The 221641-nt window shown below is 67.1% G+C and carries 232 protein-coding genes and 3 pseudogenes; 105 read left to right on the top strand and 130 right to left on the bottom strand.

The window, feature by feature from the left end:
- Positions 1-321 precede the first annotated feature (321 nt).
- The 6 genes from NGM06_RS10305 to NGM06_RS10280 form a co-directional block, all read right to left on the bottom strand.
- A complete protein-coding gene (locus tag NGM06_RS10305; protein ID WP_254266878.1) occupies positions 322-1098 on the bottom strand; it encodes an enoyl-CoA hydratase/isomerase family protein in 777 nt (258 codons plus the stop codon).
- A gap of 202 nt (positions 1099-1300) precedes the next feature.
- Positions 1301-2569, bottom strand: coding sequence for an HAD family hydrolase (locus NGM06_RS10300; protein WP_254266877.1), 1269 nt, complete (start codon positions 2567-2569; stop codon positions 1301-1303).
- Positions 2570-2640: 71 nt separating this feature from the next.
- Positions 2641-3051, bottom strand: a complete 411-nt coding sequence (locus NGM06_RS10295) for a hypothetical protein (RefSeq protein ID WP_254266876.1) — start codon at positions 3049-3051, stop codon at positions 2641-2643.
- 93 nt (positions 3052-3144) lie between these two features.
- On the bottom strand, positions 3145-3435 hold the full coding sequence (locus tag NGM06_RS10290; protein ID WP_254266875.1) for a hypothetical protein: 291 nt from the start codon (positions 3433-3435) through the stop codon (positions 3145-3147).
- Entirely contained in the window at positions 3435-3692 is a 258-nt protein-coding gene (locus tag NGM06_RS10285; RefSeq protein WP_254266874.1) for a HalOD1 output domain-containing protein, read from the bottom strand. The genes NGM06_RS10290 and NGM06_RS10285 overlap by 1 nt, the downstream gene beginning before the upstream one ends.
- A 138-nt stretch (positions 3693-3830) precedes the next feature.
- Positions 3831-4316, bottom strand: a complete 486-nt coding sequence (locus NGM06_RS10280) for an Lrp/AsnC family transcriptional regulator (protein ID WP_254266873.1) — start codon at positions 4314-4316, stop codon at positions 3831-3833.
- A 188-nt stretch (positions 4317-4504) separates the two neighbouring features.
- Between NGM06_RS10280 and NGM06_RS10275 the strand changes: the two genes are divergently transcribed.
- From NGM06_RS10275 to NGM06_RS10250, 6 genes are all read left to right on the top strand, one after another.
- Complete coding sequence (locus NGM06_RS10275) at positions 4505-5464, top strand: AIR synthase family protein (RefSeq protein WP_254266872.1); 960 nt, start codon at positions 4505-4507, stop codon at positions 5462-5464.
- Between the two features lie 170 nt (positions 5465-5634).
- Positions 5635-6702 carry a glucose 1-dehydrogenase gene (locus NGM06_RS10270; protein WP_254266871.1) on the top strand — a complete coding sequence of 356 codons (1068 nt, stop codon included), beginning with the start codon at positions 5635-5637 and terminating at the stop codon, positions 6700-6702.
- Complete coding sequence (gene gfcR / locus NGM06_RS10265; protein ID WP_254266870.1) at positions 6699-7340, top strand: transcriptional regulator GfcR; 642 nt, start codon at positions 6699-6701, stop codon at positions 7338-7340. The genes NGM06_RS10270 and gfcR overlap by 4 nt, the downstream gene beginning before the upstream one ends.
- A gap of 37 nt (positions 7341-7377) precedes the next feature.
- Positions 7378-7719: a glutaredoxin family protein gene (locus NGM06_RS10260; RefSeq protein ID WP_254266869.1), complete on the top strand. Its 342-nt coding sequence runs from the start codon at positions 7378-7380 to the stop codon at positions 7717-7719.
- A gap of 112 nt (positions 7720-7831) precedes the next feature.
- Complete coding sequence (locus tag NGM06_RS10255) at positions 7832-8419, top strand: DUF7110 family protein (RefSeq protein ID WP_254266868.1); 588 nt, start codon at positions 7832-7834, stop codon at positions 8417-8419.
- A 270-nt stretch (positions 8420-8689) separates the two neighbouring features.
- On the top strand, positions 8690-9661 hold the full coding sequence (locus NGM06_RS10250; RefSeq protein WP_254266867.1) for a phosphoadenosine phosphosulfate reductase family protein: 972 nt from the start codon (positions 8690-8692) through the stop codon (positions 9659-9661).
- 238 nt (positions 9662-9899) lie between these two features.
- Here the strand turns inward: NGM06_RS10250 and NGM06_RS10245 are convergent, their stop codons facing one another.
- From NGM06_RS10245 to NGM06_RS10230, 4 genes are all read right to left on the bottom strand, one after another.
- Complete coding sequence (locus NGM06_RS10245) at positions 9900-10091, bottom strand: DUF7333 family protein (RefSeq protein WP_254266866.1); 192 nt, start codon at positions 10089-10091, stop codon at positions 9900-9902.
- Positions 10092-10128: 37 nt separating this feature from the next.
- Positions 10129-10872: a hypothetical protein gene (locus tag NGM06_RS10240; RefSeq protein WP_254266865.1), complete on the bottom strand. Its 744-nt coding sequence runs from the start codon at positions 10870-10872 to the stop codon at positions 10129-10131.
- A 245-nt stretch (positions 10873-11117) separates the two neighbouring features.
- Positions 11118-11615 (bottom strand): SHOCT domain-containing protein, encoded by a 498-nt coding sequence (locus NGM06_RS10235; protein WP_254266864.1) that lies wholly within the window; start codon positions 11613-11615, stop codon positions 11118-11120.
- 85 nt (positions 11616-11700) lie between these two features.
- Entirely contained in the window at positions 11701-12534 is an 834-nt protein-coding gene (locus tag NGM06_RS10230) for an aldo/keto reductase (RefSeq protein ID WP_368410434.1), read from the bottom strand.
- Between the two features lie 151 nt (positions 12535-12685).
- Between NGM06_RS10230 and NGM06_RS10225 the strand changes: the two genes are divergently transcribed.
- Positions 12686-13387, top strand: coding sequence for a helix-turn-helix domain-containing protein (locus NGM06_RS10225; protein WP_254270017.1), 702 nt, complete (start codon positions 12686-12688; stop codon positions 13385-13387).
- 16 nt (positions 13388-13403) lie between these two features.
- On the opposite strand, the gene NGM06_RS10220 is transcribed toward NGM06_RS10225, so the two are convergent.
- A complete protein-coding gene (locus tag NGM06_RS10220; protein ID WP_254266863.1) occupies positions 13404-14039 on the bottom strand; it encodes a hypothetical protein in 636 nt (211 codons plus the stop codon).
- A 101-nt stretch (positions 14040-14140) separates the two neighbouring features.
- Here NGM06_RS10220 and NGM06_RS10215 point away from each other — a divergent pair, with 101 nt between their 5' ends.
- Together NGM06_RS10215 and NGM06_RS10210 are read left to right on the top strand one after the other, a co-directional pair.
- Complete coding sequence (locus NGM06_RS10215) at positions 14141-14737, top strand: hypothetical protein (RefSeq protein WP_254266862.1); 597 nt, start codon at positions 14141-14143, stop codon at positions 14735-14737.
- Between the two features lie 232 nt (positions 14738-14969).
- The gene (locus NGM06_RS10210) at positions 14970-15122 is read left to right on the top strand and encodes a hypothetical protein (protein ID WP_254266861.1); all 153 of its coding nucleotides are present in this window, start codon (positions 14970-14972) and stop codon (positions 15120-15122) included.
- Positions 15123-15166: 44 nt separating this feature from the next.
- Here NGM06_RS10210 and NGM06_RS10205 read toward each other — a convergent pair whose 3' ends face one another.
- Positions 15167-16015 carry an SDR family oxidoreductase gene (locus tag NGM06_RS10205; protein WP_254266860.1) on the bottom strand — a complete coding sequence of 283 codons (849 nt, stop codon included), beginning with the start codon at positions 16013-16015 and terminating at the stop codon, positions 15167-15169.
- A gap of 146 nt (positions 16016-16161) precedes the next feature.
- Between NGM06_RS10205 and NGM06_RS10200 the strand changes: the two genes are divergently transcribed.
- The 6 genes from NGM06_RS10200 to NGM06_RS10175 all read left to right on the top strand — a co-directional run bounded on the left by NGM06_RS10200 (position 16162) and on the right by NGM06_RS10175 (position 22818).
- Positions 16162-17592: an ABC transporter substrate-binding protein gene (locus tag NGM06_RS10200; RefSeq protein WP_254266859.1), complete on the top strand. Its 1431-nt coding sequence runs from the start codon at positions 16162-16164 to the stop codon at positions 17590-17592.
- Positions 17593-17595: 3 nt separating this feature from the next.
- Positions 17596-18426, top strand: coding sequence for an ABC transporter ATP-binding protein (locus tag NGM06_RS10195; RefSeq protein WP_254266858.1), 831 nt, complete (start codon positions 17596-17598; stop codon positions 18424-18426).
- A gap of 340 nt (positions 18427-18766) precedes the next feature.
- Positions 18767-19465, top strand: a complete 699-nt coding sequence (locus NGM06_RS10190) for an ABC transporter ATP-binding protein (RefSeq protein WP_254266857.1) — start codon at positions 18767-18769, stop codon at positions 19463-19465.
- Entirely contained in the window at positions 19462-20496 is a 1035-nt protein-coding gene (locus NGM06_RS10185) for a branched-chain amino acid ABC transporter permease (RefSeq protein ID WP_254266856.1), read from the top strand. Before NGM06_RS10190 ends, NGM06_RS10185 begins: the two co-directional genes overlap by 4 nt.
- 172 nt (positions 20497-20668) lie before the next feature.
- Positions 20669-21796 (top strand): branched-chain amino acid ABC transporter permease, encoded by a 1128-nt coding sequence (locus NGM06_RS10180; protein WP_254266855.1) that lies wholly within the window; start codon positions 20669-20671, stop codon positions 21794-21796.
- Positions 21793-22818, top strand: a complete 1026-nt coding sequence (locus NGM06_RS10175; protein ID WP_254266854.1) for a 3-oxoacyl-ACP synthase — start codon at positions 21793-21795, stop codon at positions 22816-22818. Before NGM06_RS10180 ends, NGM06_RS10175 begins: the two co-directional genes overlap by 4 nt.
- Before the next feature lie 101 nt (positions 22819-22919).
- Here NGM06_RS10175 and NGM06_RS10170 read toward each other — a convergent pair whose 3' ends face one another.
- Complete coding sequence (locus NGM06_RS10170; RefSeq protein WP_254266853.1) at positions 22920-23198, bottom strand: hypothetical protein; 279 nt, start codon at positions 23196-23198, stop codon at positions 22920-22922.
- 94 nt (positions 23199-23292) lie between these two features.
- Here NGM06_RS10170 and NGM06_RS10165 point away from each other — a divergent pair, with 94 nt between their 5' ends.
- Positions 23293-24201 carry an RsmB/NOP family class I SAM-dependent RNA methyltransferase gene (locus tag NGM06_RS10165; RefSeq protein WP_254266852.1) on the top strand — a complete coding sequence of 303 codons (909 nt, stop codon included), beginning with the start codon at positions 23293-23295 and terminating at the stop codon, positions 24199-24201.
- Positions 24198-24716 (top strand): DUF7122 family protein, encoded by a 519-nt coding sequence (locus NGM06_RS10160; protein ID WP_254266851.1) that lies wholly within the window; start codon positions 24198-24200, stop codon positions 24714-24716. Before NGM06_RS10165 ends, NGM06_RS10160 begins: the two co-directional genes overlap by 4 nt.
- An 88-nt stretch (positions 24717-24804) precedes the next feature.
- On the opposite strand, the gene NGM06_RS10155 is transcribed toward NGM06_RS10160, so the two are convergent.
- Positions 24805-26328: a DUF790 family protein gene (locus NGM06_RS10155; protein ID WP_254266850.1), complete on the bottom strand. Its 1524-nt coding sequence runs from the start codon at positions 26326-26328 to the stop codon at positions 24805-24807.
- A 77-nt stretch (positions 26329-26405) separates the two neighbouring features.
- Here NGM06_RS10155 and NGM06_RS10150 point away from each other — a divergent pair, with 77 nt between their 5' ends.
- Entirely contained in the window at positions 26406-26834 is a 429-nt protein-coding gene (locus tag NGM06_RS10150) for a hypothetical protein (RefSeq protein ID WP_254266849.1), read from the top strand.
- Positions 26835-26874: 40 nt separating this feature from the next.
- Here the strand turns inward: NGM06_RS10150 and NGM06_RS10145 are convergent, their stop codons facing one another.
- Positions 26875-28218, bottom strand: a complete 1344-nt coding sequence (locus NGM06_RS10145) for a DEAD/DEAH box helicase (RefSeq protein ID WP_254266848.1) — start codon at positions 28216-28218, stop codon at positions 26875-26877.
- Positions 28219-28414: 196 nt separating this feature from the next.
- On the opposite strand from NGM06_RS10145, the gene NGM06_RS10140 reads away from it, so the two are divergent.
- The 3 genes from NGM06_RS10140 (at position 28415) to dnaK (ending at position 31650) form a co-directional block, all read left to right on the top strand.
- Entirely contained in the window at positions 28415-28870 is a 456-nt protein-coding gene (locus NGM06_RS10140) for a luciferase domain-containing protein (RefSeq protein ID WP_254266847.1), read from the top strand.
- Between the two features lie 66 nt (positions 28871-28936).
- Entirely contained in the window at positions 28937-29563 is a 627-nt protein-coding gene (locus NGM06_RS10135) for a nucleotide exchange factor GrpE (protein WP_368410433.1), read from the top strand.
- Between the two features lie 173 nt (positions 29564-29736).
- Positions 29737-31650 carry a molecular chaperone DnaK gene (gene dnaK, locus NGM06_RS10130; RefSeq protein ID WP_254266846.1) on the top strand — a complete coding sequence of 638 codons (1914 nt, stop codon included), beginning with the start codon at positions 29737-29739 and terminating at the stop codon, positions 31648-31650.
- A gap of 182 nt (positions 31651-31832) precedes the next feature.
- On the opposite strand, the gene NGM06_RS10125 is transcribed toward dnaK, so the two are convergent.
- On the bottom strand, positions 31833-32045 hold the full coding sequence (locus NGM06_RS10125; protein ID WP_254266845.1) for a hypothetical protein: 213 nt from the start codon (positions 32043-32045) through the stop codon (positions 31833-31835).
- 267 nt (positions 32046-32312) lie between these two features.
- On the bottom strand, positions 32313-32915 hold the full coding sequence (locus NGM06_RS10120; RefSeq protein WP_254266844.1) for a hypothetical protein: 603 nt from the start codon (positions 32913-32915) through the stop codon (positions 32313-32315).
- A 178-nt stretch (positions 32916-33093) separates the two neighbouring features.
- Between NGM06_RS10120 and dnaJ the strand changes: the two genes are divergently transcribed.
- The 4 genes from dnaJ (at position 33094) to NGM06_RS10100 (ending at position 38585) form a co-directional block, all read left to right on the top strand.
- Positions 33094-34260 carry a molecular chaperone DnaJ gene (dnaJ, locus tag NGM06_RS10115; protein ID WP_254266843.1) on the top strand — a complete coding sequence of 389 codons (1167 nt, stop codon included), beginning with the start codon at positions 33094-33096 and terminating at the stop codon, positions 34258-34260.
- Positions 34261-34498: 238 nt separating this feature from the next.
- Positions 34499-35494 carry a CPBP family intramembrane glutamic endopeptidase gene (locus NGM06_RS10110; RefSeq protein WP_254266842.1) on the top strand — a complete coding sequence of 332 codons (996 nt, stop codon included), beginning with the start codon at positions 34499-34501 and terminating at the stop codon, positions 35492-35494.
- Between the two features lie 39 nt (positions 35495-35533).
- Positions 35534-36415 carry a hypothetical protein gene (locus NGM06_RS10105; RefSeq protein ID WP_254266841.1) on the top strand — a complete coding sequence of 294 codons (882 nt, stop codon included), beginning with the start codon at positions 35534-35536 and terminating at the stop codon, positions 36413-36415.
- A 103-nt stretch (positions 36416-36518) separates the two neighbouring features.
- Positions 36519-38585, top strand: coding sequence for an AMP-binding protein (locus NGM06_RS10100; protein ID WP_254266840.1), 2067 nt, complete (start codon positions 36519-36521; stop codon positions 38583-38585).
- 55 nt (positions 38586-38640) lie between these two features.
- Here NGM06_RS10100 and NGM06_RS10095 read toward each other — a convergent pair whose 3' ends face one another.
- The 6 genes from NGM06_RS10095 to lonB all read right to left on the bottom strand — a co-directional run bounded on the left by NGM06_RS10095 (position 38641) and on the right by lonB (position 44210).
- Positions 38641-39594 carry a mechanosensitive ion channel family protein gene (locus tag NGM06_RS10095; protein WP_254266839.1) on the bottom strand — a complete coding sequence of 318 codons (954 nt, stop codon included), beginning with the start codon at positions 39592-39594 and terminating at the stop codon, positions 38641-38643.
- Positions 39595-39708: 114 nt separating this feature from the next.
- On the bottom strand, positions 39709-40110 hold the full coding sequence (locus NGM06_RS10090) for an Ig-like domain-containing protein (RefSeq protein WP_254266838.1): 402 nt from the start codon (positions 40108-40110) through the stop codon (positions 39709-39711).
- A 43-nt stretch (positions 40111-40153) separates the two neighbouring features.
- On the bottom strand, positions 40154-40933 hold the full coding sequence (locus NGM06_RS10085; protein ID WP_254266837.1) for an aldo/keto reductase: 780 nt from the start codon (positions 40931-40933) through the stop codon (positions 40154-40156).
- Positions 40934-40957: 24 nt separating this feature from the next.
- Positions 40958-41725, bottom strand: coding sequence for an acyl-CoA synthetase family protein (locus NGM06_RS10080; RefSeq protein ID WP_254266836.1), 768 nt, complete (start codon positions 41723-41725; stop codon positions 40958-40960).
- A gap of 113 nt (positions 41726-41838) precedes the next feature.
- Positions 41839-42039 (bottom strand): hypothetical protein, encoded by a 201-nt coding sequence (locus NGM06_RS10075; RefSeq protein WP_254266835.1) that lies wholly within the window; start codon positions 42037-42039, stop codon positions 41839-41841.
- A gap of 158 nt (positions 42040-42197) precedes the next feature.
- On the bottom strand, positions 42198-44210 hold the full coding sequence (gene lonB / locus NGM06_RS10070; protein ID WP_254266834.1) for an ATP-dependent protease LonB: 2013 nt from the start codon (positions 44208-44210) through the stop codon (positions 42198-42200).
- 170 nt (positions 44211-44380) lie between these two features.
- Between lonB and NGM06_RS10065 the strand changes: the two genes are divergently transcribed.
- From NGM06_RS10065 to NGM06_RS10055, 3 genes are all read left to right on the top strand, one after another.
- Positions 44381-44899 carry a nicotinamide-nucleotide adenylyltransferase gene (locus NGM06_RS10065; protein ID WP_254266833.1) on the top strand — a complete coding sequence of 173 codons (519 nt, stop codon included), beginning with the start codon at positions 44381-44383 and terminating at the stop codon, positions 44897-44899.
- A gap of 60 nt (positions 44900-44959) precedes the next feature.
- Positions 44960-45535, top strand: coding sequence for a diadenylate cyclase (locus tag NGM06_RS10060; RefSeq protein WP_254266832.1), 576 nt, complete (start codon positions 44960-44962; stop codon positions 45533-45535).
- 165 nt (positions 45536-45700) lie between these two features.
- Entirely contained in the window at positions 45701-46459 is a 759-nt protein-coding gene (locus tag NGM06_RS10055; RefSeq protein ID WP_254266831.1) for an SAM hydrolase/SAM-dependent halogenase family protein, read from the top strand.
- Between the two features lie 6 nt (positions 46460-46465).
- On the opposite strand, the gene NGM06_RS10050 is transcribed toward NGM06_RS10055, so the two are convergent.
- The 3 genes from NGM06_RS10050 to pyrF all read right to left on the bottom strand — a co-directional run bounded on the left by NGM06_RS10050 (position 46466) and on the right by pyrF (position 48102).
- Positions 46466-46912, bottom strand: coding sequence for a GNAT family N-acetyltransferase (locus NGM06_RS10050; RefSeq protein WP_254266830.1), 447 nt, complete (start codon positions 46910-46912; stop codon positions 46466-46468).
- Positions 46913-46988: 76 nt separating this feature from the next.
- Positions 46989-47261 (bottom strand): DUF7520 family protein, encoded by a 273-nt coding sequence (locus NGM06_RS10045; protein ID WP_254266829.1) that lies wholly within the window; start codon positions 47259-47261, stop codon positions 46989-46991.
- 31 nt (positions 47262-47292) lie between these two features.
- Complete coding sequence (gene pyrF, locus NGM06_RS10040) at positions 47293-48102, bottom strand: orotidine-5'-phosphate decarboxylase (protein ID WP_254266828.1); 810 nt, start codon at positions 48100-48102, stop codon at positions 47293-47295.
- 151 nt (positions 48103-48253) lie between these two features.
- On the opposite strand from pyrF, the gene NGM06_RS10035 reads away from it, so the two are divergent.
- Together NGM06_RS10035 and NGM06_RS10030 are read left to right on the top strand one after the other, a co-directional pair.
- Positions 48254-49135, top strand: a complete 882-nt coding sequence (locus NGM06_RS10035) for a GHMP family kinase ATP-binding protein (protein ID WP_254266827.1) — start codon at positions 48254-48256, stop codon at positions 49133-49135.
- A gap of 63 nt (positions 49136-49198) precedes the next feature.
- A complete protein-coding gene (locus NGM06_RS10030; RefSeq protein ID WP_254266826.1) occupies positions 49199-50302 on the top strand; it encodes an SDR family oxidoreductase in 1104 nt (367 codons plus the stop codon).
- A 46-nt stretch (positions 50303-50348) separates the two neighbouring features.
- On the opposite strand, the gene thsA is transcribed toward NGM06_RS10030, so the two are convergent.
- The gene (gene thsA / locus NGM06_RS10025) at positions 50349-51911 is read right to left on the bottom strand and encodes a thermosome subunit alpha (protein ID WP_254270016.1); all 1563 of its coding nucleotides are present in this window, start codon (positions 51909-51911) and stop codon (positions 50349-50351) included.
- Positions 51912-52298: 387 nt separating this feature from the next.
- On the opposite strand from thsA, the gene katG reads away from it, so the two are divergent.
- The 4 genes from katG (at position 52299) to NGM06_RS10005 (ending at position 56412) form a co-directional block, all read left to right on the top strand.
- Positions 52299-54425: a catalase/peroxidase HPI gene (gene katG / locus NGM06_RS10020; protein WP_254266825.1), complete on the top strand. Its 2127-nt coding sequence runs from the start codon at positions 52299-52301 to the stop codon at positions 54423-54425.
- Between the two features lie 218 nt (positions 54426-54643).
- On the top strand, positions 54644-54877 hold the full coding sequence (locus tag NGM06_RS10015) for a hypothetical protein (RefSeq protein ID WP_254266824.1): 234 nt from the start codon (positions 54644-54646) through the stop codon (positions 54875-54877).
- 238 nt (positions 54878-55115) lie between these two features.
- Positions 55116-55940: an amidohydrolase family protein gene (locus NGM06_RS10010; protein ID WP_254266823.1), complete on the top strand. Its 825-nt coding sequence runs from the start codon at positions 55116-55118 to the stop codon at positions 55938-55940.
- A 91-nt stretch (positions 55941-56031) separates the two neighbouring features.
- Complete coding sequence (locus NGM06_RS10005; protein ID WP_254266822.1) at positions 56032-56412, top strand: DUF7344 domain-containing protein; 381 nt, start codon at positions 56032-56034, stop codon at positions 56410-56412.
- Here the strand turns inward: NGM06_RS10005 and NGM06_RS10000 are convergent.
- From NGM06_RS10000 to NGM06_RS09990, 3 genes are all read right to left on the bottom strand, one after another.
- The gene (locus tag NGM06_RS10000; protein ID WP_254266821.1) at positions 56409-56777 is read right to left on the bottom strand and encodes a DUF7344 domain-containing protein; all 369 of its coding nucleotides are present in this window, start codon (positions 56775-56777) and stop codon (positions 56409-56411) included. The two genes, NGM06_RS10005 and NGM06_RS10000, sit on opposite strands and share 4 nt — an antisense overlap.
- A 188-nt stretch (positions 56778-56965) precedes the next feature.
- A complete protein-coding gene (locus NGM06_RS09995; RefSeq protein ID WP_254266820.1) occupies positions 56966-57889 on the bottom strand; it encodes a glycosyltransferase family 2 protein in 924 nt (307 codons plus the stop codon).
- 121 nt (positions 57890-58010) lie between these two features.
- Complete coding sequence (locus NGM06_RS09990) at positions 58011-58718, bottom strand: class I SAM-dependent methyltransferase (protein WP_254266819.1); 708 nt, start codon at positions 58716-58718, stop codon at positions 58011-58013.
- 229 nt (positions 58719-58947) lie between these two features.
- Here NGM06_RS09990 and NGM06_RS09985 point away from each other — a divergent pair, with 229 nt between their 5' ends.
- Complete coding sequence (locus NGM06_RS09985; protein ID WP_254266818.1) at positions 58948-59109, top strand: hypothetical protein; 162 nt, start codon at positions 58948-58950, stop codon at positions 59107-59109.
- Positions 59110-59124: 15 nt separating this feature from the next.
- Here NGM06_RS09985 and NGM06_RS09980 read toward each other — a convergent pair whose 3' ends face one another.
- On the bottom strand, positions 59125-59526 hold the full coding sequence (locus NGM06_RS09980; RefSeq protein WP_254266817.1) for a PPOX class F420-dependent oxidoreductase: 402 nt from the start codon (positions 59524-59526) through the stop codon (positions 59125-59127).
- A 150-nt stretch (positions 59527-59676) separates the two neighbouring features.
- On the opposite strand from NGM06_RS09980, the gene NGM06_RS09975 reads away from it, so the two are divergent.
- The 4 genes from NGM06_RS09975 (at position 59677) to NGM06_RS09960 (ending at position 62115) form a co-directional block, all read left to right on the top strand.
- Positions 59677-59946, top strand: coding sequence for a MarR family transcriptional regulator (locus NGM06_RS09975; RefSeq protein WP_163522132.1), 270 nt, complete (start codon positions 59677-59679; stop codon positions 59944-59946).
- A gap of 111 nt (positions 59947-60057) precedes the next feature.
- Entirely contained in the window at positions 60058-60831 is a 774-nt protein-coding gene (locus tag NGM06_RS09970; RefSeq protein WP_254266816.1) for an MBL fold metallo-hydrolase, read from the top strand.
- 109 nt (positions 60832-60940) lie between these two features.
- Positions 60941-61135: a cold-shock protein gene (locus NGM06_RS09965; RefSeq protein ID WP_163522134.1), complete on the top strand. Its 195-nt coding sequence runs from the start codon at positions 60941-60943 to the stop codon at positions 61133-61135.
- Positions 61136-61377: 242 nt separating this feature from the next.
- Positions 61378-62115, top strand: coding sequence for a YkgJ family cysteine cluster protein (locus NGM06_RS09960; protein ID WP_254266815.1), 738 nt, complete (start codon positions 61378-61380; stop codon positions 62113-62115).
- A gap of 208 nt (positions 62116-62323) precedes the next feature.
- On the opposite strand, the gene NGM06_RS09955 is transcribed toward NGM06_RS09960, so the two are convergent.
- On the bottom strand, positions 62324-62737 hold the full coding sequence (locus tag NGM06_RS09955; RefSeq protein ID WP_254266814.1) for a TRAM domain-containing protein: 414 nt from the start codon (positions 62735-62737) through the stop codon (positions 62324-62326).
- A gap of 266 nt (positions 62738-63003) precedes the next feature.
- Here NGM06_RS09955 and NGM06_RS09950 point away from each other — a divergent pair, with 266 nt between their 5' ends.
- Positions 63004-63624 carry a DUF106 domain-containing protein gene (locus tag NGM06_RS09950; RefSeq protein WP_254266813.1) on the top strand — a complete coding sequence of 207 codons (621 nt, stop codon included), beginning with the start codon at positions 63004-63006 and terminating at the stop codon, positions 63622-63624.
- A 58-nt stretch (positions 63625-63682) separates the two neighbouring features.
- Here the strand turns inward: NGM06_RS09950 and NGM06_RS09945 are convergent, their stop codons facing one another.
- The 3 genes from NGM06_RS09945 to NGM06_RS09935 form a co-directional block, all read right to left on the bottom strand.
- Entirely contained in the window at positions 63683-64408 is a 726-nt protein-coding gene (locus tag NGM06_RS09945) for a hypothetical protein (RefSeq protein ID WP_254266812.1), read from the bottom strand.
- Between the two features lie 81 nt (positions 64409-64489).
- The gene (locus NGM06_RS09940; protein ID WP_254266811.1) at positions 64490-66217 is read right to left on the bottom strand and encodes a radical SAM protein; all 1728 of its coding nucleotides are present in this window, start codon (positions 66215-66217) and stop codon (positions 64490-64492) included.
- 136 nt (positions 66218-66353) lie between these two features.
- Positions 66354-67184: a hypothetical protein gene (locus NGM06_RS09935; RefSeq protein WP_254266810.1), complete on the bottom strand. Its 831-nt coding sequence runs from the start codon at positions 67182-67184 to the stop codon at positions 66354-66356.
- Positions 67185-67425: 241 nt separating this feature from the next.
- On the opposite strand from NGM06_RS09935, the gene NGM06_RS09930 reads away from it, so the two are divergent.
- From NGM06_RS09930 to NGM06_RS09915, 4 genes and pseudogenes are all read left to right on the top strand, one after another.
- The gene (locus tag NGM06_RS09930; RefSeq protein ID WP_254266809.1) at positions 67426-68955 is read left to right on the top strand and encodes a hypothetical protein; all 1530 of its coding nucleotides are present in this window, start codon (positions 67426-67428) and stop codon (positions 68953-68955) included.
- A gap of 76 nt (positions 68956-69031) precedes the next feature.
- A complete protein-coding gene (locus NGM06_RS09925; protein ID WP_254266808.1) occupies positions 69032-69190 on the top strand; it encodes a DUF7559 family protein in 159 nt (52 codons plus the stop codon).
- Positions 69187-69576: pseudogene (locus NGM06_RS09920) on the top strand (Hsp20/alpha crystallin family protein); the annotation flags it as partial. The gene NGM06_RS09925 and the pseudogene NGM06_RS09920, both read left to right, overlap by 4 nt.
- A gap of 130 nt (positions 69577-69706) precedes the next feature.
- The gene (locus NGM06_RS09915; protein ID WP_254266807.1) at positions 69707-71833 is read left to right on the top strand and encodes a beta-glucosidase family protein; all 2127 of its coding nucleotides are present in this window, start codon (positions 69707-69709) and stop codon (positions 71831-71833) included.
- A gap of 3 nt (positions 71834-71836) precedes the next feature.
- On the opposite strand, the gene NGM06_RS09910 is transcribed toward NGM06_RS09915, so the two are convergent.
- The 5 genes from NGM06_RS09910 to NGM06_RS09890 all read right to left on the bottom strand — a co-directional run bounded on the left by NGM06_RS09910 (position 71837) and on the right by NGM06_RS09890 (position 76216).
- The gene (locus NGM06_RS09910) at positions 71837-73006 is read right to left on the bottom strand and encodes an NAD(P)/FAD-dependent oxidoreductase (RefSeq protein ID WP_254266806.1); all 1170 of its coding nucleotides are present in this window, start codon (positions 73004-73006) and stop codon (positions 71837-71839) included.
- On the bottom strand, positions 73003-73773 hold the full coding sequence (locus NGM06_RS09905; RefSeq protein ID WP_254266805.1) for a creatininase family protein: 771 nt from the start codon (positions 73771-73773) through the stop codon (positions 73003-73005). Before NGM06_RS09905 ends, NGM06_RS09910 begins: the two co-directional genes overlap by 4 nt.
- 321 nt (positions 73774-74094) lie before the next feature.
- Positions 74095-74814, bottom strand: coding sequence for a fumarylacetoacetate hydrolase family protein (locus tag NGM06_RS09900; protein ID WP_254266804.1), 720 nt, complete (start codon positions 74812-74814; stop codon positions 74095-74097).
- 91 nt (positions 74815-74905) lie between these two features.
- Entirely contained in the window at positions 74906-75688 is a 783-nt protein-coding gene (locus NGM06_RS09895; RefSeq protein WP_254266803.1) for a DUF7388 family protein, read from the bottom strand.
- A 171-nt stretch (positions 75689-75859) separates the two neighbouring features.
- Positions 75860-76216, bottom strand: a complete 357-nt coding sequence (locus NGM06_RS09890) for an ester cyclase (RefSeq protein WP_254266802.1) — start codon at positions 76214-76216, stop codon at positions 75860-75862.
- Between the two features lie 94 nt (positions 76217-76310).
- On the opposite strand from NGM06_RS09890, the gene NGM06_RS09885 reads away from it, so the two are divergent.
- The 5 genes from NGM06_RS09885 to NGM06_RS09865 all read left to right on the top strand — a co-directional run bounded on the left by NGM06_RS09885 (position 76311) and on the right by NGM06_RS09865 (position 80381).
- Positions 76311-77411 carry a pyridoxal phosphate-dependent aminotransferase gene (locus NGM06_RS09885; RefSeq protein ID WP_254270015.1) on the top strand — a complete coding sequence of 367 codons (1101 nt, stop codon included), beginning with the start codon at positions 76311-76313 and terminating at the stop codon, positions 77409-77411.
- Between the two features lie 489 nt (positions 77412-77900).
- The gene (locus NGM06_RS09880; RefSeq protein WP_254266801.1) at positions 77901-78383 is read left to right on the top strand and encodes a DUF7109 family protein; all 483 of its coding nucleotides are present in this window, start codon (positions 77901-77903) and stop codon (positions 78381-78383) included.
- 103 nt (positions 78384-78486) lie between these two features.
- The gene (locus NGM06_RS09875) at positions 78487-79092 is read left to right on the top strand and encodes an NUDIX hydrolase (RefSeq protein ID WP_254266800.1); all 606 of its coding nucleotides are present in this window, start codon (positions 78487-78489) and stop codon (positions 79090-79092) included.
- A 66-nt stretch (positions 79093-79158) separates the two neighbouring features.
- Positions 79159-79680: a CinA family protein gene (locus NGM06_RS09870; RefSeq protein ID WP_254266799.1), complete on the top strand. Its 522-nt coding sequence runs from the start codon at positions 79159-79161 to the stop codon at positions 79678-79680.
- A gap of 218 nt (positions 79681-79898) precedes the next feature.
- Positions 79899-80381 carry a metal-dependent hydrolase gene (locus NGM06_RS09865; protein ID WP_254266798.1) on the top strand — a complete coding sequence of 161 codons (483 nt, stop codon included), beginning with the start codon at positions 79899-79901 and terminating at the stop codon, positions 80379-80381.
- A 40-nt stretch (positions 80382-80421) separates the two neighbouring features.
- Here NGM06_RS09865 and NGM06_RS09860 read toward each other — a convergent pair whose 3' ends face one another.
- Complete coding sequence (locus tag NGM06_RS09860; RefSeq protein ID WP_254266797.1) at positions 80422-81180, bottom strand: PHP-associated domain-containing protein; 759 nt, start codon at positions 81178-81180, stop codon at positions 80422-80424.
- Positions 81181-81292: 112 nt separating this feature from the next.
- Here NGM06_RS09860 and NGM06_RS09855 point away from each other — a divergent pair, with 112 nt between their 5' ends.
- The 3 genes from NGM06_RS09855 (at position 81293) to NGM06_RS09845 (ending at position 85067) form a co-directional block, all read left to right on the top strand.
- Positions 81293-82948: a long-chain fatty acid--CoA ligase gene (locus NGM06_RS09855; protein ID WP_254266796.1), complete on the top strand. Its 1656-nt coding sequence runs from the start codon at positions 81293-81295 to the stop codon at positions 82946-82948.
- 73 nt (positions 82949-83021) lie between these two features.
- A complete protein-coding gene (locus tag NGM06_RS09850) occupies positions 83022-84176 on the top strand; it encodes an acyl-CoA dehydrogenase family protein (protein ID WP_254266795.1) in 1155 nt (384 codons plus the stop codon).
- A gap of 219 nt (positions 84177-84395) precedes the next feature.
- Positions 84396-85067 (top strand): HAD family hydrolase, encoded by a 672-nt coding sequence (locus tag NGM06_RS09845; protein WP_254266794.1) that lies wholly within the window; start codon positions 84396-84398, stop codon positions 85065-85067.
- Here NGM06_RS09845 and NGM06_RS09840 read toward each other — a convergent pair whose 3' ends face one another.
- The gene (locus NGM06_RS09840) at positions 85068-87176 is read right to left on the bottom strand and encodes an ABC transporter substrate-binding protein (protein ID WP_254266793.1); all 2109 of its coding nucleotides are present in this window, start codon (positions 87174-87176) and stop codon (positions 85068-85070) included.
- A 126-nt stretch (positions 87177-87302) separates the two neighbouring features.
- Between NGM06_RS09840 and NGM06_RS09835 the strand changes: the two genes are divergently transcribed.
- Both NGM06_RS09835 and NGM06_RS09830 read left to right on the top strand, forming a co-directional pair.
- Positions 87303-87608, top strand: a complete 306-nt coding sequence (locus NGM06_RS09835; RefSeq protein WP_163522158.1) for a DUF7565 family protein — start codon at positions 87303-87305, stop codon at positions 87606-87608.
- 57 nt (positions 87609-87665) lie between these two features.
- Positions 87666-88247: a GNAT family N-acetyltransferase gene (locus tag NGM06_RS09830; protein ID WP_254266792.1), complete on the top strand. Its 582-nt coding sequence runs from the start codon at positions 87666-87668 to the stop codon at positions 88245-88247.
- Positions 88248-88334: 87 nt separating this feature from the next.
- Here the strand turns inward: NGM06_RS09830 and NGM06_RS09825 are convergent.
- The 8 genes and pseudogenes from NGM06_RS09825 to NGM06_RS09790 form a co-directional block, all read right to left on the bottom strand.
- Positions 88335-88511 (bottom strand): annotated as a pseudogene (locus NGM06_RS09825) (DUF892 family protein); the annotation flags it as partial.
- 97 nt (positions 88512-88608) lie between these two features.
- Entirely contained in the window at positions 88609-89580 is a 972-nt protein-coding gene (locus NGM06_RS09820; RefSeq protein WP_254266791.1) for a sugar phosphate isomerase/epimerase family protein, read from the bottom strand.
- Positions 89581-89622: 42 nt separating this feature from the next.
- Positions 89623-90744, bottom strand: a complete 1122-nt coding sequence (locus tag NGM06_RS09815; RefSeq protein WP_254266790.1) for a Gfo/Idh/MocA family protein — start codon at positions 90742-90744, stop codon at positions 89623-89625.
- A 42-nt stretch (positions 90745-90786) separates the two neighbouring features.
- Positions 90787-90987 carry a DUF8005 family protein gene (locus NGM06_RS09810; protein WP_254266789.1) on the bottom strand — a complete coding sequence of 67 codons (201 nt, stop codon included), beginning with the start codon at positions 90985-90987 and terminating at the stop codon, positions 90787-90789.
- Positions 90988-90989: 2 nt separating this feature from the next.
- On the bottom strand, positions 90990-92183 hold the full coding sequence (locus NGM06_RS09805) for an ABC transporter ATP-binding protein (protein WP_254266788.1): 1194 nt from the start codon (positions 92181-92183) through the stop codon (positions 90990-90992).
- A 7-nt stretch (positions 92184-92190) separates the two neighbouring features.
- Positions 92191-93186, bottom strand: a complete 996-nt coding sequence (locus NGM06_RS09800; protein ID WP_254266787.1) for a carbohydrate ABC transporter permease — start codon at positions 93184-93186, stop codon at positions 92191-92193.
- A complete protein-coding gene (locus NGM06_RS09795; RefSeq protein WP_254266786.1) occupies positions 93186-94217 on the bottom strand; it encodes a carbohydrate ABC transporter permease in 1032 nt (343 codons plus the stop codon). Before NGM06_RS09795 ends, NGM06_RS09800 begins: the two co-directional genes overlap by 1 nt.
- A 16-nt stretch (positions 94218-94233) precedes the next feature.
- A complete protein-coding gene (locus NGM06_RS09790) occupies positions 94234-95706 on the bottom strand; it encodes an extracellular solute-binding protein (protein WP_254266785.1) in 1473 nt (490 codons plus the stop codon).
- 217 nt (positions 95707-95923) lie between these two features.
- On the opposite strand from NGM06_RS09790, the gene NGM06_RS09785 reads away from it, so the two are divergent.
- Together NGM06_RS09785 and NGM06_RS09780 are read left to right on the top strand one after the other, a co-directional pair.
- Positions 95924-97606: an acyl-CoA mutase large subunit family protein gene (locus NGM06_RS09785; RefSeq protein ID WP_254266784.1), complete on the top strand. Its 1683-nt coding sequence runs from the start codon at positions 95924-95926 to the stop codon at positions 97604-97606.
- Positions 97607-97754: 148 nt separating this feature from the next.
- Complete coding sequence (locus NGM06_RS09780; protein WP_368410430.1) at positions 97755-98603, top strand: CPBP family glutamic-type intramembrane protease; 849 nt, start codon at positions 97755-97757, stop codon at positions 98601-98603.
- A 34-nt stretch (positions 98604-98637) separates the two neighbouring features.
- On the opposite strand, the gene NGM06_RS09775 is transcribed toward NGM06_RS09780, so the two are convergent.
- Entirely contained in the window at positions 98638-99759 is a 1122-nt protein-coding gene (locus NGM06_RS09775; RefSeq protein ID WP_254266782.1) for an aminotransferase class V-fold PLP-dependent enzyme, read from the bottom strand.
- Between the two features lie 423 nt (positions 99760-100182).
- Here NGM06_RS09775 and mce point away from each other — a divergent pair, with 423 nt between their 5' ends.
- Positions 100183-100566: a methylmalonyl-CoA epimerase gene (mce, locus tag NGM06_RS09770; protein ID WP_254266781.1), complete on the top strand. Its 384-nt coding sequence runs from the start codon at positions 100183-100185 to the stop codon at positions 100564-100566.
- Positions 100567-100585: 19 nt separating this feature from the next.
- Here mce and NGM06_RS09765 read toward each other — a convergent pair whose 3' ends face one another.
- Complete coding sequence (locus NGM06_RS09765) at positions 100586-101182, bottom strand: NUDIX hydrolase (RefSeq protein ID WP_254266780.1); 597 nt, start codon at positions 101180-101182, stop codon at positions 100586-100588.
- Positions 101183-101240: 58 nt separating this feature from the next.
- Positions 101241-101891: an FAD-dependent oxidoreductase gene (locus NGM06_RS09760; protein ID WP_254266779.1), complete on the bottom strand. Its 651-nt coding sequence runs from the start codon at positions 101889-101891 to the stop codon at positions 101241-101243.
- Positions 101892-102038: 147 nt separating this feature from the next.
- On the opposite strand from NGM06_RS09760, the gene NGM06_RS09755 reads away from it, so the two are divergent.
- From NGM06_RS09755 to NGM06_RS09735, 5 genes are all read left to right on the top strand, one after another.
- Positions 102039-103799 (top strand): 2-oxoacid:acceptor oxidoreductase subunit alpha, encoded by a 1761-nt coding sequence (locus NGM06_RS09755; RefSeq protein ID WP_254266778.1) that lies wholly within the window; start codon positions 102039-102041, stop codon positions 103797-103799.
- Complete coding sequence (locus NGM06_RS09750) at positions 103796-104659, top strand: 2-oxoacid:ferredoxin oxidoreductase subunit beta (protein WP_254266777.1); 864 nt, start codon at positions 103796-103798, stop codon at positions 104657-104659. Before NGM06_RS09755 ends, NGM06_RS09750 begins: the two co-directional genes overlap by 4 nt.
- Positions 104660-104776: 117 nt before the next feature.
- On the top strand, positions 104777-105814 hold the full coding sequence (locus tag NGM06_RS09745) for a hypothetical protein (RefSeq protein ID WP_254266776.1): 1038 nt from the start codon (positions 104777-104779) through the stop codon (positions 105812-105814).
- A 137-nt stretch (positions 105815-105951) separates the two neighbouring features.
- On the top strand, positions 105952-106779 hold the full coding sequence (locus NGM06_RS09740) for a hypothetical protein (protein ID WP_254266775.1): 828 nt from the start codon (positions 105952-105954) through the stop codon (positions 106777-106779).
- Positions 106780-107176: 397 nt separating this feature from the next.
- On the top strand, positions 107177-108406 hold the full coding sequence (locus NGM06_RS09735; protein WP_254266774.1) for a digeranylgeranylglycerophospholipid reductase: 1230 nt from the start codon (positions 107177-107179) through the stop codon (positions 108404-108406).
- Between the two features lie 12 nt (positions 108407-108418).
- On the opposite strand, the gene NGM06_RS09730 is transcribed toward NGM06_RS09735, so the two are convergent.
- Positions 108419-110104: an AMP-binding protein gene (locus NGM06_RS09730; RefSeq protein WP_254266773.1), complete on the bottom strand. Its 1686-nt coding sequence runs from the start codon at positions 110102-110104 to the stop codon at positions 108419-108421.
- Positions 110097-110939 carry an alpha/beta fold hydrolase gene (locus tag NGM06_RS09725; protein ID WP_254266772.1) on the bottom strand — a complete coding sequence of 281 codons (843 nt, stop codon included), beginning with the start codon at positions 110937-110939 and terminating at the stop codon, positions 110097-110099. Before NGM06_RS09725 ends, NGM06_RS09730 begins: the two co-directional genes overlap by 8 nt.
- A gap of 88 nt (positions 110940-111027) precedes the next feature.
- Here NGM06_RS09725 and NGM06_RS09720 point away from each other — a divergent pair, with 88 nt between their 5' ends.
- Together NGM06_RS09720 and NGM06_RS09715 are read left to right on the top strand one after the other, a co-directional pair.
- Positions 111028-111429 carry a MaoC family dehydratase gene (locus tag NGM06_RS09720; protein ID WP_254266771.1) on the top strand — a complete coding sequence of 134 codons (402 nt, stop codon included), beginning with the start codon at positions 111028-111030 and terminating at the stop codon, positions 111427-111429.
- A 48-nt stretch (positions 111430-111477) separates the two neighbouring features.
- Positions 111478-112683, top strand: coding sequence for a DUF7827 domain-containing protein (locus NGM06_RS09715; protein ID WP_254266770.1), 1206 nt, complete (start codon positions 111478-111480; stop codon positions 112681-112683).
- A gap of 11 nt (positions 112684-112694) precedes the next feature.
- On the opposite strand, the gene proS is transcribed toward NGM06_RS09715, so the two are convergent.
- The 3 genes from proS to NGM06_RS09700 form a co-directional block, all read right to left on the bottom strand.
- Positions 112695-114152, bottom strand: coding sequence for a proline--tRNA ligase (gene proS, locus NGM06_RS09710; RefSeq protein ID WP_254266769.1), 1458 nt, complete (start codon positions 114150-114152; stop codon positions 112695-112697).
- Positions 114153-114223: 71 nt separating this feature from the next.
- The gene (locus NGM06_RS09705) at positions 114224-115423 is read right to left on the bottom strand and encodes an iron-containing alcohol dehydrogenase family protein (RefSeq protein WP_254266768.1); all 1200 of its coding nucleotides are present in this window, start codon (positions 115421-115423) and stop codon (positions 114224-114226) included.
- 45 nt (positions 115424-115468) lie between these two features.
- The gene (locus NGM06_RS09700; protein ID WP_254266767.1) at positions 115469-115954 is read right to left on the bottom strand and encodes an 8-oxo-dGTP diphosphatase; all 486 of its coding nucleotides are present in this window, start codon (positions 115952-115954) and stop codon (positions 115469-115471) included.
- Between the two features lie 150 nt (positions 115955-116104).
- Between NGM06_RS09700 and NGM06_RS09695 the strand changes: the two genes are divergently transcribed.
- The 3 genes from NGM06_RS09695 to NGM06_RS09685 are packed head-to-tail and all read left to right on the top strand — an operon-like array spanning position 116105 to position 117941.
- The gene (locus NGM06_RS09695) at positions 116105-116566 is read left to right on the top strand and encodes a VOC family protein (protein ID WP_254266766.1); all 462 of its coding nucleotides are present in this window, start codon (positions 116105-116107) and stop codon (positions 116564-116566) included.
- Positions 116567-116615: 49 nt separating this feature from the next.
- Positions 116616-117134 (top strand): NUDIX domain-containing protein, encoded by a 519-nt coding sequence (locus NGM06_RS09690; RefSeq protein WP_254266765.1) that lies wholly within the window; start codon positions 116616-116618, stop codon positions 117132-117134.
- Positions 117135-117185: 51 nt separating this feature from the next.
- Complete coding sequence (locus NGM06_RS09685) at positions 117186-117941, top strand: ferredoxin--NADP reductase (RefSeq protein WP_254266764.1); 756 nt, start codon at positions 117186-117188, stop codon at positions 117939-117941.
- A 32-nt stretch (positions 117942-117973) separates the two neighbouring features.
- On the opposite strand, the gene NGM06_RS09680 is transcribed toward NGM06_RS09685, so the two are convergent.
- Entirely contained in the window at positions 117974-118705 is a 732-nt protein-coding gene (locus tag NGM06_RS09680; protein ID WP_254266763.1) for a hypothetical protein, read from the bottom strand.
- Positions 118706-118778: 73 nt separating this feature from the next.
- Complete coding sequence (locus NGM06_RS09675; RefSeq protein ID WP_254266762.1) at positions 118779-119267, bottom strand: DUF7984 family protein; 489 nt, start codon at positions 119265-119267, stop codon at positions 118779-118781.
- A gap of 341 nt (positions 119268-119608) precedes the next feature.
- Between NGM06_RS09675 and NGM06_RS09670 the strand changes: the two genes are divergently transcribed.
- On the top strand, positions 119609-121534 hold the full coding sequence (locus tag NGM06_RS09670) for a beta-CASP ribonuclease aCPSF1 (protein WP_254266761.1): 1926 nt from the start codon (positions 119609-119611) through the stop codon (positions 121532-121534).
- Between the two features lie 220 nt (positions 121535-121754).
- Here NGM06_RS09670 and NGM06_RS09665 read toward each other — a convergent pair whose 3' ends face one another.
- The 3 genes from NGM06_RS09665 to NGM06_RS09655 form a co-directional block, all read right to left on the bottom strand.
- The gene (locus tag NGM06_RS09665; RefSeq protein ID WP_254266760.1) at positions 121755-122954 is read right to left on the bottom strand and encodes a glycoside hydrolase 5 family protein; all 1200 of its coding nucleotides are present in this window, start codon (positions 122952-122954) and stop codon (positions 121755-121757) included.
- Positions 122955-123022: 68 nt separating this feature from the next.
- Complete coding sequence (gene sppA / locus NGM06_RS09660; RefSeq protein ID WP_254266759.1) at positions 123023-124042, bottom strand: signal peptide peptidase SppA; 1020 nt, start codon at positions 124040-124042, stop codon at positions 123023-123025.
- 120 nt (positions 124043-124162) lie between these two features.
- Positions 124163-124723, bottom strand: a complete 561-nt coding sequence (locus tag NGM06_RS09655) for a YqaA family protein (protein ID WP_254266758.1) — start codon at positions 124721-124723, stop codon at positions 124163-124165.
- Between the two features lie 132 nt (positions 124724-124855).
- On the opposite strand from NGM06_RS09655, the gene NGM06_RS09650 reads away from it, so the two are divergent.
- Positions 124856-125581, top strand: coding sequence for an HVO_2922 family protein (locus NGM06_RS09650; RefSeq protein ID WP_254266757.1), 726 nt, complete (start codon positions 124856-124858; stop codon positions 125579-125581).
- Positions 125582-125620: 39 nt separating this feature from the next.
- On the opposite strand, the gene NGM06_RS09645 is transcribed toward NGM06_RS09650, so the two are convergent.
- The 3 genes from NGM06_RS09645 to mfnA are packed head-to-tail and all read right to left on the bottom strand — an operon-like array spanning position 125621 to position 127398.
- Complete coding sequence (locus tag NGM06_RS09645) at positions 125621-125878, bottom strand: DUF3267 domain-containing protein (protein ID WP_254266756.1); 258 nt, start codon at positions 125876-125878, stop codon at positions 125621-125623.
- Positions 125879-125917: 39 nt separating this feature from the next.
- Positions 125918-126295, bottom strand: a complete 378-nt coding sequence (locus NGM06_RS09640; RefSeq protein ID WP_254266755.1) for a hypothetical protein — start codon at positions 126293-126295, stop codon at positions 125918-125920.
- A gap of 53 nt (positions 126296-126348) precedes the next feature.
- A complete protein-coding gene (gene mfnA, locus NGM06_RS09635) occupies positions 126349-127398 on the bottom strand; it encodes a tyrosine decarboxylase MfnA (RefSeq protein WP_254266754.1) in 1050 nt (349 codons plus the stop codon).
- A 171-nt stretch (positions 127399-127569) separates the two neighbouring features.
- On the opposite strand from mfnA, the gene NGM06_RS09630 reads away from it, so the two are divergent.
- The gene (locus tag NGM06_RS09630; RefSeq protein ID WP_254266753.1) at positions 127570-127929 is read left to right on the top strand and encodes a hypothetical protein; all 360 of its coding nucleotides are present in this window, start codon (positions 127570-127572) and stop codon (positions 127927-127929) included.
- A gap of 72 nt (positions 127930-128001) precedes the next feature.
- On the opposite strand, the gene NGM06_RS09625 is transcribed toward NGM06_RS09630, so the two are convergent.
- From NGM06_RS09625 to NGM06_RS09605, 5 genes are all read right to left on the bottom strand, one after another.
- On the bottom strand, positions 128002-128796 hold the full coding sequence (locus tag NGM06_RS09625; protein WP_254266752.1) for a 2-amino-3,7-dideoxy-D-threo-hept-6-ulosonate synthase: 795 nt from the start codon (positions 128794-128796) through the stop codon (positions 128002-128004).
- A 27-nt stretch (positions 128797-128823) separates the two neighbouring features.
- Positions 128824-129678 carry a tryptophan synthase subunit alpha gene (gene trpA / locus NGM06_RS09620; protein ID WP_254270014.1) on the bottom strand — a complete coding sequence of 285 codons (855 nt, stop codon included), beginning with the start codon at positions 129676-129678 and terminating at the stop codon, positions 128824-128826.
- Between the two features lie 53 nt (positions 129679-129731).
- Entirely contained in the window at positions 129732-130976 is a 1245-nt protein-coding gene (gene trpB, locus NGM06_RS09615; RefSeq protein ID WP_254266751.1) for a tryptophan synthase subunit beta, read from the bottom strand.
- A 7-nt stretch (positions 130977-130983) separates the two neighbouring features.
- Entirely contained in the window at positions 130984-131799 is an 816-nt protein-coding gene (gene trpC / locus NGM06_RS09610) for an indole-3-glycerol phosphate synthase (protein WP_254266750.1), read from the bottom strand.
- Between the two features lie 124 nt (positions 131800-131923).
- A complete protein-coding gene (locus tag NGM06_RS09605) occupies positions 131924-132493 on the bottom strand; it encodes a response regulator (protein WP_254266749.1) in 570 nt (189 codons plus the stop codon).
- Positions 132494-132593: 100 nt separating this feature from the next.
- Between NGM06_RS09605 and NGM06_RS09600 the strand changes: the two genes are divergently transcribed.
- The 4 genes from NGM06_RS09600 to NGM06_RS09585 all read left to right on the top strand — a co-directional run bounded on the left by NGM06_RS09600 (position 132594) and on the right by NGM06_RS09585 (position 134838).
- A complete protein-coding gene (locus NGM06_RS09600; RefSeq protein WP_254266748.1) occupies positions 132594-132929 on the top strand; it encodes a winged helix-turn-helix domain-containing protein in 336 nt (111 codons plus the stop codon).
- Positions 132930-132976: 47 nt separating this feature from the next.
- Positions 132977-133468: an MGMT family protein gene (locus NGM06_RS09595; RefSeq protein WP_254266747.1), complete on the top strand. Its 492-nt coding sequence runs from the start codon at positions 132977-132979 to the stop codon at positions 133466-133468.
- A gap of 189 nt (positions 133469-133657) precedes the next feature.
- A complete protein-coding gene (locus NGM06_RS09590; RefSeq protein WP_254266746.1) occupies positions 133658-134599 on the top strand; it encodes a cell division protein CdpA domain-containing protein in 942 nt (313 codons plus the stop codon).
- A gap of 74 nt (positions 134600-134673) precedes the next feature.
- Positions 134674-134838 (top strand): hypothetical protein, encoded by a 165-nt coding sequence (locus NGM06_RS09585; protein WP_254266745.1) that lies wholly within the window; start codon positions 134674-134676, stop codon positions 134836-134838.
- Here NGM06_RS09585 and NGM06_RS09580 read toward each other — a convergent pair.
- From NGM06_RS09580 to NGM06_RS09570, 3 genes are read right to left on the bottom strand one after another with little or no spacing between them, the layout of a single operon-like run.
- Positions 134835-135353: a Mut7-C RNAse domain-containing protein gene (locus NGM06_RS09580; RefSeq protein ID WP_254266744.1), complete on the bottom strand. Its 519-nt coding sequence runs from the start codon at positions 135351-135353 to the stop codon at positions 134835-134837. The two genes, NGM06_RS09585 and NGM06_RS09580, sit on opposite strands and share 4 nt — an antisense overlap.
- A gap of 1 nt (position 135354) precedes the next feature.
- Positions 135355-137139, bottom strand: a complete 1785-nt coding sequence (locus tag NGM06_RS09575) for a DNA polymerase/3'-5' exonuclease PolX (RefSeq protein WP_254266743.1) — start codon at positions 137137-137139, stop codon at positions 135355-135357.
- 46 nt (positions 137140-137185) lie between these two features.
- On the bottom strand, positions 137186-137623 hold the full coding sequence (locus NGM06_RS09570) for a DUF5788 family protein (RefSeq protein ID WP_254266742.1): 438 nt from the start codon (positions 137621-137623) through the stop codon (positions 137186-137188).
- Positions 137624-137819: 196 nt separating this feature from the next.
- Between NGM06_RS09570 and NGM06_RS09565 the strand changes: the two genes are divergently transcribed.
- The 5 genes from NGM06_RS09565 (at position 137820) to NGM06_RS09545 (ending at position 142077) form a co-directional block, all read left to right on the top strand.
- Positions 137820-138509 carry a class I SAM-dependent methyltransferase gene (locus tag NGM06_RS09565; protein WP_254266741.1) on the top strand — a complete coding sequence of 230 codons (690 nt, stop codon included), beginning with the start codon at positions 137820-137822 and terminating at the stop codon, positions 138507-138509.
- Between the two features lie 153 nt (positions 138510-138662).
- Positions 138663-139184 (top strand): GNAT family N-acetyltransferase, encoded by a 522-nt coding sequence (locus tag NGM06_RS09560; protein ID WP_254266740.1) that lies wholly within the window; start codon positions 138663-138665, stop codon positions 139182-139184.
- Between the two features lie 112 nt (positions 139185-139296).
- Positions 139297-140223: a rhomboid family intramembrane serine protease gene (locus NGM06_RS09555; RefSeq protein ID WP_254266739.1), complete on the top strand. Its 927-nt coding sequence runs from the start codon at positions 139297-139299 to the stop codon at positions 140221-140223.
- A 24-nt stretch (positions 140224-140247) separates the two neighbouring features.
- Complete coding sequence (locus NGM06_RS09550; protein WP_254266738.1) at positions 140248-141066, top strand: endonuclease V; 819 nt, start codon at positions 140248-140250, stop codon at positions 141064-141066.
- 168 nt (positions 141067-141234) lie between these two features.
- Complete coding sequence (locus NGM06_RS09545) at positions 141235-142077, top strand: SDR family oxidoreductase (protein WP_254266737.1); 843 nt, start codon at positions 141235-141237, stop codon at positions 142075-142077.
- A gap of 4 nt (positions 142078-142081) precedes the next feature.
- Here NGM06_RS09545 and NGM06_RS09540 read toward each other — a convergent pair whose 3' ends face one another.
- The 4 genes from NGM06_RS09540 to NGM06_RS09525 form a co-directional block, all read right to left on the bottom strand.
- Positions 142082-144094, bottom strand: coding sequence for a PKD domain-containing protein (locus tag NGM06_RS09540; RefSeq protein WP_254266736.1), 2013 nt, complete (start codon positions 144092-144094; stop codon positions 142082-142084).
- A 111-nt stretch (positions 144095-144205) separates the two neighbouring features.
- A complete protein-coding gene (locus NGM06_RS09535; RefSeq protein ID WP_254266735.1) occupies positions 144206-145372 on the bottom strand; it encodes an ArsA family ATPase in 1167 nt (388 codons plus the stop codon).
- A gap of 196 nt (positions 145373-145568) precedes the next feature.
- Positions 145569-146675 (bottom strand): glycosyltransferase family protein, encoded by a 1107-nt coding sequence (locus tag NGM06_RS09530; protein ID WP_254266734.1) that lies wholly within the window; start codon positions 146673-146675, stop codon positions 145569-145571.
- A 65-nt stretch (positions 146676-146740) separates the two neighbouring features.
- Positions 146741-147901, bottom strand: a complete 1161-nt coding sequence (locus tag NGM06_RS09525) for an MFS transporter (RefSeq protein WP_368410478.1) — start codon at positions 147899-147901, stop codon at positions 146741-146743.
- Positions 147902-148059: 158 nt separating this feature from the next.
- On the opposite strand from NGM06_RS09525, the gene NGM06_RS09520 reads away from it, so the two are divergent.
- Positions 148060-148254 (top strand): hypothetical protein, encoded by a 195-nt coding sequence (locus NGM06_RS09520; RefSeq protein ID WP_254266732.1) that lies wholly within the window; start codon positions 148060-148062, stop codon positions 148252-148254.
- Positions 148255-148263: 9 nt separating this feature from the next.
- Here NGM06_RS09520 and NGM06_RS09515 read toward each other — a convergent pair whose 3' ends face one another.
- On the bottom strand, positions 148264-149352 hold the full coding sequence (locus tag NGM06_RS09515; protein WP_254266731.1) for an aldo/keto reductase: 1089 nt from the start codon (positions 149350-149352) through the stop codon (positions 148264-148266).
- Between the two features lie 129 nt (positions 149353-149481).
- Between NGM06_RS09515 and NGM06_RS09510 the strand changes: the two genes are divergently transcribed.
- Positions 149482-151914, top strand: coding sequence for a DUF5059 domain-containing protein (locus NGM06_RS09510; RefSeq protein ID WP_254266730.1), 2433 nt, complete (start codon positions 149482-149484; stop codon positions 151912-151914).
- Here NGM06_RS09510 and NGM06_RS09505 read toward each other — a convergent pair whose 3' ends face one another.
- The 10 genes from NGM06_RS09505 to NGM06_RS09460 form a co-directional block, all read right to left on the bottom strand.
- Positions 151915-153105: a DHH family phosphoesterase gene (locus NGM06_RS09505; protein WP_254266729.1), complete on the bottom strand. Its 1191-nt coding sequence runs from the start codon at positions 153103-153105 to the stop codon at positions 151915-151917. It lies immediately after the preceding gene.
- 61 nt (positions 153106-153166) lie between these two features.
- Complete coding sequence (locus NGM06_RS09500; protein ID WP_254266728.1) at positions 153167-154060, bottom strand: SDR family oxidoreductase; 894 nt, start codon at positions 154058-154060, stop codon at positions 153167-153169.
- Between the two features lie 79 nt (positions 154061-154139).
- On the bottom strand, positions 154140-154577 hold the full coding sequence (locus NGM06_RS09495) for a DUF5791 family protein (RefSeq protein ID WP_254266727.1): 438 nt from the start codon (positions 154575-154577) through the stop codon (positions 154140-154142).
- An 85-nt stretch (positions 154578-154662) separates the two neighbouring features.
- Positions 154663-157797 carry a DUF7286 family protein gene (locus tag NGM06_RS09490; protein WP_254266726.1) on the bottom strand — a complete coding sequence of 1045 codons (3135 nt, stop codon included), beginning with the start codon at positions 157795-157797 and terminating at the stop codon, positions 154663-154665.
- Entirely contained in the window at positions 157794-158342 is a 549-nt protein-coding gene (locus NGM06_RS09485; protein WP_254266725.1) for a DUF7284 family protein, read from the bottom strand. The genes NGM06_RS09490 and NGM06_RS09485 overlap by 4 nt, the downstream gene beginning before the upstream one ends.
- Positions 158339-158785 (bottom strand): DUF7285 family protein, encoded by a 447-nt coding sequence (locus NGM06_RS09480; RefSeq protein WP_254266724.1) that lies wholly within the window; start codon positions 158783-158785, stop codon positions 158339-158341. Before NGM06_RS09480 ends, NGM06_RS09485 begins: the two co-directional genes overlap by 4 nt.
- On the bottom strand, positions 158766-159230 hold the full coding sequence (locus NGM06_RS09475; RefSeq protein ID WP_254266723.1) for a DUF7283 family protein: 465 nt from the start codon (positions 159228-159230) through the stop codon (positions 158766-158768). Before NGM06_RS09475 ends, NGM06_RS09480 begins: the two co-directional genes overlap by 20 nt.
- 361 nt (positions 159231-159591) lie before the next feature.
- Positions 159592-160935, bottom strand: a complete 1344-nt coding sequence (locus NGM06_RS09470; RefSeq protein ID WP_254266722.1) for an alkaline phosphatase family protein — start codon at positions 160933-160935, stop codon at positions 159592-159594.
- A gap of 116 nt (positions 160936-161051) precedes the next feature.
- Complete coding sequence (locus NGM06_RS09465; protein ID WP_254266721.1) at positions 161052-162167, bottom strand: DHH family phosphoesterase; 1116 nt, start codon at positions 162165-162167, stop codon at positions 161052-161054.
- Between the two features lie 85 nt (positions 162168-162252).
- Positions 162253-162786: an inorganic diphosphatase gene (locus NGM06_RS09460; protein ID WP_163522222.1), complete on the bottom strand. Its 534-nt coding sequence runs from the start codon at positions 162784-162786 to the stop codon at positions 162253-162255.
- 225 nt (positions 162787-163011) lie between these two features.
- On the opposite strand from NGM06_RS09460, the gene NGM06_RS09455 reads away from it, so the two are divergent.
- Entirely contained in the window at positions 163012-163368 is a 357-nt protein-coding gene (locus NGM06_RS09455) for a PadR family transcriptional regulator (protein WP_163522223.1), read from the top strand.
- A 27-nt stretch (positions 163369-163395) separates the two neighbouring features.
- Here NGM06_RS09455 and NGM06_RS09450 read toward each other — a convergent pair whose 3' ends face one another.
- Together NGM06_RS09450 and rnhA are read right to left on the bottom strand one after the other, a co-directional pair.
- Positions 163396-164034, bottom strand: a complete 639-nt coding sequence (locus NGM06_RS09450; RefSeq protein WP_254266720.1) for a DUF7108 family protein — start codon at positions 164032-164034, stop codon at positions 163396-163398.
- Positions 164027-164620, bottom strand: a complete 594-nt coding sequence (gene rnhA / locus NGM06_RS09445; protein ID WP_254266719.1) for a ribonuclease HI — start codon at positions 164618-164620, stop codon at positions 164027-164029. Before rnhA ends, NGM06_RS09450 begins: the two co-directional genes overlap by 8 nt.
- 174 nt (positions 164621-164794) lie before the next feature.
- On the opposite strand from rnhA, the gene NGM06_RS09440 reads away from it, so the two are divergent.
- Positions 164795-165760 (top strand): transcription initiation factor IIB, encoded by a 966-nt coding sequence (locus tag NGM06_RS09440; RefSeq protein WP_254266718.1) that lies wholly within the window; start codon positions 164795-164797, stop codon positions 165758-165760.
- A gap of 106 nt (positions 165761-165866) precedes the next feature.
- On the opposite strand, the gene NGM06_RS09435 is transcribed toward NGM06_RS09440, so the two are convergent.
- Positions 165867-166946, bottom strand: a complete 1080-nt coding sequence (locus tag NGM06_RS09435) for a tubulin/FtsZ family protein (RefSeq protein WP_254266717.1) — start codon at positions 166944-166946, stop codon at positions 165867-165869.
- Between the two features lie 123 nt (positions 166947-167069).
- On the opposite strand from NGM06_RS09435, the gene NGM06_RS09430 reads away from it, so the two are divergent.
- From NGM06_RS09430 to NGM06_RS09405, 6 genes are all read left to right on the top strand, one after another.
- Entirely contained in the window at positions 167070-167582 is a 513-nt protein-coding gene (locus NGM06_RS09430; RefSeq protein ID WP_254266716.1) for a DUF7310 family coiled-coil domain-containing protein, read from the top strand.
- Positions 167582-168151: a DUF7311 family protein gene (locus NGM06_RS09425; protein WP_254266715.1), complete on the top strand. Its 570-nt coding sequence runs from the start codon at positions 167582-167584 to the stop codon at positions 168149-168151. The genes NGM06_RS09430 and NGM06_RS09425 overlap by 1 nt, the downstream gene beginning before the upstream one ends.
- A gap of 26 nt (positions 168152-168177) precedes the next feature.
- The gene (locus NGM06_RS09420) at positions 168178-170106 is read left to right on the top strand and encodes an ATPase, T2SS/T4P/T4SS family (protein ID WP_254266714.1); all 1929 of its coding nucleotides are present in this window, start codon (positions 168178-168180) and stop codon (positions 170104-170106) included.
- Complete coding sequence (locus tag NGM06_RS09415) at positions 170103-171806, top strand: type II secretion system protein (protein ID WP_254266713.1); 1704 nt, start codon at positions 170103-170105, stop codon at positions 171804-171806. The genes NGM06_RS09420 and NGM06_RS09415 overlap by 4 nt, the downstream gene beginning before the upstream one ends.
- Positions 171807-171911: 105 nt before the next feature.
- On the top strand, positions 171912-173171 hold the full coding sequence (gene nreA / locus NGM06_RS09410; RefSeq protein ID WP_254266712.1) for a DNA repair protein NreA: 1260 nt from the start codon (positions 171912-171914) through the stop codon (positions 173169-173171).
- A gap of 81 nt (positions 173172-173252) precedes the next feature.
- Positions 173253-173474 carry a coiled-coil domain-containing protein gene (locus NGM06_RS09405; RefSeq protein ID WP_254266711.1) on the top strand — a complete coding sequence of 74 codons (222 nt, stop codon included), beginning with the start codon at positions 173253-173255 and terminating at the stop codon, positions 173472-173474.
- Between the two features lie 19 nt (positions 173475-173493).
- On the opposite strand, the gene NGM06_RS09400 is transcribed toward NGM06_RS09405, so the two are convergent.
- The 5 genes from NGM06_RS09400 to NGM06_RS09380 form a co-directional block, all read right to left on the bottom strand.
- Entirely contained in the window at positions 173494-173946 is a 453-nt protein-coding gene (locus NGM06_RS09400) for a DUF302 domain-containing protein (protein ID WP_254266710.1), read from the bottom strand.
- 75 nt (positions 173947-174021) lie between these two features.
- Positions 174022-174609 (bottom strand): CPBP family intramembrane glutamic endopeptidase, encoded by a 588-nt coding sequence (locus tag NGM06_RS09395; RefSeq protein WP_368410477.1) that lies wholly within the window; start codon positions 174607-174609, stop codon positions 174022-174024.
- A 94-nt stretch (positions 174610-174703) separates the two neighbouring features.
- Positions 174704-174997, bottom strand: a complete 294-nt coding sequence (locus NGM06_RS09390; RefSeq protein WP_254266708.1) for a DUF5789 family protein — start codon at positions 174995-174997, stop codon at positions 174704-174706.
- 200 nt (positions 174998-175197) lie between these two features.
- Positions 175198-175494, bottom strand: a complete 297-nt coding sequence (gene ddfA / locus NGM06_RS09385) for a DdfA family disk-determining factor (RefSeq protein ID WP_163522233.1) — start codon at positions 175492-175494, stop codon at positions 175198-175200.
- Positions 175495-175630: 136 nt separating this feature from the next.
- Positions 175631-176914, bottom strand: coding sequence for an amidohydrolase (locus tag NGM06_RS09380; RefSeq protein ID WP_254266707.1), 1284 nt, complete (start codon positions 176912-176914; stop codon positions 175631-175633).
- 106 nt (positions 176915-177020) lie between these two features.
- On the opposite strand from NGM06_RS09380, the gene NGM06_RS09375 reads away from it, so the two are divergent.
- Together NGM06_RS09375 and NGM06_RS09370 are read left to right on the top strand one after the other, a co-directional pair.
- Positions 177021-178601: a Na+/H+ antiporter NhaC family protein gene (locus NGM06_RS09375; protein ID WP_254266706.1), complete on the top strand. Its 1581-nt coding sequence runs from the start codon at positions 177021-177023 to the stop codon at positions 178599-178601.
- Positions 178598-178864 carry a DUF7513 family protein gene (locus tag NGM06_RS09370; RefSeq protein WP_254266705.1) on the top strand — a complete coding sequence of 89 codons (267 nt, stop codon included), beginning with the start codon at positions 178598-178600 and terminating at the stop codon, positions 178862-178864. Before NGM06_RS09375 ends, NGM06_RS09370 begins: the two co-directional genes overlap by 4 nt.
- 73 nt (positions 178865-178937) lie before the next feature.
- Here the strand turns inward: NGM06_RS09370 and NGM06_RS09365 are convergent, their stop codons facing one another.
- From NGM06_RS09365 to NGM06_RS09345, 5 genes are all read right to left on the bottom strand, one after another.
- Positions 178938-179402 carry a DoxX family protein gene (locus NGM06_RS09365; RefSeq protein WP_256567926.1) on the bottom strand — a complete coding sequence of 155 codons (465 nt, stop codon included), beginning with the start codon at positions 179400-179402 and terminating at the stop codon, positions 178938-178940.
- A 108-nt stretch (positions 179403-179510) separates the two neighbouring features.
- The gene (locus NGM06_RS09360; protein ID WP_254266704.1) at positions 179511-180092 is read right to left on the bottom strand and encodes an NUDIX domain-containing protein; all 582 of its coding nucleotides are present in this window, start codon (positions 180090-180092) and stop codon (positions 179511-179513) included.
- 37 nt (positions 180093-180129) lie between these two features.
- The gene (locus NGM06_RS09355; protein WP_254266703.1) at positions 180130-180963 is read right to left on the bottom strand and encodes an ABC transporter permease; all 834 of its coding nucleotides are present in this window, start codon (positions 180961-180963) and stop codon (positions 180130-180132) included.
- Positions 180960-181916, bottom strand: coding sequence for an ABC transporter ATP-binding protein (locus tag NGM06_RS09350; RefSeq protein ID WP_254266702.1), 957 nt, complete (start codon positions 181914-181916; stop codon positions 180960-180962). Before NGM06_RS09350 ends, NGM06_RS09355 begins: the two co-directional genes overlap by 4 nt.
- Before the next feature lie 205 nt (positions 181917-182121).
- A complete protein-coding gene (locus NGM06_RS09345) occupies positions 182122-183927 on the bottom strand; it encodes a S9 family peptidase (RefSeq protein WP_254266701.1) in 1806 nt (601 codons plus the stop codon).
- A 1091-nt stretch (positions 183928-185018) separates the two neighbouring features.
- On the opposite strand from NGM06_RS09345, the gene NGM06_RS09340 reads away from it, so the two are divergent.
- From NGM06_RS09340 to NGM06_RS09330, 3 genes are all read left to right on the top strand, one after another.
- Entirely contained in the window at positions 185019-185582 is a 564-nt protein-coding gene (locus tag NGM06_RS09340) for a DUF7344 domain-containing protein (RefSeq protein ID WP_254266700.1), read from the top strand.
- A 222-nt stretch (positions 185583-185804) separates the two neighbouring features.
- Positions 185805-186941 (top strand): glycosyltransferase, encoded by a 1137-nt coding sequence (locus tag NGM06_RS09335; RefSeq protein WP_254266699.1) that lies wholly within the window; start codon positions 185805-185807, stop codon positions 186939-186941.
- A gap of 216 nt (positions 186942-187157) precedes the next feature.
- Positions 187158-187949: a hypothetical protein gene (locus tag NGM06_RS09330; protein WP_254266698.1), complete on the top strand. Its 792-nt coding sequence runs from the start codon at positions 187158-187160 to the stop codon at positions 187947-187949.
- Between the two features lie 39 nt (positions 187950-187988).
- Here NGM06_RS09330 and NGM06_RS09325 read toward each other — a convergent pair whose 3' ends face one another.
- The 4 genes from NGM06_RS09325 to NGM06_RS09310 form a co-directional block, all read right to left on the bottom strand.
- Positions 187989-188963 carry a hypothetical protein gene (locus NGM06_RS09325; protein WP_254266697.1) on the bottom strand — a complete coding sequence of 325 codons (975 nt, stop codon included), beginning with the start codon at positions 188961-188963 and terminating at the stop codon, positions 187989-187991.
- A 306-nt stretch (positions 188964-189269) separates the two neighbouring features.
- On the bottom strand, positions 189270-191714 hold the full coding sequence (folP, locus tag NGM06_RS09320; protein ID WP_254266696.1) for a dihydropteroate synthase: 2445 nt from the start codon (positions 191712-191714) through the stop codon (positions 189270-189272).
- Between the two features lie 358 nt (positions 191715-192072).
- Complete coding sequence (locus tag NGM06_RS09315) at positions 192073-192588, bottom strand: SHOCT domain-containing protein (RefSeq protein ID WP_254266695.1); 516 nt, start codon at positions 192586-192588, stop codon at positions 192073-192075.
- Positions 192589-192863: 275 nt separating this feature from the next.
- Entirely contained in the window at positions 192864-194489 is a 1626-nt protein-coding gene (locus NGM06_RS09310; protein ID WP_254266694.1) for a formyltransferase family protein, read from the bottom strand.
- Between the two features lie 167 nt (positions 194490-194656).
- Between NGM06_RS09310 and purB the strand changes: the two genes are divergently transcribed.
- Positions 194657-196042: an adenylosuccinate lyase gene (purB, locus tag NGM06_RS09305; protein WP_254266693.1), complete on the top strand. Its 1386-nt coding sequence runs from the start codon at positions 194657-194659 to the stop codon at positions 196040-196042.
- A 70-nt stretch (positions 196043-196112) separates the two neighbouring features.
- Positions 196113-196553, top strand: a complete 441-nt coding sequence (locus tag NGM06_RS09300) for a DUF7979 domain-containing protein (protein WP_254266692.1) — start codon at positions 196113-196115, stop codon at positions 196551-196553.
- Positions 196554-196587: 34 nt separating this feature from the next.
- On the opposite strand, the gene NGM06_RS09295 is transcribed toward NGM06_RS09300, so the two are convergent.
- The 10 genes from NGM06_RS09295 to NGM06_RS09250 form a co-directional block, all read right to left on the bottom strand.
- Positions 196588-197631: a hypothetical protein gene (locus NGM06_RS09295; protein ID WP_254266691.1), complete on the bottom strand. Its 1044-nt coding sequence runs from the start codon at positions 197629-197631 to the stop codon at positions 196588-196590.
- A gap of 221 nt (positions 197632-197852) precedes the next feature.
- Complete coding sequence (locus tag NGM06_RS09290) at positions 197853-198968, bottom strand: M20 family metallopeptidase (protein ID WP_254266690.1); 1116 nt, start codon at positions 198966-198968, stop codon at positions 197853-197855.
- Positions 198965-199855 (bottom strand): diaminopimelate epimerase, encoded by an 891-nt coding sequence (dapF, locus tag NGM06_RS09285; protein ID WP_254266689.1) that lies wholly within the window; start codon positions 199853-199855, stop codon positions 198965-198967. The genes NGM06_RS09290 and dapF overlap by 4 nt, the downstream gene beginning before the upstream one ends.
- On the bottom strand, positions 199852-201165 hold the full coding sequence (gene lysA / locus NGM06_RS09280) for a diaminopimelate decarboxylase (RefSeq protein ID WP_254266688.1): 1314 nt from the start codon (positions 201163-201165) through the stop codon (positions 199852-199854). Before lysA ends, dapF begins: the two co-directional genes overlap by 4 nt.
- Entirely contained in the window at positions 201162-201995 is an 834-nt protein-coding gene (locus tag NGM06_RS09275) for a 2,3,4,5-tetrahydropyridine-2,6-dicarboxylate N-succinyltransferase (protein WP_254266687.1), read from the bottom strand. Before NGM06_RS09275 ends, lysA begins: the two co-directional genes overlap by 4 nt.
- Positions 201992-202774, bottom strand: coding sequence for a 4-hydroxy-tetrahydrodipicolinate reductase (gene dapB, locus NGM06_RS09270; protein ID WP_254266686.1), 783 nt, complete (start codon positions 202772-202774; stop codon positions 201992-201994). Before dapB ends, NGM06_RS09275 begins: the two co-directional genes overlap by 4 nt.
- Positions 202775-202835: 61 nt before the next feature.
- Entirely contained in the window at positions 202836-203744 is a 909-nt protein-coding gene (gene dapA / locus NGM06_RS09265) for a 4-hydroxy-tetrahydrodipicolinate synthase (protein WP_254269992.1), read from the bottom strand.
- Positions 203745-204076: 332 nt separating this feature from the next.
- Positions 204077-204553, bottom strand: coding sequence for a hypothetical protein (locus NGM06_RS09260; RefSeq protein WP_254269991.1), 477 nt, complete (start codon positions 204551-204553; stop codon positions 204077-204079).
- 53 nt (positions 204554-204606) lie between these two features.
- On the bottom strand, positions 204607-205185 hold the full coding sequence (locus tag NGM06_RS09255; RefSeq protein WP_254269990.1) for a hypothetical protein: 579 nt from the start codon (positions 205183-205185) through the stop codon (positions 204607-204609).
- 51 nt (positions 205186-205236) lie between these two features.
- On the bottom strand, positions 205237-206295 hold the full coding sequence (locus NGM06_RS09250; RefSeq protein ID WP_254269989.1) for a hypothetical protein: 1059 nt from the start codon (positions 206293-206295) through the stop codon (positions 205237-205239).
- A gap of 136 nt (positions 206296-206431) precedes the next feature.
- Between NGM06_RS09250 and NGM06_RS09245 the strand changes: the two are divergent.
- Positions 206432-207082 (top strand): annotated as a pseudogene (locus NGM06_RS09245) (metallophosphoesterase family protein); the annotation flags it as partial.
- Between the two features lie 110 nt (positions 207083-207192).
- Here the strand turns inward: NGM06_RS09245 and NGM06_RS09240 are convergent.
- Positions 207193-208461 carry an NAD(P)/FAD-dependent oxidoreductase gene (locus NGM06_RS09240; RefSeq protein ID WP_254269987.1) on the bottom strand — a complete coding sequence of 423 codons (1269 nt, stop codon included), beginning with the start codon at positions 208459-208461 and terminating at the stop codon, positions 207193-207195.
- A 96-nt stretch (positions 208462-208557) separates the two neighbouring features.
- Here NGM06_RS09240 and NGM06_RS09235 point away from each other — a divergent pair, with 96 nt between their 5' ends.
- Positions 208558-208815: a DUF5789 family protein gene (locus NGM06_RS09235; RefSeq protein ID WP_254269986.1), complete on the top strand. Its 258-nt coding sequence runs from the start codon at positions 208558-208560 to the stop codon at positions 208813-208815.
- Positions 208816-208858: 43 nt separating this feature from the next.
- Positions 208859-209176, top strand: a complete 318-nt coding sequence (locus NGM06_RS09230; RefSeq protein ID WP_163522263.1) for a transcription factor S — start codon at positions 208859-208861, stop codon at positions 209174-209176.
- A gap of 75 nt (positions 209177-209251) precedes the next feature.
- Here the strand turns inward: NGM06_RS09230 and NGM06_RS09225 are convergent, their stop codons facing one another.
- The 4 genes from NGM06_RS09225 to NGM06_RS09210 all read right to left on the bottom strand — a co-directional run bounded on the left by NGM06_RS09225 (position 209252) and on the right by NGM06_RS09210 (position 211945).
- Positions 209252-210055, bottom strand: a complete 804-nt coding sequence (locus NGM06_RS09225) for a formyltransferase family protein (protein ID WP_254269985.1) — start codon at positions 210053-210055, stop codon at positions 209252-209254.
- 155 nt (positions 210056-210210) lie between these two features.
- Entirely contained in the window at positions 210211-210951 is a 741-nt protein-coding gene (locus tag NGM06_RS09220) for a tRNA (adenine-N1)-methyltransferase (RefSeq protein ID WP_254269984.1), read from the bottom strand.
- Positions 210948-211340 carry a nascent polypeptide-associated complex protein gene (locus NGM06_RS09215; protein ID WP_254269983.1) on the bottom strand — a complete coding sequence of 131 codons (393 nt, stop codon included), beginning with the start codon at positions 211338-211340 and terminating at the stop codon, positions 210948-210950. The genes NGM06_RS09220 and NGM06_RS09215 overlap by 4 nt, the downstream gene beginning before the upstream one ends.
- 119 nt (positions 211341-211459) lie before the next feature.
- Complete coding sequence (locus tag NGM06_RS09210; RefSeq protein ID WP_254269982.1) at positions 211460-211945, bottom strand: PUA domain-containing protein; 486 nt, start codon at positions 211943-211945, stop codon at positions 211460-211462.
- Between the two features lie 219 nt (positions 211946-212164).
- Between NGM06_RS09210 and NGM06_RS09205 the strand changes: the two genes are divergently transcribed.
- Positions 212165-212335 (top strand): hypothetical protein, encoded by a 171-nt coding sequence (locus NGM06_RS09205; RefSeq protein ID WP_254269981.1) that lies wholly within the window; start codon positions 212165-212167, stop codon positions 212333-212335.
- 16 nt (positions 212336-212351) lie between these two features.
- On the opposite strand, the gene NGM06_RS09200 is transcribed toward NGM06_RS09205, so the two are convergent.
- The 4 genes from NGM06_RS09200 to NGM06_RS09185 all read right to left on the bottom strand — a co-directional run bounded on the left by NGM06_RS09200 (position 212352) and on the right by NGM06_RS09185 (position 214916).
- On the bottom strand, positions 212352-212849 hold the full coding sequence (locus NGM06_RS09200) for a LabA-like NYN domain-containing protein (RefSeq protein ID WP_254269980.1): 498 nt from the start codon (positions 212847-212849) through the stop codon (positions 212352-212354).
- An 82-nt stretch (positions 212850-212931) separates the two neighbouring features.
- A complete protein-coding gene (locus tag NGM06_RS09195) occupies positions 212932-213573 on the bottom strand; it encodes a metallophosphoesterase family protein (protein ID WP_254269979.1) in 642 nt (213 codons plus the stop codon).
- A gap of 118 nt (positions 213574-213691) precedes the next feature.
- Positions 213692-214387 (bottom strand): metallophosphoesterase, encoded by a 696-nt coding sequence (locus NGM06_RS09190; protein WP_254269978.1) that lies wholly within the window; start codon positions 214385-214387, stop codon positions 213692-213694.
- Positions 214388-214490: 103 nt separating this feature from the next.
- Complete coding sequence (locus NGM06_RS09185) at positions 214491-214916, bottom strand: putative toxin-antitoxin system toxin component, PIN family (protein ID WP_254269977.1); 426 nt, start codon at positions 214914-214916, stop codon at positions 214491-214493.
- A 125-nt stretch (positions 214917-215041) separates the two neighbouring features.
- Here NGM06_RS09185 and NGM06_RS09180 point away from each other — a divergent pair, with 125 nt between their 5' ends.
- Positions 215042-215824, top strand: coding sequence for a DUF7839 domain-containing protein (locus NGM06_RS09180; protein WP_254269976.1), 783 nt, complete (start codon positions 215042-215044; stop codon positions 215822-215824).
- Here the strand turns inward: NGM06_RS09180 and NGM06_RS09175 are convergent.
- Both NGM06_RS09175 and NGM06_RS09170 read right to left on the bottom strand, forming a co-directional pair.
- Complete coding sequence (locus NGM06_RS09175) at positions 215808-215966, bottom strand: hypothetical protein (protein ID WP_254269975.1); 159 nt, start codon at positions 215964-215966, stop codon at positions 215808-215810. The genes NGM06_RS09180 and NGM06_RS09175 overlap by 17 nt on opposite strands.
- A gap of 247 nt (positions 215967-216213) precedes the next feature.
- Positions 216214-216783 carry a J domain-containing protein gene (locus NGM06_RS09170; protein ID WP_254269974.1) on the bottom strand — a complete coding sequence of 190 codons (570 nt, stop codon included), beginning with the start codon at positions 216781-216783 and terminating at the stop codon, positions 216214-216216.
- A 139-nt stretch (positions 216784-216922) separates the two neighbouring features.
- Between NGM06_RS09170 and NGM06_RS09165 the strand changes: the two genes are divergently transcribed.
- The 4 genes from NGM06_RS09165 (at position 216923) to NGM06_RS09150 (ending at position 219614) form a co-directional block, all read left to right on the top strand.
- Positions 216923-217300, top strand: coding sequence for a DUF7344 domain-containing protein (locus tag NGM06_RS09165; protein WP_254269973.1), 378 nt, complete (start codon positions 216923-216925; stop codon positions 217298-217300).
- On the top strand, positions 217276-217458 hold the full coding sequence (locus NGM06_RS09160) for a hypothetical protein (protein ID WP_254269972.1): 183 nt from the start codon (positions 217276-217278) through the stop codon (positions 217456-217458). The genes NGM06_RS09165 and NGM06_RS09160 overlap by 25 nt, the downstream gene beginning before the upstream one ends.
- A 194-nt stretch (positions 217459-217652) precedes the next feature.
- Positions 217653-218468 carry a hypothetical protein gene (locus NGM06_RS09155; RefSeq protein WP_254269971.1) on the top strand — a complete coding sequence of 272 codons (816 nt, stop codon included), beginning with the start codon at positions 217653-217655 and terminating at the stop codon, positions 218466-218468.
- A gap of 24 nt (positions 218469-218492) precedes the next feature.
- On the top strand, positions 218493-219614 hold the full coding sequence (locus tag NGM06_RS09150) for a hypothetical protein (RefSeq protein WP_254269970.1): 1122 nt from the start codon (positions 218493-218495) through the stop codon (positions 219612-219614).
- Here NGM06_RS09150 and NGM06_RS09145 read toward each other — a convergent pair whose 3' ends face one another.
- Genes NGM06_RS09145 through NGM06_RS09135 form a run of 3 tightly spaced genes read right to left on the bottom strand, consistent with a single transcriptional unit; the run spans position 219615 to position 221617 of the window.
- Positions 219615-220622 carry a M48 family metalloprotease gene (locus tag NGM06_RS09145; protein ID WP_254269969.1) on the bottom strand — a complete coding sequence of 336 codons (1008 nt, stop codon included), beginning with the start codon at positions 220620-220622 and terminating at the stop codon, positions 219615-219617.
- A 48-nt stretch (positions 220623-220670) separates the two neighbouring features.
- Positions 220671-221429, bottom strand: coding sequence for a proteasome assembly chaperone family protein (locus NGM06_RS09140; protein ID WP_254269968.1), 759 nt, complete (start codon positions 221427-221429; stop codon positions 220671-220673).
- A 5-nt stretch (positions 221430-221434) separates the two neighbouring features.
- Positions 221435-221617, bottom strand: a complete 183-nt coding sequence (locus NGM06_RS09135; RefSeq protein WP_254269967.1) for an RNA-protein complex protein Nop10 — start codon at positions 221615-221617, stop codon at positions 221435-221437.
- Positions 221618-221641: the final 24 nt, after the last annotated feature.

Genomic DNA, 221641 nt, shown 5'->3' with positions numbered 1-221641 from the left:
TTCCGCGTGTAGCACTCGGTAGCGTGACGGTCTCGGACGTGCGATGAGTCACGCGAAGGTCCTGAACTCGTGACAGCGGTCGGTCGGACGGACACCGCAGCGAAACCCGAGACCACCGGACCGCCGGGTACCCCGGCCGGAAGCGACCCCTCGGTCCCCGAGACGGCCACCGCGGCGGTTACGCCGCCAAGCAGTCTCTCGGCGATGGAGGACAGGACGGGAGTCGGCCGGACCGACCCGCCACGGGAGACGCTCCGGCGCGTCGGACACCTCCGGGTCGAACGGCGTTCGTCGGCAAAAGTACGAGCCGCGTCTCCGGACCTACTCGAAGTCGGGGTCCCGGTCGTCGAGGAACGCCGCCATCCCCTCGCGCTGGTCGTGGGTGCCGAACAGTCCGCTCCAGAGGCGGCGTTCGTAACGCAGGCCCGCCTCCTGACTGGTCTCGTGGGCCTGATTCAGCGCCTCCTTGGCGGCCGCTAGCGCGTAGGTCGGCTTGGCCGCCAGTTCGGCCGCGAGTTCGCCGACGTGGTCGTCGAGTTGGTCGGCGGCGACGACTTCGCCGACGAGTCCGTGTTCGTCGGCGTCCTGCGCGTCGATGCGCTCGCCGAAGAAGACGAGGCGGCGCGCGAGTTCGTCGCCGACGAGGCGCGGGAGACGCTGAGTGCCGCCCCACCCGGGGATGATTCCGAGGTCGATTTCGGTCTGGCCGATGACCGCGTCCTCGCTGGCGACCCGGAGGTCGCAGGCCAGCGCGAGTTCGCACCCGCCGCCGAAGGCGTAGCCGTTGATGGCCGCCACGACGGGCGCGGGGAACCGCTCGATTTTGTCGGCGACCCGGTGGCCCAACTCGGCGTAGGCCTGCGCCTCGGGCGTCGAGAGGTCCTGCATGTAGCTGATGTCCGCCCCCGCGACGAAGGCGTCGTCGCCCGCGCCGGTGAGGACGAGCGCGCCCGTGCCCTCGCTCTTGGCCACGTCGAGCGCCTCGTCGATTGCTTCGAGCGTCTCGACGTTGAGCGCGTTGAGTCGGTCGGGACGGTCCACCGTCAGGGTCGTCACTTCGCCGTCGGAGTCGAGGCTGATGGTCTCCCAGTCGGACATATCGGCACCGACGACGCCGCGCGGAATAATCCTTCCGAGACACGAGCGGTTCGCTGACACGTTCGCGGCTTCGTTTCTCACCGGCTACGTCTGCGGTTCTCTCGGCTACGTCCAGCGGTTACGCTCGCCCGACGAGCGGTAGAACGTCCCGACGAGAGAGCGGACGAAATATCGCGAGACGGAGACGCGACGGCGAGACGACTCACCCCAGATTCGCCAGTCGGTTCAGCGCGAAGATGATCCGGAACACGTCCCCGGCCTTCCCGCGGTCGAAGACCAACTCGTCGGTCCGGATGACGTGGTCCAGCACGTCGCGCGAGGCGTGTTCGGGGGCGGCCGCGATGCCCGCGTCGTTCTCGGCGACCCACTTCATCACCCTGAGGTCGCTCTTGCTGTCGCCGAGGACGGCCGCGAAGGGGTCGTCGATGCCCAGCACCTCGAAGGCGGTCTCGACACCCACGACCTTGTTGAGTTCGAGGCTCCCGATTTCGGCCGCGTCGGCCTCGTAGTAGGCCACGTCGATGCGCTCGAAGGTGTCGCGTATCGGCTCCGGAACGTCGTCGGAACTGCAGTCTGGCGTCGCGCCCTCGCTTTCGAGGACGCCCCTGATTTCGGGGTCCTGCTCGGCGTAGTAGGCCCGCGCCCAGTCGCTCGCTCGCTCGGCGTTCTCGTCCGCGTCCTCGGAATCACCGCCGACCTCCTCCACGACGGCGTCGCCGAGCAGGTCGAGTTCGTAGACCAGCGCGCGGTCGATGACCTCGCGGGCGTCGTCGCTCCCCGTTTCGAAGTTGGGCTTGAGCGTGACGTTGAACTCGTTGCCCTGCAGGTGACACCCCCGGCGCAGGTCCTCGGGCGCGTCCGAGAGGACCCGCGAGCGAACCGCGTCGAAGATGGCCCGCACGTCCGCGTCGAGGTCGTCGTAGAGCAGTCGCTTGGTGTCCGCGCCGTGGCCCGGCGTGAACACGCCCGTCCCGGCCTCGTAGACGATGGAGAGGTCGCCTGAATGGACGAGTTCGTTGCCGAGTCCCTGAATCAGGAATCCCTTGACGTTCTCGAGCGTCTGGCCCGTGCAGACCACGATGGGCGTCCCGGCCTCGTGAAACTCGGTCAGGAGGTGGAGTGTCTCGCGGGGAATCTCGTTGTCGGTGCCGCCCGCCGAGCGCAGGGTCTCGTCCACGTCGAGGACGAGGACGTTCACGCCGCGGTCGTACTTGGCGTGGAGGTCGAGCGCGGTGAACGCCTGGTCGCGGGACGCGCGCGCGGCGAGTTCCGAGAACGTCTCACCAGCCGCGGGGAACGCCGCCCGAATCTCGGCCTTGCGGTCGGCGAGGTCGTCGCCGACTTCCTGCCAGTGTTCGAGAGTGACCCGCGAGTCAACGGGGGGAAACAGGTCCACGAAGTCCTGTAAGGCCCGGAGCGTCGCGGCGTCGAACTCGTCGTAGAGTCGATAGAGTTGGTCGTACCGCTCCATGCCGGAACTGGGTCGCTCTCTGGGATAAAGGTCGGGGTCGGGGCGAACGTTGGCGGTCGAGCCACTCGCTGTCAGGCGTTTCTCGGTCTCTCAGACGATTCGCTCGCCGCGAGGCGTTCCACCTCGGTCCGGAGGTCGTCGTAGTAGCTCTCCCGGTGGAACCACAGGTAGGCTACGGCAACACCGAGGGCGACGGCGACCGCCGGTCTCGCGAGAACCAGCCACGTCAGCGCTGTCAGCGCGACCGCCGCAGCCAACTCGACGGCCTTCCCGGCTCGACTGAGGCGGAACCGGAGCAGTCGAATCTCGAGGTCGGGCGGCGAGAGCCACTGGACGACGAGAACGAGTCCGGCGACGAGTACCGACGAGAAGAGCAAGAGGTGAACCGGGTCGCTCAAATCGGTGCGTAATCGGAGGAGTGCGAGGGCGTAGGCGACGGAAGCGGCCCCTGCGAACGCGTCCCACTCAGAAACACTGGACATCGAATCGTGTTTCTCGAACGATACGCTCCTTGTTAACGGTTCGTCCGGTCGAACGGAGTCTCCTGCTCACCGAGTGCGGGCGGCGACTCGCGGTCAGGTCTCCTTCTCGATTCGCCAGTAGACGTACCGTTCGAGAAACGGCGGGAAGTTGTCGTGCCCGCACGTCGGACACTCGTACTCGACGCCGTCCTCGATACCGTCCGGGAACACGTACCCGCAGTCGTTGTCGCACTCGTTCCCGCCGAACGCGACGGCGAAGACCTCTCGGAGGTCGGTGACGTGGTGGGATTCGAGGTGCGCTTTCGCCTGCTCCTTCACGACGGCGGCGGTCGCGGCGTCGACCGTCACGTCGCAGAACGCGCAGTCGAACCGGAACTCGTCCATCAGGACTCCTCCAATTCGTCGACGACGATGGTCTCGTCGTCTCCGACCTGAACTCGATATCCTTCGTACTCGAACTCGACGCGTCCACCGGCGTCGCGTGTCGTCCCGTCGTGGAGAGAGGCGAATACAGCGTCTAACGCTTCCAAGTCGACGACCTCGTACAGCGGCGGATGCAGTTCGGCGGGAGTCGTGCCCTCTCGTCGGGCCAGTTTCTCGACCAGTCGCTCGCTGATAGCGTCAACCTCGCTCCCGAACATACAGTTCGTGTATAGTCGAACAGAAACGGATAAAAATGGTGATGAGGTGCTACTATGTCCGGAGAGAGCAACATAACTGCGATACTGACAACGCCAAGCCTGCGATAATAGCAGTGGTGACGGTCCCTCGAGGGTTCGTCAATCGCCTTCGTCGTCCGTGACCGCCGAGACGCCGAAGTGATTGAAGGGTTGGTGGAGTTGTGCTTTCAGGATGTCCGACCGCACGATTTCCAGTCCCATCTCGCGGAGCGAGTCCGCGACTTCGGTCAGTTGGTCGGTGTCAGTTCCGACCGCCTCGACGTGGAGGTTCTCGGTCCCGGCGAGCAGTTCGCGCACCGCGATGACGCCTTCCTGTTCGAGAACGTCCTGCCCGAAGTTCTCCGGTTCGTCGGGTGCCGTGCAGGTGAACAGCACGCGGAGTTGGAACCCGGCCTTCTCGTAGTCGAGTTTCGGGATGTAGCGCTCGATGACGCCCTCGTCCTCCATGCGGGCCAGTCGATTCCGCACGGTGCTGGCGGCGATGTCCAACTCCCCTGCCATCTCGGTGCTGGTGCTGTTGCGCGCGTCCTGTTGGAGATGGTAGAGAATCCCCTTGTCTACCTCGTCGAGTTCGTAGGTATCCATACTCGACGATAGTATCCACTCGGATAAAAGACCGTTTCTGTCGCCGTCTCGTCTGCCGATTCAGTCCGACCTCCAGCGAACTGTCGAACCGCGAAACGAAACCGTCGGCGAGTACCGAGTCGCCGCGTTGTTTGGTCCCCGACGGGGTATCCGCCGAAACTTAGTCCCCCGCCCACCGAGAGACGGGTATGATCGGGAAACTCGACCCCGAAGTTCTCGCGCGCGTCCTCTCGCGGACGGGCGCACGCGACGACTCGGTAGTGATGGGACCACAGTACGGCGAGGACGCCGCGGCGATGCGGGTCGGCGACCGACTGCTCGTCGCCAGTTCCGACCCCCTCTCGCTGGCGGAGGAGCGCCTCGGCACGCTCGCGGTCCACGTGGCGTGCAACGACGTGGCCGCGTCCGGGGCCGACCCCCGGTGGTTGACCAACGTGCTGTTCCTGCCCGACGACGACCCCGACACGCTGGACGCGCTGACGACCCAGATGGACGACGAGGCCCGCGAGTTGGGCGTCGCCATCGTCGGCGGCCACTCCGAGTACACCCCTGCACTGGAGCGCCCGATGGCGTCGATGACCGCGATGGGACTGGCCGACGAGTTCGTCCCGACCGGCGGCGCGCGACCCGGCGACCGCGTCCTGCTCACGAAAGGGGCGGGAATCGAGGGGACCGCGGTGCTGGCGACCGACTTCCGGGACGAACTCGACTTCTCCGCTGACCTGCTCGGACGCGCAGAGGGCTTCTTCGACGAGATAAGCGTCGTGCCGGAGGCCCGCGTCCTCAGAGAGTCGGCCACCGCGATGCACGACCCCACCGAGGGCGGACTGGTCAACGGCATGGTCGAGATGGCGAGCGCCTCGGGCGTCCGCCTCGACATCGACCGGAGCGCGGTCCCGGTGCGCGAGGAGACCACCGAACTCTGCGCGGCGATGGGCGTCGACCCGCTCCGGATATTCGGGTCCGGCGCGCTGCTGGCCACCGTTCCGGCGGCCGAGTGCGACGACGCCCTCGCGGCGCTCGACGCCGAGGGCGTCCCGGCCAGCGAAATCGGCGTCGTGGACGAGTCCGACGACCCCGGCGTCGCCATCGACGGCGAACTCGTCCGCGAGGCGATACGCGACGACCTCTACGACCTCTGGGAGTAGTGCGAACGAGCGGTGGCCTATCTGTCGGGCGAGTGTGGGAGAGGGGATATTCTGGGAAAAGCGGAAAGTCGGAGTGAAGGGAGAAGTGAGAGTCCGCACGCCACATCTCTCCGCAGAGGTTTACTCGGTATAGAATAAATCTTTTGTCCCTCCCGCCACTACCCCCTGCTATGGAAGCAGTTGTCATCCGACGGGGCGAGAACTCGCCGACAGTCGCCGACGTACCGCGACCGGACCCCGAACCGGGCGAGGTGCTGGTCCGGACGCTCCGGGTCGGCGTCGACGGGACCGACCGAGAGGTCATCGCGGGGAGTCACGGCGGGTTTCCGGACGGCGAGGACCACCTGATTATGGGCCACGAGGCGGTCGGCGTGGTCGAAGAAGCCGACGACACCGTCTTCGAGGAGGGCGACGTAGTCGTTCCGACCGTCAGGCGACCGCCCGCCGAGGGGTCGAACGAGTACTTCGAGCGCGGCGAACCCGACATGGCCCCGCCCGAAGCGTGCGTCGAGCGCGGCATCGACGGCGCGCACGGGTTCATGTCGGAGTACTTCACGAGTCCGGCCGAGAATCTCGTTCCGGTGCCCGACGACCTCGCGGAGTGGGGCTTTCTGGTGGAACCCATCAGCATCTCCGAGAAGGCCATCGAACACGCCGCCGCCTCGCGGTCGGCGTTCGACTGGGACCCCGATGCGGATCTCGTCCTCGGCAACGGCAGTCTCGGTCTGCTCACCCTCGCCATGCTGGAAGCGGAGGGCTACGAGCGGACGTACTGCCTCGGTCGGCGCGACCGACCGGACCCCACTATCGACATCATCGAGGAGTTGGGCGGGACATACGTCGATTCTCGCGAGACGCCGGTGTCACGGATCGCCGAGGTCCACGAACCGATGGACTTCGTCTACGAGGCCACCGGCTACGCGAAACACGCCTTCGAGGCCATCGAGGCGCTCGCGCCCGGCGGAGTCGGAGCGTTGCTCGGCGTGCCGGAACCGTGGGAGTTCGAAATCGACGGCGGGCGACTCCACAAGGAGTTCGTGATGAACAACAAGGCGCTGGTCGGCAGCGTCAACTCGAACGTCTCGCACTTCGAGTCCGCGGTCCGGACGCTCGGGGACCTCCCGGCGTGGTTCCTCGACGACCTCGTGACGGGTGTCCACGACCTCGACGACTACGAGGCCGCATTTGCGGATGACGAAACGACAATAAAGACCGCGCTCCAATTTAGCCAGATATGAAGAACGTAGACGACCTCATCGAGAGCGCGGCACAACTCGCCGAGCAGGGACTATCGAAGGGCGAAATCGCCGACGAACTCAACGTGTCGCGCGAGACTGCGAGCTGGTTGGTCGAACGGAGCGGCACGGGCGCGCCGACCACCGCGACCCAGACGGAACCCTCGGGCGGTCCCCACGACATCCACGTGGACTGGTCGGCGCTCGGCCGTGACAGCAACCGCCTCCACCACGCCGGGGCCGCGATGGCCGACCTCATGGCGAAGCAGGGCGAGGAAGTGGACCTCACCATCGGCATCGAGAAGGCGGGTGCGCCGCTGGCCACGTCGGTCGCGCGCGAACTCGATACCGACCTCGGGACCTACGCCCCGAGCAAGCACCAGTGGGAGGAGGGCGACATCGAGGACCTCGGCGGGACGTTCTCCCGGAACTTCGCCCAGATTCGGGACCGCGAGTGCTACGTCGTGGACGACACCATCACCAGCGGGACGACGATGGGCGAGACCGTCGAGGCCATCCGCGAAGAGGGCGGCACGCCGGTCGCCTGCGTCGTCCTCGTGGACAAACAGGGCGTCGAGGAGATTCAGGGCGTGCCGGTCCACTCGCTCATCAACGTGGTCCGCGTCGGCAACGACGAGTAGCACAACTTCTTTGCGCACGGGGGGCGTATCGGACGGTATGACCTTTCAGCCGGAAAGTGACCTAACCGAAGAAGAGGTGCGAGAGCACGTCGATTCGACCATCGCCGACAACGAGGTCGTCCTGTTCATGAAGGGAAACGAACTGATGCCCCAATGTGGCTACTCCCAGAAGGCGCTGGAACTCCTCCAGCAGCACCGCGACGACTACGAGACGGTGGACGTGCTGGACGCGCTCCCCGAGTTCCGGGCCGCGCTGGAAGACCACAGCGGGTGGGAGACCATCCCGCAGACGTTCGTGGACGGCGAGTTCGTCGGCGGAAGCGACGTGCTGGCCGAACTAGACGAACGCGGCGAACTCGCCGACGAGTTGTCGGCTTGAGTACTTATTTCGACGGACAGACCGAGGACCAAAAGAGTAGCCCATATATGTTCGGACCACCTATACTGCCGTGTACCGTGTCGTCAGCCGGGAACCTGCATGTAAATTACAAATGACGGGGCAAGTATATCGACTTCATTCGACGCTCGAACTGCCGCTAGAGAACGTTTACGACTACTTCGAGGAGGACCCTGACCTACCCCCGAAAATCTCCAGCGTCGATATCACCCGGCGCAAGAACACGCTCATCATCAGCGCGGTCGCCGACGACGACAGTATCAGCAAGTACACGCCGACCGCGCAACTGAAGGCCTCCATCTCGGAGACCCGCGTCTACACCGAGGAAGAGCAGAAGCGACGCGAGGGGCCGCGGTGGGGCGACGACGCCGAGGAACTGGACGAGGAGGAGGACGACGAACCGATGGGCGAACTCATCGAGGTGGCCGCGTTCAAGGGCGACCGCGAGACCGTCCTCCAGAACACGGCGGTCCAGTATCCGATGTTCCTCGTCCTCTGTGACATCGCTCGGTTGGCCGAGAAAGGGACGCTGACGGCCATCACCGAGGTGGACGGCGAACTGCAGGCGACCCGCATCGTGGACGGCGAGGACCGACCTGCGTCCATCGAAGTCGTCGAGGGACCGAACTCCTCGAACTCCGGGTCCAGCGGAGTCGATTGGCGCGACAACGAGTTCATCTGAACCGACCGCTTTCTTCGTCGGGTGTCCTCGTTCGCTTCGTTCACTGGGGGCACCGCTCTCTGCTCACGGCGCGCGCGAGCAGTCGGTTCGCTGTCGGCGGAAGATTTCGGCCGAGCGCGACGCATCGTGCGTGGTTTTACCGTGCGACTCCGTCTCACCAACGACGGTCTGAAATCGCGGTAACGGAGACCTTCGAGCGAGTGGGGTCGACCTGTGCGATTGGAGAGCCGAAAAGCACTTTAGGGACGTAATTAGATGTAATTACGAACGATGCCCGAAGACTTCCCAGACTACGTCGACGTAGACTACAGTGACGGCGAAGGCGAGGAACCCGAGGACTACGCCTCGATGGAGCACAAGATAGAGAAGGCCATCGAAGTGACCCGCGAGGGACTCGAACAGTACGAGAACCCCGCCGTGATGTGGACCGGCGGGAAGGACTCGACGCTCACGCTGTACTTCATCAAAGAGGTCGCCGAGAAGTACGACCTCCCCACCCCGACCGCGGTCTTCATCGACCACTTCCAGCACTTCGACGAGATTCACGACTTCGTCTCCAAGTGGGAAGACGAGTGGGACCTCGACGTCGTCTACGCGAGCAACGACGACGTGGGCGACTACGCCGAGGAGAACGACCTCTCGCCGGGCGACGACATCCCCATCGACGCCCTGAACGACCACAACCAGCACCACGTCCGCGAGATTCTGGAGTACGAGGAGGACACGTTCCCGTTCCTGCTCGACACCTACGTCGGCAACCACCTGCTGAAGACCGTCGCGCTCAACGAGACCATCGAGGAACTCGACATCGACGGCATCATCTCCGGCGTCCGCTGGGACGAGCAGGAGGCCCGCGCCGACGAGACGTTCTTCTCGCCGCGCCACGACCCCGACATCTACCCGCCCCACGACCGCGTCCAGCCGATTCTCCAGTTCGACGAGCGCGCGGTCTGGGACGCATTCTGGCACTTCGTCGTCCCGGACACCGTCGAGGAGTACCCCGACGACGGCTACGTCCCGCAGTCCGACGACGACCTGCCGAACGGTCTCACGCAGGACGACATCCCGGTCAGTCCCAAGTACTTCGCCGGGTTCCGCTCGCTCGGCAGCGAGGTCAGCACCGAGAAGTCCGACGAAGAACCTGCGTGGCTGCAGGACCTCGAAGACACGACCGAGCGCGCGGGCCGCGCCCAGGACAAGGAGGACCTGATGGAGCGCCTGCGCGACCTCGGCTACATGTAGGAACGGCCGTTTACTGCACTCGGAAATTCGCTCCCGGCGAATTTCCTCGCCGGTAAACGCTCGGTCCAAAACTGTCGCCACGCCCTCACTCACGCACGCCCGTCGCGTGAGTTCGGGGGATTTCGGTCTGCTCACTCCCGTCGCTCGCGGTCGTCCGCTGGTACGCGACTGGGTAAGGGATGGCCGACCGCAGGAGTGAGTCGGGCCGTCGTTTCTCCGCTGTTTTTCTCGCCGATAGCTACCGCGTCGCTCGGTACTCGCCGTGCTTGACGCCGAGGAGGAGCGCGATCAGGCCGAACACCAGCATCGAGGGCGTCACCATCATCAACACGGTACTCGTGGCCATGAATCCCATTCCGACGAGCGCGGCCGTCCCGGCGGCGACGATTCCCAGCAATATCGCGGCGGTCACGGGCAAATTAAACTCCATACGCGAACGTCGGGACGAGAGGAGGAAAAACGTTGCTCTACTCCCCTTTCGGACGAACCACGTCGGCCAGCGTCACCAGCAGGCCGAGGACCCACCCCGTCGGCACCGAGAGACCGAACCACATCGCCACGTAGTTCGCGCCTTCGAGCGTGAACTGTTCGCGGAGGAACGTGTTGATACCCCACAGGTCGAGAGGGTTGTCCAGCAACCAGACCGCGAGCGTGTAGCTCTTCGGGAAGATGACCGCCGAGAGGGTCGGCGAGTAGAGCGCCGCGACCACCGGCGGCAGGAAGATGGCGGTCATCGCGGACGGGTAGGCGAGCAGAACCGTGGTGAAGCGGCCGCCGCGGGTGCCCGTGACGTACGCGAACGCCGCCGCGACGGTCGCCACGCCGCCCGCGGCACCGACCGCGAGGAAGCCGTCGGTCGAGAAGCGCAGTCGGGCGAGCGCGGTCAGGCCGCCCCAGACCAGCAGCGACAGCAGGACCACGCCGACGACGCCGAGTCGGGTCGCGGTCCCGTCTATCTTCCGAGTGTAGTACCGGGCCGCGAACCCGAACAGAGTGAGGGGGTAGAGGAGCGCGACGACCGCCGTCCCGACCGCGCTCCACGCTCGGTACGCGACCTTCCCGGAGGTGGAAGTCGGTTCCCACTTGCCGAGGACGCCGCTCTGGTTCCCGCGCTGGCGCGGGAAGAACAGCGCCATCCAACTCTCGTGGAGTCGTCGCAGGTCGTATCGAATCGCGCCGAGGAGACCGGTACTTCGTGTTCCGCCGTGCATCTGCATTTTAATACGTTACGGCTAATATGAAGCTTCGGGGTCGAGTCGAAGAGTGAAGTCGTCCTGACGTTTGGGTTCTGTCCGCTCACCGCGGTCTCGAATCGGATTGCATCAGAAAACCGAAGGTCCGGAAGTTCGCCGACGATGGTATCCGTCTCAGCGGACACTCGTCCGTCGAGACCACGGATTCAGCGCCCAAAATACCGGTTGCTCGGCGACGGTTCGCCCACCGGAGCGGACACCGACTACCGATTCCGGGCGCGCTCGGACCGGTCCCTCCGTCGCGTCTCCTCGGCGTTTCGTGCGTTTGGACTGTCCGCTCCGTTGGTTCCCATCACGTCGCCGAGTCGGCGTTCGAACTCCTCGCGAGAGAGTTCACCGGCGGCGTAGCGACGTTTCAGGACCGCCTCGGGCGCGTCGGCGTCCGCCCACGACTCGGTCGCACCGTCGGGGTACGCCGACGCGGACTCCACGTTTCCGATGAGCGAGAGGTACACCGGCCAGAGGGAGACAACACCGACCAAGAGCGCGGGGACGCTGACGACGACTCCGAACAGTCCTGCGACGAAGGCGGCGAACGTGGCACCGATGCCCACCATCTCGATACCGCCGAAGAACAGGAAGGGAGCGAGGGAGAGGGCGGTCCCGCCGAGCAGGGTTCGGCCGAGCGCACCGTCGGGCGTGTAGTGTTCGACGAGTCGGTGGAGAGCGCGGAAGGTGGAGGTGTCGGCGGACTGGTCCATCGTCCGTCTACTCGGACACCTATCAGTAAAAAATTTTGTTCGGCGAGCGAGAACGAGAGTCCCGACCGGGCGGCCGGTCACCGACTCAGTTCCACGGGCCGAAGTCGGGGTCCACTCGCCGGTCGCGCTCCTCGATGCTCTCTATCTTCTCGACGTCCTCGGCGTCGAGTTCGAGGTCGAGCGCGCCCCAGTTGTCGCGGATGTGGTCCTCGCTGGAGGCCTTCGGAATCGCGGCCACGCCGTCGCGCTGGAGGAGCCACGCGAGGCTGACCTGCGCCGCGGAGGCGTCGTGCTTCTCGGCGACGTCCTGAATCTCGGGCACGTCGAACACCTTCCCGCGGGCCAGCGGCGAGTAGGCCACGAGGTTCACGTCGTTCTCTTGGCCGTACTCGACCAGTTCGTCCTGCGGGAGCAGCGGATGCATCTCGACCTGATTGGCGAACACCGGCGCGTCCAGAATCTCCTGCGCCTCGTCCAGATGTCGCGGTTCGAAGTTCGAGACGCCGACGTTCTCTACGAGACCGTCGTCGTGGAGTTGGTCGAACGCCGGGAGCGTGTCCTCGGGGTCGTACTCGTTGGCAGGCCAGTGGACGTACAGCAGGTCCACGTAGTCCACGCCGAGCTCGTCGAGGCTCTCCTTCGCGGTGTGAATCACGTCGTCGTACGAGAGGTTGCTCGTCCAGATTTTCGTCGCGAGGAACACGTCGTCGCGGTCTACGTCGGCGTCGGCGATGCCCTGTCCGACGTACTCCTCGTTGTCGTAGGCCTGCGCGGTGTCGATGTGGCGGTACCCCATTTCGAGCGCCTGTCGGACGCTCTCGGCGCACGTGTCGTCGTCGGTGTTCTCCCACGTTCCCAGTCCGAGTCGCGGCATGCCGTCGAGTGACTGCGCGTCGCTGTGTTCTTCACGTTGAGCCATAACGATTGTACGTTGTGCGACCGCGCCGAAAGTGGTTTCGGCGTCGGAAATCTCTGTGGGACGGTCGCCGCCGCTCGGCGAAGCTTGCCGGAAGCGAAGAAAAGCCTTTTAACCCACTCCCCGTATGTGGTCTGATAGCAAGGGCAGGCCCATGATAGACATCACGATGGACGTGGAGCAGTACGACTGCCCGTTTATCGACACCACCGACGACCACGGCGTCGGGTTCTCGGCCATCCAGTGGGACTTCGACCGGGCGGACCGCCAACTGGAGACGCGACTGATGGTCGAGGGCGAGGACCGCGCCGAACTCACCGCCGGTCTCGGTGCCCTGCGCGACCACGAGAACATGCACGACTACGCCCTGCTCACCCGCCGGGACAACGTCGCGCACATCCGGACGGTCATCGGCGAGACCGACGCGATGGCCGCGATTCGCCAGAACGGCGGCTACATCACCGGCCCGTTCCACATCGAGGAGGGGAGCGAAATCTGGCACGTCGGGTTCGACGACATCGAGTGCGAGGACACGACGCTGGCGGAACTCGAACGCGACAACGAGTTCGACGTCCTCGAACGAGACAACACCGAACTGCCCGACCTGCAGGGGTTCGTGCAGAACGCGGGGGCGGCGATGACGCTCATCGAGGGCTGTCGCGACCTCTCGGACGTCGAGCGCGAGACGCTGGAAACCGCCGTGAGCGACGGCTACTTCGAGAGTCCGCGCGGAGCGACGCTCGGCCATCTGGCCGACGAGTTCGACGTGTCCAAACCCGCGGTGTCGAAGAACCTCCGGCGCGGCCAGCAGAAGATGATAGAGCGCGTCGTGGAGGCCCTCGACGAACTGGAGTAATTATACGAAGCGGCGGTTATTGGAACAACTTTAGCCTCTCAGGAACGGGGTCCTTGGTTACGTAACCCCGTGTTGCGAGGTTATCAAGAACCACGGAGACAATGTAACCTAACATTGCGACCAGCGATAAGTAGAGTCCCCATCGAAATATCTGAGCACCGGCCTTTTGTCCAAGTCCTAGGGTACCACCTACAAGTCCGCCAATTCCTAGTAGCACAAGCCCAAAGGCTACCATCACTCCAAGTTGGCTGAAATATGTAGTTCGAGTCCAGAAGTTCTGCGGACGGTAGTATGGAAGGCGTTTAGATGCAATTTCCTCAGCGGTATCCTCTGGAACTGAACTTATCTCAACTTCGTCCCAGTCAATGGAATCATCAAGCAATTCACTATATCGCGTTGTTCCGCCTTCATCATCCGTACGCGGGTACCAGTAAACATTGATGTCGCCATCGTTGAACTTGCACAGTTCATTAGATTGCACTAATCTTTCTAAATTGTTACTTACAGTGTCTGGCTCTACATTTGGAAATTCTTGTGCAACGACCCTTCTTGTTACTGCTGGAACGTCTTTATTCCGCTCTTTGAGAACCTCTTTGAGTTCTTTTGGATCAATTTTCCTTGCGGGATGGGAACTATCAAAATCGCCAGACATCGCTAAATTCTGCTGTGGAATATTCTGTGCAGAGTAATATAATTAGGGGTGTAAACTGTAATCTGAATTTAGTCCGATACCAATCTAACGAGACGATATAGATGCCACAACCTAAAGCAATAGACCGTCGGAAGTTCCTATCAATTGCTATAGCTTGTAGTTCATCAGCTGGTTGTCTTGAAACCAGTGTTGAACAACAAGGTGCCATTGACCAGTCTGACATTACAATCCCGACACAGAATTCAACAGAAATAACTGCAAAAAACGCAACCAAAGATGGTAATAGTGGACTGGAAATATCCACTAATGATTCGGTTACTGATGGAGAAGTAATCGCCGAAATTCCAGTGTCTGTTTCAAATGTGTCTAAGAGTACAATATACGCCGAAATAGACGTGGACAAGATGGATGATGATGCGGAGGTAGAAATAAGATTCCAATCTGGAGAATCGGGATTCCGTAGTGTCTACATTGGAAACGAATACAAGAACAAGGAGAAAGGAGTGATAGCCACTAAAACTGGCTCTGGTCATAGACTTGAAATACCGTTTCAGAAGCTACCAAGTTCGGCAAACGGACAAACCGGTCAAATTTCGGTTTTGAATCAAATCCAGTTGGTGATCCGTGATGGGGACTTTCAGTGTACCATCTGGGATCTGAGGTTCATATTTGAGGATAAGACAATCGCTATTCTCTAAAACGGGAATCGCGGATTAAGGCTAACCTCTAAAGGCCGATTTAGAATGTCCCGTTGAAGATTAGGTCATTAGCCGCCACCACAAGTTACAAATTTGAATAGGACACGTTGGCGGTTCAGTTGGCCGTCAAGGTGATTCCTCTCTGGGATGGTCGGTAGAAGGTTGGACGGACTACCGGGACTTAGTTGATAGATAGAATACTTTTTGTGACGTGACTAGAACTACGGAAACGATGCCACGAGTAGAACGAACTGACGGGCCGAACCTCTCCTGTGACGCCTTCGAGGAGGGCCGCGAAGGGCTGATACTCAAGGACAACCACGGCCGAAACGTCGGCTGGATTCCGTTCGAGAAGGTCGAGCAGGTGCTTCCGAAGAGCGGGTGAAAGTACCGTTCTCGGACGGTAGGTAACCTGTCTCGGACAGCGAGTCACTCGTAGGTCAGCGACATCCCGTCGTCGAACCGCAGGTCCCCGCCGTTGAGGTGGCTTGCGTGCTTCGAGAAGCCGAACGCGAACAGGTTCGCCACTTCGGCGGGCGTCATCATCTCCGTCGTCCGCGACTGGCCGAGCATCACGTCCTCGACGACTTCCTGCACCGAAATCCCGCGCTGTTCGGCCGTGTCCGGAATCTGATCGGTCACGAGCGGCGTCTTCACGTAGCCGGTGCTGACCGAGAAGGCGCGAACGTCGGCGTCTCCGCCGCTCTCCGCGGCGATGGACTGGGTGAGTCCGCGGAGACCGAACTTTGCCACGTTGTAGGCCACCTTGTCGCCGGTGACGTAGTGGCCGTGGACCGAGGCCATGTTGCCGACGCACCCGAACCCGTTCTCGCGCATCCGCGGCAGACACTCCTTGGCGAGTTGGACCGGCGCGCGCACCATGACCGCCTGCATCCGGTCGTAGGTCTCCATCGGGAACTCCTCGATGGGGTCGATGTGTTGCATCCCCGCGACGTTCGCGAGGAACGCGACGTCACCGTGCGTTGCGGCCGCCGACACGATTTCGGGCACGTCCTCGCGCAGGTCGCCCGCAACTGTTTCGACGGTCCCTGCCACGCCGAGGTCCGCGGCCTTCCGGCGGGTCGCTGCCAGTCCCTCCTCGTCCACGTCGGTGCCGACCACGGTCAACCCGTTCTCGGCCAGCACGAGCGCCGTCGCCCGACCGATACCCGAGGCCGCACCCGTGACGAGGGCGACGTTCTCCGGGGCGAACCTGTCGTCGTCGAGGACGAGCGCGTCTTCGGTCGAGAGTTCCGGGGCGGTGACTTCGTCGGACATGTCCGTGAGCACTCCCCGAACCGGGGAAAAGCCGAGGGTTAACGTGTGAACGAGGCGCTCCGGGGGCTACCGTCTGACCGTCGGGACGCAGTTCACATGTTAACCCAGCAGTATTTGCCGGGGTGTGGGTATCATTCTAATCTGTTATGGCGGATGACAGCGTTTCACGACGGCGATGGCTCGCTGCGGTCGGGGCGACCGGGGCGGCGGGTCTCGCCGGATGTACCGGCGGTGACGGTGGACAGAGTACGACAACTACAACTGCGAGTGACGAGACCGATGGCGGCATGACAGAGACCACGGCGAAGACGACCGAGCAGGCGAACGTCTCCGGAAACGTGAAAATCGGCGTCCTCCAACCGACGTCGGGCGACCTCAAGTACTACGGCCAGCAGTCGCTGTGGGGCTTCTACTCCGGACTGGCGTACAAGGGCGACACCGACCCGATAACGGGGTCGAGTACCGGGACTCACACCGTCTCGGTCGGCGACACCGAGTACGAACTCGTCGTCCGGGACACCCAGTTCGCGGCCGACAAGGCCCAGTCGCTGGCGACCGACCTCGTGAAGAACGAGGAGGTGGACATGCTGTTCGGGTGTGCCTCTTCGAGCGCGGCCAACCGCGTCATCAAGACCGTGGTCAAACAGGCGCAGGTCCCGTACATGGTCGGTCCGGCGGCGTCGGCCGACATCACCGCGAACTCCGAGACCTGCGGAAATCTCGTGTTCCGCGCGAGCGAGAACACCGCGATGGACGCTCGCTCGGGCGGGAAGTACGTCGCCAACCAGACCGACGTGAGCAAGGTGTACCTGTTCGGCGCGGACTACTCGTTCGGGAAGGCGGTCGTCAACAACTACGAGCAGGTGCTGAAGGACGAGGGCGTCGAAATCGTCGGCAAGAAGTTCGTCCCGCAGGGCCACTCCGAGTGGAAGGGACTGCTCGACAAGGCCAAGAACGCGGGCGCGGAGGGCATCGTTGGCGGATTCACGGTCGCCACGCTCCCGAAACTGTTCACGTCGTTCCTCAACGGGAACTACGACTACCGCGTCTTCGGCGGGTTCGCCACCCGAATCACCAACGCTATCGTGGGCCAGACCCTCCAGAAGGCGCTCGGCAAGCCCCTGACGAAGGAGAAACTGCAGGGGACGAAACTCGGTCCGTTCACGACGCGCTACCACTGGAATCAGTACGACAACGAGATCAACAACCAGTTCGTGGACACCTATACCAGCGCCTACGGCGTCGTGCCCGACCTGTTCACCTCCGGGACGTTCACCGCCGCCTCGGCCATCGCGCAGGCCGTCTCCGAGAGCGGTTCGACCGAGGGCGCGGACATCGCCAGCGCCCTCCGCGGGATGACCGTGACGGACACGCCCAAGGGGAAGAACGGCTACACCTTCCAGCAGTACAACAATCAGGCCCGGTCGTCGATGACCGTGGCGAACCCCGTCCCGACCACCGACGAGTGGGCCGGGAACTGGAAGGCCGCCATCATGCCCAGCGAACCGCTGGCGACCATCGGGGCGAAGGAAGCGACGATTCCCAAGGACAGCGACCAGATGAACTGCTCGCTGTAGGCCATGTTGCGAACCTCCGGATTGACGAAGCAGTTCGGCGGTCTCACGGCCGTCGACGACGTGGACTTCGCGCTCGGCGAGGGCGAACTCTGCTCGCTCATCGGCCCGAACGGCGCGGGGAAGACGACGTTCTTCGACCTGCTGACCGGCGTGCTGACCCCGACCGCGGGCACCATCGAGGTGCGCGACAGAGAGGGATGGCGCGACGTGACCGACGCCACGCCGTACGAGACGGCGAGCCTCGGTCTCCACCGGTCGTACCAGATTACGAACGTCTTCCCCACCAGCACGGTGCTGGAGAACGTCCGGGTCGCGGCGCAGGCCGCCAGCGGCGACGCCGCGAAGTTCTGGCGCAACGCCGGGGCCTTCGAGCGACACGTCGAGGAGGCCCACCGGATTCTGGACCGAGTGGGTCTCTCGGCGGAGGCCCACACCACCGCCGAGAGCCTGAGCCACGGCGCGAAGCGCCAACTGGAGGTCGCCATCGCGCTGGCGGGCGACCCCGACGTGCTGTTGCTGGACGAACCGAACGCGGGAGTCTCCTCGGAGAGCGTCGGCCGGATAATCGACCTCATCGAGGACGTGGCGTCCGACCACGCGGTCCTGCTCGTGGAACACAACATGGACATCGTGATGAACGTCTCCGACCGCGTCGTGGTGCTGAATCAGGGCGCGGTCATCGCCGAGGGCGAACCGGAGGCGGTCCGGAACGACCCCACGGTGCAGGAGGCGTACCTCGGCGGCTACGAGGCCGGGAGCCTCGGCGACACGGAGTCCGACTCGGACCCGACCGCGGACGACGCCGGGGCCGACCCGGAGGAGGGGACGGCGTGAACGCGACGCCCCCAGTTTTCGTACGCCGGTTCACAGGTGCGCAGTCCACCAGCGAACGCTCGGTTAGGCAACCGACGTCTGGGTGGACAAAAGGGGCCGCCCGGTCGCGGTCACGCGAGCGAAGCGAGTGTGACCTCGGAAGACCGGTCGTCTCCCGGCGGGCCGAAGGCCCGTGGTCGTCTGACCGGCCACTATCTGCGCCGGGCAGTGCCGAGAGGCGCAGATATGTCGGTCAGCGACCGCGACCGGGCGGGGGCTTTCCGAAACGCCACCCCACAGATGCTGTGAGCATCAGTCGCCTCGAAGACAGATTTAGAGGCAAATCAAAGGAGACGATACGATGACACTACTCGAAGTCGAGAACGCCCACACCTACTACGGCGAGAGCCACATCCTCGAAGGCGTCTCGCTCGACGTCGAAGAGGGCGAGGTGGTCGCGCTGGTCGGCCGGAACGGTGTCGGCAAGACCACCACGCTCCGGACCATCCTGCAGTTGACCCCGCCGAGCGAGGGCACGGTTCGCTACCGCGGCGAGGACGTGACCGGGGCGGCGACCCACGAGGTCGCCGACCGCGGCGTCGGGTGGATTCCCGAGGAGCGGCGCATCTTCTCGCAGTTGTCGGTCGAGGAGAACGTCCGGGTCGCGGTGCCCGACGGCGAGGACGTGGGCGCGGCGATAGAACTCGCCTACGAGACGTTCCCCGACCTCGAACGGTTCGCGGACAAGGACGCCGGGAACCTCTCGGGCGGCCAACAGCAGATGCTCGCGCTGGCGCGCGGACTCGTGGGGAACAACGACCTCCTGCTCGTAGACGAACCCAGCGAGGGTCTCGCGCCGCTCATCGTCGAGCGCGTGGCCGAGGCGCTGGCCGACGCCGCGCGGGACACCACGCTGCTGCTGGTCGAGCAGAACCTGCCGCTGGCGCTCGACCTCGCCGACCGGTTCTACGTGCTGGACAACGGGCAGGTGGTCGACGAGGGCGACGCCGACGAGACGTCCGCCGACGACGAGCGACTCAGGAGGTATCTCAGCGCATGACCGGACTCGAAGCGACGCTGGCGAACGCCGTCGTCCTCGCGGGATTCCTCGACGCGCTCGGCCAGTTCCTCCGGCCGGAGAACCTCGCGTCGGTCCTCGTGGACGGACTGGCGAAGGCCGCCATCTACGTGATGATAGCCGGGGGACTGACGCTCATCTTCGGCCTGATGGGCGTGCTGAACTTCGCGCACGGGTCGATGACGATGATAGGCGCGTATCTGGGCGGCCTGCTGATGGTGTTCGCCGTCGGCGGGACGACCGGCGGTGCGACCCGCCTGCTGGCGTTCTTCCTCGCGCTGGCCGCGACGTTCGCGCTCCTCGCGGGTCTGGGCGGCGTGGTCGAAGTGACGCTCATCAGACGCCTCTACGACCGACCGCCGGTGTACCAGATACTGCTGACGTTCGGGCTGACGCTCGTTCTCGACGAACTGGTCCGCATCGCGGTGCTGTTCTACGGGATGCAACCGACCAGCGACTGGCAGGCCGCGCTGGGCACCAAACCCGGCTTCCTCGCCCAGTCGGTGGACCTCGGTCTCATCTCGGTCAGCGGTCTCTCGCTGTTCGAAATCGTCGTCGGCGCGGCCACGGTGGCGGGTCTCTGGGCGTTCCTCACCCGGACGCGCTACGGCCTCGTCATCCGGGCCGGGAGCGAGGACGCCGAGATGACCGAGGCGCTCGGCATCGACGTGCGCCGCGTCTTCACTGTCGTGTTCGCGCTCGGCGCGGGCGTTGCGGGCGCGGCCGGGACGCTCCTGATGTGGGACCCCGCGTGGGGTGCCAGCGTCCCCCTCGCCGCGGACACCCTGCTCCCGGCGTTCGTGGTCGTCATCATCGGCGGTCTCGGCACCTTCCGGGGCACCGTGGTCGCGGCGGTCATCGTCGGGATGGCCGACGCCGTGACGACGTGGTGGTTCGTCAACCACGTCGATTTCGCCAGTCTGCCCGAGATGACGGTCTTCCTCATCCTCGTGGTGATGCTCGTCTTGCGCCCGCAGGGCCTGTTCGGCGTCGAGGAGGTGGGCGGCCATTAGCACCGAAACCGCGGACGCCGCGGCTCCCGAGACGGACGCGGACGAGGAGTCGGCGGCGTCGTGGCCGGTTCGCTACCTGCGCGAGCAGACCGCTCACGTCGCGGTCATCGTCCTGTTCGCGGCCTATCCGGCCGTCTACTCGGCGCTGGTCAACTCGCCGGTCGGCGCGGAGATGGTGACGGTTCTCCCCGACGTGGAGACGATGGTAACCGTCCTCTACTTCGGCCTGTTCGCCATGTCGTTCGACTTCGTCAGCGGGTACACGGGCTACCTCTCGTTCGGCCACGCGGCGTTCTACGGCACGGGGGCGTACTTCGTCGTCCTCGCGGCCAACGGGAAGGTGCCCCTGCTCGGGACGGGCACGCCGTTCCTCTACTTGCTGGTCCTCGGCGGCCTCGCGGCGGCGGTGCTGGCGGTCCTCATCGGCGCGGTGTCGTTCCGACTGTCGGGCGTCTACTTCGCCATGATTACGCTGGGGTTCTCGCAGGTGCTCTACGTGTTCGTCCGCGACTGGGACTACGTGGGGTCGAACCCGCGCGACGGTCCCGCGGTGCTGGAGCGGACCGACCCGTTCAGCGTCGGCGTCCCCGGCGTGGATTCGCTGGACCTCGCCATCGGCCAACTCGCGGGCGACAGCGTGGACGGACTGCTCGGCTTCCTCTCGTTCGGGACGACCGAGGTGTCCTACTACATGGTCGGACTGGTAGTGCTGGTCTGTTACTTCGCCATGCAGCGCGTCGTCCACTCGCCGTTCGGCCGCGTGCTGGTCGCCATCCGCGAGAACGAGGAGCGCGCCGAGGCCGTCGGCTACAACACCTTCTGGTACAAACTCGGCGCGTTCGCCGTCTCGGCGTTCTTCGCCGCGGTCGCGGGCGGCCTGTTCGCCGGGTTCCAGCGGTCGGTCTCGCCCGAGAACACGTTCTACTTCCTCGTGACCGGCGACGCGCTGCTGGCGTCCATCATCGGCGGGTTCGGCACGCTCGCCGGGCCGCTGTACGGGTGGCTATTCGACGAGAGCGTCACCGAGTTCCTCTCGAAGACCGGGGAGGGCGGCGGTCTGCTCCCGTACCTCCGTGACCACCTCGGCGACGCCACGATGACGACCGAACTGTACGACGGGTTGACGGTCGGGCAGGCCATCGACACGTTCCTGAACGGCCACGCCGAACTGTACATCGGCGTCGTCTTCGTGCTGTTCGTGCTGTTCGTGCCGAACGGTCTACTCGGCACCGTGCGCGACCGACTCGGCGGTCCGGTCGGCAAGCAGGTCGCCGCGCGACTGCGAGGTGAGGACCGATGACCGGTGGCGAATCCACCGTCGGTCTGACGGGATACGGAACCTACGTCCCGGACGAAGTCGTCACGGGCGAGGAGATAGCCGCGCAGAGCGGGATTCCAGCGGAGGTCGTGGTCGAGAAGATGGGCGTCCGCGAGAAGCGAGTCTGCCCGTCTGACGCCGACCACGCCACCGACATGTGCGTGAAAGCCGCCGAGGACGCCTTGGCGGACGCCGAAATCGCTCCGGAGGACGTGGACGTGGTCCTCTATCATGGGTCGGAGTACAAGGACTTCGTGGTGTGGAGCGCCGCGGCCAACGTCGCCGAGCGCCTCGGTGCCGAGGACGCCTTCGCCGTCGAGAGCTACGCGCTCTGCGCCGGCGCGCCGCTGGCCGTCAGGCAGGCCAAGTCCCAACTGCTGGCCGACGCGCCCGAGACGGCGCTGTTGGTCTCGGCGAGTCGGGAGGAGGACCTCGTAGACTACGGCAACGAGGACTCGTCGTTCATGTTCAACTTCGGCAGCGGGGCGTGCGCGATGGTTCTGGAGACCGACCCCGCCGACGACCGAACTCGGGCCACCGTCCGGGAGAGCGCCGCGATTACCGACGGCAGTTTCTCGGAGGACGTGGTGATGCCCGCGGGCGGGTCCAGAAACCCGCCGAGTCGCACCACGGTCGAGCAGGGGCTTCACACCCTCGACGTGCCCGACCCCGACGGGATGAAGGAGCGTCTCGCCGACGTGAGCCTCCCGAACTTCCTCGACGTGGCCGACGACGCGCTGGCGCGGTCGGACTACGGCCGCGACGATTTGGACTTCGTCGCGCTGACCCACATGAAGCGGTCGTTCCACGACCTGCTGGCCGACGAACTCGACGCGGAGAGCTACTACCTCGACGAGTACGGCCACGTCCAGAGCGTGGACCAGATTCTCGCGCTCGACGAGGGACTGTCTCGCGGACTGGTCGAGTCGGGTGACCTGCTGTGCTTCCTCGCGGCCGGAACCGGGTACACGTGGGCCGCGACCGTCGTCGAGTGGCACGGCTAGAACTCCCGATAGCGGTCCGTTTTCCGACTCGGAGAGACCCCGCGTGGTAGTCGCCAGTCGCTCGGAGCGTCGTTCCGGACCTGTCTCGGCGATTGGGCGTCCTACGTCTCGGACTCCGGTTTCGCGGTGTAGGCCATTTCGAGGCGGAGGACCGCCGAACAGGAGATGTTCTCCACGTCGAAGTCGATGCCCTCGACCTGTTCGTCGAGGTAGCCGTTACACCGACCGTGTTCGATGATGTTCTCGATGGTGGCCGGGGAGCCACACTCGGGGCAGTCGAAGTAGTAGCCCTCGCGCGACTCGTGGATCGCGTCGGGTTCGAGTTCCATCCGGGCCGCTTGCTCCCAGTCGATGTCGGCGAGTTCGTTGTCGTCGGCCATGCAACTGTTGACGGGAGAGGGACGGGTAACGCCTACGGCCGCCGTCGCCTCCCTTCCGAAACCCACAAACGCCGGTCGCGCCAACCAACGCTCGATGGAGAAACTGGAGCGGTACGAACCGCTAATCGACGACTTCGGGGCGTTCCTCGACGCCTGCCAGCGTTCGCTCCCCTCGGTCGTCCGGGTCAACACGATAAAGGCGACCCCCGAGCGAGCGACGGCGGCGCTGGACGAGGAGGGAATCGGCTGGACCGACCGCGAGTGGTCGGACACGGTGCTGGAGTTGGACACCGACAGTCCCGGACGCACGTGGGCGTCCTACCACGGATGGATTCACGGGCAGGAAGAGGTCTCGGCGATTCCGGCCGAGGTCCTCGCGCCCGAATCGGGCGAGCGCGTCTGGGACGCCTGCGCCGCGCCGGGGAGCAAGACGACTCAACTCGCCGCCCTGATGGACGACGAGGGTCTGGTCGTCGCCAACGACAACAACCTCGGTCGCCTCTCGGCCCTGCGGTTCAACACCGAGCGACTCGGGGTGACCGACACCGTCGTGACGAACTCAGACGCCCGGAACTTCTCGCTCAAACCGTTCGACTTCGACTCCTTCGACAAGGCGCTGGTGGACGTGCCCTGCTCGTGCGAGGGGACGATTCGGAAGAACCCGACCACGCTGGACGAGTGGACCATGGACCACGTCCGGAGCATCGCCGGGGTCCAGAAGGGCATCCTCCGGCGCGCGGTGCAGGCCACCAGAGCGGGCGGCACCGTGGTCTACTCGACCTGCACCTTCGCGCCCGAGGAGAACGAGGCGGTGCTGGACCACGTGCTGGACGAGGAGGACTGCCGACTCGTGGCGTTCGACGTCCCCCTCGACTCCCGGCCCGGCGTCACCGAGTGGGACGGCGAGACCTACGACGAGAGCGTCCGGAAGGCCCAGCGGTTCTACCCCCACCACAACGACACCGGCGGGTTCTTCTGCGCGAAACTGGAGGTGGAGGGATGACCGAGTCGAACCAGCAATCGAACGACGGTCAGCAGTTCGACCGCCTCCCGGAGACGGCCGACGACCGAAAGGTCGAGGGTCGCGCGACCCGCGAGGAGGTCGTCGAGTGGTGGGACGAGCGGTTCGGCGTCCCGCCCGAGACGTTCGAGGGCTACTCCTTCTGGGAGAAGGGGAAGGGCAAAATCTGGATTCTGCGGGGCGACATCGCCTCGCCGGTCCGCATCGAGGCGCTCGGCATGAAGTTCCTGCGAACGCGACAGGAACACTGGAAGCCGACGACCAACGCGGTCCAACGGTTCGGCCGCGAGGCCAGCGAGAACGTCATCGAACTCCCCCGCGAGCAGGCCCGACGGTTCGTCCGGGGCGAGACGACCGACCCCGACTGGGACGGCGACTGGGGGTATCTGGTCGTCACCCACGAACTCGCGGGCGACCCCGAACCCCTCGGCGTCGGTCTCTACGTCCACGACGAACTCCGGAGTCCGGTGCCGAAGGGCCGCCAGCGCGACCTCTAAGCGTCTTCTCTCTGCTATGTTGGCGTTCGAGGGGTATCGTTCACGGCCGACCCAAACGGTCAGCGGATGAGTCTTTCACCAGCGCAACTCAGTCCTTTCGGCGAATCGTCCCGCCGCTCAACCCCTCCCACTCGACCGCGAACCCGAGTTCCGACAGGAGGGCACTGGCGTCCGCGACGCCCCGGTCGGCCAGCGCCCCCTCCGCGTCCGAGAAGGTCATCCCTTCCGCGATTTCGTCGCGGAGATCGGTCAGTACCGCGGGCCGGACGAGAGTCCGACCCACGCGCTCGTGGTCGGGGAACGACTTGCCCTCGATGGCGTCCTCGCTGACGCCGTACTCCTCGGCGAGGGTCTCCAGCGAGACGACGTCGGCGTCCGGGACGAGTTCGGCCGGGAGGGCCGCGGCGCTCTCGGCCGCGAGGTCGCGCTCGTAGCGCCGCAGGGCGTCGCGCACGTCTTTGAGCCGAATCGTTCCGGTGTAGGGAATCGCGCGGTGGTCGCGGGCCGCTATCTCCTCGCCGACGCCCAGACTCTCGTCCACCGCGACGAGCAGTTCCACGTCCTCGACAGTTTCGAGTTGCGAGAGCTTCTTCTCGACGTACTCGGGCGTCCAGAACCCCATAATCTCGAAGAAGACGCGGAAGTCGGCGTGCGAGTAATCGAACGCGAAGTCCGGAATCATCACTCGCGCGCCGGTTTCGAGGGGTTCCGGTTCGCGGGTGAGTTCCCAGTCGAGGTCGAGCGACTCGAACCGGGCGGCGAAGTCGGCCTCGACGCCGCTGTCGAAGGTCACGTCCGCGACCGGTTCGGTGCCCGGCACGCGCACGGGGTCGTCGTCGGACAGCGAGAGGGTGCGCTCGGTGCCGTAGTCGTCGATAGTCGCCGAGAGCGTCCACGCGCCAGCTTTAGCCACGGTCCGGAGGAGGCGTGCGAACCGGGTGCCGTACCGCCGGGTCGAGCGGAAGAGGGCGTCGGGACCGGTGACGACGACTTCCCGGTCCGAGAGGGCTTTCTCGTCCCCCTCGGTCTTCCGAATCTCGTACATCAAGCGCAGGCGCTTGACCGCCGAGACGAGCGCCTTGGGGTCGGACGTGCGGACTCGCAACTCGGTGGCGTCGAAGAGGGCGGTCTGGGCCAGCGACAGGTTGTACTGCGCGAGGAGTTCGTCGGGACTCCATCTGGCGTCGAAGGCGTCGAGGACCTGTCGCTCGTCCAAGTCGGCGTACAGCGAGTCCGCGACCGCCTCCGGGTCGGCACCGAGGCGGTCGCCCGCGCGCCGGAGGGCGTCGTCTCGGTCCGCCTCGGAGACGACGCCGACCTGCTCGGCGGCCTCGAAGGCGACTCGGCGGGCGCGCTCGGGGGCGACCGCAGACCGGGTCTCGAAGGTCGCCTCGCGGTCGAGGAGTTTGGCGAATCCCCGGACGAGTTTGAAGTGGTCCGCCTCGGGTTCGAGGTCCGAGAGCGCGGCGTCGAGTTCCTCGTGACGTCGGCCGACGTGGCCCTGATACGTGCCGAGGACCCGCGCGGCCAGTGGCCTGTGTTCCCGGCGCGCGAACACCGGCCGGTAGCCCCCGCCCGCTCTGGAGACGCGAAGCAGGTCCTTGGTGAGCATGGGCGTAGGTCGGGGTGGCGCGTACAAAAACGGTCGGAAGACAGAAGACTCATTCCGCTGGACCGGGACCCCCAGATATGCGTAGACGTGACATACTTCGGAACGGTGCGGCCCTCGGAGCGACGGCGAGCGTCGGGGCGCTCGCGGGGTGTGCGGGCGGCGGCGGTGGGGAGTCGGAGCAGTCGGCGGCCCTCTCCAAGGAGTCGTTCGATTTCCACGAGGGCGAGTCGGGCAACCTCGTCGTCGCGGTGACGCTGAAGAACGCGGGAGAGACGGACGGAACCGGGAACCTCTACGTGACCGTGACTGCCGCCGCCGAGCGGACCGACGGAAACCAGACGGAGGGGAACCGGTCGGACGGCGGCGACGACGGCACGGTGGCGTCCCGAGAGTCGATGGAAGTGACCGTCCCGGCGGGCGAGACGAAGACCGTCGAACTGGCGTTCGATATCTCCTACGAACAGTTCTCCCGACAGGGGTCCATCAACGTGGACTTCCGGCCCTGAGCGTCGCGCGAGAAGGCCGCGACAGCGTCGCGCTGTCGGATTACCGCCTGCGCTCGGCCACGCGCTCCTCGGCGGTCTCGGCGCTGACGACTTCGTACAGCAGGGCGGGCCGTCCGTCCTCCTTCGGTCGGAGGATGCGCCCGAGGCGCTGGGTGAACTCGCGTTCGCTCCCGCTCCCCGAGAGCAGGACCGCGACGTTGGCGTCGGGCACGTCCACGCCCTCGTCCAGCACGTTCGAGGTGACGACCCGCGAGTAGTCGCCCTCGCGGAATCGGTCCAGAATTTCGCGGCGCTCGGCCGCGCCGGTCTGGTGCGTCACGGCCGGGAGGAGGAATCGCTCGGAGAGGCGATACACGAGGTCGTTGTGCGCCGTGAACACGATGACGCGGTCGTCGCGGTGGTCGGCGAGGACGGATTCGAGGGCCGCGACCTTGGCGTCGCTGTTCATCATCACCTCGCGGGCGCGCTGCTTGGCGAGCAGGGCCTCGCGGGCCGCGGGGTCCGACCCGGAGCGCTTGACGAGTTCCTGATAGTCGCTGCCGCTCTGCATCCGGATGTCCGACCGGGCGAGGTAGTTCGTGAACACCTCGTTGGCGTCCTCGTAGCGCTCGCGCTCCTCGTCGGTCAACTCGACTTCGACGCGCTTGACGTCGTAGGGCGCGAGGTGGTCGCCCGCGAGTTCCTCGGGGTCGATGGCGTACACCTTCCCGCCCACGAGGTCGGCGACCACCTCGTGGGCGCCGTCCGGGCGCTCGAACGTCGCGGTCAGGCCCATCCGGGCGGGCGCGGCGAGCAGTCGGGCGATGTCTCGGTACCCCTCGCCGCCGAGGTGGTGGACCTCGTCGAACACCGCGAGACCGAACCGGTCGCCGAGTTCGTCGGCGCGGAGGTACGCCGAGTCGTAGGTCGAGACGGTGAGCGCTTCGACGTTCTGCTCGCCGCCGCCCAGTTGTCCGACGGGAACGCCGAACTCCGATTCGAGTTCGCGCCGCCACTGCTCCAGCAGGTCGATGGTGGGGACGACCACGAGCGTCGCGGTCTGCAACTGCTCGATGGCCTTCAGGCCGATGACGGTCTTCCCGCTCCCGGTCGGGAGTTCCAGCACTCCCCGCCGTCCGGCGTCCTCCCACGCGGAGAGCGCGTCGCGCTGGTACCCGCGGAGTTCGTAGGTCGAAGCCACGTCGGGGAGGTCGGGCGCGTCGAGGACCGAGTCCTCGTAGCTCAGCCCTCGTTCGTCCAGCGCGTCGCGCAGCGCGGCGTACCGGAACCCGGGTGCTCGGCGCGTCTTCGACCGGGCGTCGGCCTCGGTGAACGGAACGTCGAGGTCGGCGTCGCTCTCGACCCGGATCGTTCCGTTCTCGAAGGTGAGGGTCGCGTCGGCCACGGCTTGGTGGTCTCTGGGTGCCCGCGGGACATAAACGGCTTGCCGTGGTTCGACGGTCACTCGGGAGCGCCCGTGGGGGTAGACCACGGTGATTCGGTGACTGAAAGCGAGCGGACAGGATACGCTGAAACGGAACCACCGCCGGCAAACGGGCAGGTAGATTAAGTTTCCGGACGGCCTTACTCCGATAGTTACCATGGCGGACATCGACCAGCGTGAGGCGGCGCGACTCGTCGACCGCATCATCGAGGAGGTCGCGGCGTGGCCTCACGTCAACACCGAGGAACACCGCTTCGAGGGCCGGGAGTTCACGCTCGGTCCGCGCGAGGTGGGTCACGTCCACCGGTGGGGAATCGTAGACGTGCCGTTCATCGAGCGCCTTCGCGAGGCGCTCGTGGAGGAGGGGAAGACCGGCGAGCATCACGTCGTCCCGGAGTCGGGGTGGACCACCCACTACGTCGAGGACGAGGACGACGTGGACCAGTGCGTCTGGCTGTTCCGCCTGTCGTACCTGTATCACGTCGATACCCTGAAGAAGACGCCCGCGGGAGCCGAGAGATTCGAGGAGATAGACGTGGCGGAAGAACTCGAGGAGTTGGGAGCTAGCGACGAAGTTCGGGCGGCGTTCGAGCGGCGCAGAGACGAGTCGTAACCGGTCGTCGTCCGCGGACGGTCCACTTTCTGAATCCTTAAACGCGCCCAACCGTTTGTACCGCATATGACCGACGAGGAAGCCACCGAGCAGGTGCGGGACGAAGCCGAGACGGAGGACACCGACGCCGACCGAGGGGACTCGCTCGGCCCGGAGAGCACCAAACTCGTCGCCGAAGTCGCGACCGAGGACGCACAACTCGCCACCGACCTCGAAGACCACCTCGCCGAACTCGAAGCCGACAAGCGAGAGGCCGAGGAGCGGGCCGACGACTTCGAGTCCAAACTCAAGCGCAAGCAGGCCGACTTCCAGAACTACAAGAAGCGCGCCAAGAAGCGCCAAGAGCAGATGAAAGACCGCGCGACCGAGGACCTCGTGGAGAACATGCTCGACGTGCGCGACAATCTGAAGCGCGCCGTCGAGTCCGACCACGAGGACGTCGAGAGCGTAAAGGAGGGCGTTCGGATGACGCTGAAGGAGTTGGACCGCGTGTTCGAGGGCGAGGACGTCGAGGAGATCGCGCCCGAACCCGGCGTCGAGACCGACCCCCAGCGCCACGAAGTGATGATGCAGGTCGAGAGCGACCAACCGGAAGGAACCGTCGCGGACGTGTATCAACCCGGCTACGAGATGGCCGGGAAGGTCCTCCGGACCGCGCAGGTCACCGTCAGCGACGGCAACGGCGGGGAGTGAGTCGCCGAGGGGGAGTGCGACTCAGGAGTGGAATTGCGGTCGGATATATAAGTATGTCATTCACGGGCACGGGCTATCAGTAAAACCGCAAGACGGCAGTCGAATCGCCGAGACGGCCCGTACGCCGAGACTAGCAAGGCTTAAACGGAAGAACCCGCAACGTATCGAACAAGATGGCGAGCAACAAGATTCTGGGCATCGACCTCGGCACCACGAACAGCGCGTTCGCGGTCATGGAGGGCGGCGACCCGGAGATTATCGTCAACAGCGAGGGCGACCGCACCACGCCCTCGGTCGTCGCCTTCGACGACGGCGAGCGCCTCGTCGGGAAACCCGCCAAGAACCAGGCGGTTCAGAATCCCGAACGCACGATTCAGTCCATCAAGCGTCACATGGGCGAGGAGGATTACACCGTCGAGATAGACGGGGAGGACTACACTCCCGAGCAGATCTCGGCGATGATCCTCCAGAAGATAAAGCGCGACGCCGAGGAGTACCTCGGCGACGACGTCGAGAAGGCGGTCATCACGGTCCCCGCCTACTTCAACGACAAGCAGCGTCAGGCGACCAAGGACGCCGGCGAGATCGCCGGGTTCGAGGTCGAACGCATCGTCAACGAACCGACCGCCGCGTCGATGGCGTACGGACTGGACGACGAGTCCGACCAGACCGTCCTCGTCTACGACCTCGGGGGCGGCACCTTCGACGTGTCCATCCTTGACCTCGGCGGCGGCGTCTACGAGGTCGTCGCCACCAACGGTGACAACGACCTCGGCGGCGACGACTGGGACGAGGCCATCATCGACTACCTCGCCGACGAGTTCGAGAACGACCACGGCATCGACCTCCGCGAGGACCGACAGGCCCTCCAGCGCCTGAAGGACGCGGCCGAAGAGGCCAAAATCGAACTCTCCTCTCGGAAGGAGGCCGACATCAACCTCCCGTTCGTCACGGCGACCGACTCCGGTCCGGTCCACCTCGAAGACAGCATCACTCGCGCGAAGTTCGAGAGTCTGACCTCGGACCTCATCGAGCGCACCGTCGGCCCGACGGAGCAGGCGCTCGAAGACGCGGGCTACTCGAAGAGCGACATCGACGAGGTCATCTTGGTCGGCGGTTCGACCCGGATGCCACAGGTCCAAGAGCAGGTCGAGGAGATGACCGGCCAAGAGCCGAAGAAGAACGTCAACCCCGACGAGGCCGTCGCGCTCGGCGCGGCGATTCAGGGCGGGGTCCTCTCGGGCGACGTGGACGACATCGTCCTGCTCGACGTGACGCCGCTCTCGCTCGGTATCGAGGTCAAGGGCGGTCTCTTCGAGCGTCTCATCGACAAGAACACCACGATTCCGACCGAGGAGTCGAAGGTGTTCACCACGGCCGCGGACAACCAGACCTCCGTGCAGGTTCGTGTCTTCCAGGGCGAGCGCGAAATCGCCGAGGAGAACGAACTGCTCGGCGAGTTCCAACTGACGGGCATCCCGCCTGCTCCGGCCGGAACGCCCCAAATCGAGGTCGGATTCAACATCGACGAGAACGGCATTGTCAACGTTACGGCCGAGGACCAGGGCTCGGGTAACTCCGAGGAGATCACCATCGAGGGCGGCGCGGGTCTCTCCGACGAGCAGATCGAGCAGATGCAGGAAGAAGCCGAGAAACACGAAGAGGAGGACCAACAGCGCCGCGAGCGCATCGAGGCCCGCAACGAGGCCGAGAGCGCGGTCCAGCGCGCCGAGACCCTGCTCGACGAGAACGAGGAGAACGTAGACGACGACCTCCGCGAGGACATCGAGACGGAAATCGAGAGCGTGCAGGAGGTCCTCGGAGACGAGGACGCCACGAAGGAGGACCTCGAAGACGCGACCGAGAGCCTGAGCGACGCGCTGCAGGAGATCGGCAAGCAGATGTACCAGCAGCAGGCCCAAGCCGGTGCTGGCGGTGCGGGCGCAGGTCCCGGCGGCGCAGCAGGCGCTGGACCGGGCGGCATGGGCGGTCAGGCCGGACCCGGCGGTGCTGGCGCTGGCGACGACGAGGAGTACGTCGACGCCGACTTCGAGGACGTGGACGACGACGAGGAAGGCGAACAGTAGCGACCAACGACGAGTCTCACTGAGACGACTCCTGCGGACTTTCGTTTTCTCGCGTTCTGTGCGGTCGCGACGACTCGGATGGTCGCCCCGTTATCGGTTCGTCTCGGCTGTACTCCGGCCAGCGTTCTCCGGGGCAGAGCGACGCTACCGAGCGGACGAAAAGAGCGTTCTCTATCGCGCGATTACGGCTCGGCGGCGACCGAGTCGTAACACCAACTTCCGCAGATGGGTGCAGTACAGCCCTGCGTCCCTACGTCGGATTGCGTAGTGACGGAACTGCCTTGCGCGGGCATGCAGTCGTCGGTGCCGACGTCAGCGGCGGAGACGCCGCCACTACCGGCGGTGACGAGGCACAGTGCGAGTACGAGCGTGATAGCGAGTCGTTTGATATCCATTGTCTACCACTCACCAGTAATTTTTGTTCTAGATTTATAAATTTTACTTACACGAAAACGTGAACGCCCTCGGTCGAGCGGACAGATACGAGGTTCGACCCAGAATAAGCGACGCACGCGCGATTCGCTCGCTTCGCGTCGGGTTCGTAGGAACCCGGTCCCCTCAAGTGGCAGACCCGATTACGAAGGCAAAGGAAGTGCTGACCGGCGAGGAGAAGCGACGAGTGGGGTTCGCGGTCCCCGAGTACTCTCGGGGACGACACTGTTCTAACAGCAGACGCAACAGAAGTGACAGCCGTCGGGCTGACAGCACCCACAGCACGTCGTTCCGCTCGGACAGTCGTAGTGGTCGTCGGTCGTCGGTCCGTCGGTGTCGTTGACGGTGTAGAACCGCTCACCGCTTTCGGGGAAGAGTCCGACGTTCAGCACTTCGTCACCGTAATCGCGCACGAGTACGATTTCGGGCCGAACCGCGCCGTCGATTCGTCGGGCAGTGAACTTGACGCCGTCGAGAGTGTCGCCAGCGGCCGGGTCCTCCAGTTCCGCGAGGTCGAGGTCCGCGGCCGAGTGGCTATCGAGGTACCCGTCGGCGGCGACTTCTGCCAGCAGGTCCTCGTGGTCGCGGAACGCGTCTCGGACTGCCTCCGGCGAGCGATACTGTGCGGTGACGGCGCGTTCCTGCATGCGGGAGACGTCGGTCGATGGGCCTCTCTCGCTCGCGCCAGCGAGACCGGAGACCCCGACTATCGAACCGACGGCGGCCAAGACACCGCCGACGACGCTTCGGCGGGACGCCGAGGTCTCGGTTACGTTTCCGAACGTCGCGCGTTCGAGCAGCGATTGCTTGCTCGGTGGAGCATCTGATGACATTGCACGAAAATTGTTATCTTTAAAATATTTATAATATGTGCCTAATTATTTGCAACATATAGTGTCGGCGGTTGCGGCGGACACGCCGACGACGGTGGCCTCCCCGCCGACCGAGGGACTCGCTGTCGGTCTAACCCGCGTTTTTAAAGTGGGTCAGTCGCATATCAACGGATAACGAATGAGCGAGGATTTCTACGACATACTCGGCGTGAGTCGGGACGCCGACGAGGACGAGATAAAATCGGCTTACCGCGACAAGGCGACCGACTACCACCCCGACGTGAGCGACGACCCGAACGCCGAAGAGAAGTTCAAGAAGCTCCAGAAGGCGAAGGAAGTGTTGACCGACGAGGAGAAGCGCCAAGCCTACGACCAGATGGGCCACGAGCGCTTCGAGCAGGCCGAGAAGCGCGGCGGCTTCGACGGCGGCGCTGGCGGCGCTGGCCGCGGCGGTATGGGCGGCGGCGGCCCGTTCGGCGGTGGAATGGGCGGTCAAGGCGGCATGGGCGACATCTTCGAGCAGTTCTTCGGCGGCGGCGGTCGCGGCCGCCAGTCCAACCGGCCACAGAAGGGACAGGACCTCCGGACGCGCCTGACCATCGACCTCGAAGACGCCTACGAGGGCGTCCAGAAGCAGGTCAGCGTCCGGCGGCCCGAGCGCTGTGACGACTGCGACGGCGAGGGGCACCCGCCGGGAACCGACTCACACACCTGTGAGGAGTGTAATGGCCGCGGACAGGTCACGCAGGTCCAGCAGACCCCGCTCGGCCGCGTCCAGCAGACCCAGACCTGTCGCCACTGCGGCGGCGAGGGCGAAATCTACGCCGAGACGTGTTCGACCTGCGGCGGCGACGGCACGGTCCGGCGGGAGGCCACCCTCTCGGTCGAAGTCCCCGCCGGTATCCAGTCGGGCCAGAGCCTCCAGATGGAAGGCGAGGGCGCGCCCGGCCCGAACGGCGGGCCGAACGGCGACCTGCTCATCGAAGTCGAAGTCGAGGACCACCCCGACTTCGAGCGCGACGGCGACGACCTCCACCGGCAGGAACCCATCTCGTTCCCGCAGGCGACGTTCGGCGACACCGTCGAGGTTCCGACCCTCGACGGGACCGTCGAGATGGACGTGCCCGCCGGAACCCAGAGCGGCGAAACCTTCCGCCTGAAGGACAAAGGAATGCCGCGCCTGCGGCGGCGGGGGCAGGGCGACCTCTACGTCCAAGTGCAGGTCGTGACGCCCTCCGACCTCAATCAGGAGCAGGAGGAGGCGCTGGAGCAGTTCGCCGAGGCCGGTGGCGAGGAGGTCAGCGTGGACGAGGGCTTCTTCGAGAAGATAAAGAACAGCCTCTGAAGCCACGCTCTTTCGAGCGCCTTCGACGACAGTTCCGGTTCTTCGAGTCGAGTTCCGTTCCAGAGTAGCGTAGACTACTCTCCGGACAGCGACCGATGTATCGAGCCGCCGAGAGTTTATACCGAAAAGCGCGACCAACTGGTGGCGTGTCTCGACCCGAGCGAGTTCGCCTCGGCGCTCCGTGGTCACCCCGCGACAGGCCACCGATTTTTGTCCCCGGACTTCGTACGTTCGACCGATGCCGCCAGCGCCGAAGTACCCGTCGTTCGCCGCCGTCACGATGTTCGTCCTCGGACTGCTCATCGTCCTCGCGCGGGCCTCGCAAGCGATGTTCGAGGACCCCGAAACGGCCGACGACCGACCTGCAACCGACGAGGCGGAGTCTCGCGTTCCCGCGACCGGCGCGGCCCGCATCGAGCAACACGCCGACACCGGGAAGAAACGACACGAGCGCAGAATCCTCGGCGACGAGTCGGACCCGTGGAGCGACGAGACCGGTCGGAGCGGCGAAGACTCGCCGTGGGGCGAGAACCGGGCCGAAGCCGACGCCCGGCGAGCGCGAGAACCGACGACCGAGGATTCTCCTCCCGAGGCAGTGTCCGAGGAGCGGGCGGGCGGCGCGCAGGACGACGTGAACGTCTCGACCAGCGCACTGTTGGCGAACGTCGCGTTCAGCCAAGGACTGCTCGGTGCGGCAATCGTCGCCGCGGCGTGGCTCGCCGACGTTCCCCTCGCCGCGCTCGGCGTCCGCCTCGGCGACCCGTGGAGCGTCGGTCTCCCCGCCGTCGGGGTCGGGGCGGCGGTCGGCGTCGCGCTGTACGCCGCCAACGAACTGAGTACGACCGTCGCGGACGCCGCGGGCGTCGACTACTCCGAGGGTCTCCGGGAGGCGCTCGCGCCCGACACGCTCGGCGGGTGGGCGGTGCTGCTGGTGGTCGTCCTCCCCGTCATCGCGGGTTTCGAGGAACTGCTGTTCCGCGCGGCGCTCGTCGGCGCGTTCGCCACGGGGTTCGGTGTCTCGCCGTGGTTGCTCGCGGCGTTCTCGACGGCGGCGTTCGCCGTCGGTCACGGCGCACAGGGACCCGGCGGGGTCGCAGTCACCGGACTCCTCGGGTTCGCGCTGGCGGCCGCGTTCGTGCTCTCGGGGAGTCTGCTGGTCGTCGTCGTCGCCCACTACCTCGTCAACGCGCTGGAGTTCGTCGTCCACGAAGGTCTCGGCGTCGAGTGGACGTGAGAACAATTTTACCAGTTCCGGAAGTAGCTCGAACCGACAGTGAACTCCGACCCGTCACCCCGCGACACGACCGCCGCCGACGAGTCAGCGGAGACCCCCGCGAGAGACGGATTCTTCGGCTTCCTAGTCGGTCTCTACGCCGCGACACTGGTCACCCCGGCGGTGCTCGTCGGGGTCGCGCTCCGGACGGCGGCCGGACCCGGCGTCCTGTTCTTCGTCCTCCTCGGCACCGCAGTCGTCGTGGCCGGGGCGGTCGGACGTGTCGCTCGTCGAGAGTCGCTGGCCGTCCGTCTCGGGGCGACGCGCTGGGTGTGGGCCGCGATAGTCGTCCCTCTCGCGTACCTCGCGTTGCCGCTCGTCGCGGCCCTCACCGGTAGCACCCTCCCCGGCCCGGTGGGTCTCGTCGCAACCCTCGCGGCGATGTTCGGTCTCGTCGGCGGCATCGGTGTCGTCGCGGCGTCGCACAACCGACACGTGAAGGCGGTCCTCCGCGACGCTCCGGCGGAGGTCGAGTTCGACGCCCGCGCGCCGGAGCGCGACAGAGTGCGCGCGAAGCGGGCGGCGGGCGGCCTGTTCGTCGCCGGTGTACTCGGTTTCGGGGTCGGGATACACTTCGACTTCGACCCGCTCCGCTGGCTGTTCCAGATACTCGTCCCGATGGCGGCGGGACTCTACGGCGCGACGAACGAGCGCGAGGTCCGGATCTCGAAGGCGGGACTGGTAACCGGGAGTCCGGTCCACAAGCGGTTGCGCCCGTGGTCGGCCTACGAGAGCTACGACGTGACCGAGACGGCCATCGTCGTCCGGCGTTCGGGGTGGTCACCTCGGGGAGTCCGGGACGTACGCCGGGACCCCGACGACGTGGACGACCCCGAAGCGGTCGCGGCGGCGCTGGACCGATTCCTCCCGCGGCGGGATTAGGTCCGGCGATAGTTCCGCTCGGGAGCGAACAGACGCCCGAGGGTGCGGTGAGGAAGCAAACTACTTTGCGGACCCCCGCAACATTTGCCACACGGAGGACACCATGGATACGCTCGAAGACGTGGACGAGGTCGTCCACGAACCCAGCGAGGAGTTCGTGGAATCGACGAACGTCTACCAGTTCATGCAGGAGTACGGCATCGAGGACTACGACGAGTTGATAGACCGGACCACCACCGAGATGTCGGGGGTCGAGGAGTCCGGCGTGGAGTGGTTCTGGGACGAGATGGTCGAGTACCTCGGCATCGACTTCTACGAGGACTACGACGGGGTCCGGGACGATAGCGGGGCGCGGAGCGCCCCGGAAAACGCGAGCGGTGAAACCGCGAGCCGCGGGGGCCCGCAGTTCTCGGAGTGGTACCCCGGCGGCGAACTCAACGTCGCGCACAACGTGGTGGACCGCCACGCCGCGCCGGACAGCGAGACCCGGAACAAGGTCGCCTGCCTCTGGGAGGGCGAGGACGGCGAGGTCCGGGAGATTACCTTCCACGAACTCCACCGCCAGTCCAACAAGGTCGCCAACGCCCTCGAAGAGCGCGGCGTCGGGGCGGGCGACACGGTCGGTCTCTACATGCCGATGGTGCCCGAGGTCATCTCCATCCTCTACGGCGCGTTCAAGGTCGGCGCTATCGCGGTGCCCATCTTCTCCGGGTTCGGCGTGGACGCCACCGCGACCCGTATCGAGGACCCCGAGTGTTCGGTGCTGTTCACCGCCGACGGCTTCTACCGGCGGGGCAGCGAGGTGTCTCTGAAGGGCACCGCCGACGAGGCCATCGAACAGGCGGGCCACGTCGAACACACTATCGTCTACGATAGATTCGGAACGCGCGAACGAGGCGGCGACGAGACCGCTATCCCGTGGGTAGACTCCCGCGACGAGTGGTGGGACGACGCCGTCGAGAGCCAGTCCGACGAGTACGAGACGAAGTCGCTCGACTCCTCCGACGAGTCGATGCTGCTGTACTCCTCGGGGACCACCGGCAAGCCGAAAGGCATCGTCCACACCCACGCCGGTGCCCTGATGCAGGCCGCCAAGGAGATTTACTTCGGCTTCGACCACAAGCCCGAGGACCGCTTCTTCTGGGTCAGCGACATCGGGTGGATGATGGGGCCGTGGACGCTCATCGGCAACCACGCCTTCGGCGGCACCGTCTTCATGTACGAGGGCGCGCCCGACCACCCCGAACCCGACCGCTTCTGGGAGATGATAGACCGCCACGGCATCTCGACGTTCGGTATCTCACCCACGGCGATTCGCGCGCTGCGGAAGTACGGCGACGAACACGTCGAGAAGCACGACCTCTCGACGCTCCGCCTGCTCGGTTCGACGGGCGAACCGTGGGACCCCGAGAGTTGGCAGTGGTTCTACGAGAAGGTCGGCGGGAGCGAAGCGCCCATCATCAACATCTCGGGCGGCACCGAGATCATGGGCTGCTTCCTCATGCCGATGCCCATCCAGTCGCTCAAGCCCTGCACGCTCGGCGGTCCCGGTCTCGGGATGGACATCGACATCGTGAACTCGCAGGGCGAGTCCATCGCCGACACCCACGAGCGCGGGTTCCTCGTCGCGCGAGACTCCTGTCCCTCGATGACCAAGAGCCTCTGGTCGGGCGACGAACGTTATCTCGACGAGTACTGGTCCACGTTCGAGGACCCGCCGCTGTGGGACCACGGCGACTGGGCGCAGAAGGACGAGGACGGCTTCTGGTTCCTCCACGGCCGCGCCGACGACGCCATCAACGTGGCGGGCCGGAAGGTCGGTCCCGCGGAGGTCGAGGGCGCGCTCATGGACCACGACGCGGTCAATCAGGCCGCCGCCGTGGGCGTCCCCGACGACACCACCGGGCAGGCCGTGGTCGCCTACGTCGTCCTCGAAGACGGCGTGGAGGCGAGCGACGACCTCCGCGAGGCACTCCGCGAGCAGGTCGGCGACGAACTCGGCAAGCCGTTCCGGCCGCGCGAAGTACTGTTCGTCTCGGAGTTCCCCAAGACCCAGTCGGGCAAGATTATCCGACGCGCCATCGAGGCCACCTACACCGGCGAGGACTTGGGCGACATGTCCTCCATCGAGAACCCCGAGGCGCTGGACGACCTCGAAGCGGCGGAGTGACCGCCCGCGAGCGACTCGTCGCCCGATTCGTCGCGCCGACTCGACCGGAAACCGACTACCGATTCCGACTGACGGGGAAGTCCACTCTGTCGGGATGCTCGTTTAGCGACGACAGGATTCGGTCGTAGAGTTCGTTCCGGACCTGCGTGCCGCGCTTGGGATGGACCAGATACCGCAGTCGAAGGTCCACCCACGACTCCTCCTGTCGGACGTTCACCGTCGGCCCGTCCCGGACTTCGAGTTCGACCGGCGTCTCGTCGAGTCGCTCGCGGTACTGTCGTATCTGGGACCGCATCTCCTCGCCGAGCAGCTCCTCGGCCTCTCGTTCCATCACGGCCTTGGTGAACGCGAGGTCGGTCTCGTAGGCGACCTGCACGCCCAGTTCGTTCCAGACGTACGGGAACTCCTCCCACGAGTAGTTGTAGACGTGCGAGGAGAGGACGACGCTGTTCGGTAGCGTGATGGTCCGTCCCGACGGCTGGTTGGAGGAGACCAGTTCGCCGTTTATCTCCCAGAGCGTCGTCACGAAGAAGTCCACGTCCACCACGTCGCCCTTCGACCCCTCGATGGCGACCCGGTCGCCGACGTGGTACGGGCGCTTGACGACGATGTAGAACCACCCGATGAGCGAGAACAGCGGTTGCTGGAGCGCGAACGTGACCGCGAAACCGACCACGCCCAGCGAGAACAGCACGCCGACCCACTGGGCGGTCAGGACGCCGAAGATGGCGACCGCCGTGACGGCGACGAAGACGAGTCGCAACACGTTCCGGGCGTCGTGTCGGCGGCGCTTGCTCGTCGTTCGCTCCACGACCGCCTCGAACGTGAGGCTGTAGACGCCGTAGGCGGCCGTGACGATGGCTCCGACGAGCAGGGCCTTCGTCAGCACGTCCACCACGGGCAGACCGGAGACGGTGAGAGGAGCGAAATCTAACTTGGCGACGACGCCCGCCGCGAGCGCGAGAACGACGGCCGAGAGCAGGGAGAGACGCTCGACGGAGCGGAGCATGGTGGCCGACTCGGACGACGCGGGTAAAACTCTTCGCAAGTCGGTCGTGGAGAGACGGCCGTACGAACTGCCGAATCGAGCGACGACTACCGTGAGCCACCGTTCCCGGGTTAGTCAGGCGCAACTCGTCACGACCTCGACCGTCGCGTTCGCCTCGACCCGGACCGCCGTCGTACACAGGTCGTCCTGCCCACTGATTTCGAACGACTCCGGTTCTCGGTCGTCCACCGCGACGCGGAGTCGGTACTCGCTGCCGCGTTTCGTCGTTCCGTCGAACGAGACGCGTTCGGCAGAACCGAGGCGGACGCTCCGCTCGAAGGAGACCGACCCGTTCGCGGCGACGATTCTGAGGTCGACGGTGTGATTCGTGTCGTCGTCGTTCGAGACGCGGAGGTCGTCCATCGGCGGTGGCGACTGACCGAACCCGAGGAACCCGAACGCCACGACCGTGCCGACGAGGACCGCGAAGACGAGGAAAAGCAGGGCCAATCCCTTCCAGAACACCGAGTCGGCCATCGCCGAAGAGTCGGCGGAGCGGAGTGATAAGCTTTCTGCCAGCTCACTCGAACAGCTTCTTCTCGCGGTCTATCGACTCGATTTTCGCCACGTCCTCGGCGTCGAGGTCGAGGTCGAGCGCCGCGAGATTCTCCCGGAGGTGGTCGTCGCTGGCCGACCGCGGAATCGGGACGACGTTGTCCTTCTCCGCCAGCCACGCCAGACTGACCTGCGCGGGCGTCGCGTCGTGCTTCTCGGCGACGTCCCGAACCTCGGGGAGGTCGAACGCCTCGCCCTGCGCGAGCGGCGAGTACGCCACGAGCGCGTAGTCGTGACGCTGTGCGTCGGCGAGCAGGTCCGCCTGCCGGTAGAGGGGGTGCATCTCCACCTGATTCGCCGCGAGGGGCGCGTCGAGAATCTCGCGGGCCTCGGCCACCTGTTCGGCGTCGAAGTTGCTCACGCCCACGGCGCGGACCCGGCCCTCGTCGCGGAGTCGGTCGAACGCCGACAGCGTCTCCTCGGGGTCGTAGGTGTCGATGGGTCGGTGGACGTAGAGCAGATCGACGTACCCGACGCCGAGTCGGTCGAGGCTCTCGCGCGTGCTGGCGAGCACGTCCTCGTGCGCGAGGCTGTCTGCCCACACCTTCGTCGCCAGCGAGAGGTCCGCGCGCTCGACGGGGGCGCGCTCGGCCCCGCGACCCACGACGCCCTCGTTCTCGTATATCTGGGCGGTGTCGAGGTGTCGATACCCAGTCTCTATCGCCGCCGCGATGCGCTCGGCGTCGTCGATACCCATCGTCCCGAGTCCGATGTTCGGCTCCGGTCGGAGCAGTTCGTCGCTCATACCTCGACGTTCGCGCCCGGGTAGTTAGTCCAACCGAACGTCGGCGGGACCGAGGACGCCTCCCTCCTCGGGCGCGTCGCCCTGCGCGACGGCGAAGTCGCCCGTCGCGTCGTCGTCCGGGAGGAGAACCGCCGCGCCAGCGAGCAGGGGCGCGACCACGCCCGCAACGACCGTTCCGGGGACCGAGAACGGAGCGCGGACCGCCACCTCGTCGCCGGGCGCGAGTTCCCAGTCGTCGGCGACCCTGCGGGCCGCCGCGAGGACCTCGGCGTGCGAGAACTCGCGGACGGCGTCGGCGGGTGACCCGTCGCGCTCGTCGCCAGCCACGATTGCGACCGTCTCCGGGTCGATGGGCGTGTCGGGGAACGAGGGGTTCTCGCTCCACACGTCGCGCTCGAAGTGCGCGACCGCGGGGTCGTCGGGCGGCCCGCCGTAGGCGACGCGCTGGGTCCCCGGCGACACGTCGTAGTCACCGATTTCGTCGCGGGGGGCGACGACGAGGCGAGCGTCGAAGCCGTCGGCGTCTCCGCCGGAACTGTCGGAGAGGCCGAACCGCGTCTTCGCACCTAACAGCGCCGCGCCGAGAAACGAGAAGACGGTCTCGGGTTCGGGGTCGTCCGCGACCGCCACGGTCGCCCCCTCGTGGACCCCGCGCCTGCGCCAGTAGTTGCCGGTCTTCCACGCCGTGTTACAGAACCGGCGGTAGTCGTAGTGACGGTTCCCTCGGGGCGCGACGAGCGCGGGGTCGTCGGACCGCCGGTCCCGGGCCACGATGTCGCCGAGTGCGTCCATGGTCGGGGGGTTAGACCAGTGCGCGAAAAGGGATGTCGGTTCGACGGACCGTCCGAGGGTTCGAGCGAGGTCCGAATCCGGACGGCCGTCAGGCGATTCCGATGCTCGACTCGTCACTCCGCGACGCTGGCCTCGTCCTCGAACTCGATTTCGGTGTCGGCGTCGTCCGCAGACAGCAACGACCGCACCGCAATCGATCCGCCGGTTACGACGCCGACCCGCGTAGCGAACCGCTCGCCGCCAAGTTTGCGCACCAACAGCGTCACGACGGCGAACACGACCAGCCCCTTCAGGAGGCTCTTCTTGAGTGCCATATCAGTCCGAAAGACAGGTCGCGTCCAAGATATGTTTGTCGCTTCCGAGGGCGGGCGACGACCCACGGAACCGCCGTGGCCCTTCTCTCCGGATACCGAAGCACGGCGGCCGCTCCGAGGGAGTCGCGATAATCGAAAGAAGCGAAATCAGAAGAACGCTACTGCGGACTCGGACTGCCGGTTCCCGAGCGACCGACGTCGTGTTCGAGTGCGGACCCGGTGATGTTCTTGAGGCGGTCCACGAGACCGTCCTTCTCGGGTTCGCCCGCGAGCGCCACGTCGAGGACCTCGCTGATGTGGGAGACGGGGATGATCTCGATCTGCTCCTCGTACTCCTCCTCTATCATCACGTCGTCCTCGTTGGCCGCGGGGATGATGACGCGGTCGAGTCCGGCCTTCGCGGCGGCCTCGATCTTGTGCGTGACGCCGCCGACCGGGAGCACGTCGCCCCGGACCGAGAGCGACCCTGTCATGGCGAGGTCCTGCGCGACCGGGATGTCCTCCAGCGCCGAGATGACGGCCGTGGCGACCGTGATGGACGCCGAGTCGCCGTCCACGCCCTGCTGTCCGGCCTGCACGAACTGGATGTGAACGTCGCGTTCGGTGATGTCCTCGTCACTGAACTTCTTGATGATGGCCGAGACGTTCTGGACCGCCTCCTGAGCCATCTCCTTGAGTTGACCGGTGGCGATGACTTCGCCCGGTCCCTGCGAGGGGGTCACCTCGGCCATCACGGGCAGGACGATACCGGAGTCCTGACCCATCACGGCGAGACCGTTGACCCGGCCCACGACCTCACCCTTGCTGACGGTGAGTTCGTAGTCCTTCCGGCGCTCGATGTAGTCGTCGGCGACCTGTTGCTCGATGGACCGACTCCGGCGCTTGGCCTGCAGCACGTCCTCGCGACCGGTGTAGTCCTTGTTCGCGGCGCGGGCGATGTCGCCCGCCACGCGGACCAGACCGCCGAGGTCCCGGAGCTTCAGCGTGAGGTGGTCCTTGCGGCCCGACCGGCGCTGAGCCTCGAGGATGACCTCCTCGACCGCCTCCTCGTTGAAGTGGGGCAGGCGGCCGTCCTTCTCGACTTCCTGAGCGATGAACCGGGTGTACTTCCGGCGCATCTCCGGGGTGTCGTCGATGGTGTCGTCCATGTACACCTCGTACCCGTACCCCTTGATGCGCGACCGGAGCGCCGGGTGCATGTTCTCCATCGCGTCCATGTTCCCCGCGGCGATCATGATGAAGTCGCAGGGGACCGGTTCGGTCTGGACCATCGCGCCCGAGGAGCGCTCGGACTGGCCCGTGATGGAGAACTCGCCCTCCTGAATCGCGGTCATCAGCTTCTGCTGGGACCGGATGTCGAGGGTGTTGATCTCGTCCACGAACAGCACGCCCTTGTTGGCCTTGTGGATGGCCCCGGCCTCCACGCGGTCGTGGCTCGGGGTCTCCATCCCGCCGGACTGGAAGGGGTCGTGGCGAACGTCGCCCAGCAGGGCGCCCGCGTGGGCACCCGTGGCGTCCTCGAACGGCGCGGCGGACTCGTCGGCGTGATTGACCAGCAGGTTCGGAATCATCGCGTCGTTCCCCCGCGACCCGTAGCGGAAGGCGAGGTAGATGACGCCAGCCGCGAGGATACCCAGCAGCGGCCGGGTAGCGATGAGCAGCGAGTAACCCACCACGATAGCGATGATGACCCACATGAGGAACGACCGCATCTGGTTGCGCTTGCGGGCTTCCTCTTTGTGGGCGTCGATTATCTGTTCACCCTTCCCGGCCGGGACGGTCCGAACTTTGGGTTCGTTACCGTCGTCGGGGTTGTGATAGACGAGAACGTCCTGAAGGTCCTCCTTCGGCAGGAGTTCGCTCATCGCCTTCGCCAGCATCGACTTACCCGTCCCGGGCGTCCCGATCATCATCACGTGGCGGCGCTGCTTGGCCGCCTTCTGGACCACGTCCCGAGCGTGGTCCTGTCCGATGACCTGGTCTACCAGTCGGTCCGGAATCTCGATTTCGTCGGTACTCTCGATCTCCAGTCCGCCGAGCAGATCGTCCTCGACCGCGGCCTCGTCTTCGACGTCGGGTTCGACGTCGCTACCGAGGTCCTCGAATCCCGAGTCTTGTTGCTCGGTCGTCTGCTCCGGCGACGGAGCTTCGTTATCGGTGTCCTTACTCATAGAGCTGTCCTGTGCGTATCTGGAATGAAGGCTGGAGAACTGATATACTTTCTCCCTCGATTCGCCAGCAGAGGCCGCGTCGAAACCGCAGAGAGAGCCGCCGAGAAGTTCGTTTCCGCCGGACGCTCCGTCTCGCCACCCTTATAAAACCTCACGGTGCAACGATAGGTATGACTCGCGGGTTCTACATCGGTCGCTTCCAGCCGTACCACAACGGCCACCACAACGTGGTCCAGAGCATCGCCGAGGAGGTAGACGAGTTGGTGCTGGGCATCGGGAGTGCGGGCGACTCCCACAGCCAACACGACCCCTTCACCGCGGGCGAGCGAATCATGATGATCACCAAGTCGCTCGTGGACTCGGACCTCGTGACCTACGCCGTGCCCATCGAGGACTTAGACCGAAACTCCGTCTGGGTCAGCCACGTCCAGAGCATGAGTCCCGACTTCGACGTGGCGTACTCGAACAACCCCCTCGTCATCCAACTCTTCGAGGAGGCGGGCGTCGAGGTGCGCCAGTCGCCGATGTACAACCGCGACGTGTTGGAGGGCACGGAAGTCCGCGACCGGATGATCGAAGGTGGCGACTGGGAGAGGTTGGTCCCGGACGCCGTGGTCGAAGTCGTGGAGGAGACCGGCGGTCTGGAGCGGATTCAGCGCGTGAGCGACTCGGACAGCAACGGGGAGTGAGCGAGCGGTAGGCGTGTCGATGGGCACGCCGGTTATGCCCGTTCGTCCGATAGATGCTACATGGACTACGGCGACCTCCGCATCGATTACGAGTCACACTCCAACGTCCGAGAACTGCTCGACTGCCTCGTCTTCGCGCTCGAAAGCATCAGTCTGGAGTTCGAGAGGTGGGACGCGCGGCACGTGAAAGGCCCCGGTCTCTACGTCGCCGTCGTGACCGGGCCGACAGTGGCCGAGTTCGCCGACCCGATGGGGAGCAACCACTGGCCGGTGAACCGGTGTCGGACCGTCTGTGACAGGCTAGATGGCTTCTACGAGACCGCACGTGACGTCGCCCGAACCCGGGACGGTGCCGTCGTCGTCAGCGTGGACGACGTGATTCAGCGCCAGATGGTGCGGTTCCGGGACCTGCGGTCCGACGATTCCGGCCCGTCGAGCGCGGAGACCGCTGACTACGAGGACTGGATGGGTGCGCGTCACATGAGCGCGCTCGACACGTCGGCGCGCCCGAACGTCGTCTCGACGCTGACGCTCAGCGAGGAGACAGGGCGCGTGACGGTCTTCCAGCGGGGGACGTTCGAGACGGACACGCGGGCGGAACTCGGCGGCGAGTGGAACGCCAGGACCAATCAGTGAGCCACGACTCGACGGAGACGTCTCCGTCGAACGCTCGGACGTGAACGAGGAGTCGGAAGTCCCCGGTATCGCCGTCGAACGAGTCGAGAGGCTCTCCTTCTGCCTGCGCGTTTCGAAGACCGGCGTTCCAATCGCTTTTACTGAACCGGCACTGAACTGCCGGATATGATAACGCTCGCTTCGGACTTCGGGACGCCCTACCCGGCCGCGATGAAGGGCGTGGTGCTACAGCGAACCGACGCGCGACCGGTGGACGTCGGCCACGACTTCCCCCGGCAGGACGTGCGGACCGCGGCGTTCTGGCTTCGTGAGGTCCTGCCCTACTTCCCGCCCGCGGTCCACCTCGTCGTCGTGGACCCCGGCGTCGGCACCGAGCGCGCGGCGCTGGCGGTCCGGGCGGGTGACCACGCGCTCGTCGGTCCCGACAACGGCGTCCTGCTCCCGGCCGCCCGCGAGTTGGCCGCGCGTGAGGGCGACGAGATGGAGGTCTTCGAGGTCGAGTACGCCGACCCGGCTAGCTCCACGTTCCACGGACGGGACGTGTTCGCGCCCGCCGCGGCAGAAATCCACGAAGCGGGCGTCGCGAACCTCCACGAGCGCGAGGACATCGTCCTCACCGGCGAGTACGAGGACCTTCGCTTTCCGGAGCCATCGCTCGACGGCGAGACGGCGGTCGGCGAGATTCTCGTCGTGGACGGGTTCGGCAACGCCGTCACCAACCTCCCCGGCGAACTGCTGGACGGGCGCGAGGAGGTCAGCGTCGGCGGCGAGTCCGCGCCCGTTGCGCGGGCCTACGCCGAGGTCGGACCGGGCGAGCGACTCGTCACGGTCGGGAGCCACGGAAACGTGGAGTTGGCGGTGAATCGCGGCCGCGGGGACGAGGCGTTCGGCGTCTCGGTCGGCGACGAAGTGCGAGTGGAATAACGACGCTCAGAGTTCCCTCTCGACGACGTATCCCCACCGCTCCATCGATTCGGACTCGTAGAAATCGAGCGCGGCGTCGTTACCCTCCCTGACCGCGAGCGCGACGTACTCGCAGTCGCGGTCCGAGGCCCACGATTCCACGAACGAGAGCAGTTCCGCGCCGTGCCCCTCACCGCGGTGGCTCTCGTCCACCACGAAGTCGTGTACCCACGCGTGACGGGCGTGGTGGAGGACGCGCTGGACCGAGACTCCCGCGACGGCGACGAGCCGTTCGCATTCCGACGCCGATTCGTCGTCCGCCTCGGCGAGCAGACCGAACAGTCGATAGTCGTCCTCGTCGGCCCACGAACGGACGAACTCCTCGTCCGCGTCAGTCCAGAGTTGGCGCATAATCGGGAGCGCGGCGGTCCACTCCGCCTCGGTGGTCAGTTCCTCGACGCGGGTCTCGACCATGCGAAGGCCGTCGGAGCGCGGCCAGAAGGACGTTTCGCCGGTTCGTGACTCGCCTGCGGTCCGCACCGGTCGTCGGTCAGGCGCGGTCGCCGACCTCGTTGTCGTACCTGGACGCGACGCTGACGAGCGTGAAGAGAACTGCCAGCACGCTCGCGGTCACGAGCATGCCGAACGCGGCCATCGACAGCGGCGTCATGCCGAACGAGACCACGCCCAACAGGTCCATCGTCACGGCGCGCTCCTGACCGGACGCGCCGACGACCGCGCCGATACCGCCCGCCACGAGGACGACGACGACCGCCACCGCGGCGAAGATGGGGCGACTGGAGATACGGGACTCAGTGCTCACGGTCGGTGGTTCGGACTCGCGTCGATTAGGGCTATCGGTACTGGTTCAGGCGCTCCTTGAGGTCCCGCGCGGCCGCCTCGGCGGCCTCGTCGAAGGCCGCCTCGGAGTCCTCCCCGGCGAAGATGATGCCCCGCGTGGAGTTGACCAGTCCCGCGCCGTTCGCCGCGGTGGCGTGGGTCGCGGCGGCCTCGACGTCGCCGCCCTGCGCGCCGACGCCGGGGACGAGAAACGGGAGGTCGGGCACGCGCTCGCGGACCGAACGGAGTTCGTCGGGGGTGGTCGCGCCGACGACGAGACCCACGTTCCGGTTGCCCTCCGCGCTCCACTCGCTGGCGAGGTCCGCCACGCGCTCGTAGACGAGGTCGCCGTCGGCGAGTTCGAGTTCCTGCACGTCCGCGCCGCCGGGGTTCGAGGTCCGACAGAGGAGGAAGCATCCGGCCGTCTCGCGGTCGAGGAACGGCGCGAGCGCGTCCCGACCGAGGAAGGGGTTGAGCGTGATGGCGTCCACCGAGTCCAGCACCGTCGCGTACTGTCGGGAGGTGTTGCCGATGTCGGCGCGCTTGGCGTCGAGCAGGACCGGAACCCCGGCGGCGCGGGCGTGTTCGACCGTCTTCTCCAGCGCCCGCCACCCGTCGGCGTCCTCGTAGAACGCGGCGTTGGGCTTGAACACCGCGGCGTGGTCGGCAGTCGCGTCGATGATTCGGCGGTTGAACTCCCAGCGCGGCAGGTCGGCGTCCCGTACCTCGTCGGGCAGGCGGTCGGGGTCGGGGTCCAGTCCCACCGACACGATGCTGTCGATTTCGGCGATTCGGTCGGCGAGTCGGTCGAAGAACGCGGTCATTGGTCCGGATTTCGCGGGTGCGGATACAAAAGCGTCGAATTCGCGCCGACGGGAGCGGTATCGCGGTCTCGGGTACGACTCGTCTCCGACTTCTACCGAGCGGACCGCCGCCTCCCGAGGGTTCAAAAGGGATTCCGACCAATCTCCTGCCATGAGAGCCTTCGCCCCCGGAAGCGTCACCGCCGTCTTCGCGCCCGCCGAGACCGCCGACCAGTCGAAGGGCGCGAGCGTCGCCATCGCTGACGGCGTCCTCGCGGACGTGACGCGCTCTGACCGACGAGACGCCGACGGACCGGGCTCCGACGAACCGAATGGCGACGAGTCGGTAGTCACCGTAGAGGGTGAACCGACCGATTTCGAACCCGTGGAACTGGCGCTCCGTGAACTCGGGGTCTCGTCCGAGCGGAGCGACGACGAGGCTCGTCGGGAAGCATCGGGGACCGACGGCGTCGCGGCCCGCGTGGACCTCACTCCGGAGGTGCCTATCGGCCGGGGATTCGGCGCGAGCGGGGCCGCCACCCTCGCCACCGCCATCGCCGCGAACGCGGAGTTCGGACTGGGCCGCTCGCGCGAGGAACTGGTCGAAGTCGCCCATCGCGCGGAGGTCGAGGCCGGGACCGGACTCGGCGACGTGTTCGTCCAGAACCGCGGCGGTCTGGTCGTCGGCGACGGCGGCGACACCCGGAAGTACGACCGCGAGACGCCCATCGAATACGCCAGTTTCGGTCCCATCGCCACCGAGGAGGCGCTTGCCGACGACGACCTGATGGCCACCGTCGCGCGGGAGGGGTCGGCCGCCCTCGACGCGCTCCCCGACGACCCTTCGCTCGCGCGTCTGACCCGCGAGGCGTGGGACTTCGCCGAGGCCATCGACCTGCCGACCGACGAGGTTCGGGCGACGGTCGCGGACGTGGAGGCCGCGGGTGGGACCGCGAGCATGGCGATGGTCGGCGAGACGGTGTTCGCCGTGGGCGCGGAGGGCGTCCTGCCGAACCGGACCGAGGTTTCCCCGGAGGGGGCGCAACTGCGCTGAGCGCTGGCGGAGACAGCCACCGACATTAAGCGTCTCGTCGTCTTCGTACGAGGTCCGAAAGCAATGAGCGTGAATCTGAAACCCGTCGAGGAGCAGGTGATGGTAATCACCGGCGCGTCCTCGGGTATCGGCCTGACGACCGCCCGGATGGCCGCCGACCGCGGGGCACGGGTAGTCCTCGCGGCGCGGAGCGAGGACGCGCTGCGGGAGTTGACCGACGAAATCGCCCGGAACGGCGGCGAGGCCACCTACGTCGTCGCCGACGTACGCGACCGCGACGACGTGCGCAAAATCGCCCGAGTGGCGCGCGAGACCTACGGTGGCTTCGACACGTGGGTCAACGTCGCGGGCGCGTTCCTCTACGGCAAACTGGCCGACACGCCGGTCGAGGACATGCGCGAGCAGTTCGAGACGAACGTCTGGGGACTGCTGTACGGGTCGCTGGAGGCCGCCGACCACCTGAAGGAACGCGGCGGCGCGATACTCAACGTCGGGAGCGTCGCGTCCGACCGCGCGCTTCCGCTTCAGGGGAGTTACTCGGCGTCCAAACACGCGGTCAAAGGCTTCACCGACGCCCTGCGGATGGAACTGGAGCAGGAGAACGCTCCCGTGTCGGTGACGCTGGTCAAACCGGCCTCCATCGACACGCCGTACTCGGACCACGCGAAGAACTACATGGACGAGGAGGCGACGCTCCCGCCGCCCATCTACTCGCCGGAGACGGTGGCGCGGGCGATTCTCGACGCCGCGGAGCGGCCCCAGCGCGACGTGTACGTCGGCGGGGGTGCCAAGGGGATGGCGGCGCTGGGATACTACGCGTCGGGCCTCTTGGACACCGTCATGGAGAAACTGTTCGTCCCGATGCAGAAGAAAGAGTCTCCTGCGCGCCCGGACGGGCCGAACAACATCGACGCGCCGACCGGCGACCTCGAAGAGCGCGGCGACTACGACCGCCACGTCTCGGAGACGAGCGCGTACACCGCGGCGTCTCAGCGTCGGAGTCTGACCGGCGTCGCGGTGGCGGGTCTCGGGGCGGTCGGTCTGGCGCTGTACGCGCGCTACAGGTCGGGGCGTGACGGCGACACGAGACGCGGCGACGACAGCGAGACGGGCGAACGAGCGACAGAGAGACGGACCGTCGAGACGGCACCGCGGACTCGGCGGTAAAACGAATAGACCGCGGTCGAGGGACCGAAAAGATTGCAGTCGAGACCTACTCGGCGGCGATGACGTCGTCGATGCGGGCGATCATGGTCGCGGCCTCGGTCGCCGACTCGACCGCCTCGCGTTTGACCGCGGCGGGGTCGAGGACGCCCGCTTCGACGGGGTCGCCGACCTCGCCGTGTTCGCCCTCGGCGATGATTCCGGCTCGACCCTCCTCGCCCTCGTTCCCGGCGCGGAGGTCCACGAGACCGTCGATGGGGTCCATGCCGGTGTTCTCTGCGAGCGTCCGCGGGAGCACGTCCACCGCGTCGGCGAACGCCTCGACCGCTAGCTGTCTGCGGCCTTCGACGCTCGCGGACTCCTCGCGGACGCGGTTGGCGACGGCGATTTCGGTCGCGCCCGCGCCGGGCACCACGCCGCCGGTGTCGAGCGCCGCGGTCACCACGTCGAGGGCGTCCTCCAGCGCGCGGTCGAGTTCGTCCACCACGTGGTCGGTACCGCCCCGGATGAGCATCGTGACCGCTTCGGCGGCCGCGCCGCCCTCCACGAACGCGAGGTCGTCGTCGCCGAACGTCCGGACGCGGACGGTCTCGGCCTCGCCGAGGTCCGCGTCCTCGATGTCCGCGACCTTCGAGGTCCGACCCGCGCCGGTGGCGGAGGCGATGGCCTTCGCCTCGTCGTCGTCCACGTTCTCGAACGCGAGGACGCCCGCGTCGGCGAGGTACGCCCCGGCGCGGTCCTCGATGGAGTCGGTCGAGAAGACCACGTCCACGCCCGCCTCGGAGAGCGCGTCGGCGTACTCCCGCAGTTCGCGGTCCTCGGCGTCCACAGCGGCGGTCAACTGATCGACGCTCTCGACGTTGTACTCGGCGTCGATTTCGGTCTCGCGCACGCCGAACTTCTCGTCCACGACCGCTATCGTGGCGTCCCCGACTTCGCCGGGCATGTTCGCGTGGACCGCTTCGGCGTCGCTGATGACGCCCTCTACGAGTTCGGTCGCCGACGACGACGCGCCGGTCTGTGTGTGGACGCGGACGTTGTCGCGGACGACGCCCTCGTCGCCTTCGACGTGGCGGACCGCCCGGACCACGGCGTCGGCCAGTTTCTCCGTGGTCACGTCGCCGGTCCCCTTGCCCGTCATGCTGGACTCGGCCACGTCGCGCAGCAGGTCGTCGTCGAGTTCGTCGTCGAGGACCAGACCGTCGATGGCCTCCACGGCGATGTCGCGGGCCTGCGCGTACCCCTCGACTATCGTGGTCGGGTGTACGTCGTCGTCGAGCAAGTCCTCGGCCTTCGAGAGCAGTTCGCCCGCGAGTACCGCCGCCGTCGTCGTCCCGTCACCAACTTCGTCCTCCTGTGCTTCCGCGACTTCGACGATCATCTGGGCCGCGGGGTGTTCGATGTCCATCGTCCCGAGGATGGTCGCGCCGTCGTTCGTGATGGTCACGTCGCCGGTGTCCGTCACCAACATCTTGTCCATCCCGCGAGGCCCGAGCGTGGTTCGAACCGCCTCGCTGACCGCCTTCCCGGCGGAGATGTTCGACGACTGCGCGTCTCTCCCTTGCGTTCGCTCGGTGTCCTCGGCGAGGACGAACATCGGTCTGCCGCCCATGCGTCGCTGTCCGGACTGTGAATCTGCCATGGTTACTCCCCGTCTATAAGATGTTTGAACTTCTATATAAATGTTGCTCCGGGCTCAGAAGCAGTCTGATTTACGTATGTATTCGAACGCCGACGTGGTCTCCGTGCGACAGTATCACGGGGCATTTTCGATTGAGGGAAAATATTTTGTATTTCTCAAAATGGAAGTCGGCCTAAGACCGCCTACTTTTTTGTAATAGCGGTTCCTCCAACCGGACGAGCGAACCCCGAATATGTCAGACAATATCTCCAAGTACGACGTAGGCGAATTTGAAGCGTCTACCACGGACGCCGACTACGAAGCGCGATCGACCGATTTCTCCGGTGCGAACGACCGCCTCTCGGAGGTGACTCGATAATGCGAGGACGCAACCACGAGTGGTGGCCGAACCAGTTGAATCTGGACGTTCTCGACCAGAACACGGAGGACGTCGGTCCGTACGGGGAGGACTTCGACTACGCCGAGGAGTTCCAGAAACTCGACCTCGAAGAAGTGAAGGCGGACCTCAAGGACCTGATGACGACGTCGCAGGACTGGTGGCCCGCCGACTACGGCCACTACGGACCGTTCTTCATCCGGATGGCGTGGCACGCCGCCGGCACGTACCGCACCGTGGACGGCCGCGGCGGCGCGTCCGGCGGGACCCAGCGCTTCGCCCCGCTCAACAGTTGGCCCGACAACGGGAACCTCGACAAGGCGCGCCGACTGCTCGAACCCATCAAGCAGAAGTACGGCCGCAAGCTCTCGTGGGCCGACCTCATCATTCTTGCCGGGAACGTCGCCCTCGAATCCATGGGTATGGAGACGCTCGGCTGGGCGGGCGGACGCGAGGACGAGTACGAACCCGACGAGGCCGTCTTCTGGGGTCCCGAGGAAGAGTGGGAAGCGCCGCAGGACCAGCGCATCGACGAGGACGGTGAACTCAAGGAACCGCTCGGTGCCACCGTGATGGGGCTCATCTACGTGGACCCCGAGGGACCGAACGGGAATCCGGAGCCGCTCGAATCGGCAGAGCGTATCCGCGAGGCGTTCGGCCGCATGGCGATGAGCGACGAGGAGACGGCCGCGCTCATCGCGGGCGGACACACGTTCGGGAAGTCCCACGGTGCCGACGATTCGGACATGGGTCCCGAACCCGAGGCGGCCCCCATCGAGGACCAAGGTCTCGGCTGGACCGACTCCGGCAAGGGCTCGGACACGACCACGAGCGGCATCGAGGGCGCGTGGAACGCGTGGCCCACGATGTGGGACACCTCCTACCTCGACAACCTGCTCGACTACGAGTGGGAACTGACCGAGAGCCCCGCCGGGGCGAAGCAGTGGCAACCGGTCGAGGAGGAGGCGTACGACACCGTGCCGGACGCCCACGACCCGTCCGAGAAGCACGCCCCGATGATGATGACGACGGACGTCGCCCTCAAGCGCGACCCCGAGTTCCGGGAGATCATCGAGAACTTCCGCGACAACCCGCCGGAGTTCCTCGAAGCCTTCGCCCGAGCGTGGTACAAGCTCATCCACCGCGACATGGGTCCGCCGGAACGGTTTCTCGGCCCGGACGTGCCGGACGAGACCATGCTCTGGCAGGACCCGCTCCCGGACGCCGACTACGACCTCATCGGCGACGAGGAAGCCGAGGAACTCAAGGCCGAGATTCTCGACTCGGAGCTGTCGGTGTCCGAACTGGTCAAGACCACTTGGGCGGCGGTGTCGACGTACCGCGACAGCGACAAGCGCGGCGGCGCGAACGGCGCTCGCATCCGCCTCGAACCCCAGCGGAGCTGGGAGGTCAACGAGCCCGCCCAACTGGAGACGGTGCTGGAGACCTACGAAGCGATTCAGGAGGACTTCAACGGGTCGCGGTCCGACGACGTGCGCGTCTCGCTCGCCGACCTCATCGTGCTGGGCGGTAACGCGGCCGTCGAGCGGGCCGCGGCGGACGCCGGGTACGACGTCGAGGTTCCGTTCGAACCCGGCCGCACCGACGCCACGCAGGAGCAGACCGACGAGGAATCGTTCGAGGTGCTCGAGCCCGAGGTCGACGGGTTCCGCAACTACTTCGGCGGCGAGTACGACGTGCCAGCCGAGGAGATGCTGGTCGACCACGCCGACCTGCTCGACCTGACGGCCTCCGAGATGACCGTGCTGGTCGGCGGCATGCGTGCGCTGGGTGCGAACTATCAGGACACGGACCTCGGCGTCTTCACCGACGAACCCGAGACGCTGCGAAACGACTTCTTCGTGAACCTGCTCTCCATGGACTACGAGTGGGAGCAGGCCTCCGACTCCGAGGAGGTCTACGAACTGCGCGACCGCGAGACCGGCGAGGTCGAGTGGGAGGCCAGTCGGGTCGACCTCATCTTCGGGTCGAACTCCCGACTGCGGAGCATCGCGGACGTCTACGCGGCCGAGGAGGAGAAGTTCGTGGAGGACTTCGTGGACGCGTGGCACAAGGTCACGACCAACGACCGCTTCGACCTCGAGTAACCGCAACCGAGAGGCTCCGAGTCGGTGACCGCCTACGACCTTTCGACGGGGTCCCGAGGTCTCGCACTGCTCTTTTCAGTAGTTGGTGATAATACGGTTTCCTCGTTCAGAGTAGTTCGTGACAACTACGGCAAGTAGAGGGGGGAGAGTCCACAGTCGTCCGTCGGCCAAGAATTGACACATAAAGAACTAATTGGGGCAAATGACAACCCAAACGTATGCCTCGAGTGAGCAACACCGGCCGAACTGCTTATCGGTTGCTAACTACGGGAGAGCGCCAATGGGAGTTTGTAGGTGTTCTCATCCTCGTTGCTGCCACAATCACATATGCGATTGGTTCGGTTGCCGCTGGCGAATCAGTCGGCGCGCAAGCACCGCTGGCTGTCGTCGTCGCCGGGCTAACCACAACGGCGGCGTTCCTCGTCGAGGATTTCGACGACACCTCGCAGTAGGGCGCACTTCGTTCGCATCTGTAGTTACCGAATCGCCGACTTCGGTTTCGGGAACAGCTCTGAATGAAGACTCCGTGCTACTATCTACTGTTTCTCTCTCGCCGTCTCTCCTTCGGACGTCCCGATGCCGTCGTCGCAGCCACGACGTGCGCACGAAGACAACGCTCCGACCGGCGACCTGTCGGCCGACCGAGCGCAACCGACACTGAAAAATAGGGTAGTTCCAAACCAACCCTCAATGCTGGAGTTGGAGCATCGGTTTCGGGTGGTGGACGTACACGCCAGACTCAACGCCGACGCCGGGGGCATTCAGACCCGCGGGCGGGCCATCAGCCCCGACAGGTTGGAGCGCGAGATGCATCAGGCCGGTGTCGTACGCTCGGTCGTGTTCCCGGGCACGCGCGACGGGGGGAGCTACGTGAGCGCGAACAACGCGGTGGCGCGACGGAGCGTAGACCGACCGTTCCTCACCTTCGCCCGGATAAACGGCCCGCGAGACCCGGGCGAGCGCGCGTCCTCGCGCCTGCGCAACCTCGCCGCCCGCCGGAAAGACCACCACACCTCCCCGGAGGACGTCGAGCAGTACGCCTACGACGACCGGTTCCACGGGTTCAAGCTGAACCCCGCCGAGGACGGTCTGCCCGACGACGAGACGCTGGACCGGTTGGAAGACGTGGGGTTGCCCGTACTCGTCCACGGGGGCGAGCAGTTCCCGCCGGACGCGGCCGAAGACGCCCTGCTCTCGCGGTCGTTCCCCGTAATCCTCGCTCACTTCGGCGGCCACCCGCTGAACCGGGAGTTGATGACCGAGGCAGTGGACCTGCTCGAACGCAACGACGACTGCTATCTCGACACGAGTTACGTCCGGTATCGGGACCTGTTGGAGCGAGCAGTGATGGAACATCCCGACCGAGTGCTGTTCGGGAGCGGTGCCCCGAGTTCTCACCCGAACGTCGCGGTGATGGAGATTCTGACGCTCGACGTGCCCGAGGACGCGATGCGGAAGGTGTTCGACAAGAACGCCAGACGCGTCCTGGGTGACTCGCTGCCGGGCGACTTCTGAATCGAACGGCCCACGTACCGACGAGCGCGCGACGTCCCGCGGGAAAACGCCTTAGTCGGTGGCGCTCGTTCGTCCTTCGAGGCGTAGTCGGATGTCCGGAAACGGAGCGGACGACGGAGATTCTCGTAACGAGGACCGCCCAGTGGACGGTGTGTCGCTCTCGCTGGACGCGACGTTCGAGTTACTCGCTCACGCCGACCGACGGGTGATACTGCGCTATCTCCGGGACGCGCCGGGGGAGTCTGCGACCCGGGACGAACTCGCGGACCACCTCGCCAGCGAGCGGGCCGAACAGTCGGGAGAACGACCCGACCGCGACCGCGTTCTATCGACGCTGCACCACGTTCACGTCCCGAAACTGGTGGACGCGGGCGTCGCCGATTACGACGCTCGGACCGGGGAAATTCGGTACTGGGGCAGCGACCGACTGGAGGAGTGGCACGACCGTGTCCGGAAACGGGAGGGCACCTAATCAGGAGCGTTGCTCGCAGTGGCATCCGGAACCTCGTACCCCGGAGACGCCAGTCGCTCGCCGTCGGTCTCCTGTCGGGCGACGACCGTGAGAAACGGTTCGAGCGCCTCGACGCCGTCGCTGAGCCAGACGGCGTCTTCCGGGTCGTCGTACGCTACCACGTCGTACTCCGCCAGTTTCGGGAGGTGAGTGTGGACGAGCGAGGCCGTCGCTCGCGTTCGGTCCTCCGCGACGTCCGAGGAGACGACCGCGTCGGCGAGTTCGTCGAGACCCGTCGGACCGTCGTCCTGTAAGACGTAGATAACACACCGACGATACGCGCTACCGAGCAAGTCGCACGAGTGGTCGATACGCTCGGAATTCATCGACGCAGCGGGTCCGCCTACCATCGTCCGAGGATATCACGACCACATTGATAAGCGATGGATTCGTTCCCAACCGTTTCACCCATACACAATCTGATAGTTGTGACCGTTTCGAAGGCTGAACCAACTCCGAGACCGGCCGTATTCGTCTCGGTCGAGGTGTCGATAGAGAGCGCTCGAACCGTCCGCTACTGGGTCGGTTCTTCCCTCTGCTCGGGGTCGGTTCGCCAATCGTACCGTTCGACCGCTCGGTCGGCGCGCACGGAGAGACCGTTCGGGTTGCGGGCCTCGCTCCTGTCCGCGAATCTGGCTTTGAGACCGTCCTTGCAACCCACGGCCATACTCTTGGCCACGCGCTTGCCGCTGGCCATCCACCCGGAGGGAGTCTCGTCGCCGCGAATCACGTCGGTCGCCGTCGAGAGGGCGTCCGAGACCGCGTCACGGAGCGTCCGGTAGACGACTCCCGGCCGAAGTCCGTAGTTCTTCACGAGCCGATAGGCGAGCGCGCGGTACTTCCACCCCCAGTCGCTGTCGTCGTCCTCGTCGATACGAGTCACCGACACGTCCGACGACCAGACGACCTCCCGGCCGCTCGCAGCGAGTCGGTGGGCGCAGTCGCGCGCGCCGCCCGTCTCCAGATACTCGTCGAACCCGTCCATCGCTTCGACGGTCTCTCGCGTGAACGCGACGTTCCCGCCGTCGAAGTAGGTCACTTCCCGGCCGTCGATGGTCCGACACTCCTCGGACTCGGTCGTCACCCCCGCCCGAACCGACCGATGGACCGGGCCGGTGACGACGTCGGCCTCGGCGATACCCGCCGCGATTCCGTCGTACCACGACGGTTCGATTACGTGGTCCTGTCCGACCAGTGCGACGACGTCGCCGGTCACCGCCGAGAGACCCGCGTTGCGCGCGACGTTGAGTTTTCTGTCCGAGACTTCGAGCAACATGTCCACGTCGTCGCGGTCGCGTACCATCCCGGTGGTCCCGTCGGCGGAGGGGCCGTTGACGACGACCACCTCCGCGTCCGGGGCGTGGGCCGCCAGCGCGTCGAGGCACGACGCGAGGCTCTCGCGGCCGTTGAGCGTCGGGACCACCACGGATAGCTCCATACCCCCGAATCTCCTGCCGGAGCCTTAAAAACTGTTCGGCCTCCGTTCGGTCGGCGTCAGGTTTTACCGGTCGTTACCGGGATTCGGCCCTATCTCTTAGAAACCGTCGGTGGAAACCGGGTCACTCGACGCGCGCGTTCCAGTAGGAGACCGACGCGAAGTAGTCCCCGACCGGCGAATCGCGGATGGTGGTATCGACGTCCCGAATCGGGTCCGCGATGGCCCCGGGAATCTTCCGATAGAACCCGTAGGGGAGTATCCAGTCGTGCTCGGCGTCCACGAGTCGGAGGTCGGCGTCGTCGAGCAGTTTCTCGACGTCGGCCCGGGTGTAGAGGTGCGACCCCATCGGCAGCAACCAGTTGTACACGCTCCGTGTGCTTCTGGCGTTGAACGTGTCGAAGACGACCTGTTCTTTGGCGACTCGACGCATCTCCGAGAGGAAGGTCGCGGGGGTGTCTGCGAGGTGGAAGAACCGCATGGCGAACACGGTGTCGAAGTGGTCGTCCGGGAACGGGAGACGACCGGCATCGCCGCGCATGAACTCCAAGTGGTCCGCGACACCGGCGCTCTGTGCCTTCTGGCGGCCCTGCTGGAGCATCGCCGCCGAGATGTCGAGACCCACGATGTCGGCACCGCGCTCGGCCAACATGACCGTGAAGCGGCCCGTACCGCAGGCTATCTCTAGCACGTTCTTGTCTTCCAGCGGGCCGATAGCGTCGAGGACGGCCTGTTTCTCGCGGCGGTCGATGAGTCGTCCTCCGCGAGAGAATCGCTTCTCTTCGTACTCCTCGGCGACTTCGTCGGTCTGGTACCACTCCGCTCCTTTCACGCTTCTCGTTTCATTGTAGTTCGCGGGGGGACTAAAACGGTATTGGAAGCGTCTCGGGACTGTCTTGTCGGGCACTGCTCGTCGGGCGGCGGGACAGCGACTTCGGCGCGGCCTCTCGACCGCGTCGCCGTCCTCGTCGAGGATTTGGCCAGTTCCGAGACACTTCGCCCGGGGGAGTCGCTACTACAATCTCTTTGTGAGTCGGGGTCGTACGTCGTTCGGAACACGCATGACGACCTGCAAGGGGTGCGGGAGACACCTCGACCCGGAGGACCTCGCCCGCCACGAGCGAGGCCAGTTCGTCGTGGTCCACTGCCCCGACTGCAAGTGTCTGCTCGGGCGGTACAACCGCCACGGCGCGGACCCGGAGACCGACAACCTGCGAACGTAGTCGTCGCCGCGGAGGCTACTCGCCGTTCGTGACCACCCGGTCTGGGCGAATCCGGACGACGACTCGGGGGCCGGACTCCTCGCCGTGGTTGGGGTACTCCTCGACGTCCATGTACCGCCGCGCGAGTTCGTCGATGTGTTCGACCGCGCCGTCCTCGGTCACTTCGACCACCTCGCCGCGGACCGAGACGTACCGGTAGGGGTCGTCGGGGTCCATCACGCAGAGACCGACCTTCGGGTCCCGTTCGACGTTGCGCACCTTCTGACGGCCGCGCGCGGTGTTGACCAGCAGGTGGTCCTCGTCGCGGTCTATCCAGACCGGGGTCACCTGCGGGGTGCCGTCGCCCATCAGGGTCGCGAAACTAGCGAACGTCTCGCGCTCGAACAGGTCGCTGAACTCTTCGGGAATCGACTCCATGCCCGACGATGGCTCTCGACCGACGTAACGTTTGGTCGTCTCGAGCCGCGAAAGTGGGTTTAAGGTAAATTAATATCTCCTTAAGGAGTATAGAGTGTACAGATGTGCATATAGCCAAGCTTTACCAGTGCGTTCCGGCGTGGCATAGATATGAGTACGACCACGGACGAGCCACCCGTAACCGAGCAATTATCTGACGACTTCCGCGACCGTCTGCGCGAACTCCCTCCGAGCGCCAAACTCGTCGCGAAGGTGCTGGAGACCGACGCCCCGCTCTCTCAGGGCCAACTGGCCGAGGAGTCGCTGCTGCCCGACCGCACGGTCCGATACGCCCTGAACCGCCTCGAAGACGAAGACCTCGTGGACTCGCGCTACAGTTTCCAAGACGCCCGGAAGCAGGTCTACTTCCTGAACCGCTGACTGCTATCGCTTCCGATTCGACCGTTCGGCCGTTCGACCGACCACGCATCGACCGTGGTCTCGACTGCCGAATCGACCATCCTTTTTTCGTCGGCGCGCGACGTCTCCGACATGGAATCTCATCGCGTCTCGGTCCCCACCGAGACGCTCGCACCGACGGGAGCGACGAACGCCTACGTCCTCGGCCGCGAGGACGCGCTTCTCGTGGACCCCGCTGGTCGAACCGACGAACTCGACGCTGCCGTCGAATCGCGTACCGTCGGCCATATCCTCGTCACGCACGCGCACCCGGACCACGTCGGCGGAGTCGCGCACTACGCGGACGCCTGCGACGCCACGGTCTGGGCCAGAGCGGGCCGCGAATCGCGCTTCGAGCGCGCGACGGGCGTCGCGCCCGACCGGACCTTCAGGGAGGGAACGAGAGTCGCGGGCGTCGAAGTCGTGGAGACGCCGGGTCACGCGCCCGACCACGTCGCGCTCGCGGCGGACGGAACGATGCTGACCGGCGACCTCGTGGTCTCGGAGGGGAGCGTGGTCGTCGGCGCAGACGAGGGCGACCTGCGGGCCTACCTGACGTCGCTCCGGCGACTCTACGCCCGCAACCCCGACAGGCTACTCCCCGGTCACGGTCCCGCCATCGACCATCCCCGCAGCGAAATCGAGCGCCTGATTCGCCATCGACTCGACCGGGAAGCGAAGGTCCTCGCAGCGGTCCGCGGCGGTGCGTCCGCACTCGACGAGGTACTCGACGCCGCTTACCAGAAGGACCTCTCGGGCGTCCGGGACCTCGCCCGAAGCACCGTCGCCGCTCACCTCGAAAAACTGGCCGTCGAGGGGAAAGTCGAGTGGGACGGCGAGTTAGCGCGTCTCCCCGGCGAAGACTGACGGACGGCCGGTCGTCAGGCATGCCGAATCCGACCGGTACGGTACCGCGACGTGTGGTACAGGTACTCTCAGAAGCCTTATACCCGGTCGGTCTCTTTGTATATTCGTAATGGCAAACGGTACGGTTGACTTCTTCAACGACACAGGCGGCTACGGTTTCATCGACAGCGACGATTCGGAGGAAGACGTCTTCTTCCACATGGAGGACATCGGCGGTCCCGACCTCGAAGAGGGGACGGAAGTCGAGTTCGACATCGAGCAGGCCGACAAAGGCCCCCGCGCGACGAATCTGACCCGAAAGTAAGCCGGATTGGGCGGTCGGCGGTTACGTAATCACCGGCCGTCCGATATCTCAACTCTACAATTTTAACGCACGCTACTCCCCGAGCGACAGCAGTCGCCGTCTCGGTGCGAGCGCGACGAGTGCCAGCGTGTCGTATCCGTCTCCGACAGTGACTCGCTCGTTCTCGTCACCGCCAATCACTCCGGCGGTACCGCAGTCGGGCCGATAAACACCCTTTTGCCCGCGAGGACTAATCGTCCGACGTGCAGAGTCTCGAAGCGGAACTGGAACGCGCACGCGACCTCGACACCGCCGACCTCGCCGACGCCATCGAGTCCATCGGCTTCGAGTGTACCCGGTGCGGCGCGTGCTGTAAGAGCGCGGAGCCACGCTCCGCGGAGAATCGAGCGGAGGAGCCGCGAGACAGCGAGACCGACGACCCCCACACGGCGACCGTCTTCCCCGACGAGGTGAGAGCCCTCGAAGACGCAACTGACTACGATTGGCGGGACGTCGCCCGACCGATGCCCTACGGTCTGGAAACCGCCGAGGGCGGGGACGGTTCGGAGAGCGACGGCGGCGAAACCGAACCCGCGGGCGAGACCTTCGAGTGGGCGCTCCAGACCGACGCGTGCGGCGACTGCACGTTCTACGAGGAGGCCGAAGACGGGACGGGTGCCTGCTCGGTCCACGGTGACCGACCGCTCATCTGCGAGACCTACCCCTTCTCCGTCGCGCTCGGCGGGACGAGCCAACCGATGGGCGAGGCCGTGGACGAGTCGGGCATGGTCCGCGCCCACGAGTGCGAAGGACTGGGCCGAGACATCTCCCGCGACCGAGCGGAGGACCTCGCGGGGGCGCTCAAGGAACGAGCGGTCCGGGAACTGGAGGAGGCCATCGGGGTCCGCGACGAGTACGAACCCGCCGACCCCGACGAGGGCGTCGTGGTCCACGACTCCGAGGGCGCGAAGCGACCGGACGGGTCGGCGTACGAAGGCTGACGCCGACGAGCGCGCCCGCGACCGCGGTCAGCGCCAACCGGATACTCTTCGGTCGTCGATTCGACACGGAGACGGTTCGTCCGTTCTCCTACGGAAACCTTCTGCGGGACTGGAGACCGGACGTATCGACTCGCTACGCCAGACCCAACGGTAGACGTGTTCCCGGCACTGCGGTCAGTGGCGACGCCGCCAGCGAAAAAAGGGCCGGTTAGAAGTCCTCTTCGATGATCTCGCCGACCGCGAAGTTGGACTTGACTTCCGTGATTTCGACCTTGACGCGCTCCCCGATTTCGGCGTCGGGCACGATGATGACGTAGCCACGTTCGACGCGGGCGATGCCGTCGCCCTGCTTGCCGATGTCCTCCACTTCGACGTAGCGAATCTCGCCCTCCTCGACGGGGGGTTGGGGTTCGGACGGCGCGCCGCTACTCGAGGACTGTGACGGCGACTCGTCCTGCGACGAGGAGTCGGAGTCGTCGGAGATGAGTGCGACGCGGTAGGTCTCGCCGGGTTCGACCGACCCGGTCTCTATCTCTCTGCGCGGTACTTCGACGACGTACTTGTCGTCTTCGATAGTCACATCAGCACTGAACAGACACAGCAGTTTGTCAGAGATCTCCAAGGCTATATGCCTCCGTTTTGACCCAAGTGGTCAGCGCGTAAAGAGTTTTTCTACACCCGACCTTTTGCTGCGTCCTCGGGAGCGAAGTCATTCGAAACGGCGAAACTGCTTCGGCGGGCGCGACCGGAGCGCCGTGCCTCCACAAAGAACCGGCGAAAATACTGCGTTCCCCCTCCGCTCCGGTCGCCGCTCGCCGAGTCGTGACGGCGCGACGCCACCAGTCAACTAGCCGAACATTGATGGTGGCCCGCCGACGAAGTGTTAGCATGGCCACAGAATCGTCCGAAGGGTGGACCGGGTACGACAAACTCGCGGGACTCGTCGCGTTGACGCTGATGGCCGGTTACTACGTGACGCCGATACAGCGGGGCGTCGCGGGAGCGTTACACGCCATGCTGGGTCCGGCCACGACCATCCTGCCGTTCTCGGTTCTCGTCCTGCTGCTCGCCGGGACGACCGGTCTCTCGTCGGCGGTCCTCCAGACGAAGCTCCGGAGCCAGCGACGCGTGGAGCGACTCCAAGAGCGCATGTCGGACCTGCGCGAGCGGATGGAGTCGGCCCGCGAGCGCGACGACGAGGACGCCGTCGAGGACCTCCGCGACGAGCAGATGGAACTCACGACCGACTACCTCGCGGCGATGAAGACCCAGTTCCGACCCGCGGTCTGGAGCATGCTGGTCTCGGTCCCGGTGTTCCTCTGGCTCCGATGGGTGTTCGTCGCGCCGAGCGCCGCCGTCGCGCCCGCGGCGCTGGCGCTCCCGGTCGTCGGTCAGGTCGCATGGACTGCGACGCTCGTCGGCCCGTTGAAGGTCTGGCTCGCGTGGTACGTCGGCTGTTCGCTCTCGACCGGCCTGCTCGCGCGGAGAGCCATCGCGCGACTCGCCTGAGCGGTCTCTTTTCGGCGGTTCTCGTATCCTTTCGGTTCGCCGCCCGTCGGCAGTCGGGCTACTCCGGCCGGTGCTGTCCTGCGGCCGTTTCGGTCACTCGGTCCACGATGGCGTCCACGAGGTCCGGAACGACCGTCCAGACGCCGTAGTAGCTGTCCGGGTCGCGTTCCTCGACGATCATCGCGGCCTTGGCCGCGTCGTTGCCCGCGCCATCGAAGACGACCAGCCACGTCCCCGCCAACTCGTGGCGATCGCCGTGGACGACGAATCGGTCGTCGCTCGGGACGTAGGCGGGGTCTTCGAAGACGTGGACCTCGCACCCCGCCTCGGCCACGTCGGCGTAGATGTCCCACTGGTCGTCCATCGAAGCGAACCGCTGCTGGCCCGCGACGTAGAGTCGGCCCTCGCCCGCACGCCACGCCGAGGTCTCGATGCGGTTCGACAGCGCGCGGAGTCCGGCCCGGTCGCCGTACCTGGCGATGAAGAGCGTGTCAGACGGGTGGAACGGCGAAACCGCTTCGCCTATCGGGTCGTCGCCCCGATTGGGGTGGACGAGCGCGCCGCCCACGAGGACGTCGTCGTGGAGGACCGCGAACTCGTCGGGTCGTTCGTCGGTCAGCGTGGTCCCGACCGTCACGTCGTCGATGTCGAGGTAGCGGCCGAGCGTGTCGCCGAGGGTCGCGAGGGTCGCCTCGGAGCAGTCGGTGTTGAACGCCGCGAGCGTCAGTCCGTCGGGGACGGCGTGAGGCGCGACGTCGCGCTCGCGAATGGGGGAATCGGGCATGCGGAGAACGTCGCGTAGTTAGGCGGAAAACTCAAAAAGCGTAGTGGCCTCTGGGCGACACGTCGAAACCGCCGTGGAGGCTCAGTCGGCGCCCTCGGGCGTTTTTGCGGTCGTGAACTCGGTCAGGTCCACGCCCACATCGGCGTCGAGTTCGGCCGAGGAGTCGTACGGTCGCTCGACGACGATGTTCCCGGCGCGCTGCTTACCGAGGCCCGGAATCGCGGTGAGTTCGTCCATCGTCGCGCTGTTCACGTCGAGGGGGTATGGCACGCCCGTGACAGACCGGTAGCCGTGGTCCACGACCGCCACGTCCACGGTCCGGCCGAGGTCGCGCTCGCCCGGAATCCCGACGAGCAGGGGGTAGGTGCCGAGTTGGCGACCGAACGTCTTCCCGTCTTGGTGGTATTCGAGATGCACGTCCGGTAGGACCGTCCCCGCCGGGGCGAGGCGCTGGAGCATCGGGTTGTCTATCTCCTCGCGGACTTCGGTCTTGTACTGCTTGAACAGTTTCTTGTGGTCGTTGGCGATGTCCGCGCCGACGTCGCTCATCTCGGTGCCGTCGAACGCCATGACCTGCCGGATGTTGACCCGGCGGAGCATCAGACCCTCGTCGTACACCCGGTTCAGGAACTCCTTGTTGTGTTCGAACGTCTCGCGTCGCTCGCCCTTCAGTCCGTGGAGCAGGTTGATGCCCGGCAGGAGTTTGGGCAGGCGATTCGCGGCGTCTCGGCCGTGGGTGGGCGCGTCGGCGGGGTCCTCGCCGGGTCGCCACCCGGCCTCCTCGTTGACGATTTTGACCGCCTCGAAGCACTCCTCGGCGGTCACGTTGAGGTTGTTCTCGTCCTGCACGAGCGGGTCGGCCGATTCGAGACCGAAGGCGGCGGTGTCGCCCGGCGTGTTGTGCTCGGCGATGACCCGGATGCCCTCGCGGGCCAACTCGGGCCACTCGACCACCGTGATGGGGTTCATGTTGTCGAGGTGGAGGGTCCCGAGGTCCGGTGCGACCTCCCGAATCCCGCCGTAGAGGTCGCGGAGCGCGTCGGGGTTCGGCTTCTCGCCGTCGCCGCCGTAGGCGAGGATGTCGGCCTGCCGCCCGAGTCGGAAGTGTCGCGCGCCCCGGTCGTAGAGCGTCTCGACCTCGCTGACGACCGACTCCGGCCGTCGGAACGAGGGATTCCCGTAGAGCGGTTCCGTGCAGAACGAGCAGCGGTAGGGACACCCCCTGCTCGTCTCCATCTCGCAGATGAGGTAGTCCGGGTGGTTTGGGTGTTGCTCGACGACGAACGCCCCGGAGGCGGCCCACCGGTCTATCTCCTCGTTGTCGCGCATCCGATTGTCGAACCCCTCTAAGCCGCTGTCCAGCAGGTCGTAGGCCGCGGCTTCCACGTCGCCTTTCGCCACGAAGTCGAAGTCGAGGTCGTCGCGCTCGGTCTCGGTGCCACCGGCGTTCTCGTCGCCGACGCCGAACTTCACCGGGCCGCCCATCAGACTCGTCCCGTCGGCGGTCCACGCCATCTTGCGCACTTCGTCGGGTTCGGCCGGGGTGCCCCCGACGTACTTGCCGGGGACGGTCATCCCGCCGATGTAGACGAACAGGTCGGCGTCCTCCACGTCGCGCCACTTGTGGGAGTCGTCCCGGAGTTCGTCGATGGTGTGATAGGTGACGTTCTCCGCGGGGACGCCCGCGTCCACGATGGCCCCCGCGGTGTACCGCGGGTAGGTCGAGATGTAGGGCGGGACACCGAAGTGGGCCGGTTCGTCGACGTACCCGTCCACGAGGGTCACGTCGAGGTCCGTGAGGTCGGTCATGCGGGGAAGTTGCCGCTCGACGGGTAAAACGATGACTACACGCCGCCGGACTGGCAGGACCAGCACGGCGCTGGAGAAGGCTGTGACGTTGGAGGGCTAACGCGACGGTCCGTGACCGAAGGCGGCACGGCCGCGGTCAGTGAAGGTACGGGTACGACCGGAACGCTTCGACCGCGGCGCGTCGGTCAGATAGCTCCGTGAGGTCGGCCGTGTAGACGGTGAAGTACGGCGGGCCGCGGGCGACCCGGAGGGTGTCGCCTTCGACGGTCACGTCGCCGAGTCGCCGCCACGGAATCGCGGTCGCTCCCCACCCGCCTCGCTGCCGGACCAGAAGGTGGTCGTCGAGCGCGACGAGTTCGTACTCCTCGGTGCCGGTGAGACCGTTCCCGATGAGCATTCCGACGACGGTTCCGACGAGCGACCCTATCGAGAACGAATCAGCAATCGTGTACGAGATGACCAAGAGAGCCACGGTAGCGCCGACGATTCCCAGCGCGAACTGTCGCCACTTGGACTGGACGGCGAAAACTCTCCCGCGGACCTGTCCGCGCTCCAGCAGGAGCATCCCGCGGTGTTGCTCCCCCATGGCGGCCACGAGGAACGCCGCGACCGTGAAGACGAGTACTCGAACCGACGTTCCCCCGGGCGGCGTCGGCGCGCCGAACAGAGCGGGGCCGAAGAGGACCGCGGCCGGAAGGAGACCGAGACCGGCGAGGACCCACTGAGCGCGCGCTTCGACCGCCCGGTCGAACGCGTCCGGTACCTGTTCGAGGACGGCCCACACGACGACACTGACGCAAGTGCCGAGACCGATGCCGAGGACGGGGTCGGTCGGCCACGGTCCCGGCGTCGCGAGGAACCCGGCGAGACCGGCGAGGAAACCGAGCGAGAGGGGGGCGTGTCGGGGTTCGGGGCGGCGGAGTCGCATGTACGACAGTCGTACCGCCACCCATTTGATAGCTGTCATCTCTGGCGAGTGTCCGCCTGCTCACCGTTCGTGACCGCCGACGGCTTCCCGGCGACCGGTTCGGACTCCGGTCGCGCCGACGTTGTACGGAGCCTGAAGTCACCGTTCGCACCGTTCACGTGAGTTCAATCGCGGACTGACGCGTGGCGGTTCGGCCCGTCGAGACGAACGTATCAGCCGTACGGTAGTAGGCGGCGCGGAACAATGTCCGGTTCGGTCCAACGAACGGTCGGCGATTGGCATGTCCGAACGAGACTCCTCCATCGACGGTATCGAGCGACGCGGCGTCCTCGCGGCGCTGGCGACCGGAATCGGCGGCGCGGGCGTCGCCCAGCGGACGCTCGCCCGGCAAGTAGACGCGCTCGACACGCCCGGGTACGTCGTCGAACAGGGCGACCATTGCATCCCGATAACGCCGCTCTCGGGCGACGAGACCGTCGAAGCCTTCTACGACTACCGGACGCCCTACACCTCCCCGTCGGGCGCGGCCTACAGTTCCTACGGGACGACCGACCTCCAGCGCCCCGAGACCAGTATCTGCTTCCTCTACGACGGTCCGGAGGGTCTGAGTCTGGTCGTCGTCCACGACGAACTGAACGACGGCACTTCCGGGGGCGCGGTGACGTTCGACCTCGGGTTCGAGAACCCCGGCCGTGGGTCGTGGGTCGTCGGCGACGACGACTACGACGCGCCGAGCAACTACGACACCTTCGACCGCACCGCCGACGGGTGGTCCGTGGACTGGACGTGGACCGACGGGCGGTCCGACGGCGGGGCCTACCGCCCCCTCGGCGAGGAGTTCGCCGTCACCATCGACCCGGCGTTCAATCGGGCCGCGGCGCTGTACGGCGACCCGTACGAGGGCGAGATAACCGACTGGCAGGTCCTCTCGGGCGACCGGAGCGACCCCGACCGGGTCTCGCTGGCGCTGGACGAACCGCTCGTGGTGCGCACCGGAACGTGCGGCGGGACGACGACTACGACGACCCGGCGCGAGACGACGGAGGAGACGACGACCGAGCAAGACGACCGCCAATCGGAGCCGATTTCGGCCGACGTGACGGTCGTCCCCGGGAAGGTGAACCCGCGAAGCCACGGCCGTCTGCCGGTCGTCGTGCGCTCGACCGACCAGTTCGACGCCACGACGCTCGCTCCCGGAAGCGTCGCGTTCGGGCCGGAGGACGGAACGAAGCGCACGAGTCCGGTCAAACGAATCCGTACCGACGCGGACGGCGACGGCCGAACCGACCTCAAACTCCTCTTCCGGACGGACGCGACGGGCATCGACCGGGACACCGACCGCGTGCAACTGACCGGCGAGACCGAGAGCGGGCGGACCGTCGAGGGGTCCGCGGAGGTCCGAATCGTGCCGAACGGCGACGAGGACGACCCGGAGGAAGACGAGGAGGAGAAGGAAGACGAGAAAGAGGAGAGTAGTGAGCGTGAGGCGGAGGAGGAAAGCGAGGGGAGCGAACAGGCGAAGAAGGACGAAGACGAGACGAAAGAGGATGGGAACGAGGCAGAGGACGAGGAGGAGGGCGGCGACGACAACGGAGACGAGCGAGAAGACGAAGCCGAGGAGGACGACGGCGGCGACGACGAAGGCGAACGCGGTGGCGGAGACGGACGCGGAGGAGGTCAGGGAAAGAGCCGAGGGAAGGGGAACGGAAAGGGCCGAGGGAAGGAAAACGGACGAGGTCGAGGGAAGAAGAAGGGGAAAGAGAACGGAAAGGGTCGCGGCGGCGAGCGAGGAGGCGACGAGGACGACTAGTCGGATGTCGGCGGTCTCGACCCACAGAATCGCCGAAGCCCTCGTGTTTATGGTCACCGGGCCGTTAAATTCGGACATGCCCGCGACGCTCGAAGTGAAGTGTACGAACGACGAGTGCGAACTGGACATGTTCGAGATGCACTACACCTACGATATGCCCGACGACGTCGGTGTCGAGGACTTTCAGTGTCCGTACTGCACTCGAACCGACACCCTCCGGGAAATCGAGCTATGACCATCCGAGAGATCGGCCGGTCTGTCGGGAGCGCCGTCCTCCAGCGCGTCGGCCGGGCCGCCAGCAAGGTCCAAGAGTCCAAGCCCCTCCCCGTGGACCTGCTGGAGAGCGACGACGCCTACCTCGTCGTGTTCGACGCGCCCGGCGCGACCGGAAGCGACGTGCAGGTCCGCTACGCCGAGGGTGCGGTCCACGTCCGAATCGACCGCTTCCGCGACTACTACGAGGGCTTCGAGATGCTGTTCCCCGGCCGCGGTCTCTCGCTCGACGGGAAGGCCGACCTCCCGACGGACGCCGTGGTGGACGCGAACGAAGCGTCCGCGACCCTGACCGAACACGGTACCCTCCGGGTTCGGGTCCCGAAGCGCGAGGAGACGGCCGACGACTCCCCGACCGAATCGGCCGAAGCGTAGTCAGACGCTTCCGCCTCCGTATCCGACGGCCGATTGGCGGGCGACACCGGCGTTTCTCGTACCGATACCAACACATAACTGTCAGCCACTCGGACCGTCCGCTATGACCGACACGACCGACCGAGTCCAGCGACTGGTAGACGAACTCGCGCGGGAGGAGAAACTCCGACTCGTCCGGGGTGGCGCCGACCCGGCGGGCACCGCGACGGGGTACCTGCCCGGCGTCGAGCGCCTCGACGTGCCGGAGTTCAGACTGGTAGACGGACCGCTGGGCGTGCGCGCCGAGGACGAGCGCGCGACGGCGTTTCCGGCCTCGCTCGCGCTGGCGGCGACGTTCGACCCGGACCTCGCCCGCGAGCAGGGCGCGGCGATGGCGCGCGAGGCGAAGGCACACGACCAAGACGCACTGCTCGCTCCCGGCGCGAACATCGTCCGGGTGCCCCACTGCGGTCGCAACTTCGAGTACTTCTCCGAGGACCCGCAACTGGCGAGCGACCTAGTCGCGGGCGTCGTCGAAGGGATTCACGACGAGGACGTGGTGGCGACGGTGAAACACTACGTCGCCAACAATCAGGAGCGCAACCGCACCGAGGTCAGCGCCGAGGTGGACGAGCGGACGTTGCGGGAACTCTACCTCCCGGCGTTCCGCGCGGCCGTCGAGGCGGACGTCGGGGCGGTGATGACCGCCTACAACCGGGTGAACGGCACCCACATGAGCGATCACCGCGAACTGGTGTCCGACCTCCTCAAAGACGAGTGGGGGTTCGACGGGTTCGTCGTCTCGGACTGGTACGGCCTCGAGAGTACGGTCGCCGCGGCGAACGCCGGACTCGACCTGGAGATGCCGGGCGTCTCCCCCGCCGCCATCCGCGACGGAGACGAGAGCGACGCACCCCCGGACGCCGCAGACGTGTCGTCGCTCGATGGCATCCCGGACCCGACGAAGGCGGGTCTCTTCGGCGACCCGCTAGCCGAGGCCGTCGAGGACGGGGCGGTCCCCGCCGAGCGACTCGACGACATGGCGGCGCGGGTGCTCGGTCAGATGGACCGAATCGGCCTGCTCGACGGCGACCGGGGCGAGGGCGCGCTGGACACGCCCGCCCACCGCGAACTCGCGGAGCGAGTCGCGGCCCGCGGAACGGTCCTGCTGGAGAACGACGGCGTCCTGCCGCTGGACGACGAGACCGAGGTCGCAGTAATCGGACCGAACGTTCACGAGGCGACCCTCGGCGGGGGCGGGTCCTCGGAGACGACCCCGTTCCGCTCGGTCAGTCCCCGCGAGGGAATCGAGGCACGGGCCGACGGCGAGGTGACCGTCGCGCGCGGTGTCCCCAAAATCGAGGACGTCTCCCTGTTCGACCTGCTTCCCTACATAGACGACGACTCAGACGAGGAGAGCGGCGACGCGGCCACCGACCCGGACCCCTCGATAGACGAGGCGGTCGCGGCCGCCGAGGACGCCGACGTCGCCGTGGTGGCCGTGCGCGACGCCACCACCGAGGCCCGCGACCGGGAGACCCTGCAACTCCCCGGCAGACAGGACGAACTGGTCGAGGCGGTCGCCGAGGCGGCCGAGCGGACGGTCGTCGTCGTCAACTCCAGCGGGCCGGTGGAACTGCCGTGGCACGACGACGTCGCGGCCCTGCTCGCGGCGTGGTACCCCGGACAGGCCCACGGCGACGCGCTCGCCGACGTGTTGTACGGCGACCGCGACCCGAGCGGACGCCTCCCGGTCACCTTCGCCCCGGAGGACGCCTACCCCACCACCGACGAAGCGCAGTACCCCGGCGTCGGGGACGAGGCCGCGTACTCGGAGGGCGTGTTCGTCGGCTACCGCCACTTCGACGCCGCGGACGCGGAACCGACCTACCCGTTCGGCCACGGTCACTCCTACGCCGACTTCCGGTACGAGGCCGCCGACGTGGACGGCGAGACGGTCCGGGTCACGGTGGCGAACTGCGCCGACCGACCGGGACGCGAGGTCGTACAGGCGTACGTCCGCCCGCCAGAGGCACCGGACGGCGTCGAGCGCCCCGTGCGGGAACTGGCCTGTAGCGCCGCCGTCGCACTAGAGGGCGGCGAGACACGGACCGTCGAGGTGGCCCTCGGCGACCGGGCGTTCGCCCGCTACGACCCCGACGACGGGTGGGTCACCGACCCCGGAACGTACACTGTCGAAGTGGGCCGGTCGTCACGGGACATTCGGGAGACCGTCGAGACCGAGCGATAGGGGTCACTCGACCGTCATCCCCTCGACCACGTCGAACTCCTCGTCGCCCTCGAAGCGGTTCGGGTCGAACTCCGGGAGCGGCGTCTCGCCGAGTATCGACTCCGCGGCCGCCTCCCCGAGCGCCGGGGCGCGCATGAACCCGTGGCCCTGCCATCCGGCCGCGACGAACAGGCCGTCGCGCAACTCGCCGAGCAGGGGGTCGCGGTCGGGCGTGGCCACGCAGAGGCCCGCCCACGAGTCCCGCACCGCGCCGAAGTCGCCGAGGCGGCGGGCGAGTCGGTCGCGGGTGATATCGCGGAACTCCCGGTCGGCGTCGCGCTTCCAGTCGTCGGGGTCGCTCTCGACCTCCTCGGTGCCGTCGCCAGCCAACAGGCCCTCGGGGTGGGGACGGAGGTAGTAGCCGCCGGTCGCGTCGTAGCACATCGGCAGGTCGGCCCTGCGCTCCTCGTCGTATCCCGCGGTCAGCGCCTGCACCCGGTAGGGTTTGAGCGGGACCGGAATCCCGGCGATGGCGAGCAGGCGCTTGGTGTGAGCGCCCGCGGCCACCAGAATCGCATCGAAGAGTTCGCGCTCGCGGCCGTCGTCGGCGGCGGCGCTCTCGGCCGCGACACTGTCGACCGCGAGGTCGTCGGCGTCGACTCGCGCCTCGACGCCGGTCCGGACCGTCGCGCCCGCGTCGCGGGCCTTCTCGGCGAGCAGGTCGGCGTAGCTTCCGGGGTCGGTGTGCCCGGCGTTCTCGGCGACCGCCGCCACGCCGACGTCGCTCCAATCGACCGCGGAGAATCGGTCGCGGAGGTCCGCGACGTCGGCGAACGACACGTCCCGGCCCTGCTCGCGCATTTGGGGCACCTGTTCGCGGAGGGCCTCGGCGCGCTTCTCGTCGCCCTCGCGGGCGAACCAGACGTAGGGCGTCTCGCGGAACTCGAAGTCGCCGTCGCCCGAGAACTCGCGGAACCGCTCGATGGCCCGCTCGCCGACCCGAGCGTCCTCGGGCGCGGCGAAGGCGTCGTAGAGGACGCCCGCCGCCCGGCCCGTGCTCGCGCCGCCGATTTCGCCTTTCTCGTAGACGACGACCTCGGCGTCGCGTCGGGCGAGGTCGTAGGCCGCGGTGACGCCGACCGCGCCGCCGCCGATGACCGCGACCGTCGGGCGCGTCTCGTCGCTCCCCCTCATTTGTGCCCCCGGGGCCAGAGCGACTCTGCGTCCTGTTCAGCCAACCACTCCACGAGCGCCGCGAGGTCGTCGCTCGCGTGGTCGAGCAGTCTCTCGCCGACCGCCGCCGACCCCTCCGTGGGGCGGCCGACCGCGCCGCTCTCGGTGAAGTCGATGGCGTCGAACCCGACCGACGCGCCCCGGACCGACTCGCCCCACGAGTCGGCCCCGCGCTCCTCGGCGTCTTCGAGCGCCGCCTCGCGTACGAGGTCGCCCGCGACGGCGAGCATCATGCTCGTCTCGACCTCGTCGGCGTGGCCCAGCGACGTGTCGAGTTCCTCCTCGACGAGGGCGTCGAGGTTCGACCACCAGTTCCACGGCGCGGCGAAGGCGACCTCCTCGTCGCGGAGGCCGCGGGCGGCGCGCCGGAGCGCGTCGTCGTTCCCGCCGTGCCCGTTGACGACCACCGCCTTCCGAACGCCGTGGTCGGCGACGCTGGCCACGATGTCCGCGACGTAGCGCTCGAAGGTCTCGGGGTCGGTCCAGAGCGTCCCGTCGAACTGGCGGTGGTGGGCGCTGACGCCGACCGGAATCGCCGGGAGGAGGACGGCGTCGGGGCGGTCGGCGACCGTCTCGGCGACCGCGCGGGCCGCCAGCAGGTCGGTCCCGAGGGGGAGCGCGGGACCGTGCTGCTCGACGCTGCCGGTCGGCAGGACCGCGACCTCGGCGTCCGCGAAGGCGTCGGCGGCCGTGGTCGTCGTGTGTTCGTGGAGATACCGTCGACTCATGGCCGGGGGAAGGGCGACCGGGCACTTAGAGGTGTGCCCGTCGGAAAAACGGGGTTGGAGGCGGCGATAGTGGGCCGACCGACCCGCATCGTCTGGGGTGGACTGAAAGGGGCCGCCCGCTCGCGTTCAGTTCAGTCGTCTCAGCGCGGCCACTATTTCGGGCGCACAGTTCTGCGCCCGAAATATCCCGCTGAGTCGTTCGAAAGACGCGAAGCGTCTTTCGTGATCACGAGAGAGCAAAGCTCTCTCGGACGACGACCGCGAGCGGGCAGGGGCTTTCGAGTTGTTTTCCGCCCAGTTCTCGCTCGTAGACACAGACGATCAGTCTCGCGCGACGACTTCGTTCCGGAGGGTACCGACGCCCTCGTAGGTGATTTCGACCTCGTCGCCCGGTTCGACCAGTCCGGGGTTCGCCGGACTCCCGAACGCTATCACGTCGCCCGGACGGAGAGTGAACCGCTCGGAGAGGTAGGAGACGACTTCGCGCGGGCCGAACAGCATCAGTTCGGTGTTGGCCTTCTGTCGGCGTTCCCCGGCGACGTCGGTCCACATGTCGATGGCGGTCGGGTCCACGTCGGTCTCTATCCACGGCCCGAGCGGTCCCGACCCGTCGAAGGCCTTCCGAGCGGTCCGGCCCTGCTGGTCGAGCGCGTCCACGTCGTTGAGTATCGTGTAACCGCGGACGACCTCGGGTACCTCTTCGGGCGTGACGTTCCGGCAGCGCTCGCCGACGACCGCCGCCAGCTCGCCCGCGTAGGTGAGTTCGTCGGTGAACTCGGGGTACGGAATCGGTTCGCCGTGGGCGACCAGCGAGGTCGGCGGTTTGATGAAGAAGTCCGGTTCCTCGGGGCGCTCGTACTCCATCTGGTCGAGCGTCTCGGCATAGTTGCGGCCGACGCAGTACAGCGCCGAGGGGTCGCAGGGCGGGAGCAGTCTCCCGTCTCGGCCGACCTCGTAGGTGCCGTCCGTCGCGTGGACGACGCCGTCCTCGTACTCGCCACTGACTGGTCCGTCCGCGGTCAACAGGCGGGCAACTCGCATACCTCGATTTCGGAACCGGCCGGGAAATGCGTACCGACCCGCGCCGGTAGTAGCCCGGAACAGGGCGACGACAAGTTCCTCGAGACCCGCCCTACTCGACGAACTCCTCGATGCCGCGGGCGGGATAGCCCACCACGAGGTCTGCCCCCGCGTCCTTCAGCGCCGCCACGCGCTCGCCGACTTCCGCGGGCGTGCCGACCAGCGCGTAGTCCCGAGTCGCGGCCGAAAGGACCTCGCGCGCTCTGTCGGACGCCGCGCTGTCGGTGGCCGCGCCCTCGGGGAGCGCGCTCGCCACGGGACCCCGGCGAGCGGCGTACGCGCCCACCGCGTCCAGAATCTCGTCCTCGTCGTCGGTGAGAACCGTCGGCGCGTACACCGCGATTTCGCCGTCGAACCCGGCGGCCCGCAGTGCCTGTAAGTCTCGTTCGGTAGTCCGGGAGAGGAGTTCGAACTGGGTCGCCCCCGTCGCCAGCGCGAGGCGTTCGACGCCTTCGGTGCCGACCCACGCGCCGGGGTCGCGCTCGACCGCGGACCGAAGGCGGGGCGCGACCGCTCTCCCGCGCTCCTCGTCGGTGAGGTAGGCGGGGTGTCCGGCGACCGCGACCCGGTCCACGCTCTCGGGAATCCGGTCGTAGGCCGCGTCGTCGCCGAGCGGGTCGAACCCGTCGGCCCTGACGGGCGTCGTCAGGCGAACCTCCTTCTGGCGGGCGATTCCGGCCAGCGTCTCCTCGTCCGGGAGGTGTTCGCACCCTTCGTAGTCGATGGCGACAGTCTCGAAGGGGAGTTCGACCGCGCGCGATACGTCACACTCTGCGGGTTTGAGCGCGGCTGCGTCCAGTCCAGTCTCTACGATAGTCTTCCCAGTCGTCAGCATTTACGAACACCTCCAGCAACAGTCACTCGTGCTACTCGTCTACTGCCCTTGCGGAACGCGATCCATCGTCTGTGCGACCATGTAGCCACTGGTACCCGCGGGAGGGTCAAAAGGGTATCGGCGCGCACGATTCTTACCGACGGTAGCGCCCCGAACTCGCTGACCGGCGACTCACACCTCGTCTCGGTCCGTGTAGGTCCACCGCTCGGTAATCTGCCCGTCCTCGTCGAAGCGGTGGAAGTCCGCGAAGCCGAACGACACCGCCTCGTCGCCCTGCGTTCCGGCGAACTCGCCGCGGACCGCGACCGTATCACCCTCGGCGACCACGTCGTGGATTTCGTGGTCGCCGTCTTCGAGCGGCCGGTCTTCGAGGTAGAACTCGCGGAACTCGTCCATCCCAGAGAGGTTCGACTGTCCGGGACGCTCGTAGGTCACGTCGGCGGCGAACAGCGAGAACACCGACTCGTAGTCGTCGGCGTCGATGTACTCGTAGTACGCTCGTACTGCCTCGGTATCTGCGGTCGCCATAGTCGGAACTCACAGCGCAACGAGTAGTTCTTTTCGACGGAGCGCGGTGGCACCGAACGAAAGAAAGACCTACTCGGCGTCCGAGCATCTCACCATGGACTACGACACGCCGCTGTTCTTCCACGTGATGCAGTACGCCGCCGACGCCGACCGGGATGTGGTGGACATGGTGAGCGGCAACCCCGACTGGGGGTCGCCCGAGGCCATCAGCGAGGGACTCCACGAGTACGCCGACCTCGGCGGCGCGGACTTCCAGTATCCGCCCAGCGAGGGGTTGGCCGAACTCCGCGAGGAGATAGCCGAGCGCCGGAACGTCGCGGAGTCGCAGGTCGTCGTGACGAACGGCGGCGGTGAGGCCAACTACCTCGCGATGGCCCGAGCGTTGGAGCGCGAGCGCGGGTCGGAGTTCGTCCTCACCGACCCCGTCTACCCGTACTATCCGGGCAAGACCAAGATGCTCGGCGCGACGGCGCGGTACGTCACCACCGCTGACGACGGGTCGCTCGACCCCGCGGACGTGCGCGAGGCCGCCAGCGACGAGACCGCCGGAATCGTGGTGAACACGCCGAACAACCCCACGGGCGCGGTGTACGACGAGGGGACGATGCGCGAACTCGTGGCTATCGCCGAGGAGTACGACGCGCTGCTCGTCAGCGACGAGGTGTACGACCACTTCGACTTCTCCGGGGAGTTCACCTCGGCGCTGTCGTTCGACTCCGACCATCGCGTCGTGACCAACTCCTACTCGAAGACGTTCGCCATCACGGGGTTCCGGGTGGGGTACGCCGTTTTCCCCGAGTCGCTAGTGGACGTGGCCAAGACTCGCCACATGCTCACCAACGTCGCGACGACGCGGCCCGGCCAGTACGCCGTCCTCCACGCGCTACGGAACACCGACCCGGCCTACTACGAGGCGAACCGACAGCTCCTCGAAGAGCGCGTCGAGACGTTCACCGCGGCGCTGGACGCGGCGGGCGCGGACTACTCCTCGCCCGACGGCGCGTTCTACGTGATGGCTCGGTTCCCCGACTTCCCCGGCACGCTGGAGAACGTCGAGCGACTCGTGGACGAAGCGGGCGTCGCGGGGATGCCCGGCGAGGCGTTCGGCGAGTCGTTCGACGACTGGCTCCGGTTCGCGCTCGTCTCGCCGCGCGTCGAGGCGGCCGCCGACCGACTGGCGGACTACTTCGCGTAGGCGTCGCTGTCGAGTGTGCTTTCCGTGGCACAGCCGTTTCCGGGTAGTCGGACTGGCGGTTACGGGGTAAGGCGGCTTTACCGCCACCGCGGGGCGGTGGCACCGCCGAGCGACACTGCTGACTGACTCGCCAGCTATCTGCCCGCAACCGCGCGAGGCGTCCGGTCTGGATTGGTCTCGTCTCAGTATTTGAAGGTTCGTATGAGTTAGGCATTCGAAAATGCATGGTCGTCCGACGAATCCACCGTCCGAGTGGATGAAAGGGGCCGCCCGGTCGCGGGCCTGCGGCCCATGGTCGTCTCAGCGACCCCTATACGAGGCGAACGAAGTGAGCCGAGGATATGTCGCTGAGCGACCGCGACCGGGCGGGGGCTTTCCACAACCCCCTGCTAACGACAACCGAAGACCGTTTCAGAACGCCGTGACCTAGATTGTCCGAATTCGCTTCCCGAACAACTAAGCCCCAGCGAGAACCCCTCCCGATAACGAATGGCCGACACCAAAGACGAACTCGCCGGGGTGGTAGACCTCTTCGACGGACTCACGCGCGACGAACTCGAACAGGCGCTGGTCGAACTCGCGTTCAAGCAGGGCAAGGAGGTCGAGCGCGAGGCGTTCGCGGCCGAAATCGAGCGTGCGGTCGAGGCGTACTACCTCGTGGAGACGGAGACCGGCGGCGGGGGCGAGCGCGACGCCGAGTGCGTTCTCGTCGCCGGACCTGCGGCGTTCCCCACGGTGCCCGAGAACGGCGAGGACCTCCCGCACATTCTGGACGTCCCCGACCGAGAGCTAGACCGCGAGGGTCTCGGCGAGTCGGTCGCCGAGCGCCTGCGCGAGGAGGCACGAACGGTCGCGGCCGCGGGCGACACCGATCGCGCCGAGGAACTGCTGGACGTGAGCTACGACCTCGAAGCGTGGGCACCCGTCGGGACCGACGACGTGCGCGAGACGCTCGACCGGGCGTTCGAGTAGGAGAGCGTCGGCGCGGAGGATAGTCTCGGGTCGCCGACCGAACCAGCACCCGACGTGGCGACAGGACGGGCAAATTAAGACGACGGAGTACGACGTGGCGGGTATGGAACTGGGTCGCGTGGCCGAACACGTCCCGCGGGACGTTCCCGACGAGGACCACGACGCGGCGGTGTTGGCACCCGTGGTCGAGCGGGAGGGCGACCACTACCTCCTGTTCACCAAGCGGGCCGACCACCTCGGCGAACACGCCGGGCAGATGAGTTTCCCGGGCGGCGGCCGCGAACCGAGCGACGCCGACCTCCGGGCCACCGCGCTTCGGGAGGCCGAGGAGGAGATCGGCCTGCGCCCGGAGGAGGCGGACATCGTCGGCCGACTCGACGACATCCGGACGACGAGCAGGTACGCGGTCACGCCCTACGTCGCCACCGTCCCCGACCGGGAGTACACCCCGGACGAGCGCGAGGTCGCCGAAATCGCGGTGCTTCCCGTCGCCGGACTGCTGGACCCGGACAACCACGAGGTCGAGCGCCGGGAGCATCCCCAGTACGGCGAAGCCATCGTCCACTTCTTTCACGTCGGCGGGTACACGGTCTGGGGCGCGACTGCCCGGATTCTGGTCCAACTGCTGGAGTTGACGACCGACTGGCGCGCGCCCGAGGACGTCGATAGGGTGGTGGACCCGGACGCCGACGTTCGACAGGGGAAGTAGGACTCACGAAGCGCCCGTCCGGCGCGTCCCGTACCTTCATTCGATTGGCCCTCCTCAGTGACAGGTATGAACGACGACGCCGAGGACCCGCCCGTGGAGGAGCGCATCGGAGACGCCCTGCGCGCGGCCGACCAGACCGTCGCGGTGGCCGAGTCCTGCACCGGCGGTCTGGTCGGGTCGCTGCTGACCGACGTGCCGGGGTCGAGCGACTACTTCGACCGCGGGTTCGTGACCTACTCCTACGACGCCAAGTTGCAGGACCTCGGCGTCGCCCGCGAAGAGTTGGACGACCGCGGCGCGGTCAGCGAACCCGTCGCGCGCCAGATGGCCCGCGGGGTCCGGGACGCCGCGGGGACGACGTGGGGCGCGGCGACGACAGGCATCGCGGGACCGACCGGCGGGAGCGACGAGAAACCGGTCGGCACAGTCTTCGTCGGCGTCGCCTACGCGGGCGACTGGGGAACGCAGGAGTCGTACTCCGTGGTCTCGCGCTACGAGTTCGACGGGAGTCGGCGGGAGATAAAGGACCAGATAGCCCGGCAGGCGTTGCGGGACGTACTGAGCGAGGTGGAGTCGCGGGCGGACTGAGCGAGGTGGAGTCCAAGACGGACGGAGCGCCGAAGAAGGACTCTCCAACGGCGGAGTGTCCGAACAGTGCGGGTATCATCGAGCGCGCAGTTCGGGAGCGGGCGCGTTCCGGATTCAGACGGAGCGACGGCTCCGAATCGCAAGACGCGCGTCAGACATCGGAGGGAAACCCTTGAGTCCTCCCCGGATAAGAAGTCGGACGTGACCGGGGAAAACGCATGAACAAGGAGGGACACGTTCTGAACGCGGTCCTGTTGAGCATCGGTCTGGGGTACGTCTTTCACCCCGCGGGCGACGTGCCGACGTTTCGGGCCATCGCGGAGATCTCCGTGCCGGTCGTCCTCGGCGCGCTGTTCCCGGACGTGGACACCGCCTTCGGCAAGCACCGCAAGACGCTCCACAACCTGCCCGTGCTGGCGCTGTTCTACGCTTGGCCCGTCTACTTCGGCAACCTCCACTACGTCTGGATAGGCGTGGCGACCCACTACGTGCTGGACGTGGTGGGGAGCAAGCGGGGTATCGCGCTGTTCTACCCCTACACGAAGGAGTACGGCCTGCCGGTCGGCGTCGCGGTCTCCAGCGAGCGCGCCGGTCTCGTCACGGTCGTTATCTCGATTCTGGAGGTCGCGGTAATCGCGGGCGTCGTCCACCTCCAACTGCCGATTCAGGACCTCACGGCGACGGTCGGGGGACTCCTGTAGCCGTCCGGAACCCGCGTTTCGCGTCGTTACCAGTTCTAAGTCAGTAGACGCCGTCGAACCGGTCGTCGTAGGCGATGTGGTCGGGGTGGGTCGGTTCCATCCCCGAGAGGAACAGTCGGTCGAGTTTCTCGTAGGAGTTCTCCCAGCCGAGGTGGGCGAACTCGGCGGCGCACCGGAGTTCGTGTCGCCACCCCGACCGGCGGACGATTCTGCGCGGGACGCCCTCCTTCAGCGCCGCGACCAGTTCGTCGGCCGCGTCGAACGACCGCCGGAACTCGGTCCACGCCTCGCCGACCGACCCCCGCAGGTGGGCGTACGACGACGTGAACGCCGGGAGGTCGTACTCGGCGGCCAACTCCCGGGCGCGCTCGTTGTGGTGAGGCCAGTGCTTGGAGTTGTACGTCTCGACGGCGTCGATTCGGTCGCGGTACGCCGAGAAGTCCGACTCCGACAGCGAGACGTTGAGGAACTCGGGGTGGGGCGCGAGGACCGCGGCGTCCTGTCTATCGAACTCGTCCACCGCTTCGTCGAACGGGATGAAGTCCGGAACCGGGTCGTCGAGACCGACCGCGAGGAGGTGCCTGCGGTTCCGCCAGTCCCCGGTGAACACTTCCCTGCCGGGGACGACCAGCAGGTCGTCGTCCGAGAAGCGAGCGGCCTGCTCGCGGACGTCCGGCAAGCGCGTGAAGTGAGGTGCGTACACGATAGCGTCGAGGCCCCGCTCCTTGGCGCGCTCGACCACCGACTCGTCCAACACCTTCACGTGGAGGTCCACGCGGAACGACTCGCCCCCTGTCACGTGCGTTCGTTTCGACACGTCGCTGATAACGATTCTGATTTAGCGAGTAAACGCCCCACGGCTAGCGCACTGTGGTAGCAAGTCATATGAACCCGGAAACCAAGTCGCGGATATGGCAGGCGCAGACCCGACGCTTCGACCGTTCCTGTGGCGCGCGGCGAAACTGTACCCCGATACCGAAATCGTGTCGCGCACTAACCGCGGCGTCGAACGGTACGACTACGCGACGTTCGAGGACCGTACCGCGCAACTGGCGAACGCCCTCGACGCGGCAGGCATCGAATCGGGCGACCGGGTCGCCACCTTCTGCTGGAACCACCACCGCCACTTCGAGACCTACTTCGGCGTGCCCAACTCCGGCAGGCAACTCCACACCATCAACCCGCTCCTCCCGGACCACCACATCGAACACATCGTGGAGAACGCCGGAGACAGACTCATCTTCGTGGACGCCTCGCTGGTCGAGAAACTCGAAGGCGCGGCCGACTCCGAGGCGTTCGAGAGCGTCGAGCAGTTCGTCGTGATGGACGAGGAGGTCCCCGACACCGACCTCGCTCCCGTGACCGACTACGAGTCGTTCGTCGCCGACGAGTCGGCCGACTACGACTGGCCGAGTCTCTCGGGCGACACGCCCGCGGGGATGTGTTACACCTCCGGCACCACCGGCGACCCGAAGGGCGTCGAGTACACCCAGCAGATGCTCTGGGCCCACACCATGGCCTCGCTGACGCCGCAGGGACTGGAGTTCGACGAGTCCGACGTGATAATGCCGGTCGTCCCGATGTTCCACGTCAACGCGTGGGGGATGCCCTACTCGGCGACCGCCGCCGGAGCGACCCACGTCTACCCCGGTCCGTCGCCCGAACCCGCGGACCTCGCCGAACTCATCGAGAGCGAGGGCGTCACCTTCACCGCGGGCGTCCCGACGGTGTGGCTCGGACTGCTGGAGTATCTGGAGGACAACGACGCCGACATCTCGTCGCTCGAGACCATCGTCATCGGCGGGAGCGCCGCGCCCAAGTCGGTCATCCGGCGGTTCGACGAGGAGTACGACGTGAACGTCCTCCACGCGTGGGGGATGACCGAAACCGCGCCCATCGGTAGCGTCTCGCACCTCAAGGACGGCATGGAGGAGTGGGACGCCGACAGTCAGTACGACAAGCGCGGCAAGCAGGGCCTCATCATGCCCGGACTGGAGTTCAAGGTCGTCGGCGACGAGGACGAGGAGATTCCGTGGAACGGCGAGGACTTCGGCGAACTCTACATCAAGGGACCGTGGGTCACCCAGTCGTACTTCCAGCGCCCCGAGGCCAACGAGGAGGACTTCGACGGCGAGTGGCTCAAGACCGGCGACGTGGTGACCGTCGACGAGGACGGCTACATCAAAATCGTGGACCGCGCCAAGGACGTCATCAAGAGCGGCGGCGAGTGGATATCCTCGCTCGAACTGGAGAACGCGCTGATGGCCCACGACGACGTCGCCGAGGCCACCGTCGTCGGCGTCCCCCACGAGCGCTGGCAGGAGCGACCCGTCGCGTTCGTGGTGGCGAAGGCTCGGGCCGACCAAGAGACGCTGAAGGAGGAACTGCTCGCCAGCATCAGCGAGGAGTACCCCCGCTGGTGGGCACCCGACGAGGTGGTGTTCATCGAGTCAGTTCCCAAGACGGCGACCGGGAAGTTCGACAAGAAGGTGTTGCGCGACCAGTACGACGACCAGTCGCTCGTGGACGGCGACGTTCCGGAAGAGGCCGCGCCCGACGAGGAGTGACGCCGGGACGAGGACAGCTCCGAGGCGAGGCGTAACCCCGAGGTATTTTCCGGGCGTGGGCCTTCGATTCGGTATGGAACTTCTCGCCGACGACATCGTCCCCGAGTACGCACGCGACGTGAAACACGAGGCCCGCGAGTTCGCCGCGGAACACGTCGCACCGAACGCCGAGGAGTACTTCCGGGAGGGGACGTACCCCGAAGATATCCTCAAAGCGGGTCAGGACGCCGGACTCGTCGCCCAAGACATCGGCGAGGAGTGGGGCGGCCGCGGCCTCGACGTGGTCCAGATGCTCGCCGTGGCCGAGGAGTGGTTCCGGGCCGACGCGGGCATCGCGCTCACGCTCCAACTCGCCAGTTTCGGCGCGGAAATCGTCGAGGAGTACGGCACCGACGAGCAGAAGGAGGAGTACCTCCGCCCGGTCGCGGAGGGCGACCAGATTACCGGACTCGCGGTGTCGGAACCCGACACGGGGAGCGACCTCTCGGGGATGCAGACCACCGCCGAGAAGGACGAAGAGACCGGCGAGTGGGTGCTGAACGGCGAGAAGTACTGGATCGGAAACGGCGTCGAGGGCGACTGGCTGACGGTGTACGCCCGGACGGGCGACAACGAGGACAACCGCTACGGCAACCACTCGCTGTTCATCGTGCCGACAGACGCCGAGGGGTACGACGCCGAACACATCCCGGAGAAGATGGGGATGCGGGCGAGCAAGCAGGCCCACATCGTCTTCGACGACTGCCGGATTCCCGAGTCGAACCTCGTCGGGAACGAGGGTGCCGGGTTCATGCTGCTCGCGGAGTTCTTCAACCACGGCCGGACGGTCGTGGCCGGACACGGTCTCGGTCTCGCGGCCGCCGCGATAGAGGAGGCGTGGGAGTTCGTCCACGGCCGCGAGGAGTTCGGCCGCACCATCGCCGACTTTCAGGCGGTCCAGCACGGACTCGCCGACATGCGCATGGAGTTCGAGTCGGCGCGCGCGCTGACCTACCGCGCCGCCGAGAAGGTCCGGGACGGCGACAACGCCGGACTCTGGGCCGCGATGGCCAAGACCAAGGCCACCGAAACCGCCACCGACTGCGCCGAGCAGGGGATGCAGTTCCACGGCGGACGCTCCATCCTGACCGACCGCCGCATCGCCCGAGTGTACCGGGACGTGCGCATCCCGGTCGTCTACGAGGGCGCGAACGAGATTCAGCGGAATCTCATCTACAAGCAATCGTAGCGTCGCCCGGACAAATTCGTCAGCAGTACGGTACTCTCTTCGGTTCGATATCGCGCACGACAATTTATCGTGTTCTCCACCATGGACGGCGGGGTGCGGTCCTATCGACGCGGATAGTCGCTGCCGCTACTCGGTCGCGAACGTCGGAAGAAGCCCTATCTTGCTACATAGTCACACACAGCCCCGACCTTTTTCGCGAGTGAACGAGAATCCCGTCGCATGCGAGCGGTCTTCTTCGACCTCGACGGGACGCTGGTCGAACTCCCCGACGACTTCGCGGCGCTGTTCGAGGCGGCGCTGGCCGACCACGGCGTCCGGGCCGACGCGGAGCGCCGCGATTACTACTTCGACGCCTTCTTCGACCATCTGGCCGCGTGTCACGCCGAACCGTACCGGGCGGCGATGGCCGACCTCCGGGCGGCGTACGACCTCGACCCGAGCGCCGAGGCGCTCGCGGAGACCTACACTCAGCGCGAGGCGGCCGCGACCGACCTCCGACCGGGCGTCGGCGAAGCGCTGGACGCGCTGGCGGCGGCCGACTGCGCGCTCGGCGTGCTGACGAACGGCGGTGCGCGCGCTCAGCGCCGCAAACTCGCCCGCCACGACCTCGCGGGGTACTTCGACGCGGTGGTGGTCTCCGGCGACGTGGGCGCGGACAAGCCCGACCCGGAAATCTTCGCGGCCGCGAGGGACGCGGTTTCGGCCGACGAGTACGCCTTCGTGGCCGACGACCTCGAACGCGACGTGCGCCCCGCACAGGACGTCGGGTTCACCGGCGTCTACGTCACTGAAGATGTAGCTGACGAGGGCGAGAGAAGCGCAGAGAGTCGGGAGCGTCGGCCGGACGCGACCGTCACGTCGCTCCGCGACGTCCCCGCCCTGTTCGAGTAGTCAGTTCCCGCCGTCTGCTGGGGCGTTGCTCGCCGTGCTGTTGCCGCCGTCGGTGGTGGTTCCGCCGCCCCCGTTTCCGCCACCGCCGCCCGACTGGTGAATCTGCATCAGTTGGACCGAGAGGTTCGCCGCGCCGGGGCCGGGAATCTCAGGGACGTAACCGGCGAAGTCCGCCCCGTTGACCGGCCACATGACCTTGTCGTAGCCGTACACCATGTACGGGAAGTCGAGGTAGATGCGCTCGATGGCCCGCCGGGCTATCTGGTTGCGCTTCTCGGCCTGCATGGTCGTCCGGGCGCGCGAGATGAGGTCGTCGGCCCCGGCGTCGGCCAGTCCGTACCCCATCGCGTTGTTGAGTTGGGTCGTCGTGTTCTTCTGGTCGTAGCCTTCGAGTTCCGAGTGGTCGTCGGCGTTGTCGCTGTGGAAGATGTTGTACAGCGTTCCGGTGGCGAACGGCGAGAGGTCCGACCACCCCATCGGGTAGATGTCGAAGTCCTCCTGAGAGTACACCCGGCCGAGCATCGTGTTGAACGACATCACCTTCACCGTCGCCGGGACGCCGAGTCGCTGGAGCATGTCCACCCAGCGCGTCGTCATCTTGGCGAGTTTCGGCGTGTCCTTGGCGGGGTAGACGAACACTTCAAGCGGTCCGCCGTGGGCCTGAGTGATGGTCTGGCCGTCCACGCGAATCTCCTGTTCGACGCCGTCGGTCTCTCGCAGCACCTGCGACTGGACCGGGCCGAACGTGTAGTCGTGCTTGGCCTCCGACTGGCCGCCGGTCACGCCGGTCAGGCTACCGGGGTACTCCTTGCCGACGTAGGTCCCGGAGTTGCCGTCGATGACCTTCCCCTCGGTGAGGAACGTTCGGACGCCCTCGATGTCGGGCACGCCGGGTTCGGACTGGCGGAACTCGAAGGCGTTGGTCGCGGGCGCTTCCAGCAGTTTCGCACCTTCGACGCCCGTCTCGGGCCGGACCGCGGTGAACCCCGGCGGCATCACGAAGTCGCCCATGTACGAGTAGCCCTGTTGAAGCCGTTCGGTCCAGAAGTAGTCGTCGAACACCATCGAGGTCGCCTGCCGGAACGTGGCGTCGTCGAGGGGTACGCGCCGCATATTGTACGCGAAGTACCCGAAGCCCGTGTCGTCGCCCTGAACCAGCTTCTGGCCCTGATTCTTCCGGGCCTGCTCTATCTTCGAGACGTTGATGGAGTCGTAGAGGCTGTCTATGTTCCCCCGGAGGAACGCCTGCTGGAGCGCGGAGTCGCTCCCGAATATCTTGAACCGAACGGAGTCGAGGAACGGCCCGCCCGCAACGAGTTTGTCCACCTGTTCGCGCCAGTCGAGGCTCCCGAGCGGGTAGTCGTCCCGGAACTGGACTTCGACGGCGGTGGCCGCGTCGTAACTCGCGACCGTTCCCGGCCCGAGTCCGACCGGCCCGTCGTTCTCGGCCGGGGAGTACTGCCGGTAGCTGTCCACGTTCGACCAGATGTGTTGGGGCAGTATCGGTATCGCCAACTGGTTGCTCGCGTAGGTCCCGATGGGCTTGGCGAGTTTCATGTGGACGTCCCAGTCCCCGTTCGAGGCCTTCTCGACCGTCTCTATCGGGTCGATGGTGGAGGCGTACCGCCCCGGTTGCTGTTCCTTCATGTAGTTGTACGTGAACACCACGTCCTCGACGGTGAGTTCCTCCCCGTCGGTCCACGTCAGTCCGTCGCGGACGTCGAAGTACACGTCGGGGCTCGCGTTCTGACCACCGGCGTTCTCGACGGTCCAGTCGGTGTAGACGTTCGGCCGAACCTCGAACTCCACCGGGTCCACCGTCGTTCCCCCCTGATACACGAGGTCCAGTATCACCCACGAGTAGGCCGAGGAGGTCGAGAGGGGGTTCAGTCCCCTCGGTTGCTGGGCCATCCCCATGGTGAAGACGCCGCCCTCCGAGACGTTCTGTGCCGTCACGTCCGCCGCATCGGTTATCGTCGACTCTGGCGTCGCGTCGCGTTCCGCGGCGTCCGCCGCGCCGGAGAACGAAATCCCGACCGCCCCCGCACCGCTCGCTTTCAGAAACCGTCGCCGACCGCTCTCGAAATCTGATGGGTTATCAGTACCCATATCTGCGGGTAGTCGGTCCGACGAATGAAGATAATGGTTAGTTATGAAGGTATTTACAAGGGGTCCGCGTCCACCGGACTCAATCGGTCGAAAGCTTGTTGTCGCGGCGATTCGACCAAACCGATAATGACCGACTGGGAGTGCGGCATCGACAGTTGTAGCGAGACGTTCGACGACGTCGAGGAAGCCATCGTCCACCAGACCACCGACCACAAGCGCCGCGAGTGCAAGGTCTGCGGGTCGGTCGTTCCAGACGGCTACTTCGCCATCCGGCACGCGTTCAACGAACACTCCCGCGCGGAGTACGTGCGTGCCTACGGCGCGAGCGCCGCGGAGGTCCGCCAGCGCGAGCGCGTCCGCGACGCCATCGAGGACGAGGCCGACCTCCAGCAGGTCGTGAACCGACTCGACGAAGTGACCGGCGGTCTGTAACGCCCATTCGGCCCCTCGCGCCACAGCTTTTTACGCTCTGACGGCCAACTCACAGCCATGTACGTCCGGGACGCGAAAAACAGGGAGGAAGTCTGGCTGTTGGACCACATCGAGGCGATGGGTCTCGACGAAACCGCGTTCCGTTCCCGCGACTACGTGGTCGCCATCGACGAGACGTCGGGCGAGAAGGCGGGGTTCGGCCGCATCCGGATTCACAAGACCGACGACCGGGAACTCTGCGAGTTGACCAGCATCGGGGTGCTCGAATCGTGGCGCAGGCAGGGCGTCGGCGCGCACGTCGTCGAGCGACTGGTCGAGCACGCCCGCGACCAGGGGTTCGACGCGGTGTTCTCGCTGACGAGCGCGACGGACTACCTCGCGCAGTTCGGGTTCCGCGGCGTCGAGACGAGCGACCTGCCCGACCGACTCCGCGAACGCCTCGACGACAAGCGAGATGGGTCCGACCCCGACGCCGTCGCGATGGTCCTCGACACCGACGAGTTCGTCATGCCCGACCGCCTCCGCGAGCGGTTCAAGCGCGCCCAACCTCACGAGGAGGAACCCGAACCGGAGGAGTCCGCCGAGGACTTCGGCATCGACCCCAACAGCGCGACCTACAAGTACGACACCGGCGGGTAGCGAAAAGAAGCGACTCCGGTCGGGGAACTCCTCTTCGAGGTTCTCGGGGAGGATGTCGCCCGCCTTGTCCATGCCGAGTCGGTCGGCGAGTTCGGCGAGGTTACCGTAGGTGGCTATCTCGTAGTGCTCTGTCTTCTGTCCGGCGGTCACGTCGAACACGTCTCTTTCGCCTCGCTCTGGGTTCGAGGAGACGAACACCTCGTGTTTCTCGACGATGCCTCGCGTGGCCTCGCACTCCTCGTCGCCGGACGAGGCGTCTGCCATGTCGAAGGCCTGTTCGCACCCCGAGGCGTTCGCGCGAGCCGTCTCCACGAACTGATAGCCGACCGACCCGCAGTCGAGGGTCGTCCGTTCGCCTCTCTCACTCCGTCCAGTAGGCGTCGCCGGGTTGGTCGCGGAACACTGCCCGCCGGAGCAGGTCCACCGCCTTCTCCAGTCCCTCGCGGGAACTGGTCAGCGAGTCCTCGTGTTCGATGGAGAGCGCGCCGTCGTAGCCCACCATCCGGAGCGTGCTGACGACGTCCTTCCAGTGGTCCTCCCCGTGGCCGTACCCGACCGACCGGAACAGCCACGAGCGGTCGGCCTCCTCGTCGTAGGGCGTCGTGTCGAGGACGCCTTTGGTTCGGGCCTCGGCGTCGTAGACCTTGGTGTCCTTGGCGTGGAAGTGGTGGATGGCGTCGCGCTCGCCGAGGAACCGAATCGCCTCGGGCACGTCGATGCCCTGCCAGTAGAGGTGGGAGGGGTCGAAGTTCGCGCCGACGTGTTCGTTGGTCGCCTCGCGCAGGCGCAGCATCCCCGATGGCTCGTACACGAGCATGTTCGGGTGCATCTCGATAGCCACGTCCACGCCGTGGTCGGCGGCGTGGTCCGCGAGGTCCGACCAGTACGGGACGGCGACTTCCTCCCACTGGTACTCGTGGGCCTCGGCGTGTTCGCCCGGCCACGGTGCGGTGACCCAGTTGGGCGTCTCGTCGTCGGGACTCCCCGCGGGAAGCCCCGAGAAGCACGTGACCGTGTTCACGTCCAACTGGTCGGCGAGTTCGATGGCCTCCCGGAGTTCGGTGTCGGCCTCCGCGGCCGTCTCCTCGTCGGGGTGCAGCGGGTTGTTGTGCGTCGCCAGCGCCGAGATTCGCAAGTCGTACTCGTCCAGCAGGGCGAGCAGTTCGGCCTGCGCGTCCTCGTCGTCGAGGTACTCCGAGCGCGACAGGTGGTCCTCGCCGGGGTGGCCGCCACAGCCGAGTTCGACTGCGCCGACCCCGATGTCGCAGAGGTATTCGGCGGTCGCTTCGAGCGATTCGTCTCCGAACGGAACGGTGAGTACTCCTACGTCCATCTCTCTGAAATGGGTAAATGTGGTGATTGCGTTCGTGGGTCGTTACTGGCGCGGTTTCTCGGGCGTCGCGACTGCTTCGTCGCTCGACTCCGAGAGTTCGACCGCGCGACCGGTCTCGGCCGACCGGTAGATGGCGTCGATGACGCGCTGGACGGTCAGCGCCTGTTCGACGGTGTTACGGTCCGGCGCTTCGCCGGTGCGGACGGCCTCGAAGAAGGCCTGCTGTTCGCGCTTGTGGGTGTCGTTGCTCCGGGTCTCGATTGCCGCGTCCTCGAAGTGGGCCGCGCCCGTATCGCTCACGCGATGGACCGTGAGGTCGCCGGTCTCCCGGTCGAACGTCGCGCCGCCGTCGGTCCCCTGCGCGACGAACTCGTTGTTCGGCGGGCGGTTAGTCGCCCACGCGACTTCCAGCGAAATCGACTGGCCCTCGGCGGTCCGGATGTAGGCAGAGGCGTGGTCGTCCACGTCGAACTCGGCGTCTTCCACGTCCTCGCCGTACATTTCGAGGTACGTGTAGTCGTCGCGGCCGCCGAACTCCGAGCGGGTGTCGCCCGTGACCTCGACGACTTCGGGGAAGTCGAGGAAGTGGAGCGCGAGGTCGATGGCGTGGACGCCGATGTCCAACAGCGCGCCGCCGCCCGCGACCGCCTTGGAGGTGAACCACGACCCGCGACCGGGGATGCCACGCCGTCGGACCCAGTTGGCCTCGACGTGCGTGAGGTCGCCGAAGCGACCCTCGTCCTGATACGACTTGAACACCTCGACGCCGGGACTGAACCGGTTGTTGAACCCGACCATGCAGAAGGCGTCGGCGTCGCGCGCCGCCGCGGCGATTCGCTCGGCGCTGTCGAGCGTGTTGGCCAGCGGCTTTTCGAGGAGAACGTCGACGCCGGACTCCAAGGCCTCGACGGCGTACTCCTCGTGGAACTTGTTCGGGGTGGTGACGATGGCCGCGTCGATGCCCTCGTCGTAGAGCGCGTCGAAGGTCTCGAACGTGGGAACGTCGTAGGTCGCCTCGAAGCGGTCGCGGGCGTCGGCGCTGATGTCGACGCCGCCGACGAGTCGCCCCGCCGCGTCCGCAATGCGTTCCGCGTGGTGATGGCCGATGCCGCCCAGTCCGACGATACCGATTCGAATCGTCCGTCGTGAAGCGTCTCTCGTCATTTGTTCTCGGTTTCGTGTCGAAATATTGTTTGTTCCGAACTGTCAGTAGAGCTGTCGTTCGCGCTGCTCGCGTTCCTCCTCGCGGGACTCGTCGCGCCGACGCGCCCGCCAGTTGGCGGTCAGGCGGGCGGCGGCCGGGAGAAACCTGTTCTTGCAGTCGAGCGCGAACGACACGATGCCGTACGCCCAGAAGAAGAACAGGAGCGTGCCCGCGCCGAAGTACACCAGCGCCGCCTCCGACATGGTCAGTCGTCGCCCTCCGCCGGGGTCGCCCGGTCGTCGCTCGCGGCGTCGGCCTCGTCGGCGACTACCGAGTGCGTGATGGCCTCCCCGGTGTCTGTGTCGAAGAGGTGGACGCTCTCGCGGTCGAAGACGACCTCGACCGGTTCGTCCGAGTCGATGTCGGCGTCGGGGTCGACCGACATGAGCAACTGGTCGACGTCTGCCGCATCGCCGCCCATGGCGGTGTCGTCGCCGGTCTCGCCCGTTTCGAGATAGACGAATATCTCGTCGCCCATCGGTTCCAGCACGTCGGTCCGCGCGTCGAGCGGATCGGTCTGGTGGGCGGCCTGTCCCGCGACGTCCGCGAGATGCACGTCCTCGGGTCGGATTCCGAGCGTGACCCGGTCGCCCGGTTCGACGCCGACCGCCTCGGGGTCGAAGCCCACGTCGAAGTCCGGCGTCGAGAGGCCCGCGGACGTGACCTCGCCCTCGACGAAGTTCATCGAGGGCGACCCGATGAACCCCGCGACGAAGAGGTTGGCGGGTTCGTTGTAACAGACCAGCGGCGGGGCAATCTGCTGAAGTTCGCCGGTGTCGATGATAGCGATGCGGTCGGACATCGTCATCGCCTCGGCCTGATCGTGAGTGACGTAGATGATGGTGGTGTCCAGTTCCTTGTGGAGGCGCTGGAGTTCCGTCCGCATGTGGACTCTAAGCTTGGCGTCCAAGTTCGCCAGCGGTTCGTCCATCAGGAACACCTCGGGTTCGCGCACGATTGCCCGCGCGATGGCGACGCGCTGGCGCTGCCCGCCCGACATCTCGTCGGGCATGCGGTCTAACATCCCCTCCAACTGGACGATGTCGGAGGCGCGTTCGACCCGCCGGTCTATCTCGTCTTTCGGGTAGTCGCGCAGTCGCAGGCCGAAACTGATGTTCTCGTACACGTCCATGTGCGGGAACAGCGCGATGTTCTGGAACACCATCGCGATGCCCCGGTCCTTCGGCGGCAGGTTCGTCACCTCGCGGTCCGCGATGGAGATGGTGCCGGACGTCGGTTTCGTGAGTCCGGCGATGGTCTCCAGCGTCGTGGACTTGCCGCACCCCGAGGGACCGACGAGCGTGACGAACTCGCCGTCCTCGATGTCGAGGTTCATGTCGTTCACCGCGACGACGTCTCCGTACGCTTTCGTAACGTCTTCTAGATTTACGTCTCCCATCGTGGAATCACTCCTTGAGCGCTCCCGCGGTCAGTCCGCTGACTATCTTCTCCTGTGCGATGACGACCAGCACCGCGACCGGAAGCACGCCGACGATGCTCGCGGCCGCCATCAGATTGTACATCTGCGAATATTGCCCCTGATAGGCCAGTATGCCCTGTACGAGCGGTGCCCAGTTGTTCTGGGACGCGAAGAACTGGGTCAGCTTCGAGGCGACCTGTCCGTCGTTCATCAGGAACGAGAAGAAGAACTCGTTGTACACCGAGATGAACGTCAGCACGCCCGCCGTCGCCACTCCGGGCGCCGACAGCGGCATGATGACTCGGAACAGCGCGCCGAGACGCGTCGTCCCCTCGATTCGCGCGGCGTCCTCCAACCCGTCCGGAATCTGGCCGTAGAACGTCGTCAGGATGAAGATGGACAACGGCATGAACAGCGCCGTGAACGGCATCACCATCGGGACCGGCGTGTTGTACAGGTTCGGACTCGACACCGAGACGCCGAACAGGCCGACGGTGACGTTCCCGGTGAACAGTTGGAACAGCGGCAGCAGGAACGCCGCCGGCGGGAAGTACGACACCGCCAGTATCACCAGCATCAGCGGCCGCCGTCCGGGGAAGTCGAGTCTGCCGAACACGTAGCCCGCGAGACTCGCGATGACCAGAACGATGACCGTCGTGGCGATGCCCAGCACGAAACTGTTCAGCACGTAGATGTGCAAGGGCACCGTCTCGAAGATGGTGAGGAACGCCTCGGGGTTGAACCCGTGGGGCACCGGCGGGAAGCCGAACCCGGTGATAGCCTCGTTCGGCGTCACCGCCAGCACCAACAGCCAGTAGAACGGGAACAGCGTCGTGAACAGGAAGAATGTCGTCACGACGTAGAACATCGCACGGTAGACCCGCTCGGGGTTGCGGATGGCCTTGGAGGCCCACCGACCGAACGGCCCCTTCGAGGCGTCCGCGTCGGCGTCGACACCGACGGTGTCCGACTGCTGAGCCATCAGACGCCACCTCCCTGCGCGTCGGCGAACTTGCCGATGTACACCGACACCGCCACCGCGATGATGCCCGCGGTGATGAACGCGATAGCCGCCGCGGTCCCGTACTGGCGCGAACTGAACGACGAGACGACCAGACACGACAGCGACGGCACCGTGCTACAACTCGTGACCGTCTCGATGAGACCGAAGATTCGGAGCGCGCCGATGGTCCGGAACAGCATCGCGACCAGCACCGTCGGCAGGATGAGCGGCAGGGTTATCATCTTGAACTGCTGCCACTTGCTCGCGCCCGTGACTCGGGCGACCTCGTAGAGGTTGCGGTCGATGCTCTGGAGGCCCGCGAGGATGAGCAGGGCCATGAACGCCGAGGTCTTCCACACGTCCGCGACCACGAGGATTATCATCGAATCCACACTGTTCGACAGCGGCGTGTCGCTGAAGACGCCCAGACTCTGGAGCGGGTCCACGAGGAACCCGATGTTGGGCTGGAACAGCAGGAAGAATATCATCCCCTGAATCACGATTGGCACCGCCCACGGCAGGATGATGGCGACCCGGACCCACCGTCGCCCGCGGAAGTCCTGATCGAGGACCAGCGCCTGTCCGAAGCCGATGACCGTCTCGAAGAAGACGCTCACGATGGTGAAGATAAACGTCACCGTCAGCGCCGCCGTGAACGGGTTGTCGATGCCGTGGAAGAACGGGAACTGGCCGTTCCACACCACGGTCGGCAACAGCGGCCGCACCAACAGGGCCGACCGCTGGCCGGTGAGCAACTCGACGTAGTTTGTCAATCCGACGAACTCGCCCACGGTGCCGGTGCCGACGAGTTGGTCGGCGTGGAGCGAGAGTTCGAACGTCCTGAGCAGCGGCCAGAACGCGATGACGCCGAGGATGAGCAACGCCGGGGTCAGGAGCAGGTACGCGAACGCCGTGTCGCCGAGGTTCTCCATCCAGCGGACGGCGCGGACGTACGGGCCGCTCCGACGGCTCTCGCGTTCGAAGTCGTCCGTCGAGTGGTCAGTCGCCATTGTGTGACCTCGTGGCTCAGACGCTGTCCTCTATCTGCTTGATGGTGCTTTTGAGGTCAGTCATGGCCTTCTTCGGGGGCTTCTGTCCCGCGACGGTAGCGTTGGCCTCCTGCGCGATCTTGCTGCGCTCTTGGGGCCACGCGACCGTCACCGGACGGGGAATCGCGTTCTCGCCCGCGAGGCGGAACGTCTCCATGTGTCGGCCCATCACGGGGATGTTCTTCGCGGTGTCCGAGTCCATCATGGACGGTCGCGGCGGCATCCAACCGATCTCTTCGAGGAGGTTGAACTGGACCTGCTTGTTCGTCATCGCCTTGACGACCTCCAGCGCGGCCTCCTTCTTGTTCGTGTTCGGGTTGACCGCGGTGTGCCAACCGCCGAGCGCGGCGGTCGCGCCGCCGGTTCCCTCGTACTTGGCTTCGTCCGGAGAGACGCCGTGCGGGATTGGCATGACGCCGAGGTCCTTGCCCAGCGCGTCCTCGGCACCGCTGATGTTGACGGCGTACGGCCAGTTGCGGTGCATCACGGCGTTGCCGTTCGTGAAGGGTTTGCGCGACGGTTCCTCGGCCCACTGGAGGACGGCCTGCGGTGAGATGTTGCCGGTGACGCCGTCGAGACCGTGTTCGTCGCTCTCGCCGTTGACGAAGGTCCGGAGCATGCGGAGCGAATCGACGACCGGCTTCTCGTCCACCGTGACCGGTCGCTCGCCGACCGGCCCGAACAGGTTGTCGAGACCGCCGAAGTAGGTCCCGCCGTAGCTCGACAGGAACTCGTTGAAGGTACAGCACGACAGACCCGCGTAGGACTTGAACTGGAACGTGAACCCGTAGTCGACGTCGCTCTGTTTCTTCACGTCGGCGGTAATCTTCGAGAAGCGCTTCCACGTCATCGAAGAGGTCGCCCAACCGGAGGTGTCGTATCCGGCGTCCTGCACGAGGTCTTTCCGGTACTGCATCGTCGGGAAGTCGGGGTACACCGGAACCGCGAACAGGTCGTCGTTCGGTCCCTTCGCGGTGCCGACGCTCGCGCTGAAGTACTCGTCCTCGACCATGCTGGCCGTGTCCGGAATCTCCTCGCTCAGGTTGAGCAGTTGGTCGCGCACGATGAACGGGAGCGTCCAACCGTTGTCCATCATCAGCAGCGAGGGCTTGTTTCGGCCAGACGACAGCCACTGGGTGTACTTGTTCTGTCGCTTGTTGGTGATGTCGGAGCCAGCGATCACTTCGACGTGCACGTCTTTCGAGAGGCCCGCCTCGTGGAGCCACGAGTTGAACTTGGACTGAACCTCCTTCAGGTCGGCGTCCGATGCTAATTGGACCGTCGTCTTGCCACCGCCGTCACCCGACGAGGTGGTGGTCGCGGTCGAATTGCCACCGTCACTGCTAGTACAACCCGCGAGACTCAGGGCCGTACCAGTTGCACCCGCCGCTTCGACGAACCGTCGCCGTGAGACTGAACTAACTCTACTGGTGGATTGGTCGTCCGCCATAGATAGAGTTACACTAACAAGGGGGATAAATAATTTTGGTATTTTTACTACAAGTGTTGTAACCGAAAGCCGAGTACAAAATACATGTTATGCGGGGTATGTGTGGTCTCAGCTGTCGAAACGGCGTCTGCTCGTTCGGAGTGATTCGCGTCCGACGCTCACGCGACCGTGACCAATCCGCCAACCGTTAAGACCGGCCCGCCCGTCGGTCTACGTAATGTTCGACGCGGACGACCTCGCGGAGATACGCGAGGCACGTGAGGAGTGGGAGGAAGAGACGGTCGGACCGACGGTCGAGCGCTTCGGCGAGCGCAAAGAGGAGTTCACAACCGACACCGGGGGACAGGACGTGAAGCGTCTCTACACGCCCGACGACGTGGCGGACCTCGACTACGAGGAGGACCTGAGCTTCCCGGGAGAGGAACCGTACACCAGAGGACCTTACTCCACGATGCACCGCGGGCGACTCTGGACCATGCGCCAGTACGCCGGGTTCGGCACGCCCGAGGAGACCAACGAGCGCTTCGAGTACCTCATCGAGAACGGCTCCTCGGGTCTCTCGATGGCGTTCGACCTGCCGACCCAGATGGGGTACGACTCCGACGACGACATGGCCGCGGGCGAGGTCGGGAAGTCGGGCGTCGCCATCGACTCCCTGCACGACATGGAGACCGTCTTCGACGGCATCCCGCTCGACGAGGTCAGCACGTCGATGACCATCAACGCGCCCGCCTCGGTCCTGCTGGCGATGTACATCGCGGTCGGCGACAAGCAGGGCGTCGATAGGGCGGAGCTTCGGGGGACCATCCAGAACGACCTCCTGAAGGAGTACATCGCGCGCAACACCTACATCTACCCGCCCGAGCCGTCGATGCGCATCATCACCGACATCTTCGAGTTCTGCGCCGAGGAGACCCCGAAGTTCAACACCATCTCCATCTCGGGCTACCACGTCCGCGAGGCGGGCGCGACGGCCGCCCAAGAACTCGCGTTCACGCTCGGCAACGGCATCGAGTACGTCGAGGCCGCGATGGACGCGGGTCTCGACGTGGACGAGTTCGCTCCGCAACTCTCGTTCTTCTTCAACGCACACAACAACATTCTGGAGGAGGTGGCGAAGTTCCGCGCGGCCCGCCGGATGTGGGCACAGATAATGGAAGAGCGCTTCGGCGCGGAGAACCCCAAGTCCAAGCAACTCAAGTTCCACACCCAGACCGCCGGTTCGACCCTGACCGCCCAGCAGGTGGACAACAACATCGTCCGCGTGGCGTATCAGGCGCTCGCGGCGGTGCTGGGCGGCACCCAGAGCCTCCACACCAACGGGAAGGACGAGGCGCTCGCGCTCCCGACAGAGGAGAGCGTCCGGACCGCGCTCCGCACCCAGCAGATTCTGGCCCACGAGTCGGGCGCGGCCGACACCATCGACCCGCTCGCGGGGAGTTACTACGTCGAGAGCCTGACCGACGGGCTGGAGGAGGAGGCCTTCGACATCATCGACACCGTGGACCGGAAGGGCGGGATGCTGCAGGCAATCGAGGACCAGTGGGTCCAGCGCCAGATTCAGGACGTGGCCTACGAGCGCCAGCGCGAAATCGAGGAGAAAGAGCGCGTCATCGTCGGCGTCAACGAGTTCGAGGTTGACGAGGACCCCGAGGTGGACATTCAGGAGGTCACCGAGGAGGAGGAACAGCGCCAGATAGACCGCCTGAACGCCGTCAAGGACGACCGCGACGACGCGGAAGTCGAGGCGAGACTCGACGCTCTCCGAGAGGCCGCCGAGGGCGACGACAACGTGATGCCCTACATCGTGGACGCGGTGAAGGCCTACGCGACCGTCGGCGAAATCTGCGGCGTGATGCGCGAGACGTTCGGGGAGTACCAGCCGGGCGCGGCGGTGTGAACTCGTCGGAGTCTCCGTCCGACGGATAGCTCTCGGGAACCGCACGGAACGGCGATGTGGGTCGGACTCTGCCCTCGTGGGTTGTCCTCACCCGACCGCGAGGACAAACAGAAGTTACTTTGCCCCGAAATAGTCAACCCCCTAGTATATGTTCCTAACTGACACGAGGCCGCCAGCGTTCGAGCGTCGGTCGTTGGTGCCCGTCGTAACGTATCTCGTGGTAATCGCCGTCCTGTCCGGTCTGTTGCTCGTCTCCCCGGGCGGGTCGCAGTCGCCCGCGTTGGGAATGGCTTGGGGCGTCTTCCTCGTCGTGCTCGCGGTCGGTGCGCTCGCAGTCGAGGGTGTCTCCCCGCGCTCGGTCCTCCCGTCCGTTCGGGCACTCGTCTCCGCGGTTGCGGTACTCGTCGCGTTCTGGACGCTGTACAACCTCGTCGCGGTCGGTCTCGCACTGGGTGGCGTTACCGGGTTCGAGACCACGGGGTCGAGAGTCGCCGCCCACCCGCTGTTGTACCTCGCGGCCCTCCTCAGTTCGCTCCTGTTCACCGCGATTCCGGAGGAACTCGTCTTCCGTGCGTACCTCCAACAGAAATTTACCGCATTGGCAGGTGGCGAGACCCGCAAGGCAGTCGTCTCCGGCGTCGCGGCCGCGGCGGTCCTCTTCGCGGCCTTCCACCTTCCACAGTGGTTTCTCGCGTCGGGACACGGAGTCGGTTCGGCGCTGGCGGTCAGGCTCCTCGGACTGGCGTTCGCGGGTGTCGCCTACGGCGTCGTGTACGCGTTGACTGGGAACCTCTGGCTGGTCGCCCTGTTCCACGCGACCATGAACCAACCGCCCTTCGTGGTCGCCGTGAACGTTCCGGCCGAGTTACACCTCGTCGTCGGTATCGTCGAGTACGCCGCCATCGTCTCGACGGTCTACGTGGCCGTGCGCGTGACCGAATCCGACGACGCGGACTCCGTCTGGTCCCGGCGAACGCCGTCCTCGACCGCCGACTGATTTCACCCAGAGACACGCGACCGTTCACTCGATTTCAGAGCCACTCAACGAGTTCGTCCACGTCCGCCTCCGAGTTGAACGCGTGAACCGACGCCCGGACCGCGTTCTCGGGGAACGGGAGCGACCGGATCCGGACCCCGTCGTCGGCCAGTTCCTCGACGAACGACTCCGGGTCGGGGTCGTCGATTGCGAACGTCACGAGACCCGACTCGTACTCGCGGGGACTCAGCAGGCGGGCGGTCTCGGCGTCCCGAATGCCCGCCTTCAGTCGGTCGGTGAGCGCCTCGATGCGGTCCCGGATTCCGTCGTACCCAATCTCCTCGATGGTCTCGATAGCCTCGCACAGGCCCGCGTAGGGCGCGGGCGAGACGGTGCCGACTTCCAGCCTGTGGGCACCGGGTTCGTAGGCGTACTCCTCGGCGTTCGGGTCCTCGACGCTCCGGTAGCCGACGTGGGCCGGTTCGAGGCGGGTCTCCGCACCCGGCGCGACGTGGACGAATCCCGCGCCGAATGGACCGAGGAGCCACTTGTGGCCCGCACCGGCCACGAAGTCGGCGCCCCACTCGCGCACGTCCACCGGCATCTGGCCGGGGCACTGGACGGCGTCCACGAGGACCAACGCGCCCGCGTCGTGGGCCGTCTCGACTATCTCGCGGACCGGCAGGAGGGTGCCGTGACTCCACGTCAGCGAACTCAGACAGACGAGTTTCGCGCCCTCGACGGCCGACGCCATCCGGTCGGCGTCGAGGCGTCCGCCGTCGCTCTCGACGACTTCTACTTCGACGCCCCGGCGCCGCAAGCGCTGCCACGGCAGGATGCCAGAGGAGTGTTCGAGGTCGGTCCGGACCACCGTGTCCCCGCGCTCCCAGTCGAGTCCGGCCGCGACGCGGTTGATGCCGTCGGTGGTACTCTGGGTCAGCGCGATTTCCTCGGCGGTCGCGCCGAGGTGGTCGGCGACGACCTCGCGCGTCTCGTCGAAGACGTCGAACGAGAAGGGGTACATCCCCTCGCCGCCCGGCGACTCGTACTCGTGGCGTTCCACGCAGGACTCGACGGCCTCCACGACGCGGTACGGACTCGGTCCCGCGGCCCCGGTGTTGAGGTACGTCGTGCGGTCGAGCGCCGGAATTTCGGCCCTGAGGTCGGTCGGGTTCACGTCAGTGAACACGACAGATTGCGTGATAAGTGCTGGTTCCGGGCGGGATTCGAACCGTGGCGTCACGTTCGACTGGTGAGTCTGCGCCGCGGCGCGCACTGGCGCGACCTCGTGTCGCGCCATCTCTGCGCGAGGTCTTCGGGAGCGTAGCGACCGACGGCTCGTCAGAACTTGCTCTGACGGTGGACGAGGAGTGCAGGGAGGAACGAAGTGACGACCGAGCACCGCAGGAGGTTGGGGAGGTGTGAGGCCCGCGGTCGTAGTGCGGTTACAATAATTCATTTGTGACGGGAGTAGCTAGTTCGGGGTGCGCCCGCTATCATCCGGAAGCGGTCGCAGTGTCGCCGGTTGCTTCACACATTTACTCCCGCGCCACGACGCAGTACCGCCGAAAATATATCCGACACGGCCGAACGCTCGCACATGCACATCGACCACGTCGGAATCGCCACCGAGGACGCCGCGGCCCTCGCCGACCTGTACGCCGACCTGTTCGACGCACCCGTCGCCCACGAGGAGGAGTTCGACGGCCTGCGGGTCGTCTTCCTCGAATTCGGCGACAGCTACTTCGAACTGCTCGAACCCCTCGAAGACGGGACCGTCTCCCGATACCTCGATGCCAACGGGCCGGGCATCCACCACGTCGCCCTCGAAACCGGCGACATCGAGGCGGCGCTCGACACCGCGCGCGACCACGGCGTCGAACTGATAGACGACGACCCCCGACCGGGCGCGTGGGGTCACGACGTCGCCTTCCTCCACCCCAAATCGACCGGCGGCGTGCTGATAGAGTTCGTAGAGCACTGACCGCGTCGCGCCCGACGAACTAGTCGCCAGCCTCCGGCGTCCACGACTCGGCCCGGCGCCCGTTGGCGGGGAGCAGGCGCTCTGGCGGTTCCGCGAACCACGCCGCGCCGTCGAGTTCGCCCGGTTGGACGGTTATCGACCCGCCCTCGTAGGTCGCGTCGAAGAACGCGTAGAGGAAGTGGATTCGACGCTCCGAGTCGCCCTCGGGGACCACCGTGACGTGGCGGAGCAGGAACAGGTCGGTCAGTTCGCACTCGACGCCGGTCTCCTCGCGGACCTCCCGTCGGGCGGCCTCCTCGTGGCGCTCGCCGTCCTCCAACCCACCGCCGGCCAACCCCCACCGGTCGGCCCCGCGTCCCAGAATCATCAGCGCGCGCTTCCGGTCGTCTTCGGCCTCGGGCGGCATCGACTCGGTGAGGTCGGTCGCCTCGTCGGGCCGCCGGACGACCCACGCGTAGGCCCCGCCGACGTAGCCGTTCTCGGCCTGTCGGACCTCCCGCTCGAACCGGTCGGCCGAGCGCTCCCACGTCTCCTCCTCGACGGGAACGTCGCCGTACTCAGCGAGCAGGCGGTCCATCCGGCGCTCGACGGACTCCGCGTTTATTTCGGTCGACATCGGTTCGCCGAATCGCCTCGAAAATTGATACGTTCTCCGGTTTCGACCGCGGGCCTCGCTACTCCGAGTCGGGCGCGGGACCGAAGTTCTCGACTTTGGCGTCGTCGGAGTCGAGGTTCGCAGCGTCGAGCGCGGCCGTCGCGCGGTCGAGGAAGTCCGCGAAGCCGTAGATGAACGTCTGGCCCTGCGCGTCCGCGAGGATTTCGAGGACGTCCTCGTCACTCACGTCGTCGGTGACGACGACCGTGGCACCCGCGTCGGCGAGTGCGCTCAGGCGGTCCTCGTGGACGGGGTCGGCGTCCTCGTAGACGATGGTCACGTCGCCGCCGTCCGCCACCGACCGCTCGCCGATGCCGACCGCGGGGCCGACGCCCGGCCCGCCCGCGAGGACGACCACGCCCTCCTCGCCCTCGTAGTAGGAGTCGCCGAAGGGACCGGCGACTTCGACCGCGGCACCGGCGTCGAGGTCCGCGAGGTACGGGCTGAGCGACCCCTCGGGGTCCACTTCGACGGTGACCTCGAAGGTCTCGGCGGCGTCGGGCGACGAGAGCGTGTAGTGGCGCGTGACCTGCTCGCCGTCGACCGTCGCGGCGAGTTGCACGAACTGACCCGGGGCGGCGTCGAAGCCCTCGGGCGTCTCCAGCGTCAGCGCGACCGTGTCGCTTCCGACCGACTCGACAGAGCGAACCGCGACTTGGGTTCCGTCCATGACGGTCACTTGCCGAGGCGCGATTAAAGAGGCTACGACTGACCGAGACGACTCCGAACGGGGGTGGCGAGCGGGTGTCGGAAACCTTTGCCGCGAAGGGCGCTTCAGAAGGCTTTTGATTTGGCATGGGTTACCGGCTAGTTAGGAATGCCAGACGACCTGAACTGGGCCATCGGCGGAGAGGCCGGCGATGGGATCGACTCTACCGGGAAAATCTTCGCACAGGCGCTTTCCCGCGCAGGACGACACGTGTTCACTTCCAAGGACTTCGCGTCCCGAATCCGCGGTGGGTACACAGCCTACAAGATTCGAAGCTCGACCGACCGGGTCGAGAGCGTGGTGGACCGACTCGACATCCTCGTCGCGTTGACAGAGCGCACCATCGACGAGAATCTCGACGAACTGCACGAGGGGAGCGTCATCATCTACGACGGTGAGCGCACCGAGATGCAGGACGTGGAGATTCCCGAGGGCATGATCGGACTCGACGTGCCGCTCCAGTCGCTCGCCGAGGAGGCCGGTGGGGCCATCATGCAGAACATCGTCGCGCTGGGCGCGGCCTGCGAGGTGACGAACTTCCCCATCGAGAACCTCGACTCCGCGCTGGAGAAGAAGTTCGGCTCCAAGGGCGAGTCCATCGTGGACAACAACAAGGAGGCCGCCCGGAAGGGTCAGGAGTACGTACAGGAGGAGTACGACCACGAGTTCGAATACGACCTCGACACCACCGACAACGACTACGTCCTGCTGAACGGCGACCAAGCCATCGGCATGGGCGCTATCGCGGCCGGATGCCGCTTCTACGCAGGGTACCCCATCACCCCCGCGACCGACGTGATGGAGTACCTGACGGGCCGTATCGAGCAGTTCGGCGGCGAAGTCGTGCAGGCCGAAGACGAACTCTCGGCCATCAACATGGCGCTGGGCGCTGCCCGCGCCGGTGCGCGGTCGATGACCGCCACCTCCGGGCCGGGCATCGACCTGATGACCGAGACGTTCGGTCTCGTCGCGACCAGCGAGACGCCGCTGGTCATCGCCGACGTGATGCGCTCGGGTCCCTCGACCGGGATGCCGACCAAGCAGGAGCAGGGCGACCTCAACATGGCCCTCTACGGGGGTCACGGCGAGATTCCGCGGTTCGTCCTCGCGCCGACCAACGTCGCCGAGTGCTTCCAGAAGACCGTCGAGGCGTTCAACCTCGCCGAGAAGTACCAGACGCCCGTCTTCCTGCTCGCGGACCTCTCGATGGCCGTGACCGAGCAGACCTTCGAACCCGAGACGTTCGACATGGACGCCGTCGAAATCGACCGCGGGAAGGTCGTGGACGAGGACGAGATCGAGGCGTGGACCGACGAGAAAGACCGGTTCCAGCCCCACTTCTCGACCGCCGACGGCGTGAGTCCGCGGGCGTTCCCCGGCACGAAGAACGGCGCGCACATGTCCACCGGTCTCGAACACAACGCGCTCGGTCGCCGGACCGAGGACACCGACGTCCGCATCGAGCAGGTGGACAAGCGCAACCGGAAGGTCGAGACCGCGAAGGAAGAGGAAGACTGGAGTCCCCGAGAGTTCGGCGATTCGGACTCCGACAACCTCGTCATCTCGTGGGGGTCCAACGAGGGCGCGATGCGCGAGGCCCTCGAGTTCCTCGACGACGAGGACGTGGACGTTCGGTTCCTCTCGGTGCCCTACATCTTCCCGCGACCCGACCTCAGCGACGAAATCGAGGCCGCCGACGAGGTCATCGTCGTCGAGTGTAACGAGAGCGGGCAGTTCGCCGACATACTCGAACACGACGCACTTACCCGCGTCAAGCGCGTGAACAAGTACAACGGCATCAGATTCAAGGCCGACGAACTGGCAGACGATATCAAATCGAGTCTCCAGAACGAGGAGGTCACAGCATGAGTTCAGACGTTAGATTCACCGACTTCAAGTCCGACAAGCAGCCGACGTGGTGCCCGGGTTGCGGGGACTTCGGCACGATGAACGGCATGATGAAGGCGCTGGCCAACACGGGTAACGACCCGGACAACACCTTCGTCGTGGCGGGCATCGGCTGTTCCGGCAAAATCGGCACCTACATGCACAGCTACGCCCTTCACGGCGTCCACGGCCGGGCGCTCCCCGTTGGCACGGGCGTGAAACTCGCCAACCCCGACCTCGAAGTGATGGTCGCGGGCGGCGACGGTGACGGCTACTCCATCGGCGCGGGTCACTTCATCCACGCGGTCCGCCGGAACGTGGACATGACCTACGTCGTGATGGACAACCGCATCTACGGGCTGACCAAGGGGCAGGCCTCGCCGACCTCTCGTGAGGACTTCGAGACCTCGACCACCCCCGAGGGTCCGAAACAACCGCCGGTCAACCCCCTCGCGCTCGCCCTCTCGGCGGGCGGGAGCTTCATCGCCCAGTCGTTCTCCACGGACGCCCAGCGCCACACCGAAATCGTCCAGAAGGCCGTCGAACACGACGGGTTCGGCTTCGTGAACGTCTTCAGCCCGTGCGTGACGTTCAACGACGTGGACACCTACGACTACTTCCGAGACTCCATCGTGGACCTCGACGACGAGGACCACGACCCGACCGACCGCGAGGCGGCCAAAGAGAAGATTCTCGACGCCGACAAGGAGTATCAGGGTATCCTCTACCAGAACGAGGAGAGCGTCCCGTACTCGGACCTCCACGGTCTCGACTCCAACATGGCCGACATCCCGGACGGCGCGCCCGAGGGCGCGATGGACCTCGTCCGCGAGTTCTACTGACGACCCGAACCGAGTCCGGTCGTCGTCTCTCTTTCCTCTCGTCTTCTCGTCCGTCGCAGCGACAGCCCTGACGCGAACCCCACAAAGCGTATCCGCGGATGCGTCGTGCCGTAGCCCATGAATCGACGGGAGTTACTGGGGGCCGTCGGCGCGGGAGCGACCGGGGCAGCGGGCCTGCTCGGTGCGCGGGCACGCTCGGCCGGACAAGACACCGAGACGACTACGACGACCACGAGCGACGGGCAGGAGTTCACCGGCATCGACTCGTCGGCCGACCGGCCGTTCGCGACGATTACGGTCGGGTCCCGCGAGGGCGTCCGGAATCCGGAGAACAACCGGCCCCACGTCGTCCGCGTCTGGAACGACAGCCAGCAGGCCCGGACCGTCGGACTCCGACTGGTCCGAGGTGACGCCGACGCGCCGTTGCTGGACCGGCGCGTGGAGTTCCCGGCGGACGGGTTCCTGACGGTCCGACTGCTCGACCCCGCCGACTACGCGCTGACGGTCCGACCCGGTAGCGGGGGTGGAACCGAGAGTGGCGGTGAAAACGGAGGGACGACAGCGACGCAGACCGCCACGGCCACGAGTACCGCCTCGGCGGGCGAGACCGTCGAGATTCCGCGAGCGCAGTTCGACTGCAATCGGTCGCGGACCGACGTGGCGGTGACGGCGGACGGGCAGGTGAACTCAGAGACTGTCACCACCGAAGCGGGGTGTCCGCCCGAGGTGACCGGCCGGACGTTCACCGCGTTCGGCGGGTCCTGCGGGTCGGCCGACGACGCTAGCGTCTCGTTCGCCGACGAGTCGGTGACGGTTTCTGGGGCCATCCGCGCGCCCAACCCCTGCTACGGGGCGCAGTTGGCCGACGTGTCGGTCACGTCGGCCGACACCCTCCGAGTCGTGGTCGAGACCACTGAACCGGGCGGTGGCGTGTGTGCCCAGTGCGTCGCGAGCGTGGAGTACGAGACTCACCTCGCGTTCCGCGACCGGGTGCCCGAGACCGTCGAGGTGGTCCACCGGCGCGGCGACCAAACCGAGACGGTGGCGACGGTTTCGCGCGGCGGACAGACGACGACCGCCGAAGGCACGGTGAGCGGAGCAGGTGGTGTGGCAGCGACCGAAGACGACGAGTCGAACCACCGAGACCGGCCGTAGGGATTGCTCTTCGGTCGTTCTCCCTATCGAGAAGCTCCGGAGGTCTCCGAGGACCTTTCACATCGGCCGTGGAGAATCATATTATTTCATTGGGTTCTAGAAAGAAATTAGTTGGTGGGGGTCCATCTTACTCTTGCATGTCAGAGCAAACTCAAGACGACGCGACGGAGCGTATCACGAGTCGGCGAACGCTACTCCAACTCGCCGCACTCGCCGGACTGCCGCTGGCCGCGTCCGACCTCGGACGTGCGGCCGCGAGTGGCCACCTCGGCGAGACGTGGACCGGGAGTGAGAACTTGGACATCGACGTCAGTGGCTCCAATCAGGGGGCCATCAACCTGAGTTCCGAGGAAGGATTCGCGTTCAAGAGCAGGCTCACTAGCAACACCGACTCGACCGGAACCGCTATCTACGGCGGAACCGCGTCCGACAGCGGAAAGGCCGTCTGGGCCGAGGCCACCAACGATTCCGGAGACGCGATGGGCGTTTACGGCACCTCGTGGTCACCGAACGGATACGGCGTCTACGGCGACGACGGCGGAGCGGGCGGCTACGGCGTCTACTCGGACGGAGATATGCACGTCGAAGGCGACTTCACCGCCTCGGGCACCAAGAACTTCGTCCAGACCGTCGAGACGGCCGACGGCGAAAAGCAGGTCGCCTACACGGCGGTCGAGGCCGACCGGGCGCAGACCGAGACGACCGGCGTCGCCGAACTCGAAGACGGTCGCGCGGAGATAGACCTCCCCGAACACTTCGGCATGGTCACGTCGGACGAGGAGGACCTCGTCGTCCAACTCACCCCCTACGAAATCGACGTTCCGGGACTCGCAGTCACGGAGCGAACGACCGACCACGTCGTCGTCGAATCGCGAGACGGCACCGGTGAGTTCGAGTTCTCCTACACCGTTCGCGGAGTCCGCGAGGGCTACGAGGACACTGCGGTCGTCCGGGACTCCGAGTGACCGACCGACGGACCTGAAGTAGCGACCTCCGGAACCGGAGTAATACCCGATTGATACGTCACATCTTTTGCCCGCCACACGTCAACAGAATTTCCGTGCGAGAGCGTTTGCGTCCGTTTTTTATGGGAGAGGTGTCTACCAGCAGTAGAGATGACTGCGGACGAATACGACACCGGCGAGGGACCCTCGCCGACCACCCGGACGCGGTCCGGTGATATCGTCGCTGGGGGGACGACGGGGAGTCGGCCCGCTCCAGCGACTCTCCCGAACCGAAGTTCTACCACCGAGCGACCCCGCTGGACGCCCGACTGCGGTCGAGGTCCCGACGGTAGTTCGGTCGACAGTCCACGAATCGCAGACGAGACGCCGTCTTCTACGTCCGACGAGGCGACTCGCCATGACTGAACACTTCGACGTAGCGATCGCAGGTGCCGGTCCGGCGGGCGCGCAGTGCGCCCGAGACTTGGCCGAGCGCGGGTACGACGTGGTCGTCCTCGAAACCGAGTCGGAGGACGAGTTCCCGGCCCAGAGCAACAAGTCCACCGCCGGGACGTTCCCGTCGATGATGGGCGCGTTCGGGATTCCCGACGACGTGGTGATGAACTACACCGACGACGTGGTGTTGGAGTCGCCGAACGAGCACTTCGTCCGGCACCAACCCGGTGCCGTCTTGGAGTTCGCGGACTTCAAGAACTTCCTCGTCGAGGACGGGCGCGAGAGCGGTGCTGAATACTGGTTCGACGCCCGCGTCTCGAACCCCGTGATGGACGACGGCGAGATAGTCGGCGTGCAGTACGACGGCCAGAACGAGGTGTACGCCGACGTCGTCGTGGACGCGACCGGACCGGCCGCACCGCTGGCTAAGAAGTTGGGCGTTACTGACCTCGAACGCAAGAATCAGGCCATCGGCGTCGAGTACGAACTCGAAGGCATCGACGTGGACGCCGAGGGGTACGCCGACCTCACCGACGCGATGATGCTGCGTCTCGACCACGACCTCGCGCCCGGCGGCTACTCGTGGATATTCCACACGGGCGAGGACACCGCGAAGGTCGGTCTCTGCTACATCCAGAACGAGGCCCACCGCGACTACGCGAAAGACGGGATGGGCATCGACGACTACCTCCAGTACTGGCTCGACACCGACCCGCGGTTCGAGGACGCCGAGCGCATCGAGGGCAAACAGCACCGCGGGTCGGCCCACATCCAGATGCCCAGTAGCTTCAGCACGGACAACTTCATGGCCATCGGCGACACGGTGCCGACCATCGACCCGCTCTGGGGCGAGGGCATCCACACCTGCATGAAGTCCGGCCGCGCGGCGGCGGTCACCGCCGACCGCTGTTTCATGGCGAGCGACCGCGACACCTCCGCCGAGAAGCTGTCGGTCTACGACGACCTCTGGCACGAGCGAGTCGCCCCGAAGATGCGGACCCGCCTGCTGATGACCCAACTCCTCTATCTCGTCTCGAACGAGCGCTACGACACCCTCATCCGGGACCTGAACCGGGTGGACGCCGACGCGCTCCGGAAGGCCAACGCCGGGAGTACCCGCGGCGTCCTGAAGTTGCTCCACACCGAGGACATCCCGACCTTGGCCCGGTTCGCCAAGGAACGACTGCTGTAGAAACTGCGTCGGCTACGCTTCTCCGAACCGCTCTTCGACGGCCTGTCGGTCGATCTTCTGCGGGCCGGACGTGGGCATCTCGTCGACGAACGCCAGATGCCGTGGCCGTTTGAACCGGGCGAGTCTCCCGTCGAGGAACTCGGTCAACTCTTCCAGCGTCAGCGACTCGTCGCCTTGGACCACCGCCTTCCCGACCTGTCCCCACTGGTCGTCCGGGACCGGAACGACGACGACCTCCTCGACGTTGGGGTGGTCGGCGATGCGGTCCTCGACCGCGGCGGGGTAGACGTTCTCGCCGCCCGAGACGTACATGTTCTTCTTCCGGCCCTCGATGTAGACGTAGCCCTCGTCGTCGCGCCGGGCCAAGTCGCCGGTCGAGACCCACCCGCCGGAAGACTCGCTCTGCTCGTCTTCCGAGCCTCCGCTCGCTTCGTCTTCTCGCGGGCTTTGCCCGCTCGAACGGTCCGAGGGACTTCGTCCCTCGCTACTCGCGGAGACGTCCCCGAACGTCTCTCTCGTCTCTTCGGGGTTGCGCCAGTACCCGGCGGCGGCGTGGGGACTCGCCAGTTCGAGTTCGCCGATTTCGCCCGCGGGGAGTCGGTCGCCGTCGTCGCTTACCACGCGGGCGTCCACGTGCATCGCGGGCACGCCCACGCTGTCGGCCTTCTCGCGGGGCCACCCCTCGGGCATCGTGAAGTTGTTCGGGCCGCACTCGGTCAGGCCGTACCCCTGCGAGAGGTCAACGCCCCGGTCCCACCACGCCTCCATCACCGACTCGCGGCAGGGGCCGCCGCCCGACTTGACGAACCGGAGCGTCGAGAGGTCGGTCGTCTCCCAGTCGTCGTGGGTCGCCATCATCCGGAGGACCGCCGGGACCGCCACGAGGACAGTCGCGCCCTCGGACTCCGCGAGACGGAGGACCTCGCCGGGTTCGAACTCGCGGGCGAGGACGACGGTGCCGCCGAGGTGGAACAGCGGCACGGTGATGACGTTCCACCCGCCGGTGTGGAACATCGGGAACACCATGGGCGTCACGTCCTCCGGGCGGAGTCCCCACGCAGTGATGGTGTTGAACGAGTTCCAGAGGACCGAGCCATGTGTCAGGACCGTCTCCTTCGGGACGCCGGTCGAACCGCCGGTGTGGAGGAAGAGGTGCGGGTCGTTCATCGACAGGTCGGCGGTCTCGACCGGCGAGTCGTCCGCGGGGAGCGCGTCGTCCCACGCCTCTCGGTCGGGGATGGCATCCTCGGTGGTCGCGTCGGCGTCCTCGGCCGGGAGCGCGACCACCGAGCAGTCGAACTCCCGGGCGTCGTGGGCCAGTACCTCCGCGGCGAGGGCCGCGAAGGGGGCTTCGACCACGAGCAGCGCCGGGTCCACGTCGTCGAGCATCTCGACCAGTTCGTCCGCCGCAAGGCGGTGGGAGAGCGGCGCGAGGACACCGCCGGTCTTCGCGGTGGCGAAGAAGAGGTCCACCAGTTCGGGCCTGTTGCGCGAGAGGACTGCAACGCGCTCGCCTTCCGCGACGCCCTCCTCCCGGAGGAGTCGCGCGACGCGATTCGCTCGGCGGTCCAACTCGGCGTAGGTGAACCGCTCGCCGGTCGTCGCGTCCACCAGTCCGACCGAGTCCGACGAGAGACTCGCTCGCTTCTCGCTCCACGCGCCGACCCAGTCGTAGGGCGTCTCGTCGTGGCTAAACATCGGCGAGGAACTCCGTGAGGCGGTCGTTGACGGCCTCGGCCTGTTCGATGAAAAAGAGATGCGACCCGCCCTCGAACAGGGCGAGTCGGGCGTTCGGAAGTCGCTCGTACAGCAGGTCGGCGTTTTCGACCGGAAGCACGCGGTCGGCGGTGCCGTGGGCCACGAGCGCGGGCACCTCGACGTCGCCGAGTCGGTCGCTCGAATCGAACGCCACGACTCCGGCGGCCTGCGCGTCGCGGGCGGCGTCGCTCGCGTCGCCCGCCAGCCGCCAGTCCACGATGTCCTCGATAAGGCCGTCGTTCTCCGCCCAGAACGCGTCGGTCATGGCGGGTTTCATCTTGTGGCGGATGGCCTCGCGTTCGTCGGCGTCCTCGGGGACCGAGAACATCCGGGCCTGCGTCTCCTCGGGAATCTCGACCGCCTCGTCGCCGCCGTGGCTGGTGCAGAGCAGGCCGAGCGACGCGGCCCGGTCGCAGTCGAGCGCGTACTGCTGGGCTATCATCCCGCCCATGCTCGCGCCGACGACGTGGGCGCGCTCCGCGCCGACCGCGTCGAGAACCGCGTCGAGGTCGCTCGCCATCTCCTCGATGCTGTACGGCCCATCGGGTTCGTCGGAGTCACCGGTGCCGCGGTTGTCCCAGACCACGACCCGGTAGCCCTCGTCGGCGAGTCGGTCGCGCTGCCAGCGCCACATCCACCGGCCGTAGCCCAGTCCCTCCACGAGCGCGACGGTCTCTGCGTCGCGCTCCTCCCGACTCCCGTCCGAGCCGGGACCGTCGGCCGGGTCGGTGGTCTCGTAGTAGAGCGAGACCCCGTCGTTGTCCGCGTAAGGCATGGCTGAATCCACGGACGAACCCGCCTTCAAATCCCTGTTTCACATGTTAACCCTCGGATTGATTCGCCGGGCGACGCGACCATCGTCCATGCCAGTCGCAACGCCGAACGACACCGCCGAAGCCACCCTGACGGTCACCGAAGAGACTATCGACGCCTACGCCGACCTGACGGGCGACGACAACCCCATCCACCGCGACGAGGCGTACGCCGCCGAGACGTTCTTCGGCGGCCGAGTCGCCCACGGGATGCTCTCGGCGGGCGTCGTCAGCGCGGCGCTCGCGGACCTGCCGGGCGACATCGTCTACCTCTCGCAGGATTTGGAGTTCGAGAATCCGGTCCGGCCGGGACAGACCGTGCGGGCGACGGTGACCGTCGCGGAGGAGTTGGGCGACGATAGGCTTCGTGTCGAGACGGTCGCGGAGGTCGAGGGCGACGGCGAACGGGTGCTTTCCGGTGAGGCCGTCGTACTGTCGCTCCCGCACGAGTAGACGGGTCGAATCGAAATACACTTGTCACGTCAGAATCGCAACAACGTTGTGTCATCTCTTCCCACTCCATCGACGGCGCTGGGACTGTTGGCGTGTCTCCTGATAGTGACGGCGACGATTCCGGCGGCGGCCTCCCATCCTCGGGTCAAGTTCTCGAATCCGGGGTACGAGGCCGACGCGGGCGAAATCGTCTCGATTCCGGTCGAACTCCGGAGCACGGACTCGGCGACGGTCGTCGTTCGGGGGTACCGCGTTTGGCCCAGCACGACCAAGACGCGAACGTACCTAGCGAACGCGTCCGTCAGCGACGCGAACGGTGACGGCCGCGCGACTCTCCTGCTGGACACCTACGACGTGACGTGGCGCGCCCGCGGCCCGGACGAGGTGAACGTCACCGTCCGTATGGCGTCGGACGGCCCGCTCGACGCGCACCACTACGACCTCTACGGCGTGGTCGAGAACGAGACGGGCTACGACCGCACGAGCGAGTCGAACCTCGACCTCTCCAAACCCGAAGCGGAGTCCCTGAAGACGTGGGTCGGTCCCTCGTCGGTCGAGGTGAGCGCGCAGACGCTCTCCACGTCGGCACCCCCGGCGCGGACCGTCGAGCGGAGTTCGGTCGCGCTCCGAAACGGGACGCTGGTGTTCGACCTCCGAACGTCGGGTCTCGGGGGTGCGGTCGGGTCCGGACCGAACGCGACGGCCCGGTTCTTCGACGTTCTCGACGGACGGCGGGCGAACCTGAGCGTCGTCCAGACGAACCCGGGACCGTCACACCCGCCCAAGGAACTCCATCTCGGACCGAACTCGACCCGCGTCGTCGCCGACGGGGTCAGCCAGAACTACTACCTCGCGGTCGACCTCTCGGCGGTGAACGTCACCGGCGGCCCGAACGGTGAACTCCGGCGGGGCGACGAGTACCTCGCTAACTTCTCGCTCCGGAGAGCAAACTCGACGGACGCGAATCGCACGTGGTCCGTGGAGACGAAGTTCGCCGTCGGCGAAGCGGTACGTTCGACGGAGGGTGACGCGCCCGCCGAGACGACTACCGAGCGGACGGAGACCGAGACGACGACCGAAGCGAGTCGGCCGACGACCGCGGGAACCGAAACGGAACCGACCGACTCCACGACGGACGCGCAGTCGACGGCGACCGCGCGAGGCGGGACGGCGGACGGTACCGTCCCCGGGTTCGGCGTCGGCGCGGCACTGGTCGCACTGCTCGCCGGTCTGACGTTCGCCCGGAGAAAATAACGTCGCCGCGCTCAGTACGACTTGGCGAAGTAGGCCGTCTCCTCGGCCTCGTCGCCGCAGACGCCGCACTCGTCGCCGATGGGTTCCTCGTCGCGGTCCATCGGGACCATCACGATTTCCGCGGAAATCTCCTCCTTGACGACCTGTTCGCAGGCCTCGTCGCCGCACCACGGCGTCTTGACGTAGCCGCCGTGCTGGCCGATAGTGCCCAGAATCTCGGCGGTCTCGTACGCCTCGCGGACGTTCTCTTCGAGGTTCTGTTCGGCGGTCTCGTAGAGTTTGTCGGTCACGTCCTCGAAGTGGTCCTCGACGGTCTCGTCGATGTACTCGCGGTCCTCCACGGTGTCCTCGCCGTCGGGGCGGTGGACGACCGTGACCTCGCGGTCCTCGACCTCGTTGGGACCGATTTCGAGTCGGACGGGGACGCCCTTCAGTTCCCACTCGTTGAACTTGAAGCCGGGGTTGCGCTCGTCGCGGTCGTCGAGTTCGACGCGGATATCGGCGTCTTCGAGGTCGTCGGCCACGCCCTCGGCGTACTCTAGCACTTCCTCGCGGTTGTCCTCGTTCCAGATGGGGACGATGACGACCTGCTCGGGCGCGATTTTCGGGGGGACCACGAGTCCTTGGTCGTCGGAGTGGGTCATGATGAGCGCGCCGAGCGCGCGCCACGAGAGACCCCACGAAGTGGTGTGGGCGACGCGCTCCTCCTCGTCCTCGTCGGTGTAGGTCAAGTCGTAGGCCTCCGCGAAGCCCTGCCCGAGGTAATGGGAGGTCCCGCCCTGCACGGACTTGCCGTCGGGCATCAGCGCCTCGACGGTCGTGGTGGTGTGCGCGCCGGGGAACTTGTCGTGTTCGGGCTTGCGACCCCGGAGGACCGGGATGGCCAGCACGTCCTCGTAGAGGTTCTGGTACTGGTCGAGGCGGGTCATCGTCTCGTCCCACGCCTCGTCCTCGGACTCGTGGGCGGTGTGGCCCTCCTGCCAGAGGAACTCCTTGGTCCGGAAGAACGGCTTGGTCTCGGTGGCCTCCCACCGGATGACGCTGCACCACTGGTTCAGTCGCAGGGGTAGGTCGCGGTGGCTCCGGACCCAGTTGCTCATGAACGGCGTGATGATGGACTCGCTGGTGGGCCGGAACGCGAGTCGCTCTTCGAGTTCCTCGTGGCCGCCGTGGGTCACCCACGCCACCTCGGGGTCGAACCCTTCCACGATGTCGCTCTCGCGTTCGAGGTAGCTCTCGGGGATGAGCGCGGGGAAGTAGGCGTTCTGCGCGCCGGTCTGCTTGAACCACTTGTCGAGGTGGTCCTGCACGCCCTCCCAGAGCGCGTACCCGCGGGGTCGGGTGACGATGAACCCGCCCATGGGCGCGTAGTCGGCGAGTTCGGCCTTCTGGACGACCTCCGCGTACCAGTCGCCGGGGTTGTACTCCTTTCGCTCGGTGATGCCGAGTTCCTGCTCGTCGTCGCTCATTGAGTATTGGTTTCTTCGATGCGGTCTTAAAGGCGATGAACCTGTGGTAACGATTCGGAGACCGCGGGCGGTCACCAGGCCTCGCGGAGGACCGCCTCCACGTCCTCGGCGCTCGCGTCCAGTCCCACCGGCGCGCGCTCCATCGGGTGGTCGTCGGCGACGAACTCGGCTATCGCCGGGAGGTCTTCCTCCCGCGTCTCGGGGAGGTCCCGGAGGCGCGTCGGCGCGTCGAGCGCGTCGCGCAACTCCGCGACCGCCTCCACGACGGCGTCGGCTACCTCGGCGTCCGAGCGGTCGGTCGGGTCGATGCCCAGTCCGTTCGCCAATAGGTCGCGGCCAGCGTCCACCTCCCCGAAGAGGTACCGGAGGACGTGCGGGACGACGACCGCGTGGACCGCGCCCTGCTGGACGTCGTACCGGCGGGCGAACCCGTGGCCGAAGGCGTGGACCACCGACACTTTGCGTTCGAGTTGGACGAGCAGCGCCCCGACTACCGCACGGTCCATCGCCGCCGAGTCCGCGGGGGACTCGCCGACGACTCGGGGGAGCGCGTCGCTCAGCAGGCGGAGTCCGTGAACTGCCGTCGCGTCGCTGACGGGGTTCGCGTCGCGGGCGTACGGCGTCTCGATGCCCTTGTCGAACCCGTTCATCGCCGACCCGGCGAGCGCGCCCGTCGGCGTTGTCTCGAACAGCGCCGGGTCCGCGAAGTCGGCTATCGGCATCGCCGACCCGCGGGCGCTCACCGGTTGGCCCGTCGGCGACTCGGCCGCCGAGAGGACCTCGATGGACCCGCCGCTCGACACGTCCGCGCCCGCGAACGTCGTCGGGACGACGACCACCGGCGGTCGCTCGTCGGCGGAGTCGGGCGGCCGGACCTCGCCGTCGCGGGCTTCCTGCCGGAGGTCGTCGAACGAGCGACCGTCGGGCGCGAACACGCTCGCCTGCCGGGCGACGTCGAGGCTACTGCCGCCGCCGACGCCGACGAGCACGTCCGCGTCCGTTTCGCGCATCGCATCGACGACCTCGAACGCCGACTCGGCCTGTTTCTCCGGCGTGGTCCCGTCGTAGACGCCCGCGAGTCGGTCGCCGAGTCCGTCCTCGATGGGAGTCATGAGGTCGTCGTTGGCCCCGACGTTCGACCCGCAGACGACGAGCGCGCGGTCGAGGTCGCGCTCCGCGAGGTACTCGCCCAGACGGGCCGCACAGCCGCGGCCGTAGACGATGTCGCACCCGTGGTACTCGTACTCGAAGGCGTCGGCTATCGGAAGCATGGTCTCGAATTACAGCGGCGTCCCAATGAAGGTGGGGCCGCGGCGCTACCGTCGGAGCGCGTCCAGTTCCCTCACGCCGGTCTCCACGTCCCACTCGCGCAGTTCGTCGCCCTCGGCGTCGAAGACGAACTCCCCGGCGAACCGCTCGCCGTCGAGCAGGTGCGGCAGCCAGTAGCGGTCGTCCTCCCACATCTCGTCGTAGGGGACCGCGTCGTAGTCGTACCACTCGGGGTCGGCCTCCGGAGACGCCTCGGGCGTCCCCGCGAAGTCCTCGGCGCGGAAGACGTGGACGAACATCCGGGGGTCCTCACCGAACACGAACCGGAACTCGCCGACCTTCTCGGGGTCGCGGGGCGTCACGCCGATTTCCTCCTCGACTTCGCGCACGACGCACTCGCCGGGGGTCTCGCCGTCCTCGACCTTCCCGCCGGGACCGACCAGTTTGCCCTCCCCGAGACCGCGCTTCTTCCGGATGAGCAGCACCTGCTCGGCGTCGGGCCGCAGGAGGTAACACAGCGTCGCGTGTTGCATGGTCGGTGGCTCGGACTCCGTCTGAATAGCCCTGCTGGTTTCGTTCGCTCGGTGACAGCTCTATCACGGCGGCTGTTCGAATCGCCCCGAACCTGTCCGCGTACCCGTCGCGCCACCACGCCTACCCCGCTCGCTCCCGTCCGACCGACCATGACCGACGCGGACGACGAACGAGCCAGACCGGTCGGCGTCAACCACGTGGCGCTCGAAGTCGGCGACGTGGACGAGGCCCTCGACTTCTACGAATCGCTGTTCGAGTTCGAACTCCGGGGACGAGGCGAGTCGTCGGCCTTCGTCGACGCGGGCGACCAGTTCCTCGCGCTCTCGGAGACCGACGACCCCGGCGGCCCCGACGACCACCGCCACTTCGGTCTCGTCGTGGACGACCGCGACGCGGTCGAGCGGCGACTCGAAGCGACCGACGCCGACCGCGTCCCGTCCGGGAGCCTCGACTTCCGGGACCCGTGGGGCAATCGCGTGCAAGTCGTAGCCTACGAGGACGTCCAGTTCACGAAGGCCGACCACGTCCTCCGGGGGATGGGTCTCGAAGGCCTCGGAAAGTCCGAGTCCGCGCTCTCGGAACTCGCCGAGAAGGGCATGGCCCCTGAGTGAGTCACGCGCTCCGCGGGATTGATTATCGTCGGGGAACCAACACGAACCGATGATAGCAGTTTCACCGGATTACTGCCCCGACTGCGGGAGCGACCTCTCGACGACCGAGTTCGAGGACCGGGAGCGCGACTACTGCCCGTCGTGCGAGCGGACGTGGTGGCGACAGTCGGTGCCGACGACTAGCGTTACCGTCCGCGAGGCGGACCGCGTCCTGCTCATCCAGCGGTCCGCTGGCCGTGACGCCGGTCGGTGGGACCTCCCCGCTGGCCACCCCGAACACGACGAACCCGCCCGCGAGGCCGCCGCTCGCGAACTCCGGGAGGAGACCGGACTCGCGGTGGCCCCCGACGACCTCGACCTCGTGGGAACGGTGCTTTCGGAGGGACCTCGGGCGAACTACCGGTCGATAAACTACCGGACCGACCGCGCCGCGACCGACGGCGAGGTGACGGCCGGGTCGGACGCGGCCGACGCCCGGTTCGTCCCCGTCGAGTCGGTCCGGGCGGGCGACGTGGACGTTCGGAACCTCGGGCGACTCCGCCTGCGCGACTCGGGCGTGCTGGAGTAACCCGGCCACCCGAGTTTTCCCGCCGTCCGTCGTAGCACCGCCGATTCCGCGATGACCGACACCCACGAAGTCACGGTCACGTCCGTGCACCAGATGACCCCGACCGTCAAGCAGTTCGTCCTCGAATCCGACGGCTACCGGTTCGACTTCGACCCCGGCCAACACACGCACGTCCACTTCGACCGCGCCGAGAGTCCGGCGGTGGACGACGCGGAGCAGAGCGACGAGGAGGTCGTCCGGCCCTACACCGCGACGTCGATGCCCGGCACCGAGCGCGTCACCCTCGCCATCAAGCGGTACCCCGACGGCACCGCTTCGACGTGGATGCACGAGCGCGCCCCGGGCGACCGAATCGAAATCGAGGAACTGGACGGGAACCTCTACCTCCGCGACCTCGACGCGGACGCGGCGTTCGTGGCGACCGGCACGGGGGCCACGCCGATGATAGCGATGGCCAAGCAGTACGTGCGCGAGGCCACCGGGACGGCCCACTTCTTCTTCGGCGAGACGGACGAGGAACAGCTCTTCTACCGCGAGACGCTGGACCAGTTGGCCGCCGACTACCCGGACTTCGAGGTGACCTACGTCCTCTCGGAGGCCGACGAGGGATGGCGAGGACCCGAGGGCCACGTGCAGGACCACCTCGCGGAGTCTCTGGACGGCTTCGAGGAGCGCGACTTCTACGTCTGCGGTGTGCCCGAGATGGTGGTCGAGACCCGGGAGTACCTCGCGGAGCGCGGCGTGGACGACGACAGGGTCTACGTCGAGGGCTGGGAGGGCGACGAGGTGTCGGACGGGGAAGGCTGAGCTACTCCTTGCGAGCGTCGAGCGCGTCGCTCCTATCCGTCCTCGGGCGGGGTCGCCAGCGTGGTTCCGAGGACGTAGGCGGGCGCGCCGAGCAGTGCGCCGATGCATCCGAAGGCGACGAACACCACCGTGATGGGACCGAACGAGTGCACGGTCAGCGGAAGCGACCAGATTAAGACAGCCGCATACAGCGCGAGCGGCAGGAGGAAGGGACGGGGCGACGGCGTTCCGGCGCTCCGGCGGCGGTCGTGACCGAGCGGGAACTGGAAGACGAGCGAGAGCGACAGCAACAACCCGGAGACGACGACACTGCTACCGGAGGCGCGCCCGATGAAGCGGACCAGCGCCGCGGGGTCGAACCCCTGCTCCGCGAGGACTGCGACCGCGACGCCGACTGCCGCGGCGAGCCACGACCCGACAGTGTTGGGACGCCCATCGCGGAAGTGACGCCGAACGTGGGCGTGTCCGACCGAATACGCACCGAGCGTGAGGTACGCACCGGCGACGGCGTACAGCCACGGTGTTTTGCCCCGGATGAGCGGGACGAAAGCGGGATAGAGCGGATGGCCGAGGAAGTAGAGTCCGAGCGCAACGACGGCCGCAGCGGTCCGCTTCGCGCCGGTGGTCCGTTCGGTGAACGACCACTCCGAGACGCGAACGACCGCGTAGAGGACCCCCGTGACGACCAGCGACGGGAGAACGACGAGCGTACCCAGATTCGTCACGAGCGCGTTCACGTGATGGACGAGAGACAGGACTGGCATGGGTCTTTTGGACGCCGCCTGCTGGCCGACAGGCGGACGTCCGGTCGCGTGCCGTCCTCGGACACGCCTCGCCTCACTGGTTCACCGCGAACGGACTCTCGGTCTCCGTCCACTCCCACCCCGGCAGTCGCGTCTGGAACCCGGCCGCCAGCGCGGCGTCGAGGTCGTCCGCGCCCGCGGTCTCGCGGCCCTCCTCGGCGTGGACCGTCACGTCGGCGTAGTGGAACGTGGCCTCGGCGAGCAGTCTGAGGGGCTGATTCCCCGCGAGAGTTCCGGCGAGTTGTCGGCCGAGGAGTTCGTCCACCACGAACCCCGGGTAGTCACCTTCGACGTCGAGTTCGCGCAGGACGGCGACCATCGCGGCGACGTTGACCGCCCGGTCGCCGTCGGCGAAGACGGCGTCCACTTCCCGGCGATAGTCGTCGGCGCTCACCTCGTCTACCTCCGTGTCGAACAGGTCGCCGAGGTCCGCGCGAACGTCGTTCAGCAGGGGCACCACGACGTCGGCCCGGCCGCGGACCCACTCGTACTCGTCGGCGACGCGGTCACGAGTTACTCGCATGGTTCGGACGACGGGCGCGAGGGGTTTGGGTTTGCGCATTTTGAGAAGGCTTTTATAACATCGGGAACTAATGCCGCATAAGCGGGTTTTCCTGCGTCCCCGAGTGAGCGTTCGGTCTTCCCCGGTGTCACGGGGACGAGGGCGACTCGCCGACACGCGAGTTTCAACACCCCGCGGAGAAGCGAAATCTATGCTGTGCTGTACTCTACGTCGTAGTCCTGATGGCAGTCCGACCGGTCCGACGTTCGTCCGCGAGCAGGGAGTTCGCGGCGGCACGGACCTGTCAAGAGTGACTGCACGGCCCAGAGGACAGCACGGACAGACGGAACGACTTTTTCACTATGAGTAAAGTAGACCAGCAACTCGAGGACCTGCGAGCAGAGATTACGAGCGAGTTACCGAGCGACATCTCGGTGTCGGACGTGAAGTACGAAGGCCCGGAACTGGTCGTGTACACGCGCGACCCCAAGAAGTTCGCCCGGAACGGCGACCTCATCCGGCAGTTGGCCAGCCAACTCCGCAAACGCATCACGGTCCGACCCGACCCCGACGTGCTGTCCCGACCCAAAGACGCCCGGGACCAAGTGCTCGACGTCATCCCGGAAGAGGCCGGTGTGACCGACCTCGACTTCCACGCCGACACCGGCGAGGTCGTCATCGAGGCAGAGAAACCCGGCATGGTCATCGGCAAGCACGGGTCGACCCTCCGAGAGATAACTCAGGAGGTCGGCTGGACGCCCGAAGTCGTCCGCACGCCCCCCATCGAATCCTCCACCGTCTCGAACGTCCGGAACTTCCTGAAACAGGAGCGCGACGACCGCCGCGACATCCTCGAAAAGGTGGGTCGCCAGATTCACCGCGAGGAGATGTCCGACGACGAGTACGTCCGGGTGACGACGCTCGGGTGCTGTCGGGAGGTCGGTCGCGCCTCGTTCATCCTCTCGACGCCCGAGACCCGCATCCTCGTCGACTGCGGCGACAAGCCGGGTGCCGAAGGCGAAGTGCCGTACCTCCAAGTCGAGGAGGCGCTGGGCGCGGGCGCGAGCACCATCGACGCCGTCGTCCTCACGCACGCCCACCTCGACCACTCGGCGCTCATCCCGCTCCTGTTCAAGTACGGCTACGACGGCCCCATCTACACCACCGAACCGACCCGCGACCTGATGGGCCTGCTCCAGTTGGACTACCTCGACGTGGCGGCCAAGGAAGGCCGCGCGCCGCCCTACGAGTCCGAGATGGTCCGGGAGGCCATCAAGCACACCATCCCGCTGGAGTACGGCGACGTAACCGACATCGCGCCCGACGTGAAACTGACCCTCCACAACGCGGGCCACATCCTCGGCTCCGCGGTGTCGCACTTCCACATCGGCGACGGCCTCTACAACGTCGCGTTCTCGGGCGACATCCACTACGACGACACCCGACTGTTCAACGGCGCGGTCAACGACTTCCCGCGGGTCGAGACCCTCATCCTCGAATCGACCTACGGGGGCCGCAACGACTACCAGACCGACCAGGAGGACTCCGAGCAGCGACTCAAGGAGGTCATCAACGAGACCTACGAGGAGGGCGGGAAGGTGCTCATCCCCGCGTTCGCAGTCGGTCGGTCTCAGGAGATGATGCTCGTCCTCGAAGAGGCGATGCGGAGCGGCGACATCCCCGAGATGCCGGTCCACCTCGACGGCATGATCTGGGAGGCGACCGCCATCCACACCACCTACCCCGAGTACCTCCGCGACGACCTCCGGGACCGCATCTTCCACGAGGACGAGAACCCCTTCCTCGCCGACCAGTTCAACCACATCGACGGCGGCGAGGAGGAGCGCCGCGACGTGGCCGACGGCGACCAGTGCATCATCCTCTCGACGTCCGGCATGGTCACCGGCGGCCCCATCATGTCGTGGCTCGAACACATCGGCCCCGACCCGGACAGCCGCATGGTGTTCGTCGGCTATCAGGCGCAGGGGACCCTCGGCCGACGCATCCAGAACGGCTGGGACGAGATTCCGATGAACCGCGGCGGCGGCCGCGGCCGCAACGGGAAACTGTCGCTGAAACTCGACGTCGAGACCGTGGACGGCTTCTCCGGCCACGCCGACCGACAGGGCCTGATGAACTTCGTGAAGACGATGAACCCGCGACCCGAGAAGGTGCTGTGCGTCCACGGCGACGAGTCGAGCGTCCAAGACCTCTCGTCGTCGCTCTACCACGAGTTCAACATGCGGACGTTCGCGCCGAAGAACCTCGAGACGTTCCGGTTCAAGTAGAGAGCCGTTCCAGTTCAGTAGACGCCCGGCGCCAGCGCCTCTGTCCGGTACTCGCCCCGGGCGAACCCACGTCGCTGACGGCGGGAGCCTGCTTCTCCGCGGTTCCGCAGTGGCGCTGCAGTCCGGGACTCGCCCGGTCGGAGGTCCGAGCCATCGCCGACCGACGTGACACCGTGAGTGAGTTCGTTCGAGCGAGTAAATCGCGTTCGAGGTCGGCCCGCTACGTCCCGTCCTCGACCGACGAAGCCCACTCGGGCCACTTCTGGCGTTGGGCCCCGTCGAACGAGGGGTCGCCCGACATGGCCTTTATCGAGCGAGCGTCGTCCAGACTCCAGACGGCCCCGTCCTCGTGGAACAGTCCGTTCAGGACGCCGTGTTTCCGCTGTGCCGGAACGAACGCGGGCTTGACCATCAGCGACCAGAAGAAGTTACCGAACCCGGCCTCGTGAATCAGCGGCGCGAGCGACGAGTAGTTGGAGGACTTCTGGTCCTCCGGCGGTTCGGAGGCGAACCCCGTCGCGTGGCGGACGCGCTGCCACTCCGAGAGCCACACCGGGACGTCTAGGTCGTCGGCGACGTCCCTGTTCGACCGGAGCATGTCCTCGTAGACGGCGGGACTCTCGGCGAAGTTGTAGTGGAACTGGAACGCGTCCACGCCCCAGTCGGCGTACGTCGAGTTGTTGGCCATGCTCGTGGACCCGACGGTGAGCGCCACGTCGCCTTGGAGTTCGTCGGCGGTCTCGTACATCCCGTGGGCGAACTGCTGGACGTACGACCGCCAACCGGGTTCGTTCATTATCTCGATGGCCAGCAGGCGGTCGTCGTCCCCGAAGTGGTCCACGAACCACCGGACGTACTCCCGCGGTTCGTCCCACCGCTGCTCGGTCCGCATAATCTCGGACGACGGTTCGCGCACGCCGGTCGCGCTCCGGGGGTCGGTGTCGTGGAGGCGCTGCTTCGTCGGTTCCTTCCCGGCGAAGTCGAACAGGCCGAGCAACACCTGCTGGCCGTTCTCGTCGGCGGTCGAGAGGAAGTGCTCGACGTTCTTCCGGAGGGTCTCTGGCTCCTCGCGCCACGCCTCCAGACTCGTCCACGTCCGAATCGCGTTGAGGTTCACCCTGCTGGCGTACCCGAGGTCGCGCTCGATGACGTCCGGGTCGTAGTCGGCCCACTGCTGGTAGAAGTTGAACGCCCTCGCGGGGATGTAAATCGCGCCGCGCACGTCCAGCGGTTCCAGCTCGGTCTGGTCGATGCTCGACGCCGTCTCCGCGGGCGAGTTCGCCGTCGCGTCGCCGCGGTTCGTTCCGTCCGACCGATTCGTCGTCCGACTGCCGGTCAAGGAGCTACAGCCACCGAACCCGACGAGAGTCGCTGCGGCGCTAGAGGTCAGGAACGCGCGCCGCGAACAACGGTCCCCCATACACCTGCCACCACAGACGTATCAATAATTGTTGTTGCCTGTCTCGGGAGTGTCTCCGGACCGGTAGGCTACCGGAGTTCGAAATCGAAGCCGTCCGCGGCGGTGGCGTCGTCGCCCGCGACGGCGCTCGCGACGCCCGCGCCAAAGGCGTAGGCGACGGCCCGAGAGCCGCCGCGGAGTCGTTCCATCACGCCGCGTTCGGGTTCGAACTCCTCGACGGTCACGTCCTCGACGCCGAGGTCCGCGGCGAGGCGCTCCTCGACCTGTCGCTTGGTGGCGAGTTCGTCCACCAGTCCGATGGACTTGGCGTCCTCGCCGAGGTAGACTCTGGCCTCGGTGTCCCGGACCTGCTCGTCGCTCAACTCCCGACCGTCGGTCACGCGCTCGACGAACTCCTCGTAGTAGCCGTCGATGATGCCCTGCAGGTACTCGCGCTCGTCCTCGGTCATCTCCTTGAGCGACTGACCAGCGTCCTTGTACTCGCCCGCCGCGAGGCGCTCGTACTCCAGTCCGAGTTTGTCGGCCATCCCCTTGGCGTTGACTCGCGACCCGATGACGCCGATGGAACCGACGATGCTCCCCTCGCGGGCGTAGATGTCGTCGCACCCGCTGGCTATCCAGTAGCCGCCGCTGGCGCAGACGTCCGTCGCGTAGGCGACCGTCGGCCCGTCGAATCGCTCGGCCGCGAGTCGGATGTCGTCGCTCGGCACCACCTCGCCGCCGGGCGTGTTGAGTCGCAGGAGGAGCGCCTCGGCGTCGCCGTCCTCGTCGGCGCGCTCTATCTGCTCGACGACGTCGCCAGCGGGCGTCCCGCCGGGCCGGGGTGGAATCGTGCTTCCGCCGCCGTCGCGGGTGATGGGACCTTCGACGGCCACCTCCGCAACGTCGTAGTCGCTGATCAGCCCCGAGGCAACGCGCCCGGCCGCCCGCGCTCCGAGCGCGCCAGCGACGACCACCAGCACGACGCCGACGAGTCGCGCGAGGTTGCCGTCGGGAACGTCCACGAACAGGAACCAGCCGAGTACGACCGCCGCGGCCACGCCGAGTACCACGACGAGCGTCTGGAGGACCCGCGAGCTATCGGCCACGGTCGCTCACCTCGATAAACTGCATATCACCGAGTGGGGCCGCGCGCGCCGTTAAGGCTTCGCTCGGCGACAGTTCTGCTCGCTACCGGGGACGACTCGGAGCGCCGCGGTCGAAACGGCTCAGAGGAACGCGACCGTGGATCCGACGAGGAAGATGGTCACGAGGAGTCGCCCGACGCTCCCGGCGAACGTCGCCAGCGCGAACTTGACGTAGTCCTCTTCGAGGACCGCGAACGCGTAGATGGAGAGCGTGTCGGGGAAGAACGGAACCGACAGCGCCAGTGCCATCCCGACGTACCCCCACTTCCGGGCGAGTTGGAGCGTCTTGTTCTCGGACCACTCGACCACGTCGAAGCGCGAGCGTCGGAGGAACCTGATGACGGGTCCCGACTCCTTGGCCTCCTGTCCGATGTGGAACGCGAAGACGCTCCCTGCGGCCTTGCCGACCGCGCTGACGAGGATGATGAGCGTGAGGCGCTCGGCCTGCGTGAGACCGAGATCGAGCGGCGCGGCCAACACGACTTCGCTCACGCCGGGGAGCGCGAAGGCGATGAGAAACGAGTAGGCGAAGATGATGGCGAGACCGACCCACCCGGTCGTCGTCTCGACGGCGTGTTCCAGCCATTCGAACGACCCGAGGGCGAGGCCGTCGAGCAACGCGAGGGTGGGGAAACCGAACACAGTCGGATAGAGGCCGAAGCACGGTTATGAGCTTTTTGTCTCGGCACAGGTGAGTTCGGTGACAGGGCGCGTCTCGGAACGGCGTCCGGGGCGGCGAACAGACTCATCCCTATCCGGACGTTACTCGGTTGCATGTTCGACCACGACTACACGCTGGTCGCGCACCCGCGACTCCGCGCGGAACTCTCCTACCGGAGCGACGACGGTGACCTCGCGGCCGCGACCGTCCGCCTCGACTACCGACGGGACGAACTATGGACCGACGACGGTACGGCGGTATCGCTACCCGAAGAGACCGAGGTCTCCGGCGTCGAGTGGCAGGGCCTCTCGATTTCGCTGTATCGGGACGGCGAGCGCGTGCTGGCCCGTGAGTTCTCCAACTCGCTGGTCTCGAACGCCGCGGACGCGGTGGACGCCGCCGAGACGGTCGCGCCCGCGCTGGTCCGTCGCGGCCGGGACGCCGCGAAGCGAATCACCAGCAAGCGGTCGGGCGGTCGGGTCGAGATGACCCAACTCGACGGGTCGACGGTAGAGGCGCTCGCCCCGCCAGCGCAGGCCACCTTCGAGGTGTACGAGGGCAAGGACGGGAAGTGGCGCTGGCGACTCGTCCACGACAACGGGAACGTCGTCGCCGACTCCGGACAGGGCTACTCCTCGAAGCGGAGCGCCGAGAAGGGCCTGCGGAGCGTCAAGCGCAACGCGCTCGGCGCGCCGGTCGAGGCGGTCGGCGGCGAGACCGAACGCGACGTGCGGTCGGGGGCCGACGCCGAGAGCGGGCCGGACTCGGGGACCGAGAGCGAACCGGGGAGCGACGCCGACTCCGGGTCGGGCGGCGACGCCGAATCCGCCGAGTCCTGAGCGTCGAGGGGCTTCGACCCGCCGACCGCGGAGTCGGTGTCACGACTCGGGGGAGAACACGTAGGAGTGTCGAATATCCACGTCGTACAGCAGGGCGCCCTCCGGCATCCGGAAGAGTCGCCACGAGAGGTAGAGGTCCCCGATTGCGCCCGAGGTGTTCACCGCGAGGACGAGGAACGCCGCGAGCGCGACCGGGAGCGGCCCGGCGAGCAGCGGCGTCAGGACGACGGTGAACACCGCGAGCGGCGCGAGCGCGACCGCGACGTTGTCCCGGCGTGTCTGGAACTGGCCGAACACCGCGGGAACGAGTTCCCGCGAGCCCTCGTTCGCCAGCGCTCACGAGGATGCGGCGGCGTACGCCGCGCCCACGTTGAGCGCGAGTCCGTACTTCACTCGATAGCCCAGCAGGTGATAGACCGCTCCGCGGACCAGTTCGTGGACGACGATGGTCGCGACCGACAGCGCGGCGACGACCCCGATTCCGACCGGTCCCACGGTGAACTCGACGGGCGTCCCGCCGCGGAGCGCGTGCATCAGTCTGCCGAATCCGGTGACCGCGAGGACGAACAGCACCAGCGACCCCAACGACAGCCACAGGCCGGGATAGGAGAACTCGGTCGGGTCGCCGTAGCCGTCGGGCGACTCGGGCGGACCGGGCGTCGGCGAGGCGGGCGGCGCGTCGGCGGCGGACCGGGCGGAGGGACGATTCGTCATCGCCCCGACAGACGGCGGACGGACGGAAAACAGTTTGTCCGCGAACCGCCCCGTCAGAGCGCGTCGAGGTCGGCCACGAACGATTCGAGCATCTCGCGGGTGACGTGGGGCATGCAGACCACCCGTAGCTCTCCGGACGCGGTGGGCGAGACCCGCCACCCCTCCGACCGGAGGGTCTCTATCTCCTCGCGCGGGATTTCGGCGGCGACCAGCGGCAGGACCGGGTCCACGACCGAGTAGCCCCGCGATTCGAGGGCGTCGGCCACCCACTCGGCGTTCGCCTGCCCGCGCTCGTAGTTCTCGCGGTAGCCCTCGGGCCACAGCGCTTCCATGGCGGCGTGCGCGCCCGCCACGCCCGCGCCGCTCCGGGTCCCCGTCAGGGTGGCCTGCGAGGTGGATTCGAGGTACGGCGTATCGACCGCGAGCGCGTCCAGAATCGCCTCGTCGCGCGCGAGGAAGCCCCCGGCGGGCACCGGCGCGCGGCCCATCTTGTGCGGGTCGATGGCCATCGTATCGACCGGCGCGTCCTCGAAGTTCCACGCCCAGTCGGTGAACGGGAGGACGAACCCGCCCCACGCCGCGTCCACGTGGAGGAGCGCGTCCGCGTCGGCGGCCGCGTCCGCGAGCGCCGGAATCGGGTCCACTCGACCGTACTCGGTCGTCCCAGCGACGCCCACCACGAGCGCGGTGTCTTCGTCGGCGAGTCGCCGGACGTCCGCGAGGTCTGCGCGCCGGTCGTCGTCGGTCGCGGCGAGGCGCAACTCCACGTCGAGCACGTCGGCCGCCTTCTGGAAACTGAAGTGGGCGCTCTCGGGCGCGACGACGTTCGGGTCGGGCGAGTCGGCGAGGTTCCGGGCCGCGCGCACGGCCTGCAGGTTGGCCTCGGTCCCGCCGCTGGCGACGTAGCCGTGCGGGTCGGCCAGACCAGTCATCTCGCCGAGCGTCTCGACCGCCTCGCGCTCCAACTCGGCGACTGCGGGGTAGGTCGTGGGGTCGCCGGGGTTGTCCGCGAGGTATCTGGCGGCGGCCTCGCGGGCGTCGGGGTGGGGTTCGGTACACATCGACGAGAGGACCCGCCCGAAGTCCTGGGGCGCTCGCTGCATGTTCGGTAAATTTTGTCGGGAGCGTTTATCCGTTCTGTTCTCGACCGCCCGCGAGACGCGTCGAGCGAGTCGCGCCGCGGGGCTTTGGAGTCGGGAAGCGCGCCGCGACCGACTCCGGCGGGGTCGGGCCAGTACCCCTATGCCGACCGCTACCGTGCGACAATTCGAACCATGGAGGAGTCTTCGTCACGGGAGATAGCACTCACCGCCAGCGAGACCGGCACCGTGCTGGAGGCGCTCGAACAGCACGAATCGGACGCGACCGACGCCACCGAGACCGAACTCGACGACCTCGAATCGCGGTTCGACCGCGACCTCGGCGACGGCGAGGCCGCCGAGGTCGAACTCACGCGGGCCGACGCCCACGTCGTCCTCTCGGCGCTGGAGGAGCGCGAACCGCTGACGAGCGGCCGCGACCGCGAGAAGTTGCTGGCGCTCCGCGGTCGGTTCGCCGAGGCGTTCGAGTTCGACGACCGCGTCCCCGAAGGGGCGGAACCGATGGAGGACGAGCGCTACCCCGGCGGAACGTAGTCGAGTCCTCGCGGCGGCAGAGAGACGAAATCGTCGCGACGACGGTGAGGAAGAGAGAGTGAAGAAGTGAGGTCAGGCTTCGACGGTAAGTTCGGCCTCGCGGAGCGCCTCCTCGGCGGAGCGTCCGTCGTGGACGACCGCGGCGACCGCCCGCGCGATGGCCTCGGGGTCGTCGTGCTGGAAGATGGACCGACCCATCGAGACGCCCGCCGCGCCCGCGTCCATCGCGCCGCGGACGGCGTCGAGGGTCGCGCGGTCGCCCTCGGGTTCGCCGCCCGCGATGATGACCGGCTTGGCGGTCGATTCCACGACGCGCTCGAAGCTCTCGGCGTCGCCGCTGTAGGCGGTCTTCACGAGGTCCGCGCCGACCTCCTCGGCGAGTCGGACCGCGTGGCCGAGGCTCTCGGCGTCGTGTTCGTCCACGCCCGGACCGCGGGCGTACGCCATCGCCAGCACGGGCATCCCGTAGTCGTCGGCGTCGTCGGTGACCTCGGCGAGTTCCTCCACCTGTTCGCGCTCGTACTTGCTCCCGACGTTGATGTGGAACGAGACGGCGTCCGCGCCCGCGCGGACCGCCTCCTTGACCGTCCCGGTCATCCGCTTGTCGTTGCTGTCGGGACCGATGGTGGTCGAGGCGTTGAGGTGGACGAGGTAGCCCGCGCCGTTCTTGTTCGGGTGGACGCGGGGCGCGATGCCCTTCTGCGTGAGGACGGAGTCCGCGCCGCCGCGAGTCACCGCGTCGATGGTCGATTCGATGTCCACGAGGCCGTCTACGGCCCCGAGCGTGATGCCGTGGTCCATCGGGACCATTACGTACTTCCCGTCTGTGCCGATTCGGTCGAGTCGTGCTCGGATTCCGGCGGTCATAGTATGTGAAACTGTGGCAAGTGGTGGTTAAGTTCGTTCTGGTTCCGGTACTTTCTCGCCGCCTTCCACCGCGCCCTCCTTGAGTTCGCGGGCCTTGGCTTCGAGTCGGTCGGCGACCGACTCCCCTTCCGCAACGATGTCCACGAACGCGCTCCCGACGACGACGCCGTCCGCGCCGCCCGCGACGATTTCCCGGGCGTGTTCGCGCTCGCTGATGCCGAAGCCGACCGCCTTCGGCAGGTCGGTATCGTCGAGTCGGTCGAGACTGCCGTGGGTCTCGCTGCTCACGTCCGACCGCGCGCCCGTCGTTCCCAGTCGCCCCTGCACGTAGACGAACCCGGACGCGCGGTCAAGCATCCGGCGGAGTCGCTCGTCGGTGGTGGTCGGCGCGACGATGAACACGAGGTCGAGACCGTGCGCCTCGCAGGCCTCCTTCAGCGGGTCGCTCTCGTCCACCGGCAGGTCCGGAACGACGAGTCCCGAGATGCCCGCCTCGGCGGCGGCCTCCACGAAGGGTTCCACTCCGTCACGTCCCTTCCGGGAGCCGTACTGATAGATGAGATTGTAGTAGGTCATGCAGACCAGCGGGACGTCCACGTCCTCGCGCAACGCCGCCACGAGGTCGAAGTAGCGGTCGGGAGTCATCCCCCCGTCGAGCGCCCGGCGGATGGCCTGCTGGATGGTCGGTCCCTCCGCGATGGGTTCGGAGAACGGCAGACCGAGTTCGATCACGTCGGCCCCGCCGCGGACGAGCGCCCGGACGTACTCCTTGGTACTCTCTGCGTCGGGGTCGCCCGCCACGACGTACGAGACCAGCGCCGGGTCGTCGGCGAAGGCGGCCTCGACGTCGCTCTCGTCGGACACTTCGGTCTCACTGGCCATTCTCGAACACCGAAGCGACTCCTCGGTCGCTTCGAGCTCCGATTCGTCTTCGCTCATCGGAACACCTCCATCGTCGGGGCCGCGTCGATGTCGCGGCGCTCGCTCTCCTCGATGACCGTGTCGAGGTCCTTGTCGCCCCGACCCGAGACGTTGACGACGACGAGGTCCCCGAGGTCGTCCGGGGCGTCGCCGAGCGCCGCCGCCTCCAGATACGCCAGCGCGTGACTCGACTCCAGCGCCGGGATGATGCCCTCCATCCTCGAGAGTCGGTGGAACGCTTCGAGCGCGGCGTCGTCGCCGACGTTGACCGGCGTCACCCGGCCCTCGTCGGCGAGGTAGGCCAACTCCGGACCGACGCCGGAGTAGTCCAGCCCCGCGCTCACGCTGTGGGATTCCAGAATCTGCCCGTCCGGATTCTGGAGGAGTTTGGTGCGCGCGCCGTGGAGGACGCCCTCGTCGCCCGTCGAGAGCGACGCCGAGTGGGGCGCGAGACCCTCCTCCTCATCGATGGTCAGCGAGGACCCGCCAGCCTCGACGGCGTAGAGGTCCACGTCCTCGTCGCCGACGAACTCGTGGAACGCGCCCATCGTGTTCGACCCGCCGCCCGCGCAGGCGACCACGCTGTCGGGGAGACGGCCCGCGTGGTCCCGGACCTGCTCGCGGGCCTCTTCGCTGATGACCGACTGGAAGTCCCGCACCATCTTGGGGAACGGATGTGGTCCCACGACCGACCCGATGACGTAGTGGGTGTCCTCGACGTTGGTCGCCCAGTCGCGCATCGTCTCGTTGATGGCCTCCTTGAGCGTCCCCGACCCGATGTCCACCGGGTTCACCTCGGCGTCGTGGATGCGCATCCGGAAGACGTTGGGACGCTGTCGGTTGATGTCGGTCCGCCCCATGTATATCTCGCAGTCGATGCCGAGGTGCGCGCACGCCATGGCGGTCGCGGTGCCGTGCTGGCCCGCGCCGGTCTCGGCCACGATGCGCTCCTTGCCCATGTACTTCGCCAGCAGGACCTGCCCGAGCGCGTTGTTCAACTTGTGCGCGCCGCCGTGGAGCAGGTCCTCGCGCTTGAGGTAGACCTCCCGGTCGTACCGCTCCGAGAGTCGGTCCGCGCGCTGGAGGGGCGTGGGTCGTCCGCCGAACTCCCGCAGGCGCTCGCGGAACTCGTCCACGAACCCGTCCTCGTTGTCGAGAACGTATCGCTCGTACGCGTCTGTCAACTCTTCGATGGCGGGCATCAGCGCCTCTGGGACGTACTGGCCGCCGTAGTCGCCGAATTTAGATTCGCTACTCATGTCTGTGTCACCTCTGCGTTCGCGCTCGCGTCAACCGCCGCGTGTTCTCCGTAACTGTTTCGAGAGACTCGGCCCCTCGGCCGCCGGAGGGGGACTCCGAAACGCCGTCCATTATCGCGCTCCCGACGAGCAGGCCGTCGGCCCCCGCCTCGACCATCCGGCGGGCGTCGTCGGGCGAACCGATACCGCTCTCCGCGACGAGGGTCACGTCGTCGGGCGCTTGTGGCGCGACCGTCTCGAAGGTTTCGAGGTCCACCTCCAACTTCGCCAAGTCCCGGTTGTTCACGCCGATTAGCTCCGCGCCCGCCGCGACCGCTCGCTCCAACTCCGCGGCGTCGTGGACCTCCACGAGCGGTTGGAACCCGCGCTCCTCGGCGGCGGCCACGAGGTCACCGAGGTCCTCGCCGACGAATCGGGCGATGAGCAGGACCACGTCGGCCGCCACGGTGTCGAGTTGGCTCTCGCGCACGACGAAGTCCTTCCGGAGGACCGGCACGTCCACTGCCTCGCGGACTCGCCGCAGGTTCTCGGGCGACCCCCCGAAGTGGTCCGGTTCGGACAGCACCGAGAGCGCGGCCGCGCCGCCCGCTACCATGCGCTCGGCCAGTTCCACGGGGTCGGCGTCGCGGGTCCCGTCGGTCGTCGGACTCGTGGGCTTCACCTCTGCGATGACCGGGACGCGCCCGTCGGTCTCCGCCCGAGAGAGGGCCGCGGGGAGCGACCGAGCATCGACCGAGAGCGGCCCGCCCTCCGGGTCGCCGCGGGCCTCCGCGGACCGGAGGATGGAAGCGACCGCGGGCGCGAGTTCCTCGCTATCGTTCATCGTTGTGCATTAACGGACGGAATTGTACATAAGGCTTGCGTCTACCCGGACCGCGGTCGGGGAGTTCGGAACTCGAATCAGAATCAGACCTTCTCGGAGTTCGGCACGCACGGAGAACAGGACGTCACGCCGACGGACCCGAAATCGGCCTCAGGTCGGCGGTCGGCGACGGGAGGTCGGCCATCTCGCTCGCGTGTCGGCGTCGGAGCGACTCGTACCGCGCGACGAACCGGACGAACGCCTCGTTCGACCGGCGCTCCTCCGCCGACGTTACGGCGCGGAGAACCCGGTATCGCTCCGCGAGCGCCGCGCAGGTCCGGACCGCCGGGTCGGCCGAGGAGAGCGCCTCGAACCGTTCGATAGTCGCGCGGAACTGGTCGCGGGAGACGGGTTTTCGGAGGTACACGTCCACGGGCGCGTCCGCGAGGTCGACGGTCGGGGTCGCACTGGTGACGAATCCGGTGAAGCGGTCGCCGTCGGCGAGACGCGCGACCAACTCGCGTCCGGTGGCGTCGGGCAGTCGCCGTTCGGTCAACACCGCGTCGAACTCCTCGCCGACCGTCGCGAGCGCCGCCTCGGCGTCGGCGACGGCCGACACCGACCCGACCTCCGAACACCACTCGTCGTAGAGCGCGCGGAGCGTCGGGTCGGCGTCGACGAGGAGAACTGTCGGTCCGGATTCACGCCCACCCATAATTCCGACCACGAACTCGACGAATGATAAACCCCGGCGGCTGTTCCCGCCTCCGGGAATCACCTTACAACATTTGAGTGACAGAAAATAAGGTCCCGACGTGGCCGAAGAAGGTACCCCAGAGGCTGTCTTGGAACTGTTGGACGGGTACACCTGCGCGATTCTGTCCGCGGCGAGTTCGCGTCCGGTGTCCGCCAAGTCGATACGCGAGGCGTTCGGCGTCCCCGACTCGACGCTGTACCGTCGTCTGCCGCGACTCGTCGAGCGCGGACTTCTGACCGAGCGTACACGCATCGACGACGACGGTAACCACTACCGAGTGTACGAGTCCCGCATCGAGCGAGTCGTCTTCGAGGTCGCCGACGGCACGGCGACCGCCCGGGTCTCGACGGCAGACGACGACCGGACTCGGGTCGAGACGTGGCGGTTCGACTGACGGACGCTCGCGGAATCTTCAAGTCCGGACCGGCCGAATCCCGGGGTATGGACGACACTGTCGAGGCCGAGGACCCGAGCGACGTCGCTGGCATCTTCGCGCGCGATTCGTCGTATCTGGAGCGATACGTCCAGTTGGGAGTCGCCAGCGGGCGCGTCCTCAGCGTCTCGTTCCCGGACACGCCCGACGAGCAGGCCCGGACCGACCACGACCTGCTCGACCGCATCTTCGACTACCTCGACGCCGTCGAGGAGGACGATTTCTCGGACGTGACCGTCGCGCTCACGGTGCCGACCGACCAGCGCCGCGTGCTGGAACGCGTCCGAGAGATTCCCTACGGAGACCAGATAAACGTCGAGACGCTGGCCCGGATGACCAGCGGCGTGGACCACACCGACGAGGACGACCTGAACACGGTCCGGACCGCGCTCGACCGGAACCCCGCGCCGCTGCTGATTCCGGACCACCGAGTCCGCGACGGCCCGAGCGCCGCGCCGCCCGCGGTCGAACAGAAACTCCGGTCGCTGGAGGGACTGTAACCCCGGTCGCTCGCGCTTTGCCTCTCGCGTCACCCCCACGCATCAGTTAGTTTTTCAACATTTCGACTTCCGAGTTCAGAGTCCGCCACGACTTCGGAAAGTTCAGTTTCTCCCCGGTGGCGGGACACGGGACCGGATGCGACGCGCGTCTGACGCAACGTTTACTTGTTCGCGCACAATTACCCGCCCATGACAAGCCTCGCGGAGGCCTACGAGGAGAACGTCGGCGAGGTGGGGAACGTCCGACTGCTCTATCTCGGGGTCGGTCTGTTCGCCGTCGGGGTGTCGCTCGTCGTGTTCGCGATTCTGCTCTCCACGACGGACGTTCACTCGGCGTTCGGTCTCGGCACGCTCGGTGCCCGGGAAGTCGCGGGCGTCCTCGCCGGACTCGGCGTTCCGGCGGTGTTCGTTGGTATCTTCAGCGTCCTACCCGCCAGCCAGCGCGTCAGGGCCGCGGCCGCAATCGGTGCGGGGGTCTCGTTGCTCGGCGTCGCGCTGTTCACCCACGCCTACCCGAAGCACTGGGCCGGGTACGGCCGACAGTTGACCCTGCCGGTGGTCGCCGTCTACTTCTTCGGCGCGCTGGTCACGTTCGGGTGCCTGTTCGTCGCCGTGGTCAACTTCAAGACGCGAAACGACCCCGGCGGGACCGTCACGCTCGAAGTGAGCCACGAGGGAGAGGTCCGCACCGTCGAGGTCCGGAAGGGCGAACTGGACGAGTTCGACGACTTGGACGACCTGCGCGCGCTCCGGACGGGACTGGCCGACTCGGCCGCCGGGGACCCCGACAACGACCCCGAACCGGTCTCGCCCGGGATGGGCGGCGTCGGCTTCTTCGGCGACACGCCCGACGGCGAGACGCCGACGCAGACGAACCAACCGGAGCGAGGAGCGCCCGGCCGCGGAAGCGCGACCAGCGACGGCGGGACCGCGGCGGACGACGACATCAGGTCGCCGCTGGACGACGGCGAAGCCCCCGACCGTCCTCACCCGACCACCGACGCCTACTGCGGCAACTGCCAGCACTTCCAGTACGTCCGGACCAACGAGGGGATGCAACCCCACTGCGGCTTCTACGGTCGGACGATGAGCAACATGGACGCCTGCGAGGAGTGGGAACCGAACAGTTGAGGCGCGGACGCGGACCGCCGCGGCGAACGTGTTCTGGAAACGGTAATTGTCGGTCGAACTGTTGATGCTCACACATGGTCGAGATGCGTGTGAACAGACTCGGCGTTCTAGGCGTTCTGGGGGTCTTCGGCGTCTGGGCGAACGAACCCGCGCTGTTCGCACTCTTCGCGCTCTTCGCCCTGTTCGGGTCCGACCGGACGGTCCGCGTTCCGGCGACGCGGGACCGAAACGAGAGTTAGCGGTCCGAGAGCGTCTCTTCGACCGACGCCCAGTGGCTCCCCATCCAGAAATACTGGTCGCACTCGGGGCACCGCCAGACCCGGAACTCGTCGGTGTCGGGCGCGTACTCCGGCGTCTGTGCACCCGGCGTGACGGCCACCAACTCCGCGTTGCACTCGGCGCACCGCGTCGGGTCCGAGAGTTCGAGTTCGAACCCCGCGTCGGAGAGTTCTCGGAGTTGGTCGGTCACCGGTTTCGTCGTCAGTAGCAGTCCGTCGGCGCGCTCGGCCAACTCCGCGTCCCGAGTCACGAGCAATCGTCCTTCCGATTCCGCGAGAGCCAGCAGGTCGTCGTCGGCCTCGACGCCTCCCGGGTCGTCGCATCGCTCCTCCCCGCTCGTCCGTTCCGAGGCGCTTCGCGCCTCGCGGTCCAGCGCGTACGCCGCGTCGTACCCGCACATCCGGAGGTACGTCGCCAGTTTCCCCAGCATCGCGTCGAGCAGGAGCGCCGACTCCGCGGGCGTTCGGGTCGGCATCTCAGTCGAGGAACTCCCGCACGCCGTCGGCGTCGCGGGTGTTCAGGATATCGTCGGCCTGCGCCCACCCGCGCCGGGCGGTGTGGACGCCGTACCGGACGTGTTCGTACTCCGCCGGGGAGTGGGCGTCGGTGTCGATGGCGATGGTCGCGCCCTCCTCGACGGCCTGCTTGACCGCGCTCCCCCAGAGGTCGAGACGGTAGGGACTGCTGTTGACTTCGAGGGCGGTACCGTGGTCGGCGGCGGCGCGGGCCACCACGTCGATGTCCAACTCGACGCCGGGGCGCTGGTGTATCATCCGCCCGCTCGGGTGGCCGACGATGTCCACGCTCGGGTGTTCGATGGCGGCGACGATGCGGTCGGTGGCGTCGCCTTCCAGCGCGCTGTGGGGCGAGGCGACCACGCAGTCGAGGTCGGCCAGCAGGTCGTCGCTCACGCTGATGTCGCCGTCCCTGTCGATGTTGGCCTCGACGCCCGCGAAGACGGTGATGGGGAGGTCGTCGGCCATCGCCCGAATCTCGGCCAACTGCTCGCGCAACTCCTCGTCGTCCAGTCCGACGCCGCCGACCATCCCCGGTCCGGTCGCGTGGTCGGCGACGCTGATGTAGTCGTGGCCGAACTCGGCCGCGGCCTCGGCCATCTCCGCGACGCTGAACCCGCCGTCGGACCACTCGGTGTGGAGGTGGAGGTCGCCCCGGATTTCGCCCTCCTCGACGAGGTCCGGCAGGTCGCCGTCCGCGGCGGCGGCTATCTCCCCGCGGTCCTCGCGCATCTCGGGTTCGATGTACGGCAGGCCGACCGCTTCGTACATCCCCGCCTCGGTCTCGCCCGCGACGCGGTCGCCGACTCGCTGGCCCGAATCGGGGTCTTCGACTTCCGAGACGTCGTCGGACGAGTCCGACGAGCCGTCCGAGCCGAGCTCGGAGACGTCGAACGCGCCGTACTCGTTGATTTTGAAGCCCCGGTCGATGGCGTAGTTCCGCAACCGGATGTTGTGCTCCTTGCTCCCGGTGAAGTACTGGATGGCGCTCCCGAACTCCTCGGGCACGACGACCCGGAGGTCCACGCGCTGGCCGTCCGAGCGCACGCTGGCCTTGTCGGTCCCGGCCTCGATTACCTCGTCGGCCTCCTCCCACTCGGTGAACGCGTCGATGACCGCCTGCCGGTCGTCGCTCCCGACCAACACGTCGATGTCGCCGATGGTCGGTTTCCACCGCCGGAGCGACCCCGCGAGTTCGCACCGGCCCGCCTCCGGAATCGCCTCGAAGAACTCCAAGGCGGCCTCGCCGACGGGACGGGCGTCGCCGAGCAGCGACCGGCCCTGCGACTCGCGGGCGAACTGGATACCGTCGAGGATGTTCTGTTCGGTCTTCTCGCCGAACCCGGAGACCTCCCGAATCCGTCCCTCGCGGGCGGCGTGTTCGAGGTCGTCTAAGTCCCGCACGTCGAGCGCCCGGTAGAGGTCGCCCACCGTCTTGGGACCGACGCCCTCGACGCTCGTGAGTTCGGCCATCTCGACCGGCATCTGCTTGCGCTCGTCCTCCAACTGCTCGAACGTGCCCGTCTCGACCGCCTCCACCACCTTCTTCGAGATGGACTCGCCCACGTCCTGAATCCGCTGGACCGCCTCGGGTCCCTCGGCGGCCAACTCCTCGATGGCCTCCGGGGAGTCGCGGATGCTCTCGGCCGCCCGCTCGTAGACCTTCGGCTTGTAGTCCACGCCCTGCGCGGACAGCAGGTCGGCGTACTCTTCGAGTAAGTCGGCGATTTCGGCGTTGCGTGTCATGAGTGAATCCGTCGCGTGTTCGGGGTGAGTCTGTCTGCGGTCGGGGTCAGAGGCGGCCGCGACTGCTCGCGTCGTCCCGGCCGAGCGCCTGCTTGAGGAACGACATCCACCGCTTGCGGTCGGCGGCCTCCTGGGCCTGTTCCTCGCGTTCGAGGTCGGTCGGGCCGAGGTTCTGGAGGGCGTTGAGCGCGCGGTCGATGCCCACGATGGCGTTGACCAACTCCTCGCCCTCCGCTCGCGTGACGTCGCCCTCTTCGAGCAGTTGCTTGCGCTGGAGGCGCTCGCGCCGGAGGTTCTTCTTCGCCCGGTCAACGCGGTCGCGCTCGCCCGCGGGGACGGTGTCCCGGCGCTTTATCTCGAAGACGAACTCCCGGAGGTCTATCGACTCGCCCTGCACGTCGATGGTCTCGGGGATGTCCGCCCCGACCGTCGCGCCCTCGCGCTCGACGCGCTCCAGCAGTTGTTTCCGCTCGTACTCCTTCACGCCTCCATCTCGGTGGTCCAGCGTCAAAAATTCGCCGGGAAGGGAGGGTCGGACCGGACGGGCACCGACCCGAGTCTGGCGGCCGCGCGTCGCAGACACGGGCGGGAACTGCCGATACATGCGCTCGGAGCATAATCGCCCGGCGGCGCTATGATTGGGTTCAAAGCATACATGCGTGGGCTGATTACGGGGGGCCATGAAGAAGCCCGGCGAAGTGTTTGCGAACGCGAGCGTCTACGACCCCGGCATCGAGGCCATCGTCCCGCGGTACGACGAACTCCACGACGCGCTGCTCAACGCCCCGCCGCAGGACCGAGACGAGTCGATTCGCGTCCTCGAACTCGGCGCGGGGACCGGCGAACTCACCACGAAACTCCTGACGCGGTTCCCCGACAGTAGCGTCCTCGCGGTGGACCACAGCGACCAGATGCTCGACGAGGCCGAGCGCAAACTGGAGACGTTCGGCGACAGGGCCACCCTCGAACGCGGGGCCTTCCCGGACGACTACCCGTCGGCCTCCGGCGAGTACGACCTCGTGGTCTCGTCGCTCGCAGTCCACCACCTCGACGAGACCCGGAAACAGACCCTCTTCGACGCCATCTACGAGTCGCTGGTGCCCGGCGGGTGGTTCCTCAACGGCGACGTGATTCGCTTCGACGCGCCTCATCTCGAAACGCTGTCGGGCGAGATGATAGAGAACTGGGTGCGCTCGAAGGGGTGGCGCGAGGACGACTTCATGGAGGAGTGGGAGGCCAGCGACGACTACGACGACCCCTCCTCGCTGACCGACCAACTCGTCTGGCTCCGGGACTCGGGGTTCGAGGCGGTCACGTCCATCTGGCAGTACTACAACTTCGCGGTGTACGGCGGCAAGAAGTCGGAGTAAGCGGTTCGGGGCGTCGAGAGTCTCGGAATATCGAGCGTGGGGAGGTATCGAGGGTCTCGGGGAGTCGGAACGACCGGCAGAGAGACCGGGGCCAAAGAGCGCCGGACCGCTTCGGACCCGAATTTTAAGCGGACGCGGTCGGTTCGTCCTCACATGGGAAGCGACGGCGTTTCGGTCGTCCGGACCGAGGTGGACGGTCACGAATCGGCGCTGCGGGGGCTACTGCTGGACTACTACGAGTTCGCCGACCGGGAGGCCCGGGCGTACTTCGACGAACTCACGGGCATCGACATCGAGGCGGCCGTCGAGGACGACATCGACCGACTGGAGAGCGCCGCGGTGGACGACCCCCTGTTTCTGGCTCGCGACGGCGACCGAATCGTCGGGTCGGTCCAGTTGAAGCGACTCGACGAGACCACCGCCGAGGTCAAGCGGTTGTACGTCACCCCCGACTACCGGGGGACGGGAATCGGCCAGCGACTCATGGCGGAACTGCTGGACGGTGCGGAGCGCGACGGGTTCGAGACGCTTCGACTCGGTGTCGGGCCGTCCCTCGACGCGGCGCGGTCGCTGTACGAGGACCTCGGCTTCGAGTACACGTCCCGGTACGACCAGAGCGGTGCCCCGGAAGCGGTCGGCGACGAGTGGGGGTTCATGCGACGATCGCTCGACTGACGCCGATCCGGAACCCCCTGAATTCAGACACTTCCGATTTCCGGCTACCTCGTTCCGGCGGGGAAGGCGACGACCCAAATCCCTTTCAGGTCCGACCCCCAAGAGTCCGACAATGGCGCAGTGCGACGTGTGTGGCGAAAGCGAGAACATGCCGTACGAGTGTCGGCGGTGCGGCGGCACCTTCTGTTCGGCCCACCGACTCCCGGAGAGTCACGACTGCCCGGGGCTGAACGAGTGGAACGACCCGGACGGCGTGTTCGACAGTGGTTTCGACGACACCGTGAACGACAGCGGTCGGGCGGGCGGAATCACGGACAGAATCGGCGTCAACACCGGACCCGGCGGCCCACTGGGGTACTTCCGCGGGAACATGACCTACGTCCTGTTGGGGCTGATGTGGATCACCTTCGCGCTCCAGTGGATAGTCCTCCTGGTCGCGCCCCAACTCCACCAGACGCTGTTCGTCCTCCAGTCCGACCACCTCTTCAACGTCTGGACGTGGTTCACGTCCATCTTCAGCCACAGTCCGACCAACTTCCTCCACATCGTCTTCAACAGCATGGTGCTGTACTTCTTCGGCCCCGTGGTCGAGCGCCGGGTCGGCAGCAAGAAGTTCGCCGTCCTGTTCCTCGTCGCGGGAGCGATAGCCGGACTCGCGCAGGTCGGCATCTACGCGGTGATGAACCCCGCCGCCCCGGCGACCGGCGTCCTCGGCGCGAGCGGCGCGGTCGCGGCGGTGCTGGGCGTGCTGACGATTCTGAACCCGAACCTGACCATCTACCTCTACTTCGTCCTCCCGATGCCCCTCTGGCTGGCGACCACGCTGTTCGTCGGCTACTCGGTGTTCGTCAGCGCCGCTGGCGGCATCGGTGCGGGCGGGGTCGCCCAGTTGGCCCACCTCGCTGGCGTCGGCATCGGTCTGCTGTACGGCATCAAACTCAAGCGAGAGGGCGAGCGCGCGCCCCAGCAGTTGCAGGTCGGCGGCGGCCGGGGACCGGGCGGTCCCGGCGGCCCCGGCGGTCCGGGCGGACGATTCTAACCCCTCCGCCTCGTCTGTTCTTCCATGACGCCAGTTCATCCCGAGTTCGTCCCCGACCCGACGCTCTCCCGCGAGGAGATGGAGCGACTCCAGCGCGACATCGCCGACGTCGCGGGCTTCGAGGACGACTTCGCGTTCGACCCCGCGGCGGTGCGGGCCGACCCGACCGACGACGGCCAGACCGCGCTCGGCGCGGCGACCGACGACGCCGAACCCCCGGTGGTCGTCGGCGTTGACCAAGCGTTCGTCGACGCGTTCTCCGAGGACGCGCTCGCGGTCAGCGCCATCGTCGCCACGCGCGGCAGCGAGGTCATCGAGGAGGTCCACGCGGTCGAACCGACCGAGATACCCTACGTCCCCGGACTCCTCTCGTTCCGCGAGGGCGGGGCCATCCTCTCGGCGTTCGAGAAGTTGACGGTCGACCCCGACCTCGCGGTCTTCGACGGGAGCGGACGCATCCACTTCCGACAGGCCGGAATCGCCACGCACGTCGGCGTCACGCTCGACGTGCCCGCGGTCGGCGTCGCCAAGAACCTGCTCTGCGGTCGGCCCCGCGAGTCGCTGGACGAGTACCTGCCGCAGGGCGCTCGCGTCGCCATCGAGGCCGACGACAGCGTGACCGCACCGTCGGGCACGGTCATCGGCTACGCCTACCAGTCCCGGCAATACGACAATCCCGAGACGCGCCACGTGAATCCCCTCTACGTCAGTCCCGGCCACCGCGTGAGCGCCGAGACCACGACCGACCTCGTGGAACGCCTCTGTGCGGGCTACAAACTGCCCGAACCAACCCGACTGGCCGACAACTACGCCGACGAAGTGAAGGCCGAAGTCCGCGACTGAGGTCGGCGCTCGGTGAGTCGTCCGTCGGAGCGAACGACCGGGCGGTGCGGCCAACAGGTCCGCCGCTAAACTCGCTATCGCTTACACGTCCTCGGGGAGCCGTAGTGCGACGCCCGATGACACCCCGAAGCGACGAAATTTATCTGTCCGGACCGCGACAGTGCGAGCGTGACCGAAACTGTCCTCATCACCGGTTGTTCGTCGGGCATCGGGCGCGAGACGGCGCACTGCTTCCTCGAAGACGGGTGGGAAGTGTACGCGACGGCCCGCAACCCCGCCGACATCCAGTCGCTCGGCGACGCTGGGGCCAACGTCGCCACGCTCGACGTGACCGACGAGGACGACGCCGAGCGCGTCGTCGAGCGCATCGTCGACGAAGAGGGGCGCATCGACTGCCTCGTCAACAACGCGGGGTACGCCCAGCTCGGTCCCGTCGAAGACGTGACGACCGAGAGCGTCGAGAGCCAGTTCGAGGTGAACGTCTTCGGTCCTCACCGCCTGCTTCGCGAGGTTCTGCCCCACATGCGCGACCGCCGGACCGGGACCGTCGTCAACGTCTCCAGCGTCTCTGGCCGACTCGCCACGCCCGGCATGGGCGTCTACAACGGGTCGAAGTTCGCCATGGAGGGAATCAGCGACGCGCTGCGACCCGAGGTGTCGGAGTACGGTATCGACGTGGTGCTGGTCGAACCCGGCCCGGTGGACACCGCCTTCGCGGAGCGCGCCTCCGACGAAGTCGAGGGGTTAGAGCGCTCGGACGCCTACGAGACCCTGTACTCGGTTCTGGACGACACCGAGGCCGTCGGCGGCGGCGGTCCGGGCGCGGTGGCCCCCCGCAGGGTGGCCGAGACGATTCTGGACGCCGCGAACCTGACCGACCCCGCCGCGCGCTACCCGGTCGGACAGGTGGCGAAGGTGGCGATGCTCGGTCGGTTCGTCCCCGCGAAGTTGCGCGACAAGTTCTACAGACTCGCGCTCTCGCTGGTGGCGAAGAATCCGCTCGGGGACTGAGTGCTCACTCGGTCGCCCGGCGCGCGAGCATCGCGGCCGCGAGGAGTGCGACCACCGACGCGCCGACCGTGAATCCCGGCGTCTCGCCACCGGAAGTGGTCTCGGCGTTCGTCTCTGCGTCCCGTTCGTCCTCGACCGCCGCCTCGCTGGCCGAGTCGTTTCGCACCTCGAAGTTCAACGTCAGTCCGTCGTACTCACGCGCGGCGCTCTTGTTTCCGACCGGGAAGTACGTGATGGCGGCCCGGAGCGTGTACGTTCCGGGGTCGGACCCGACCACCTTCGCCGAGATGTCCATGGTCTCGCCGGGGTCGATGACGAACGTCGAGGTCGGGAGACCGCCGCCGCTGCTCTGCACGTCGCTTCCGCCCTGAATCCGGATGCCGCTGGGCACCTGAAGGGTAATCTGGACCTTCGTGGGTTCGTCGTTGGTCACGTCCGTCGTGAACGCGCCCGCGAGTCGGCCCGGACTCCCGGGTGCGATGACCGTTTGGGGAGCGTAGAGGCGAGCGACCTGAAACAGTTCGCCCCTCGCGAACGACTTGCCGTTCGTCCCGTCGCTCGACGACGACGCCGTCGATTCGACGGTCTCGGTCGTCTCCGTCACACCCATGGACGAGGGCGACTCCGCCGTGGTCGTCGTGGTAATCGCCTCGTCGCCGACCGGAATCGTCCGGACCCGTTTGACCGTGCGCTCGCCGTTGTCGGTCACCCGGAGCGTGACGGTGTGAGCGCCCTCGTCCTCGAACGTGAAGGTGTTCTGGGACCCGTAATACTCGTAGTAGCCGTCGCCGTCGAAGTCCCACTCGTAGTCGGTAATCTGGCCGTCGGCGTCCGCGGACGCCCCGGCGTCGAACGTCACGGTCCTGTCGGGACTCGGGTTCGACGGCGAGTACGTGAACGAGGCCTCGGGGGCCGAGTTCTCGACCCGAATCGTCCGGGTCCGCTTGACCGTGTGCTCGCCGTTGTCGGTGACCCGGAGCGTGACGGTGTACGTACCGGCGGTGTCGTAGGTGAAGGAGTTCTGTGACCCGTAGTACTCGTAGTAGCCGTCGCCGTCGAAGTCCCACTCGTAGTCGGTGATTTGTCCGTCTGCGTCCGAAGACGCTCCGGCGTCGAAAGTGATGGCGTCGTCGGGACTCGGCTTCGTCGGCGAGTAACTGAACGTGGTGTTCGGTGCGTCGTTCTGCACCGTCACCGTCCGCACCTTCTTGCTGGTCGCTTCACCGTTGTCGGTGACCCGGAGCGTAACCGTGTAGGTGCCAGCGGTGTCGTACGTGAAGGAGTTCTGGGACCCGTAATACTCGTAGTAGCCGTCGCCGTCGAAGTCCCACTCGTAGTCGGTGATTTGCCCGTCTGCATCCGAAGACGCTCCGGCGTCGAAGGTGATGGAGTCGTCGGGACTCGGACTCGACGGCGAGTAACTGAACGAGACGTTCGGCGGTTCGTTCCCGACGGTGACCGTCTTCGTCTCCTTGGTGGTCATGCCGCCGTTGTCGGTGACCCGGAGCGTGACGGTGTAACTGCCAGCGGTGTCGTAGGTGAAGGAGTTCTGGGACCCGTAGTACTCGTAGTAGCCGTCGCCGTCGAAGTCCCACTCGTACTCCTCGATGGTCCCGTCGGCGTCCGAGGACGACGCGGCGTCGAAGGTAATCGACTCGTCGGGCACCGGGTCAGACGGCGAGTAGTCGAACGCGGCGGTCGGCGCGTCGTTCGTCACCGAGACTGTCTGGGTCGTCTCGGCGGTGTTGCCGTCGTCGTCGGTAACCCGGAGCGTCACCACGTACTCGCCCGCCGAGTCGAACGTTCGCGTGACCGTCGCCCCGTAGTGTTCGTAGTAGCCGTCGCCGTCGAGGTCCCACTCGTACTCGTCGATGGTCCCGTCGTCGGTGGACGACGAGGCGTCGAACGTCACCGTCTCGTCGGGCACCGGGTCCGACGGCGAGTAACTGAACGACGCCGTCGGCGCGTTCCCGGCGGCCGACGCGCCGACGGTGGTCACCCCGGCAGTCGCTCCCATCGACAGTACACAGACCAATACCCAAAGATACGTCAGAGATTCCCGTCGTCTATTCATCCAATCCGGTATTTAAAACTGAGATATATAAATATTCGAGAGACGGAACGCGAGTCAGTCGAGACACGACGCCACGAGCGCCAGCATGCGCTCGCCCCGCACTTCGTCGGCGAGCAGGGGCACTCGCTTCACGTCGTGGCCGCGGAAGACGTCCTGCGCTCGGGCGAGGGCGTCCTGCTGGACCTCCCACCGGCGCTGGCAGAACTCGCAGGTGTCGAGGTTTGGCGAGACGAAGGCGTCGGTGTCCTCGCTCGTCACGCCGCCCGACTCCGCCTCACCGGCAGTCGAGCGCGGTTCGACGACGTCCGCGAGGTCTTCCATCACCTTGTTGACGACCACGGTGCCGACCGGCACCCCGAACTCCGAGAGTTGGTCGAGCAGGCGCTCGGACTCGAAGACGCTCATCTCCTCGGGCACCATCACGACCCGGAAGTCGGTCTTGCTCGGGTCCCGGAGGGTGTCGCGGAGTCGCTCGATGCGGTCGCTGAGTTCGTCGAGGTCGTCGAACCCCTGCTCGGGGTTGGCGTCCTCGCCGCCGAACATCCCCTTCATCCCCTCCATCATGCCCTGGAACTTCTGCTTGAGCTTCATGATGCGGCCCAGCATCGTGTCCATGAGTTCGGGCAGTTCGAGGAGTCGGAGGGTGTGGCCGGTCGGCGCGGTGTCCACGACCACGCGCTCGAAGCGCGGGTCGTCCATGAACTCCAGTAGCTTCTGCATCGCGGCGGCCTCGTCCGCGCCCGGCATCGGCCCGCCGAGCAGCGCGTCCATCGGGTTGCCGTCGCCCATCATCTCGCCGAGACCGCCGAGCGGCCCGGACTGGTCGCCAGCGCCGGTCCCGGCGGAACCGTCCGCCGAAGACCCGCCGGTCCCGGCACCGCCCGCCCCGCCTCCGGCCGCCCCGCCGAAGACCGCGTCCCCCTCTTCGAGCGCGGCGTCCGGGTCGATTTCGGCGGCGTAGAGCGGCACGTCCTCTCGGATGCGCTCGGGGGTCGCCGGAATCTCGGTCTCGAAGGTGTCCGACAGCGAGTGAGCGGGGTCGGTCGAGACGACCAGCGTGGCGGTGCCGCCGCGGGCGCTCGCCAACCCCGTCGCGGCCGCCATCGTGGTCTTCCCGACGCCGCCCTTCCCGCCGTAGAGGACGTACTCGGGCGCGTCGATGCCCACCGGAACGTCGCTCTCGTCGATTCGCTCGACCGGCTCCACGTCGAGTTCGGTCATTGCCGGAGGGTAGTGAGTCGGGACTTGTGTACTCGTCGGTCCGCCGCGTCCTCGTCCCGCGAGAAGCCATCGACCACCGGCACGGCGGAGTTCCGTCGCCTCTGCGGAAGCAGGGAGACAGTGCCCAGAGACTACTGACTGCTCCGGTCAGCAAGTCCGCACTGCGACTGCACCGCAACTGCGCCTCCCGCACTGCTCAGAGTCCGTCACGAACGTCGGCCACGTCGCTACGGGAGACTTCGAGAATCTCCGCGGGCGTCAGCGCCACCTCGCGCCACGCCGGAAGCCGCCGGTCCTCGCCCGGCGGGGCGACGGCCTCGGCGTAGATGTCCACCTGCTCGCGCTCCTCGCCGCGGTCGTAGTCGAGACCGTTGAACCCCGCGTCCGCGGCGTACTGCTCGACGAAGGTCTGGGCGGTCCGCCGGTAGCGCTCGGGCAGGGCGTCGTAGTCGGGGGTCACGCCGTGGGACTCGACCGCCCGGAGGAGCGCCCGGCCGACGTGACGACTCATGTCCGAGAGACCGGTCGGTCCCGAGACCGCCCGGTGGTCGTGTTCGTACCGGCCGAGGTCCACCTGCGCGGTTCCCTCGAACCCGGCGTAGCCGAACGCCTCGCCGAGCGTGCCGACCTCCAGCCCCCAGTGGCGCTCGACCCGGAGCGCGCGGACGAAGTCGGCGGTGGCCCCGAACTCCCCGGCCAGCGCGTACCGGAACGACGCGAGGTAGTCGAGCACCGCGGCGTCGGGATGAGCGTCGGCCAGCGCCCGGACCAGCGGCGCGTAGAACAGGCGACAGAGTCGGCCGTAGAGACGCCCGTTCTCGACGCGGGCGTAGTACCCCTTCGAGAACTCGTAGCCCCGACTCAGGGGGAACAGCAGTCGGGCAACGTCGCCCGCCTCGTACGTTTTGGCGTCGGCGTCGTGGACCACCACGTACTCGCTGCGCGCGGCGGCGATTCCGAGCGCCAGCCACACGTCCCGGCCCTTCCCGGCCTCGCCGTTGAGACCGTACTCGTCGAGGCGGTCGGTGACGCCCGGCCCGTTGCACCACACCACCGACAGCGGCAGGTCGAACCCCGAGAGCCAGTCGCAGAACGCCCCGACCTTCTCGGGCGGCGCGCGCAGGGCCACGACCACCTCGCCGGGCGCGACCGACTCCAGTTCCGAGAGGACGCGCTCGGCCGCGAGTCCGGCGTACTCGCGCTCGGTCATCGGGACGACCACCGCCGCGCGGTCCGTCGGGGCGTCGGGGACGGTGCCCGTCAGGTCGTGCAGCGTGGCGACGCGCTCCTGTCCGTACTCCATCGCGTGACGGTTGGGATGGAGGGGTTGAAAAGGGGCGGGAATCGGACGCCGGTGCCGGTTCCGCGTCAGTCTCCCCGAACCACGGTCGGGTCCTGTCCGCCGGTCGGCAGCGAGTCGTTCGCCCAGAGGACGACCAGCACGACCAGAATCGCCACCAGCACGCCACCGAAGGTCTGGAACACCGTATCGTAACCGAACCCGGCGTCGACGAGCGCGCCGACGGCCACGCTCCCGAGCGCCTGCACTATCATCATCGACCCGCTGTACAGCGAGTAGGCGCTCGCGCGGTTCTGGTCGGGGAGCGAGTCGAGCAGGTAGGTGTCGAGCGCCGGGAAGAGACTGTGGACCACGTAGCCGAGGACGGCGGTGACGACCGCGATGGCGACCAACCCCTGTACCGCGGTCAGCGCGAACAGGCAGATGACGAACCCGCCGAGAATCGTCAGCATGAGGGGGACGTGAGGAACGCGGTCGGCGAGTCGCCCGGTGAGCCAGAAGGCCGGAACGCCCGCGGCGAACACCACCGTGAGGAGCGTGTTGCCGGTCGCGGCGTCCAGTCCCTTCGTCGCCGTGACGTACTTGACGTAGAAGTTGAAGAGACCGTTCCAGACGAACCCGGTCGCGCCGAGGATGGCGACGCCGCTGACGATGATGGGCCACTGCTTGCGGGCCGCCGTGAGCAGGTCGCGGTCCTCGGTCCCGGCGTCGGGCATTTGGGTGCTCCGGGCGGTCCAGTAGAAGACCGCGGTGGCGCAGGCCGCCACGACCGCGATGATACTGAAGACTCCGCGCCACGTCGCGCCCGCCAGCACCGCGCCGACGAACAGCGGCGCGGCGACGGCGGCGACCTGACTCGCGGTGCCGTGAACGCCGAGCGTCCGGCCGACTCGCTCCGGGTAGAGTTCCGTGATGAGTGGGTTGGCGGCGATGAAGTACGCGCCGCTGGCCACGCCCATGAGGAACGCGCCGACCCCGAGCATCGCCACCGAGTCGGCGACGGTCATGAACGCCGCCGCGCCGGTCAGCACCGCGCCGGTGCCGAGGACGACTCGGTGGCGGTCCACGCGAGTCAGCAGGTAGCCCGTCGGGATTCGGGGCGTCGCGCTCCCCAACCACGCCAGCGTGGCTACGAGTCCGGCCGTAGACTCGGTGAGTGTGAACGCCGCCGACAGCGGTTCGAGCAGCGGCGCGAACACCACGCGAGCGAGATTGACCAGAAACACCATCGAACACATCGAAGCGAAGACCCGGCCACGAGACACGTTCGACGCTACTCCGAGGGGACAGTCAAACCTTCCGAATCCGGAAAGTCGTCTCCACGCGTTTCGAATCCGAAGTTCTCTCCCCCAAGTTTTTCAGTCGCCTCCGTCGTACTCGTGTGAGCATGAAATCACTTCGGCGAGGCCTCTGGGACGGGGAGGTCGGGAAGGACGCCCGCGGTCGGTTCTCGTGTCGCATCTGTCGTCGGTCGCTCGTGGCCCGGACGGAGGCGGAGGACGGCGTCGAGCGGTCGTGTCCGGACTGCGGTCGGGCGTGGAAGTCGCGGGCGTCTCCGCGGTGGCGGACGACGGGCGGGTAGCGCCGAGGACTACTCGAACACCGCGTCGAAGGCGTCCGCGCCGAGGGGGTCGAACCGGCCCGCGCCCAGATTCTCTGCGACGTGTTCGGGGTCGCTCGTGCCGACCAGTGAACTGGTCACGCCGGGCGCGCTCCGGGCGAAGTTGATGGCGCGCTGGACCGCGGTGTCCCCCGCCAGTCGGTCGCTCACGTCCTCTGGAAGACCGCTGGCGAGGTCCCCCTGTCCGATGCTCGCGCTGGTGAAGACGTTCAGGCCCGCCTCGTGGGCGAACCAGAGCGCGCTCTGAGGGCCGTCCGGTCCCTCGTGGGACTCCACGGTGAAGGCGTCGGCCATGAAGACGTTGAAGGGCAACTGGATGGCCCGGAGGTGGGTCGCGGTGTTCTCGGCGGCCTTGGCGGCCTTCCGGGCGCGCGAGACGATTTCGGGCAGCGAGAGGTACTGGTCGTCGGTCTCGGGCACGCGGAGGGCGTTCCACGTCGCCACGCCGTACGTCGAGATGTCGCCCGCCGCCGCCCGCTCTTCGAGGCGGGTGAACGTCTCCTCTAACTGGTCGTACACCGCCTCGCGGGAGCGCGCGTGGAGTTGGGTTTCGGGGTTGTGGACGTAGTAGAGGTCTATCTCCTCGACGCCCAGATTGTCGAGCGACCGGTCGAGTTGCGCGTCGATGAAGTCGGGAGCGATGCAGTGACTCCCTCGCGCGAGGTCCTCGCGCTCCAGGAGACCCGTATCGACGAACTCGCGTTTGACGTACTCGCCGGGGTTCTCCGGTCGCTCGCCGTCGAAGGGGACGAATCCGCCCTTCGTGGAGACGAACACCGCGTCGCGGTCCACGTCGGCGTCTTCGATGGCCGTCCCGACCGCGCGCTCGCTCCGCTGGCACCGGTAGTTGACGGCGGTGTCCACGACGTTGATGCCGCCCTCCAATGCGGTGGCGACGGCGTCGCGGTACCGGGCGTCCACCGCGTCGGTGGGGTCGCCGAGGTACGTGCCGACGCCGACCGACGAGACGGCGAGACCGTCGAACAGTCGGAAGTAGGTCCGGCCGAAGTCGTCGCCGTGCTGGAGTTTGTACTCGTAGGTTCCGTCGTCGGTGGCCATATCCGAACGTAACGCTCCTATCGGCATAAGACCGGAGGATTCGAGACCGACGCACGGAGGGCCGTCTCCGGGTGGTTTAGGTCGGCCAAAACCGGAACGCTTTTTGTTTTTAGGTATGCCTAAACCGATATGGCGACTAATCGACGAGACCTGTTGAAAGCGGGGAGCGCACTGTTCGCTGGCGTCTCGCTCGCCGGTTGCGGCGGGAAGTTGGAATCTGCGGCTCCGGGGGCGTCCGGCGACCAGAGCGCTGGCGGCGACGCGCCGAAGGCGGCCGAACTGGCCGTCGCGGCCGAGTGGAACGTCTACCGGGCGCTGGCGGCCGACGCGCTCGCGCTCGGTCTCGCGGGCGAGTTCGACGCCGCGGCCGGAGTCGCGGCCGACGCCTTCGAGAAGTTCGAGGGAGCTACGGGCGAGTGGGGTGCCCACGAAGTCCTCGAAACCACCAGCGAGAAGCGCTACTCGGAGTTCGAGGAGGCCCTCGGCCAACTCAGAGAGCGCGCGACGGGCGAGAACGTCGAGGAGATGCGAGTCGAGGCGGACCTCGTCTCGAAGCACCTCTCGGCCGCCCAGACGAAACTCGTCGGCGAGGAGAACGCCCGCGCGCTCGACCTCCAGTTCCTCGGGACGCGCCTCGCGACCGCCTCGGCGCTCTACGCGGCCGGGAAAGGCGACGCCGCGGCGACGATTGCTGGCGACACCTACGAGCAGTTCGAGCAGGCCGCGGTCCACGAGGACCTCGAAACGGCCGACGCCGAGAGCTACGAGGGCTTCGAGAGCGCCGTCGAAGCGGTCGAGAAGGCCGCGACGGCCGGGACCGGTGGAACGGTTCGCAACGAGGCCAACGCCGCATTCGACGCCGCCGCGACGGGGTCGTACGCGGTGGCGGCCAGCGAGAGCGCGGCCGGGGCGGGCCACCTCGCGGCGATACAGGCCCGCGGCTACGACGCCTCGATGCTGGCCTCGCTGGGCGGTCCCTCGACCGAGTTCGCGCACGCCGCCGCGCTGAACGTCTACCGGGCGCGGGCCTACGACGTTGCGTGGCTGACCGCCCGCGGGCAGTCCGAGTACGCGAAGACGGCGGCGGAGGACATCTTCGCGCACTTCGAGGGCGCGGAGGCCCACGAGGCGCTCGAAGAGGCCGACCACGAGGCCTACGAGGGCTTCGAGACCGGACTGGAGGACCTCGCCAGCGCGGCCGGGGAGGGCGACGCCGAAGCCGCCGCGAGCGCCGCGGACGCCGTCGAGAAACACCTCCGAGCCGGAATCTCGGCGCTGGCTACCGGGACCGAGGCCGCCGTGCTACAGGCGGCGTTCTTCCGGGCGCGGTTCGGCGACGCCCGCGAACTGTACGCGCTCGGCGACGGGAAGGCGGCCGCGAGCGTCGCGCAGGGTCTCTTCCAGCGGTTCGAGCGCGACGAACTCGGCTTCCACGAGCGCCTCGAAAGCGCGAGCGAGGACCTCTATCAGTCCTTCGAACACGAACACCTCCAAGAGGGCCTGATTCCGGCGTTCGAGAACGGGAACGACGACGGCGTCGAGACGCACTTCGCCGGAGTCGACGACGCGCTCCTGCAGTTCGCTACGAAAGTCGCGTCCGAAGCGCGGGTCGGCGCCGCCGAGAGCGGCCTGCTGAGCGCCCGCGGCTTCGACGCCGCCGCGCTCGCGGCGCTCGGCGAGTCGAAGCGCGCCCGGTCGGTCGTGCAGTCGGCGTTCCAGCACTTCGAGGAGGGGGCGGGCGGTTTCCACGAAGCGCTCGAACACGCCGACCACACCCTCTACGAGTCGTTCGAGGGCGCGCTGGAGTCGGTCGGAAGCGCGGCGAAGGACGGCGACGCCTACTCGTCGGCCACGACGTTCAACGAGAAGGCGCTGACTGCGCTCTACACCGTCGTCTCGAACGCGGGCGGTGACTTCGGCGAGGCGGCCGCGAGCGTCGCGCAGGACGCGTTCGCCGCCTTCGAGGAGGCAGAGGTCCACGAGTTGCTGGAGAAGGCCGACCGAGACGCCTACGAGTCCTTCGAGGGCAAACTGGAGGGTCTCATCGAGGCGCTGAAGCAGGGGTCGGGCGTCTCCGGCGCGCTCTCGGCGTTCGCGCGCGCCTCGCTCCGCGCGGAGTTCGCGGTGGCGGGCGCGCCCGGGAAGGCACCGGTCGGGAAGTCCGAGTCCAGCGAGGGCGGTTCCGAGACCCAACTCTCGGGCGGGCCGAACGTCGTGAAGGGGACGCCCGACGACGCCGACCACGTCGTGAAACTGAAAGCCGTCTCGTTCGACCCGGCCGAACTGACGGTCTCGAAGGGCGACAAAGTAGCCTTCGTACACGCCGCGGGCGAACCGCACTCCGTGACGGCCTACGGCGACAAGATTCCCGACGGGGCGGACTACTGGGCGTCCGGCGACTTCGACTCGCAGGAGAACGCCGAGACCGGATGGGAGAACGGGAAGGGCGCGGTCCAATCCGGCCAGTCGTTCGTCCACACCTTCGAGACGACGGGCACTCACGAGTTCTACTGCGTGCCCCACGAGGCCGCGGGCATGACCGGGAAAATCGTCGTGGAGTAGCTACACGTCGCCGTTGAGCGCGGCGAAGACGGCGTCGCCGAGTTCGGCCTGCGACCACATCGCGGCCTCCGCTCCGCTGGCGTACGCCGCGCCCTCCACCGGGACCTGTCCGCCGCCCATGCGGGCGTGGCCGCCAGCGCTCGCGCCGGGGATGTCGTCGGCAACGGTCTCCAGCGCCTTGCCCATGTGAACTCTGTCGTCGCGCGACCGGCCCGAGAGGTGGACCGTGTCCTCGCGCCTGCCGAAGACGACCACCGCGGTCACGCCCTCCAGTTGGAGGAGTTCGTCGGCCGCCTGCGGGATGGCGTCGGCGTTGTTGATGCGACCCACGTCGCTGACCGCGAACGACCCCCGAACGTCCCGGCCGGAGATGGCCTGCGCCTTGATTTCCAGCACTTCGGCGCTGACCTGCGGGTTCGCGATGCGGTCGAGCAGGTCCTCGTCCACGCCCTCGTAGAGGTACGCCGCCGCGGAGAACTCGGCCTCCGTACACCCGCTGGTGAGGTGCTTGGTGTCGGACTGGACGCCGTAGAGCAGGCCGGTCGATACCGCCGAGGGGACCACGACTCCGTCGGCGCTCTCCTCGTCGTCGTCCGGGCCGACCGGCGTGCCACCCACGTCTTCGAGGTACTCCGCGACGATGGTCGCGCAGGCACCGTAGTCGGTGCGCTGGTCGGTGAACTGCTCGCCAGTCCCGTTGCCGGGGTGGTGGTCCACGACCGCGTAGGGTTCGAGTCGCTCGGCCCCCTCGAACCCGCGCGGGGTGTTGTGGTCCACCAGAATCACGTCTTCGGCCGCGACCTGACTCACGTGGTCTATCTGTTCGAGGTCGAGATCGAGGACCGTCCGAAACGCGCGGTTCTCTTGGTGGCGAATCTGCCCCGCGAACTGGAGGGTCGCGTCGGTGCCGACCTCGCTGGCGAGGTGGGCGACGCCTATCGCGCACGCCATCGCGTCGGGGTCGGGGTTCGGGTGCATGAGGACCGCGACCTCGTCGCGCTTGCTCAGTGCGCGCTTGAGTCGCGCCCCCATCGGTCGCCGAAGCCACCGGACGACGAGCCACAGCGACGCCACGAGTGCGACCGCCCCGAGGACGGCGGCACCTGCGAGTTCCGGCGAACTCAGACCGTAGGCCTCCGCGGCCCGTACGACCTCCCGAACCCGCAGTTCCGGAATGCCCGGCAGTTGCATGTCTTACTCCCACAACGCGGACGAACAAGAAATTTTCCCGATACGTAGAAGTTTGAGCGATTCACGCCGGTTGATTCCGATAGGCCTCGATTTCGTCGCGGTAGCCCTCGCGGTACGTCGGATAGCGGAACTCGTACCCGAGACCCCGTAGCTTCTCGTTCGAACAGCGCTTGCTCGTCACGAGTCGGCGTCGCACGCGCTCGGAGAGGTCGTCGTCGAGTCGCTCCTCGGTCGTCTGCTTCGGCGGGCGGTCCTCGCCGCACTCGTCGGCCAGCCAGTCCGCGAACGTCCACTTCGAGACGGGTTCGTCGTCCACCACCAACACCGTCTCGCCCCGGGCGTGGTCCTCGGTCAGCAGGAAGCGGACCGCACCAGCGGCGTCGTCGCGGTGAATCATGTTGAGGTACCCCTCGGTGACTGGACCCTCGACGTACCGCTCCAGTCGCGTCCGGCCCGGCCCGTAGATTCCGGCGAGACGCGCGACGGTGCCGTCGATGCCGCGGTCTGCAGTCGCTTCGAGCGCCACGCGCTCGGCCTCGGCCAGCACCTCGGTCTTGTCGGTCGTCGGGTCGAGCGGCGTCTCCTCGTCCACCCAGTCACCGCCGTGGTCGCCGTAGACGCCCGTGCTGGAGGTGTAGACCAATCGCTCGGGGGAGTTCTCCCGCGCACCGAAGTGGTCGATTGCGGTCCGCAGTCCCTCGACGTACACCTCGCGCGCGGCCTCGGCGTCGCGGCCGCCGGAACTCGCTGCGAAGACCACGGCGTCAGCGTCGGGCACCGCGTCGAGCGAGTCGGCGTCGGTCACGTCCGCCCGTACCGCCTCGAACCCCGCGTCCTCGATTTCTGCGAGACCGTCGTCGGAGCGCCGGACACCGATTGCCCGGTGGCCGCGTTCGGTCAACTGGCGACCGAGTTCGAGTCCCACGTAGCCGCATCCGAGTATCGCCACGTTCATGCGCCGGTGTTGGGGCGTGGCCGGGATAACTCCCGCGACGAGAGGACGAGAACAGACGGACGATTCCAAGAGCGACCCGCTACCGCTGACGACTCGCGATGAAGTGGTGGAGCGTCGCGTACTCGGCCAGAGTCATCGGCGCGCGCCCCTCGACCTTCTGGTGGACCTGTTTTCCGTCCATGTCGGCGTCGATTTCGGCCGCGATGGTGTCCACGTCGAGGACCGCGGTCGTCATCCCCATCAGGAGGTTGTCCCGGACCTCCGCGACGATGGCGTCCGCGTCCGGCGTCTCGTCGGCCAACGCCGCGACGGCGGCCGCGTCCTCCAGCGTGATGTCGTCCGCCGCGTCGGCGTCGCTCTCGGTCAGTGCCGCGACCGTCGCGCGGTCCACGCCGGTCTCCTCGGCGACCGAATCGACCCCGTGAGTCTCGACGACCTCGGCGAGTTCGGAGACGTACTCCGCACGTAGCTCCGCCGGGGAGGTCGAATTGGGGTCCGCGATGTCGTCGTAGAGCATACCCGACCCGACGGTCCGGCGGTTGAAAGGGGTTTCACTTCGGTGCAGTGTCGGTAGGAACGCCTCGACCTCCGAGCCTATCTGCTTACCTTGGCGACCACCCCGGGGAGGTCTCGTCGCGGTTCCCGTCCCTGTCGCCGACGCCGGGCGGACCCGGCGGGACGACCACCACGACGGTCGTCCCCGTCTCGAACGAGACCGGCGTCGTGCGGCCGACCACCTCCGACGCGCCGTCGTCGTCCCAGTCGAGTCGAACCGTCGCCGACTCGCGGACGTACGAGACCGACTCGCCCGGCGGTCCCTGCGGCGCGGTGACGGCGAACCGGGCGTACTGTCCCCGAACCGAGACCGTCCAGACGTTGAGCGTCGCGTACCAGTACCCCGGCACCGGCGCGACCGGCAGTCCGGCCGGGACCGCGCCCAACACCTCGCCGAACCATCGCTTGCTGGCGACTTCGGTCGCGTTCCCGAGACCGGTCGTCACCGCCTGCTTCAGCGCGGTCTTCGCCACGCTGCGGGTCGCGGTCCCGGTCCGGTTCACCTGCGCCCGGGGCGGTCCCGCCACGCTCCGTCGGACCGATTCGACCGCCAACTCGGTCCTGAGGCGTACCCAGTCGCGTCGTACGGACTGTCGAAGCGCGGACCGCCGCCGAACCACCGCCGCGGAGACGGCCTGCGCGGCGGACCCGTTGGCTACCGCGAGCGCCCGCCCGGCGGTCGTGTTCCAACGCGTCAGTCCGGAATCGACCGCCGCGCGCCGCTCCGCCTCCGTGAGGTCGAACCGCGGCATCGACAACTCCTCGACCAGTCGCTCGCGGACCGTCCGCATCGACGCGGCGAGCGACGTCCGCAACTCGTCGCGACGGCGCGCGAGACTCCGGTTGTCCGTCTCGGCCAGCGTCCGGTTCGCGGCCCGGAGCGCCAGCGCGGCGGTCCGGAGGTCGGCGCGCCCCGACTCGCCCCCGCCGACGAGTTCCGAAGCCACGGTCTCCGCGGCGTCGCCGTACGGTATCGCGAAGACGTTCTCGTTCTCGGCCGCGAGCGGGTGATCCCGCTCGCCCTCGGGTATCGCGGCCACCTGCTCGTGGTCGAGCGCCGCCAGCGTGAGATAGGGCGGCGCTCCCTCGACGGTCAGGTTCGTCGCGCGCCCGGGACCGTCGGCGGGCATCGCCCGCGCCGGTGGGGTCCGAAACAGCGGGGCCGGGGACGCTCGCGACTTCGCCTGCGAGCGAAGAATCCGGCGCACCCGGTCCATCGAACGCCCGGCGTCGGCGAGGACCTGACCGACGGCGGACCGGGTCGCGTTCGTCCGGTCGGCCCGCGATTCCAGTCGCGCCACCACGCGGTCGAGATAGGCGGCCCTCGCCGCCACCCGCGCCCGGTCGGCGATGCCGTCGTACCGAACGGGCGCGTCGAGGAGTTCGGCCCGCCGACTCCGGAGCGTCTCGGCCAGTTCCGAAGCGGGCGGCGCGCCGCCGATAGTCCGCGTTCGGGCGACCACCACCGAGAAGTTTCGGACGCGTTCGCGCAGCGCCGCGAGGTCCCGGTACACCCACGTACGAAGGTCCGGCGGTCGCCGTCCCGCGACCCGTTTCGACCGGGTGTCGAGCGTCCCGGCGACCGCCCGACGAGCGAGGGCGTCGAACCCGCCGCGGTCGGCGACGAGTCGCTCGGTCGCCCGCTCGGACAGGTCCCGGAAGTTCGGCCCGTCGAGCGACCCGCCGCGCTCGTGGACGCCCGCGACCGCCCTCGATGGCGGCGCGGGAACCGATGGAGTGACCCGCGTCCCCGCACGGTGGTCGCCGGAGACGCCGACACTCACCGCGAACGTCTCGGACCACCGCTGGACGGTCCGGCGGGTCTCGTTGCCCCGCGCCCAGTCGGCGACGAGCGAACTCGTCCGGACGACTCGACGCGACTCGTGGCGGAGTAGATGCCAACCCTCCGGCGTCCCCGGCGGTGGGCCGGTCGCAGATTCGACCGCTGTCGTCGTCCTGACCTCGCTCGACTGTAGCGTCCAGTTCGGGCCGGGCGAGTCCGGCGAGGGGTCCGGGTCGCCCTCGGTGTCACTCTTTCGGACGGAGGCGACGAGGCGCGCGTCGGCAGTGTAGGCCCACCGCAGGACCCCGGAGAGGTCTGTCCCGTTCTCGCCGGTCACGAGGCCCGCGAAGGCGCGGTCCGCGGTCCGGTTGACCCCGACTCGAAGCTTCGATCCTGTGGTGTTCCGGTTCCGCGTGACGCCGCCGGGCATCGGGTTTCGCTTCTGGTAGTCCTTCGCGGCGGCCAGCAGTTGGTCGGTCCGGGCCGTCCCGCGGTGGGCGTTCGCGGCGGTGAGCAGGTCGGTCGCGCCGACTCTGGCGGTCGCCCACCCGAGCGCCCGCCGACCGCGGGGGTCGCTCCGACCGAACGCGGCGCGTTGTTCGCGCAGGACTCCGCCGTTCGCGGCGAGTTCCACGTGGCGGTTCGCCACCACGTTCTCGATCGGCGCGCGACCGTACTGGGCGTACCCCCGGACCCACGCCAGAGCGTAGAGTCGGGTCGTGAGTCGCCGACCCAGTCCCGGCGCGAGCGGGCCGCGATTCAGTCGCGACTCGAAGCGCTCGGTTCGCTCGTGGAGCGCCAGCGCCGGGGTCGCCACGACCAGCGTGGGCGAGAACTGTTCGCGTTCGACGACTCGGCCGTCGCGGGTCGCGGTGGCGGTGACGTTCGCGATTCGGACTCGGAGACCGGCGTTCTCCGCACTCTCGGCCCCGTCGCCGCCCGCGGGTTGGATTTTCACCCGACGTTTGGCGTCCCGGAGGTCCGAGGCGTTCCGAATCGGCGGGAGCGAGACTGTCGCGGTGACACCGTCCCCGTCGGGGGACCGAGACCCACCGGCGTGAACCGTGACCGAGTCGAGGGCGTCGCGGGCCGCGAGGTAGATTCGGATTCGGAGCGAGTCGCGGTACGGCGTGGAGTCGTTCAGCGCTCTGCCCGCGGTGGTGTTGGCCGGGGCGGTCACCGGTTCGCGTGCGGCCTGTCGTCCGGAGCGAGTGATTGCACCGCGGAGCGCCGTCCCGGTGGCAGCGGTGGCGCGGTCCACCGCAACGCCGACCGACTCGTCGGTTCTGGCCGTCGGTCCGCCCGCGAGAGTCGCGCTGAGGCCCGCGCTCCCGACCAGAAGGAGGACGCCGACGAGCGCGAAGGGAACCCGCGCCCGGCGGTCGGCAGCGAGGTTCACTTCGACCACGTCCTGACGGTCAGCCTGACCTGTCGGACCGCGAACCCGGCCGCGTGGACGTCGGCGTCCGGCGGCGGAGCGTCGCCCGCGACGACGCGGCCCTCGTGGGTCACGTTCGAGGTGGACGCGGTCGGGGTGGCAGACGGCGTCGAAGCGGTCGCCGTCGAGACGGTCCGCGACGTCGATTCGTTCGCGCGGGCGACGACCTGCACGCCGACTGCGCGGCGTCGAACTGCGCGGCCGACTCTCTCCCTGACGGCCCGCACGAACCCGTGGTGGGACGCGGGACCGGCGTCGGCGACCGCGGCGCTGGCGAGCAGTCCCGCGAGGGTGTCGTGGGCGGTCCGGTTGCGGGAACCCGCGTCGTAGGTGACGAGGGCGGTACTCGTCGCGAGCAGTTCCGCGCTCTCGTCGGCGGTGTCTGGGTCGGTCGCGGCGGTGCCAGCGCCGCCCGGCCCGGGCGGCGTGGCCGCGAGGGTCAGCGCGCTCGCCGAGACCAACAGGAGGCAGAGCGAGGCGTCGAGGACCGTACTGATGGCTCTCACGACCACACCTCCGCGCGGAGCGTGCCGGGCCTGACACGTCCGGGTCCGACCCGGACGCTCACAGCGAGTTCGGCGGCGTCGGCGCTCGGCGGCGGGGTCGGTCCGGCGCGCCACGTTCGACCGGCCGCTTCGAGCGTGAGGGTGACCGAGTAGCCGTCCGGTCCGGCGCGCAGACCCGCCGCGAGCGCGTCGGGGTCTACGACGCCGACTCCACTGACCGCGCGCTCGGCCCGCTCGACAGTCGGTTCCGCGAGATTCCGGTCGCGGGTCGGGAGCGTCGCGTCAAGGACGCCCGCGTAGGCCGTGAGCGCGACGCCGACCGCGAAGACGGCGACCAGCGCCGCTAGCGGTTCGACTTGCGCGCGCGTCGTCCGGCGCGGATGCGTCCGCCAGTGGCGCAGGTCCGTCTCCCCGCGACCGGCGTCACCCGACCAGCGTGACATCGACGCCCTCCCACGCGACTCGCCGGACGGTCAGTCGGTCGCGCGAGCGCCACGCGGGCGTCCGGTCGCGGGCGTCCGCCGCGGCCCGCCCGAACGCCGCCGGAGTTCCGAAGGCGCGCTCGGGCGGCGTACCTCGGAGGACGTCCCAGAGCGCAGTGTCCCGTCGCACGGGGGTCACCGGGCCGAAGGCGAACGTCGCGTGTCCGGTCGCGCCGTCGTCTCGGAGCCAGATTCGATAGGCACCGACCCTGACGGCGTCGGCCGACAGCGGGTGGACCCCGGTCGTCGGGCGGTCGCTCGCGGCGACTGAATCGACGGTCTCGGCCGCGCTCGCGGCGTCCGGCGGCGGTGCGCGCGGGAGGGTCGCCGCGAGACCGACCGCGGCCGCACTCGCCACCGCGAGACCGACCCAGAGATACCACGTCTCGACTGGTGCGTCGAACATGGGCCGGGTTCGTCCCGGCTTCGGACTTAAACCCTCGCGTGGGGAGGAGTGCGGTTTCTCGGGCGAGTTCGGTCGGGGTTGTCAGTCTCGACCGGCCGCATCTTCCAGTCCGGTGCGCGCTGGCGCGGCCCTCGTGGCCGCGTGCAAAACGCGCGAGGGAGGCGGCCGCGTCCAGGCGGCCGCCGAGGGTGGGGAGGTGTGAGGTTCGCGGTAGCGGCTGCTGGGCAGTTACTCAGATGTGACGGCAGGAACTAGCGCCTCTCGGCTCTCCACGCCAGTCGAGCGAGACTATCCATTCCAGCGAGATTATCCACGCCAGTCCAGCGAGACCACTCCCCGAAAAATCGAAAGCTGCGACCGCCTACACCAGACTCTCGCCGTCGAACTCGGACGGTTCGTACTCCATCTCCATCAGGTCCAGAATCGTCGGCGTGATGTCGTAGAGGTCCACGTCGCGAATCGTCGCGTCGGGGTCGTCCACGAACAGCGAGGCGTTGTCGAAACTGTGCATCCCGTTGCGCGGACCGTGACCGAACACGTCGTCGTGGCCCTTGAACCCGGCCTTCAGGTCGAAGCCGTAGTTCGGGATGGCGACGAGGTCCGGGGCGATATCCGCGTGGTCGCCGTGGAAGGCCTCCTCCTTCTCGACCACGCGGTCACAGACCTTCCGACCGTTCGGCCCTTCGAGGTTTTCGAGGGCCTCCTTGAGTTGGTCGCGCTTGGCCTCGTACTCGCTCTCGGGGACGCTCCCGCGGGGTTCGCGGCCTTCGAGGTTGATGTAGAACCGGCCGGGGATGAGCGAGTAGGCCTCGGTGTCGTCGCTGATGTCGCCGAGTTCTTCGTGGTCGTCGTCCTCGTAGGAGAGCCACCCCTCCTGTTCGAGCCACGTGTTGGCGTAGAACTCGTAGTCCAGCGAGGTGAACCCGTGGTCGGAGGCGACCATCATCGTCACGTCGTCCGGGAGGTTCTGGCGAATCTCGCCGAGGTAGCGGTCCACCTTCCGGTAGAAGTCGAGGAACTCCTCCTTGTACTCGCCGTCCTCCTCGTAGTGCTCGTAGAGGAAGTGGTTCACGCGGTCGGTCGTCATGAAGACGCCGAAGAAGAGGTCCCAGTCGTCCTGCTGGAGGTAGTGCTTGAACGCCTCGTATCGGGCGTCGAGAGTTTCGTGAGCGTCCTCGATGAACTCCTCCTTGTCCTCGCTGTGGCCGAGTTTGGCGTTCGTGTCGATGCGGTAGTCCGTGGACTGGAGGTACTCGCGCATCTCGTCGGGGTACGACGCCTTGTCCACGCCGGGCGAGAGGAATCCGGAGACCATCCGCTGGACGTTGCGCTGGGGCGGGAACGTCACGGGGACGTTCATCACCGTCGCGTCTCGGCCCGCCTCCTGCACGCGGTCCCAGAGTCGGGTCGCCTGCACGTCTCGACCCATCGGGACGTACGTGTCGTACGAGCCGATTTCGCGGTCTTGGAAGCCGTAGACGCCGGTCTTTCCGGGGTTGACCCCGGTCGTCAGGGAGGGCCAGCACGCCGAGGACTCCGGCGGGACGATGCTGTCTATCGCGCCCGACGACCCCTCGTCGGCGAGCGCACCGAGATGCTCGAACTCGTCGAAGTGGTCCTCGAGAAAGCTATACGGCACGCCGTCGATTCCGAAGAAGGCAACGCGCGGCTTGTCGTCGCCACGGAGCCTATCGAAGAGACCCATGTGGCCCGATACGAGAACGGCATACAAGAAATTTCTTTTCGTAACACGCGTATTCGCCGTGAAGAACGATGATGGACTCGGCGTTGGGGACGACCGTCCGCGGACCCGCGACCCGACTACGAACTCTCGAACGCCTCGAACAGCGCCTTCCGGGTGCTGGCGTCGATGAGCATGTCCAGCGTCTCCTCGTGGTCGCCGTCTACCTGCGCGAACAGGCCGAGGGGGACGCGTGCGGTCGCGGCGTCGGTGTTCCCGCCGGTCGTCTCGCTGGTGCCGAAGGCGGAGTCGAGGATGTCGAAGGCGTTGGTTCGCACGTCCTCCGCGCGGCACGAGACCACGATGGTCTCCTCGTGGATGCCGAAGACGGCGGCGGTCGAGACCCCCTCCAGTCGGAGCATCGTGTCGGCGGCCTCCTCCAGCGCCGACACCGAGGGGACCGCACCGACGTTCGTCACGGCGAAACTCGCCCGGCGCTCGCGGTTGGCGATAGCGTCGCTGATGACGTCGAAGGTGTCGCCGCTCATGCCCGGCGACCGGAGGTCCTCGATGCGCCCGAGGTCGGCGTAGGTGTGGAGGAACCCGGCGGCCTCGTAGTCGCGTTTCCCGTTGGCGCGGCGGAACTCGCGGGTCCCGGCCCGGACGCCGTGGAGCAGCGCGGTCGCGACTCGCTGGTCGGGGACGACGCCCTCCTCCTCCAGCAGGCGCGTGACCGTCGTCGAGGTCGAACCGTCGTCGGTGGGCGTCACCGTGAGGATGTTCTCCTCGGCGGTCGGTCGGTGCCGGACGACGGCGACGACCGGCGGGTTGTTCGAGAGTCGGGGGACGCCGCCGCCGCCGCCGACCGCGACCGCGGCACCGGCGTCGGTGAGTTCCTCGGCTCCCTCGCCGATGACCGAGAGTTCGAGGTCGAAGATGTTGCAGAACGTCTTGCTGTCCTCGCCCGTGACGGGACCCTCCGCGAACAGTTGGGCCGTGACGCCCCACTCCGTGGAGAGCGTCTGGAGACCCATGGCCGCGGCCAGCGCGTCGATACTCGGTCCTTCCGGGACGACGAGCGCGACTCGATTCTGGCCCGCGACCGTGTTCCTGAGTTCGTCTACTGGTTGTTCGCCGTCGTCTCGCCGCCAGTCGCTGACCGACTGAGCGGCGTAGAGAACGAATCCGCCCGAGAGCAGGAGCATCGCGGCTACGGCGACCGTCTCGACACCGGTGAACGGGGACCCGAAAGCCATCGGTTCGGCGTTGTTCAGGCCAGTGCCAAATAGTTTCGGGCAGGTATCCGACCGCTGAGAGTGTCAGAAAAAGTTCGCTGCGGCGTCAGGCGAACTTCTCTTCGTAGAGTTCCATCGCGTGTTCGACGGCGTCCATCGCGGACTGCTTGTCCTCCCAGCCGAGGGTCTCGGTCTGCTTCCCGGCTTCGAGGTTCTTGTAGGTCTCGAAGAACTCCGAAATCTCGGCCTTCTGCTGGTCGGTGAGGTCGTCCACGTCCTGCACGTCGTCGTACCGGGGGTCCTCGGAGGGGACGGCGATGACCTTGTCGTCCTTCTCGCCGTCGTCGTCCATCTTCATCAGCGCGACCGGACGGGCCTCGACGACGCATCCGGGGAACGTCTGGTCCTCCACGAGGACCAGCACGTCGAAGGGGTCCTCGTCGTCGTAGTACGACTGCGGGATGAACCCGTAGTCGCTCGGATAGTGGACGTTGCTGTGGAGGACGCGGTCGAGGACGACGCCGGGGATGTCCTTGTCGTACTCGTACTTGTTGCGCTCGCCTTTGAGACACTCTACGACAGCGTAGATCTCCTCGGGCGGGTTCGGTCCAGTCTCCAGATCTTCCCAGAGGTTCGCCATGTGCAGTCCGGGAATCCGTCCGAAGTCCGGAAAGTCCTTTCGGCATTGCGTCGTCGGTCCCGTCGCGCGCGAGAGGATATCGTGGTGACACGTAGCGTCGATTCTCGAATTTCACCCGGATGCGCCTACCAATCGGCAGTAGTATCGGCAGATTCCTCCTGTAAACTCCGACCAATTGAGGAAGGATTAAATACCGTCGTGACAAATCGCAGGGTGTCAGAGTCTATGTCAGAGGCACAGACACTCACAGAGACGAGTACCGCACGCAACCTTACCGCCTTCCAGAAGAACATTCTGACCATCCTCTCCGAGGAACCGATGTACGGTCTCGCTATCAAGCGAGAACTCGAAGACTTCTACGGGGAAGAGGTCAACCACGGGCGACTGTACCCGAACCTCGACACCCTGGTCGAGAAGGGGTACGTCGAGAAGAGCGAACTCGACAAGCGAACCAACCAGTACGAACTCACCGACGAGGGTCTCGCCGTCGTCGTGGACGCCCTTCAGTGGACGCTCTCGAAGTTCGTCACCGACGAGGAGCGCGCCGAACAGGTCCGCGAACTCGTCGCAGACAACGAGTAACATCGACTCCCGTCGCCCGGACGAAGATTAGTCGTTGGCGACCTCGAACACGAGGTCGATAGACTCCTCGACGACCGCTCGTTGTTTTTCTGTCGGCCACGCGTTTCGCGGGAAGTACTCTTCGAGGAACTCCGCCACTTCTGTGCTGGTCGCCGATTCGACCGGCCGAGCGTAGTGGTTCCCCATGAAATCAGCGAACGCGGCGACGTTGTCGCCGTGAACACGACCGTGTTCGCGCCGCACTTCCTCGGCGATGTCGCGGTTGTGTTTCTCGACGGAGTCCCAGTCGTCGGGGTCACCCGGCCCGGAGAGCGACACCTCGACCGCGCGGCCGGTGTCCTCGATGCGTTCGGTCCGAATGCGTACTTCGGCGGTTTCACCGCCTTCGTCCCGTTGCTCCTCCGGAGCAACGCGTTCGACCCACTCGTCGGGGTGAAGGACCAGCGTCGCGCCGGTGTCCTCTTCGCGGACCCGCGCTCTGAAGTCGTGGTCGGCGAGCAGGTCGGCCCGGTCCTCGCGGTAGGCGTCGGCCTCCGCGTCGTCCACGGCCTCGCGCGCGAGTCGCGTCAAGCGCTCGGCGCGCTGGACCGTCTCTCGGGAGAGTTCGCCGTCGTCCGGTTCGTCGCCGTTCTCGATAGCGTCGTCGGAACTGTCGGTCTCAGGCATCGTCGAGGGCCTCGTTGGCCAGTTTGTCGGCGCGCTCGTTTATCTCTCTCGGCACGTGACTCAGTTCCCAGTCGTCGAAGTCGGCCAGCAGTTCGCGGACCGTCACGCGATACTCGCGCAGGTCGGGGTCGTTGGTGTTCCACGCGCCCGTGACCTGTTTGACGATGAGTTCGGAGTCGCCTTTCACTTCGACGGAGTCGAACCCGTAGTCGCGCGCGGCCCGGAGCGCGTGAACCAGCGCCTCGTACTCGGCCTGATTGTTCGTCGCGCGCCCGATGGTCTCGCTGCCCTCCGCGGCGATACCGTCGCTGGTGACGACGACCCATCCGACGGACGCCGGTCCGGGATTCCCTCTGCTCGCGCCGTCGAAGTAGACGTAGGCGTGGCCGCCCTCCTCGCGGAGCAGCGACTCGATGTCGTGGGGATTCGAACCCTGTATCACGACTTTCTCGTCGTACGCGACGGCGTTCGCGTCGCCGTGCTCCGCGCGCCACCGCTCGTGGTCGGAGTTGCCCGCCGACACGTCCGCACCCGCGTCGGCTAGTTTCTGGCGCGCGGCGTCCACGTCGCACTCGATAACCGGCATGACCGTTCATCCACGATAGCCGCTTAAACGCCTTCCGATGGCGGTTTGCGCCGCTACGGGTGACTACCGTCAGAACTCGAAACGACGACGCGCGCGGCGGAATGTGACCTTCGAGTAAGGGGCCATTACCGGGCAAGGGTTTAAGTGCATCGACACTACTACTATAAAAGTGCGATGACACGGTCCACTCGCCAGCGGGAGCGCCAAGCCGAGGCGGAGCAAACGGAGGACGAGTCAGAGGGTGTACGCGAATGCCCCGAATGCGATTCTGACAACCTCGTGAAGAGTTCCGACAGGGCGGAACTCGTATGTGAAGACTGCGGTCTGGTCGTCGAGGAAGAGCAAATCGACCCCGGTCCTGAGTGGCGCGCGTTCAACCACCAGGAGCGTCAGGAGAAGTCCCGCGTGGGCGCGCCGACCACCCAGACGATGCACGACAAGGGCCTGACGACCACCATCGACTGGAAGGACAAGGACGCCTACGGTCGGTCCATCTCCTCGAAGAAGCGAAGCCAGATGCATCGCCTGCGAAAGTGGCAGGAGCGAATTCGGACGAAAGACGCGGGCGAGCGCAATCTTCAGTTCGCGCTCAGCGAAATCGACCGCATGGCCTCGGCACTCGGCGTCCCGCGGTCGGTCCGGGAGGTGGCGAGCGTCATCTACCGGCGCGCGCTCAAGGAGGACCTGATTCGGGGGCGCTCCATCGAGGGCGTCGCCACGAGCGCACTCTACGCCGCGTGTCGAAAGGAGGGCATCCCGCGAAGCCTCGAAGAAATCTCGGAGGTATCGCGCGTCGAACGGAAGGAAATCGGTCGAACCTACCGGTACATCTCACAGGAACTCGGCTTGGAGATGAAACCGGTGGACCCGAAGAAGTACGTCCCGCGATTCTGTTCCGAACTCGAACTCAGCGAAGAAGTCCAGACCAAGGCCAACGAAATCATCGAGACCACCGCCGAGGAAGGACTCCTATCCGGGAAATCGCCGACCGGATACGCCGCGGCCGCGATTTACGCCGCCTCACTGCTCTGTAACGAGAAGAAGACCCAGCGCGAAGTCGCCGACGTCGCTCAAGTCACCGAAGTCACCATCCGGAATCGCTATCAGGAACAGATCGAGGCGATGGGCATCCACAGTTAACGTCTCGGGGCCTTCGACCATCCTCTCGCGGTTTCCGACACCCGATAGGGACCTGTAGCGATGGGACCGTTCTCTCCACACGAACACGCTCGACGAGCGACCGGACTCAGATGAGGTCGTCTAGCTTCTCGTTCCGGAACTGCTCGGCGGGGTCCGCCTTCGGTTCGTCGGTCTGCTTGCTCGCCTCCTTCGCGCGTTCGAGGAACTCGTCGATGCGCTCGGAGCGTTCGACGCCACCGAGCAGGATGAGCGAGGCGAGGCGTCCGCTGTCGAGCGGGAAGTCGCCGCCGCGGACCTGCAGACTCCCGGTCTCCTCTTCGAGCCACTTCCGAGCGCGTTCGACTCCTTTCCGCGGAATCGCTTCCGGTTGTCCGGCGACGACCAGCAGTCCCGAGTCGGCATCGATGGCGTTGGGAAGGCTGAGGTTACTGAGGAGCGCACGACGGGTCGTGGAGGTCACGGTGTTGATGTTCTCCTCGGCGTCCTCGCTGGCCTCGGCGCTGGCGAACCCGAGCGTGGCGATACCGCCCGACCGGAGGGTGTTGATGACCTCGCTGGAGTCCACGACGCTCTCGCCGACGCCCTCGACCGCTTCGCCCGACGCGAACAGCAGACCGACCCGTTGAGCGATGTTCTGGTTTATCTTCTCGAACGCTTCGCCCATGCTCTCGCCCGAGGTGTGCCACGCGTCGTTGTCGATGAGGAGGGTCGCGTCGGCTTCCCGGACGAGGGTCTTGAGCGAGCGCCCGGCGTTGGCCTGATACATCGCGCCCTCGCCGCGGCCGGGGAGGACGCCGAGACCGTAGACGGGAATCTCGTAGACGCGGTTGAGTTCGTGAGCGAGGACCGGCGCGCCGCCGGACCCGGTGCCGCCCCCGAGACCGGCGACGACGAAGATGGCCTCGGCCTGCGCGGTGATGCGGCCGTCGAGGGCGTCCATCACCTCGGTCGCGTCGCTCTGCATGACTTCCGCGCCGAGTTCGTTGTCACCGCCGACCCCGTGGCCTTTCACGCGCTCCTGTCCGACGAGGACCGTATCGAGGTCGAGTTCCCGGAGGTCGGCCTCGGCGGAGTTGACCGCGAGCGCTCCCTGTACCGCACCGAATCCCATCTGTTGGTCGTACTCGGCCAGCCGTTGGGTGAGTTTCCCCCCGGCTTGCCCGACACCAATCAGGACGACTTTCATGCGAGTTGGGTCGAATTGACGGTTAATCAACCTTCCGGCGTCGAACCATTTGACGTATCCGGAGGTAAATACGATTACGTATCAAGATAGTTTTAAATACGAGGGCGGGACGAACCTCGACCCATGTCCGACCTCGACGCGCTCGACGAGCGACTCCGGGCCGTGGAGCGCACCGTAACCGACGACGACCGCGACTTGACCGACCTCCGAGACGCTGCGGAACTGACGAACAGCGTCGAAACGCTCGCCGAGCGACTCGACGACGTAGAGGACCGACTCGACGAACTCGACGCCGCGACGCAGGCGCTCCGTGGGCACGTCGGCAACGTCCGCGCGGTCAACGACTCGGTCGAGCGCCGGGCCGACGCCGCGTTGGCCAAAGCCGAGACGCTCGAATCCGAGTTATCCGACGCCCGGTCCGACTCCAAGTCCAACCCGCGACGGGAGACCGACACCCGCCCGGCCGACGCAGCGAGGCAGACGCGACCCGACCGCCTCGACCGGCCGGACGGTCCGCACCGACAGCGTGAGTGTGAAATCTGCCGCCGCCCCCATTCGGACACCCCAGTGAGCGAAACAGGAGCGACTCCCGGCCTGCTCGCTCGTATCGCGGAGTCGCTACGAGGGTTACCGTAGTGTTTCGGGTCGTCCTCGGCGTCGCACTCGCAGTGGCGATGGTCGCGGCCGTCACTCCCGCGCTCGAAGACGCGCGGGTGACCCGGACCGAGCGTCTCACCGAACGCGAACTCGACCGAGTCGAGGCGGCGGCGGTGACGCTCGCCCGCGAGGAGTCGCCCGGCGCGCGCCGGACGCTCGCGCTGTCGCTTCCCGGCGACTCGCCGACTGCGACCCCCGTGTCGTTCGTCTCGCTCGGCGGACTCCCGGGGAACACGACCGCGACCGACACCGCCACGCACGACGTGTTGGCGTACAGAATCGCAGGGGGAAACCGCAACGTCCGCCGCGTCGAGACCGACCTGCGCGTCGCTCGGGCGAGACGTGCGTCGGGCGGTGAGCGGCGTCGGGACGGCGACGACCCCTCCGGAGACGACAGTCGGGCGCTCGTCCTCCGGGGCGGTGAGGACTACGAGGTGACGCTCCGACTCGTCTCGCTGGACGGACGGCGGACCGTCACGGTGTCCGTTCGACCGTCGAGGAGGACCGCAGAACGCGTCACCGTAGAGCGTGGCCACGCCAGAGTTTAAACCGGAAGACGGGACGAACCCGGCCCATGCGAAACCCACTGGCGCGATTCCGCGACGCGGACCCCGACTGCGCCTGCGACCCCACTTTCGAGGGCGACCGCCTCCTGCTCGACGCCGCCGACTGCCCCGGCGCGGGCGACCTCGCGGCCGAACCGGCGTGCCGCCGGACGGCAGTCGGTGCGCTGGCCGACCGCGAGGCCGACGCGGTCGTGACCCGGACCGACCACCTCGAACGCGCCTACGGTGGGGAGTCGGCCGCGCTCCTCGTCGCCGCCGGACGGTTCGCCGAGCGCGCGGCGTTCTACGACCGACACCTCGCCGACCGCGCCACGCGCGACCCGCTCGGGGCCGCCCGCGCCGCGGTCGGGCGCGCGGGACCTGTCGGCGAACTCGTCGCCGAAACCGGCCTCGCCGAGTGTGCCCACCAGTCGGAGGGGTACGCCGACGCGCTCCGACCCTTCGTCGGGCCGCCGATAGCGAAGGCCCGCGTGGCCGCCGAACCTCCGCCGAACGCGACCTTGGCCGAGACGCGCCGGCTCGCCACGGGCGCGACCGTCAGGGTCTACGAGGACCGGCGCGCGCTCCGGACCTACCACCTCGAACCGGTCGAACACGCCTTCGAGGAGTCCGCACTCGCCGTACTCGCGCGGGCCTACGGACTGCTCGCCGAGGGGGCCGTCGAACCCGGCGAGCGCGCGCCCGGCCGGGCGGTCCGGCAGGTCGCCGACCGCGACGCGCCGGTCGAAGCCCTCGCCGCGGCGCTCCACAAGCACACTCGCGGGTACGGCGTGCTGGCAGACTTCTTCGCCGACCCCTCGGTCTCGGACGTGTTCGCCACTGCCCCGGTCGGCGAGACCCCGATTCGATTGACCGCCGACGGCGAGCGCATGCGGACCAACGTCCGACTCACCGAGTCCGGTGCGGCGGCGCTCGCCTCGCGCTTCCGCCGGTCCAGCGGCCGGGCCTTCTCTCGGGCGTCTCCCACCCTCGACGCCACGGCGGAACTCGACGCAACTCCCGCGGTCGGCGCGACCGCCGACTCCGGCGCGTCCGCCGAAACCGGAAGCGGGACGGTCCGCGTCGCGGGCGTCACCGACCCCGTGAGCGACGGGCCGGGGTTCGCGTTCCGCGCTCACGACGCCATGCCGTGGACGCTCCCCGCGCTCGTGGCCAACGACACCGTCGCGCCGAAGGCGGCGGCCCTGCTCTCGCTGGCCGCCGAACGCGCCGCGGCCGGACTCGTCGCCGGACCTCGCGGCGCGGGCAAGACGACCCTGCTCGGCGCGCTCTGCTGGGAACTCCCGGCCGCGACGCGGACAGTCGTCATCGAGGACACGCCCGAACTCCCCGTCTCCGCGCTCCAGTGCCGCGGTCGGGACGTGCAACCGCTTCGGACGGAGTCCGGCGACGGGCCGGGTCTCGAACCCGCGGAGGCGCTCCGGACCGCGCTCCGCCTCGGGGAGGGCGCGCTGGTCGTCGGCGAGGTCCGCGGCGAGGAGGCCGCGGTCCTCTACGAGGCGATGCGAGTCGGCGCGAGCGGCGACGCGGTTCTCGGGACCATCCACGGCGACGGCGGCGCTGGCGTCCGCGAGCGCGTCGTCTCGGACCTCGGAGTCCCCGAATCGTCGTTCGCGACGACCGACCTCGTGGTGACCCTCGAAGCGTTCGAGACCCCCGATGGCAAGCGACGCCGAGTGAAGGCTATCGAGGAAGTCGTAGACGGCGACCAGTTCCAGACGCTCTTCGGAGTCCGGAGCGACGGACTGGCTCCCACGGGCCGCATCGACCGCGGGAACAGCGCGCTCGTCAACACCCTCGCCAGCAGTACCGAGTCCTACGCCGACGTGCGGGATGCGCTCGCCGACCGCGAGCAGACACTCGCGGAGTTGGCCAGCGAGGGCCGCACTGACCCCGAACCCGTGGTACGGGCGTACGCCGACCGGAGGGAGCCGTGAGTACGTCACTGCGACGCAGGACCCTCGTCGAACTCCTCGCCGGACTCTACCCGTGGCCGGTCGAGACCGGCGACGACCTCCGTCGCGCAGTGGCCTACCTCGACGCCGGAGTCGACGCGGAGACGGTGGTCCGGGCGGGCTACGGGACCACCGCGCTGGTCGCGCTGCTCGGACTTCTCACCGCCGCAGTCTCGCCCGGACACGTTTGCGTCCCGATTGCGGCCGGGACCGTCGCGCTGGCGGGAGGCGTCGCCCACGCCGCGCGCCGCGGACCCATTGCGCTCACGACGGCCCGTCGCACCGCCGCGCTCGGGACCGCACCAGCGCTGGTCGCGCGAGCGGTCCTGCGGATGCGCGTGGAACCCGCGACCGAGCGCGCGGCAGCGTTCGCCGCGCGCGGCGAGGGGCGACTCGCGGACAGTCTCCGGGGACACGTCCGACGCGCCGCCGGGACGCCGAACTCGGGGTTCGCGGCGTTCGGCGCTACGTGGGCCGACTGGAACCCGCCGCTCCGGCGGGCCGCCCTGCTCGTGGAGTCGGCGGCCGACGCGCCGCCGGGCGAGCGCGAGGTCACGCTGGACCGGGCGATGGACGCGATACTGGACGGGACTCGCGACCGGATGGCGACGTTCGCCGAGCGAGTGCGGGGACCGACGACCGCGCTCTACGCGTTCGGCGTCCTGCTCCCGCTGGCGCTGGTCGCCGTCCTCCCGGCGGCGCGCGTAGCGGGCGTCCCGCTCTCGATTCCCGCGCTGGTGGTCCTCTACGACCTGCTCCTGCCCGCCGCGCTGGTCGGCGCAGGCTCGTGGCTGCTCGTGCGTAGACCCGCCGCGTTCCCACCGCCGCCGGTGTCGCGCGACCACCCGGACGTCCCCGACCGGCGCTGGGCCACCGCCGCGGCGGCCGCAGGCGCGGGACTGGTCGCAGTCGCCGCCACCGCGCCCTTTCCGCACTGGACGCGCTGGCCCGCGGTCGTCGGCGGAGCGGTCGGCGCGGGCCTGGTGGTGCGGTTCCGGCCGGTCAAACTCGTCCGGGACGACGCCCGGGCCGTGGAGGCGAACCTGACCGACGCCCTCTACCTCGTCGGCAGGCGGGTGAGCGACGGCGCGGCCGTCGAGTCGGCGGTCGAGGACGCCGCGCCCGAAGTCGCCGGGCGCACGGGCGAGATGCTGGCCGAGACAGCGGGCGTCCAGCGACGACTCCGGGTCGGCGTCCGCGAGGCGTTCCTCGGCGAGTACGGCGCGCTCGCCGACGTACCGAGTCCGCAGGCCCGGAGCGTGGCCGCCCTGTTGGCCGTCGCGGCGCGCGAGGGGCGGCCCGCGGGCCGCGCGGTCGTCTCGATGGCCGACCACGTCGACGACCTCCAGCGCGTCGAGCGCGAGGCCCGGCGCGAACTCGCCAGCGTGACCGGTACGCTCAGCAACACGGCGGCCGTCTTCGGTCCGCTGGTCGGCGGGGCCACGGTGGCGCTCGCCGACGGGATGGCCGCCGGTCGGTTGGGCGAACCGCTTCCGAACGCGGCGCTCGGTCTCGCTGTCGCCGGGTACGTCCTGCTGATGGCCGCGATTCTGACCGCGCTGGCGACCGGACTGGAGCGCGGGTTCGACCGCGCGCTGGTGGGCTACCGGGTCGGTCTCGCGCTCCTCGCGGCGGTCGGGTCGTTCTTCGCCGGGTTCGCCGGGGCCGGGTTCGCGGCGTGACGTCGAGCCCTCGTGGTCTCGCGGAACTCTCGTCCGACTCGACGGCGGACCGTCCTGCCGCGGAGCGAGTAAGGTTCAAATCACTCGGGTACCAAGGGGCGACGAATGCGTCTCGACGAGTACATCGAGGGCCTCGGCCCCGACGAGGACGACCGCAAGCGTCGCCTCGCCGAGGAGAAGTCCTACGAGATTCTCGACTACGTGGACGACTTTCAGGACCGCTTCGCCGAGGTCACGCAGGGCGACTCGCTGGTCGGGTCCACCTCCCCGTCGGTGTTCGTCGGGCGCTCGAACTACCCCGACGTCTCGACCGGCATCCTCTCGCCCGTCGGCGAGGAGGACCGCGCCGACGAGTTCACCACGAGCAGCGAGTGGTACGAGCGGGGTCTCGACATCGACAACGTCCTCCAGTACCGGACCGGTCTGCTGAACTCCAACCACTCGGCGAACGTGGACAACGTCGAGGACGTGTGGGACGGGTTCGTCGGCACCCAGCGCGAAGTCGCCATCGCCGACCGGCCAGTGGACGTCGAAATCGGTCTCTCGGACTCGCTGGACCTCGACGTGGACGTGGACGAGATTACGACGCCGACCGGTCCCTCGGCCCGCGCCACCTCCGCCGACCTCACCGAGAACCCCCACGTGCCGCGCCCGGTGAAGAAGACGCTCGAAGACGACGACTGGCAGGCCCAAGGCGCGATGACCTACCTCTACCGGCGCGGGTTCGACGTGTACGAGATAAACGACATCCTGTCGGCGGGCGCACTCGGCCGGGGACAGAACCGCCGCCTCGTCCCGACCCGATGGTCCATCACCGCGGTGGACGACACCATCGGGAAGTTCCTGCGCGGCCAGATTCAGACCCGACCCAGCATCGACGAGACGCAGGTCTGGGTCAACGAGTACCTCGGGAACCGCTACTGGGTCGTCCTCACGCCCGGCCAGTGGGAGTACGAACTCGTGGAGATGAAGGCCCCCGGGAGCATCTGGAATCAGGACCCCACCGGCGAGACGTGGATGGGGAGCGCCCACGAGGGCTTCGAGGGCCGGACCGGGTACGTCGAGGAGACGGCGGGCGCGTACTACGCCTCCCGACTCGCGGTTCTCGAACATCTGGAGTCGGTCGGGCGACAGGCCAAGTGTCTGGTCCTCCGTGAAGTCTCGGACGACTACTGGGCACCGGTCGGCGTCTGGCAGATACGCGAGAGCGTCCGCAACGCCTTCGAGGGCGAGTACGGCGAGGCCGAGACGTTCCACGGCGCGGTCCGGGAAATCGCCCCGCAGCTTCCGGTCTCGCTGGCCGCGCTCCGGCGGAAGTCCAACATGCTCTCGGGACTGCAGGCGAACCTCGCGGACTTCTCGTGACTGGGTCGGGGGAGTTTCCTGGACCGCGAACCCGTCGCCCGCGTGAGAAAGCTTATGACGCCACTCGAACCAGTTCCGAGCGTGATTCCCCTCCAAGTCGGCGTCCCCGGCGGTCCGGAGTTGGTGATACTGCTTCTCGTCGCGGTCGTGCTGTTCGGCATTCCGATCGTACTCGTCGCCAGCGGTCTCGTCCTCTACCGACGGATGCAGTCGGACGGCCCAGCTGGCGAGGAGGTCGAGGCGCTCCGCCGGGAGGTTCAGCGACTTCGGGAAGAAGTCGACGAGTTGAACGACGAGAAGTAGCAGTGGAACGCGACAGTGGTCAGGCGGTGTCGAGGTTCGCCCACGCCTCCTCGACCAACTCGCCCGTCTCGCTCACGATGTCGTCCCACTCCTCGTCGTCGGGAGCCATCCCGACGAGTCGCGCGATTCGCATGATGCTGACGTGGTAGACGGTCTGTCTCCCGGGTTCTTCTTGCCAGACGACGACGTTGCACGGGAACAGCGCGCCGATGCGGTTGTCGCTGGCGTGGAGTGCGCGGTCGGCCATGTTCGGGTTGCACGCGCCCAGCACGTAGTAGTGGTCGTGGTCCGCGCCCTCGACTTTCTCGTTGAGGAGTTCCGACGGGGAGAACTCCTCCGGGACGCCGAACCCGGCGTCGGTGAACGCCTCGCGCACGTGTTCGACCGCCTCCTCGTGGCCCATCTCCAGCGTCGCGCGCTTCTCGCCCACGTCCGCGCCGTCGAGTTGCGCGGGGTCTATCGGAAGACTCATACAGGACTCGTTTCGCGTCCGAGCGTGAAAAACCCGCGCTCCCCGGTCCGGAGTCACGGGACGGAGGCCCGGAAGTCAAATCGGAACCGGGAGCCACGAGAACCAGCGGACGACCCGTTCGGGCGACAGCAGCGGCGGGTGGAGAACCAACCAGTCCAGCAGCGCCAGTCCGATGCCGTGGGCGACCACCGACGGGAGTATCGAGTTGCTCTTGTAATCGACCGCCCCGAACAGCACGTCGGTCGGTCCCGACAGCATGAGTTCGACCGGCGGCTTGTACATGTGGTGGAACGCGTAGACGACCGGACTGATGAAGACGCTCTTGAACCCGATTTCGCGCACGCCGACGCAGAGCAGGCCCCGGTAGTACGTCTCGGCGGCCAGCGCGATGACGAACTGCATCAGCGCGTGCGGGAGAAACCGCCCGAGCGCGGGACTGGTCTCCCACATCGGGTAGTACGCCCGAATCGTCGGCAGCGACGACCCGACGACGTAGAACGGGAGGACGAAGAGCGAGAGCAGGACGGTGTTGCGAATCGCGGTCCGGTCGATGCGGTACCCGAGGTGGCGGCCGTGTCGGACCGCCAGCGCGAGGGGCGCGAGGATGTAGACGACGGTGTCCCGAACGAGTCGCTCGTGCAGTCCGCGCACGTCCCACGCCATCCACGCTACGGTGAGGACTGCGCCTGCGAGGAGCGCGCGCTGGACCCAACTCGACCGGGCGACGCCCCGGCGGACCGACCGCGCGACCGACACGCTACTCGTCGGCCGTCGGAATCGGGCCGGTGCCCGTCACGTCGCGAACCAGTTCGAGGAACTCCTGACGGCTCTGGAAGTAGGTCTCGTCCACCTGCTCCAGCAGGTCGCCCAGTTCTTGGGGACCGTCGGGGGTCCGGACGGTCGTTTCCTCGCTCTCCTTGCGGAGAATCTCGCTCTTCTGCACCGGCCAGTGGAGTCGCGAGGCGATACGCACGAGCGGCGCGCCCTCGACGGGTTCGCCGTCACCGAGTTCGACGGCAGGCTCTGCTTCTTCCTCGTTGTCGTCGGCCATACGGCGGGATTCGAATCCCTCGGGATTAGAGCTTTCGGAACGACCTTTTCGCCGCAGAAGCAGGTCCGACCGAGGAATCGCGTTCACCGTACGCGGTCGCGGGACGACGGACAACCGAGAGCCGACGGGTACCTCATCGTCGGTATCGCGCAACGTTACAGGCGGTGTCGTCCACCGCACGCGCGTCTACTGGAAGGCGGTCACTCGCGGACGACGATGTGGCCGTCACTGTAGACCGTCACCTCGTAGTCGAGAAGCGTGAATACGACGTGTCCGCTTCCGCGGGGCATTCCGTTGTGTCTGTCGCTAAAGAGATTGTCGAGCGCGTCCGGGTCGATTTGGTCGTAAAGGGGCGTTCCGAGTTCCGCGGGGTCCACGTCGGCGGCCTCGGCGACGGCGTCGATGACGGCCGCGCTGAGTGGTTCGTCTCGGTCGTAGGTGGTATTCTCGGTGATAGCAGGGGCCTCGTTCGGGTTCTCGGTAATATTCTCACTCATCTATCGTCTTCCTCCATCCGGTCAGGGATACCCCAACGTTGGCGCAGCACTATATAAAAAATCTCCGTATCAAATTGAGCTTGTTGATTTATGCATAGGTTTTCTCCGGGTCGTCGTCGCGACCGAACCGCTTCGCTCAGGGCCGCTTCGACGCGATGTCCCGAATCGCTCCCGCAAGTACGTCGATGCCCACCGGAATCGACTCCTCGTCCACGTCGAACGTCGCGGTGTGGTGGCCGCCGGGGTGGTCGGTGCCGACGCCGACGTAGGCCGCCTTGCCACCGTTGCGCTGGACTGCGCGCATCAAGTAGGTCGCGTCCTCGCTCCCGCCGAGTTCGTCGCGCTCGACCACGTTCTCGACGCCACCGGTCCCGCCCGCCACGTCGGCGACGATGCCGACGAGTTCGTCGTCGCTCTCGGCGCTCGGGGCCTCGCCGTTGGTCGTGACGTCGACCTCACAGCCGTGCATCTCGGCCGCGGATTCGAGGACGCGCTGGGCGCGTTCTTTCATGTAGTCTTTGAGTTCGGTCGTCTCGCCGCGGACCTCGCCCTCGATGTACGCCTCTTCGGGGATGATGTTGGTCGCGGTGCCGCCGCCGACCTGTCCGGCGTTGACCCGGGTCGCACCGTCCTCGTGGCGCGGGATGGCGTAGAGGTTCTGGACCGCCGTCGCCATCGCCTGCACCGCGTTCTCGCCCGCGTTGGGTTCGCCGCCCGCGTGGGCCGGAACGCCCTCGAACTCGGCCCGGAAGTGGCTCACAGCGAGGAACCCGTCGAGACCCGCGACGATTTCGCCGGTCGGGTGGTCGAGTCCGACGTGGGCCGCCAGCAGGTAGTCCACGTCGGCGAGGTGGTCGCTCTCGGCCATCGACTTCCCGCCCGCTATCATCTCCTCGCCGGGTTGGAAGAACACCTTGAGGGTGCCCTCGAAGTCGCTGTCTTTCACCGCTTCGAGGACGCCGAGTCCGATGGTCGCGTGGGCGTCGTGACCGCAGGCGTGCATCGCGCCGTCGTGTTCCGACCGGAACCCGTCGGCGACGGGGACGTGGTCGTCGTCGGTCGATTCGGCGCGCAGCAGACCGTCGATGTCCACGCGGAGACCGACGGTCGGTCCCTCGCCGCGTTCGAGGACCGCGACCGCGCCGGTGTACCCGCCGTCGAGTTTCGCCAGCGTCTCGGGGTCCGCGCCCGCCTCGCGGGCCTGCTCGTACCACTCGTCGAGTTCGTCGTCGTCCGGGACCGCCATGCGCTCGTCCTCCGCGATGGCGTCCGGGCCGACGTACACGTCGTCTACGCCGATGCGTTCGAGTTCCTCGACGATTCGGGCCGTCGTGTAGAACTCCCGCCACGCCGGTTCGGGGTGCCGGTGGAGGTCGCGTCGAATCTCGACCAGTCGGTCGCGTTCGGCCTGTTGGCTCATGTGCAGTCGGAGGAACGCGGGGACCATAAGTGCTGGAGGGTCGGCAAACTACGTCCGTGCCATTGCGTGACTTCTTAATACCTGTGCTCAAGAGTCGAGATAGAGTATGGTAGACAAGGGAGACGACCCACCGGAAGAATCCGTCGAAGAAGAGTTGGAAGACGCCAGAGAGGCCCGTAGCGGGCCGCGAATAGAGTTCTACGGCGGACCGGCCGCCAGCGCCGTCCCCATCGCGCTGTTCATCGGGTGGGCCATCTTCCAGACAGGACTCCTTCGGATCAGCGACACGACCGGACTCGTCGCCGGGATGCTGGTCTCGCTCATCGTGGGGATGTTCCTCGCCAAGGGCGACTGGAAGAACTACGCCAACACCATCTTCGAGGGGATGACCCAGCGCGTGGCCGCGACGGCCATCGTGGCGTGGCTCTGGGCGGGCATGTTCGCGCAGACGATTCAGGACGGCCAGTTCGTCGGCGGTCTCGTGTGGGCCGCCGACGCGCTGTCGGTCGGACCGGCGCTGTTCCCCGCCGTCACGTTCATCCTCGCGGCCCTGCTCGCGACGGGTATCGGGACGGGCTACGGGACCACCATCGCGTTCTCCGGCCTGTTCTTCCCCGCGGGGGTCCTCGTGGGTGCGAACCCCGTCCTGCTGTTCGGGGCTATCCTGTCGGGCGCGGTGTTCGGTGACAACCTCGCGCCGGTCTCCGACACGACCATCGTGAGCGCCGTCACGCAGGACAGCGATATCGGCGGCGTGGTGGCCTCGCGGTTCAAGTACGCCCTCGTCGCCGCGAGCCTCGCGTTCGTCAGCTACCTCGTCGCGGGGTCGGTGATGCCGACCGTCAACGTCGCGGGCGCTGCTAACGTGCTGGGCGAGCAGGCCAACCCGCTCGGCCTGATTCACCTCGTCTCCATCGGTATCGTCATCTTCACCGCGGTTCGGGGCCGACACATCGTGGAGGCCATCTCGTGGGGCATCATCGTCGCGGCTATCGCCAACGTCGCGTTCGACCTCGCGTCGGTCGCCGAGATGATAGTGTTCCGAGCGCCCGAGAACGTCGCCGCGGCCCAGTCGCTCTCGTGGCTCCCCTTCGTGACGACGGTTCCGGCCGGGTCCGACCAGGTCGGTATCGGTGGGAGCATCTACACGGGCGCACAGGGCTTCTTCCCGCTCATCGTGCTCACGCTGCTCATCGTGGCCGGAGCGCGCATCATGATTCGGGGCGGCGGCTTCGCCGCGATTCAGGAGTTCCTCCTCGCACGAGTCGCCACGAACGTCCGGCGTGCCGAGACCACGATGGTGCTGGGCACGGCGTCGGTCAACGCGATGATCACCATCAACACCGCCGCGGAAATCGCCATCGCGCCGTACGTCGCTCGCATCGGCGAGCGGTTCAACATCAACGGCTACCGCCGCGCGAACATCCTCGACGCCAACACCTCCGCGCTCGGTTACATCTTCCCGTGGGCGGGCGGCGTCCTCGTGGGCTACGTCCAGATACAGTCGCTGGTCGGGTCCGAGAACTTCGAGTGGTTCACCCGCGAACTCGTGGTCAACCCCGCGGAAGTCTGGCCGTTCGTCTTCCACGGTTGGTTCCTGTTCGCGGTGTTCATCGTCTCGGCGCTGACCGGGTTCGGACTGGAGTACACCACCGACCGCGAGTCCGAGGAGGTGGCTCGCGTATGAGCCTCCGCGAGAAGTACTTCGCCGGGTGGGGCTTCCGGACGAACAAGCCCTCGTTCGAACCGGGCGAGGAGATTTCGGCGTTCGTGACGGGCCACGACGGCGACGCGCCCGTGGCGCGCATCGGCGATACGATTCTCCGGGTCGAAGGCGCGCCCGGAGACGCGCTCGACACCCGCGTCAGACTCCGCGTGGACGAGTTCGACGACAACGACCACCACGGGACGGCGACGTATCTGGAGACGGTCGGCCGGTCGTCGTTCTGAGTCGGTCGCGGACCACCTTTTTCCCGTACCGGTTCGAGAGCCGACGTAACTCCGTTTCTCGACCGCCGACTCGCTAATCGTCCTCGCCGACTCGGAGGAACGCCAGCGCGCCGCCGAGCAGCGCGAGGTTCTTGAGGAAGTGAATCATCTGCTGTTGCTTCTGTTCCTCGTCGTCAATCGTCCAGAAGTCGTGCATGACCGGCGTTATGCCCACGAAGAAGGTGGCGACCGCTCCGGCGGCGAGTCGCGGGAGCTTCCACAGCGCGATGCCGAGACCACCGAACAGCAGACTCCCGGTAATCGCCGGGACGGTCGTCTCGGCCATCGGCGCGCCTTTGCTCTCGGCGTACCCGACCGTCTCCTCCAGATTCCGGAAGTTGTCCACCGCCATGAACGCCAGCACGCCGCCGAACAGCAGGCGTGCGAGTTTGAACGACGTGGACCCGGTCTTCGGAGGGGCCTCTTCCTGCACGACCTCTCTGGTCTCCTGCACGGTTTCTGCGACGCTCTCTGTCGAGTCGTCTCCGAGTAGAGACATGGACGGACGTACCGCGGCGAGCGACTTACGTCTGTTCGCCATCCTCGCCGCCCGATACGCCGACTCCCGCCGAACGGCCGTCACTCCAGCGCGGGAAGACGCCCCCTGTCACTCCGCCGCGGGAATCGGAAACTCGGCCAGTTCCGGGTACAGTAACTCTTCCGGGCGCTCTCCCCACCATCGTGCTTCGGCGATTTCGCCCTCGCGGGGTCGGACCCCGCCCGAGACGTACTCGCCGTCGAAGACGACGATGAGGCGGTGGACGGGCGGTCGGTCCGGTCGCGCGTTCGCTCGCTGTTCCGCCCCGTCGTCCGCGCGCTCGCTCTCGACGCTCCGGACCTCGATGCGGTGAACCTGCCGGACCCCCGTAATCTCGGCCTCGACGCCGGTCTCCTCGCGGGTCTCCCGCCGGGCGGCGTCTTCGAGGCGTTCGCCCGGTTCCTGTTTGCCTCCGGGGTCGCTCCACGACGACTCGCCTTCGTGGCGCACCAGCAGCACCCGGCCATCGTCGTCGGTGGTCCAGATGCCCGCCCCGCCGAGCGTCCCGGCCTCGAAGCGCTCGCGGACGCGGTCGTAGGCGTCGGGCGGCTGCTTCCACGTCTTCTCGACCACCTCTACCGCGTCGTACTCGCGTCGGAGGCGGTCGAGCGCCGATTCGACCCGGCGGCGCGAGCGCTCGGTTACGGTCACGACCGAGGCTTCGACCGCCGAGCAGAAGGAGACTTCGCTATCCGAGTTCGGCGCGCTGGAAGCGCCAGTAGCCCCCTAGCAGCGGACCGACCACCCAGACCGCGAGGACGAGGAGCATGAACTCGGGTTCGAGGTAGAACGGCGTCGAGGGGTCCGGGGCCGGGATGTCCCGGTACCCCGGGGGAAACGCGAGTTCGAGCGACTGGAGGTAGGCGGTCGTCGGACTCAGACTCCGGACGAGCGACTCGGTGTTCGACGAGAGCGCGACGCCCAGCGTGTCCTCGAACACGAATCGGAGGGCGCCCACGACCGAGAACGCCGACCCCTGAATCCAGAGGACGTTGAACACGAAGAAGTAGCCGATGGACCCGGCCATCGCCCGCGACCGGGAGGCCGTCAGCGCCGAGATGCCGACCGCGACCGAGACGTACGCCAGCGTGAAGTAGAGGGTCAGGCCGACCACGCGGGCGAACGTCGGGAGTTCGAGGTCGGGGTACCACACCGCCGACAGCACCGCGGCGACCCCGAACGCCAGCAGGATGGCCGCGGTGACCACGGTCGCTCGCGAGAGGTACTTGCCGAACACCACGTCCCTGCGGCGGTTCGGAATCGAGAGCAGGAACTTGATGCTCCCCGACTCGCGCTCCCCGGCGATGGAGAGGTACGCCGCCACGAGCGCGACCAGCGGGATGAACAGCACCGCGAGTCCCGACATGTTCCAGAGTTGCAGGAGGACGCGGGGGTTCTCGCCCGTGCTCCCGGTGTAGAAGAACAGCACGGCGAACAGGGTGTAGATACCCCCGACGAACCAGAGTAACTTCGCTCTGCGAACGTCTTTGAGGTCCTTGCGGACCACGGCACGGAGGCTCACACCGCCACCTCCGGGGAGTCGTCGGTCTCGCCGCCGGTCGCGTCGCCGGGGTCGGCGTCGGTGTACCGGTTGAACAGGTCTTCGAGCGACGCCTCCGCCGACTGGATGTCGAGTATCGTCGCCGCCTCGTCGACGCGCTTGAGCACGTCTATCTTCGCACCGGGGTCAGAACAGACCGCGGTGACGGCGTTGCCGTCCGCGCTCCACCGTTCGACGCCCGCGAGCGCGCCGAGGTCGAGGTCCGCGGGCACGCGGTCCACCGTGGCCGTAATCTGACTGGTCCCGCCCGCGCCCTCGCGGAGACCGGCGATGGTGTCCTCGGCGACGAGTCGGCCGTCGCTCATGATGCCGACGCGGTCGCAGATGGCTTCGACCTGCGGCAGGATGTGACTGGAGAAGAAGACGGTCGTCCCGCGCTCGGCCTCCTCGCGGAGCAGGTCGCGCATCTCCTGAATCCCGTTGGGGTCGAGGCCCGACGACGGTTCGTCCAGAATCAGGAGGTCGGGTTCGCCCACGAGCGCCATCCCGAGCGCGAGGCGCTGGCTCATCCCCTTCGAGTAGCCGCCCGCCCGTCGCTTGCGGTCCTGGCGGTCGAGTCCGACGCGGTCGAGAATCGCGTCCGGGTCGGCGTCGGCGTCCTTGGTCTCGGCGACCCACGCGACGTGTTCCCGGCCGGTCAGTCGGTCGTAGAGCGTCGCGCCCTCGGGGAGGACGCCGACGCGCTCGCGGATGGCTTGGGTCTCGCGCTGGGCGTCGTGGCCCAGCACTTCGGCCGACCCCTCCGTCGGTCGGATGAAGTCCAGCAGCACGTTGATGGTCGTCGATTTGCCCGCGCCGTTGGGACCGAGGAAGCCGAAAATCTCCCCGGTCTCGACCGTCAGGTCGAGCGAATCGACGGCGAGTACGTCGTCACCGAATCGCTTCGTCAGGTCGTGAGTGTCGATTGCAGACATGGGTTGACTGTCGTGTGGTTCGTCGCCTATCGCCGCTCGGTTCTCGGCACTGCCGCGTCGCGGCGTCGAGCGCGTGACGACGCGTCGCTCGTCGGTGGCACGGGAAGACGATGGACCGCGATTGGGATAAACACCCCCGCAGATTCGCAGAACCAGCAACCGCGCTCGCGTTTGAAAGACCCCTCCTCGCAGGGCGACCGGCCGCTCAGACGTGTTCGTCGAGGAACTCGGCGACGCTGGTGTAGGCCTCGATGCGGTTCTCCAGTTTCGAGAAGCCGTGGCCCTCGTCGTCGAAGATGAGTTTCTCGACGGGGACTCCCTGCTCGGCGACCACGTCGGCTATCTGCTCGGCCTCGCCGACCGGAACGCGGGGGTCGTTCGCGCCGTGGAGGACCATCAGCGGTGCCGCGATGTTCTCGGCCTTGTTGCTCGGACTGATGGACTCGAGGAACTCGCGGTCGTCTTCGAGCGATCCGTACTCGGCCTCGCGGTGTTCGCGCCGCCAGTCGCCCGTGTTCTCGAGGAACGTCACGAAGTTGGCGATGCCCACGATGTCCACGCCCGCCGCCCAGAGGTCGGGGTACTCGGTGAGCGCCGCCAGCACCATGAACCCGCCGTAGGACCCGCCCATGGCGACGACTCGGTCGGGGTCGATTTCGGGCCTGTCGCGGAGCCACTGGACGCCCGCCTCGATGTCCGCGACCGAGTCCATCCGCTTCTCCACGTCGTCCAGATGGGTGTACGCCTTGCCGTACCCCGCCGACCCGCGGACGTTCGGTTCGAAGTAGGCGTAGCCCCGGTTCAGGAAGTACTGCTTGACGGGGTGGAACGAGGGTCGGCGCTGGCTCTCGGGACCGCCGTGGATGTCCACGATGACGGGCGTCGCGCCGTCCTCCGCGTCGTTCGGGACCGAGAAGAAGGCCGGAATCTCCCTGCCGTCGAACGTCTCGTACCGGACCAGTTCGGGTTCGACGAACGACGACTTCGGGAGTCCGGCGGTGGCCGCGTCGGTCCACCGCTCGGTCTCGCCCGTCTCGACGTCCACGACGTGGACGTTGGTGTTCCCGGTACTCGCGGTGACGGTGAGCGCGAACCGCTCGGCCTCGTCGTCGAACGACGGACCGCCCGCGACGCAGGACGGCAGGTCCGGCGTCGGGAACTCCCGGTACTCTGTCTCGCCCGTGAGTTCGCCGACCGTCAGTTCGGTGTACCCGTCGACGTTTCGCCCGAAGACGAACCGGCCGGTGTCCTCGTCCACGGTGACGCTATCGACGTTCCAATCGCCGCCCTCCGCGACGGTTTCGACGGCTCCGGTTTCGAGGTCGAGTCTAGCGAAGTACGTGGTGTCGGCCCCCTCGTCGGTAGTGAGATACAGCGCGTCGCCGTCGGGACTCCAGTTGACCGACCCGTAACGCACGTTGCCCTCGTGGGGCGTGAGGTGGTCGCGGTCCCCGGTCTCCACGTCGAGGACGTACAGGTCCTGGTCGAAACTGGAGTGGGATTCGAGGACGGCGAGCGACTCGTCGTCGGGACTCCACCCGACCGCCGAGAGCCAGCCGTCGCCCTCGTAGACCATCTCGGCGTCGTCGCCGCGCTCGTCGCGACCCTGCACGTACACGTCGAACACCGATTCGTCCCGGCGGTTCGACGAGAACGCGAACCGCGACCCGTCGGAGTTCCACCCGCCCCAGTAGTGGATGGCGTCGGGCACGTCGGTCAGCGGCGTGATGGTCTCGCCGTCGCCGTCGAGGCGGAATAGCTGGGTTCGCTCGTCGCCGCCTTGGTCCATGCCGAATATCAGTTCGTCGCGCTCGGGCGACCACGACGCGAAACTGACGGCCTCCTCCTCGAAGGTGAGTTGCCGGGGCCACTCGCGGGGCGCGTCGAGTCGCCACACCTGCGGGACGCCCGTCGTGTCCATCAGGAAGGAGAGTCGTTCGCCGTCCGGGCCGAACGACGGCGTGTTCGCGCTCCGCACGTTGAGATAGCGCTCGAAGTCGTACGTTTGCATGGGTCGTGGTTACGAACCGACCGCCAAATCGCTTTGGACTCCGGCGGTCGGCGACCTGCGGCCCGAAAACCGATACCACGCGCTGCCAACGCGTCAGTTCCCTCTCTGCCCGACTCCCCACCCGATGTTCTGGGGCGACTATCCCCTCTCGGAAACAGTCGGTTACGACGGTTCATCCGCCGATTAACAAAATCCAACATCCACGAACGCCGACCGAGAGACGAATCGGACTCGGCGACGCGCTCGCTCCGCAGGACGGGTCGCCCGCTGGAACCGTAGGACTCGACGCCGACGGCGCGAGCGACCTGCTGGTCGGCGCGCCGCGGAGCGACGCGGGCGGCAACGACTCGGGTGCCGCCTCTCCCGTCGGGCGTGGTTGTCCGGGCGGAACGGCGACCGAACCGGTCGAACAATCGACGACGACCGAGCAGGTGACGACCACGACCGAGGAGACTACCACGGAGGAGAGGCCGACCGAGCGACTACCACGGAGTCCGGCGGAACCTCCGACCGGACGACAACGTCGATAGCGAGGGCGTAGGTGCGACGAACCGGACGAGAAGAGCGGGCGCGAGACGACGACCGAGACCGTCGGCGACGGGAGGTCGGACGGCGTGCGCGGCGACGCGAACGCGGAGCGACGCGACCGTGGAAACGGAGACGGGAACACCCCTCGCGACCGACTCGGACAACCGGTTTCGTTGGGGCTTCGAGGCGTACGCGAGCGAATTCCGTGGCTGTTCGACGTGCGCGCGACCGGTCGATACACGACCGTCGGACGGGGACCGCTCGCTCCGAACGCTCGAAACAACCAATGGAACCGCGGTAACGGACGGTTCCCCGAGGGCGGGGTGTCGGCGGTACGTCACGGTCCGCGCGTCCGGAGGTCCGGTCGGTGGCCCGAACGGACCCCTCGGCGGGTTGTCAATCGGGGTCTCGGCAGCGGGTTCGAATCCGACGGCCGACCCGGAACGGCCAGTTTCTTCTGGACCCGTCCGCACAACTTTCGGTTGAACAGTTGAACGATTCGGGCGAGCGCGTAAACAGTCGAATCGGTTTATGCGCGTTTCTATCCTCCGTTTTCCGCAGTGATGGCCACCGAAAGTTCACGAACATCCCGGGAGGAGGTCTTCGACGCCGTCAAGAACCTGCGCCGTCGCTACGTTCTCTACTATCTCCAGCGGTACGGGGGGCCGGTCGAACTCGGCGAACTCGCCGAACAGGTCGCAGCGTGGGAGAACGACACGACGGTATCGGAGGTATCGACCGGCCAGCGCAAGTCGGTGTACAGCGCGCTCCATCAGACCCACCTGCCGAAGTTACAGTCGGCGGGCGTCCTCCGGTACGACGCCGACCGGAGTCTGGTCCACACCACCGACAAGGCCGCGAACCTCGACATGAAACTGGCCAGCGACCCGCAAACGTCGCTTCCGTGGCACCGAGTGTACCTCGGTCTCGCCGCGCTGAGTCTGGTCCTCTTGGCCTCGGTCTGGGCCGGGTTGTACCCCTTCTCACTGCTCTCGGGGGTCGAGTACGCCCTGCTGGTCATCTCGGTGTTCGGCGCGACGGCGCTGTTCCACACCCACGACCTGCGACGCTGGCGACGGCGCGCGGACAACGCCGCGCCGGACTTCATCCTCGAAGTCAACGACTGAGACGGGTGCGTACTTTTCTCAGAGGTCTCCGTCCTCGTCCCGCAAGCGAGTCCTCGTCCGAACCCCCACACTTTCGGTACCGGCCACGCCACGGACAGGCTACCGCGTCCCGCGGGAACCGGGACGCTTCCGAGTCCGCGTCGAAAACGAGCGTAGAACCAGCGGAGCGCACCGCGAGACGAGAAAGGAGGGTTTTTAGTGGGCCGCTTCGTGGCGGTTCGTATGCGCGTCGCGTTCGTCTCGGAGACGGTGGCCCAACACCGTGAGACGGGGGTAACGCGACGAATCCGACGCACCGCCGAGGCGCTCGCTGGCCGGGGTCACGACGTGTTCATCTGTTGTGCGCAGTGGTGGGACGGCGACCACGACTCGTTCGAGCAGGACGGCGTGACCTACCGGGCGGTCACCGCGAAGTCGCCCGGCGACGGTCGGTTCGCCGTCTCGCTCCCGGCCGCACTCCGGGCCATCGACCCGGACGTGATTCAGGCCACCGCCGCCGACCCGACACACGTTCTCGCCGCGAAGGCCGCCAGCATCGTCCTCCGAGCGCCGCTCGTGGTGGACTGGTACGAGTCACCCGACGCGGGCGACGCCGACGACCCGCTGTGGCGACTCGCCGCCAGCGTCCCCGAACTCGTTCTCGCGCCCTCCGAGACCGTCCGGACCCGCGTCCGGGAACTCGGCGCGGACGGCGACGCGGTCTGGGTCGTCCCCAACGGCATCGACATCGACGCCATCCGGTCGGCCCAACCGCGCGAGGTCGCAGACATCGTCTACTCCCGCCGCCTCGACGCCGACGCCAACTTGGAGAGCCTGTTGCTCGCGCTCGCGGAACTCCGGGACCACGACTGGTCGGCCGTCGTCATCGGCGACGGTCCCGAGCGCGACGTGTACGAACGACAGGTCCGGGACCTGCGAATCGAGGACCGCGTCTCGTTCGCGGGCGACCAACCGCTAGAGAACCGACTGTCGGCGTTCAAGGGCGCGCAGGTCTACGTCCAGACCGCTCGCCGGGAGGCGTTCCCGACCGACCTGCTCCGGGCGCTGGCCTGCGGTAGTACGGGCGTCGTGGAGTACCACGTCGAGTCGAGCGCTCACGAACTGGTCGAACAGGAGAACCGCGCGTTCCGGACGACCAGCGAGCAGGAACTCACCGACGCCCTCGTCACGGCGAGCGAGATGGAACCGATGGAGTTCAACGAGAACTTCGCCGAGTACGACGAGGAGCAGATACTCGACAAGTACCTGACCGCCTACGACGAGGCCGAAGAGCGGATGAGTTGGGTCGAACCCGCGGCGCTGGCGGGCGGCGTCGTGTTGGTCGTGGCGCTGGTCGCGTTGCTGGTCGTAGTTCTCTGAGTGGTGGCCGAATCTTTTGTATGCCGAAGCTGCCACTGGCCGCAATCTCCCGAATTTCGGGTCGAAAATCAAAATAGATTCTCTGGTTTACCGTTAGTACCGGGCAGTGTCGATACCGAGAGAAATTCTGAAGGATACGAAGAGCCACATTTTATGTAAAAATATTATATATAAAATTATAAGAAAATTATTTTTAGGCATTTTATTTATGTTAATATGATGTCTGACAAAGGTGATCAGAAGACCGACCGACGCTCGATGTTGAAGGAAGTCAACGACGGACACAACGTATTTAGAGACGAGAGCAGCGCCTCGTCGGACCGGCGGCCGCTTTTGAAAGGAATCGGTGTCTCGTTAGCGAGCGCGCTCGGACTAGGCGGTACTGCCGCCGCTTCGGACCGAACGGAGTCGGAGATGCACAAGAAGACCGAAGCGGCGATAGACGGTTACGATACACCCAGTGCCGTGAAATCAGCATTGACTGAACACGAAAACGGACTCCTCGATAGCGTTGCGAGAAGTAGTTTCCTCGGAACCGTCAGTCTAAGTTCGTTCGAGTCCGATACCGTCAACGTCCAGAAGGCCCCTCCCGAGAGTGACCCGGACGAAGGGACCTACGTGACTGCCTCCAAGCATGACGGGGAGTACACGGCACACATCTCGATAGTCCGGAAGACGCCGAATGCCGTCGTCCGTCTCAACGTCCAACCGCAACTCGACCGGAGTTTCGCGACGGTACGAACCCGAGACGGTGAGACTGTCGCAGTCATCGACCCCAGTAACGAGAAGGCAATCTCCACCCAATCGACGGATGGTAGCGACGACGACGTGTCGATTCAGAAGATCTGTGGGAGCGACGGCTACACCTGCCCGCCGGGTGCGTGCTGTACGTTCTGCGGAGCGAAGCAGGTCAAACACAAGCGCACCTGCTGTCAGTATGCAGACGGGTCCCTCGATTGTTACGAGGAGCCAATCGACAATTGCTGTGACCCGCTTGTCTGCTGTTGAATCGGCCACTCGATAGCTGCTATTTTGTGAAACGTTCGGTCAACTCGAACAACGAGCGAGCGTCATCGTCCGACCCGAGGTGACGAGATAGCGTTGCTCGTCGCGGCAGTCGACCACGCGGAGCGACGAGATTTCTGTGTAATCGGCAGTTCGGTCGTACGCCGCCAGAAAAGCAGACAACTCTTTGGGGTCGTCCCATGTGACGCGCCATGTAACAAGCGTCGTGGACCCGTTCCGGAAGTAGTCCATCCTATCAATAATCCAACCTTCTGTCGCAGTTGCCGCGCGGTTTTCGGCCACTCCGTTTGCTCGGAGTAATTCACGGACGAAAAGTTCGCCGATGCGGTCGGTCCGGGCGTGGTCGAAAGAGTCGGGCACGTCAGGTCGCGCTGGCGTGTCAGCCAGCGACTCTTCGCGGTCGGGGTGAAGAATCCGGGACGTGGAGTGGATTCGGTCGGAACGCTCGAAAGTCGTGATGTTTCGGGTACGACTGTACCGATAACCGTGATAGTACACGGACTGGAGTACCTGCCGCTTCCACGTTCGGTCTCGGTCCGTGAGCGCCAATGCGTTGAGGTGGCCGCCGTACCGACGAACGTACCGGTCTGCAACGTACAACGAGACGCCGTTGCCGAACGCCTGCTGGGCGAGAAGTCGGTCGGTCGTCAACCGTCGGTTCGCGCTTTGTGGACTTATTTCGGTTCCGTTCGCCGCTCCCGGCAGTGAGACGGCGCTGCTCAGTTCGTGGACGACGAGAGCTTCGTACGAGAGCCACGACACGTTCTCGACGACGGATTCGTTCGCAAGCCGAATCGTCACCGGGCCGCCACTGGGGGAAAAACTAGTGGACCCGAGGGACGAACGACCAGCCACGTTCGCCGAGGGGTCGACTCCCAAGAGTTCGAGTCCCGACGATCCGACGCGGGCGAACCGGCCACTGTCCGGCGTCGTGTCGATTGCCGCTCCGGAGTCCACGGTACAGATAGTGAGGTTCCGTCGCAGTCGCTTGTCCATGATTCGCTCGACTCGGTGCACTATCTGTTCGTAATCGCGGTCGGGTATCCCATCGCAGACCGTGATACTGGCCTTTAGTTGGGTGTCGTTTTCGGTCCCGCCATCGACCACGTTACCAATGCCGGTCTCGCTACTGCCGAGTTGGCGAATGACATCTGTCCCGGTAACCAATCCGAAAACGACAGCCAACGCGACGAGAACTACCAGAATAGTCATCCTTCCAACTGAACGTGCGCTCATGGACTCATACACTATGCTTCAAAACTTAGAACCTTTGAATATACAGCTCGCTCGCGAGATTCGATGTTACTCCTCGAACGCTTCTGGCTTATCGGCCGCTTCCACCGCACGAACCGCCTCGACGTTCTCCTCGACGTCGTGAACCCGGACGATGTCGGCCCCGCGCTCCGCCGCGATAGCGGTCCCGGCCACCGTCGCGGCGGTCCGGTCGTCGTCCGCGCCGACAAGTCCGAACATCGACTTGTGGGAGTGACCGACGAGGACGGGACACTCCAGCGCGTGGAACTCGTCGGTCCGGCCGAGCAACTCGAAGTTCTCTCGCATCGACTTGCCGAAGCCCAGACCGGGGTCCACGATTATCTGTTCGCGGTCGAGACCCGCCTTCTCGGCCAGCAGGACTTGCTCCTCCAGTTCGTCGATGACGTCCTCGACCACGTCGTCGTACTCCACGTCCCTGTCCGGTACGACCGGGGCGTCGATGCTGTGCATCACCACGAGAGGCGCGTCGTACTCGGCCGCCACGAAGCGCATCTCGGGGTCCTCCAGTCCGGACACGTCGTTGAGTACGTCTGCGCCCGCTTCCAGCGCGGCCCGGCCGACCGCGGCCTTCCGGGTGTCGATGGAGAGCACGGCGTCGAGGTCCGCGATGCGTTCGATGACCGGGACGACGCGCTCGATTTCCTCTTCTACAGAAATCTCGTCCGCGCCGGGTCGCGTGCTCTCGCCGCCCACGTCGATTATGTCCACGCCCGCCTCGACCATCTGCTCGGCGCGGGCCACCGCGTCCTCGACCGCCTCGTACCGGCCGCCGTCGTGGAAACTGTCGGGCGTGACGTTCAGGATGCCCATGACCGCGGTGGCGTCCTCCCACGGGTAGCCCCGGCGCTCGGTCTCGGTCCGGATGCCCAGCGCCTCCCGGAGTTCGTCGGCGAACACCGACAGGCCGTACGGTTGGTCGTCGAGTTTCGCGGCGAGGCGCTTGAACTGGGCCAGCGTCCCCATCAGCACCACGTCCACGTTCTCCTCGTCCTGCTCGTTGACGCCCGAGACGGCGCACTCGCCGCCGAGGCTCAGCATCTCCTCCTTGAGGTAGCGGGCCTGCCGGACCTGCACGCGGGTCTTCAGCACTCGGTGGACCGCCTTGCCGCGCATCCGCCAGACGCCGGGGTCGGTCACGTCCGCGCCGTCGAGGGCGTCGCGGGCGTCGTCGAGATTCCGGATGCGCTTGGGAATCTCGGCGCGAGTCCACCGCGACCGGGCCTCCGCGACCGCGAACAGCGACCCCGCGACCAGCACGAGGTCGTCCTCGCTCGCGGCGTCCAGCGCGTTCTCCAGCGCGCCTTCGACGGAGTTTCGGGTCAGCACCTCGTCGGCCCCGGACTCCTCGAAGGCGCGGGCGACGACCGCCTCGTCCTCCGCCCGGTCGAGGTTCGGTTGGCAGGCGACCACGCGGTCGGGGGTCGGCAGGGCCTCGGCCATCCCCCGGAGGTCCTTGTCGTGCATCGCGCCGAAGACGAGGTGGAAGTCGTCGATTTCGCCGTCGAACTCCGCCAGCGTCTCGGCCAGCGCCTCGCACGCGCCGGGGTTGTGCGCGCCGTCGAGGACGACGACGGGATCCCGACCCATCACCTCGAACCGGCCGGGCCAGTCGGCCTTCCGGAGGCCGCGGGCCAGTTCCGTCTCGCTCAGGTCGGTGACCTGCCGGGCGAGCGCGGCGGCCACGCCCGCGTTCCGGGCCTGATACTCGCCGAGCAGGGGGATTTCGGTCTCGACGTTCCACCCGTCTCCGGCCAGCGAGACGGCGGCCTCGGTGTGGTTGGTCCGCCCGCCGTACTCGACGCGGACGTCCGCGTCGTCGGTCTCTCCCACGGTGCGGACTTCGCCCGCCTGCGCTCGCACCGCGTCGAGCGCTTCGCCGGTCGTCGCGGTCACGAGGGGCGCGTCGGCGGGCGCGACGTGGGCCTTGTCGCGGGCGATTTCCTCGATGGTCTCGCCGATGATACCGGTGTGTTCGAGGGTGACGCTCGTGACCGCGCTGGCGACCGGGTTCACGACGCTGGTGGCGTCGTACTTGCCGCCGATGCCGACCTCTAGCACCGCGACGTCCACATCCTCGCGGCCGAAGTGCCAGAGCGCGAGTCCGGTCATCACCTCGAAGAAGGTCGGGGCCTCGCCGTCGGCCGCCCGGTCGGTGACGTACCCCCGAACCGAATCGGCGTACGCCGCGAGCGCGGACTTGGGAATCTTGCGACCGTTCACCCGAATCCGCTCGCGCACGTCGTCGAAGTGCGGAGAGGTGTACAGCCCCACGTCGAGACCCGCCTCCCGGAGCGCGCGCTCGGTCATCCGGGCGGTCGAACCCTTCCCGTTCGACCCGGCGACCTGCACGTACTCGACCCCCTCGTGAGGGTCGTCGAGGTGGGCGAGCAACTGCGCGGTCGATTCCGTCCCCGGTTTGGGACGGAACCGACGCAGGTCGAACAGGAAGTTCGCCGCCTCGTGGTAGTCCATATCTGCGTGAACAAACGCGGCGCGCTTTAGAGTGTCGGACCCGGACCGCCGGGTCGGCGAATCGCTCCGTCGAGAGGGACGCGCTCGGTGTCACAGTTCACAGGATGCGCCGCGTCTGCGCTCGCAGTGCGAGCGCGGACGCACGCGGGGAGGTTCGGGGCGCGGTGCGGGCACGGAGCGGTCGCGGTGCGGTTTCGGTGCGGCGCTGTACTCCTCGGCTCAAGCAGTAGCTAGCTTCGCCGCATCGTCATCCCCAGCGCACCGTCAGCTTCGCCGCATCGTCAACCCCCGCGCACCGTCAGCGTGCCGAAGTATCACTCGAAAGAACAGCCACCTCGAAGAGGAGCGCCGAGACGACTCACCGCTCGAACTCGTACTCGGTCGGCGTCGGTTCGTGTCGGGCGCGCTCGTCCTCGACGCCCTCCTCGTTCATCAACTCCTGCAGTCGGCGCTCGTACTCCAGTTCGGTTATCTCGCCGTCTACATACTCCTGCTTGAGCGCCTCGATGCGTTCCTCGGCCGTCGGTTCGAAGCGCTCGGACAACCCGAGGCGTCGGGCCTCCGAGGAGTAGCGTTCGAGGAGTCGGGCGAACCGAGCGAGGCGGTCGTTGCGGGGGACGGAGGCGCTCCGGACCGCCGCGACGGTAAGCCCCACGAGTAGGAAGAACGAGAGCATCCCCACCAGCGCCGACGCGACGAGATACGGCGCGACGGCTTCGAGGAGGACGAAGACGAGCGGGGTCCCTGCCGGGGGCGCGGCGAACGCCGAGAGCGCGGCCACGAGTCCGAACCCGACGATGCTGACGAGCGCGAACAGCGAGAGCAGAAACCCGCCGCCGAGCAGTTTGACTTTCGGGTCGTCTGCGAGTCCCATCACGCGTTGGTTTGGGTCGGTCGTACTTGAATCTCGTCCTCTCGTGGAGGACGGGACTGTTATTTCGGAACCATCGCCCGTCTAAAAACGCCCGAGTGCCGATAGTTGCGACGAGACAGTTGAGGTGAAGACTGTTTCAAAAGCCCGCGACCGAGCGGTCCCTTTCTCCCACCCACGGTGGCTGTTCTGTCGGGCGAAATCGGTGGCGTAGTCGGCGGGGCGGAATCGGCGGTTACTCCGACTCTCCCGAACTTTCGGTCCGTACTCGCTGGCGGTCAGTCGTGTCTGAAGCACCGGTTCCCGGTGAACACCATCGCCATGTCGTGCTCGTCGGCGGCCTCGATGACGTCGTCGTCGTTGACGGACCCGCCGGGCTGGATGACCGCTTCGATGCCTGCCTCGGCCGCGGCCTCGATGGCGTCCGGGAAGGGGAAGAAGGCGTCCGAGGCCATGACTGCGCCCTCGGCGGACTTGCCCTCGGCGTCCTTCTCGGCCTTCATCTTGGCTATCTCTACTGCGTCCACCCGGGAGACCTGCCCCGCGCCGACGCCGACCGTCTCGGTGCCGTCGGCGAACAGGATGGCGTTGGACTTGACGTGCTTGATGGTCTGCCACGCGAACAGCAGACTCTCGTACTGGTCGTCGGTCGGTTCTCTCTCGGTGACGACCTCCAGTTCCTCGCGGGTCGGAGCCTGCAGGTCGCGCTCCTGCACGAGGCGGCCGCCGACGAGGTCCTTCTCGGTGGTCGTCTCGGTGATTTCGCCGAACGCCTCCTCGCGGCCCACGTCCAGCACGCGCAGGTTGTCCTTCTCGAAGAGCGTGTCGAGGGCGTCGTCGGTGTACCCGGGCGCGACGACGACTTCCTTGAACGAGTCGATAATCTGCTCGGCGGTCGCGCCGTCGCACTCGCGGTTGAGCGCGACGATGCCGCCGAAGGCGCTCTTGGCGTCCGTGGCGAGCGCCCGGTCGTAGGCCTCGGCGAGCGAGTCCGCGGTGGCGCATCCGGCGGGGTTGGTGTGCTTGATGACGGCGGCGGCGGGCCGGTCGAACTCCTTGACCAGATTCAGCGCGGCGTCGGCGTCGTTGTAGTTGTTGTACCCCATCCCCTTCGCGCCCTCGTTGCGTTGGGGGGCGTCCACGACGCTGGCCTCCTCGCAGGTCGCGTCGCCGTAGAGCGCGGCGTCCTGATGCGGGTTCTCTCCGTACCGGAGGTCGGCCGCGCGGTCGGCGGTCTCGACGCGGCGGGCCGGGAACTGTCCGTCCTCGTCGCCCTCGACGCGGACCGACCCCGCCTCCGCATCGACAGTCAGTTTGTCCTCGGCGAACCACCGGACCGCACGCGGGTAGGCCTTGAACTCGCCCTCGTAGAGGACGCGCTCTTTCAGGTCGCTCTCGTCGTCGCCCTCGTACACCGGAATCGGTTCCTGCGTGACGACCGGACCGGCGTCCACCTCGTCTTCGACCACGTTGCCGTCCCCGTCGGTGGCGTCGGTGACGACGTGGACCGTGCAACCCGTGGTCTTCACGTCGGCGTCGAGGACCTGCGCGTGGGCGTCCGTGCCGGGGAACGACGGCAGGAGCGAGGGGTGGACGTTCAGGGTCAGGGGCGTCTCGTCGAGGAACGCGTCCGAGAGGATGCGCATGTAGCCGTCGAGACAGACGAGGTCGAAGTCGTAGTCCGCGAGGGCCGCGACGACGCGCTCCTCGTGGTCGCGCCGCGACTCGTCGCCGTCGCGCTCGACGGCTTCCGTGGGAATCCCGCGCTTCTCCGCGGCCTCCAGCACGGGCGCGTCCGGGTCGTTGGTCAGGACGACGCCGACTTCTGCGCCGCCGGGAGACCGGTCGGCGAGGTGCATCAGGTTCCGTCCGCGGTTACTGGCGAGTCCAGCGATGCGTGTCATGTTCGAAGCCGCGCCGTCTCAGCAGAAATGTATTGCGATTGCGTCCGAAGGAGTATGCACGAATGAGCATATTTTTGGCATTCAAAGGTGTTTTGGTGCCGGTAGTATGCACGACCGTGACGACTTCGACCGACACGCTTTTGCCGCCCGACGGGGCAGATTTCCACATGAATCCCCTCTACGCCGTGTCGCCGCTGGACGGCCGGTACGCCGGTCGGACCGAACCCCTGCGCGAGTACGCGAGCGAGGCCGCGCTGATGCGCGCTCGCGTTCGGGTCGAGGTGGAGTATCTGGTCGCGCTGGCCGACCTCGACGCGACGCCGCTCCAACTGGACGACGCGGACCGGGACCACCTCCGGGACCTCTACGAGGCGTTCGACGAGGAGGACGCCGAACTCGTCAAGCGAATCGAGACCGAGGGGTACGGCGACTACGCGGCGACCAACCACGACGTGAAGGCGGTCGAGTACTTCGTCCGCGAGAACCTGCCGGAGGGCGCGCAGGACGCCTCCTCGTGGATTCACTTCGCACTGACCAGCGAGGACGTGAACAACCTCGCCTACCGCCTGCTGGTGAAGGGGGCCGTCGAGGACGTGCTCCTGCCGCAACTCCGCGAGATTCGGGACTCGCTCGCGGACCTCGCCCGCGAGTACGCGGACGTGCCCATGCTCGCGCGGACCCACGGCCAACCCGCGACCCCGACTACGTTCGGCAAGGAGATGGCCGTCTTCGCCTCCCGACTCGCCCGGGCAATCGGTCGCGTGAAGGACGCCCGCGACGGACTACAGGGCAAGATGGCGGGCGCGTCGGGCACCTACGCCGCCCACGTCGCGGCCTACCCCGACGTGGACTGGCCCGCGTTCGCCCGCGGGTTCGTCGCGGGACTCGGACTGGAGCAGGCCCCGCTGACCACGCAGGTCAACCCCTGCGACGACCTCGCGGAACTGTTCGACGCGCTCCGGGGCGCGAACAACGTCCTGCTCGATTTGGACCGCGACGCGTGGCGCTACGTCAGCGACCGCTACCTCGGGCAGGTCGCCGCCGAGGGCGAGACCGGTTCGTCGACCATGCCCCACAAGGTCAACCCCATCGACTTCGAGAACAGCGAGGGCAACCTCTCGAAGGCCAACTCGGACCTCGTGTTCCTCGGCGACTACGTCACCAGTTCCCGACTCCAGCGCGACCTCTCGGACTCGACGGTCAAGCGCAACGTCGGCGCGGCGTTCGCCTACTGCCTGCTCGGCTACGTCAAGTTGCGGGACGGACTCGGGAAGGTCGTCCCCAACGAGCAGGTCATGCGCGAGGACCTCGAAGCGACCCCGGAAATCATCGGCGAGGCGGTCCAGACAATCCTCCGGCGCGAGGGCCACGACGACGCCTACGAGCGCGTCAAGGACCTGACCCGCGGTCGTCGCGTGACGCTGGCGGACTTCCGGGACCTCTTCGAGGAGTTGGACGTGGACGAGGCCACCCGCGAGGAACTGCTGGCCCTGACGCCCGCGGGATACACGGGCGTCGCCAGCGAGATGGTCGGTTCGCTGGACGACGAGTAGCGAAGGCCGGGGACCTCCGAACGTCCTTCCCGACGAAAGCGATATATAATCCGAGATACATTCCCGGGTCGTGAGCGATACCCTCCACTTCGGTCTCTTCTTCCTCGGCATCCTCCTGTTGACCGGGGCACTCGTCGTCGGCGTCGGGGCCTTGGAGTACGAGGTCCAGTCGCAGGGGACCGCCGCGACGATTCCCGAGGGCACCGAGTCGGTCGTCGCCTACGACGACCTGTCCGAGCGCGACCGGCGGACGGTGGACCGGGTACTCGACGGCGAGCGTCTCGTGATCCGGAACCCGAGCGACCTGCCGGGTCCGCGCAAGAAGAAGGGGAAACTGGTAGTGGAGCGCGGGGACGACCTCCATATCGTCACCCGACGACTGTTCTTCAACTGGCGGACGACGTTCGGGGCGAGCGCGGTAGCGATGGCGCTGGCCGGAATCGTCGTCGTCAGCGAGGCCGTCCGCCGCCACCACTTCCCGGGCCGCACGGTGTTCTGGACGACTCGGTGAGGGTGGGAGGCGGACCCGTTCGATTCCGCCGTGTTCAGTAGTTCACCTTGAGGTGGAACGTGTGCTTGAGGTAGTAGGTGTCCGAACTCCACCCGCCATCGTAGAAGGTCCCCTTGGAGACGAGGTCCATCAGGTCGTACTGGCCGCTCCCGGTGGCCTCTTGGTCTATCCAGCAGGAGCTACCGGGCTTCATGCCGTTGGTGTTCCGGCGGGCGGCGTCGGTGTTGAACTCCTCGTTCCACGTCGCGTAGTTGCCGCTCGGACTCGACTCGTCGATGGTCGTGACCGCTGGCTGGGTGTAGCTCCACCCGAGCGACGCGCCGCTCGTCCCGACCGAGACCTTGATGCTCTGGCTCCCGTCGTGGGTTCCGAGCGGGTCGTACTCGTCGAGGTCGGCGTTGCCCATGTCGTTCTGGCTCCAGTCGTGTTTTGGTTCGCCGACGTCGTTGACCCATCCGGAGTCGTACTTCTGCGTGCCGGGTTCCATCACGAAGAAGTGCTTGACGGCGTAGGCGTCCTGCGCAGAGTCGCCGTCGCCGTCCAACTGCTTGAGGTCGAGGTTGTTCGTGACGCATCCGTAGGGGTCCGAGCAGAAGTCGGCCTCGTCGTGAAGCACGTCGTTCCACGAGGCGCTCTGGGTCGCGACACCGTCCGCGGTGGCGGTCGAGGTGCGGTCGAATGCCGTGGCGCGCCGGGCGGCCTTCCCGTGGAGTTTCGCGGCCGACTTGGCGTCGCCCGCGACGCCGGTGTACTGGCGGGGAACGCCGTTCGCGTCGATCTTGTAGGAGTACGAGACGATGGTGCCGTCCTCGGGGTCCGGGTTCGAGACGGCGGGCGTTACGTCGAAGTCGCCGCCGCGGGCGTTGTACTCCGCGCGAGCGGTCCGACGGACCTCCTCGATGCGGTCGGTGGAGATACCGTTCGAGAAGTCGGCCTTGGCGACGTGGGCGTCGCTCTCGGGCGGACCGCGAGCGGACGCCGCGCCCGCGGTAACCGTCGCGCCGGTTAGCGCCACGCCAGTCGCGCGCAGGAACGTTCGACGGTCGGTACAGTTCGAGTGAGACGAATCGTCTGTCATGCTACGCCACCTCATTCACTCCCCTGAGAAATATAATTAACTACTAGTGTTATTGCAATAATGACTCTTCCGGACCTCCGGACGACTCACCGAGTCGGACGTATCGGTGACGGAAGCGGAGCGGACGAAGGAGGCCCGGTCGCAGAGATACCGGTAACTGGCCTCGAAACTCGATGGCCGGTGTTAACTCAGAAAACCAACGGTCGGGACGGCTACCCGACTCAGCACAGTAGCGTCGCCAGCGTCGCTTCGACGGCCTCGCCAGCGCGCTCGACCTCCGCGAGGCGGACGTACTCGCGGGGCGAGTGGGCCACCGCGCCCTCGTCGTCGGCCAGCGACCCCGGCCCGAACACGACCGTCGGCGCGACCTGCGCGAAGTACGACGCCTCGGTCGCGGCACCGAACGGCCGGACCGCGCCGCCGCTGGCCTCCCGGAGCGCCCGGACGACCGGGTCGTCTTCGGGCGTCTCGAACGCCGCCAGAAACGGGGTGTCGCGCTCGGCCAGCGCCACTTCGACGCCGACCGCCGCCGGGGCGCGCTCTCGGAGATGTTCGGCCAGCGCCGACCGGAACCCCTCGGCGGTCTCCGGCGGCACGCTCCGGCGGTCTACGACGAACGAACACTCCGCGGGCACCTGATTCGTCGCGGTGCCGCCCTCGATTGTCGTCGGCGTCAGCGTCGGCGCACCTAACTGCGCACTGGGGTCGGGGGTGTCCTCGCGCTCGCCGAAGTCGTCGAGCGCGGCCAGCAGGTCGCCCGCCGCGCGGACCGCGTTGACGCCGGACTGCGGTTCTGCGGCGTGGGCGTTCGCACCCCGGACGGTGACGGTCGCCTGAAACCGGCCCTTGGCGGCGTTGCACACGTCGAGTTCCGTGGGTTCGCCCACGACGACGGCGTCCGGGGCCGGGTCGAAGTCGAGGGCGGCCGCGCCCGTCGAGTTCGTCTCCTCGTCCGGCGTGACCGCGAGGGTCACGCGGCCGTGCTCGGGGGCGGTCCCGAGGAAGGCCGCGAGCAGCGCCGCCAGCGGTCCCTTCGCGTCGCAGGACCCCCGGCCGCGGACGATATCGCCTCCGCCGTCAGCGCCGCCACCGCCGCTGACCCGCTCGAACTCGACGTGGGGCGGCACGGTGTCGATGTGAGTGTTGAGGACGACGTGTGGTCCCTCGCGGCCCGAGTCCCGGACCGCCACGGTGTTCCCGGCGTCGTCTACCTCGACCCCGCAGTCGGCGTCCGCGGATTCGAGCGTCTCCACGAGCAGGTCGCGCATTTCGGTCACGTCCTCGTGGGAGGGCGTCTGCACCGCCGCTTCGAGGAACTCGACGGGGTCGAAGCTCATGCTTCCGAGACGCGCCGCGGTTCCGGCGTGGAGGCGACCTCGCCCTCGAACTCGCGCTCGGTCGGACCGGTGAGCGTCGCCCGCCCGTTCCGGAAGCCGACTTCGAGTTCGCCGCCCGGCGGGAAGACGGACACGGGGTCCTCGTCGGTCCGTCCGAGTCGTCGGGCCGCGACGCCGATGGCGACCGCGCCCGTCCCGCAGGACCGGGTCTCGCCCTCCACGCCGCGCTCGAACGTTCGCTGGTCGAACCCGCCGTCCGCGCGCTCGGATGCGAACGTGACGTTCGCGCCCTCGGGGAAGACGTCGGCGTGACGAATCGCGGGCGCGACCGCGTCGAGGTCCACGTCGTCCACGTCCTCGACGAACGCGACGGCGTGGGGGACGCCGGTGTTGACCGCGGTGAGTTCCATGCCCTCTGGGGCTTCTGCCACGTCGGCGTCGATGAGCGGGTCTTCGCGGTCGGACGCGAGCGGCACGTCGCCGGGCGCGAACGAGGGTTCGCCCATCTCGATGGTCACTTCGTCGCCGCGAATCTCGGCCCGGCGAGTTCCCGCCTGCGTGTCGAGCATGATGGCGTCCGCGCCGGTTCGCTCGGCGGCCCACTTGGCCGCGCACCGCGCGCCGTTGCCGCACATCGCCGCGGTCGAACCGTCGGGTTGGACCAGCGTCATCACCACGCGGGGCGGCGAGAACTGGGGTTCGAGCGCCAGAAACAGTGTCCCGTCGGCACCGACGGACTCGTCCGTCGAACCCCCGGCGACGCTCACGCCGTCGTGTCTGTCGCACACCTTTCGGGCGAACGCCGCCCTGTCGGGGACGTACTCGTCCGCGTCTACTACTACGAAATCGTTGCCAGTGCCGTGAAACTTCTCGTACTCGATGCTCATGCTTGGTCCTCCGGTTCGACCGCCGTCACGTCCGCAATCGTTTCGCGCCGTCGCGCCACTCGAACGTCGTCGCCGTCGAGGACGACCGACGCCGGGCGCGGGCGGGAGTTGTACTGGTTCGCCATCTCGTAGCCGTAGGCCCCCGAGTTGCCTATCGCGAGCAGGTCGCCGCGTTCGGGGTCTGCCAGCCAGTGGTCGCCGAAGGTGTCTGCGCTCTCGCAGACCGGTCCGGCGACCGTCACCTCGCGGTCCGGGCGACGCTCGGCGTCGGCCGATACGTTGCGCATCTCGTGGTGGGCGTCGTAGAGCGCGGGCCGGGCGAGGGTTGTCATCCCCGCCCCGACGCCGACTACCGCGCCGTCGCCCGCCTCCTTGACCGTGTTGACCGCGGTCAGCAGGACGCCAGCGTCGGCCACGAGATACCGGCCGGGTTCGACCGCGAGGGTCGCGTCCACCTCGCCCAGCGCCTCGCGGGTCGCGGCCGCGACGGCGTCGAGGTCGAGGGGGTCCTCGTCGGGTCGGTAGGGGACGCCGAACCCGCCGCCGACGTCCACGAACTCCAGTTCGACGTCCTGCGACTCGACCTCGCGCGCGAGGTCGCCCATCCGCGAGACCAGTTCTCGGTGGGCCGAGAGGTCCTCGCCGGAGATACCGCTTCCGGCGTGGGCGTGGAGACCGACCACCTCGAAGCGCGCGGTCGCGTCCTCTGCGAGGTCCGCGGCCCGGTCGTACGGCACGCCGAACTTGGCGTCCGCGCCGGTGGCCACCTTCTCGTGGTGGCCCGCGCCGACGCCGGGGTTGACTCGCAGGCAGATGCGGCCGTCGTACCCTCGCTCGGCGAGTCTGTCGAGGGTGTCGGCCGCGCCCACGGTGATCGTCAGGCCGGGGTGGTCGTCGGCGAGTCGGACCGCCACGTCGAGGTCGCGGTCCGGCGGGTTGACCGCCGTGTAGTGGACGCGCGACCCCGCGACGCCTGCTCGCGGGTCGTCTCTCCCCGCTCGCGCGTCCGAGGCGCATTGCGCCTCGCGAGCGTCGAGGACTCTGGCGAGTTCGCCCGCGGACGCGCACTCGATGCCCGCGCCCTCGTCGGCGAGCGCTCGCAGGACCGGCCGGGCGGTGTTGGCCTTCGCGGCGTAGTACACCTCGGCCTCCGGGAAGGCGTCGGCCATCCGTCGGTAGTTCTGCCGGACGCGGTCCAGATCGAGGACGTAGAGGGGCGTCCCGTGGTCGTCGGCCAGCGCCCGGAGTCGCTCGGCCGACCAGTCGGCGAGTCGTCGGACCGCCGGGTTCCGGACCGTCGCGGCGCTCATTCTCGCAGGGCCTCCTCTCGCTCGACGCCTTCGAGGGTCGTCTCCTCGACGTCCATCGCCACGACCGCGGGCTTGTACGCCCCGCCCTCGAACAGGTCGTGGTCGCCGACCGACGACTCCACGAACCGGGTGAACGCCCGGCGCTCGGGCGGCAGGCGGCCGTAGACGACCTCCTCATCGACGAGGTCGTAGACCGGGATGCGAGGCGTGAGCAGGGTGTTCTCCGCGACCACGCTGTTCTCGCCCACGACGAACCCCGAGGTGACTCGACAGCCAGCGCCGAGCGACGCGCCGTCCTCCACGACGACGGGCGCGTCCTCGACCGGTTCCAGCACGCCGCCGATGAGGGTGTTCGCGCCCAGCTTCACGTCCGAACCGATTTGGGCGCACGACCCCACGGTGTCACAGGAGTCCACGAGGGTACCGTCGCCGACGTGCGCGCCGATGTTGACGAAACTCGGACTCATCATGATGCAGTCCGACCCGAGGTACGCGCCGCGTCGAATCACGGTGCCGTCGGGGGTGTTGCGGGTGCCCCGGCCGGGCAGGTCGTCGGTCTCGCGCAGTGGCAGCACGTCGTGGTACGTCACGTCGCCGTACTCCCGGCCCTCGATGCCGCGCAGGCCGAAGTTGAGCAGGATGCCCCGCTTGACCCACTCGTTGGACTCCCACTCACCGCCGCGCTTCTCGGCGGCCCGGACCTCGCCGGTTTCGAGCGCGTCGAGGAACGCTTCGAGGACGGCGTACGCCTCCTCGCCCGCGTCGGCCGCGGTGAGGTCGCCGTCGTCGTATCGATGCCACAGGTCGTCTACCTCAGTTTCCAGACTCATGCGTCTCCCTCCACTACGTCGGCAAAATCGTACCATCCGGGGTCTCGTTCGGCCAGCCAGACCGCCGCGTCCAGCGCCCCCTCGGCGAAGACGCCCCGGTCCTCCGCTCGGTGAGTGAGGCGGACCTCCTCGTGGTTGCCCGCGAGCAGGACCTCGTGTTCGCCCGTAATCGTCCCGGCGCGGCGGGCGTGGACGCCGATGTCGCCCGCCTCGCGGGGAGCCTCGCCCTCGCGGCCGTGGACGCGCTCGCCGGAGTCGCCGTCTCGCGCGCTCTCGATTCGGTCGAGAATCGTCTTGGCGGTGCCGCTCGGCGCGTCGCGCTTCCGGTTGTGGTGAGTCTCGGTGACCTCCACGTCGTAGCCCGGCAGGTCGGCGACCGCGGACTCGATTGCCGAGAGCAGAGCCTGCACGCCCCGGCCGAAGTTCGACGCCTTCAGCACGGGCGCGTACTCGGCGAGTTCGCGGAGCGCCGCCTCGCCCTCGTCGTCGAATCCGGTGGTGCCGACGACGCTGGCGACACCGGCCTCGGCGGCGACCGCGACGTAGTTCTGACTGCTCGCGGGACCGGTGAAGTCCACGATTACGTCCGGGTCGCGTTCGGCCACCAGTCGGTCGAACTCGCGGGCGGGTTCGACCGAGACCTCGCCGACGGACTCGTCGTCCGCGGGGTCGCGGTTGACGGCGAAGGCGACGGTCACGTCCTCGCGGGCGCTGGCGGCGTCGAGGACCGCCCGGCCCATCTGGCCGGTCGCGCCCGTCACTGCGACTGCTACGCTCATCGTCGTCTCTGTGGTCCGGTCGGTCGTCTCTCGATTCCCGCCGGTCGTCGCTCGGTCTCGGTCATGGCTGTACCTCAGTCGGTTCCCCCTCTAACTCTCCGAGGATACCCGCAAGTTCTGCGCGGTGGTCCTCCGAGAGGCGAGTCAGCGGCGAGCGCAGGTGCGCCGGGCCGTAATCCCGAATCTCCATGGCCTCCTTGACCGGGATGGGGTTGGTCTCCTCGAACAGCGCGCGGACGAGGGGCGCGAGTTCCTCGTGGACCTCGCGGGCCTCGGCGAAGTCGCCCGACAGCGCGGCCTCGACCAGCGCGACGGTTCGCTCGGGTTCGACGTTCGCGGACACGCTGATGGTGCCGGTCGCGCCGAGCGAGAGCATCGGGAGCGTGAGGAAGTCGTCGCCCGACAGCACCGAGAACGCCTCGTCGCGGGTGCGCTCTATCACGTCGCCGATTCGGTTCAGGTCGCCGCTGGCGGCCTTGTAGCCGACGATGTTCTCGTGTCGCGCGAGCGAGGCCGCGGTCTCGACGGCGATGTTGCGGCCCGTCCGCGAGGGGACGTTGTAGAGTATCTGGGGCAGGTCCACCTCGTCGGCGATAGTGCGGTAGTGACGCTCCATCCCCTCGGGTTCGGGCTTGTTGTAGTACGGCGAGATGAGCAACAGCGCGTCGGCCCCGGCGTCGGCCGAGCGCCGGGAGAGTTCGAGGGCCTCGCGGGTGTTGTTGCTCCCGGACCCCGCGATGACGGGCACGTCCACGGCGTCGGTGACCGCTTCGACCACCTCGACGTGTTCGTCGTGGCTCAGGGTCGCGCTCTCGCCGGTCGAACCGACCGCGAGGAGACCGTCCACCCCGGCGTCTGCGAGGCGCTGAGCGTCAGTTCGGAGTTGGTCGAAGTCGATGCTGTCGTCTGATTCGAAGGGGGTCGTCATCGCGGGGTAGACCCCACTGAAGGGTTCGTCGGTGCGTGTCATGTTACGTTGTGTTCGGGACTGGTCGGCGCGCGGTGCAAAACGAGGACGGCCAACGACGGGTCGCCACGCCGCCGAGGACCTGTTAGTAACCGGGTTTTGTGCGTTTCAGCCCCGAAAAACCGACCGACCCACCGCTGGCCGAGCGAACGCGAGTGGCCGCAGCGGGGTCGGAGTGCATATGCGTGACACTCACCTCCGGGGACTTAACGCTTCCGTTGGGTGTAGTACCTGCGAGCCAGCGGTGGTCCAAACTGTCTTCCAACAGAAGGCTGGCGTTCCGCCGCCCCGCCTCGTTTAGGCCTGCCACCGTCGCTCCGCAGGCCGAGTCGCCCCTACTCTCGGCCGTCGCTCACGAGCGACTCGTCCAAGTCGTCGCTGGCCAGAAGTCGCGGAACTAACCCTCGGTACGAGGGACGGAGGAGGCCCGCTATCGGAACGATGATCTCGTCCGTGATTCCCTCCTCGAGATGTGACCGGAAGTCGGCGGACACCGCATCGTACCCGTGTTCCCTCCACCGCTCTATCGCGGATTCGAACTCCGACTCATCGCCTTCGACTATCGTGAGGAACTGGCACTGAATGACCCCCGTCGGTTCGCCCGACTCCTCGATTCGCGTCTCGGCGACGTTGCTCTCGTAGAGTCGCACTTCGAGTTCGAAGGGCGTCACGAACGCTCCAATGTCGGTCTCGTACTGCGGGTTGCTACTGTGAGAGATTCCGAACTCCGTCCGTGCGGGTCGGGTCTGGCCCGGAGAGATTTCCGAGAGAGACAGGTCCAGGTCCGTGATGTGATACTCGGTCGGTCTCATTTGTCACCCGTCATGGAGCGTCGTTCTATCCGCGCGACCGATGGCCGTGCCGATTACCCTCTGCTGTTCAGGCGCGTCTCGTTTTCGGTAACCGACTCGCCGCGCCGACTCGTCGACACCCGCTCCGAGGACCAACTGGTCTCGGTTCGAGGAGTGTCGGTGTCGAACTCGGCGGTGTCGAGAACCGCCTGCTCTCGTTCTAGAAGCAGATCGGCCAGACTGCGTATCTCGGTTTTTCCGACCCTATCCTCGACGAGGTACTCCGCCGTGGCTTCCCGGGTCCGTTTGGGTAAGTCGAACGGCGAAACGTTCTCTTCGGTGCTCAACCGTTCCCGAATCCTCGTGCGAGTGGCCTCGACGTTCGGTGCCCGTCGGACGACGAGACTCGCTAGCTCCCCGAATAGCTGCTGATCGTCGAGCGAGAAACGCGTCTCCACGTCGAGAATATCGTTGTCGAGCGCTTCGAGGTAGTCGCGAACCGCTCGTCGGAGCTTCCGTCTCGTCGCCGTTTCGAGCGCCGCTTCGTCGCGTTCGGTTTCCGAACGAGGTCGCTTTCGCTTTCGCGCGTACTGCACCCACTCTTCGCCCTCATCACTGAGGTCGACCGTTATCGTGGGTTCCTCGTCCGACATAAGTAACTCTCTTGCAAGCACATTTCTCTCCTACAGTCTTATAGGTTTTGTTCAAATCCAGTTGTCGCCGAACGTCTCCGCTACGTCCGCTCTCCAGTCGTCCGGGAGTTCGTCCGTCCGCCCGACGACGTAGTTCACGACCCCCTCTATCGCCTCGGCGAACTCGTACTCCTCGGCGGTCAGCGTCGCGTACCAATCCGCAATCCGAGAGAAGCCGGGGTCGTCCGTGACGCGTTCGTTATCGTCGGCCAGATGTCGAACTGCATCGACGTAACACCGATGTTCGGCGGTCGTGAAGGAGTCGTTCGCGGTAAAGAACTCGAACAGTGAAGTACGGGTTCCATCGACGACGAGATATATCTGGTCGTGGGCGACGCTCCCGAGTTCGTCGCCGAAGACGCGGTACTCGTCGTCGCGTTCCGCGGGAGTCCCGTCTTCGCGATATTTGGCGAGGTGGTCCGCCGCGATGGCGACGGCGGTCCGCGGGAGTCGAACCTGCAACACGAGCGGACTGTAGTGAGACGTGAACGCTTCGGACGCGGTGAAGTTCTTCAGTACGCTCGCGGGGATTTCGTAGGTCCGTTCCGTCTCCGCGCGAAGTGTCCGAGCGACGAGTGTCCCGGCGTGACGCGAGAGTCCACGATAGACGGTCAACTCCCGGCCTACCGTTCGGTCGAGGAACGCCTGCGTTACGCAGTAGATATCTCCGGCGACCGCTCGGTGAGCGGGGTCCGTCCTGTACGACGGCGGGTCCTCGCCCCGAACGTCACACTCGACGTCGAACGTCTGCTTGAAGAGGTGTTCGTGATGCTGTGGATACCCGTGTTTCGGATGCGAGGAAACTTTCCATCGGTAATGGGGGTCGAGGACGGGACAGACGTTCTCGGCACCGTGAACGTCACCGAGGGCACCCAGAAGACGGCACTCCTGGTCGAACGGGAGCGTTCGGTACGTCGCTCGTCTGTCGATCCGCTCGCAGAACTCCGAACGGTACTCGAGTTCGTCCAGATCGGTGAGGTCGAGACCGTACTCGGCTTCGTAGTCTGTACAGTCAGTACAGTCGAAGCGCCGAGGGAGACCGCCATCGGAGCGTTCCTCTGTGTCTGGCACGGTTCTGTGATTTCGTCCGTAACGACGCCGCCAGACGTATCTTTATGTTACGATGTTTGTCGGTTAAACGACTCTCGTCCGGGCGGACGTTCGACCGCTCTCCCGAGAGTGGGTTTTATCTTTCCGACCGCCGAAGCGGGGAGTAATGCTCGTTCTCGGAGACGCCCACGCCGACGACCCCGACAATCGGCGCGCGCTGTTCGCCGCCTATCGGGACGCCGACGCGGAGGTGGCGTTGCAGTTGGGCGACCTACTCTACTACGACCTGCCGATTCCCACGTACTTCATCGCCGGTAACAACGAGGACTTCGACACCATCGACGCGCTTCGACACGGCCGCCTCGACAGTTCCGACGTCACGAACGCCTTCCTGCTGTCGGACGAGGCGGTCGAAATCGACGGCCTTCGAGTCGCCGGTCTCTGCGGTAACTACGCGCCGACGCAGTTCGAGCGCCCCCGCCCGAACCTGCAGGGCGAGCGCAGGCGACACTTCGTGCGGGGGGACGTGGAGCGCCTGAAGACCGTCGAGGACGTGGACGTGCTGTTGACCCACGAAGCGCCCCACGGCCTGCCGGTCGCGGAGTCCTACGAGGTCGGTTGCGAACACGTGGACGGACTGCTGGAGGCGCTGGACCCGGACCTGTGTCTGGTCGGCCACCACCACGAACACGCCGAGACCACCTACGGCGACACTCGCGTCGTGAGCGTGGCCTCCGTCGAGAAACGCTACTACCGACTCGACCCCGAGACGCTGGAGTTGAGTTCGTACCCGACGCCGTCGGCGTAACGCTCCGTTCTTCCGGTACCCCTTCCGTTCTTCCGGAGTTCCGTCTCTCCGAGCGGCGTCTCCGCGTTGCTCTCGGACGATGACGAAGGCCAGTCGGCGGCGCCGTGCCGTCAGCGGTCCAAGTCGAAGTCCTCGGCGACGCACCGCGCGGCCCTTCGACCGCTCTCCATCGCGGCGTTGAGCGACGAGGTGTCGGTGTACTCGCCCGCGAGGTAGACCGGACCGTCGGGCGCGCGCACGTCCGGCAGTCGGTCGTGAACGCCCGGCGGTTGGGCGAACTGCGCGAACTCGATGCGACTGGTGTGGAGCGGTTCGAGGTCGAGACGGCGCTCGGGGTACCACGAGTTCAGCGTCCGGGCCGTGCGCTCGGCGAGGGCCTCGTCGTCCTCGTCGGGCACGCCGAGGTAGGTCGCACTCAGGAGGTTGCGGTCCTCCGGCGCGTACTCGGGCGCGACCGCCGAGAGTTGGGCGACGTGGTTCGGCCCGGACGAGTCGGCGTTGAGCAGGAGACGCGCGCCCGTGTCGAGTTCCGACCCGTCGAGGGCGTAGTACTGGGTGACACAGCCCTTGGCGTCGGTGGGAACGGACTCGACGCCCGTCAACTCGCGGGCCTGCTTGGGGTCGGTGGCGACCACCACGGCGTCGGCGGTGGTCGAGTCCCTACCGACTTCGATTCGGGGGTCGCTCGCGTTCGGGTCGAGGTCGGTCACCGTCTCGTCCATCAGGAGTTCGGCCCCGGACTCGCGCGCCGACCCGGCCAGTTGCTCGGCGATAGCGCCCATCCCGCGGGCCGGGACCGCGATGTGTCCGACGGTCAGCATCTTGAAGGTGTACTCGAACACCCGCTTCGAGGTACCGAGACTCCGGTCGAGGGTGATGCCGCCGTAGAACGGGGCGGCGAAGTTCGTCACGAACTTCTTGGAGAACCCCCGGTCGCGGAGGTACTCGCGGGTAGTCCGGTCCGGACCGCCTGCCATCTCGCGCTCTGACTTCTCGGCGAGTTCCCGCCGGAGTCGGAGCACCCGTAGCTTGTCGCGCACGGTCACGTCCCGATTGAGGAGCGTCTCCAGTGCGGCGTCCACGTCGCGGAAGGGGTCGGCGAGGGTCGAGCGCTCGCCCGGTCGGGCCACCACCGCGCCGGGTTTGAACTGCCGGAGGTCGAGCGCGTCGTAGTCGAGTTCCCGCCGCGCCGCCGGGTAAGCGGTGAAAAGCACCTGAAAACCGCGGTCGAAGACGAACCCGTCTCTGCGAACCGAACGCACCCGACCGCCGGGGTCGTGGTGGCGTTCGTAGAGTCGCACGTCCGCGCCCGCGTCGGCGAGGTGGCGCGCCGCGACCAGTCCGGCGAGTCCACCGCCAGCGACGACGACTTCGGTCATGGTCCGGCGTTGGGTCGCGCGCCACAAAGTCTCTCCGTTCCGAGAGGTGGTCCGTCGCGGAAACGTATAAGGAGCGGGTCGTCGTAGCCCGGTCGCATGACACGGCAGGTCAAACTCAGCCGCATCGAGACCGCGCTCTCGGAACTCTCCTACCCCGTCAGTCGCGACGAGGCCGCCAGCCAGTTCGAGGACGTGACGCTCACGCACGCCAACGGGGAGTTGAATCTCGGCGACCTCGTCGCCGACACGTCGGCCGAGGAGTACGAGTCTGTCGAGGACCTCTCGACCGAAATCGAGAACGTCCTACCGCGGGACGCCGTGGGCGAACCCTATCAGTCGGAGGGAGAGGGGTAAAGCACGCCGCTTAACTTGCCGCGTCGGCTACGGCGAGACAATAATGGAGTTCTGTGACGAGTGCGGTTCGATGATGAAAGCCGAGGACGAACTGTGGGTCTGCGGAAGCTGCGGCAACAAGACGCCGAAGGACCCGGAGGCCAACTACGTCGTGACCGAGGACCAAGAGGCCAGCGAGGTCATCGAGACGAACAAGGGCGACGAGGAGAGCGCGCTTCCGACCACCGACGCACACTGTCCCGAGTGCGGGAACGACCGCGCCCGGTGGTACATGCAACAGATTCGCGCGGCGGACGAGAGCGAGACGCGCTTCTTCATCTGCACCGAGTGCGAACACAAGTGGCGCGAAGACGACAACTGAAGCTCACTTTTTGCTGCACTCGGTCGCGCGAGCCTTCGGCCCGCTGTGAGGTAGTTCGTCGAGAGCCTCAATCTGCTACCCCACGACGTTCCGAATCCGGCCCTTCCCCTCCTTGACGACGTACTTCAGCACGTCGCCGCCTTCGGGCAGCGAGTAGAGGTCCCCGAGTTCGTCGGGCGACCGGGGTTCGACGCCGCGCGCGACGTTTCTGATGCCCTTCACCAGCACGTCGTCGGAGACCGCGAAGAGGCGTCGCCGGACGCCGGACCACGTCGGGGCGTCGGCGATGTCCACCGGTTCGTACGCGACGATTTCCCCGCCGTCGAGCGTCTCCGAGAGTTTCTGCAGGGTCACGCCCGCGGTGTCCTCGTCGTGGAGGTACTCCCAGAATCCCGAGGGCATCCCCCGATACTCCCTGAGGTCGCCGTGGTGGAAGCTCAGGACGCCGTAGTCGGGCGCGTCGAGAACGTCGCCCTTGAGGATGCCGAAACCGAACCGGACGGCGACGTCGGCCTCGCCGACCGTCTCGACCGCGTGGTCGGGCAGGACGTTGCCGAAGTCGGGCGCGGGGTCGGGTTCGACCGCCAGCGCCTCGGGGTCGCCCAGTCCCTCGATGTCGGCCACGTCTCGGGGTTCGCGGTACGCCGGGAGGTCGGTGAACTGGAACGCCGCGCCGACGGGCGTCCAGAGGGGGTACTCCCGCGCCCGGTCGAGGTAGTGGCCGAGACCGCCGTCGCTCCCGGCGACCGACCCGGTACTCCGGACGACGTGGCTGACCTCGGCGTCGGTTCGGGCGAGCATCGCCTCGACGGCGCTGGCCTGCCACTCCGGAACGTCGGTACCGCGGACTAACAGCGCGACTTCGAGCGAATCGGACATGGAGTTGTCGTCGTCACGACGCCTCCGAGTGGCTTTGTTATGCGGCGACTGACGCTCGCAAGTGTCGCCTACGGAAAAACAGGCCGCCCTTGGGCGGGCGGTGTCCGGCGATTCGCCGGGGAGGTGTCGAAACGTCGGCCGGGTCGTTCGACGACTCAGGGCCGACGCGCGAACGTCAGGTATCCGGTGTGACCGACGCCCGCGGTGGACGGCCGCGAGCCACGGTCGTCGAAGTCCATCCGACGCTGGATGGTTTCGAGGGTCTCCACGTCGGCGAGACCGGCCTCGCGGGCCGACTCCACGACCTCGCGGGTGTGTTCCACGAACGGCGAGTAGACCGCGACGAACCCGCCTCGGACCAGCAGGTCCGGCGCGTGAGCGACGACCTCGGGCGCGTCCTCGGTGTCGAGGGTCAGCACGTCGAACTCGCCGAGCGCGTCGTCCTCGCTCGCGTCGGCGATCTCCTCGGTCACGTCGCCGACGCGCACGTCCACTCGGTCGGCGACGTCGGCGAGGTCCATGTTCCCGCGGGCCACCTCGGCGAACTCGGGGTCGCGCTCGAAGGTAGTCACGTCCGCGCCCATCCGGCCGAGATAGCCCGAGAGGACGCCCGTCCCGGTCCCGGCGTCGAGCACGCGGTCGCCGCTGGCGACGCCGGTGTGACCGACGATGAGACCCACGTCGCGGGGCATCATCGGCGCGCCGGTGCGCTCGAAGTGGTTGAACAGGTCCGGACCGCGCAGGGCGCGGACCTCGAACGGTTCGCCGAGATGGGACTCCAGCGTCTGGCCGGGTTCGACGTCTTCGGGAACGTCGACGACGCCGAGGTCGGTCTGGAGTTCCTCGCCCGGTTCTCGCAGGTACTCCCGGTCGCCGTGAACCAGCAGGACCGTCACTGTAGCCGCTCGACGGCGGCCGCGAGGTCGCCGTCGGTGGCTTCCAGCGCTTCGCGGGCGTCGTCCTCGGTCGCGCTGGCCTGCTGTGCGACGAGTTCTACGTCCTCGTCGGGGATGCCCCCGCTCTCGTCGCTCTCGTCGCCGGACTCGACCGCGGTGGCCCCGCCAGCGTCGCCCTCGGTGGTCTGGGGTTCGCCGACGACCTGATAGGTCTCCTGCCCGCGGGCGTCCATCACGGTGATGTCGGGGTTATCGAACACCAGTTTCTCGCCGTCGCTCTTGGTGATGACGACCTCTTCTGCGTCGAGTTCGTCCACGTCGATACCCATCTGCTTCATCATCTGTTGCATCTTGCGGGGATCGAGTCCCCCGCCGCCTCCTCCGAACATACGTGAAGCGTCGGAACGCGAGGGGATAAGCGTGTTGGAGCGAGTCGAAAATGGGGTCGGAGGGGCCGTCGGAAGGCGTCGGGACGCCCGTCGAATCGAGTGTCGGGTGGCGGGACGAATCAGTCCGCGTCGTCGCCCGCGCCCTCGCGGACCATCACGGCCATCCCGGTGTCGAAGTCTGTCATCGCGTCGGCAGAGAGTTCGGCCCGGCCGACGGCGAGCAGCGACCCGTCCTCGTGGACGACGACGACCTCGTCGCCGGGTCGGACTTCGGGACCGGCCGCGGCGACGAACTTGGCGAAGACGTTCTTGCCGTCGCGGACGAACGGTTCGCTCTCGTCGCCGACCACGACTCGACCCGCGGGCGGTTCGAGCGCGGCCGCGACTCGGCGGCCGCCTTCCAGTCCGAGGGTGAATCGCCCGTCGGTCCCGTAGGTCACGACTCGTCCGGCGTCGGCGACGACCTGCTGTGGTCGCCCCGACGAGGACCGCTTGACCTCGGGGTCCTCGCTCTCGGGGAACAGCGTCTCGCCGACGCCCGACCCGAACTGGTAGTCGGCAATCGTACGGAGTCGGGGGAGGTCGTCCGTCTCTCCGGAACTCATTTGCCGGACGTTCGCGTCGCCCGGCGAAAAGCCTTCGTTCTTCGGTCGGTAGGCAGGGAGCGGAGTCCGAGACCCTATCGCTTCGAGACTGATACGCACAGACACCGTCACCAGTTAGCACGAATCATGGCAGAGGAGGCCAATTTTAATTATTAATCACATTGGTTCCCGGGGGCTACGGTTTGATTTATTACCTTGGAGCGGCTACGAACCACCACGATGAAAGCAAAGTTCGGCGTCGCGCTCCTGATCGTCGCGGGTGCCGCCATCTTCGCCGTCGCCAGTCAGCAAACGTTCACGACCTACGTCGTCTCCGCAATCGCGGTCCTCGGTCTCGCGGCCGGGGCGCTCCTGAGCGGAGTCGGCGGCGAAGAAGGTCGGCCGGTCTGAAAGACGCTCTTTTCGGTTACAGCAGGAACGTGTCGGGTCGCTCGGACATGTCGATGAAGGCGTCGGCCGCCTGAATCAGTTCGTCGGACGTCGATTCCTCGAAGCTAGTGACTTCCGTGCGCACGCCCTCGTGGCGGAGGTGCGAGCAGAGTCGCGAGAAGTCGCCGTCACCCGTGCAGAGGATGACGGTATCGACGTGGTTGGCCAGCGTCACCGCGTCGAGACTCATTCCGACGTCCCAGTCGGCCTTCTTCGACCCGTCGCCGAACGTCTTGAGTTCCTTGATCTTCGTCTCGAACCCGATGTCGGCGAGCGCCTCGAAGAATCGCTCCTCGTCCGGGCTATCCGCCTGAATGACGTACGCGATGGCTCGCGTGAGTTCCCGGTTCTGAACCGACTTTTCGAGGACCGCGGAGTAGTCGATGTTACGGCTGTAGACGCTCTGGGCCGTGTGGTAGAGATTTTGAGCGTCCGCGAGGACGGCGACCCGCTGGTGCGGATGTATCTCGGTCATACGCCAAGATTGGTACCCCCTACGATAAAAAGGTCCGCACAACCCCACCGCGACGATTCGCTCGCGGAGAGCGACTCGGCGCTCACTCCGCGGGCGTCGCGCGGTCGGACAGTTCGAGCGTTTCGGGGTCGAGTCGGTAGTAGCGTTCCCACGCTGGCGCGAGACTCACGACGCGGGTGTCGCCGTAGGTGGTCTCGGCGTGTTCGTGGTGGTGGCCGACCAGACACAGGTCCGGGTCCAGCGCCTCCAGCAGTTCGTCGATTCGGTCGCATCCGGCGTCGTAGCCGTAGTATATCAGGCCGTGGGGCGCTTCGTGGGTCAACAGCACGTCCACGTCCTCGACGGTCTTCAGGCGCTCCACGTCCTCCCTGACGAAGTGTCGCCTGCGCTCGCCCGTCAGGTCGGCGCGCGACTCGTCGTACTTCGTCGGCGCGTCGTTACCCGTCAGCCCCGCGACGCGCAGGCCCGCGACCTCGGCCGAAGTACTCGCAAGCAGGTTGGCGTTCCGGACGGTCGTTCCCTCGGGGTCTTCGCCCGCTCGGAGGGCGTCGATGACGTCGAAGTCCTCGTTGTTGCCCCCGACGAAGTACGTCGGAATCGGCAGGTCGTAGTGGAGCAGGTCGCCGGTCTGGAGCGCGACGTCGTCGCCGGAATCGCGGTAGGCCGCGAGCAGCGCGCGCCGTTCGTCCGGGTCGTCGGCGTGGGCGTCTCCGAGGACGAGCATCGGTCGGTAGTCGGCCGGAGCGAGGGTAAACGCTGTGGCTCGCGGCGCAGTCGGGGTCCCGTCGGTCCGCTGGAACCGCAGTCACCGCAGTCAGTCGCCCGAGGGGAGAAGCGGAGACTCAGAGTAGCCGACGGAACTCGCCCAGCGGCGGGAACGACAGCGTCTCCTCGCTCTCGTCGTCCCAGACCACCGGGCGGAGCGCGTCGGCGTCGGTCACGACCGGGGTCTGGAAGTCCCGCGTCCGCATCCCGTTGACGGTCGTCCCGGGCGCGAGGCGGTTGAACGCCGGGAGGACCACCACGTCCGCGCCGCGGAACGTCTCCGGCCCGAACAGCAGGCAGGGGTGGCGCTTCCCCTCGATTTCGATCGCCGGGTGGTCGTGACCGACGACGTAGCGGGCCGCCTCGGCCTCCGGTTCGGCGTGCCCGTGGTGGACGACGGTGTCGCCGACGCTGTACTCGTCGCGCGCGGAAACCCCCTCAGCGTCGAGGACCGAGTCCAGCATCGAGTCGTGGTTGCCCCGGACCGCGACCAGTCGCGCCCCCGTCGCTTCGACCGTCTCGCGGAGCGCCGCCACGGTGTCGGCGACGCCCTCGGGAACCCGGTCGAAGGCGTGGAGCAGGTCACCGGCGACGACGACTTTCCCGGGGTCGAACGCCGCCAGCAGGTCGGCCAGTCGCTCGGTCAGGTCGGCGCGCTCGCCGAGGGGGAGTTCGACCGCCGAGGCAGCGTCGCGGCCGACGTGGAGGTCGGCGACCACCAGCGCGTTCTCGTCGGGGAGGTACACCGCCCTGTCGCGGAACTGGGCGTCCATCGGCGCGTCGTTGGGGCGCGTCGGTCTTCGGGATTGCGGTCCACCGGCGGTGTCCGTCCGACGGTCGGAACACCCCCGGCGAGACTGTCCCGACCTGCCGCGCTCACGAGAGGTCGGCGTGGCGGTCGAGGAACGCCTCTCGAGTGAGGACCGCCACGCCCGCGATGCCGTCGAGCGCGCGGAGGTGGTAGTCGTCGGAGACCACCGCGTCCGCGGCGGCCGCCACCGCGCACTCGAGAACGGCGTCGTCGTCGGCGTCTTCCGCGGCGTCGATGCGGACCGCGGGTTCGACCACGCGGGCGACGGCGACCACGCGCTCGACCGCCCGCAAGCGGCGCTCGGGCGCGCGTGCGGACAGCGGCAAGTGGTCGTAGCCGAGGACCGCCGCGAACTCCCGGAGGAGTTCGGGCGAGACCGCCACCTCCGCGACGCCCGACTCCGCGAGCGCGACGCAGAGCGAGGGTTCCTCCGGAAAGGCGAGTTCCGCCACGAGGACGTTGGTGTCGAAGACGACGGTCGGACGCGACACGGCCGAGCGTACGCGCTCGGTCGTCGAAAACCTTGACGAACCCGGCGGGTCGAAGGCGTTTCGGGTGCGAGCACCCGCGACCGACCGCCGGGGATTTATGTTCGGCGTGGCCGAACTTCGCACACATGGCCGACGTACTGGAGAACAAACGTACCGCGACCCGATTTCGCATCCTCGCCGAAATCGCCGAGCGCCAACCCGCGGTGAGTCAGGGCGAAATCGCGGAGGCGGTCGGCGTGACCAGTCAAGCCGTCAGCGAGTACATCCGAGCGCTGGTCGAAGACGGACTCGTCGAGAAGGAGGGCCGGTCGCGGTACACCGTCACCAAGGAGGGCGTCGATTGGCTCCTGCAGGAGGCGACGGACGTGCGTCGGTACGCCGACCACGTCACCGACGACGTCCTCGGAAACGTGCAGGAGGACGCCGCAATCGCGACCGGCGACGTCTCGGAAGGCGACTCCGTGACGCTCTCGCTCCGCGACGGTCTCCTCCACGCGACCCCGGGCGAAGAGGGACCGGCGACCGGCGTCGCCACCACCGACGCGGAGGCGGGCGGAGACGTCGGAGTGACGGGGTTCGAGGGCATCATCGACTTCGACCCGGGCACCGTCACCATCTTTCAGGTGCCGCCGGTTCGTTCGGGCGGGTCGTCGGTCACCGACGCCGAGACGCTGACCGACGCCTGCGAGTCGGCCGACCTCGTCGTCGCCACCGGCGTCGAGGCCGTGGTCGCGCTCCGACGGGCAGACGCCGACCCGGCGACGACGTTCGCCGCGGGCGAAGTGGCCGCCGAGGCGGCGGGCAGGGGTCTCGACGCGGTGGTCGTCTCCACCGCCGACCATGTGGGCAGAGTCACCGACGCGCTCCGCGACGCCAACGTCGCCTACGAAGTCACGGAACTCGCCTGATTCCGAGGACGATAGCCGTCGCGCCCCCGACGACGTAGACCAAACTGCGGAAGTTCTCGCCGCCGGAGTCGGTGAACGAGACGATGAGCGACGCCACGGCGCTGGTGAGACTCACGCTGCCGAGTCGGATGAGCGTCTTCACGACCTTGCGCCTCCCGGCGGTCTCGACCGCCCGCTCGGCCTCCTCGGTCGTGTACCCCGCCCGGAGAACGCCGACGTGGCCCGAAACGACGCGACGTCGGGCGAGAGGCCGGTCATCCGGAGCGCGACCGAGCCGATTCGGACGATGAGCAACGAGAGCGCGAAGATGACCGGCAGCGAGAGTACGGGATATATCGCCACCATGGCGGGGAGTATCGGCCGAACGTCGGGTAAACGTGGTCGCCGCCCTAGCTCACCCGATTCTTCGCGGCGGTGTACGCCTCCCTGACCTGCTGGAACTCCTCGCGGTCACCGCCGTGGTCGGGGTGGACCTCCTTGACCTTCCGGCGGTAGGCGCTCTTGACCTCCGAGAGCGTCGCACCGTGGGAGACCCCGAGAACCGCGAAGGCGGCCTCGGTCGGGTCCACGCGGTCGTCGTCCTCGGCGAGGTCGGGCGTCTCGAAGGGGAGACGGTCGCCCAGATGCATGCCGGGCATCTCGTGTTCCACGAGGACGGCGTACGTCGGCGAACGCTGGATGCGGAAGTAGGCCCGAGCGTCGAAGGTGATGGCCACGTCGCGCTCGGGGAGGTAGAACGCCACGTGCTGGCCCTCCACGAAGTGGTCCTCGGCGAACTCCTCGCCGATGGCGGTGAGATACTGCCGGATTTCGACGCGGCGTCGGCCCTCGCCCGTGGTGTCGGTCGCGTTCGACGGCTGGTCGGGGTAGAGTCGCGCCCCCGCGACGAAGATGACGCCGATGACGACCCCGACTGCGACCGAGAGCCAGAGACCGACGACCAGCCATTCGGGTAGCACGCGCGGTCGTACGGGCCATGAGATAAAGAAACTCTCGCCGTTCGTTCCGCGACCGTCGGTCCGGAATCGGGGATAACATTAATGTTCGTCGGCTGAGATTGCCAGAACAGCATGTCACCTCGGTATCGGCTGTAGTAGTATGACAGTTCAGGACCAGACATCGGACCGCGAGGGCGAACTCGAACCCAGCCAGATTCACAACGTCCTCCGGAACGACCGACGCCGACACGTGATTCGGCATCTCCGAGACGAAGGTGGGCCGATTTCGGTGGACACGCTGGCCGAGCACATCGCCACGGTCGAGACCGGCGAGTCACCGCCGCCCCGCGACGTCCGCAAGAGCGTGTACGTCTCGCTGCACCAGACGCATCTCCCGAAACTCGACGAACTCGGCATCGTGGACTACGACCAGCGCGAACAGGTGCTCGAACTCCGGGACCGCGCCGAGGAGGTCGAAGTGTACATGGAGGTCGTCTCCGAGGACAACATCTCGTGGGCGACGTACTATCTCGGGTAAGTCTCCTCGGAGTCGTCACCCTCCTCGCGGTCCACTTCGAACTCCTTTTCGTCTCCAAGTTCGGCGTCGCGTTCTGGTCGTGGTACTTCTTCGCTCTCGTGGGACTGTCGGCGACCTATCACTGGTACACCGAGCGAAAACAACGAGTCGTCGGGTAACTGGTCCTCGGAGCGTCGGGGACGCTACCGGTCGAAGCTCCTTGCCGAAGCGACCGTTTAGCCGCCATTCTGCACACTCTCGAGCGGTAATTATTAATAGAATTTTATATATTCTATCGGCCAAATACTTTATATTTTATCCATATAACTACAATACGATGACGAGGAAAAATAAAAACCCGTTGTACAGTAGTATGAGTAAGCGAAGCCTGCTGAAACAAATGGGATTGGCCGGTGCCGGGATGTCGGCTGTTCCGGCGCTGAGCGGTAACGCGGCCGCCGCCTCGGACTTCAACATCGACATAGAGAGCGTCTGGGACTCCATCGTGGACCTCGTCCTCGATCAGATCTCCGTCAATCCCTTCTCCACGTCCGACGTCGCAAACCCCCAAAAGCGAAAGCGGAAAGTCAAACAGCAACTCGAAGCGCAGATGCGCTCGGACTTCAACGGGACGACCAACAGCGACGGTCTCTCGACGCAGGTGACGCCGACCGACATTCCGTTCGACATCTGCTACTGGACCGACTTCGGTGCGGACGGGTCGAAAATCTGTGTGGACTCAGCGACACCGAGTTACGGGTCGCCCGACTGCGACACCATGGCGCTCCCGAACCTCCACTACATGTCGTTCGCTCTCACGTCGTTCGACCTCAAGTGGGATCACAACTGGTCGGCCAGTTGGAGCGCGAACGTCTGGGTCGGGTCCGACCCGCAGGACGGGTGTCTCTACACCGGCATGGAGGCCGTCGATGGCACGCAACTGAACCAGTGTGCGAAGGTCATCTGTCCGGACGACATCGTCGAGGCGGGTGCATCGGTCGCTACCATCGCCCAAAGCGCCTTCGAGACGGCACTGTCTGCCATCGAGGAGTGGGCCAACAAGCAGGGCCTCTGGGACTGGCTTCTGTACGTCGCGGCCGCGCTCATCGCGATCGCTATCGTCATCGCGATCAGTACCGGCGTGATCACGTTCTCGCTCCCGGCCGCCGCTGCACTCGGAGTTCTTTAAGTCACCGCATCCACTATTTTATTTATGGTCATCGCAGCGTACCTCCTCGCCTCGATAGCGGCTTGTGCGCTCGGATACGCGGTCGGCCGAATCGGTACTCGCGCGCTCACCGCCGGCGACGGCACGGAAGTTGCGTCCAGACTCCGAAGGCTCGTCGCGGTCTGGGGTGGGACGGTCACGGTCGCGGCCGTCGGAACGGCGGTCGTGACCGGCGCGCCGGACGCCGTCCGCACGGCGCTCGCACCGACGCTGCCTGACACCCTCGGTACGGCACTCGGCTGGTCGCTAGTCCTCCCGGCCGCCGTACTCGCCACCGTCAGCGCGTACTACGCCGTGTTTCCCGCGATGAAAGGGACGGGCGAGACCGACACCGACCGAACGACGGCCACCCTCGCCGCGGCTCGGACGCTGGGGGTTCACGCCCTAATCCTGGGAGTTCCGGTCGCGCTCGCCGCGACCGTCGCCGACGCCCAGTTCGGTCTCGGCGTCGTCGGCATCGCGGTCGCCGCCCTGCCCGTCGGCTCGTATCTCGCGGGACCGACACTGGTCGCGCTGTCGGTTTCCGCGCGCGCGCCGACCGACGACGAACAGCGGCGACTCGCCGAAGCCACGGAGGCGACGCCACTCTCTGACGTGCCGTGGCGAGTCGTCGAAGGCGCGTTCGGTTCGGACGCCGAAATGGCGGTCGTCGGTCCGGTGGGCTTTCGGCGACTGTACGTCTCCGAACGGTTCTTCGAACGGTCGGAAGCCGCGTTCGAATCCATGCTCGCCATCCACGGCGAGCGCGAGCGGCTCTCCTACCGCGGAGTCGCCGCTCTGGTCCTCTCGCTCAAGGTGTCGGTCGGCGTCGCTCTCCTCGGACTCCTGCTCAAACTCGCCCCAGTCCGGCCGACGCCCGGGACCGTCGCCGTCGCCTTGCCCGCCGGCGTCGTCACCGTCGTCGTCCTCGATTTGCTGTGCTGGCGACTCGGATACCGCGCCGACAGGCGAGCCGCAAGCCGAGTCGGGGCTGAGCGACTGAGCGACTCGCTCCGAGAACTCGCCGCACAGGCCGGAGTCGAGGAGAATCCGAGTCGCATCGTCCAGCACCTCCGGTCTCGACCGTCGCTCGCCCGACGACTCTCGAACGTCCGAGACGAGCGCTGACTACTCTCGCTCGTACCTACGGAGGAGTTCCGTTCGCTTCTCGGTCGGGGGATGCGTGGCGAACAGCGCGTCGCCGGTAGCGACGAACCAATCGCGGACTCGCACGGTCGGCGGTCTGCGCCGGTTCTCCCAGATGGTGAACGCGTCCCGGGACGGTCGGGGCGGTTCCACGATGGAGAAAACGCCGACGGCACGCGCCCGGCGGACGTCCGCCACAGGAGCGTCGATGGACTCGGGGTCGAGCGTGTCGAGCGCGTCGGCGAGCGTGGCCGGCGACCCGACGAGTCGCGCCGCCGCTCTGTCGGCGGCGAGTTCGCGCTGTCGGGTGAAGACCGCGAGCAGCGACTTTCCGACGAGCCAGAGACACCCGGCGAGGAGGAAGGCCGCGATACCGAACAGGTTGGTGTAGAGCGCGCCGGGGACGCCGTCGCTCTCGTTGGTGGCGTTCAACCCGTCCATCACGGAGCGACCGAAGACCGCCGGAACCGCCACGAGCGTGACGACCAGCGCGTCTCGGTTGGCGAGGTGGGCGAGTTCGTGGGCGAGGACCGCCGCCAACTGGTCGCGGTCCAGTCGGTCCAGCAGTCCGGACGAGAGGACGAGCGTGGACCCGCGGCGCGTCAGGCCCGAGACGGAGGCGTGTGGAACCGGCGTCTCGGCGAGTTCCACGGCGGGCATCGGGACGTCGAGTTGGAGAGCGAGGCGTTCGACGAGCGACTCGATGTCGTCGTCCGCGTACGCGGTCTCGGCTATCTCCCGCGATTCGAGCCGGTCGTGGACGGCGTTCGTCCCGGTGTAGGTCGTCCCGACCACGATGCCGACCGCGAGGACGCCCCCGAGTATCGTCCCGGCGTACGCTCCGGTCTGCGGTGACACGAGCAAGACCGGCCCGACAATCTCACCGACCCGCGCAGTCGAAATCACGATACCGACGACGAACGCGAGCGTGCCACTGACCACTACGAGCAAGGCGACCGCGAGGCGAGACCGGAGTCTGATGCTCGTCATCGTTCGGGAGGGCTCCGCGCGGGCTGCTTCGTTCGGTCGATATACCCTTCAGCCGATGTACCGCAGATTCTCGTCGGTCGGCATCCCGGACTGCTGGTTCTCCATCTCCTGAATCTTGTTCGCCACGTCCTCCATGTCGTCGGCGCGCTCCTCCAGCGAGTCGTACTCGACCTCGAAGCCGAGGACGTCCTCCAGCACTTCGAGGACGGCCCGCGCGCTCTTGGGGTCGACGAGGTACCCGCTGGTCTCGCCCATCAGGCAGGTCGCTCGGAGGCCGCGGCGCTCGCCCAGACCGAGCAGGAGACCGCTGGTGCCGACGATGCCGCCCGCGGGTTCGTCCTCGCGGAACTCGACCCCGACGTCTACGAGTTCCTCGACGAACTCGGTGTCGGTGGCCGCACCGACGACGGCGTACTCGTCCATGAGTTCGCCCGTCGGGACGCCGCCGAGCGCGTAGACCGTCTCGACGCCGAACGACTCCGCCACGTCGAGGAAGGCGTCGGTGAGTCGATAGTGACCCGCGTTGTCGCTGGCCTGATTGTCGCCCGTCAGAATCAGCAGGTCGCGGTCGTCGAGTTCGACCGCGTGAATCTCGGCGCAGGCGAGTTCGGTCGTCCCGTCGTCGGAGACGGTGACCTGCGGCGGGAAGTGTTCGGAGTAGACCCGCCGCACTAGCTCGCTTTCCTTCTCTTCGAGGAGATGTTCGACCGCGAGCTTGCCGACGTGACCGACGCCGGGAAGCCCTTCGACGAGAACCGGGTCCCGTAGGTCGGGGTCGGCGACCGTCTCGATGTCGAGTTCGTCCATATGGCTTATTCGCGGGCGCGCTCCTTAAGTGCCCGTCGGTACTCACCGTACGGGTCCTCGGGGTTGAAGGGCGCGGGCGCGCTGTTGACGGCCTCGGCTCCGCAGTCGGGACACGTCTCAGAAAGGGTGTAGACCGGACGAGCGTGACGGTCGCGCCACGCCGAGCAGACGCGGATGTCGGATTTCATTGTCGGGTCGGGTCGGCGGGTGGC

The sequence above is a fragment of the Halorussus aquaticus genome (genome assembly GCF_024218795.1).
In the GTDB taxonomy this organism is placed as follows: domain Archaea; phylum Halobacteriota; class Halobacteria; order Halobacteriales; family Haladaptataceae; genus Halorussus; species Halorussus aquaticus.
The sequence above is the reverse complement of the archived record's forward strand: the minus strand, read 5'-3'. Positions and strand labels throughout refer to the sequence as shown.

Coding starts and splice junctions, on each gene's coding strand:
- NGM06_RS09940 (WP_254266811.1), bottom strand. CDS start 66,217: ATGACCGACCTCACGGACCTCGACGTGACCCTCGTGGACGGGTACGTC.
- NGM06_RS09375 (WP_254266706.1), top strand. CDS start 177,021: ATGGTAGACAAGGGAGACGACCCACCGGAAGAATCCGTCGAAGAAGAG.
- NGM06_RS09690 (WP_254266765.1), top strand. CDS start 116,616: ATGATAGCAGTTTCACCGGATTACTGCCCCGACTGCGGGAGCGACCTC.
- NGM06_RS10215 (WP_254266862.1), top strand. CDS start 14,141: ATGCCACAACCTAAAGCAATAGACCGTCGGAAGTTCCTATCAATTGCT.
- NGM06_RS09735 (WP_254266774.1), top strand. CDS start 107,177: ATGACTGAACACTTCGACGTAGCGATCGCAGGTGCCGGTCCGGCGGGC.
- NGM06_RS09725 (WP_254266772.1), bottom strand. CDS start 110,939: ATGCCTTACGCGGACAACGACGGGGTCTCGCTCTACTACGAGACCACC.
- NGM06_RS10120 (WP_254266844.1), bottom strand. CDS start 32,915: ATGTCATCAGATGCTCCACCGAGCAAGCAATCGCTGCTCGAACGCGCG.
- NGM06_RS10230 (WP_368410434.1), bottom strand. CDS start 12,534: ATGGCTCAACGTGAAGAACACAGCGACGCGCAGTCACTCGACGGCATG.
- NGM06_RS09230 (WP_163522263.1), top strand. CDS start 208,859: ATGGAGTTCTGTGACGAGTGCGGTTCGATGATGAAAGCCGAGGACGAA.
- NGM06_RS10235 (WP_254266864.1), bottom strand. CDS start 11,615: ATGGACCAGTCCGCCGACACCTCCACCTTCCGCGCTCTCCACCGACTC.
- NGM06_RS09325 (WP_254266697.1), bottom strand. CDS start 188,963: ATGGACAAGCGACTGCGACGGAACCTCACTATCTGTACCGTGGACTCC.
- NGM06_RS09595 (WP_254266747.1), top strand. CDS start 132,977: ATGGACGACACTGTCGAGGCCGAGGACCCGAGCGACGTCGCTGGCATC.
- NGM06_RS10185 (WP_254266856.1), top strand. CDS start 19,462: ATGACCGGACTCGAAGCGACGCTGGCGAACGCCGTCGTCCTCGCGGGA.
- NGM06_RS09435 (WP_254266717.1), bottom strand. CDS start 166,946: ATGAAAGTCGTCCTGATTGGTGTCGGGCAAGCCGGGGGGAAACTCACC.
- NGM06_RS10100 (WP_254266840.1), top strand. CDS start 36,519: ATGGATACGCTCGAAGACGTGGACGAGGTCGTCCACGAACCCAGCGAG.
- NGM06_RS09765 (WP_254266780.1), bottom strand. CDS start 101,182: ATGTCGACCGAAATAAACGCGGAGTCCGTCGAGCGCCGGATGGACCGC.
- NGM06_RS09565 (WP_254266741.1), top strand. CDS start 137,820: ATGAAGAAGCCCGGCGAAGTGTTTGCGAACGCGAGCGTCTACGACCCC.
- NGM06_RS10240 (WP_254266865.1), bottom strand. CDS start 10,872: ATGCACGGCGGAACACGAAGTACCGGTCTCCTCGGCGCGATTCGATAC.
- NGM06_RS09985 (WP_254266818.1), top strand. CDS start 58,948: ATGACGACCTGCAAGGGGTGCGGGAGACACCTCGACCCGGAGGACCTC.
- NGM06_RS09205 (WP_254269981.1), top strand. CDS start 212,165: ATGAAAGCAAAGTTCGGCGTCGCGCTCCTGATCGTCGCGGGTGCCGCC.
- NGM06_RS10090 (WP_254266838.1), bottom strand. CDS start 40,110: ATGGCCGACTCGGTGTTCTGGAAGGGATTGGCCCTGCTTTTCCTCGTC.
- NGM06_RS09890 (WP_254266802.1), bottom strand. CDS start 76,216: ATGGCGACCGCAGATACCGAGGCAGTACGAGCGTACTACGAGTACATC.
- NGM06_RS09340 (WP_254266700.1), top strand. CDS start 185,019: ATGGCCACCGAAAGTTCACGAACATCCCGGGAGGAGGTCTTCGACGCC.
- pyrF (WP_254266828.1), bottom strand. CDS start 48,102: ATGACCGCGTTCTTCGACCGACTCGCCGACCGAATCGCCGAAATCGAC.
- NGM06_RS09235 (WP_254269986.1), top strand. CDS start 208,558: ATGACACGGCAGGTCAAACTCAGCCGCATCGAGACCGCGCTCTCGGAA.
- NGM06_RS09290 (WP_254266690.1), bottom strand. CDS start 198,968: ATGAGCTTCGACCCCGTCGAGTTCCTCGAAGCGGCGGTGCAGACGCCC.
- NGM06_RS09845 (WP_254266794.1), top strand. CDS start 84,396: ATGCGAGCGGTCTTCTTCGACCTCGACGGGACGCTGGTCGAACTCCCC.
- lysA (WP_254266688.1), bottom strand. CDS start 201,165: ATGAGCGCCGCGACGGTCCGGAACCCGGCGGTCCGACGACTCGCCGAC.
- NGM06_RS09840 (WP_254266793.1), bottom strand. CDS start 87,176: ATGGGTACTGATAACCCATCAGATTTCGAGAGCGGTCGGCGACGGTTT.
- NGM06_RS09345 (WP_254266701.1), bottom strand. CDS start 183,927: ATGCAAACGTACGACTTCGAGCGCTATCTCAACGTGCGGAGCGCGAAC.
- NGM06_RS09225 (WP_254269985.1), bottom strand. CDS start 210,055: ATGTCCGATTCGCTCGAAGTCGCGCTGTTAGTCCGCGGTACCGACGTT.
- NGM06_RS09370 (WP_254266705.1), top strand. CDS start 178,598: ATGAGCCTCCGCGAGAAGTACTTCGCCGGGTGGGGCTTCCGGACGAAC.
- NGM06_RS09260 (WP_254269991.1), bottom strand. CDS start 204,553: ATGAGACCGACCGAGTATCACATCACGGACCTGGACCTGTCTCTCTCG.
- NGM06_RS09975 (WP_163522132.1), top strand. CDS start 59,677: ATGAGTACGACCACGGACGAGCCACCCGTAACCGAGCAATTATCTGAC.
- NGM06_RS09905 (WP_254266805.1), bottom strand. CDS start 73,773: ATGAGTCGACGGTATCTCCACGAACACACGACGACCACGGCCGCCGAC.
- NGM06_RS09875 (WP_254266800.1), top strand. CDS start 78,487: ATGGAACTGGGTCGCGTGGCCGAACACGTCCCGCGGGACGTTCCCGAC.
- NGM06_RS10150 (WP_254266849.1), top strand. CDS start 26,406: ATGCGTAGACGTGACATACTTCGGAACGGTGCGGCCCTCGGAGCGACG.
- NGM06_RS09150 (WP_254269970.1), top strand. CDS start 218,493: ATGGTCATCGCAGCGTACCTCCTCGCCTCGATAGCGGCTTGTGCGCTC.
- NGM06_RS10220 (WP_254266863.1), bottom strand. CDS start 14,039: ATGTCTGGCGATTTTGATAGTTCCCATCCCGCAAGGAAAATTGATCCA.
- proS (WP_254266769.1), bottom strand. CDS start 114,152: ATGAGCGACGACGAGCAGGAACTCGGCATCACCGAGCGAAAGGAGTAC.
- trpC (WP_254266750.1), bottom strand. CDS start 131,799: ATGAACGATAGCGAGGAACTCGCGCCCGCGGTCGCTTCCATCCTCCGG.
- NGM06_RS09520 (WP_254266732.1), top strand. CDS start 148,060: ATGAAATCACTTCGGCGAGGCCTCTGGGACGGGGAGGTCGGGAAGGAC.
- mce (WP_254266781.1), top strand. CDS start 100,183: ATGCACATCGACCACGTCGGAATCGCCACCGAGGACGCCGCGGCCCTC.
- NGM06_RS09650 (WP_254266757.1), top strand. CDS start 124,856: ATGTTCGACCACGACTACACGCTGGTCGCGCACCCGCGACTCCGCGCG.
- NGM06_RS10050 (WP_254266830.1), bottom strand. CDS start 46,912: ATGGTCGAGACCCGCGTCGAGGAACTGACCACCGAGGCGGAGTGGACC.
- NGM06_RS10010 (WP_254266823.1), top strand. CDS start 55,116: ATGCTGGAGTTGGAGCATCGGTTTCGGGTGGTGGACGTACACGCCAGA.
- NGM06_RS09915 (WP_254266807.1), top strand. CDS start 69,707: ATGACCGACACGACCGACCGAGTCCAGCGACTGGTAGACGAACTCGCG.
- NGM06_RS10305 (WP_254266878.1), bottom strand. CDS start 1,098: ATGTCCGACTGGGAGACCATCAGCCTCGACTCCGACGGCGAAGTGACG.
- NGM06_RS10095 (WP_254266839.1), bottom strand. CDS start 39,594: ATGCTCCGCTCCGTCGAGCGTCTCTCCCTGCTCTCGGCCGTCGTTCTC.
- NGM06_RS09455 (WP_163522223.1), top strand. CDS start 163,012: ATGTCAGAGGCACAGACACTCACAGAGACGAGTACCGCACGCAACCTT.
- NGM06_RS10035 (WP_254266827.1), top strand. CDS start 48,254: ATGAGAGCCTTCGCCCCCGGAAGCGTCACCGCCGTCTTCGCGCCCGCC.
- NGM06_RS10085 (WP_254266837.1), bottom strand. CDS start 40,933: ATGAGCGACGAACTGCTCCGACCGGAGCCGAACATCGGACTCGGGACG.
- NGM06_RS09820 (WP_254266791.1), bottom strand. CDS start 89,580: ATGGACGTAGGAGTACTCACCGTTCCGTTCGGAGACGAATCGCTCGAA.
- NGM06_RS10015 (WP_254266824.1), top strand. CDS start 54,644: ATGCCTCGAGTGAGCAACACCGGCCGAACTGCTTATCGGTTGCTAACT.
- NGM06_RS09590 (WP_254266746.1), top strand. CDS start 133,658: ATGACAAGCCTCGCGGAGGCCTACGAGGAGAACGTCGGCGAGGTGGGG.
- NGM06_RS10270 (WP_254266871.1), top strand. CDS start 5,635: ATGGAAGCAGTTGTCATCCGACGGGGCGAGAACTCGCCGACAGTCGCC.
- NGM06_RS10030 (WP_254266826.1), top strand. CDS start 49,199: ATGAGCGTGAATCTGAAACCCGTCGAGGAGCAGGTGATGGTAATCACC.
- NGM06_RS10140 (WP_254266847.1), top strand. CDS start 28,415: ATGGCGGACATCGACCAGCGTGAGGCGGCGCGACTCGTCGACCGCATC.
- NGM06_RS09390 (WP_254266708.1), bottom strand. CDS start 174,997: ATGGCCGACGACAACGAGGAAGAAGCAGAGCCTGCCGTCGAACTCGGT.
- dapF (WP_254266689.1), bottom strand. CDS start 199,855: ATGAGCATCGAGTACGAGAAGTTTCACGGCACTGGCAACGATTTCGTA.
- NGM06_RS10225 (WP_254270017.1), top strand. CDS start 12,686: ATGATAGACATCACGATGGACGTGGAGCAGTACGACTGCCCGTTTATC.
- NGM06_RS09995 (WP_254266820.1), bottom strand. CDS start 57,889: ATGGAGCTATCCGTGGTGGTCCCGACGCTCAACGGCCGCGAGAGCCTC.
- folP (WP_254266696.1), bottom strand. CDS start 191,714: ATGGACTACCACGAGGCGGCGAACTTCCTGTTCGACCTGCGTCGGTTC.
- NGM06_RS10065 (WP_254266833.1), top strand. CDS start 44,381: ATGACTCGCGGGTTCTACATCGGTCGCTTCCAGCCGTACCACAACGGC.
- NGM06_RS10060 (WP_254266832.1), top strand. CDS start 44,960: ATGGACTACGGCGACCTCCGCATCGATTACGAGTCACACTCCAACGTC.
- NGM06_RS09310 (WP_254266694.1), bottom strand. CDS start 194,489: ATGACACGCATCGCTGGACTCGCCAGTAACCGCGGACGGAACCTGATG.
- NGM06_RS09575 (WP_254266743.1), bottom strand. CDS start 137,139: ATGACACGCAACGCCGAAATCGCCGACTTACTCGAAGAGTACGCCGAC.
- NGM06_RS10300 (WP_254266877.1), bottom strand. CDS start 2,569: ATGGAGCGGTACGACCAACTCTATCGACTCTACGACGAGTTCGACGCC.
- NGM06_RS09145 (WP_254269969.1), bottom strand. CDS start 220,622: ATGACGAGCATCAGACTCCGGTCTCGCCTCGCGGTCGCCTTGCTCGTA.
- NGM06_RS09200 (WP_254269980.1), bottom strand. CDS start 212,849: ATGACCGAGATACATCCGCACCAGCGGGTCGCCGTCCTCGCGGACGCT.
- NGM06_RS09195 (WP_254269979.1), bottom strand. CDS start 213,573: ATGCTCGTCCTCGGAGACGCCCACGCCGACGACCCGGACGAACGGCGC.
- NGM06_RS09900 (WP_254266804.1), bottom strand. CDS start 74,814: ATGCGAGTTGCCCGCCTGTTGACCGCGGACGGACCAGTCAGTGGCGAG.
- NGM06_RS10295 (WP_254266876.1), bottom strand. CDS start 3,051: ATGTCCAGTGTTTCTGAGTGGGACGCGTTCGCAGGGGCCGCTTCCGTC.
- NGM06_RS09530 (WP_254266734.1), bottom strand. CDS start 146,675: ATGGAGTACGGACAGGAGCGCGTCGCCACGCTGCACGACCTGACGGGC.
- NGM06_RS09210 (WP_254269982.1), bottom strand. CDS start 211,945: ATGAGTTCCGGAGAGACGGACGACCTCCCCCGACTCCGTACGATTGCC.
- NGM06_RS09255 (WP_254269990.1), bottom strand. CDS start 205,185: ATGTCGGACGAGGAACCCACGATAACGGTCGACCTCAGTGATGAGGGC.
- NGM06_RS09640 (WP_254266755.1), bottom strand. CDS start 126,295: ATGACGAATCGTCCCTCCGCCCGGTCCGCCGCCGACGCGCCGCCCGCC.
- NGM06_RS09965 (WP_163522134.1), top strand. CDS start 60,941: ATGGCAAACGGTACGGTTGACTTCTTCAACGACACAGGCGGCTACGGT.
- NGM06_RS10245 (WP_254266866.1), bottom strand. CDS start 10,091: ATGGAGTTTAATTTGCCCGTGACCGCCGCGATATTGCTGGGAATCGTC.
- NGM06_RS09555 (WP_254266739.1), top strand. CDS start 139,297: ATGGCGCAGTGCGACGTGTGTGGCGAAAGCGAGAACATGCCGTACGAG.
- NGM06_RS09470 (WP_254266722.1), bottom strand. CDS start 160,935: ATGGGTCTCTTCGATAGGCTCCGTGGCGACGACAAGCCGCGCGTTGCC.
- NGM06_RS09275 (WP_254266687.1), bottom strand. CDS start 201,995: ATGAGTCTGGAAACTGAGGTAGACGACCTGTGGCATCGATACGACGAC.
- NGM06_RS09460 (WP_163522222.1), bottom strand. CDS start 162,786: ATGGCGAACCTCTGGGAAGATCTGGAGACTGGACCGAACCCGCCCGAG.
- katG (WP_254266825.1), top strand. CDS start 52,299: ATGCGAGGACGCAACCACGAGTGGTGGCCGAACCAGTTGAATCTGGAC.
- trpA (WP_254270014.1), bottom strand. CDS start 129,678: ATGGCCAGTGAGACCGAAGTGTCCGACGAGAGCGACGTCGAGGCCGCC.
- NGM06_RS10110 (WP_254266842.1), top strand. CDS start 34,499: ATGCCGCCAGCGCCGAAGTACCCGTCGTTCGCCGCCGTCACGATGTTC.
- NGM06_RS10200 (WP_254266859.1), top strand. CDS start 16,162: ATGGCGGATGACAGCGTTTCACGACGGCGATGGCTCGCTGCGGTCGGG.
- NGM06_RS10175 (WP_254266854.1), top strand. CDS start 21,793: ATGACCGGTGGCGAATCCACCGTCGGTCTGACGGGATACGGAACCTAC.
- NGM06_RS09495 (WP_254266727.1), bottom strand. CDS start 154,577: ATGCTCTACGACGACATCGCGGACCCCAATTCGACCTCCCCGGCGGAG.
- NGM06_RS09760 (WP_254266779.1), bottom strand. CDS start 101,891: ATGGACGGAACCCAAGTCGCGGTTCGCTCTGTCGAGTCGGTCGGAAGC.
- NGM06_RS09550 (WP_254266738.1), top strand. CDS start 140,248: ATGACGCCAGTTCATCCCGAGTTCGTCCCCGACCCGACGCTCTCCCGC.
- NGM06_RS09350 (WP_254266702.1), bottom strand. CDS start 181,916: ATGTCTGCAATCGACACTCACGACCTGACGAAGCGATTCGGTGACGAC.
- NGM06_RS09850 (WP_254266795.1), top strand. CDS start 83,022: ATGGAACTTCTCGCCGACGACATCGTCCCCGAGTACGCACGCGACGTG.
- NGM06_RS09315 (WP_254266695.1), bottom strand. CDS start 192,588: ATGGGACTCGCAGACGACCCGAAAGTCAAACTGCTCGGCGGCGGGTTT.
- NGM06_RS09630 (WP_254266753.1), top strand. CDS start 127,570: ATGGAGGAGTCTTCGTCACGGGAGATAGCACTCACCGCCAGCGAGACC.
- NGM06_RS10080 (WP_254266836.1), bottom strand. CDS start 41,725: ATGGACGCACTCGGCGACATCGTGGCCCGGGACCGGCGGTCCGACGAC.
- rnhA (WP_254266719.1), bottom strand. CDS start 164,620: ATGCCGGTTATCGAGTGCGACGTGGACGCCGCGCGCCAGAAACTAGCC.
- NGM06_RS09880 (WP_254266801.1), top strand. CDS start 77,901: ATGGCCGACACCAAAGACGAACTCGCCGGGGTGGTAGACCTCTTCGAC.
- NGM06_RS09740 (WP_254266775.1), top strand. CDS start 105,952: ATGTCAGAGCAAACTCAAGACGACGCGACGGAGCGTATCACGAGTCGG.
- NGM06_RS10180 (WP_254266855.1), top strand. CDS start 20,669: ATGGTGACGGTTCTCCCCGACGTGGAGACGATGGTAACCGTCCTCTAC.
- NGM06_RS10195 (WP_254266858.1), top strand. CDS start 17,596: ATGTTGCGAACCTCCGGATTGACGAAGCAGTTCGGCGGTCTCACGGCC.
- NGM06_RS10160 (WP_254266851.1), top strand. CDS start 24,198: ATGACCGAGTCGAACCAGCAATCGAACGACGGTCAGCAGTTCGACCGC.
- NGM06_RS09675 (WP_254266762.1), bottom strand. CDS start 119,267: ATGCGAGTAACTCGTGACCGCGTCGCCGACGAGTACGAGTGGGTCCGC.
- trpB (WP_254266751.1), bottom strand. CDS start 130,976: ATGAGTAGCGAATCTAAATTCGGCGACTACGGCGGCCAGTACGTCCCA.
- NGM06_RS09700 (WP_254266767.1), bottom strand. CDS start 115,954: ATGCAACACGCGACGCTGTGTTACCTCCTGCGGCCCGACGCCGAGCAG.
- NGM06_RS09945 (WP_254266812.1), bottom strand. CDS start 64,408: ATGCCCGATTCCCCCATTCGCGAGCGCGACGTCGCGCCTCACGCCGTC.
- NGM06_RS10280 (WP_254266873.1), bottom strand. CDS start 4,316: ATGGATACCTACGAACTCGACGAGGTAGACAAGGGGATTCTCTACCAT.
- NGM06_RS09525 (WP_368410478.1), bottom strand. CDS start 147,901: ATGGTGTTTCTGGTCAATCTCGCTCGCGTGGTGTTCGCGCCGCTGCTC.
- NGM06_RS10170 (WP_254266853.1), bottom strand. CDS start 23,198: ATGGCCGACGACAACGAACTCGCCGACATCGACTGGGAGCAAGCGGCC.
- NGM06_RS09395 (WP_368410477.1), bottom strand. CDS start 174,609: ATGGCGTGGGACGTGCGCGGACTGCACGAGCGACTCGTTCGGGACACC.
- NGM06_RS09815 (WP_254266790.1), bottom strand. CDS start 90,744: ATGACGAGAGACGCTTCACGACGGACGATTCGAATCGGTATCGTCGGA.
- NGM06_RS09560 (WP_254266740.1), top strand. CDS start 138,663: ATGGGAAGCGACGGCGTTTCGGTCGTCCGGACCGAGGTGGACGGTCAC.
- NGM06_RS09970 (WP_254266816.1), top strand. CDS start 60,058: ATGGAATCTCATCGCGTCTCGGTCCCCACCGAGACGCTCGCACCGACG.
- NGM06_RS09540 (WP_254266736.1), bottom strand. CDS start 144,094: ATGGGAGCGACTGCCGGGGTGACCACCGTCGGCGCGTCGGCCGCCGGG.
- NGM06_RS09705 (WP_254266768.1), bottom strand. CDS start 115,423: ATGCTTCCGATAGCCGACGCCTTCGAGTACGAGTACCACGGGTGCGAC.
- NGM06_RS10005 (WP_254266822.1), top strand. CDS start 56,032: ATGTCCGGAAACGGAGCGGACGACGGAGATTCTCGTAACGAGGACCGC.
- nreA (WP_254266712.1), top strand. CDS start 171,912: ATGCGTCTCGACGAGTACATCGAGGGCCTCGGCCCCGACGAGGACGAC.
- NGM06_RS09400 (WP_254266710.1), bottom strand. CDS start 173,946: ATGAGTCTTCCGATAGACCCCGCGCAACTCGACGGCGCGGACGTGGGC.
- NGM06_RS09800 (WP_254266787.1), bottom strand. CDS start 93,186: ATGGCTCAGCAGTCGGACACCGTCGGTGTCGACGCCGACGCGGACGCC.
- NGM06_RS09720 (WP_254266771.1), top strand. CDS start 111,028: ATGCCAGTCGCAACGCCGAACGACACCGCCGAAGCCACCCTGACGGTC.
- NGM06_RS09895 (WP_254266803.1), bottom strand. CDS start 75,688: ATGCTGACGACTGGGAAGACTATCGTAGAGACTGGACTGGACGCAGCC.
- NGM06_RS09330 (WP_254266698.1), top strand. CDS start 187,158: ATGATGTCTGACAAAGGTGATCAGAAGACCGACCGACGCTCGATGTTG.
- NGM06_RS09885 (WP_254270015.1), top strand. CDS start 76,311: ATGGACTACGACACGCCGCTGTTCTTCCACGTGATGCAGTACGCCGCC.
- NGM06_RS09680 (WP_254266763.1), bottom strand. CDS start 118,705: ATGCCAGTCCTGTCTCTCGTCCATCACGTGAACGCGCTCGTGACGAAT.
- NGM06_RS09240 (WP_254269987.1), bottom strand. CDS start 208,461: ATGACCGAAGTCGTCGTCGCTGGCGGTGGACTCGCCGGACTGGTCGCG.
- NGM06_RS10275 (WP_254266872.1), top strand. CDS start 4,505: ATGATCGGGAAACTCGACCCCGAAGTTCTCGCGCGCGTCCTCTCGCGG.
- NGM06_RS09215 (WP_254269983.1), bottom strand. CDS start 211,340: ATGTTCGGAGGAGGCGGCGGGGGACTCGATCCCCGCAAGATGCAACAG.
- dnaK (WP_254266846.1), top strand. CDS start 29,737: ATGGCGAGCAACAAGATTCTGGGCATCGACCTCGGCACCACGAACAGC.
- NGM06_RS09440 (WP_254266718.1), top strand. CDS start 164,795: ATGACACGGTCCACTCGCCAGCGGGAGCGCCAAGCCGAGGCGGAGCAA.
- NGM06_RS10155 (WP_254266850.1), bottom strand. CDS start 26,328: ATGCTCACCAAGGACCTGCTTCGCGTCTCCAGAGCGGGCGGGGGCTAC.
- NGM06_RS09295 (WP_254266691.1), bottom strand. CDS start 197,631: ATGACAGACGATTCGTCTCACTCGAACTGTACCGACCGTCGAACGTTC.
- NGM06_RS09505 (WP_254266729.1), bottom strand. CDS start 153,105: ATGCAACTGCCGGGCATTCCGGAACTGCGGGTTCGGGAGGTCGTACGG.
- NGM06_RS09980 (WP_254266817.1), bottom strand. CDS start 59,526: ATGGAGTCGATTCCCGAAGAGTTCAGCGACCTGTTCGAGCGCGAGACG.
- NGM06_RS10125 (WP_254266845.1), bottom strand. CDS start 32,045: ATGGATATCAAACGACTCGCTATCACGCTCGTACTCGCACTGTGCCTC.
- NGM06_RS09430 (WP_254266716.1), top strand. CDS start 167,070: ATGTCCGACCTCGACGCGCTCGACGAGCGACTCCGGGCCGTGGAGCGC.
- NGM06_RS10000 (WP_254266821.1), bottom strand. CDS start 56,777: ATGAATTCCGAGCGTATCGACCACTCGTGCGACTTGCTCGGTAGCGCG.
- NGM06_RS10255 (WP_254266868.1), top strand. CDS start 7,832: ATGACGGGGCAAGTATATCGACTTCATTCGACGCTCGAACTGCCGCTA.
- NGM06_RS09515 (WP_254266731.1), bottom strand. CDS start 149,352: ATGGCCACCGACGACGGAACCTACGAGTACAAACTCCAGCACGGCGAC.
- dapB (WP_254266686.1), bottom strand. CDS start 202,774: ATGAGCGTAGCAGTCGCAGTGACGGGCGCGACCGGCCAGATGGGCCGG.
- dnaJ (WP_254266843.1), top strand. CDS start 33,094: ATGAGCGAGGATTTCTACGACATACTCGGCGTGAGTCGGGACGCCGAC.
- gfcR (WP_254266870.1), top strand. CDS start 6,699: ATGAAGAACGTAGACGACCTCATCGAGAGCGCGGCACAACTCGCCGAG.
- dapA (WP_254269992.1), bottom strand. CDS start 203,744: ATGACACGCACCGACGAACCCTTCAGTGGGGTCTACCCCGCGATGACG.
- NGM06_RS10250 (WP_254266867.1), top strand. CDS start 8,690: ATGCCCGAAGACTTCCCAGACTACGTCGACGTAGACTACAGTGACGGC.
- NGM06_RS09135 (WP_254269967.1), bottom strand. CDS start 221,617: ATGAAATCCGACATCCGCGTCTGCTCGGCGTGGCGCGACCGTCACGCT.
- NGM06_RS09810 (WP_254266789.1), bottom strand. CDS start 90,987: ATGTCGGAGGCGGCGCTGGTGTACTTCGGCGCGGGCACGCTCCTGTTC.
- NGM06_RS09465 (WP_254266721.1), bottom strand. CDS start 162,167: ATGGCTTTCGGGTCCCCGTTCACCGGTGTCGAGACGGTCGCCGTAGCC.
- NGM06_RS09795 (WP_254266786.1), bottom strand. CDS start 94,217: ATGGCGACTGACCACTCGACGGACGACTTCGAACGCGAGAGCCGTCGG.
- NGM06_RS09580 (WP_254266744.1), bottom strand. CDS start 135,353: ATGCCGACCCGAACGCCCGCGGAGTCGGCGCTCCTGCTCGACGCGATG.
- thsA (WP_254270016.1), bottom strand. CDS start 51,911: ATGGGCGGCAGACCGATGTTCGTCCTCGCCGAGGACACCGAGCGAACG.
- NGM06_RS09730 (WP_254266773.1), bottom strand. CDS start 110,104: ATGTTTAGCCACGACGAGACGCCCTACGACTGGGTCGGCGCGTGGAGC.
- NGM06_RS09475 (WP_254266723.1), bottom strand. CDS start 159,230: ATGTTCGACGCACCAGTCGAGACGTGGTATCTCTGGGTCGGTCTCGCG.
- NGM06_RS09925 (WP_254266808.1), top strand. CDS start 69,032: ATGCCCGCGACGCTCGAAGTGAAGTGTACGAACGACGAGTGCGAACTG.
- NGM06_RS10190 (WP_254266857.1), top strand. CDS start 18,767: ATGACACTACTCGAAGTCGAGAACGCCCACACCTACTACGGCGAGAGC.
- NGM06_RS09855 (WP_254266796.1), top strand. CDS start 81,293: ATGGCAGGCGCAGACCCGACGCTTCGACCGTTCCTGTGGCGCGCGGCG.
- NGM06_RS09750 (WP_254266777.1), top strand. CDS start 103,796: ATGAGTTCAGACGTTAGATTCACCGACTTCAAGTCCGACAAGCAGCCG.
- NGM06_RS09140 (WP_254269968.1), bottom strand. CDS start 221,429: ATGGACGAACTCGACATCGAGACGGTCGCCGACCCCGACCTACGGGAC.
- NGM06_RS09780 (WP_368410430.1), top strand. CDS start 97,755: ATGTTCCTAACTGACACGAGGCCGCCAGCGTTCGAGCGTCGGTCGTTG.
- NGM06_RS09480 (WP_254266724.1), bottom strand. CDS start 158,785: ATGTCACGCTGGTCGGGTGACGCCGGTCGCGGGGAGACGGACCTGCGC.
- NGM06_RS09950 (WP_254266813.1), top strand. CDS start 63,004: ATGGCCACAGAATCGTCCGAAGGGTGGACCGGGTACGACAAACTCGCG.
- NGM06_RS09180 (WP_254269976.1), top strand. CDS start 215,042: ATGGCCGACGTACTGGAGAACAAACGTACCGCGACCCGATTTCGCATC.
- NGM06_RS10290 (WP_254266875.1), bottom strand. CDS start 3,435: ATGGACGAGTTCCGGTTCGACTGCGCGTTCTGCGACGTGACGGTCGAC.
- NGM06_RS09745 (WP_254266776.1), top strand. CDS start 104,777: ATGAATCGACGGGAGTTACTGGGGGCCGTCGGCGCGGGAGCGACCGGG.
- NGM06_RS09870 (WP_254266799.1), top strand. CDS start 79,159: ATGAACGACGACGCCGAGGACCCGCCCGTGGAGGAGCGCATCGGAGAC.
- NGM06_RS10260 (WP_254266869.1), top strand. CDS start 7,378: ATGACCTTTCAGCCGGAAAGTGACCTAACCGAAGAAGAGGTGCGAGAG.
- NGM06_RS09910 (WP_254266806.1), bottom strand. CDS start 73,006: ATGAGGGGGAGCGACGAGACGCGCCCGACGGTCGCGGTCATCGGCGGC.
- NGM06_RS09510 (WP_254266730.1), top strand. CDS start 149,482: ATGGCGACTAATCGACGAGACCTGTTGAAAGCGGGGAGCGCACTGTTC.
- NGM06_RS09585 (WP_254266745.1), top strand. CDS start 134,674: ATGGTCGAGATGCGTGTGAACAGACTCGGCGTTCTAGGCGTTCTGGGG.
- NGM06_RS09165 (WP_254269973.1), top strand. CDS start 216,923: ATGACAGTTCAGGACCAGACATCGGACCGCGAGGGCGAACTCGAACCC.
- NGM06_RS09625 (WP_254266752.1), bottom strand. CDS start 128,796: ATGACCGCCGGAATCCGAGCACGACTCGACCGAATCGGCACAGACGGG.
- NGM06_RS10210 (WP_254266861.1), top strand. CDS start 14,970: ATGCCACGAGTAGAACGAACTGACGGGCCGAACCTCTCCTGTGACGCC.
- NGM06_RS09365 (WP_256567926.1), bottom strand. CDS start 179,402: ATGTCTCTACTCGGAGACGACTCGACAGAGAGCGTCGCAGAAACCGTG.
- NGM06_RS09785 (WP_254266784.1), top strand. CDS start 95,924: ATGTTCGACGCGGACGACCTCGCGGAGATACGCGAGGCACGTGAGGAG.
- lonB (WP_254266834.1), bottom strand. CDS start 44,210: ATGAGTAAGGACACCGATAACGAAGCTCCGTCGCCGGAGCAGACGACC.
- NGM06_RS09865 (WP_254266798.1), top strand. CDS start 79,899: ATGAACAAGGAGGGACACGTTCTGAACGCGGTCCTGTTGAGCATCGGT.
- NGM06_RS09755 (WP_254266778.1), top strand. CDS start 102,039: ATGCCAGACGACCTGAACTGGGCCATCGGCGGAGAGGCCGGCGATGGG.
- NGM06_RS09790 (WP_254266785.1), bottom strand. CDS start 95,706: ATGGCGGACGACCAATCCACCAGTAGAGTTAGTTCAGTCTCACGGCGA.
- NGM06_RS09535 (WP_254266735.1), bottom strand. CDS start 145,372: ATGACCGAACTCGACGTGGAGCCGGTCGAGCGAATCGACGAGAGCGAC.
- purB (WP_254266693.1), top strand. CDS start 194,657: ATGAATCCCCTCTACGCCGTGTCGCCGCTGGACGGCCGGTACGCCGGT.
- NGM06_RS09420 (WP_254266714.1), top strand. CDS start 168,178: ATGCGAAACCCACTGGCGCGATTCCGCGACGCGGACCCCGACTGCGCC.
- NGM06_RS09685 (WP_254266764.1), top strand. CDS start 117,186: ATGACCGACACCCACGAAGTCACGGTCACGTCCGTGCACCAGATGACC.
- NGM06_RS09830 (WP_254266792.1), top strand. CDS start 87,666: ATGTACGTCCGGGACGCGAAAAACAGGGAGGAAGTCTGGCTGTTGGAC.
- NGM06_RS09190 (WP_254269978.1), bottom strand. CDS start 214,387: ATGGACGCCCAGTTCCGCGACAGGGCGGTGTACCTCCCCGACGAGAAC.
- NGM06_RS09935 (WP_254266810.1), bottom strand. CDS start 67,184: ATGACAGCTATCAAATGGGTGGCGGTACGACTGTCGTACATGCGACTC.
- NGM06_RS10135 (WP_368410433.1), top strand. CDS start 28,937: ATGACCGACGAGGAAGCCACCGAGCAGGTGCGGGACGAAGCCGAGACG.
- NGM06_RS10165 (WP_254266852.1), top strand. CDS start 23,293: ATGGAGAAACTGGAGCGGTACGAACCGCTAATCGACGACTTCGGGGCG.
- NGM06_RS10075 (WP_254266835.1), bottom strand. CDS start 42,039: ATGGCACTCAAGAAGAGCCTCCTGAAGGGGCTGGTCGTGTTCGCCGTC.
- NGM06_RS09500 (WP_254266728.1), bottom strand. CDS start 154,060: ATGAACGTGGCGATACTCGGATGCGGCTACGTGGGACTCGAACTCGGT.
- ddfA (WP_163522233.1), bottom strand. CDS start 175,494: ATGAGTGAGAATATTACCGAGAACCCGAACGAGGCCCCTGCTATCACC.
- NGM06_RS09605 (WP_254266749.1), bottom strand. CDS start 132,493: ATGGGTGGGCGTGAATCCGGACCGACAGTTCTCCTCGTCGACGCCGAC.
- NGM06_RS09805 (WP_254266788.1), bottom strand. CDS start 92,183: ATGGGAGACGTAAATCTAGAAGACGTTACGAAAGCGTACGGAGACGTC.
- NGM06_RS09450 (WP_254266720.1), bottom strand. CDS start 164,034: ATGCCTGAGACCGACAGTTCCGACGACGCTATCGAGAACGGCGACGAA.
- NGM06_RS09665 (WP_254266760.1), bottom strand. CDS start 122,954: ATGGGGGACCGTTGTTCGCGGCGCGCGTTCCTGACCTCTAGCGCCGCA.
- NGM06_RS09155 (WP_254269971.1), top strand. CDS start 217,653: ATGAGTAAGCGAAGCCTGCTGAAACAAATGGGATTGGCCGGTGCCGGG.
- mfnA (WP_254266754.1), bottom strand. CDS start 127,398: ATGCAGCGAGCGCCCCAGGACTTCGGGCGGGTCCTCTCGTCGATGTGT.
- NGM06_RS09835 (WP_163522158.1), top strand. CDS start 87,303: ATGACCGACTGGGAGTGCGGCATCGACAGTTGTAGCGAGACGTTCGAC.
- NGM06_RS09930 (WP_254266809.1), top strand. CDS start 67,426: ATGTCCGAACGAGACTCCTCCATCGACGGTATCGAGCGACGCGGCGTC.
- NGM06_RS10205 (WP_254266860.1), bottom strand. CDS start 16,015: ATGTCCGACGAAGTCACCGCCCCGGAACTCTCGACCGAAGACGCGCTC.
- NGM06_RS10055 (WP_254266831.1), top strand. CDS start 45,701: ATGATAACGCTCGCTTCGGACTTCGGGACGCCCTACCCGGCCGCGATG.
- NGM06_RS09670 (WP_254266761.1), top strand. CDS start 119,609: ATGAGTAAAGTAGACCAGCAACTCGAGGACCTGCGAGCAGAGATTACG.
- NGM06_RS09695 (WP_254266766.1), top strand. CDS start 116,105: ATGACCGACGCGGACGACGAACGAGCCAGACCGGTCGGCGTCAACCAC.
- NGM06_RS09335 (WP_254266699.1), top strand. CDS start 185,805: ATGCGCGTCGCGTTCGTCTCGGAGACGGTGGCCCAACACCGTGAGACG.
- NGM06_RS10285 (WP_254266874.1), bottom strand. CDS start 3,692: ATGTTCGGGAGCGAGGTTGACGCTATCAGCGAGCGACTGGTCGAGAAA.
- NGM06_RS09380 (WP_254266707.1), bottom strand. CDS start 176,914: ATGAGCCAACAGGCCGAACGCGACCGACTGGTCGAGATTCGACGCGAC.